Annotated in this window: 214 protein-coding genes, 4 tRNA genes, 2 other RNA genes and 1 pseudogene (1 of these 221 running past the window's edge); 102 read left to right on the plus strand and 119 right to left on the minus strand. The window is 67.7% G+C overall.

The window, feature by feature from the left end; genetic code table 11:
- Positions 1-328, minus strand: partial view of a DUF418 domain-containing protein gene (locus BGP17_RS17115; RefSeq protein WP_286712853.1) — the start only. The gene continues 1,034 nt to the left of window position 1, outside the view; 328 of the gene's 1,362 nt are visible here — the first part of the coding sequence; it begins with the start codon at positions 326-328; the stop codon falls past the left edge of the window.
- Positions 329-470: 142 nt separating this feature from the next.
- On the opposite strand from BGP17_RS17115, the gene BGP17_RS17120 reads away from it, so the two are divergent.
- On the plus strand, positions 471-1,121 hold the full coding sequence (locus BGP17_RS17120) for a hypothetical protein (protein ID WP_167298413.1): 651 nt from the start codon (positions 471-473) through the stop codon (positions 1,119-1,121).
- A gap of 305 nt (positions 1,122-1,426) precedes the next feature.
- On the opposite strand, the gene BGP17_RS17125 is transcribed toward BGP17_RS17120, so the two are convergent.
- Together BGP17_RS17125 and BGP17_RS17130 are read right to left on the minus strand one after the other, a co-directional pair.
- On the minus strand, positions 1,427-1,864 hold the full coding sequence (locus BGP17_RS17125; protein ID WP_286712854.1) for a GFA family protein: 438 nt from the start codon (positions 1,862-1,864) through the stop codon (positions 1,427-1,429).
- Between the two features lies 1 nt (position 1,865).
- Entirely contained in the window at positions 1,866-2,894 is a 1,029-nt protein-coding gene (locus tag BGP17_RS17130; protein WP_286712856.1) for an aspartate-semialdehyde dehydrogenase, read from the minus strand.
- Positions 2,895-3,055: 161 nt separating this feature from the next.
- On the opposite strand from BGP17_RS17130, the gene BGP17_RS17135 reads away from it, so the two are divergent.
- Together BGP17_RS17135 and BGP17_RS17140 are read left to right on the plus strand one after the other, a co-directional pair.
- On the plus strand, positions 3,056-4,498 hold the full coding sequence (locus tag BGP17_RS17135) for a patatin-like phospholipase family protein (RefSeq protein WP_286712857.1): 1,443 nt from the start codon (positions 3,056-3,058) through the stop codon (positions 4,496-4,498).
- A gap of 24 nt (positions 4,499-4,522) precedes the next feature.
- Entirely contained in the window at positions 4,523-4,741 is a 219-nt protein-coding gene (locus BGP17_RS17140) for a hypothetical protein (protein ID WP_286712858.1), read from the plus strand.
- A 70-nt stretch (positions 4,742-4,811) separates the two neighbouring features.
- Here BGP17_RS17140 and BGP17_RS17145 read toward each other — a convergent pair whose 3' ends face one another.
- From BGP17_RS17145 to soxR, 3 genes are all read right to left on the minus strand, one after another.
- Complete coding sequence (locus BGP17_RS17145; protein ID WP_380926198.1) at positions 4,812-7,034, minus strand: S9 family peptidase; 2,223 nt, start codon at positions 7,032-7,034, stop codon at positions 4,812-4,814.
- A gap of 427 nt (positions 7,035-7,461) precedes the next feature.
- Positions 7,462-8,322 carry an OmpA family protein gene (locus tag BGP17_RS17150; RefSeq protein ID WP_286712859.1) on the minus strand — a complete coding sequence of 287 codons (861 nt, stop codon included), beginning with the start codon at positions 8,320-8,322 and terminating at the stop codon, positions 7,462-7,464.
- Between the two features lie 157 nt (positions 8,323-8,479).
- Positions 8,480-8,947, minus strand: a complete 468-nt coding sequence (soxR, locus tag BGP17_RS17155) for a redox-sensitive transcriptional activator SoxR (RefSeq protein WP_286712860.1) — start codon at positions 8,945-8,947, stop codon at positions 8,480-8,482.
- Between the two features lie 78 nt (positions 8,948-9,025).
- On the opposite strand from soxR, the gene BGP17_RS17160 reads away from it, so the two are divergent.
- A complete protein-coding gene (locus BGP17_RS17160; protein ID WP_167298404.1) occupies positions 9,026-9,403 on the plus strand; it encodes a VOC family protein in 378 nt (125 codons plus the stop codon).
- A gap of 85 nt (positions 9,404-9,488) precedes the next feature.
- Positions 9,489-9,941: a ferritin-like domain-containing protein gene (locus tag BGP17_RS17165; protein WP_286712861.1), complete on the plus strand. Its 453-nt coding sequence runs from the start codon at positions 9,489-9,491 to the stop codon at positions 9,939-9,941.
- 21 nt (positions 9,942-9,962) lie between these two features.
- On the opposite strand, the gene BGP17_RS17170 is transcribed toward BGP17_RS17165, so the two are convergent.
- The 10 genes from BGP17_RS17170 to ffh all read right to left on the minus strand — a co-directional run bounded on the left by BGP17_RS17170 (position 9,963) and on the right by ffh (position 19,485).
- Positions 9,963-11,501 (minus strand): hypothetical protein, encoded by a 1,539-nt coding sequence (locus BGP17_RS17170; protein ID WP_286712862.1) that lies wholly within the window; start codon positions 11,499-11,501, stop codon positions 9,963-9,965.
- 181 nt (positions 11,502-11,682) lie between these two features.
- Positions 11,683-12,069, minus strand: a complete 387-nt coding sequence (rplS, locus tag BGP17_RS17175) for a 50S ribosomal protein L19 (protein WP_167298401.1) — start codon at positions 12,067-12,069, stop codon at positions 11,683-11,685.
- Positions 12,066-12,815, minus strand: coding sequence for a tRNA (guanosine(37)-N1)-methyltransferase TrmD (gene trmD, locus BGP17_RS17180; RefSeq protein WP_167298400.1), 750 nt, complete (start codon positions 12,813-12,815; stop codon positions 12,066-12,068). Before trmD ends, rplS begins: the two co-directional genes overlap by 4 nt.
- A gap of 218 nt (positions 12,816-13,033) precedes the next feature.
- Positions 13,034-13,876 carry a TIGR04222 domain-containing membrane protein gene (locus tag BGP17_RS17185; RefSeq protein WP_286712863.1) on the minus strand — a complete coding sequence of 281 codons (843 nt, stop codon included), beginning with the start codon at positions 13,874-13,876 and terminating at the stop codon, positions 13,034-13,036.
- A gap of 5 nt (positions 13,877-13,881) precedes the next feature.
- On the minus strand, positions 13,882-14,460 hold the full coding sequence (locus BGP17_RS17190) for a glycine-rich domain-containing protein (RefSeq protein ID WP_286712864.1): 579 nt from the start codon (positions 14,458-14,460) through the stop codon (positions 13,882-13,884).
- A 59-nt stretch (positions 14,461-14,519) separates the two neighbouring features.
- Positions 14,520-16,037, minus strand: a complete 1,518-nt coding sequence (locus tag BGP17_RS17195; RefSeq protein WP_286712865.1) for a serine hydrolase domain-containing protein — start codon at positions 16,035-16,037, stop codon at positions 14,520-14,522.
- An 88-nt stretch (positions 16,038-16,125) separates the two neighbouring features.
- Entirely contained in the window at positions 16,126-16,851 is a 726-nt protein-coding gene (locus BGP17_RS17200; RefSeq protein ID WP_243857117.1) for a metallophosphoesterase family protein, read from the minus strand.
- Positions 16,848-17,339 carry a ribosome maturation factor RimM gene (rimM, locus tag BGP17_RS17205; RefSeq protein WP_286712866.1) on the minus strand — a complete coding sequence of 164 codons (492 nt, stop codon included), beginning with the start codon at positions 17,337-17,339 and terminating at the stop codon, positions 16,848-16,850. The genes BGP17_RS17200 and rimM overlap by 4 nt, the downstream gene beginning before the upstream one ends.
- Positions 17,340-17,342: 3 nt before the next feature.
- Positions 17,343-17,894, minus strand: a complete 552-nt coding sequence (gene rpsP / locus BGP17_RS17210; RefSeq protein ID WP_380926197.1) for a 30S ribosomal protein S16 — start codon at positions 17,892-17,894, stop codon at positions 17,343-17,345.
- A gap of 88 nt (positions 17,895-17,982) precedes the next feature.
- A complete protein-coding gene (ffh, locus tag BGP17_RS17215) occupies positions 17,983-19,485 on the minus strand; it encodes a signal recognition particle protein (RefSeq protein ID WP_167298393.1) in 1,503 nt (500 codons plus the stop codon).
- A gap of 297 nt (positions 19,486-19,782) precedes the next feature.
- On the opposite strand from ffh, the gene BGP17_RS17220 reads away from it, so the two are divergent.
- Together BGP17_RS17220 and BGP17_RS17225 are read left to right on the plus strand one after the other, a co-directional pair.
- Positions 19,783-21,414 carry a putative bifunctional diguanylate cyclase/phosphodiesterase gene (locus BGP17_RS17220; protein WP_167298392.1) on the plus strand — a complete coding sequence of 544 codons (1,632 nt, stop codon included), beginning with the start codon at positions 19,783-19,785 and terminating at the stop codon, positions 21,412-21,414.
- Between the two features lie 67 nt (positions 21,415-21,481).
- Complete coding sequence (locus BGP17_RS17225; protein ID WP_286712867.1) at positions 21,482-22,156, plus strand: dioxygenase family protein; 675 nt, start codon at positions 21,482-21,484, stop codon at positions 22,154-22,156.
- Between the two features lie 43 nt (positions 22,157-22,199).
- Here the strand turns inward: BGP17_RS17225 and BGP17_RS17230 are convergent, their stop codons facing one another.
- A complete protein-coding gene (locus tag BGP17_RS17230; RefSeq protein WP_286712868.1) occupies positions 22,200-22,775 on the minus strand; it encodes a DUF924 family protein in 576 nt (191 codons plus the stop codon).
- On the opposite strand from BGP17_RS17230, the gene mtaB reads away from it, so the two are divergent.
- From mtaB to BGP17_RS17250, 4 genes are read left to right on the plus strand one after another with little or no spacing between them, the layout of a single operon-like run.
- Positions 22,776-23,993 (plus strand): tRNA (N(6)-L-threonylcarbamoyladenosine(37)-C(2))-methylthiotransferase MtaB, encoded by a 1,218-nt coding sequence (mtaB, locus tag BGP17_RS17235; RefSeq protein WP_167298389.1) that lies wholly within the window; start codon positions 22,776-22,778, stop codon positions 23,991-23,993.
- A complete protein-coding gene (gene ftsY, locus BGP17_RS17240; protein WP_286712869.1) occupies positions 23,990-24,925 on the plus strand; it encodes a signal recognition particle-docking protein FtsY in 936 nt (311 codons plus the stop codon). Before mtaB ends, ftsY begins: the two co-directional genes overlap by 4 nt.
- Positions 24,918-25,532 carry an inner membrane-spanning protein YciB gene (locus BGP17_RS17245; RefSeq protein ID WP_286712870.1) on the plus strand — a complete coding sequence of 205 codons (615 nt, stop codon included), beginning with the start codon at positions 24,918-24,920 and terminating at the stop codon, positions 25,530-25,532. The genes ftsY and BGP17_RS17245 overlap by 8 nt, the downstream gene beginning before the upstream one ends.
- 30 nt (positions 25,533-25,562) lie before the next feature.
- Positions 25,563-27,287, plus strand: coding sequence for a chloride channel protein (locus BGP17_RS17250; protein ID WP_286713023.1), 1,725 nt, complete (start codon positions 25,563-25,565; stop codon positions 27,285-27,287).
- A gap of 1 nt (position 27,288) precedes the next feature.
- Here the strand turns inward: BGP17_RS17250 and BGP17_RS17255 are convergent, their stop codons facing one another.
- The 3 genes from BGP17_RS17255 to pspF form a co-directional block, all read right to left on the minus strand.
- Complete coding sequence (locus BGP17_RS17255; RefSeq protein WP_167298387.1) at positions 27,289-27,636, minus strand: hypothetical protein; 348 nt, start codon at positions 27,634-27,636, stop codon at positions 27,289-27,291.
- A 143-nt stretch (positions 27,637-27,779) separates the two neighbouring features.
- Complete coding sequence (locus BGP17_RS17260) at positions 27,780-28,403, minus strand: superoxide dismutase (RefSeq protein ID WP_167298386.1); 624 nt, start codon at positions 28,401-28,403, stop codon at positions 27,780-27,782.
- Positions 28,404-28,666: 263 nt separating this feature from the next.
- Positions 28,667-29,704: a phage shock protein operon transcriptional activator gene (gene pspF / locus BGP17_RS17265; protein ID WP_286712871.1), complete on the minus strand. Its 1,038-nt coding sequence runs from the start codon at positions 29,702-29,704 to the stop codon at positions 28,667-28,669.
- Positions 29,705-30,102: 398 nt separating this feature from the next.
- Between pspF and pspA the strand changes: the two genes are divergently transcribed.
- The 10 genes from pspA to BGP17_RS17315 are packed head-to-tail and all read left to right on the plus strand — an operon-like array spanning position 30,103 to position 33,580.
- Positions 30,103-30,771, plus strand: coding sequence for a phage shock protein PspA (gene pspA, locus BGP17_RS17270; RefSeq protein ID WP_167298384.1), 669 nt, complete (start codon positions 30,103-30,105; stop codon positions 30,769-30,771).
- A gap of 3 nt (positions 30,772-30,774) precedes the next feature.
- Entirely contained in the window at positions 30,775-31,047 is a 273-nt protein-coding gene (pspB, locus tag BGP17_RS17275) for an envelope stress response membrane protein PspB (protein WP_167298383.1), read from the plus strand.
- 1 nt (position 31,048) lies between these two features.
- Entirely contained in the window at positions 31,049-31,423 is a 375-nt protein-coding gene (gene pspC / locus BGP17_RS17280; RefSeq protein WP_167298382.1) for an envelope stress response membrane protein PspC, read from the plus strand.
- Between the two features lie 33 nt (positions 31,424-31,456).
- Positions 31,457-31,765, plus strand: a complete 309-nt coding sequence (locus BGP17_RS17285) for a hypothetical protein (RefSeq protein ID WP_167298381.1) — start codon at positions 31,457-31,459, stop codon at positions 31,763-31,765.
- A 25-nt stretch (positions 31,766-31,790) separates the two neighbouring features.
- Positions 31,791-32,111, plus strand: a complete 321-nt coding sequence (locus tag BGP17_RS17290) for a hypothetical protein (protein WP_208413397.1) — start codon at positions 31,791-31,793, stop codon at positions 32,109-32,111.
- Positions 32,112-32,121: 10 nt separating this feature from the next.
- On the plus strand, positions 32,122-32,394 hold the full coding sequence (locus BGP17_RS17295; protein WP_179188024.1) for a hypothetical protein: 273 nt from the start codon (positions 32,122-32,124) through the stop codon (positions 32,392-32,394).
- Between the two features lie 49 nt (positions 32,395-32,443).
- Positions 32,444-32,569 carry a hypothetical protein gene (locus BGP17_RS17300; protein ID WP_256924105.1) on the plus strand — a complete coding sequence of 42 codons (126 nt, stop codon included), beginning with the start codon at positions 32,444-32,446 and terminating at the stop codon, positions 32,567-32,569.
- A 31-nt stretch (positions 32,570-32,600) separates the two neighbouring features.
- On the plus strand, positions 32,601-32,876 hold the full coding sequence (locus BGP17_RS17305) for a hypothetical protein (protein WP_286712872.1): 276 nt from the start codon (positions 32,601-32,603) through the stop codon (positions 32,874-32,876).
- Positions 32,877-32,920: 44 nt separating this feature from the next.
- A complete protein-coding gene (locus BGP17_RS17310) occupies positions 32,921-33,148 on the plus strand; it encodes a hypothetical protein (RefSeq protein WP_167298379.1) in 228 nt (75 codons plus the stop codon).
- A 24-nt stretch (positions 33,149-33,172) separates the two neighbouring features.
- Positions 33,173-33,580: a SufE family protein gene (locus BGP17_RS17315; protein WP_286712873.1), complete on the plus strand. Its 408-nt coding sequence runs from the start codon at positions 33,173-33,175 to the stop codon at positions 33,578-33,580.
- Positions 33,581-33,635: 55 nt separating this feature from the next.
- Here the strand turns inward: BGP17_RS17315 and BGP17_RS17320 are convergent, their stop codons facing one another.
- The 11 genes from BGP17_RS17320 to BGP17_RS17370 all read right to left on the minus strand — a co-directional run bounded on the left by BGP17_RS17320 (position 33,636) and on the right by BGP17_RS17370 (position 42,372).
- Positions 33,636-33,959 (minus strand): thioredoxin domain-containing protein, encoded by a 324-nt coding sequence (locus BGP17_RS17320; RefSeq protein WP_286712874.1) that lies wholly within the window; start codon positions 33,957-33,959, stop codon positions 33,636-33,638.
- Entirely contained in the window at positions 33,944-34,480 is a 537-nt protein-coding gene (locus BGP17_RS17325; RefSeq protein WP_086129407.1) for a J domain-containing protein, read from the minus strand. The genes BGP17_RS17320 and BGP17_RS17325 overlap by 16 nt, the downstream gene beginning before the upstream one ends.
- A gap of 58 nt (positions 34,481-34,538) precedes the next feature.
- An RNA gene (rnpB, locus tag BGP17_RS17330) (RNase P RNA component class A) lies at positions 34,539-34,904 on the minus strand.
- 40 nt (positions 34,905-34,944) lie between these two features.
- On the minus strand, positions 34,945-35,241 hold the full coding sequence (locus BGP17_RS17335; RefSeq protein WP_086129099.1) for a hypothetical protein: 297 nt from the start codon (positions 35,239-35,241) through the stop codon (positions 34,945-34,947).
- 78 nt (positions 35,242-35,319) lie between these two features.
- Positions 35,320-36,021 carry an N-acetylmuramoyl-L-alanine amidase gene (locus tag BGP17_RS17340; RefSeq protein WP_286712875.1) on the minus strand — a complete coding sequence of 234 codons (702 nt, stop codon included), beginning with the start codon at positions 36,019-36,021 and terminating at the stop codon, positions 35,320-35,322.
- A 34-nt stretch (positions 36,022-36,055) separates the two neighbouring features.
- Entirely contained in the window at positions 36,056-36,901 is an 846-nt protein-coding gene (locus BGP17_RS17345; protein WP_286712876.1) for a CheR family methyltransferase, read from the minus strand.
- Positions 36,898-37,881, minus strand: coding sequence for a chemotaxis protein CheB (locus tag BGP17_RS17350; RefSeq protein WP_243857209.1), 984 nt, complete (start codon positions 37,879-37,881; stop codon positions 36,898-36,900). The genes BGP17_RS17345 and BGP17_RS17350 overlap by 4 nt, the downstream gene beginning before the upstream one ends.
- 130 nt (positions 37,882-38,011) lie before the next feature.
- Positions 38,012-38,377 carry a response regulator gene (locus BGP17_RS17355; RefSeq protein WP_086129096.1) on the minus strand — a complete coding sequence of 122 codons (366 nt, stop codon included), beginning with the start codon at positions 38,375-38,377 and terminating at the stop codon, positions 38,012-38,014.
- A gap of 80 nt (positions 38,378-38,457) precedes the next feature.
- On the minus strand, positions 38,458-38,883 hold the full coding sequence (locus BGP17_RS17360) for a chemotaxis protein CheW (protein ID WP_086129095.1): 426 nt from the start codon (positions 38,881-38,883) through the stop codon (positions 38,458-38,460).
- On the minus strand, positions 38,883-41,207 hold the full coding sequence (locus BGP17_RS17365) for a chemotaxis protein CheA (RefSeq protein WP_286712878.1): 2,325 nt from the start codon (positions 41,205-41,207) through the stop codon (positions 38,883-38,885). The genes BGP17_RS17360 and BGP17_RS17365 overlap by 1 nt, the downstream gene beginning before the upstream one ends.
- Positions 41,208-41,265: 58 nt before the next feature.
- Positions 41,266-42,372 (minus strand): serine hydrolase domain-containing protein, encoded by a 1,107-nt coding sequence (locus tag BGP17_RS17370; RefSeq protein ID WP_286712879.1) that lies wholly within the window; start codon positions 42,370-42,372, stop codon positions 41,266-41,268.
- A gap of 215 nt (positions 42,373-42,587) precedes the next feature.
- Here BGP17_RS17370 and BGP17_RS17375 point away from each other — a divergent pair, with 215 nt between their 5' ends.
- Positions 42,588-43,955, plus strand: coding sequence for a glycosyl hydrolase family 28-related protein (locus tag BGP17_RS17375; RefSeq protein WP_286712880.1), 1,368 nt, complete (start codon positions 42,588-42,590; stop codon positions 43,953-43,955).
- Positions 43,956-44,006: 51 nt separating this feature from the next.
- On the opposite strand, the gene BGP17_RS17380 is transcribed toward BGP17_RS17375, so the two are convergent.
- The gene (locus tag BGP17_RS17380; protein ID WP_167298369.1) at positions 44,007-44,651 is read right to left on the minus strand and encodes a histidine phosphotransferase family protein; all 645 of its coding nucleotides are present in this window, start codon (positions 44,649-44,651) and stop codon (positions 44,007-44,009) included.
- Between the two features lie 225 nt (positions 44,652-44,876).
- A complete protein-coding gene (locus BGP17_RS17385; RefSeq protein ID WP_144034313.1) occupies positions 44,877-45,023 on the minus strand; it encodes a lmo0937 family membrane protein in 147 nt (48 codons plus the stop codon).
- A 152-nt stretch (positions 45,024-45,175) separates the two neighbouring features.
- Here BGP17_RS17385 and BGP17_RS17390 point away from each other — a divergent pair, with 152 nt between their 5' ends.
- Together BGP17_RS17390 and BGP17_RS17395 are read left to right on the plus strand one after the other, a co-directional pair.
- Positions 45,176-47,161 carry a sensor histidine kinase gene (locus tag BGP17_RS17390; protein ID WP_286712881.1) on the plus strand — a complete coding sequence of 662 codons (1,986 nt, stop codon included), beginning with the start codon at positions 45,176-45,178 and terminating at the stop codon, positions 47,159-47,161.
- Between the two features lie 192 nt (positions 47,162-47,353).
- Positions 47,354-47,791 (plus strand): hypothetical protein, encoded by a 438-nt coding sequence (locus BGP17_RS17395; RefSeq protein WP_286712882.1) that lies wholly within the window; start codon positions 47,354-47,356, stop codon positions 47,789-47,791.
- 3 nt (positions 47,792-47,794) lie between these two features.
- Here the strand turns inward: BGP17_RS17395 and BGP17_RS17400 are convergent, their stop codons facing one another.
- Complete coding sequence (locus BGP17_RS17400; protein WP_286712883.1) at positions 47,795-48,193, minus strand: M67 family metallopeptidase; 399 nt, start codon at positions 48,191-48,193, stop codon at positions 47,795-47,797.
- 166 nt (positions 48,194-48,359) lie between these two features.
- Between BGP17_RS17400 and BGP17_RS17405 the strand changes: the two genes are divergently transcribed.
- From BGP17_RS17405 to BGP17_RS17420, 4 genes are all read left to right on the plus strand, one after another.
- Positions 48,360-49,307, plus strand: coding sequence for an RluA family pseudouridine synthase (locus BGP17_RS17405; RefSeq protein WP_167298365.1), 948 nt, complete (start codon positions 48,360-48,362; stop codon positions 49,305-49,307).
- 58 nt (positions 49,308-49,365) lie between these two features.
- Positions 49,366-50,268, plus strand: coding sequence for an RNA polymerase sigma factor RpoH (gene rpoH, locus BGP17_RS17410; RefSeq protein WP_086129404.1), 903 nt, complete (start codon positions 49,366-49,368; stop codon positions 50,266-50,268).
- A gap of 163 nt (positions 50,269-50,431) precedes the next feature.
- Complete coding sequence (gene mtgA, locus BGP17_RS17415; RefSeq protein WP_286713024.1) at positions 50,432-51,235, plus strand: monofunctional biosynthetic peptidoglycan transglycosylase; 804 nt, start codon at positions 50,432-50,434, stop codon at positions 51,233-51,235.
- A 13-nt stretch (positions 51,236-51,248) separates the two neighbouring features.
- The gene (locus BGP17_RS17420; protein ID WP_167298364.1) at positions 51,249-51,647 is read left to right on the plus strand and encodes an NUDIX hydrolase; all 399 of its coding nucleotides are present in this window, start codon (positions 51,249-51,251) and stop codon (positions 51,645-51,647) included.
- Positions 51,648-51,683: 36 nt separating this feature from the next.
- Here BGP17_RS17420 and BGP17_RS17425 read toward each other — a convergent pair whose 3' ends face one another.
- Genes BGP17_RS17425 through BGP17_RS17435 form a run of 3 tightly spaced genes read right to left on the minus strand, consistent with a single transcriptional unit; the run spans position 51,684 to position 53,939 of the window.
- Entirely contained in the window at positions 51,684-51,914 is a 231-nt protein-coding gene (locus BGP17_RS17425) for a hypothetical protein (protein WP_286712884.1), read from the minus strand.
- Positions 51,915-51,974: 60 nt separating this feature from the next.
- Positions 51,975-52,298 (minus strand): YbaB/EbfC family nucleoid-associated protein, encoded by a 324-nt coding sequence (locus tag BGP17_RS17430; protein ID WP_086129085.1) that lies wholly within the window; start codon positions 52,296-52,298, stop codon positions 51,975-51,977.
- A 9-nt stretch (positions 52,299-52,307) separates the two neighbouring features.
- Entirely contained in the window at positions 52,308-53,939 is a 1,632-nt protein-coding gene (locus BGP17_RS17435) for a DNA polymerase III subunit gamma/tau (RefSeq protein WP_286712885.1), read from the minus strand.
- Between the two features lie 72 nt (positions 53,940-54,011).
- On the opposite strand from BGP17_RS17435, the gene BGP17_RS17440 reads away from it, so the two are divergent.
- The gene (locus BGP17_RS17440; protein WP_286712886.1) at positions 54,012-54,425 is read left to right on the plus strand and encodes an NIPSNAP family protein; all 414 of its coding nucleotides are present in this window, start codon (positions 54,012-54,014) and stop codon (positions 54,423-54,425) included.
- A gap of 37 nt (positions 54,426-54,462) precedes the next feature.
- On the opposite strand, the gene ffs is transcribed toward BGP17_RS17440, so the two are convergent.
- The 5 genes from ffs to BGP17_RS17465 form a co-directional block, all read right to left on the minus strand.
- An RNA gene (ffs, locus tag BGP17_RS17445) (signal recognition particle sRNA small type) lies at positions 54,463-54,560 on the minus strand.
- Positions 54,561-54,627: 67 nt separating this feature from the next.
- Complete coding sequence (locus BGP17_RS17450; protein WP_167298361.1) at positions 54,628-54,852, minus strand: hypothetical protein; 225 nt, start codon at positions 54,850-54,852, stop codon at positions 54,628-54,630.
- Positions 54,853-55,006: 154 nt separating this feature from the next.
- Positions 55,007-55,342 carry a 2Fe-2S iron-sulfur cluster-binding protein gene (locus BGP17_RS17455; RefSeq protein WP_286712887.1) on the minus strand — a complete coding sequence of 112 codons (336 nt, stop codon included), beginning with the start codon at positions 55,340-55,342 and terminating at the stop codon, positions 55,007-55,009.
- Positions 55,339-56,430 carry a cysteine desulfurase family protein gene (locus tag BGP17_RS17460; protein ID WP_286712891.1) on the minus strand — a complete coding sequence of 364 codons (1,092 nt, stop codon included), beginning with the start codon at positions 56,428-56,430 and terminating at the stop codon, positions 55,339-55,341. Before BGP17_RS17460 ends, BGP17_RS17455 begins: the two co-directional genes overlap by 4 nt.
- Entirely contained in the window at positions 56,427-57,503 is a 1,077-nt protein-coding gene (locus BGP17_RS17465; RefSeq protein ID WP_286712892.1) for a cysteine desulfurase family protein, read from the minus strand. Before BGP17_RS17465 ends, BGP17_RS17460 begins: the two co-directional genes overlap by 4 nt.
- A gap of 97 nt (positions 57,504-57,600) precedes the next feature.
- Between BGP17_RS17465 and BGP17_RS17470 the strand changes: the two genes are divergently transcribed.
- Positions 57,601-58,257, plus strand: coding sequence for an alpha/beta hydrolase (locus tag BGP17_RS17470; RefSeq protein WP_086129079.1), 657 nt, complete (start codon positions 57,601-57,603; stop codon positions 58,255-58,257).
- Between the two features lie 91 nt (positions 58,258-58,348).
- Here BGP17_RS17470 and BGP17_RS17475 read toward each other — a convergent pair whose 3' ends face one another.
- The 5 genes from BGP17_RS17475 to BGP17_RS17495 form a co-directional block, all read right to left on the minus strand.
- Entirely contained in the window at positions 58,349-58,558 is a 210-nt protein-coding gene (locus BGP17_RS17475) for a DUF2093 domain-containing protein (protein WP_243857115.1), read from the minus strand.
- Positions 58,559-58,596: 38 nt separating this feature from the next.
- The gene (locus tag BGP17_RS17480; protein WP_286712893.1) at positions 58,597-59,439 is read right to left on the minus strand and encodes an alpha/beta hydrolase; all 843 of its coding nucleotides are present in this window, start codon (positions 59,437-59,439) and stop codon (positions 58,597-58,599) included.
- A 185-nt stretch (positions 59,440-59,624) separates the two neighbouring features.
- Complete coding sequence (locus tag BGP17_RS17485) at positions 59,625-59,792, minus strand: hypothetical protein (RefSeq protein ID WP_286712894.1); 168 nt, start codon at positions 59,790-59,792, stop codon at positions 59,625-59,627.
- Entirely contained in the window at positions 59,792-59,968 is a 177-nt protein-coding gene (locus BGP17_RS17490) for a hypothetical protein (RefSeq protein ID WP_167298354.1), read from the minus strand. Before BGP17_RS17490 ends, BGP17_RS17485 begins: the two co-directional genes overlap by 1 nt.
- Before the next feature lie 4 nt (positions 59,969-59,972).
- Positions 59,973-60,941 carry a threonine ammonia-lyase gene (locus BGP17_RS17495; protein ID WP_286712896.1) on the minus strand — a complete coding sequence of 323 codons (969 nt, stop codon included), beginning with the start codon at positions 60,939-60,941 and terminating at the stop codon, positions 59,973-59,975.
- Positions 60,942-61,092: 151 nt separating this feature from the next.
- Here BGP17_RS17495 and BGP17_RS17500 point away from each other — a divergent pair, with 151 nt between their 5' ends.
- Together BGP17_RS17500 and BGP17_RS17505 are read left to right on the plus strand one after the other, a co-directional pair.
- Positions 61,093-62,334: a type III PLP-dependent enzyme gene (locus BGP17_RS17500; RefSeq protein ID WP_167298352.1), complete on the plus strand. Its 1,242-nt coding sequence runs from the start codon at positions 61,093-61,095 to the stop codon at positions 62,332-62,334.
- 201 nt (positions 62,335-62,535) lie between these two features.
- Complete coding sequence (locus BGP17_RS17505; protein WP_167298351.1) at positions 62,536-63,615, plus strand: 1,9-bis(guanidino)-5-aza-nonane synthase; 1,080 nt, start codon at positions 62,536-62,538, stop codon at positions 63,613-63,615.
- A gap of 68 nt (positions 63,616-63,683) precedes the next feature.
- Here BGP17_RS17505 and BGP17_RS17510 read toward each other — a convergent pair whose 3' ends face one another.
- Both BGP17_RS17510 and BGP17_RS17515 read right to left on the minus strand, forming a co-directional pair.
- A complete protein-coding gene (locus BGP17_RS17510; protein WP_286712897.1) occupies positions 63,684-64,439 on the minus strand; it encodes a hypothetical protein in 756 nt (251 codons plus the stop codon).
- Positions 64,440-64,477: 38 nt separating this feature from the next.
- On the minus strand, positions 64,478-65,929 hold the full coding sequence (locus BGP17_RS17515) for a serine hydrolase domain-containing protein (RefSeq protein ID WP_286712898.1): 1,452 nt from the start codon (positions 65,927-65,929) through the stop codon (positions 64,478-64,480).
- Between the two features lie 140 nt (positions 65,930-66,069).
- Between BGP17_RS17515 and BGP17_RS17520 the strand changes: the two genes are divergently transcribed.
- The 3 genes from BGP17_RS17520 (at position 66,070) to BGP17_RS17530 (ending at position 68,031) form a co-directional block, all read left to right on the plus strand.
- On the plus strand, positions 66,070-66,843 hold the full coding sequence (locus tag BGP17_RS17520) for a winged helix-turn-helix domain-containing protein (protein WP_286712899.1): 774 nt from the start codon (positions 66,070-66,072) through the stop codon (positions 66,841-66,843).
- 93 nt (positions 66,844-66,936) lie between these two features.
- A complete protein-coding gene (locus BGP17_RS17525) occupies positions 66,937-67,518 on the plus strand; it encodes a TetR/AcrR family transcriptional regulator (protein ID WP_167298347.1) in 582 nt (193 codons plus the stop codon).
- A gap of 60 nt (positions 67,519-67,578) precedes the next feature.
- On the plus strand, positions 67,579-68,031 hold the full coding sequence (locus BGP17_RS17530; RefSeq protein ID WP_167298346.1) for an MAPEG family protein: 453 nt from the start codon (positions 67,579-67,581) through the stop codon (positions 68,029-68,031).
- A gap of 41 nt (positions 68,032-68,072) precedes the next feature.
- On the opposite strand, the gene BGP17_RS17535 is transcribed toward BGP17_RS17530, so the two are convergent.
- The 11 genes from BGP17_RS17535 to BGP17_RS17585 form a co-directional block, all read right to left on the minus strand.
- The gene (locus tag BGP17_RS17535) at positions 68,073-69,965 is read right to left on the minus strand and encodes an XrtA/PEP-CTERM system amidotransferase (RefSeq protein ID WP_286712900.1); all 1,893 of its coding nucleotides are present in this window, start codon (positions 69,963-69,965) and stop codon (positions 68,073-68,075) included.
- Positions 69,966-70,053: 88 nt separating this feature from the next.
- Positions 70,054-71,607 carry an exosortase A gene (gene xrtA / locus BGP17_RS17540; RefSeq protein ID WP_353681883.1) on the minus strand — a complete coding sequence of 518 codons (1,554 nt, stop codon included), beginning with the start codon at positions 71,605-71,607 and terminating at the stop codon, positions 70,054-70,056.
- An 80-nt stretch (positions 71,608-71,687) separates the two neighbouring features.
- On the minus strand, positions 71,688-72,938 hold the full coding sequence (locus BGP17_RS17545; RefSeq protein ID WP_167298344.1) for a TIGR03087 family PEP-CTERM/XrtA system glycosyltransferase: 1,251 nt from the start codon (positions 72,936-72,938) through the stop codon (positions 71,688-71,690).
- Positions 72,938-74,011: a FemAB family XrtA/PEP-CTERM system-associated protein gene (locus tag BGP17_RS17550; protein ID WP_286712902.1), complete on the minus strand. Its 1,074-nt coding sequence runs from the start codon at positions 74,009-74,011 to the stop codon at positions 72,938-72,940. The genes BGP17_RS17545 and BGP17_RS17550 overlap by 1 nt, the downstream gene beginning before the upstream one ends.
- Complete coding sequence (locus BGP17_RS17555) at positions 74,008-74,865, minus strand: XrtA system polysaccharide deacetylase (protein ID WP_286712903.1); 858 nt, start codon at positions 74,863-74,865, stop codon at positions 74,008-74,010. Before BGP17_RS17555 ends, BGP17_RS17550 begins: the two co-directional genes overlap by 4 nt.
- A gap of 5 nt (positions 74,866-74,870) precedes the next feature.
- Positions 74,871-76,046 (minus strand): ExeA family protein, encoded by a 1,176-nt coding sequence (locus BGP17_RS17560; RefSeq protein ID WP_286712905.1) that lies wholly within the window; start codon positions 76,044-76,046, stop codon positions 74,871-74,873.
- 17 nt (positions 76,047-76,063) lie between these two features.
- Positions 76,064-77,659, minus strand: coding sequence for a hypothetical protein (locus BGP17_RS17565; protein ID WP_286712907.1), 1,596 nt, complete (start codon positions 77,657-77,659; stop codon positions 76,064-76,066).
- Entirely contained in the window at positions 77,656-78,783 is a 1,128-nt protein-coding gene (locus BGP17_RS17570) for an AAA family ATPase (RefSeq protein WP_286712909.1), read from the minus strand. Before BGP17_RS17570 ends, BGP17_RS17565 begins: the two co-directional genes overlap by 4 nt.
- Position 78,784: 1 nt before the next feature.
- Positions 78,785-80,299 (minus strand): XrtA system polysaccharide chain length determinant, encoded by a 1,515-nt coding sequence (locus tag BGP17_RS17575; protein ID WP_167298341.1) that lies wholly within the window; start codon positions 80,297-80,299, stop codon positions 78,785-78,787.
- A 10-nt stretch (positions 80,300-80,309) separates the two neighbouring features.
- Positions 80,310-80,954, minus strand: coding sequence for an XrtA/PEP-CTERM system exopolysaccharide export protein (locus BGP17_RS17580; protein WP_086129062.1), 645 nt, complete (start codon positions 80,952-80,954; stop codon positions 80,310-80,312).
- A 169-nt stretch (positions 80,955-81,123) separates the two neighbouring features.
- The gene (locus BGP17_RS17585; protein WP_286712910.1) at positions 81,124-82,305 is read right to left on the minus strand and encodes an FRG domain-containing protein; all 1,182 of its coding nucleotides are present in this window, start codon (positions 82,303-82,305) and stop codon (positions 81,124-81,126) included.
- Positions 82,306-82,790: 485 nt separating this feature from the next.
- On the opposite strand from BGP17_RS17585, the gene BGP17_RS17590 reads away from it, so the two are divergent.
- The 4 genes from BGP17_RS17590 to rnk all read left to right on the plus strand — a co-directional run bounded on the left by BGP17_RS17590 (position 82,791) and on the right by rnk (position 87,763).
- The gene (locus BGP17_RS17590) at positions 82,791-85,205 is read left to right on the plus strand and encodes a TonB-dependent receptor plug domain-containing protein (RefSeq protein ID WP_167298340.1); all 2,415 of its coding nucleotides are present in this window, start codon (positions 82,791-82,793) and stop codon (positions 85,203-85,205) included.
- 102 nt (positions 85,206-85,307) lie between these two features.
- Positions 85,308-85,865: a helix-turn-helix domain-containing protein gene (locus tag BGP17_RS17595; protein WP_286712912.1), complete on the plus strand. Its 558-nt coding sequence runs from the start codon at positions 85,308-85,310 to the stop codon at positions 85,863-85,865.
- Between the two features lie 134 nt (positions 85,866-85,999).
- Positions 86,000-87,157, plus strand: a complete 1,158-nt coding sequence (locus tag BGP17_RS17600; protein WP_286712914.1) for an MFS transporter — start codon at positions 86,000-86,002, stop codon at positions 87,155-87,157.
- Positions 87,158-87,364: 207 nt separating this feature from the next.
- The gene (gene rnk / locus BGP17_RS17605) at positions 87,365-87,763 is read left to right on the plus strand and encodes a nucleoside diphosphate kinase regulator (RefSeq protein WP_167298337.1); all 399 of its coding nucleotides are present in this window, start codon (positions 87,365-87,367) and stop codon (positions 87,761-87,763) included.
- A 7-nt stretch (positions 87,764-87,770) separates the two neighbouring features.
- On the opposite strand, the gene BGP17_RS17610 is transcribed toward rnk, so the two are convergent.
- Together BGP17_RS17610 and BGP17_RS17615 are read right to left on the minus strand one after the other, a co-directional pair.
- Positions 87,771-88,958 carry a pyridoxal-dependent decarboxylase, exosortase A system-associated gene (locus BGP17_RS17610; RefSeq protein ID WP_286712915.1) on the minus strand — a complete coding sequence of 396 codons (1,188 nt, stop codon included), beginning with the start codon at positions 88,956-88,958 and terminating at the stop codon, positions 87,771-87,773.
- Positions 88,955-90,448 (minus strand): acyl-CoA ligase (AMP-forming), exosortase A system-associated, encoded by a 1,494-nt coding sequence (locus tag BGP17_RS17615; RefSeq protein WP_286712917.1) that lies wholly within the window; start codon positions 90,446-90,448, stop codon positions 88,955-88,957. Before BGP17_RS17615 ends, BGP17_RS17610 begins: the two co-directional genes overlap by 4 nt.
- Positions 90,449-90,519: 71 nt before the next feature.
- On the opposite strand from BGP17_RS17615, the gene BGP17_RS17620 reads away from it, so the two are divergent.
- From BGP17_RS17620 to BGP17_RS17630, 3 genes are read left to right on the plus strand one after another with little or no spacing between them, the layout of a single operon-like run.
- Complete coding sequence (locus BGP17_RS17620) at positions 90,520-90,792, plus strand: acyl carrier protein (protein ID WP_086129056.1); 273 nt, start codon at positions 90,520-90,522, stop codon at positions 90,790-90,792.
- On the plus strand, positions 90,789-91,517 hold the full coding sequence (locus tag BGP17_RS17625) for a hypothetical protein (protein WP_286712919.1): 729 nt from the start codon (positions 90,789-90,791) through the stop codon (positions 91,515-91,517). The genes BGP17_RS17620 and BGP17_RS17625 overlap by 4 nt, the downstream gene beginning before the upstream one ends.
- Positions 91,505-92,290, plus strand: a complete 786-nt coding sequence (locus tag BGP17_RS17630; protein ID WP_286712920.1) for a hydrolase 1, exosortase A system-associated — start codon at positions 91,505-91,507, stop codon at positions 92,288-92,290. Before BGP17_RS17625 ends, BGP17_RS17630 begins: the two co-directional genes overlap by 13 nt.
- A gap of 32 nt (positions 92,291-92,322) precedes the next feature.
- On the opposite strand, the gene trxB is transcribed toward BGP17_RS17630, so the two are convergent.
- The 3 genes from trxB to BGP17_RS17645 form a co-directional block, all read right to left on the minus strand.
- Positions 92,323-93,297, minus strand: a complete 975-nt coding sequence (gene trxB, locus BGP17_RS17635; protein ID WP_286712922.1) for a thioredoxin-disulfide reductase — start codon at positions 93,295-93,297, stop codon at positions 92,323-92,325.
- A gap of 171 nt (positions 93,298-93,468) precedes the next feature.
- On the minus strand, positions 93,469-94,608 hold the full coding sequence (locus BGP17_RS17640; protein ID WP_286712923.1) for a DUF3089 domain-containing protein: 1,140 nt from the start codon (positions 94,606-94,608) through the stop codon (positions 93,469-93,471).
- An 18-nt stretch (positions 94,609-94,626) separates the two neighbouring features.
- Positions 94,627-96,963: a TonB-dependent receptor gene (locus BGP17_RS17645; protein WP_286712924.1), complete on the minus strand. Its 2,337-nt coding sequence runs from the start codon at positions 96,961-96,963 to the stop codon at positions 94,627-94,629.
- 264 nt (positions 96,964-97,227) lie between these two features.
- On the opposite strand from BGP17_RS17645, the gene BGP17_RS17650 reads away from it, so the two are divergent.
- The 14 genes from BGP17_RS17650 to BGP17_RS17715 all read left to right on the plus strand — a co-directional run bounded on the left by BGP17_RS17650 (position 97,228) and on the right by BGP17_RS17715 (position 112,405).
- Entirely contained in the window at positions 97,228-98,151 is a 924-nt protein-coding gene (locus BGP17_RS17650; protein WP_167298330.1) for an AraC family transcriptional regulator, read from the plus strand.
- A gap of 156 nt (positions 98,152-98,307) precedes the next feature.
- Positions 98,308-99,504: an amidohydrolase gene (locus BGP17_RS17655; RefSeq protein ID WP_286712925.1), complete on the plus strand. Its 1,197-nt coding sequence runs from the start codon at positions 98,308-98,310 to the stop codon at positions 99,502-99,504.
- Positions 99,501-101,096, plus strand: coding sequence for a GMC family oxidoreductase (locus BGP17_RS17660; RefSeq protein WP_286712926.1), 1,596 nt, complete (start codon positions 99,501-99,503; stop codon positions 101,094-101,096). The genes BGP17_RS17655 and BGP17_RS17660 overlap by 4 nt, the downstream gene beginning before the upstream one ends.
- Positions 101,093-102,568, plus strand: a complete 1,476-nt coding sequence (locus BGP17_RS17665; RefSeq protein WP_286712927.1) for an aldehyde dehydrogenase family protein — start codon at positions 101,093-101,095, stop codon at positions 102,566-102,568. The genes BGP17_RS17660 and BGP17_RS17665 overlap by 4 nt, the downstream gene beginning before the upstream one ends.
- A 1-nt stretch (position 102,569) precedes the next feature.
- Complete coding sequence (locus BGP17_RS17670; protein WP_286712928.1) at positions 102,570-103,712, plus strand: MFS transporter; 1,143 nt, start codon at positions 102,570-102,572, stop codon at positions 103,710-103,712.
- Positions 103,713-103,715: 3 nt separating this feature from the next.
- Positions 103,716-104,828 (plus strand): DUF2817 domain-containing protein, encoded by a 1,113-nt coding sequence (locus BGP17_RS17675; RefSeq protein WP_286712929.1) that lies wholly within the window; start codon positions 103,716-103,718, stop codon positions 104,826-104,828.
- Between the two features lie 86 nt (positions 104,829-104,914).
- Positions 104,915-105,100 (plus strand): hypothetical protein, encoded by a 186-nt coding sequence (locus tag BGP17_RS17680; protein WP_286712931.1) that lies wholly within the window; start codon positions 104,915-104,917, stop codon positions 105,098-105,100.
- A 100-nt stretch (positions 105,101-105,200) separates the two neighbouring features.
- A complete protein-coding gene (locus BGP17_RS17685) occupies positions 105,201-105,770 on the plus strand; it encodes a hypothetical protein (RefSeq protein WP_286712932.1) in 570 nt (189 codons plus the stop codon).
- 34 nt (positions 105,771-105,804) lie between these two features.
- Positions 105,805-106,335, plus strand: a complete 531-nt coding sequence (locus BGP17_RS17690; protein ID WP_286712933.1) for a hypothetical protein — start codon at positions 105,805-105,807, stop codon at positions 106,333-106,335.
- A 51-nt stretch (positions 106,336-106,386) separates the two neighbouring features.
- Positions 106,387-107,061 carry a hypothetical protein gene (locus tag BGP17_RS17695; protein ID WP_286712934.1) on the plus strand — a complete coding sequence of 225 codons (675 nt, stop codon included), beginning with the start codon at positions 106,387-106,389 and terminating at the stop codon, positions 107,059-107,061.
- Between the two features lie 496 nt (positions 107,062-107,557).
- Positions 107,558-110,272, plus strand: coding sequence for a magnesium-translocating P-type ATPase (gene mgtA, locus BGP17_RS17700; RefSeq protein ID WP_286712935.1), 2,715 nt, complete (start codon positions 107,558-107,560; stop codon positions 110,270-110,272).
- A complete protein-coding gene (locus BGP17_RS17705; RefSeq protein WP_286712936.1) occupies positions 110,263-110,559 on the plus strand; it encodes a hypothetical protein in 297 nt (98 codons plus the stop codon). Before mgtA ends, BGP17_RS17705 begins: the two co-directional genes overlap by 10 nt.
- Before the next feature lie 146 nt (positions 110,560-110,705).
- Positions 110,706-111,794: a sensor histidine kinase gene (locus BGP17_RS17710; protein WP_286712937.1), complete on the plus strand. Its 1,089-nt coding sequence runs from the start codon at positions 110,706-110,708 to the stop codon at positions 111,792-111,794.
- Entirely contained in the window at positions 111,791-112,405 is a 615-nt protein-coding gene (locus BGP17_RS17715) for a response regulator transcription factor (RefSeq protein WP_286712938.1), read from the plus strand. Before BGP17_RS17710 ends, BGP17_RS17715 begins: the two co-directional genes overlap by 4 nt.
- A gap of 204 nt (positions 112,406-112,609) precedes the next feature.
- Here BGP17_RS17715 and BGP17_RS17720 read toward each other — a convergent pair whose 3' ends face one another.
- Positions 112,610-114,952 (minus strand): TonB-dependent receptor, encoded by a 2,343-nt coding sequence (locus BGP17_RS17720; protein ID WP_286712939.1) that lies wholly within the window; start codon positions 114,950-114,952, stop codon positions 112,610-112,612.
- Between the two features lie 419 nt (positions 114,953-115,371).
- Between BGP17_RS17720 and BGP17_RS17725 the strand changes: the two genes are divergently transcribed.
- Positions 115,372-115,704, plus strand: coding sequence for a LytTR family DNA-binding domain-containing protein (locus BGP17_RS17725; RefSeq protein WP_286712940.1), 333 nt, complete (start codon positions 115,372-115,374; stop codon positions 115,702-115,704).
- 94 nt (positions 115,705-115,798) lie between these two features.
- On the opposite strand, the gene BGP17_RS17730 is transcribed toward BGP17_RS17725, so the two are convergent.
- The 4 genes from BGP17_RS17730 to BGP17_RS17745 all read right to left on the minus strand — a co-directional run bounded on the left by BGP17_RS17730 (position 115,799) and on the right by BGP17_RS17745 (position 119,020).
- Positions 115,799-115,875 (minus strand) — tRNA-Met (locus BGP17_RS17730).
- A 54-nt stretch (positions 115,876-115,929) separates the two neighbouring features.
- The gene (locus BGP17_RS17735) at positions 115,930-116,442 is read right to left on the minus strand and encodes a 2'-5' RNA ligase family protein (protein ID WP_286712941.1); all 513 of its coding nucleotides are present in this window, start codon (positions 116,440-116,442) and stop codon (positions 115,930-115,932) included.
- Positions 116,439-118,328, minus strand: coding sequence for a potassium transporter Kup (locus BGP17_RS17740; protein WP_286713026.1), 1,890 nt, complete (start codon positions 118,326-118,328; stop codon positions 116,439-116,441). Before BGP17_RS17740 ends, BGP17_RS17735 begins: the two co-directional genes overlap by 4 nt.
- A 221-nt stretch (positions 118,329-118,549) precedes the next feature.
- Complete coding sequence (locus BGP17_RS17745) at positions 118,550-119,020, minus strand: Lrp/AsnC family transcriptional regulator (protein WP_167298313.1); 471 nt, start codon at positions 119,018-119,020, stop codon at positions 118,550-118,552.
- Positions 119,021-119,157: 137 nt separating this feature from the next.
- Between BGP17_RS17745 and ald the strand changes: the two genes are divergently transcribed.
- A complete protein-coding gene (gene ald / locus BGP17_RS17750; RefSeq protein WP_286712942.1) occupies positions 119,158-120,264 on the plus strand; it encodes an alanine dehydrogenase in 1,107 nt (368 codons plus the stop codon).
- Positions 120,265-120,321: 57 nt separating this feature from the next.
- Here the strand turns inward: ald and BGP17_RS17755 are convergent, their stop codons facing one another.
- From BGP17_RS17755 to BGP17_RS17815, 13 genes are all read right to left on the minus strand, one after another.
- Positions 120,322-120,828 (minus strand): GNAT family N-acetyltransferase, encoded by a 507-nt coding sequence (locus BGP17_RS17755; RefSeq protein ID WP_286712944.1) that lies wholly within the window; start codon positions 120,826-120,828, stop codon positions 120,322-120,324.
- A 47-nt stretch (positions 120,829-120,875) separates the two neighbouring features.
- A complete protein-coding gene (locus BGP17_RS17760) occupies positions 120,876-121,538 on the minus strand; it encodes a tetratricopeptide repeat protein (RefSeq protein WP_286712946.1) in 663 nt (220 codons plus the stop codon).
- Positions 121,538-121,945, minus strand: a complete 408-nt coding sequence (locus BGP17_RS17765; protein ID WP_286712948.1) for a cytochrome c-type biogenesis protein — start codon at positions 121,943-121,945, stop codon at positions 121,538-121,540. The genes BGP17_RS17760 and BGP17_RS17765 overlap by 1 nt, the downstream gene beginning before the upstream one ends.
- Positions 121,942-122,469: a DsbE family thiol:disulfide interchange protein gene (locus BGP17_RS17770; RefSeq protein ID WP_167298308.1), complete on the minus strand. Its 528-nt coding sequence runs from the start codon at positions 122,467-122,469 to the stop codon at positions 121,942-121,944. The genes BGP17_RS17765 and BGP17_RS17770 overlap by 4 nt, the downstream gene beginning before the upstream one ends.
- Positions 122,466-124,391, minus strand: a complete 1,926-nt coding sequence (locus BGP17_RS17775; protein WP_286712949.1) for a heme lyase CcmF/NrfE family subunit — start codon at positions 124,389-124,391, stop codon at positions 122,466-122,468. The genes BGP17_RS17770 and BGP17_RS17775 overlap by 4 nt, the downstream gene beginning before the upstream one ends.
- A 10-nt stretch (positions 124,392-124,401) precedes the next feature.
- Positions 124,402-124,836, minus strand: a complete 435-nt coding sequence (gene ccmE / locus BGP17_RS17780) for a cytochrome c maturation protein CcmE (RefSeq protein ID WP_286712950.1) — start codon at positions 124,834-124,836, stop codon at positions 124,402-124,404.
- Positions 124,833-124,967, minus strand: coding sequence for a hypothetical protein (locus BGP17_RS17785; RefSeq protein WP_279589386.1), 135 nt, complete (start codon positions 124,965-124,967; stop codon positions 124,833-124,835). Before BGP17_RS17785 ends, ccmE begins: the two co-directional genes overlap by 4 nt.
- Positions 124,964-125,683: a heme ABC transporter permease CcmC gene (ccmC, locus tag BGP17_RS17790; RefSeq protein ID WP_167298305.1), complete on the minus strand. Its 720-nt coding sequence runs from the start codon at positions 125,681-125,683 to the stop codon at positions 124,964-124,966. Before ccmC ends, BGP17_RS17785 begins: the two co-directional genes overlap by 4 nt.
- Before the next feature lie 118 nt (positions 125,684-125,801).
- Entirely contained in the window at positions 125,802-126,662 is an 861-nt protein-coding gene (locus tag BGP17_RS17795) for a sigma-70 family RNA polymerase sigma factor (RefSeq protein WP_286712951.1), read from the minus strand.
- Positions 126,659-127,117 carry a carboxymuconolactone decarboxylase family protein gene (locus BGP17_RS17800; protein WP_286712952.1) on the minus strand — a complete coding sequence of 153 codons (459 nt, stop codon included), beginning with the start codon at positions 127,115-127,117 and terminating at the stop codon, positions 126,659-126,661. The genes BGP17_RS17795 and BGP17_RS17800 overlap by 4 nt, the downstream gene beginning before the upstream one ends.
- Positions 127,118-127,449: 332 nt before the next feature.
- The gene (locus BGP17_RS17805; RefSeq protein ID WP_167298303.1) at positions 127,450-128,499 is read right to left on the minus strand and encodes a Leu/Phe/Val dehydrogenase; all 1,050 of its coding nucleotides are present in this window, start codon (positions 128,497-128,499) and stop codon (positions 127,450-127,452) included.
- Positions 128,500-128,563: 64 nt separating this feature from the next.
- Positions 128,564-128,640, minus strand: a tRNA-His gene (locus BGP17_RS17810).
- Between the two features lie 57 nt (positions 128,641-128,697).
- Positions 128,698-129,819 carry a GspE/PulE family protein gene (locus BGP17_RS17815; RefSeq protein WP_286712953.1) on the minus strand — a complete coding sequence of 374 codons (1,122 nt, stop codon included), beginning with the start codon at positions 129,817-129,819 and terminating at the stop codon, positions 128,698-128,700.
- Between the two features lie 131 nt (positions 129,820-129,950).
- Between BGP17_RS17815 and BGP17_RS17820 the strand changes: the two genes are divergently transcribed.
- Entirely contained in the window at positions 129,951-130,622 is a 672-nt protein-coding gene (locus tag BGP17_RS17820; protein WP_286712954.1) for a prolyl hydroxylase family protein, read from the plus strand.
- A 100-nt stretch (positions 130,623-130,722) separates the two neighbouring features.
- On the opposite strand, the gene BGP17_RS17825 is transcribed toward BGP17_RS17820, so the two are convergent.
- From BGP17_RS17825 to BGP17_RS17840, 4 genes are all read right to left on the minus strand, one after another.
- On the minus strand, positions 130,723-133,473 hold the full coding sequence (locus BGP17_RS17825; protein WP_167298300.1) for a TonB-dependent receptor domain-containing protein: 2,751 nt from the start codon (positions 133,471-133,473) through the stop codon (positions 130,723-130,725).
- An 86-nt stretch (positions 133,474-133,559) separates the two neighbouring features.
- Positions 133,560-135,158 (minus strand): beta-helix domain-containing protein, encoded by a 1,599-nt coding sequence (locus BGP17_RS17830; protein WP_167298299.1) that lies wholly within the window; start codon positions 135,156-135,158, stop codon positions 133,560-133,562.
- Positions 135,159-135,401: 243 nt separating this feature from the next.
- A complete protein-coding gene (locus BGP17_RS17835; protein WP_286712955.1) occupies positions 135,402-136,667 on the minus strand; it encodes a metal-dependent hydrolase family protein in 1,266 nt (421 codons plus the stop codon).
- 71 nt (positions 136,668-136,738) lie between these two features.
- Positions 136,739-137,623: a DMT family transporter gene (locus tag BGP17_RS17840; RefSeq protein ID WP_286712956.1), complete on the minus strand. Its 885-nt coding sequence runs from the start codon at positions 137,621-137,623 to the stop codon at positions 136,739-136,741.
- Positions 137,624-137,846: 223 nt separating this feature from the next.
- Here BGP17_RS17840 and BGP17_RS17845 point away from each other — a divergent pair, with 223 nt between their 5' ends.
- The gene (locus BGP17_RS17845) at positions 137,847-138,065 is read left to right on the plus strand and encodes a hypothetical protein (RefSeq protein WP_167298296.1); all 219 of its coding nucleotides are present in this window, start codon (positions 137,847-137,849) and stop codon (positions 138,063-138,065) included.
- 89 nt (positions 138,066-138,154) lie between these two features.
- Positions 138,155-139,054: a subclass B3 metallo-beta-lactamase gene (gene bla, locus BGP17_RS17850; RefSeq protein ID WP_286712957.1), complete on the plus strand. Its 900-nt coding sequence runs from the start codon at positions 138,155-138,157 to the stop codon at positions 139,052-139,054.
- 84 nt (positions 139,055-139,138) lie between these two features.
- On the opposite strand, the gene BGP17_RS17855 is transcribed toward bla, so the two are convergent.
- The 5 genes from BGP17_RS17855 to lon all read right to left on the minus strand — a co-directional run bounded on the left by BGP17_RS17855 (position 139,139) and on the right by lon (position 144,821).
- Positions 139,139-141,211, minus strand: a complete 2,073-nt coding sequence (locus BGP17_RS17855; RefSeq protein ID WP_286712958.1) for a M13 family metallopeptidase — start codon at positions 141,209-141,211, stop codon at positions 139,139-139,141.
- Between the two features lie 91 nt (positions 141,212-141,302).
- Positions 141,303-141,701, minus strand: coding sequence for a hypothetical protein (locus tag BGP17_RS17860; protein WP_167298293.1), 399 nt, complete (start codon positions 141,699-141,701; stop codon positions 141,303-141,305).
- 122 nt (positions 141,702-141,823) lie between these two features.
- Positions 141,824-141,898: transfer RNA gene (locus BGP17_RS17865), tRNA-Val, on the minus strand.
- A gap of 84 nt (positions 141,899-141,982) precedes the next feature.
- Complete coding sequence (locus tag BGP17_RS17870; protein WP_086129015.1) at positions 141,983-142,255, minus strand: HU family DNA-binding protein; 273 nt, start codon at positions 142,253-142,255, stop codon at positions 141,983-141,985.
- Between the two features lie 169 nt (positions 142,256-142,424).
- A complete protein-coding gene (gene lon, locus BGP17_RS17875) occupies positions 142,425-144,821 on the minus strand; it encodes an endopeptidase La (RefSeq protein WP_167298292.1) in 2,397 nt (798 codons plus the stop codon).
- 219 nt (positions 144,822-145,040) lie between these two features.
- On the opposite strand from lon, the gene BGP17_RS17880 reads away from it, so the two are divergent.
- Genes BGP17_RS17880 through BGP17_RS17890 form a run of 3 tightly spaced genes read left to right on the plus strand, consistent with a single transcriptional unit; the run spans position 145,041 to position 149,105 of the window.
- Positions 145,041-146,774: a M1 family metallopeptidase gene (locus tag BGP17_RS17880; RefSeq protein WP_286712959.1), complete on the plus strand. Its 1,734-nt coding sequence runs from the start codon at positions 145,041-145,043 to the stop codon at positions 146,772-146,774.
- Between the two features lie 10 nt (positions 146,775-146,784).
- On the plus strand, positions 146,785-148,497 hold the full coding sequence (locus BGP17_RS17885; RefSeq protein WP_286712960.1) for a M1 family metallopeptidase: 1,713 nt from the start codon (positions 146,785-146,787) through the stop codon (positions 148,495-148,497).
- 2 nt (positions 148,498-148,499) lie between these two features.
- Positions 148,500-149,105: a methyltransferase family protein gene (locus tag BGP17_RS17890; protein ID WP_286712961.1), complete on the plus strand. Its 606-nt coding sequence runs from the start codon at positions 148,500-148,502 to the stop codon at positions 149,103-149,105.
- A 98-nt stretch (positions 149,106-149,203) separates the two neighbouring features.
- Here BGP17_RS17890 and BGP17_RS17895 read toward each other — a convergent pair whose 3' ends face one another.
- Positions 149,204-149,827, minus strand: coding sequence for a hypothetical protein (locus BGP17_RS17895; RefSeq protein ID WP_286712962.1), 624 nt, complete (start codon positions 149,825-149,827; stop codon positions 149,204-149,206).
- A 135-nt stretch (positions 149,828-149,962) separates the two neighbouring features.
- Between BGP17_RS17895 and BGP17_RS17900 the strand changes: the two genes are divergently transcribed.
- Positions 149,963-151,420, plus strand: a complete 1,458-nt coding sequence (locus BGP17_RS17900; protein ID WP_286712963.1) for an NCS1 family nucleobase:cation symporter-1 — start codon at positions 149,963-149,965, stop codon at positions 151,418-151,420.
- Here the strand turns inward: BGP17_RS17900 and BGP17_RS17905 are convergent.
- The 3 genes from BGP17_RS17905 to BGP17_RS17915 all read right to left on the minus strand — a co-directional run bounded on the left by BGP17_RS17905 (position 151,389) and on the right by BGP17_RS17915 (position 154,282).
- Complete coding sequence (locus BGP17_RS17905; protein ID WP_167298287.1) at positions 151,389-152,066, minus strand: hypothetical protein; 678 nt, start codon at positions 152,064-152,066, stop codon at positions 151,389-151,391. The two genes, BGP17_RS17900 and BGP17_RS17905, sit on opposite strands and share 32 nt — an antisense overlap.
- Before the next feature lie 203 nt (positions 152,067-152,269).
- Positions 152,270-153,526, minus strand: coding sequence for an ATP-dependent Clp protease ATP-binding subunit ClpX (gene clpX, locus BGP17_RS17910; protein ID WP_137864312.1), 1,257 nt, complete (start codon positions 153,524-153,526; stop codon positions 152,270-152,272).
- A 120-nt stretch (positions 153,527-153,646) separates the two neighbouring features.
- Entirely contained in the window at positions 153,647-154,282 is a 636-nt protein-coding gene (locus BGP17_RS17915) for an ATP-dependent Clp protease proteolytic subunit (protein WP_218822123.1), read from the minus strand.
- 203 nt (positions 154,283-154,485) lie between these two features.
- Here BGP17_RS17915 and BGP17_RS17920 point away from each other — a divergent pair, with 203 nt between their 5' ends.
- The 3 genes from BGP17_RS17920 (at position 154,486) to BGP17_RS17930 (ending at position 157,686) form a co-directional block, all read left to right on the plus strand.
- Positions 154,486-155,544 (plus strand): SDR family oxidoreductase, encoded by a 1,059-nt coding sequence (locus tag BGP17_RS17920; protein WP_286712964.1) that lies wholly within the window; start codon positions 154,486-154,488, stop codon positions 155,542-155,544.
- 111 nt (positions 155,545-155,655) lie between these two features.
- A complete protein-coding gene (locus BGP17_RS17925) occupies positions 155,656-156,345 on the plus strand; it encodes a response regulator transcription factor (protein ID WP_286712965.1) in 690 nt (229 codons plus the stop codon).
- A 3-nt stretch (positions 156,346-156,348) separates the two neighbouring features.
- Positions 156,349-157,686 (plus strand): sensor histidine kinase, encoded by a 1,338-nt coding sequence (locus tag BGP17_RS17930; protein ID WP_286712966.1) that lies wholly within the window; start codon positions 156,349-156,351, stop codon positions 157,684-157,686.
- Between the two features lie 77 nt (positions 157,687-157,763).
- Here BGP17_RS17930 and BGP17_RS17935 read toward each other — a convergent pair whose 3' ends face one another.
- Positions 157,764-160,352 carry a TonB-dependent receptor gene (locus tag BGP17_RS17935; protein WP_208413387.1) on the minus strand — a complete coding sequence of 863 codons (2,589 nt, stop codon included), beginning with the start codon at positions 160,350-160,352 and terminating at the stop codon, positions 157,764-157,766.
- A gap of 320 nt (positions 160,353-160,672) precedes the next feature.
- Complete coding sequence (locus tag BGP17_RS17940) at positions 160,673-161,599, minus strand: glycosyltransferase family 2 protein (RefSeq protein ID WP_286712968.1); 927 nt, start codon at positions 161,597-161,599, stop codon at positions 160,673-160,675.
- Between the two features lie 146 nt (positions 161,600-161,745).
- Here BGP17_RS17940 and BGP17_RS17945 point away from each other — a divergent pair, with 146 nt between their 5' ends.
- A complete protein-coding gene (locus BGP17_RS17945) occupies positions 161,746-161,910 on the plus strand; it encodes a hypothetical protein (RefSeq protein WP_286712969.1) in 165 nt (54 codons plus the stop codon).
- Positions 161,911-161,967: 57 nt separating this feature from the next.
- Positions 161,968-162,096, plus strand: a complete 129-nt coding sequence (locus BGP17_RS17950) for a hypothetical protein (RefSeq protein WP_286712970.1) — start codon at positions 161,968-161,970, stop codon at positions 162,094-162,096.
- Positions 162,097-162,158: 62 nt separating this feature from the next.
- On the opposite strand, the gene tig is transcribed toward BGP17_RS17950, so the two are convergent.
- Together tig and BGP17_RS17960 are read right to left on the minus strand one after the other, a co-directional pair.
- Positions 162,159-163,751 carry a trigger factor gene (gene tig, locus BGP17_RS17955; protein WP_286712971.1) on the minus strand — a complete coding sequence of 531 codons (1,593 nt, stop codon included), beginning with the start codon at positions 163,749-163,751 and terminating at the stop codon, positions 162,159-162,161.
- Between the two features lie 74 nt (positions 163,752-163,825).
- Positions 163,826-163,910 (minus strand) — tRNA-Leu (locus BGP17_RS17960).
- 112 nt (positions 163,911-164,022) lie between these two features.
- On the opposite strand from BGP17_RS17960, the gene BGP17_RS17965 reads away from it, so the two are divergent.
- Genes BGP17_RS17965 through BGP17_RS17975 form a run of 3 tightly spaced genes read left to right on the plus strand, consistent with a single transcriptional unit; the run spans position 164,023 to position 165,120 of the window.
- The gene (locus BGP17_RS17965; protein WP_286712972.1) at positions 164,023-164,220 is read left to right on the plus strand and encodes a hypothetical protein; all 198 of its coding nucleotides are present in this window, start codon (positions 164,023-164,025) and stop codon (positions 164,218-164,220) included.
- Complete coding sequence (locus BGP17_RS17970) at positions 164,217-164,387, plus strand: hypothetical protein (RefSeq protein ID WP_286712973.1); 171 nt, start codon at positions 164,217-164,219, stop codon at positions 164,385-164,387. The genes BGP17_RS17965 and BGP17_RS17970 overlap by 4 nt, the downstream gene beginning before the upstream one ends.
- Before the next feature lie 13 nt (positions 164,388-164,400).
- Positions 164,401-165,120, plus strand: a complete 720-nt coding sequence (locus BGP17_RS17975) for a Crp/Fnr family transcriptional regulator (RefSeq protein WP_286712974.1) — start codon at positions 164,401-164,403, stop codon at positions 165,118-165,120.
- Between the two features lie 9 nt (positions 165,121-165,129).
- Here the strand turns inward: BGP17_RS17975 and BGP17_RS17980 are convergent, their stop codons facing one another.
- Positions 165,130-165,744, minus strand: a complete 615-nt coding sequence (locus BGP17_RS17980; protein ID WP_286712975.1) for a peptidylprolyl isomerase — start codon at positions 165,742-165,744, stop codon at positions 165,130-165,132.
- A 1-nt stretch (position 165,745) separates the two neighbouring features.
- On the minus strand, positions 165,746-166,063 hold the full coding sequence (locus tag BGP17_RS17985) for a metalloregulator ArsR/SmtB family transcription factor (protein WP_167298277.1): 318 nt from the start codon (positions 166,061-166,063) through the stop codon (positions 165,746-165,748).
- An 85-nt stretch (positions 166,064-166,148) separates the two neighbouring features.
- On the opposite strand from BGP17_RS17985, the gene BGP17_RS17990 reads away from it, so the two are divergent.
- Together BGP17_RS17990 and BGP17_RS17995 are read left to right on the plus strand one after the other, a co-directional pair.
- Positions 166,149-167,063: an acyl-CoA desaturase gene (locus BGP17_RS17990; protein WP_286712976.1), complete on the plus strand. Its 915-nt coding sequence runs from the start codon at positions 166,149-166,151 to the stop codon at positions 167,061-167,063.
- Positions 167,056-167,604 carry a hypothetical protein gene (locus BGP17_RS17995; RefSeq protein ID WP_286712977.1) on the plus strand — a complete coding sequence of 183 codons (549 nt, stop codon included), beginning with the start codon at positions 167,056-167,058 and terminating at the stop codon, positions 167,602-167,604. Before BGP17_RS17990 ends, BGP17_RS17995 begins: the two co-directional genes overlap by 8 nt.
- Here BGP17_RS17995 and gatB read toward each other — a convergent pair.
- The 4 genes from gatB to BGP17_RS18015 all read right to left on the minus strand — a co-directional run bounded on the left by gatB (position 167,570) and on the right by BGP17_RS18015 (position 172,873).
- On the minus strand, positions 167,570-169,075 hold the full coding sequence (gatB, locus tag BGP17_RS18000; protein ID WP_167298274.1) for an Asp-tRNA(Asn)/Glu-tRNA(Gln) amidotransferase subunit GatB: 1,506 nt from the start codon (positions 169,073-169,075) through the stop codon (positions 167,570-167,572). The two genes, BGP17_RS17995 and gatB, sit on opposite strands and share 35 nt — an antisense overlap.
- 199 nt (positions 169,076-169,274) lie before the next feature.
- On the minus strand, positions 169,275-170,759 hold the full coding sequence (gene gatA, locus BGP17_RS18005; protein WP_167298273.1) for an Asp-tRNA(Asn)/Glu-tRNA(Gln) amidotransferase subunit GatA: 1,485 nt from the start codon (positions 170,757-170,759) through the stop codon (positions 169,275-169,277).
- On the minus strand, positions 170,756-171,043 hold the full coding sequence (gene gatC / locus BGP17_RS18010; RefSeq protein WP_167298272.1) for an Asp-tRNA(Asn)/Glu-tRNA(Gln) amidotransferase subunit GatC: 288 nt from the start codon (positions 171,041-171,043) through the stop codon (positions 170,756-170,758). Before gatC ends, gatA begins: the two co-directional genes overlap by 4 nt.
- Before the next feature lie 42 nt (positions 171,044-171,085).
- Positions 171,086-172,873, minus strand: a complete 1,788-nt coding sequence (locus BGP17_RS18015) for a DUF4153 domain-containing protein (RefSeq protein ID WP_286712978.1) — start codon at positions 172,871-172,873, stop codon at positions 171,086-171,088.
- A gap of 172 nt (positions 172,874-173,045) precedes the next feature.
- Between BGP17_RS18015 and BGP17_RS18020 the strand changes: the two genes are divergently transcribed.
- The gene (locus BGP17_RS18020; protein ID WP_286712979.1) at positions 173,046-174,155 is read left to right on the plus strand and encodes a DUF3089 domain-containing protein; all 1,110 of its coding nucleotides are present in this window, start codon (positions 173,046-173,048) and stop codon (positions 174,153-174,155) included.
- Between the two features lie 60 nt (positions 174,156-174,215).
- Positions 174,216-174,677 (plus strand): Holliday junction resolvase RuvX, encoded by a 462-nt coding sequence (gene ruvX, locus BGP17_RS18025; protein ID WP_286712980.1) that lies wholly within the window; start codon positions 174,216-174,218, stop codon positions 174,675-174,677.
- Between the two features lie 31 nt (positions 174,678-174,708).
- Here the strand turns inward: ruvX and BGP17_RS18030 are convergent, their stop codons facing one another.
- A complete protein-coding gene (locus tag BGP17_RS18030; RefSeq protein WP_286712982.1) occupies positions 174,709-175,497 on the minus strand; it encodes a hypothetical protein in 789 nt (262 codons plus the stop codon).
- A 151-nt stretch (positions 175,498-175,648) separates the two neighbouring features.
- Between BGP17_RS18030 and BGP17_RS18035 the strand changes: the two genes are divergently transcribed.
- Entirely contained in the window at positions 175,649-176,638 is a 990-nt protein-coding gene (locus tag BGP17_RS18035; protein ID WP_167298267.1) for an aspartate carbamoyltransferase catalytic subunit, read from the plus strand.
- A complete protein-coding gene (locus BGP17_RS18040) occupies positions 176,635-177,825 on the plus strand; it encodes a dihydroorotase (protein WP_286712984.1) in 1,191 nt (396 codons plus the stop codon). Before BGP17_RS18035 ends, BGP17_RS18040 begins: the two co-directional genes overlap by 4 nt.
- Before the next feature lie 27 nt (positions 177,826-177,852).
- Here the strand turns inward: BGP17_RS18040 and BGP17_RS18045 are convergent, their stop codons facing one another.
- The 5 genes from BGP17_RS18045 to BGP17_RS18065 form a co-directional block, all read right to left on the minus strand.
- The gene (locus tag BGP17_RS18045) at positions 177,853-178,239 is read right to left on the minus strand and encodes a DUF1801 domain-containing protein (RefSeq protein ID WP_286712985.1); all 387 of its coding nucleotides are present in this window, start codon (positions 178,237-178,239) and stop codon (positions 177,853-177,855) included.
- Positions 178,236-178,421, minus strand: a complete 186-nt coding sequence (locus BGP17_RS18050; RefSeq protein WP_167298264.1) for a hypothetical protein — start codon at positions 178,419-178,421, stop codon at positions 178,236-178,238. Before BGP17_RS18050 ends, BGP17_RS18045 begins: the two co-directional genes overlap by 4 nt.
- A gap of 140 nt (positions 178,422-178,561) precedes the next feature.
- Positions 178,562-179,932: an SPOR domain-containing protein gene (locus BGP17_RS18055; protein WP_286712986.1), complete on the minus strand. Its 1,371-nt coding sequence runs from the start codon at positions 179,930-179,932 to the stop codon at positions 178,562-178,564.
- 11 nt (positions 179,933-179,943) lie between these two features.
- A complete protein-coding gene (locus BGP17_RS18060) occupies positions 179,944-180,519 on the minus strand; it encodes a hypothetical protein (protein WP_286712987.1) in 576 nt (191 codons plus the stop codon).
- Positions 180,519-181,232, minus strand: a complete 714-nt coding sequence (locus BGP17_RS18065) for an AAA family ATPase (RefSeq protein WP_086128985.1) — start codon at positions 181,230-181,232, stop codon at positions 180,519-180,521. The genes BGP17_RS18060 and BGP17_RS18065 overlap by 1 nt, the downstream gene beginning before the upstream one ends.
- A 177-nt stretch (positions 181,233-181,409) precedes the next feature.
- Between BGP17_RS18065 and BGP17_RS18070 the strand changes: the two genes are divergently transcribed.
- From BGP17_RS18070 to BGP17_RS18085, 4 genes are all read left to right on the plus strand, one after another.
- Complete coding sequence (locus BGP17_RS18070) at positions 181,410-182,357, plus strand: SPOR domain-containing protein (RefSeq protein ID WP_286712988.1); 948 nt, start codon at positions 181,410-181,412, stop codon at positions 182,355-182,357.
- A 44-nt stretch (positions 182,358-182,401) separates the two neighbouring features.
- The gene (locus BGP17_RS18075) at positions 182,402-183,196 is read left to right on the plus strand and encodes a MipA/OmpV family protein (protein WP_286712989.1); all 795 of its coding nucleotides are present in this window, start codon (positions 182,402-182,404) and stop codon (positions 183,194-183,196) included.
- Between the two features lie 26 nt (positions 183,197-183,222).
- Positions 183,223-183,924 (plus strand): DUF4336 domain-containing protein, encoded by a 702-nt coding sequence (locus BGP17_RS18080; protein WP_286712991.1) that lies wholly within the window; start codon positions 183,223-183,225, stop codon positions 183,922-183,924.
- Between the two features lie 84 nt (positions 183,925-184,008).
- Positions 184,009-185,439, plus strand: a complete 1,431-nt coding sequence (locus BGP17_RS18085; protein ID WP_286712992.1) for a glycosyl hydrolase family 28-related protein — start codon at positions 184,009-184,011, stop codon at positions 185,437-185,439.
- Between the two features lie 36 nt (positions 185,440-185,475).
- Here the strand turns inward: BGP17_RS18085 and serB are convergent, their stop codons facing one another.
- Positions 185,476-186,354, minus strand: coding sequence for a phosphoserine phosphatase SerB (gene serB / locus BGP17_RS18090; RefSeq protein ID WP_286712993.1), 879 nt, complete (start codon positions 186,352-186,354; stop codon positions 185,476-185,478).
- Here serB and miaA point away from each other — a divergent pair.
- The 6 genes from miaA (at position 186,347) to BGP17_RS18120 (ending at position 192,410) form a co-directional block, all read left to right on the plus strand.
- The gene (gene miaA, locus BGP17_RS18095) at positions 186,347-187,276 is read left to right on the plus strand and encodes a tRNA (adenosine(37)-N6)-dimethylallyltransferase MiaA (protein ID WP_286712994.1); all 930 of its coding nucleotides are present in this window, start codon (positions 186,347-186,349) and stop codon (positions 187,274-187,276) included. The genes serB and miaA overlap by 8 nt on opposite strands.
- Positions 187,277-187,356: 80 nt before the next feature.
- Positions 187,357-189,105 carry an acetolactate synthase 3 large subunit gene (locus BGP17_RS18100; protein ID WP_286712996.1) on the plus strand — a complete coding sequence of 583 codons (1,749 nt, stop codon included), beginning with the start codon at positions 187,357-187,359 and terminating at the stop codon, positions 189,103-189,105.
- 4 nt (positions 189,106-189,109) lie between these two features.
- A complete protein-coding gene (gene ilvN, locus BGP17_RS18105) occupies positions 189,110-189,625 on the plus strand; it encodes an acetolactate synthase small subunit (protein WP_086128979.1) in 516 nt (171 codons plus the stop codon).
- Between the two features lie 114 nt (positions 189,626-189,739).
- A complete protein-coding gene (ilvC, locus tag BGP17_RS18110; RefSeq protein WP_286712998.1) occupies positions 189,740-190,759 on the plus strand; it encodes a ketol-acid reductoisomerase in 1,020 nt (339 codons plus the stop codon).
- A gap of 138 nt (positions 190,760-190,897) precedes the next feature.
- On the plus strand, positions 190,898-191,500 hold the full coding sequence (locus tag BGP17_RS18115) for a TMEM175 family protein (RefSeq protein WP_286713000.1): 603 nt from the start codon (positions 190,898-190,900) through the stop codon (positions 191,498-191,500).
- 115 nt (positions 191,501-191,615) lie between these two features.
- Positions 191,616-192,410, plus strand: a complete 795-nt coding sequence (locus tag BGP17_RS18120; protein ID WP_286713002.1) for a hypothetical protein — start codon at positions 191,616-191,618, stop codon at positions 192,408-192,410.
- A 95-nt stretch (positions 192,411-192,505) separates the two neighbouring features.
- Here BGP17_RS18120 and BGP17_RS18125 read toward each other — a convergent pair whose 3' ends face one another.
- Positions 192,506-195,184 carry a TonB-dependent receptor domain-containing protein gene (locus BGP17_RS18125; protein ID WP_167298251.1) on the minus strand — a complete coding sequence of 893 codons (2,679 nt, stop codon included), beginning with the start codon at positions 195,182-195,184 and terminating at the stop codon, positions 192,506-192,508.
- Between the two features lie 230 nt (positions 195,185-195,414).
- On the opposite strand from BGP17_RS18125, the gene folE reads away from it, so the two are divergent.
- From folE to BGP17_RS18145, 4 genes are all read left to right on the plus strand, one after another.
- Positions 195,415-196,035 (plus strand): GTP cyclohydrolase I FolE, encoded by a 621-nt coding sequence (gene folE, locus BGP17_RS18130; RefSeq protein WP_167298250.1) that lies wholly within the window; start codon positions 195,415-195,417, stop codon positions 196,033-196,035.
- Entirely contained in the window at positions 196,035-196,799 is a 765-nt protein-coding gene (locus BGP17_RS18135; protein WP_286713004.1) for an SDR family oxidoreductase, read from the plus strand. Before folE ends, BGP17_RS18135 begins: the two co-directional genes overlap by 1 nt.
- Entirely contained in the window at positions 196,792-197,142 is a 351-nt protein-coding gene (locus tag BGP17_RS18140; protein ID WP_167298248.1) for a dihydroneopterin aldolase, read from the plus strand. The genes BGP17_RS18135 and BGP17_RS18140 overlap by 8 nt, the downstream gene beginning before the upstream one ends.
- Before the next feature lie 121 nt (positions 197,143-197,263).
- Complete coding sequence (locus BGP17_RS18145) at positions 197,264-198,850, plus strand: hypothetical protein (protein ID WP_286713006.1); 1,587 nt, start codon at positions 197,264-197,266, stop codon at positions 198,848-198,850.
- Here BGP17_RS18145 and BGP17_RS18150 read toward each other — a convergent pair.
- From BGP17_RS18150 to BGP17_RS18165, 4 genes are all read right to left on the minus strand, one after another.
- Entirely contained in the window at positions 198,847-199,404 is a 558-nt protein-coding gene (locus tag BGP17_RS18150) for a hypothetical protein (RefSeq protein ID WP_286713008.1), read from the minus strand. The genes BGP17_RS18145 and BGP17_RS18150 overlap by 4 nt on opposite strands.
- Entirely contained in the window at positions 199,404-199,745 is a 342-nt protein-coding gene (locus BGP17_RS18155; RefSeq protein ID WP_167298245.1) for a hypothetical protein, read from the minus strand. Before BGP17_RS18155 ends, BGP17_RS18150 begins: the two co-directional genes overlap by 1 nt.
- 118 nt (positions 199,746-199,863) lie before the next feature.
- Positions 199,864-201,522, minus strand: coding sequence for a 2-isopropylmalate synthase (leuA, locus tag BGP17_RS18160; RefSeq protein WP_167298244.1), 1,659 nt, complete (start codon positions 201,520-201,522; stop codon positions 199,864-199,866).
- Positions 201,523-201,686: 164 nt separating this feature from the next.
- Entirely contained in the window at positions 201,687-201,932 is a 246-nt protein-coding gene (locus tag BGP17_RS18165; protein ID WP_286713010.1) for a hypothetical protein, read from the minus strand.
- 262 nt (positions 201,933-202,194) lie between these two features.
- On the opposite strand from BGP17_RS18165, the gene BGP17_RS18170 reads away from it, so the two are divergent.
- The 4 genes from BGP17_RS18170 (at position 202,195) to BGP17_RS18185 (ending at position 205,797) form a co-directional block, all read left to right on the plus strand.
- Complete coding sequence (locus BGP17_RS18170; RefSeq protein ID WP_086128965.1) at positions 202,195-202,452, plus strand: SWIB/MDM2 domain-containing protein; 258 nt, start codon at positions 202,195-202,197, stop codon at positions 202,450-202,452.
- Between the two features lie 86 nt (positions 202,453-202,538).
- Positions 202,539-202,718, plus strand: coding sequence for a hypothetical protein (locus BGP17_RS18175; protein ID WP_137862246.1), 180 nt, complete (start codon positions 202,539-202,541; stop codon positions 202,716-202,718).
- Between the two features lie 53 nt (positions 202,719-202,771).
- Positions 202,772-203,935, plus strand: a complete 1,164-nt coding sequence (locus BGP17_RS18180; protein ID WP_286713012.1) for a BaiN/RdsA family NAD(P)/FAD-dependent oxidoreductase — start codon at positions 202,772-202,774, stop codon at positions 203,933-203,935.
- A 248-nt stretch (positions 203,936-204,183) separates the two neighbouring features.
- Positions 204,184-205,797 carry a methyl-accepting chemotaxis protein gene (locus BGP17_RS18185; RefSeq protein ID WP_286713014.1) on the plus strand — a complete coding sequence of 538 codons (1,614 nt, stop codon included), beginning with the start codon at positions 204,184-204,186 and terminating at the stop codon, positions 205,795-205,797.
- On the opposite strand, the pseudogene BGP17_RS18190 reads toward BGP17_RS18185, so the two are convergent.
- Positions 205,749-206,042: pseudogene (locus BGP17_RS18190) on the minus strand (winged helix-turn-helix transcriptional regulator); the annotation flags it as partial. The gene BGP17_RS18185 and the pseudogene BGP17_RS18190 sit on opposite strands and share 49 nt — an antisense overlap.
- A gap of 80 nt (positions 206,043-206,122) precedes the next feature.
- On the opposite strand from BGP17_RS18190, the gene BGP17_RS18195 reads away from it, so the two are divergent.
- The 5 genes from BGP17_RS18195 (at position 206,123) to BGP17_RS18215 (ending at position 212,982) form a co-directional block, all read left to right on the plus strand.
- On the plus strand, positions 206,123-206,968 hold the full coding sequence (locus BGP17_RS18195; RefSeq protein ID WP_286713015.1) for an NAD(P)H-binding protein: 846 nt from the start codon (positions 206,123-206,125) through the stop codon (positions 206,966-206,968).
- A gap of 277 nt (positions 206,969-207,245) precedes the next feature.
- Positions 207,246-208,946: a DEAD/DEAH box helicase gene (locus BGP17_RS18200; protein ID WP_286713016.1), complete on the plus strand. Its 1,701-nt coding sequence runs from the start codon at positions 207,246-207,248 to the stop codon at positions 208,944-208,946.
- The gene (locus BGP17_RS18205; protein WP_286713017.1) at positions 208,943-209,401 is read left to right on the plus strand and encodes a YaiI/YqxD family protein; all 459 of its coding nucleotides are present in this window, start codon (positions 208,943-208,945) and stop codon (positions 209,399-209,401) included. Before BGP17_RS18200 ends, BGP17_RS18205 begins: the two co-directional genes overlap by 4 nt.
- Positions 209,402-209,452: 51 nt before the next feature.
- The gene (locus tag BGP17_RS18210) at positions 209,453-211,915 is read left to right on the plus strand and encodes a DegT/DnrJ/EryC1/StrS family aminotransferase (protein ID WP_286713018.1); all 2,463 of its coding nucleotides are present in this window, start codon (positions 209,453-209,455) and stop codon (positions 211,913-211,915) included.
- The gene (locus BGP17_RS18215; protein WP_167298235.1) at positions 211,912-212,982 is read left to right on the plus strand and encodes a glycosyltransferase family 2 protein; all 1,071 of its coding nucleotides are present in this window, start codon (positions 211,912-211,914) and stop codon (positions 212,980-212,982) included. Before BGP17_RS18210 ends, BGP17_RS18215 begins: the two co-directional genes overlap by 4 nt.
- Positions 212,983-213,171 lie beyond the last annotated feature (189 nt).

The raw sequence follows: 213,171 nt of genomic DNA on the forward strand, positions 1-213,171 counted from the left end.
GGTCGGCGACCGCCACCGGCCCGTCGGGCGCCATCGCCTTGCGGGCCAGCACCATCATGCCGGCGCCGAACAGGAATTCGAGCAGGCAGCGCTGCGTGCCCGCGAAGAACAGGTTCACCGCCACCCATGCGTCGCGATCCGCCGGCGTCCAGCCGATCAGCCGGACGTCGGCCGAGAAGGTCCAGACGCTCGCCGCCATATAGGGCACGTTGATGTAGAAGATGCCGAGGATCGCCAGCCCGCGCAGCATGTCGAGCACGTCGATGCGCGCCTTGCCGCGCACGGGCGCCAATCCGGCATTGCTCGTTTCCACCACCACGCGGCCCACCCGTAAGAGGCCTTCCTTCTAGCGCGGATCAGTCAATTCCCGGTAAAGACGCCGTTCGCGCTACGGTTTGCGCTTCGCCGCAACGTCTCGCCCAAGGCACCGATCCCGGCTATGATCGGGCAATGGGAAGAGGGGAATGCACATGCGGATCAAGCTGCTCGCCATGGTTTCCGCCGCGCTCGCGCTGGGCGCCGCCGCCCCGCCGCGCCCCGCCCCGATCGAGCAGCTCGACGTCGCGCTGCACGAACTGACCGCCAAGGGCGCCGAATTCACGCTCGCCACCATTCCCGCCGAGGAGCGCGGCGCCTTCGCCCGCGCGCGGGCAGACCGGATCGAAGTGGATCCCGACGCGCTGACCCTGGTGGAAGACATCCAGAGCGCCCGCGCAGTCGCCGCGCTGCTGCTCAGCTATTATGCGATGCCCGATCCCGACCGGATCTCCAAGGGCCCCTCCCGGATCGGCAGCATGGCCGCCGCCGCGGGCATGATCCTGCTCGGCACGCAAGTGATCGATCCGGTCGATGACTCCTCCTACAGCCGGGAAGATCGCCAGCGCAAATATGCCGGGCTCGGCTGGTTTCCCCCGGCGCACCAGAACGCGGGCGACGGGCCGGTGCGCGCTTCGCGGATGGTGGCGATGCTGAATTCGGTCGGTGGCTGCTCGGGCCCGCTCACGGAGGTGCTGACCCATGCCGAGAAGCTCGGCAATCGCGAGGCCACCGGCCTGGCCCGGCGCGTCCGCAAGGATCTCGGCCGCTCGATCTACCCGCCCGACTATAGCTGCGACAGCTGAGCTAGGGTTAGGGCCAATCGACATGTACGAGACTGGCGGTCCCAGGCGGCTCCCCGGCGAAGGCCGGGGCCCCGTATCGGGATGCTATCGAGATACGCGAACCCCTCGAACGATGTCGCAACTGGGCCCCGGCCTTCGCCGGGGAGCCAGAAGGGCGGCCCGGCTCTCATCGCGCGCCCAAATGTCGATCCGCCCTAGACCTTGATCAAGACCTCGATTTCTTTCGTCATCCCCGCGCAGGCGGGGATGACGACGGAAGGGGCGGGGATGACGAACGAAATCAAGGCCTTGATCGGGTCCTGACCCTAGCGCGGGAACAGCAGCGCCACGAACTCCGCCATCGGCGCGCTTTCGGGCCATTGCGGCACGTCGGCGGCGATGGCGATCCAGGGCTGCTTGCGCTTTGCCCAGATATGCGCGCGCGGAACCAGCTCGTTGCTGCGATCGAGCGTGCCGGCACGCAGCATCGCGATGCCCGGCCAGGCGCTGTTGGTGTTGTAGATGCGCGTGTGGCAGGTGCCGCAGATGCGCTGGTGCGACACCGATCCGCTGGGATTGGCGAAGCTGTACTCCGCCACCTGCCCCTCGACGGCGAGCGCCTCGGCGCGCACCGGCGCCTGCTGGGTGAAGGCGCTGCCCGCCCAGCTCTGGCATTTCAGGCAATGGCAGCAATAGACGGTCGGCAGATCGTCCATCGCCAGCGTGTAGCGGACGGCGCCGCAGCGGCAGCCGCCCGCGATCACGTCAGGCCGCCTTCTTCAGATGGCGGCGGCCCAGCAGCTCGGCGATCTGCACTGCGTTCAGCGCGGCGCCCTTGCGCAGATTGTCCGACACGCACCAGAGCGACAGGCCGTTCTCGACCGTCGAATCCTCGCGCACCCGGCTGATGAAGGTGGCATATTCGCCGACGCACTCGATCGGCGTGACGTACCCGCCATCCTCATGCTTGTCGACGAGCATCACCCCCGGCGCCTCGCGCAGGATGTTCTTCGCCTGCTGGGCCGAGATCTCGTCCTCGAACTCGATGTTGATCGCTTCCGAATGGCCGACGAACACCGGCACGCGCACGCAGGTGGCGGTGACCTTGATCTTCGGGTCGAGGATTTTCTTGGTCTCGACCACCATCTTCCACTCTTCCTTGGTCGAGCCGTCTTCCAGGAAGCTGTCGATGTGCGGGATCACGTTGAACGCGATCTGCTTGGTGAACTTCTTCGGCTCGGCCTGGTCGCCGACGAAGATGTTGCGGCTCTGCTCGAACAGCTCGTCCATGCCCGCCTTGCCCGCGCCGGAGACCGACTGATAGGTCGCGACGACGACGCGCTTGATCTTCGCGGCATCGTGCAGCGGCTTCAGCGCCACCACCATCTGCGCGGTCGAGCAGTTCGGATTGGCGATGATATTGCGCTTGGTATAGCCGTCGATCGCTTCCGGATTCACTTCGGGCACGATCAGCGGCACCTCCGGATCCATGCGATAGAGCGACGCATTGTCGATCACCGTGCAGCCGGCGGCGGCGAACTTGGGCGCGTAGAGCTTCGAGCCTTCCGAGCCGATCGCGAACAGGGCGATGTCCCAGCCCGCCGGATCGAAATGCTCGATGTTCTGGACTTTGTAGGTTTTGCCGGTCTCGCCGAAGTCGATAATATCGCCGGTCGAGCGCGACGAGGCGAGCACCGCCAGATCGTCGATCGGGAATTCCCGCTCGGCCAGGATGTTCAACATTTCGCGCCCGACATTGCCGGTGGCGCCTGCGACGACGACACGGTAGCCCATCACATACTCCAGGGTGGAAACTGGGGCCGCGCTACGCCTATCGGTGCAGGTGCGCAAGCAAGGGCTGCTTGTTTCACGGCATGGCTCCGCTTTGGGCGATTTCGCCAGAGACAGGTTTCACGCAATTTTGTTACGCGTAGCGGAAGAATGAAGGGGGGATGATGGGCCGCATTCTGACGATCCTGCTGTTGGGGCTGAGCCTGGCCGGCTGCGCGGCCAAGGGCGCGCTCAAGCTCGATTGCGCCGATTTCGCCGCCTTCGTCCATCCGATCGAGCTGACCCCGCTCGAGCGCCAGATCCGCGCGCTCGACCTGGAAACGCTGCCCCCCGCCGAGCGCGACCTCGCCAACCGGCTCGCCGCGGCCGAAATCGCGCGGCTGCGCGGCGATCCCGCCTTCCTCGCCGCCCGTCCCAGCCCCGAGCGGCCGTTGCTGCTGCTCTCGGGCGGCGGCCAATGGGGCGCATTCGGCGTGGGGCTGATGAACCAGCTGGTCGAGAACCGCCAATTCCCCGATTTCGCCGTGGTAACCGGCGTGAGCACCGGCGCGCTCCAGGCGCTGTTCGTGGGCGCCGGGCTCGACCGGCAGGACGGCGAAGGCGCGGCGATCCGCCAGGCGCTGGCCGACGCCTATTCGCCGGCCCGGGAAAGCGACATCATCGATCGCGAGCGCTGGCAGGCCATGGCCGCGATCAATGGCGCGCTGGCCAATCTGAAGCCGCTGCGACGCCGTTTCGAGCAACGCATCTGCCCGGCGATCTACGATCCGGCATCGCCCGCCGGCCGGGCGGGCCTGTGTATCGTCAGGACGCTGCGCGACGCCAAGGGTCGCAAGGTGCTGCTCGGGTTGATCGAAGCGAATTCGGGCGAGTTCGGCTATGTCGACGTGCAGGAGCTGCTGGCTCCCTATGGCGACGGCGCGGCGGACCTCGCCCGCGCCACGCAATGCCTGGCCGGCGCGGCGCTCGCCTCGGCGGCGGTGCCGGCCTTCTACCAGCAGGTGCGGGTCGACGGGAAAACCTATTATGACGGCGGCGTCCGCCAATCGGTGTTCCTCGCCTCGGTGGCGGACGCGCAGCGGCTGGCGAGCGAGCTGGTCCGCAGGGAGCGCGCGCGGCTGCTGGACCGCCAGCCCGAGGCGGCATCGCAGGCGGCGGGCGATATCTATGTGATCCGCAACGGCCCCACCTGGCTACCGCCCGACCAGGCGGTCCTGCCCGGCCATCCCGCCGACATCGACACGCATGCCGACGCGCTACGCGCGGTGCAGCGGAGCGAGGCGATCATGGTCAACCAGCTGGAGATCGGCTCGATCGCGGCGCTGCGGCTCGGCCGGCCGGGAGGCGGGGTCTGGTTCGTCAGCGCCGACGGCTATCGCAACTATACGCCGACCTATGACCGCGGCATCAAATGCGGGCCGCTCAAGGAAGCGGCGCGCGGGGCGATGTTCGTCCCCGGCTTCATGCGCTGCATGATGGACTATGGCCGCAACCGCGCGACGGGCGGCGAACCGTGGATCGACTTGTGCCATTATGACGGCACCGAGACGCGGGCAGTGTGCCGGCGGCCCGACGGGACGATGCCGGGCGCAGTGGGAAGATTCTGACGTTCAGCACAGGAGGAAATGCGCATGACCGATACGAGCGACGATGAGATGGGTGCAGCGAAATGGGGCGCGCACCGGGTGAGCGTCAGGGGCGTGAGATCCCGCGAAATGGCGCAGCTTCTGGAAGATACCGCCAAGTTCGTGCGCGAGAATTGGCCCGTGGACGATCGCGACGACAGTTTCGAGATGATGTACAAGCGCACCGACCTCGGGGACTTCGTCATCGTCGATTATCGCCCCTAGGCGCCGGGCCGGGGCCGGGCGATCTCCTCGCCCGGCCATTCGGGAACTCGGGCGCTCGCCCGATCCCGAGCTAGCGCTTCGCTCCCGTCTTCCGGTCGAGGAAGTCGAGGATCGTGTTCCACAGGTGCACGCTGATGCCGGGGCCGCCGACCTTGTGGGTGTGGCCCGGGTAGAACATCATCTCGAACGGCACTTCCGCCCTTTGCAGCGTCGCCGCCAGCGCGGTGCTGTTCTCGAACACGACATTGTCGTCGGCCATGCCGTGGATCAGCAGCATCGGGTCGGCGATCTTCGCCGCTTCGCCGATATTGTCCGACGCCTTGTATGCCTCGGGCACCTTGTTCGGATCGCCCATGTAGCGTTCGGTATAATGGGTGTCGTACAGTTCCCACTTGGTCACCGGCGCGCCGGCCACGCCCGCGGCGAACACGCCCGGCGCCTTCTCCAGCAGCTTGAGCGTCATGTAGCCGCCATAGGACCAGCCATAGGTGACGACCTTGTTCGGATCGACATAGTCCAGCGACTTCAGATAATTGGCACCCGCCACCTGGTCCTCGACCTCGACCGAGCCCATCGCGTGCCAGATCTGGCTCTCGAAATCGACGCCGCGATTGGCCGAGCCGCGATTGTCGAGCTGGAACCAGATATAGCCGCGCGAGACGAGATATTGCTGGAGCGCGCCGCCCCAGGCCTTGCTCACCTGCTGCGCATGCGGGCCGCCATAATGCTGGAAGAACACCGGATATTTCTTCCCCGGCTCCAGCTTCGGCGTGATCATCTCCCAGTGCAGCACCGAGCCGTCCGCCGCCTTGATCGTGCCGAAGCTGCGCTCGCGATGGCCGGCGAGATAGGCGTTGTAGGGGTGATCCGCGGCGGTGACCGCATTCTCGTTCACCCAGGCGATGCGCTTGCCGGAGGCATCGGCGAGATAGGTCTGGGCGGGCTGGCTCGGGTTCGAGCGCTTGACGATCGCGTGGGTGCCCGAAAGGTCCATCACCGCCTCGTTCCACCAGCCGGCCTCGGTGAGGCGCGTCACCGCCCGGCCCTTGCGATAGTCGGCCGAATAGAGGTGCCGCTCGAGCACCCCGTCCTTGTTGCCGAGGAAGAAGACGCGCCCCCTGGCCTCGTCGACGCCGACAATATCGGGAGTCACTTCCCAATCGCCCTTGGTGATCTGGGCGAACTTGCCCTTGGCGAAGCGGTAGAGATGGCCATGGCCGTCGCGCTCGGACCACCAGAGCAGGCTGCCGTCGCCGAGCGGCGTGAGCGCCTTGGAGAGGTTCACCCAGCTCCTGGCGCGCGCCTTCTCGCTGAACAGCAGGATCGACTTGCCGGTGGCGGGATCGACCTGGAGCAGGTCGAGCACGGTCTGCTCGCGGTTCTGGCGCTGGACGTAGAGCGTCCTGCCGTCCTGCGACCAGTCGACCCGGGCGAGATAGATATCGGCATCGGCACCGAGATCCACGGCCACCTTGTGCCCGCCCTGCGGGTCCATGACATAGAGCGCGACCTTCGCATTGGGCGTGCCGGCCTTGGGATAGCGCTGCTGGAAGAGCTGCGTGCCCTCGGCGCCGATCGCGGCGCGGGTGACGATGCCCACCGGCGCCTCGTCGAAGCGCTCGACCGCGACATATTTGTCGTCCGGCGACCACCAATAGCCGTTGAACCGCGCCATTTCCTCCTGCGCGACGAACTCGGCCTCGCCCCAATGGACGGTGCCCCGGCCGTCGTCGGTGATGGCGCGCGGCTCGCCCCCGGCCGCGCCCAGCACCACCAGATTCTGGTCCTGCACCCAGGAGACATAGCCGCCCGCGGGGCTGACCTCGGCATTGAGCTTGGGCCCGGCCTTGGCGGGCAGCTTCGCGATGGTGCCGTCGATTCCGGCGCGATAGAGCTCGCCTTCCAGCGGCACGAGCACCGACTTGCCGTCGGGCGCCCAGTCATAGGCGACGATGCCCTTGCTGCCGCCGATGCGCGCGCGCTCGCGCTGCATCTTCTCGGCCTCGGAAAGCGCGGCGCCGGTGCCGACCTTCTTCGAATCGACGAGCATCCGCCACTCGCCGGTGCGCGTGTCCATCGCCCACAGGTCGAACCGTTCCTTCTCGTCGGCACGGTTGCGCAGAAGCGTCAGGAACTTGCCGTCGGGCGAAAGCTTGGCGGCGCGGGGCTGCGGTCCGTTCAGATCGGGGCTGGCGAAGACGCGCTCGAGCGTGAGCCCCTTCGTCTGCGCCAAGGCGTCATTCGCCATCAGCGGCGTTCCCAGCATCGCAAGCCCGACCAGCCATTTCCGCATAAACCCCATTCTCCTTGGGGCAGCGTTATTGCGGGGGAACGCGGCGCGGTAAAGCCCCGGCGGGTGCGCCACACTTCACGAATCTTGCGCGCTCCGGCAATAAAATCACGCGACAATGTTTCCATTTCATTCGCATTTCGTGCCGAACGAACAGGGCCTTCCCCTCGTCCAGCCGCGTGGCGAACCTCGCTTCCACGGACAGGTGCGAGCGCTGATCAACAGGCATAGCCATGCGAACGCAACCTCCGTCGCCGCGGAGGACCTGGTCCTGAAGGAGGCGCTTTCCCGCATCCGGCAGCGTGAGGGTCCGTCGCCCGGATATCGGCTTTCCGAGCTTCCGCGACGATCCCCCTTGCCGGACGCCACCGCCGCTTGCGGAGGCATGCATGGAGCCGGGAGCGACATTGCCGCTCCCGGCTCCCGCAGCTTACAGGCCGTCGACGCTCTTGCTGACCAGGACGTTCACTGCAACGCGGCGGTTCTGCGCCTTGCCTTCGGGCGTGTCGTTGCTCGCCGCCGGATCAGCCTTGGCCATGCCGGTCGGAGTCAGCATGCGGTACGGCTTCCATCCGCAGACCTGCTGCAGATAGTTGATGACGCGGCCGGCACGCTTTTCGCTGAGTTCCTGGTTGAAGTCGTCGCTTCCGGTCGAATCCGTATAGCCGACCACCAGCAACAGGGCATTCTCCGTCTGCCCGGCCGAATTCGCGGCGGTGCAGAGCTCGGCCTTGTCCTGAGGAGAAATTTCCGTCTTGCCGACATCGAAGTGCACGTTCGTCGTGCTCTTGACGTTGTACTTGTCGATATCGGCCATGCGGCCGCGCAGGGCCTCGGTAGCCGCCGCCTGCTCCTCGAAGCGCTGCGACGTTCCGCTCTGGATCATCGTCGCGGTCCTGAGGTCGTTCTTCCGAAGGCTGATCTGGCTCGCCACCAGCACGCCGTCCGCCTGCATCGTCTTGACGGTGACCGGCAGTCCGTTGAGCAGCGCGTTCGGGGCGAGCTTGCTGCCACCGAACAGACCGCCTCCCGCCTTGACCCGCGTCATGTCGGTGATGGCGATCGTCGTGCTTGCGCCATCGGCGCTCGTGACCTTCATCCTGTCGCCGGTGCGCGCGGTGATGACGCCCTTGATTTCGGGCCCTTCGGTCATCGCGGACGGGGCAGGACCGTTCACGACGATATTGGGATCGGGCGCGCTCTGCTGCTGCGCATATGCGCCGCCCGACGCAGATACGGCCAGCATGGCAGCCAGGAAGCGAACCCCCTGCTTTTTGGAAATGACACGCATTGAGCAACCTCCTTCAAATTGCCCCCCACCGGCGCGCCTTGCGTGTTCCGGTAAAGCTGTCCGGCAGATGAACAGGCCCGGAACGCCCGCTCGCCGAGCGGACGGTTCGAGCGCGCCGTGCGACGAGCCGATGGCGGAGGCTCGCGAGAACCGTGCCTTAGTCCAGGCCCAGCGCCACCTTGCGCGAGACGAGGATGAAACGCGGACCGGCGCCGTTCAGCGCGGCGCGGTCATCCGGATTGTAGAGCGCGCACTTCCGGAGGCTCAGGCAACCGCAGCCGATGCAACCGTCGAGATCGTCGAGCGTGCGCTGGAGCTGGGCCATCTGCACCTCGATCCGTCGGCGGATGGCGCTGCTGATCCGTGCCCAATCCTCGCTTGTGGGCGTGCGCCCCTCGGGCAGCTTGCGCAGCTCGTCCGCGATCTGCGGCAAGGTGAGGCCCAATTGCTGGGCGATCAGTGCGAAGGAGATGCGGCGGATGTCCGAACGCAGGAACCTGCGCTGATTGCCGCGCGTGCGGATCGGATGCACGATCCCCTTCCCTTCGTAGAAGCGTACGGCCGAGACCGCGATGCCCGTGCGCGCCGCCAGTTCGCCGATCGTCAGAAGCTCGTTCCCGCGCACGTCGATTTCCTGCTTGACCTGAACTTAGGTTGAGGTTGTAGCTGCTCGCGACATGGCATCCAACCGGAAAGGAAATCCATGTCCCAACCCTATATCGAGCATGTGAACGTGACGGTGCGCAGCCCCGAGCGCGCGGCGAAGCTGCTCGGCGACCTGTTCGACTGGCACATCCGCTGGGAAGGCCCGGCGCGCGACGGCGGCCGTACCATCCATGTCGGCGACGATCGCACCTATCTCGCGGTCTACACTCCGCCCGAGACGCCCGATCAGGCAACCTTCGAGAAGGGCCGTCCGCTCAATCATGTCGGCATCCTGGTCGACGATCTCGACGAGATCGAGCGCCGCGTCGTCGCGGCCGGGCTGATCCCGTTCAACCATGCCGATTACGATCCCGGCCGGCGCTTCTATTTCCTCGACCATGACGGGACCGAATTCGAGATCGTCAGCTACGCCTGAATATCTGACTAACCATCAATTTTCGGCAACCTGCCGCGGCCGTGCCGGGTTCTTCCAGCGAATTCCGATCGCAGGGAGAACCCGCATGTCCACCAATCACGACGTGTCCAAGCTGGACGACCTGATCGTCACCACCATCGACAGCGTGCGCGGCTACGAACATTCGGCCAGGCACGCCGATGCCGGCCGCTTCCGCGCCTTTTTCGACGATATGGCCGACGAACGCCGCCGCGTGATCGACGCGCTCTCGGCCAAGAGCCGTGAGCTGGGCGGCACGCCGGCGGAATATGGCTCGACCGCCGCGACCATCCATCGCCGCGTGGAGGATCTGCGCCGAGTGCTGGGTGGCGGCGACGAAGCGATCCTGAGCGAAATCGAGCGCGGCGAGGATTATCTGAAGGAAGAGTTCGATCGCGTGCTGCACGACGAGCGGATGTCGACGGGCGCGCTCGGCGTAGTTCGGGAATGCTATGCATCGGTGCTCAAGGGGCACGATACGGCGAAGAAGCTGCGGGACCTGCTCCAGGCGGCGGGCTGACGCGCCGGGCCGCGGCGACGACTAGCGGCGTCCGTCCTCCGCCGCCAGCCGCTGCCGCACCGCCGCCAGCACCGGCGCGAGTTGGGGCAAGCTGGCACAGGCAAGGCGCGGCTCGTTGAACGCCGCCACCGCCTTGCGCGCCTGCACGATGCTCTGCGCGTTGTTCAACAACAGGTTATAGTCCCCGCCATAGACGCTGTAGGCTGCGTTCGGACCATTGCCCCAGCGCTTCGCCTCCGCATCCACCTGCCCCGCCTCGTACAACGCCTGTATCGCCTTGCGCACGGCCTGGCGCATCTGCAACTCGGCCGGGGATGCGGGCTCCGGCTCCGGGAAGCCCGCGGCGCGGGACCAGTGGCTCTGCTTCCCGGCCGGGGCCCGGAACCAGTCCTTCTCGACGACGCGCCAATTATAGGCGGCATGGACGAGCGCCGAACAGAACATCGGGCGAAACGCCGCGTCATCGGCCAGATAGCCGACGCGGCGATCGGGCCAGGAGCGTATCCCGACCGGACCGCTCGCTATCGTGGCCGAGGCGGCAGGGGCGAGTATCTCCTTCACGCCGGCAAAGCCGGAGCACCCCATCGCCGGATCGCGCAACTTCTCCTCGGCCACGCCCTTCTGCGCCAACCCCGAGACTCGAACCGCCGCAAAGCTGTAGCTCTGCTGCCATGCCTGCCTGTCCGCGGGAGTGACGGCGCCGACGGCGCCCATCCCCGCCTGATGGATTGCCCGGGCGGTGCGAACGTGCAGGCTGCGGAACGCCGCCGCTTGCGACGACAGACGCGCCGTAGCGCCGGTTTCCCAACCCTGCGGGGTGGGCTCGCCGGCGCCCGGCACATGGCCGAAACGCTGATTGGCGATGCTTTCGACGAGCGATGCGCAGACGATGTACCGATATCCTTCGGGCTGATAGAGATAGCCCGGCAGGCGCATCGGCAGCCCCTGCATGAAGCTCACTCCCGCCATCGTGGGAAGGCCGCGGATCGGCTTGGCCAGCAAGGCCTGGACCTGTTGTGCGAGCGGAGCCGCGGCGGGATCGGCCAGGCATTGGGACGAACGGGCGTTCAGCGCCTGCGCGCCTCGTCCCCCGGCCAGATGAAGTCCGGCGTGATATCGGACTCCGTTGTAGAGTTTCAGATAGTTCTTGTAGGAAGATGCCGGCCATTGCTTCGCGGCGTTCCAGGCGCGATCGGCCGGCGCCAGCGCGGCATTGCGAAGCGCGGCGCTCAACCGCTCCTCCTCGGCGGAGATCCGGGGCTTCAGCGCGCCCCATTTGAGCGTGTCCACGCCCTGAATGCGCATGCTCGGCAGGTTCTCGGTGCCGAAATACATCCAGGCGATCTCTTCGAGCAGAGCCTGGCAACGCAGATCGCGCGCTACCTGCGGGTAGCGCTGATATTCTTCGAGCTGAATGAACCAATTTTCGACATTCGCCTCGGGATTCCTGCGCTCCCCGAGCGGCAGGCTCCGCGATCGCTGCGCGGCGGCCGGCAATGCCTGGAGGAGGCCGAGCAACAGCAGGAACACCAGCATGGCGATACGGAACCGGGATTGCATCGATCGTCCCCAAATGCCGGCATGGCTTCGGAAGCATGGTTCCCGGCCCGGGACCGAGTCTCAATCGGTGCTGCGACGAACCCGCCGCCCGGCTCGACGAAGCTCGCGATGGCGCACAAACGAAGCGGGGCGCGGAAGCCGTCTGCCTCCGCGCCCCGCGCTCGTTCGAATGCAGCCGGGCTTATTCGGCGGCAACTGCCTCGGTGCGGACCTCGCGACGCTCGGCGATACGCGCCGACTTGCCGGTGCGGCCACGCAGATAATAGAGCTTCGCGCGACGCACGACACCGCGGCGGACCACTTCGATGCTGTCGATGTTCGGCGAATAGAGCGGGAAGACGCGCTCGACGCCCTCGCCGAAGGAAATCTTGCGGACAGTGAACGAGGAACCCATGCCCTTGTTCGAGCGGGCGATGCACACGCCCTCATAGTTCTGCACGCGGGTGCGCTCGCCTTCGACGACCTTCACGCCGACCTTGAGGGTGTCGCCCGGGCGAAACTCCGGAATCTTCTTCGCCGCGTTGAACTTGGCGATCTGCTCGGCTTCGAGCGTCTGGATCAGGTTCATTTCACATCGTCCTGTTTTCGTCGCCGCGCGCCAGAGGGAGGTTGGACCCGAGCGCCCTCGTGGCGCTCCCAAAGGTCCGGCCTCCGTAGCCGTGTATCGCTCTCGGCACGGGCGCGTCGCCAGGCCTCGATCTTCGCATGATCCCCCGATCGCAGCACTTCGGGGATCGTGCGCCCTTCCCATTCGACAGGTCGGGTATATTGCGGATATTCGAGCAGCCCCGTTTCGAAGCTCTCGTCCATGCCGCTGGAAGGCGCGCCCATTACTCCGGGAATGAGGCGAATGCAAGCGTCGAGAAGCGTGAGCGCCGCCATCTCGCCGCCCGAGAGGATATAGTCGCCGATCGAGACCTGCTCGATGTCGCGCGCCTCGAACAATCGCTCGTCGATCCCCTCGAACCGGCCGCACAGGATCACCGCGCCGGGGCCGTCGGCCAGCGCGCGGACCCGATCCTGCGTCAGCGGCTTGCCGCGGGGCGTCATCGCGAGGATCGGGCGCGCGGGCCCCTGGCCCGGCACGACGCTGTCGAGCGCGGCGGCGATCACGTCGGCGCGCATCACCATCCCCGCTCCGCCGCCGGCCGGCGTGTCGTCGACCGAGCGATGCCTGTCGGTCGCGAAGTCGCGGATCTGGACGGCCTCCATGCTCCACAGCCCCTCGCGCAGCCCCCTGCCCGCGAGCGAGATGCCGAGCGGACCGGGAAACATCTCCGGGTAGAGCGTGAGGATGGTGGCGACGAAGGGCATGGGAGCCTTTCCCCCCCGGGAACGCGATTGGCAAGGGGCGGATTGCGACATCATCGACGCGGCTCCCGCCTGCAGCGATCGATCGGGGGATGCCGATCGACGGCGTGCTCGCCTATCGGGGCGACAAGGTGATCGACGTCAGGTCGGGCGCCTCCCTGCCCTGACATGAAGAGGCCGGACGATCCCGCGGATCGCCCGGCCTCCATCCTGCGCGGTCGCTAGCTCCCGCAACCGCCGCAGCCACCGCCGCCGCAGCCACCGCCGCCGCAGCCCCCTCCGCCGCTACCGCAACCGCTGCCGCCGCTCCCGCCATCGCTGCCCGAGCTTGTAGCGCGCATCTGGTGGAAGCCGCCCCAGTCCGAGCCGACCAGCACCACGGTACCGAACAGGGCCACCGCGAGATCGGTCTCGCCGCCGGCAGGAGCCCGGCGAAGCCTTTCGCTCCGCGCACGCGCCTCGGCGAGCGCCTCCTGTCCTGCGCGGGTCCGCCGGTCGAGCGCGGCGAAGCGGATCAGCGCGAGGATCCCGGTGACCACCAGCAGCGCGGTGAGATAGCCGACCGGCTTCTCCCGCGCCTCGCCGATCAGCAGCTTGGCATAGCCGAAGCCAAGGAGCAGGACATAGGGCAGCGTCTGGAAGAAGCGCATCTGCAGCGCATTCCACCCGTCCATCAGCAGCCCGGCATCTATCAGCCGTTCGCGGATGCGCTCGCCATGCCTGCCCACTGCGCCGGCGACCCGGTCCCAACTTGCCCCGTCGGGCAGCGCGAGCACGCTGCGTTCCACCGGGGTGCCTCCGCCGAGCTGGCTGGGCGTGAACTTGTTCTTGCCCGCCATCGCCAGCTGCCGGGTGGCGAGCAGGCGGGCGGCGACGGTTTCGGCAAGGCGGGTGCCGCCGCCCGCCAGCCAGGCGAGATCTTCGGTATCGATGCGGCGCGGCGTGCGGCCTTCGGGCCTGAGCCAGCGCGGAATGGTGAAGCCGGCGATGATCGTGAGGATCAGCAGCCCGCCATAGAGGATGAGAAACGGCCCGCCGGTAAGATCGAAGGGTCCGAGCGACATAAGTCCTAGCTCCTCAGCAGATACCCCAGGACCAGGACGGAGAGCACCGCGAACAAGATCGGCAGCGCGATCCGGAATGGCCTCCGGGGCACGATGAATGCGTCGCGCGGATGCACGCGGCGCGCCTTGTGGTCCTCCAGAAGCCGCCGCCCCGCGTCGGGCCACAGATCCGCGGGCGGCGCGCCGAAGACGCGCTCGTAGCTGCGCAGCGTCTCGGCATATTGGGTGAAATAGCGATGCCCCTCCGTTCGCCCGCCGGCCGTGGGCCCGTGATGGAGCGCGCGGCCGAGCACCTGGGGGCAGAAGCGCTCCCAATAGTCGCGGGTATAGGTGAGGTGCAGGTGCCAGGCCTGGTCGACCTGGTCCGAGGGCGTGACGGGATGATCGGCCGTCACCGCGAGGAAGCAGAAGCGCCTATACTCCTCGATCACGCGCTCGGCCTCGGCGCCGGTCCAGCCATTCTCGCGCGCCAGCCGCGCCGCGAAGCTCAGCTCCGCATCCTCGGGACCGATGGTGTAATGGGAAAGCGCCATCCAGACCGGGTGGCCGGTGGGGGTTCGAGACAGACCGGGGGCCTTGCTCATCTAAATTCCCACTAACTCAGTAGGTTTAAAATGTCAAGCCCCCGGATCGCCTCGCTCGCTCAAGGCTTGGCGGCGGGTTTCGGCCGGAAGCGCAATGCCTGGATGGTCGCCGGACGAGTCGGGGCCAGCAGCACCGTGCCGTCGAGCAGCCCCTTGTCGCAGTGCCAGCGAAAGGCGACGGAGAGCGCGCCGCTCGGGAAGAGCGGCTCGACCTTGCCCGTGCACGCCCCAAGCTGCGCGCGCAGGGCCGCCAGATCGCCGCGCCACCCCTCGGCCGAGCGATCCATCAGGAAATTCATCGCGAGGGCGGAACCCGCGACGGAGACGTCGCCCGCCGCATAGATGGCCCGCGCGGTCTGCTGGGCCGCAACCAGTTCCGGAGTCGCCGGCGGCTCGGCGAACTGGAGCGCACCGGCCTTGTCGAGCGCGAACATCGCATCCCAGGCCGTGCCCGCGGCACCGGTATAGGTGCGGTTGGTGAAGACGAAGATGCCCACGCCCGCCCCGGGCAGCAGGAGCATGTGCGAGCCATAGCCGGGATAGCCGCCGCCATGATGGAGCATCAGCCCGAGCTGGCAGTCCTGCGACACGCGCAGGCCCTTGCCATAGGCGGCGGCCTGCGTGCAGCCGTCCTTGGCCGTGCCGCCCATGCGCGGAGTGGCCCGCACGAAGTTCAGCCCCTGCGCCAGTTCGCGCACCGTGGCGCGCTTGACCGGCCCCGTGTCCGGCCCGTCGCGAGGCGGCCATGCGGAGAGCAGGAAGGCGATCCACTTGCCATAGTCGTTGGCGCTCACCTGCAGCCCGCCCATCGGGCCGAAGGCGCCGTCGCGCATGGTCGGCTCCTCGCGCCAGACGCCATCCTCGAAGCGATAGCCGATGGCGCGGCGCGCGATCGGCCATTCGGACACTTCGAATCCGCTCGAACCCATGCCCAGCGGCGCGAGGATCGTGCGCTCGACATAGGTGCGATAGGGCATGCCCGACGCCTTGGCGACGATCCGCCCGAGCAGCGCATAGCCGAAGTTCGAATATTCGTGCTCGGTCTCGGGCACGCGGCTGAAGGGAACGCCGGCCCGGAGCAGCTTCGCGAACTCGGCCTCGGGCATCGGCGTCTGGCGATCTCCCCAGGGGTCATCGGTGACGAAGCCGGCCACATGGGAGAGCAGGTCCCGGATCCGGATATGGGGGCTGTCCGTCGTCGGATATTTCCAGCCGCGCATTTCGGGGACGTATTTCTCGGCGAAATCGTCGAGCGAGAGCTTGCCGGCATCGCGAAGCGACAGGATCGACAGCGCAGTGAAGGCCTTGGTCATCGAGGCGATGCGGAACAGCGTGTCGGCCGTGACCGGGCGCTTCTCGGCCAGATCCTGCACGCCGACGCCGCGGACATGGACGAGACGCCCCTCCGCGACGATGCCGTAAACCAGGCCCGGCACAGGCGTATCGCGCTGGAAGGTCTCGAATTGGCGGTCGATCGCCTCGAACTGCGATTGGAGCGCCGCTTCCGTCGTCTGCGCGACGGCCGGCATGGCCGGGCAGCAGAGCGCCACGGCGAGCGCGGTACGGTGCCAGTTCATTGCGCATATCCCCCGATGTTCGCGGGGAGGATAACCGGCCCCTAGCGGGCGCGCCAGCCGAACCATGCCTCGGATATGAACCAGGCCATCAGCGCATCCGCCCCGTGGCCAGCGCGATCGCCCAGTCCGGGCGCCCTTCCGCCTCCGCCTTTCGCGCAGCGGCGCGATGGTCATAGGCGACGGCATGGAGCCCGATCTCCTCCCCGTCGATCACCGCATAGCGGGCAAGCGGATCGCCATTCTCGACCCGATAGGGCCGGGGATGATCGTCGTCATAGGCCTGGAGCCCGACGCTGCCGGGATTGAGCACGCGGCGCCCGCCGGGGAGCGTCAGCAGGCGCGGAACATGGGTGTGGCCGCACAGGATGCGCCCCTCCCCGCGCCCCGCCAGCCGCTCGGCAAGCTCGGCCTCGCTCGCGGCGCGCAGGCTCGCGCCCGCCAGCGTCTCGGTGAGCGGCGCGACGTCGCTGTCTGGCGTACCATGGCACAGGAACATGTCCTCCAGCGCCAGCGTCGCCGGCAGGCCCGCCAGCCAGGCCAGCGCCTCCGGACCCAGCACGGCATTGGCAAAGCCATCGGAGGCGTTCATCCGCGCCGGTGGATCGGTGAGTACCTGCCGCTCGTGATTGCCCGCGATGGTCGGCCAGTCGCGCGCCATCAGCCAGGCGGCGGTCTCGGCCGGCCAGAGCGGGCCCGAGAGGATGTCGCCCAGGTTGACGAAGCGGGTGCAGCCCCGCGCCCGGGCATCGGCGACGACTGCGATCAGGGCCGGAAGATTGCCGTGGATGTCGGAAAGGACCGCGATGCGCGTCATTCGACGAAGGCGGCGCTCACCACCAGCCGTTCGGCATCCCATTCGGGCACGGCGGCGGGGATCATCGGCACCATGAAGCGCTTGGCCTTGCCGCTTTCGTCAGCCGGCCGCTCGATCTCGAGCACGTCGCCCGCACCGAAATTGTCGATCGCCACGACCTTGCCCAGCGCCGCGCCCTCATCGGAGACGGCGGGGAGACCCAACAGGTCGACATGATAATATTCGCCCTCGCCGAGCGAGGGCAGCGCCGAGCGCGGGACGCTGAGTTCGGTCCCGCGCAGGGCCTCGGCCGCATTGCGGTCGGCCACTTCGGCGAAGCGCGCGATCGTGCCGTTCGGCCCGCCGCGCACCGATTTCAGCGTCAGCGCACCGCCATTGAACCGGCGGTGCGTCGACAGGTCCTCGGCGAAGACCTTCAGGCGGACCTCGCCCGTCACGCCGTGCGCGCCGATCACGACGGCGAGCGTAACGGGCTGATCGCTGGACAAGGCTTACGCCTCGGCCGGCGGGGTCTCTTCGGCGGTCGCCTCGGCGACCTGCTCGGCTTCCGCCGTCGGCTCTTCGGTCGCCGCTTCGACTTCGGCGGCCATCACAGCCTCGGTTTCCTCGTTCGAGCCCTCGGCCGGGGCTTCCTCGGCGGCCGGAGCCGGCGCGGCGGCAGCGGCGGCGGCCTCGGCCTTCGCCTCGGCGGCGGCTTCCTCGGCGGCCTTCAGCTTCTCGGCACGCTCCTCGGCACGCTCGACGGCCTTCTCGCCCGGCTTGCCCTTGTTCGGGTTGTTCTTGGCGGTGCGCTCCTTGAGGCCGGCGGCGTCGAGGAAACGGGCGACGCGGTCGGTCGGCTGCGCGCCGACGCCCAGCCAGTAGGTGGCGCGATCATTGTCGAGCACGACGCGCTTGGCATCGTCCTTGGCGAGGAGCGGGTTGTAGGTGCCGATCTTCTCGATGAACTTGCCGTCGCGGGGCGAGCGGGCATCGGCAACGACGATGCGATAGTACGGACGCTTCTTCGAGCCGCCGCGCGACAGACGCAGGGAAATAGCCATTACAATCTTCCTTCTTCGTATTCGTCAGCCCGGCATGCACCGGGTCTGGTCTGGTTGTTGCCCCGCCGCCTGACGGCTGGGCGGGGGATCACTTCTTCTTCAGAAAATTCTCGAAACCGGGCGGGAGCTGCGGGGCGCCGGGGCCGCCGAGACCGGGAAGCCCGCCGGCGCCACCGGGGCCGTCCAGCTTGCCCATCATGTCGCCCAGGCCGGCGCCGCCCAGCGCGTTGCCGACGCCGCCCATGCCGCCGCCCGGACCGCCCTTGCCGAGCATGCCCATCAGGCCCTTGAGCCCGCCCATCTTCTTCAGCCGCTTCATCGCGGTCTGCATCTCGAGGTGCATCTTCAGCAGCTTGTTGACGTCCTGCACGGTCGTTCCCGAGCCCTTGGCGATGCGGATCTTGCGCTTGGCGTTGATCAGGTCGGGCTTGGCGCGCTCCTTCGGCGTCATCGAGGTGATCATCGCGTCCATGCGGATCAGCACCTTGTCGCCGCCGACCTGGTCGACCGCCGCCTGCGCCTTCTTCATGCCCGGCATCATGCCGGCGAGCGCGCCCAGGCCGCCCATGCGGCGCATCTGGGCAAGCTGGCCGCGCAGGTCGTTCATGTCGAACTGGCCCTTGGCCAGCCGCGCCGCCATCTTCTCGGCGTCTTCCTCCTGGATCGCCGCCGCCGCCTTCTCGACCAGGCTGACGACGTCGCCCATGCCCAGGATACGGCCGGCGACACGCTTGGGATGGAAGGGCTCGAGCGCATCGAGCTTCTCGCCCATGCCGGCGAACTTGATCGGCTTGCCGGTGACCGCGCGCATCGACAGCGCCGCGCCGCCGCGCGCATCGCCGTCCATGCGGGTGAGGATCACGCCGGTGAGCGGCACCTGCTCGGAGAAGCTGGTCGCGACATTCACCGCGTCCTGGCCGGTAAGCGAGTCGACGACGAGCAGGATCTCGTTCGGCCGGGCGATGTCCGCCACCGCCTTCATCTCGTCCATCAGCGCCTGGTCGACGTGCAGGCGGCCGGCGGTGTCGAGCATCAGGACGTCATAGCCCTGAAGCCTGGCGGCATTCAGCGCGCGCCTGGCGATCTCCACCGGCTGCTGGCCGGCGACGATCGGCAGCGTCTGCACCTCGGTCTGGGTGCCGAGCACGGCGAGCTGCTCCTGCGCGGCGGGACGATTCACGTCCAGCGACGCCATCATCACCTTCTTGCCCTGGCTCTTGAGCAGGCGCGAGAGCTTGGCAGTGGTGGTCGTCTTGCCCGAGCCCTGGAGGCCGACAAGCATGATCACGGCCGGCGGCGTCACGTCGATCGAAAGCTCGGCCGTGTCCGGACCCAGCATGTCCACGAGCGCGTCGTGGACGATCTTCACCACTTGCTGGCCCGGCGTGACCGAGCGCAGCACCTCGTGGCCAATGGCCTTCTCGGTCACCTTCTCGACGAAGTCGCGCGCCACCGGAAGCGCGACATCGGCCTCCAGCAGGGCGATCCGCACTTCGCGCATGGCGGTGCGGACATCGGCCTCGGTCAGCGCGCCACGACCACGCAGGCGCTCGAATACGCCACCCAGCCGTTCGCTCAGACTTTCGAACATCGACCAAAAAACTCCAAATCCGACCATGGCCCGTCAAAACGCAAAACACGCCGGCGGACGAAACCTCGTCAGCCAGCGTCGCCCCTCGGGGCGGCAAATGTTTCGCGTTCGAAGAGAACGGTCGCGGCGGCCCCTACTCCATCGGAGCGTGGGAGGCAAGTGCATCAAACGCCTCGCCGCGCCTGCCGGGGGAATGAGCGAACTGCATTTATTGCGCGAACATGCCGTCGGCTTAACCCGTTCTATACCGAGTGCGTGAGAAACGAACCCGGTTGCAGTTGGGGGATCGTTCCCGGCATGTCGCTGGACCACGAAGAACAAGCCTTATCGCGAAGCGCCCCGCGCCCGGCCCTGTTGTCGGGTGCGATCAGCGTTGCCGCGATTCTGCTCTTCATCGGCACCGGCAGCGCCGTGCTCTCCAAGACGCTGCAATATTATTTCGAAGGCGGCGCCCCCGCCGACCGCACGCTCGTCATCGCATTGCTGCTCAACGTCGCGCTGATCCTGTTCGGCTGGCGCCGGCATTCGGAGCTGAGCCACGAGGTGCAGGTCCGCGCCGCCGCCGAGGAGCGCGCCCAGCAACTCGCCAATCGCGATCCGCTGACCGGCTTCTACAACCGCCGCAGCCTTGCCGAGGAAGGCGCGGCGATGTTCGTCCGCGCCCAGCGCCGCCGCAAGGCCATGGCGATGATCATGCTCGACCTCGATCATTTCAAGACGATCAACGACATGCACGGCCATGCCGTGGGCGACGCGCTGCTGCGTGCCGTCGCCGCCGAGATCGCGCATGTCATGCCGCCGATCGCGCTCACCGCGCGGCTGGGCGGCGACGAGTTCGCCTGCGGCTTCCTGTTCGATCCCACCGAACCGGCCGTGGTGGAGCGCATCGCCGAGCGGCTGGTCAGCCGCATGGCCCAGCCCTTCGAGGCGGAGGGCTTGCGCCTGCACATCTCCTGCTCGCTCGGCATCGCGCGCTCGGACTTCGACTGCGCGAGCATCGACGCGCTGATGCGCTCGGCCGACATCGCGATGTACGCGGCCAAGAAATCGGGCCGAAACCGCTATGCCTGGTTCGATCATTCGATGGAGCGCGAACTCCAGATCCGCAACGAGCTGGAGAGCGGGCTGCGCACCGCGATCCCGCGCGGCGAGATCGTCCCCTATTTCGAGCAGCAGGTGGACCTGACCACCAACCGGTTGCACGGCTTCGAAGTGCTGGCGCGCTGGGAGCACCCCACGCGCGGGCTGATTTCCCCCGAGCTGTTCATTCCGATCGCGGAAGAGACGGGAATGATCGCCGACCTGTCGCTCTCGATCATGCGCCAGGCCTTCGTCGCCGCGCGCGACTGGGATCCCGCACTCACGCTTTCGATCAACATCTCGCCCTGGCAGCTGCGCGACGCCTGGCTGGCGCAGAAGATCATCAAGGTGCTGGCCGAGACCGGCTTCCCAGCGAGCCGGCTCGAAGTGGAAATCACCGAAAGTTCGCTGTTCGACAATCTGGCGCTGGCGCAGTCGATCGTCGGCAGCCTGAAGAATCAGGGCGCCCGGCTGGCGCTCGACGATTTCGGCACCGGCTATTCGTCGCTGGCGCATCTGCGCGCGCTGCCCTTCGACCGGATCAAGATCGACAAGAGCTTCGTCATGTCGCTCAACACCAGCGCCGACTCGGCCGCGATCGTCAATGCGATCATCAGCCTGGGCGAGAGCCTCAACCTGCCGATCACTGCCGAGGGCGTGGAGGACGGCGCGATCGAGGAGCGACTGCGCGCCGCGGGCTGCGCCAAGGCGCAGGGCTGGCATTATGGCAAGCCGCTGTCGGTGAGCGGCGTGCGCCGCCTGCTTGCCGAGCGACGGCTGATCCTGACCGGATCGAGCGCACAGGCAGCGCCCGCAGCGCCTTCGGACGATCGGCGGCTGGCGGGCTGAACTTCCGCCCGGGCCCGACATCGTCTATCCTTCGCAGCCGGCACATATGGCAGGCGGAGAAATCGGCATGCTCGATCGTCGAACGACTCTGGTCCTATTGGGCGGTGCGGCGGGCGGCCTGGCCAGCGCGAGCGTGTTGCTGCCATCCGGCGGCGGCGCCCATGCCGAAGCCCGGCCCGACCTCTATGACTGCGAAGGATGCCAGGCGGTAGGCGAGCGCGCGCCGGACATGCTTTCCGCAAGGGTATCGCTCGCCCCGCCCGAGGAGCCCGGCGCGCGGATGCGCCTGACCGGCCGCATATTCGCGGCGGACGGGAGGACTCCGGCGCCCGGCGTGATCGTCTATGCGCATCACACCAATGCGCGCGGCCTCTATGCCGATGGCACCGGCGAGACCGAATGGAGCCGCCGCCACGGCCGGCTGCGCGGCTGGGCAAGGACCGGCGCGGACGGGACCTATGCCTTCGACACGATCAAGCCGGCGCCCTATCCGGACATGACGATGCCCGCGCACGTCCATCTCTTCATCGGCGAGCCGGGCCGGCGACCCTATTATGTCGACGACCTGGTGTTCGACGGCGAGTTCGGCGTCACGCCCGCCTATCGCGCCCGACAGGAACTGCGCGGCGGCAGCGGGATCGTGCGGCTTGGCCAGGGCGAAGGCGGCGTCCTGCTCGCACGACGCGACATAAGGCTGGAACGCCATCCGGATGCCGCGGGCGGGCGGCCTGGAGCGGCCTGACGCCTTCTCATGCGCTCGCGGGAGGGCGGGCGCCAGCAACAGGCTACCACCCCGCCCCTTCCTCGTTGAGGAACGCCGCCTCCGCCGCCGTCGATTCCCGACCCAGCGCCGCGTTCCGGCTGGGGAAGCGCCCGAAGCGCGCGATCACCTCGGCATGTTTCCGGGCGAAATCGAGCACATGGGCATCGCCCATCGCGCCAAACTTCTCCACGCTCAGCTTCTGCATCGCCGGGTCCTCGGCATGCTCCAACGGCAGATAGAGGAACTGGCGCCGGTCATTGCCCATTCCGGCATCCCAGCCCTTGCCGATCGCCTCCAGCGCCAGCTGCAGCGCGAGCGGATCGGCGGCGAAGGCCTGGGCCGTGCCGCGATGGATGTTGCGACTGAACTGGTCGAGCAGGATGATCGCCGCGAGCAGGGTCTCGGGATCGTCGCGCCAGCTCCTGGCCCCCGAGCCCAGCACCAGATCGCGCAGTGGCCCGAAGCGCGACCTGATCTCCGCATCGAGCTTCGCCGAGCTGGCGAAATGCTGCTCGGGCGTGAGCGCGAACCAGAAGCCCAGTATTTCGCGGGTCTTCGCGTGGACATCGCGTGTAGCTGCGCCTAGATCACCGGCCAAATGTCATCCCCTCACGTCATCAGTCTGGGTTGCCGGCTCAACCTCGCGGAGAGCGAGACGATCCGCACTTTACTGTCCGATCGCGACACGATCGTGATCAACAGTTGCGCGGTGACCAACGAGGCCGTCAAGCAGACCCGCCAGGCGATCCGCCGCGCTCGGCGCGAACGGCCGGGCGCCGAGCTGGTGGTGACCGGCTGCGCGGCGCAGATCGACCCAAGAGCGTTCGCGGCGATGCCCGAGGTGGACCGGGTGATCGGCAATGCCGAGAAGCTGCGGCCCGACGCCTGGCTCTCGCCCGAGCCGGTGGCGGTGCAGGACATCATGGCCGTGCGCGAAACCGCGCCCCATCTCGCCGCCAGCTTCTCGACGCATGCCCGGGCGTTCGTGGAAGTGCAGAATGGCTGCGACCATCGCTGCACCTTCTGTGCGATCCCCTATGGCCGCGGCAACAGCCGCTCCGTCCCGGCAGGTGCCGTGATCGACCGCGTCGCCCAGCTTGCCGAGAGCCATGCCGAAGTGGTGCTGACCGGCGTCGACCTGACCAGCTATGGCCCCGACCTGCCCGGCGCACCGAGCCTGGGCCAGCTGGTCGAGCGCATATTGGCGCATGTGCCGGAGCTTCGGCGGCTCAGGCTTTCCTCGCTCGACGGGATCGAAGTCGACGACCGGCTGTTCGCCCTGCTCACCGGGGAGCCGCGCCTGATGCCGCACGTCCATCTCTCGCTCCAGGCGGGGGACGACATGGTGCTGAAGCGCATGAAGCGCCGGCACGACCGCGCCCAATCGGTTGCGCTGGTCGAGCGGCTGCGCGCGGCGCGCCCCGAAATCGCGATCGGCGCCGACCTGATCGCCGGCTTCCCCACCGAGAGCGAAGCCATGTTCGAGAACACGCTGGCGCTGATCGGGGAATGCGGCATCGTCCATGCCCATATCTTCCCCTACAGCCCCCGCGCCGGCACGCCTGCCGCGAAGATGCCGCAAGTCGAGCCCGAAGTGGTAAAGGCCCGCGCCGCTCGCCTGCGCGCCGCCGCCGCCCGGATCCGCGCCGCCTGGTTGCAAAGCCTGGTAGGCAGCACGCAGCAAGTGCTGGTAGAGCGCCCGGGCGACCGGGGCCATGCCGGCAATTTCGCCGAGGTCCGCCTCGCCCCAAGCCAAGTCGGAGAGATTGTGAGCCTCAAGATCGTGGACGTCCGGGACGGGAAGCTGATCGCATGAGCGGCCCCAGCTGGCACGCGCGCCTTCTCGGCGGCTTCCGCAAGACGTCCGACCGGCTGATCGGCAACCTTGCCGGCCTGGGCCTGGCGCGGCTGGACGACGCGACGCTCGACGAGATCGAGGAAGCGCTGATCGCCTCGGACCTCGGTCCCGCCACCGCAGCGCGCGTGCGCCAGCGGCTGGCCGACGGCCAGTTCGAGCGCAACATGGAGGAGCTCGGCATCCGCCTCGTCGTCGCCGACGAAGTCGCCAAGGCGCTCGAGCCGGTAGCGAAGAAGCTGGAGATCGAGGCCTTTCCCCGTCCGCAGGTGATCCTGGTCATCGGCGTCAACGGCTCGGGCAAGACCACGACGATCGCCAAGCTCGCCAACCTGCTGATGGAACAGGATTATTCGGTGATGCTCGCCGCCGGCGACACCTTCCGCGCCGCCGCGATCGGGCAGCTTCGCACCTGGGCCGAGCGGATCGGCGTGCCGATCGTCTCCGGCGCCGAGGGCGGCGATGCCGCCGGCATCGTGTTCGAGGCGGTGAAGAAGGCGACCGAGATCGGCACCGACGTGCTGATCGTCGATACCGCCGGGCGCCTGCAGAACAAGCGCGAGCTGATGGACGAGCTGGCCAAGATCCGCCGCGTGCTCGGCCGGCTCAATCCGGCGGCGCCGCACGACGTGGTGCTGGTGCTCGACGCGACCACCGGCCAGAACGCCTTGAACCAGATCGAAGTGTTCAAGGAAGTCGCGGGCGTGACCGGCCTCGTCATGACCAAGCTCGACGGCACCGCGCGCGGCGGCGTGCTCGTCGCGGCGGCGGAGAAATACGGCCTGCCGATCCATGCGATCGGCGTGGGCGAGAAGGTCGACGACCTGCGTCCGTTCGACGCGCAGGAAGTCGCGCGCATCATTGCCGGGGTGGAGGAGCTTACCAATGGCTGAGAAGAAGGCCGCCACGCCCGGCGTGCGGATGCTGATCGACTATGGCCCGCTCGCGGTGTTCTTCCTGGTCAATTCGCTGGCCCAGGGGCCGGTGCTCGCGCGCGTGTTCGCCGCCACCGTGGCGTTCATGGTCGCGATGGCCGCGGCGATCGCGCTGAGCTGGTGGAAGACGCGCCACGTCTCGCCGATGCTGTGGATCACGGCCGCCTTCGTGCTCCTGTTCGGCGGCCTGACGCTCTATTTCCACGATCAGACCTTCATCCAGATCAAGCCGACGATCATCTATGCGATGTTCGCGATCGTGCTCGGCTATGGCGTGATCGCCGACAAGCCGCTGCTCCAGATGCTGCTCGAACAGGCCTATCCGGGCCTCTCGGCCAAGGGCTGGCGGCTGCTGACGATCAACTGGGCGCTGTTCTTCGTCGCCGCCGCGGTGGCGAACGAGATCGTTCGCCACTTCGTCACCTGGGATCAGTGGGTCCTCTTCAAGACCTGGGTGATGATCCCGGTCACGCTGGCGTTCGCGATGCTCAACATCCCGCTGCTGCTCAAGCACGGCCTGCAGCTGGAAAAGCCCGAGGACGCGCCGATCCCGCCCCAGGAGTGAGCGGGCGCGGTGTCGCACGCACGCTATCCGATGGTCCGTGCGGCTAGTTGGCTGCGCCGCCGGATCCGCTCCAGCGCCCCAGGGTTCCTGGCACTGGCGCTGCTGGTCGGGGTGGGTGCGGGCCTTTGCGCGATCGCGCTCGGCCAGATCGCGCGCGGCACCCAGCGGCTGCTGTTCGGCCTGGCGCAAGGCGAGCATCTCAGCGCCGCGGAGGCGATCGCGCCCTGGCGGCTGATCGCCCTGCCCATCGGCGGCGCGCTGCTCGGCCTGGTCCTGTGGTTCCTGCGCCGGCGCCAGGCCGTCGACATCGTCGAAGCCAATGCGCTGCACGGCGGCCGCATCCCTGCGCGGGACACGGCGACGGTGGTGGGCACCACCTTGCTCTCCAACAGCTTCGGCGCATCGGTGGGGCTCGAGGCGGCCTATGCCCAGGCGGGCGGCGGCCTGGCATCGCTGCTCGGGCAGAAGATGAAGCTCCGGCGGAGCGACTTGCGCACGCTGATGGCGGCAGGCGCGGGCGCCGCCGTCAGCGCCGCGTTCGGCGCCCCGCTGACCGGCGCCTTCTATGCCTTCGAAGTGGTGCTCGGCGCCTATAGCACCGCCACCGTCGCCCCGGTGATGCTCGCCGCGCTCGCCGCCGCCGTGCTCGCGCGGGCGATGGGCATGACGCCCTATGTGATCGCGGCCGGCGGCATGCACCCGATCGGCACCGCCGACTATGCGCTCTACGCGATCCTCGGGCTGCTCTGCGCCGGGCTGGGGATCGCCTTGATGCGGATGGTCTCGCTGGTCGAGCGCGCCGTGCATCGCTCGCCGCTGCCCGCGCATTGGGCGCCCCTGGTCGGCGGGCTCCTGCTCGTGCCGCTCGGCCTGCTCTCGCACCAGACGCTCTCCGGCGGGCATGGTGCGCTCAACCTCAACCTGATGGCCGAAGTGACGATCGCCGGCCTGGCGCTGACGATCCTGCTCAAGATGCTCGCCTCGGCGCTGTCGCTCGGCTTCGGCTTCCGCGGCGGCCTGTTCTTCGCCTCGCTGTTCCTCGGCTCGCTGGTCGGGCGGCTCTATCAGGTGGTGCTGGCGGAAATTCCCGGCCTCCATGTCCTCGCCCCCGACGACGCCACCGTGGTCGGCATGGCCGCGCTCGCCGTGGCGGTGGTCGGCGGCCCGCTCACCATGTCGCTGCTGGTGCTGGAAGTGACGCATGATTTCAGCATCACCGGCGTCGCGGTGGCCGCCAGCCTGATCTCTTCCACCGTGGCGCGCGCGACCTTCGGCTACAGCTTCTCCACCTGGCGGCTGCATCTGCGCGGCGAGACGCTGCGCAGCGGCCGCGACGTCGGCTGGATGCGGGCGCTCACCGCCGGGCAGATGATGCGCCGCGACGTGCCCCGGTTCGCCGCCGATGCCAGCGTCTCGGCGTTCCGGGATCGCTTCCCGCTCGGCTCGACCACGCGCGTGGTGCTGCTCGACGGGGAGGGCCATTATGCCGGCATCGTCGATACGGCCGCCGCCTGGTCGCCGGAGGTGGAGCCGGTGGTGGAGATCGGCACGCTGGGGAAGCTGCCCCAGGCCAGGCTCGCTCCCGAGATGGGGATCGGCGCGGTGCTGGAGGCGTTCGACCGCGTCGTGGCGGACGATCTGGTGGTGGCGGGCCCCGATGGCGATGTCCTCGGGCTGATCACCGAGCGGCATGCCCGGCGCCGCTACGCCGAGGAACTGGAGCGCGTCCAGCGCGAGCTCTACGGCGAGGTCTGAGCTATTTGCGCTGGCCGCTGCGCTTGGCGATCACATCGCTGCGCAGCGCCTCGCGCCGGGCGAACAGCTCAGCTTCTTCCGAAGGCGAGAGCCCGCCGGCGGAGTAGCGCTCCTCCAGCGTATCGATCTGATAGGCCTCGCGCTTGAGCTGCCTGGCCTCGCCCCGGGTCAGCTGCCCGCTGTCGCGGCCGGCACGGATATCACTGCGGATCTTTGCAGTCTCGGCGGCGCTCTGGTCGTGGCTCATCGCACTACCCGACGGCCCTTGCATCACCGGCCCGCCCCAAATCTGCGCTGAAGCAGGCGCGGCGACGAGCAGCAGGGGCGCGAGGATCAGGTGGCGGCGCATCGGGGCATTCCCAAGCAGATGAAGGGCAAAGCTCGCCCGCCCCGGTTGAACGCCGGCTGAACACCCCGTCGCCGCAAGACGCGGCCCATGAAAAGGGGCGCCCGATCACTCGGACGCCCCTTCCAGATCCAGGTCGCGAAGGATCAGCTGTCCTGATCCGCGCGGCTCACCCCGGCGCCATCGAGGTTCTGGGAGACGAAGTCCCAGTTGATGATGTTCGCGGTGATCGTCTCGAGATATTTCGGACGCAGATTGCGATAGTCGATGTAATAGGCGTGCTCCCACACGTCGATCGTGAGCAGCGGCTTCATGCCCTCATAGACCACCGGCGTATCGGCGTCGTGGAGCGACGTGACCTTCAGCGCATCGCCGTCGAGCACCAGCCAGCCCCAGCCGTTCGAGAAATGGTTGGTCGATTCCGCGATCAGCTTCTTCACCAGCTCGTCGGTCGAGCCGTACTGCGCGTCGATCAGTTCGGCGAGCTTGCCGCTCGGCGCGGTCTTCTCGCCGGTCAGGCCCTGCCAGAAGAAGCTGTGGTTCCAGATCTGCGCCGAGTTGTTGAACAGGCCCTTGTCGCCGGTGGCCCTGGCATGCGCGATCACTTCGCTGAGCTTGCGGCCCTCCAGGCCCTTCTCGGCGATGAAGCCGTTGGTCTTGTCGACATAGGCCTTGTGGTGCTTGCCGTAATGGTAGTCGAGCGTCTCCGCCGACATGTGCGGCGCCAGCGCGTCCTTGTCGAACGGAAGCGGGGGAAGTTCGAAAGCCATGCGGGTCTCTCCAGGTCACCAGGGGGTTCACCCGGCCAACGAACCGCCGGGCGATGCGGTCCCTCCCCTAGCGCGCAAAATTCGCCGCTGTCGCGGAAAAATCGTTGCGTCGGGCAAATGAAAATTCCGATCGCGGGCGATTGGCGGAATTACTGTTGCAAACGCTAATCATTAGCTTGATTTGCAAGAGCTTATCTTACGCCGTCATCCCCGCGAAGGCGGGGATGACGGGGAGTAGAATGGAGATGGCGACGGGCCGATGATCAGCCCCCCGCCTGGAGCAGTTCATGCCGCTTCAGCGCGTGGCGCAGCTGGTCATAGGTGAGCCCCAGCGCTTCCGCCGTGGCGCGCTGGTTGAAGCGATGATCGGCGAGCGCACGCTGGAGCAGTTCCTTCTCGAAGCGCGCCACCCGGCCCTTGAAGTCCGCCGCCCCCGCGACGATCGCGGGCTGCGCCTCCAGCACGATCGGCACGAGCTCGGCGGCGGGCGCCGGCGCGGACGAAGCGCTGCCCTGCATCGGGCGCATCCGCCAGGGCGACTGGAAGGGATCGATCTCGATCGCGTCGATCGGCCCATCCTGCTCCCAGCGATAGACCGCGCGCTCGACGACGTTGCGCAGCTCGCGGACGTTGCCGGGCCAGTCATAGTGGGTGAGGATGTCGAGCGCGTGGGGGCCCCAGCCCGGCCAGTCCACCCAGCCGATCTCGGACGCCATGCGCCGGCCATAGAATTCCGCCAGCACTTCGACATCGCCGCCGCGGTGCCGGAGCGGCGGCAGCGTCACCACTTCGAAGCTCAGCCGGTCGAGCAGGTCGGCGCGGAAGCTGCCTTTCTCCACGCGCTCGGGGAGATGCTCATTGGTCGCCGCGACGATGCGGACATCGACCTGCACCGGCCGCGACGAGCCGATCCGCGTGATCTCGCCATATTCCACGGCACGCAGCAGCCGTTCCTGCGCGCCCATCGAAAGCGTGCCCAGCTCGTCGAGGAACAACGTGCCGCGATGCGCCTCCTCGAACCGGCCCACCCGCGCCTTGGTCGCGCCGGTAAAGGCTCCCGCCTCATGGCCGAACAGCTCGGCCTCGATCAGCGTCTCGGGCAGGGCCGCGCAGTTCATCGTGACCAGCGGCTGGTCCCAGCGCGGGGACAGGCGGTGAAGGCGCTCGGCGACCAGCTCCTTGCCGGTGCCACGCTCGCCGATCACCAGCACCGGGCGATCGAGCGCCGCGGCCCGGCTGGCCCGTTCCAGCGCGTCGAGAAATGCCGAGGACTGGCCGATGACCTGGGTTATGCGCTCCATGCCAAATCCTTGGTGTATTTTCCCAACACTTGGCAAGTGCAATCCCGCACCTGAACGCCGAATGAATGGTAAAAACGGCAGATTTCTGCGGTTTTCACAAATTGGCACGCCCCCTGCAATGCTTTGAGCAAGCCCGCTGACGGGCCAGGAAAACGCCAAGGTTCAAGGAACAGGAACATGACCGCCAACGCCGCCTACTACCGCAACGCCTTCTTCTCGGTGGCTCTTTCGGTAGCCGCCAGCCTGGTCATCATGGCCGGCACGGTCGGCCCGGTGATGGCCTGAACGAAACGACAAGGGTCTCCCGCTCGCAGCCCCTCGCGAGCGGAAACCTGACGGGAGGGGTCACCCCCTAGGCCCCTCCCGGCAGGAAACAGAAACGAAGGAGTAACGACGAAATGGGTATCTTCTCGCGAACCCGTGACATCATCGCCGCCAACGTCACCGACCTGCTGGACAAGGCGGAGGATCCGGCGAAGATGGTCCGCATGATCATCCTCGAGATGGAGGAAACCCTGGTCGAGGTCCGCGCTTCCGCGGCCCGCACCATCGCGGACCAGAAGGAGATGCGCCGCCATATCGCCAAGCTCGAGAAGCTCCAGGAGAGCTGGACCGAGAAGGCGGAGCTGGCGCTCTCGAAGGGCCGCGAGGATCTGGCCAAGGCCGCGCTGGTCGAGAAGCAGAAGGCCGTCGACATGTGCGAGCAGCTTTCGGAGGAGATTTCGGTGCTCGACGAGGCGCTGCGCGCTTCGGAGGAGGACATCAACAAGCTCCAGACCAAGCTGCGCGAGGCCCGTGCCCGCCAGAACTCGATCGTCACCCGCCTGGAGACGGCGAGCAACCGGGTCCGCCTGCGCGAGATGACCAATGGCAGCCGCATGCAGGACGCCTTCTCGCGCTTCGACGTGCTGGAGCGCCGGGTCGACCTGGCCGAGGGCCGCGCCGATGCCGCCGGCCTGGGCGCCGCGCCGAAGACGCTCGACGAGGAAATCGCCGAACTCCGCTCGTCGGAGAAGGTGGATGCCGAGCTCGAAGCCCTGAAGAAGCGCCTCGGCAAGGGAGAATAAGCGATGGAAGACGTCTTCCTTCCCATCGTCATCGTCGGGATGCTCTTCATCGGCCTCCCCTGGGTGATCATGCACTACATCACCAAGTGGAAGCAGTCGGGCACGATCACCAACGAGGACGAGAAGCTGCTGGACGAGCTGCACTATACCGCCCGCCAGCTCGAGGAACGCCTGCTCACCGTCGAGCGGATCATCGCCGCCGACAACCCCGATTTCCGCCCGGTCCGGGACCCGCTTCCCGAACAGAGCCCCTACGATATTTCCCGGAGGAACTGAGATGTCGAGCCGCACCAAATTCTATCTCGACAAGGCCAACGGCAAGTGGCTGGGCGTGTGTTCGGGCCTGGCGGACTATACGGGCATCGACGTGATCTGGCTCCGCCTCGGCATGGTGCTGGTCACCTTCAGCACCTTTCCGATGGGCCTGGTCGCCTATCTGCTGATCGCCTGGCTGGCCCCGGCCAAGCCCTATGGCCTCTACCAGGGCCCCGAGGAAGCCAAGTTCTGGCAGGGCGTGCGCAGCAACCCGAGCCGCTCGACCGCCGAGGTCCGCTCGAAGTTCCGCGACATCGACCGCCGCCTGGCCGATATCGAGATGTACTATACGAGCCGCAACACCCGGCTCGCCGACGAGATCGACAGCCTGCGCTGAGCCAATCGCCAGGTCGTCAACAGGGAGGATGAAATGAGGGAGTTGAGTTGGCTGGTACCGGTACTGATCGTCGCTGCGGTGATGGCGTCCCGGGCCTTCCAGACCTGGGTCCGCGCCAAGCATGGCTACCCGATCGAGGATGAGGATGGCCGCCGCGGCCGCCGCAGCTTCCGGGGCCAGGGCGGAGACCTGGAGGCAGACCGCAAGATCGCGCTGCTCGCCTCGGAGAATGAGCGGCTGACCGGCCAGATCAGCCGGCTGGAGGAGCGGATCGCGGTCCTGGAACGGATCGCCACCGACCCCGCCGAGCGCGTGGCCCGCGAAATCGACGGCCTGCGCTGAGCGACGGCCCAAGGAGAGAAAAGAGATGGAAAAGGTTCAACTCTTCACCGCCTTCGCCCCGGCGATCACGATCGTCGGCATCGCGGGGATCCTCGGCTGGGTGCTCACCACCTGGATGCGCGTGAAGCATGGCTACCCGCTCGACGGTTCGTGGGGCCAGGCGATCTACCCGCAGAACAGCGACGAGGCGATGGAGCGGATCAAGCTGCTCAGCCAGGAAAATGCCCAGCTCCGCGCCGAACTGGGCGCGGTCAAGGACCGGCTCGCCAATGTCGAGCGGATCGTGACCGACGGCGCCCATATGCTCGACCGCGAGATCGAGCAGCTGCGCGGCCCGCACAACTGAGGAGATACCGATGTCGATCAGCCCCCTGCTCATCCCCATCCTGGGCATCTCCTGCGGGCTGCTGGCGATCCTCGGCGGCGTGTTCATCAAGCCCTGGATCGCCCTGCAGCAGCGCAAGCTGGAGCTCGAGGCGCAGATGGTCGCCGAAAAGGCCGCCCAATATGCGGCGCAGACCGAACGGCTCGAACAGCGGGTCCGGGTGCTGGAGCGGATCGTGACCGACAAGGGCATCGACCTCTCCGACGAGATCGAGAAGCTGCGGGATGCCCCGCCACTGAATTGAGAGTTCCCACGCGGCGCAGCATGCGCCGCCAGTAAGAGGAAAGTCCGACATGATTGCCATCATAGTGTTCGCAGTGCTGACGGCACTGTGCGGGGGAGCTATTGTCCTCGCCGAGAAGCGGGACCGCCCCGTCCGCCGCGCCGAGCGGCTCGCCCGGGCCGCCCAGCAGAACTGATCCCTTGCAGCGCGCTTGAAGGAGTAATGGAATGAACCCGTTCGAGATGGTTTTCGCGATTGTCGTGATCGTCACGATCGGCAGCGTCATCAAGGCGCGCTACGGCATCCGCAAGGACAAGGACGGCGACGAGCTCCATCGCGGCGGCACTGCCACGGATGGCGTCGCCGCCGTCGAGAACGCCCGCCTCAAGGACGAGATCCGCGCTCTCAAGGAGCGCGTCCAGGTCCTCGAACGCGTGATCACCGACACCGAAGGCAGCCTTCGTCTCGACCGCGAGATCGAATCGCTGCGCGACAAGAACTGAATGCGTCAGACCAAGGGAGGCATGACGTGACCCAGGATCCGACTATGTACCTCACCCTCGCCGTCTCCGGCCTCGCCGGGCTCGGCATGATCACCACCGCCGGCCTTTCGGGTTGGCGCGGCTGGCTGGCCCTGAAGCGCCAGGAGCTGGATGCCCATCACGGGCCGGAAGCGGCCCCCGCCATGCCCACTGCGGCCTCGCGGATCGAGATCGCCGATCTCAAGGAGCGCATCCGCAAGCTCGAAGCGATCGCGGCCGGGGTGGACCTCTGAGGTCCACCCGGCTAGCGGCGGGGCATGACCAGCCTCTACGACTTGGCAGAAGAATATGCGTTCCTCGAAGCCGATGACCGCTATCGCCTGCTGATCGACCTGGGCCGCGGGCTGGAGGCAATGCCCGATGCGCTCAAGACCGACGCCACCCTGGTCCGCGGCTGTTCCGCCGCGGTGTGGGTCTATCCCACCAGGCGCGACGACGGCCGGCTCCATTTCCTCGCCGATTCGAATGCGGCGATCACCAAGGGCATCATCGCGCTGGTGCTGCTCACGGTACAGGACAAGGCCCCGGCCGAGATATTGGCGACCGACATCGAAGCCGCGCTCGCGCCGTTCGACCTGAAGAACCAGCTGAGCTCGAACCGGACCCAGGGAATTCCGAACATGATCGCCTTGGTGCGCGAGACGGCGCTACGCTACGCCGGCTGAATTCGCGCACGCACCATCGTCATCCTGGAGCCGGTCCGGAGGGGACGCGTGACGGCTAGGACGGCTTGCGCCCCAGCCCCAATTCCCCGGCCACCACATCCAGGTCCGTCCCCTTCGGCACGAGCAGCCACTCCCGCGGCCCGCCGGCATCGACCACCGTCACCGCGCCGCGCGGGCAGACGCCCATGCACTTCACCTCGACGATCCCCAACTCGGCCTTGCGGCCCTTCTTCAAGCCGAGATGCTTGCGCAGCGCCTTGGCGAGCGGCGTGCGTTCCCTGGCCCCGAAGCCGCCCTTCAGCTTCTTCGAGCATTTCGCGCAGACCAGGATGGTTTGCCCCCAATTGGAGGGGACGCGAGGCTTCAATCGCCCTTCCATGTCCGCCGTTCCTCGGCGGCCTTGAGCACGTCATAGGCCGCCTGGATCGCCTGGAAGCGTTGCGCGGCTTCGGCGTCGCCCGGCTTCACATCGGGATGATTCACCTTGGCGAGCCGCCGCCACGCGCCGCGCACCGCCTCGAAATCGGCATCGACCTCGAGCTCGAGCACTTCAAGCGCCCGCATCTCGTCGCGCGAGCGGCTGCCGTCGCCCGGCCCCGCCCAGCCATTATACTTCGCCTCGGCAAAGCCAGACGCGTCGCGCCGCTCGTCCGCCTCGCGCTTTGCCGCCTCTTCCGCGGTCAGGCCGGCGAAATAATCCCAGTTGCGGTTATATTCGGCGGCATGCGCCTCGCAGAAATACCAGCGCTCGCGGCTGTTGGGCGATTTGGGGGCGGGCCGGTCGCCCGGCTGGTCGCAGCCATGGCGATCGCACATGCGCACCTGCACGGCCTCGCGCTCGGCGCCATAGGCGCGCCAGCGCGGAAACCCCCAGTCGGTCGAGCGTGTCGATCTTGCCATGCCGCCCAGATAGCCCCTCGTTCGGTCGGCGCAAGCGCGATGCCGCTCCATCAGGTGAAATGCCAGAGGGTCTATAAGCCGGGTTCTGTCCTCGCCTGACGGCGATGTGCGACCATTCCTCTAGGCGACGGATCGCTCCGCCGCTCCAGCAACCAACCCGGGCGACGGGCCGGAACCAGGCCCATGCGCCGCCCCTATTCGGTCTTGCTCCCGGTGGGGTTTGCCGTGCCGCTTCCGTTGCCGGTCGCGCGGTGCGCTCTTGCCGCACCCTTTCACCCTTGCCGCTCCCGAAGGAGGTAGGCGGTCTGCTCTCTGTGGCACTTTCCCTGGGGTCGCCCCCGCCGGGCATTACCCGGCACCGTGTTTCCGTAGAGCCCGGACTTTCCTCGCGTGCTTGCGCACCCGCGGCCGCCCAACCCTCTGGCGCGGACCGCTCTAGCGAAGCCGCGCGCGACTGCAAGGGCTCAGGGCGTTTTCCCCGGCTCGGCGGCGCGCAGCACGGCGGTGCCCCAGGCCATCACCTCGACTCGCCAGGTAACGTTGAGGCCCGACGCCAGCGCGATCTTGCGATAGTCGGATCCCAGCCCGGTCACGCCATCGGCACCGCGCACGCGCGCGATCCGCTGCACGGCTTCGGTCGCCTCGCTGACGGTGGGGATGTTGACGGAAGCGGGCACGCCGCCGCGCGCGTCGGCGCGGGCGACGCCGGAGAGATAGGCCTGGACCGGGCCAAGGGATGTAAGGCCGATATTGCTGCTCACGGCGGAACCACCTCCCCCTTCCTATAGATCATCCTATACTTGCAATATCCTGCATGGGAATGGTGCACGCCTGCGTAACTATTCGTCGCCCTGGGGCTTGGGCAGGAGCAGCGCGAGCAGCAGGCAGCGGCATTCCATGTCGATCTCGCCATCGATCATCTCGGGTCGGAAACGGCGCTGGAAGGCGACGACCGCGGCCTGCTCGTCGGTCACGTCATAGCCGAAACGCTCGAGCGCCATGATGAAGCCGGCATCGGGCCAGCCGGGATCCATCAGGTTCTTCGTGGGCCGCGGCAGCGCCAGGCGCAGGCGGGCGAGCGCGTGCCAGTTGAACAGCTCGCCCGGGTCCTGCTTGCGCGCCGGCGCCACGTCCGAATGGCCGACGACGTTGCCGCGGGTGATGCCGTAGCGCGCCTTGATCTCGGCGACGAGCGGGATCAGCGCGCCCATCTGCCCGGCCGGGAACGGGCGATAGCCATGCTCATGGCCCGGATTGACGATCTCGATGCCGACCGAGGCGGAATTCACGTCCTTGATCCCGCGCCAGTGCGAGCGGCCGGCATGCCAGGCGCGCTTCTCCTCGGACACCAGCCGGTGGATCGTTCCGTCCTCGTCGACCAGATAATGGGCAGAGACCTTCGCCGCGGGATCGCGCAGCCGGTCGAGCGCGGCGGCGGCGCTCTCCATGCCGGTATAGTGCAGCACGATCATGGTGACCGGCAGCGCCCGCGCGTCGAAATTGGGCGAAGGCGCGTCGAGAAAGGCCAGGCCGTTGTGCATCGCGCACGACGCTAGCCGCGCAGGGCCGCCGCGATCAACCCGCCGCGCGCAGCGTCCCCGGCGCGTCGACCGGACGATAGAAGCCGCGATAGCGCTCGCAGGGTGCGAAATGATCGGTCTGGCCGATCACCGTCTCGCCCGCGCCCAAAGCGAGCAACCCGCCCGGCCGCATCGCCGAAGCCAGGCTGTCGAACACCTTGCGGCGCACCGCGAGCGAGAAATAGAGCATCACGTTGCGGCACAGGATGATGTCGAACATGCCCGCCGGAGCGGGATCGAGAGTCAGGTTGTGCTGGCGGAACTGGAGCTTGCGCACCAGCTCGGGCTTGGCGGCCCAATCGGCGCCCACCGTGTCGAACCAGGTCATCATCCGGCGCACCGGCAGGCCGCGCTGGATCTCGAACTGCGAGAAGCGGCCGCTCCGTGCGCGCGCCAGCGCCGCGGGGGAGACGTCGGTCGCCACGATCTCGGGATCGGGCAGGCCGCGTTCGGAAAAGAGCATGGCGAGGCTCAGCGGCTCCTGCCCGGTCGAGCAGCCGGCGGACCAGATGCGCAGCCGGCGGGCGCCGATCTCGGCCTGCATCTCCGCCGCCGCGTCCACGATCATGTCGAGCACGGCGGCGTCGCGGAAGAAGCTGGTCTCCTGGTTGAGCAGCGCATCGACCACCAGGTCCGCCAGTTCCCCGGTCCGCGCCGCGATCAGCTGGGCCACCAGCTCGTCCAGGCTGGCCAGCCCGCGCGCGCGCAGGATCGGCTTCAGCGCCGTCTCGATCCGCCAGGTGCGGTTCGCCGCGATCTGCTGGCCGGCGCGCTGCTCGAGCAGTGCCGCGATCATGTTCATCGCGCCTGCCGAGGCGATCGGCGTGGAGCCCGGGATCATGCCCCGCCTCCACCGCGGGCGATCAGCCGCCCGATCTCGTCCGGCGGCAATATCGCGCTCGCCCGGCCCGCATTGGCCACCGCGCCGGGCATGCCCCACACCACCGAGCTGGCCCGATCCTGCGCCAGCACGCGCGCGCCGGCATCGACCAGGTCCCTGGCGCCCTCGCAGCCGTCGCGCCCCATGCCGCTCAGCACCACGCCCAGCGCGCGCGCCCCGAACACCTCCGCGACGCTTTCGAACATGGGATCGACCGAAGGCATGCAGCCGCTCGCCGCCTTCTCATGGGTCAGGCGGATCGCCGCGCCGTCGGACGTGCGGACCACGCGTAGATGCGCGTCGCCCGGGGCGACGATGATCCGGCCGGGCCGGATACGCATCCGGTCGGCCGCGACTTCGCAGGGCCGGCCGCCGAGCACCGCGAGCTGCGTGGCGAAATAGCTCATGAACGAAACCGGCAGGTGCTGAGTCACCAGGATCGGCACCTGGAAGCGCGCCGGGATGGCGCGCAGCAACTGGCTGAGCGCGTGGATGCCGCCCGTCGAGGCGCCGATCGCAACCAGATCGAAGCCCTCGGGCGCCTGGGCGGGAAACTGATATTGCGGATGCTGCACCGCAGGCTCGGGCTGCGCATGGGCATGGGCCTGGGCCTCGATCAGGCGGGAGAGCCGCTCCTCGAGCACTTCGGCGAAGCGGCCGCCGAACGCGCCGATGCCGGGCTTTACCAGCGTGTCCGCCGCGCCCAGCGCCAGCGCCTGCACGGTCACCGCCGCGCCCTGCTCGGCCGCCGACGAGACGATCAGCACCTTGGCCCCGCGCCCCGCCGCGATCACATCGGGCAGCGCGGTGATGCCGTCGATCCCCGGCATCTCGATATCGAGCAGGATGATGTCGACGCTGTGCGTCTTCAGATACTCGAGCGCCGCCCGCACATCGCTATAGGCGGCAGCGACGCGGAAACGGCGCGTGCCTTCCACCATCCGCCCCAGCACCGATCGCGCGACGACCGAATCGTCGACAATCAGCACCTGCGCCGGTCCGGCGGGGGTGCCGCCATATCCGGTGTCCGCAAGAGATGCCTGCGCCACTTGTGGCTCCCTCATGCGCCGCTCAGGCGACGCCGACGATCTGCAGCTTGCTTTCCAGCGTCTCGCGGTCGAACGGCTTCATGACATATTCGTCGGCGCCGGCCTCGATGGCGGCGCGGATATAGGCCATGCCGTTCTCGGTGGTGCAGAACACCACTTTCGGGCGCTGCGGCAGCCCGGAATCCTTCAGCGCGCGCAGGAAGTCCATGCCGCTCATCACGGGCATGTTCCAGTCGAGCAGGATCACGTCCGGCGGCGTCTGCAGGCAGGAGTCGAGCGCCTCGCGGCCGTCACCCGCCTCGCGCACTTCGAAGTCGAGCGTTTCCAGGATGTGCCGGGCGACCTTCCGGATCACCTTGGAATCGTCGACGACCAGACAAGTCTTCATTTTCCCCTGTTCCCCGCTTTCAGCGCTCTAGGTGGAGTGGACAGTGCACGAAAGGCGTAAGCGCCACGTTAATCGCGAGATTAATTCGGCCCGGCATGGCCGGGCACCAGGCTGGCAAGGTCGATCGCCAGGATCGGCTCGCCGTCGCGCTCCACGATTCCCCGCCCCGCCCCGCGCCAGGCGGGGTCGAGCGTGACGCCATGCGCGAGCGGCAGCAGCTCGAACGGCGCGACATCGTCGAGCGCATCGACCAGCATCGCATAATGATGCCCCTCGACATGGGTGATCACCGCGCGCCGCGCCGGGCTGCCGCCCGCCATGCCGAGCGCCGACTGGGTGTCGACCACCGTCACCACGCGGCTGCGCAGTGCGGCAAGGCCGCGGACATGCGCCGAGGCGCGCGGCACCGCCGTCACCTCGCCGATATCGACCACCGATTCCACTTGCTCGGAATCGATCGCCACGGCGCGCCCGGCGATCTGGGCGATGAGATAGAGATGCGACATCAACGGCCTGCCTTGCCGGAAACCCGGGCCTGGAGCGCGGAAAGCAATCCCGCACGATCATATCTATAGACGCTGTCGTCGCCCGAGCCGCCCGCGGCGCGCTTCTTTCGCAGCCGGACGACCGGAGCCGGCAGGCCGGTCGTCTCCCGGCCATCCTCGGTCGAGAGCACCACGGCAGGCGTCTCGCCAGGCGCCAGGCGCAGCGCGACGCGGTAGCCCGACGCCTCCAGCAGCGGCTTGACGAAGGATGCCATCCAGCCATCGTCGTCGCCTGCGATCAGGCAGAGCGGCGGGCTGTCCTCCACTTCGCGCTCGGCATGCTCGTCGAAGATCCACAGCATGTCGACCAGTTCGACCTGCTCGCCATCCACCAGCACCACCCCGGCGATGGGCCCCGGCTCGCGGGCCGGCGCGATCTCCTCGGGCAGCATCACGATGTCGGCGGCTTCCTCGATCGCATAGCTGACTTCGTTGGTGCCGTCCTTGAGGCGCAGCACGTTGATCCGCTCCAGTCCGTCCAGGTCGCCATGCGCGGCGAGCGGCAGGATGCGGTCGTCGATCGTCACCCGGAAGCGGCCGGCGGCGAAGCGGACATTGCCGGCATCGACCTGCTCCACCCGGTCGACCGCCGCCAGCGGCACCGCGCGGCGCACGCCGTCCAGGTCGCGGAACAGCAGGGCGGGCAGGCCCGGCGCGGCCTCGGCCTCCTCTTCCTCCTCGAAGATCTGCTGGCCGTCGCGGCTGAAATCCAGGCTCGCCGCCTTGGCCATGCCGGCGCAATCGAGCAGCAGCATCGGCAGGCCCGAATCCGGCAGCGTCTGGCCGGCATAGAGGCCGGTCGACATCACCGCGGGCGAGGCCGGCTTGATCACCAGCTCCTCATTGTCGAGCACCGTGTCGACCGCGAGCGCATAGCTGCCCTCGCTGACGCTGACGATGGCGAGCATCTGGCTGCCCTCGTCGCGCGCGACGGCGGCGGGCAGGCCGAGCATGTCGGCCAGGTGGATCAGCGGCATGCGGCGCTCGCGCACGGTCGCGACCGGAGAGCCGCCGACCAGATCGACCCGGATCGCCTCGCCGCGCTCGGTCACGATCTCCTCGATCGACTGGCGCGGAATGGCGAAGCGCTGGCCGTCCACCCCCACCACGATCGTCGAGATGATCGAAAGCGTCAGCGGCACATGGATGGCAATGCGCAGGCCCTTGCCCGGCGTGCTGTCGAGCTCGACGCGGCCGCCGATCTGCTCGATCGCGGCACGCACCACGTCCATGCCCACGCCCCGGCCCGAGATCTCGGTCACCACGTCCCTGGACGAAAGCCCCGGCTCGAACACCAGGTCGAGCTTGGCACGCGCCGAAAGGCCGCGCAGCTTGGCCTCGTCGCGGCCATTGGCGGCCAGCTTCTGGATCAGCCGCTCGGTATCGATGCCGCGGCCATCGTCCGCGATCTCGATGATGATCTGATTGCCCGACTGGCGCGCGGAGACCGACAGCCGGCCATTCTCGCGCTTGCCGCCGGCGCGGCGCTCGGCCGGCGTCTCGATACCATGGTCGATCGAGTTGCGGATGATGTGGACCAGCGGATCGCGCATCACTTCGATCATCTCGCGATCGAGCTCGACGTCGGAGCCGTCGACCTGGAGCATAACCGACTTGCCCAGCCCCGCCGCCGTGTCGCGCACCATGCGCGGCAGCGCGGAGAAGAGCGCGTCGATCTTCTGCATGCGGGTGCGCGTCACCGTGTCGCGCATCTCGCCCACGGTGAGCGACAGGCGCTCGAGCGCGGCCTCGATGGCGGGGTCGATCTCGCCGTTCCGCAATCGGCGGGCCAGTTCGTTGCGGGCCAGCACCATGTCCGACATGCCGGACATCATCCGGTCGAGCAGGTCGACGTTGAGGCGCACGCTGCGCGAAGGCGCGCGGCTGACGATCGGGCCGGCATGGGCGATTTCCTCGGCGCCCTCGGCCAGCGCAGCGACCAGCAGGTCGTCGCCGCTGTCGTCCAGGCTGGTGCCCGATTCGATCGCTTCCACCAGCTCGCCGATCCGGTCGACCACCGCGAGCACGGCGTTGACGAGCCCGCGATCCGGCGCGCGCCTCCCCTCGCGCACCTGGGCCAGCACATCCTCGGCGGCATGGCTGAGCCGGCCGAGGCGCGGCAGGTCGAGAAAGCCGCAGCTTCCCTTCACCGTGTGCACGAAGCGGAAGATGGCATCGAGGCGGGCGCGGTCCGCAGGATGCGCCTCCCACGCGACGATCTCGCCCGAAAGCGCTTCGAGCGTCTCACGCGTCTCGGCGATGAATTCCTGCAGCAGGTCGTCCATGGGGCCCCGGAAAGCAAATTTGCGGGGCGGTTGTGCGGGATGGGTGGTTAAAAGGGCGTTAGTGCTCGGGCGATTGCCGCGCGCCGCCCGCGCCACCGGCATAGCTCGCATCGAGCAGCGCCGTGCCAAGGTCCCCCAGCTTCCGATAGTCGAAGCTCGCATTGGTGAACACGATCGCCGTATGCCCATCGGCGACCACGCGGCGGGCAAGCATCCGGAAGCCGCCGTTCGAGCCATCCTCCCACACCGCCTCGCGCTCCCGGCCCCCGATCGGCTCCACGCGCACCCGGCCGCCTAGCGCATAATGCTGGTCCGGCATCAGCGTGGTCGTCAGCGCCCTGCGCGAAGCGGGGCTGAGGAGCTTGCCGTCCAGCACTGCGTTCATCAGCGTCATCAAGTCGAGCGCGCTGGTATAGTAGCCACCCGCCATCGCCATGAAATCGGGCACCGGATTGGGCTTGCGCACCGGTTCCGGATCGAGCCCAGCATAGCCCTGCGCCATGCCCTTCACCGCGCCGGAATCGCCGCGATAAACGCCGCTGTCCTTCAGCCCGAGCGGTTTGACCAGCAGCCGGTCGACCAGTGCCGCATAGGGCTTGCCGGATACGCGTTCGACGATCGCCTTGGCGATCAGCCAGTTGGAATGCGAATAGTCCCAGGCAGTGCCGGGCGCGAAGGCCAGGTCGCCACTGGCGTAGCGCCGCACCGCTTCCATCTGGTCCATCTCGATGCCGCGCGTCGCCGGATCCTTGCGCGCCGCCAGGATCTGGTTGGGCACGCCGCTCGAATGGCTCATCAAACGCCGCAGGGTAAGCCTGGCGCCGGTGTCGGCGCGATAGTCGGGCAGGTAGCGGGTGATCGGCGCATCGAGGTCGAGCTTGCCCTGGTCCACGAGCTTGAGGACCACGATCGAGGCGACCCACTTCGACACCGATCCGGTCTCGAAGCGCGTATTCGGCAGCATCGGTACGCCATTCGCAGCATCGGCCCGGCCGACCCCCTCGACGAAGCGGACATCGCCCCCGATGCCGACCAATGCGACGCCGTTGAAGCCGTCGGAAGCATCGACCAGATCGTGGTAGGCCGGATTGCCCTGGGATTGCGCCGCGCATGGCACCGACAGCCCGAGCGCCAGCATCGCCGCCGCCATCTTCAAGCCACGCATACCGATCTCCCATGTCCCTGGAAGCCGCGAGCATGTCATGCCGGGCCCCAGGCATCAACTACAACTGTAGTCGATTTTTCCCGGCGCGCTCCAGTCCGGCGCTAGGCGATTTTGAGGATGGCAATGTAGGATTTCGCCCCATAGTTCCCCTTTTGTTCCAATCCGATGTCGAGCCCCGGCACGGATTTCAGGATCATTGCAACGAGGATATGAGGATGATCTCAGTCAAGGATTTTGGCGCGGTGGGCGACGGCACGACCGATGACACGGCGGCGCTCAACGCTGCATTTTCGCAAACCGGGCGCAGCATCTACCTTCCGGCAGGGAGCTATCTCCACGGCCAGCTCGATCCGCCCGTCTGCGCGCAGATCATCGGCGAGAGCGAATATGACGCGATCCTGACGCCGATGGCAGGCGTTTCGACTGGCCTCACGATCCCGGGAGGCGAGCACTATCCCTCGAAGCTGGCATCCTTCAAGATCGATGGGAACAATACCTTGGGGGCAACCGGACTGTTCCTGGGTCAGTCGGCCGGCCTTGATCCATTGGCGAGTTCGGTGCAAATGGATGGCGTCCGAGTACTGAATTTCACGGGCACGGGTGCCATCGGCGTTCGCGTGGGCAATCTGCTCAAGTCGACCGTTCGGAAACTGACGGCGGAGAGCAATACCCTGAACCTGCTCCTCGAGAAGGTGACGGATCTGCTCCCGACCACCGTCCATTTCGATTCCTGCGTGTTCAACGAGGCGGAAACCCAGGGCGCCAAGCTGATCGACGGGTGGAACATCCTGTTCACCAATTGCGATTTCGAGAGTTCCCGAGAGGAGGGAACGCTGCTCCTGCCGTCCGCCGGGGGCCATTTGGAACAGATCATCTTCGACAGCTGCTGGTGGGAACACAATCACGCCGCCGGCACAACTGCCCATCAGTTCGTGGCGGGGGACGGCACGGCACGCGGCGGGGCGGTCATCCACACCAGCTTGCGCAACCCGCGCTTCTCCACCGATCAAAACTCCGCCAAGGCCGTGCGCATGAATGGCCCGGCCGTGCAGGGCTTCGTCATCACGAACCCGCGGGTCTACTCGGCCGTGAGCGGCGCGATCTCGATCGAAAACGGCGCCTTTGGCGAAATCAACGAATGGCAGGCGATCGGGGGCATGGTGTTCGACGACGTCGTGCATGACGTCCTGAACAAATGCGCGTCGCGCGGTTTCGCGGGATTCCGCTCCTGGAGCCCGACGCTCGCGGCGCTCGGCTCGGGCGTCGCCTCGTCGAGCATCTCGACTGCCGACTATCGGCTGGAAGGCGCCACGACCGTCCTTCAGCTCGATTTCTCCGTCGTCCTGGCCGCGCCCGGTACGCCGTCGGCGATCACTGCAACCTTGCCGACGGGCCTGACCCCCGCGCAGCCCACGATATGCTACGGATTCGTCACCGAAGACAGCGGAAGCGGGCCGGCATACAGCCCCGGCATCCTCGCTCCGTATACCGATGGCATGCTGTACGCACGCAAGGCCGACAATTCGCCGTTCACCGCCGGCGCCACGGTCAATTTCCGCGGCGTGGCAATCTACGAGAACTGACCGGCATCTTCAGGACGGACGGCTGTTTTCCCGGATCGGGAGAGCAGCCGTTCACCCCACCCGGAACGACGCCCCGAACAGCAGCACCTCGGCATCGGGCGGGCTCACCTGGAGCATGCCGCCGCCCTGGGTGACCAGCGCGTGGATCAGATACGCCGCCGCCGCGCGCGGCGTGATCGGCATGTCGTCCTTGCCGCCGGCCAGCGCGCCGCGCAGCTCGGGATCGAGCACGATGCGCGGGCCGTCGGCGCGCACGACGATCTCGATCTGGCCGTCGACGATCTCGGCACCGATATCGAGCTGGCCGCCGCGGATCAGCGCGTCGCCACCGATCAGCGCCAGGTTCATCAGCACCTTGATCGCCTGCTTGGGCAGCACCGGATCCTCGACCATCCAGCCCACATTCACGCGGTGGTTCTCGCCGAACAGCCCCTCGATCGCCCCCTGCGCCTCGCGCGTGTCGACCGTCTCGCCGAAGCCGCCCGCCGCGCCAAAGGCCAGGCGGAAGAACTTCAGCTTGTTGGCGCTCGCCTTGGCGCTCTCGTTGAGCAGCTCCAGGCAGCGGGCGCGCATCTCGGGGTCATGCTCGTCGGCGAGCAGTTCCAGCCCGTTGTTGAGCGCCCCCACCGGGCTCAGCAGATCGTGGCAGAGCCGCGAACAGAGCAGGCTGGCGAAATCGGTCGGGCTGATGTTCAAGATGCTTGCTCCCCCGCAGGTGCAGCCTCTTTGGCGCAGGGCGCGCCATGCTGCAAGCGCATGCCTGTACGCGCCATCCGGGCAACGCTACCACCCCCGGAAAACACGGGAGAGACCAATCGCCTGCGCGAATCCGCGCATCGGCAAGGCACGCACCGATCGCGCCGCGCCGCGCATGGCAGCGCCTGTACGGTGCCGGCGGGCGATGAAGCGCCCGGGAGGCCCCTAGACCACTTTCCGCCCGGTGAAGAGCTGGATCAGGCCGACCACGATGGCGATCACCAGCAGGAGGTGGATGATCCCGCCGGCGATGTGGAAGGTGAAGCCCAGCAGCCAGAGGATCAGCAGGACGACAACGATGGTCCAAAGCATCTTCATGCTCTCCATTTAGCGTTCGTCCATCAACGGGTTGCGCCGCCGAAACGTTCCCCGGCCTCCCTGCGGTTTTTCCGGATTACGCACCATGCCGCGCTTGCTGCTACAATGCCGCCGGGCAGGCACTGGCCCGGTACCCGGAACGAGCCATGACGAGCAGGGCCGCAGACAGGCAGGACGCCGCGATACCGGGCCGCCATCGGATCGGCTTCGGCGCGGCCGCCCTGCCGCAATGGATGACCGGGATCGGCTGCATCGTCCTCTCGCTGCCGCTGCTCGGCTGGCTGCTCGACTTGCCGGTGCTACGCGGCTTCGGCAATCCCCATTACGCAGTGGCGCCGCTCAGCGCGATCAACGGCTGCAGCGTGACCCTGGCGGCGTTCCTGGCAGTGAGCGGCCACCCCCGGCTGGCCCGGCTGGCCGCCGCCCCGGCAGCGATCCTGCTCAGCCTCATCACCTTCCAGTACCTCACCGGCGCGATCGCCATCGAGCGCCTCTTCTTCTTCGACGCGGTGCAACGCCTCGGCGTGCGCAACGACGGCCTCAGCCCGGGCGGCACGGTGGCGGTGCAGGCGCTGGGCGGGCTCGCCGCGCTCGCCCTGACCGTGGATCGCCGCGCCTATCGCGTCATCGGCATCATCCTGGCCAGCGGAACGGCGGCGCTCACCCTGCTGGCAACGGCCGCGCTCGTCAGCGAGCCGGGCGGCATCTCGCCGGCCTTTCTCGGGCGCTCGGCGATCTCGAGCGCGCTCGCCCTGCTCCCGGCCGCCGGGCTCATCCTCCATGCCATGCGCCACGAACCGAACGAGCGGGGATGGCATCTGCTGATACGGCTGGCGCCCGCGATCATCATTCTGCCCGCCATCCCCTCGCTGCTCGGCTTCGCGGCATATCAGGCGGACCTGCTCGGCTTCGGCGCGGCCCAGTTCGCCGTGCTCGCGGCCAATGTCGTGATCCTGGCGGGCGTGCTGATGCGCGCGATCGGCCATGCAGATACGCAGAGCCGGGCGCTGGCGATCCGCGAGGCGAAGCTCAGCGCGGTGCTGACGATGGTGCCCGACGCCGTGATCCTGGTCGACGAGGAAGGCACGATCCTCGATTTCAGCGCCGCCGCCGAGCGCCTCTGGGGCTATCGCGCCGAGCAGGTCGTCGGCGAGCCGGTCATCCTTCTCGCTCCGCCGTCGCATGCCGAACGCACGCGCCAGGAGCTGGCCGACCTGCGCGAACGCGAGCTGAGCCCATGGAACGCCGAGCCGCTCAGCGCCGTCGGGCAGCGCAGCGACGGCTCGCTCTTCCCGCTCGAGGCGCGCGCCGGCCGGGTCCAGGCGCAAGACATGGCATGCCTGACCATCTTCGTTCGCGACATGTCGGCGCAGTTCGGCGTCGAGGACCAGATCGCCCAGCTCAACGCCGAGCTGGCCCATCTCGCCCGGCAGAGCGCCATGGGCGAAGCCGCGGCCGACCTTGCGCACGAGCTCAACCAGCCGCTCACCGCCGCCGCCAACTATCTCTCGGCCGCCGCCATGCTCGCGCGGAGCACCGGCGCCGAGGGGCCGGGCACCGAGATGGTGGACCATGCCCGCGCGCAGGTGATGCAAGCCGGCGAGATCATCCGCCGCCTGCGCAGCTTCACCGAGCGCAACGATACCGAGCGAAGCGTCGAGCCGCTCCGCCCGATGATCGAGGACGCGGCGCGGCTCGTGCTGGTCGGATCGAGCCGCCTCGCCGCCCAGATCGACTGCGATGTCGCGCCGGTCGATCTGTGTGCCTTTGTCGATCGCGTCCAGGTCCAGCAGGTGCTGGTCAACCTGATGCGCAATGCCGTGGAGGCGCTGCGCGCGAGCGGGCAGCGGGACCCGCGCATCTGGGTCACCGCCCGGCGTGTCGACGGCGCCATGATCGAGCTGCGCTGCCGCGACAACGGCCCCGGCCTTCCGCCGGAAACGCTTGCGCATCTCTTCCAGCGCTTCTCGGCCAGCCGGACCAGCGCCGGCATGGGCATCGGCCTGTCGATATCGAAGCGCATCATCGAGCTGCACGGCGGCGTGTTCTCCGCCGAGAACGCCCCCGAGGGCGGCGCCATCTTCGTCTTCACCCTGCCGACGCTCGACGAGGATGGCGCGAACGCCCGCTAGGTTGAGAACCCAAACAAATATGTGATTTTCTGCCGTCATACCGCGCAGGCCGGGATGACGGGGTTCGCGGAATGCGCCCTGACCCCAGCCGCCGACAAATTGCGACAATTTCGCCCCCCGGCCGAGAAACCCTCGCGACAGGCCCGTCCTATCCCCGGTCTCGTCCAGACGTCACTGGAGCGGAGAAATCGCATGATCAAACTGAAGCTCGCCGCGCTGCTCGCTGCCGGCGCGATCGCTTTCGGCGGAGGCGCCGCGCTGGCCGCCCCGGCGCAGCAGGACCAGACGGCACCCAAGGCCCAGATGGCCCGCCGCCCCCATCACAGCCCCTTCGACAAGGACGGCATGATCACGCGCGACGCATGGATGAAGGCCGCCGCCGCACGCTTCGAGCGGTTCGACGTCAACAAGGACGGCAAGATCTCGCGCCAGGAGCTGCGCTTCGGCCGCTTCGAGGAGCGGATGCACCGCCGCCACCGCCACGGCTGGCAGCATGGCGGACCGCATCGCGGCCCCGGCTTCGGTCCCGGCCGCGAAGGCCCGGGCGGCCCGCATCGCCGCTTCGGCCCGCCCCCGCCGGCCGGACAGCCCGCTCCCGCGGCACCCGCCGCGCCGGCACCCGGCAACTGAGCGTCAGGCGATCGTCACCGGATCGAAGCGCCCGTGGAGTTCCCCCCGCTCCACGGCGCGCCAGGCGGTGACGGTGGCTCCCCCGACGATCAGCCAGAGCTTGCCGTCGGGGGCAGCCATCGCCGCATCCGTGACCGAAGGAGTCGCGTCGCCGCCTGGATGCGAATGCCAATAGCCCTGGAGCTTCGGCCCGCCCCCGCGCTCGGCTCGAAGCGCTGCGAACAGCGCGGCAGGATCGATCTCGAAATGCCTATCCGGCGCTTCGTCCACATTTTCAACAGCTTGATAGCTGCTGATTGCGCTGTCCGAACCGAACAGCAGCCCGCACGCCTCATGCGGGGCGGCAAGGACGGCTTCCCGTCGGATCGCATCGAGAACGGCCAGGGGAATTCGCACGGGCATCGCCGTTCACGATAGGACATGGCCCGGCGCGCGTCATCCGCGGCGGCAAGTCCCCGCCCCAGGGATTCCAACATCTTGACAGGGCGTCGAAACCCGCGGAAATCTGTCGGATACCGATCGGTACAGATCTTGAAATCGTCAACCTCGTCCCCATTTGAGGTCAAACATGAATCCGGGGGTTTCCATCATCGAGGCACGTATCGCGGACACAGCCGATGGCTGGCGTCTGGATCGTGCGCTCGCCGACGCGGTGCCGACCCTGTCGCGTGAACGGCTGAAGGCGCTGATTTCCTCGGGCGCGGTCACCGGTCCGCAGGGGCTGGTGCGCGATCCGGCGAAGAAGGCACCCGCCGGCACGCTGTTCAGCGTCGCGGTGCCCGAACCCGAGCCGGCGCACAACGAAGCGCAGGAGATTCCGCTCAAGGTGGTGTTCGAGGACGAGCATCTGATCGTGATCGACAAGCAGGCCGGGCTGGTCGTCCACCCGGCGGCGGGCAATCTCGACGGGACGCTGGTCAACGCGCTGCTCCACCATTGCCGGGGCTCGCTCTCCGGCATCGGCGGCGTGGCGCGGCCGGGGATCGTCCACCGGATCGACAAGGACACTTCGGGCCTGATGGTGGCGGCCAAGACCGACCGGGCGCACGAGGGATTGGCGAAGCAGTTCAAGTCCCATTCAATTGACAGGCGCTATCGTGCGATCGTGTCAGGACTTTTGAGACTATCCGAAGGTACGGTGGATGCGCCGCTCGCGCGTTCGCCGCACAATCGCAAGAAGGTCGCGATCGTGAAGAACGGGAAGCGCGCCGTCACGCATTGGCGCAGGCTTCGCGAACTCCAGGACGCGACGCTGGTCGAATGCCGGCTGGAAACGGGCCGCACCCATCAGGTGCGGGTCCATATGGCTTCTCTGGGCCATCCGCTGGTCGGCGATCCGGTCTATGGCAGTGTCCGCAAGGGGCACCGTCAACTTCTGGAAACCTTGAATTTCCGGCGCCAGGCCTTGCACGCGGCCCATCTGGGGTTCATTCACCCCATCGATAGCACCGCTTTGGCGTTCGAAAGCGAAATCCCTGCCGATATGCAGGAACTGTTCGATAACCTCATCGTATGATTTCAGGCGGCGCAGGCTTCGGCCGGGCGCGCCCTTTAAGTGAAAGGGAGATATGATCATGGCAAGCGGAAGCAACGTCCCGGCGACGATCCCCGCGCTCGGTGGTGAGGCCAGCCTCAACCGCTACCTGGCCGAGATCAAGAAGTTTCCGATCCTGAGCCCCGAGCAGGAGTTCATGCTCGCCAAGCGCTTCCAGGAGCATGGCGACACGGATGCCGCGGCCCAGCTGGTCACCTCGCACCTGCGCCTCGTGGCGAAGATCGCCATGGGCTATCGCGGCTATGGCCTGCCCGTCTCCGAGCTGATCTCGGAAGGCAATATCGGCCTGATGCAGGGCGTGAAGAAGTTCGAGCCCGATCGGGGCTTCCGCCTGGCGACCTATGCCATGTGGTGGATCCGCGCCTCGATCCAGGAATTCATCCTGCGCTCTTGGTCGCTCGTGAAGATGGGCACCACCGCGGCGCAGAAGAAGCTGTTCTTCAACCTGCGCCGGATGAAGGCCAAGCTCGACGCGTTCGAGGACGGCGACCTTTCCCCCGAGCATGTCGCCAAGATCGCCACCGATCTGGGCGTCACCGAGGAGGAAGTCACCTCGATGAACCGTCGCATGGCGATGGGCGGCGACACGTCGCTCAACGTGCCGATGCGCGAGGATGGCGAGGGTCAGTGGCAGGATTGGCTGGCCGACGAGGACCAGCTGCAGGACGAGCGCGTCGCCGAGGCCCAGGAAGCCACCGTCCGCCACGAGATGCTCGTGTCGGCGATGGAGGACCTCAACGAGCGCGAGCGGCACATCCTCACCGAGCGCCGCCTGACGGACGATCCCAAGACCCTCGAGGAACTCTCGCAGGTCTATGACGTCAGCCGCGAGCGCGTCCGCCAGATCGAGGTGCGCGCGTTCGAGAAGCTGCAAAAGGCGATGATGCGCATCGCCGGCGAGAAGCGCCTGCTGACCGCCTGACGAGGCCATGGGGGATCAGGATCGCGATACCGGCGCGGAGCCTCCGCGCCAGCCCGAGGCGCCGGCGGACATCCCGCCGGCGCCTTCCGCATCCGCGCCGCGTCCGCGCGACTGGACTCCGCGCGCGACCACGGCGCAGCAGCCCGGGCTGGGCGCGCCGCCTATGGCGGACCTCCGCCCGCTGGGCGAGGAGCCCGATCCTTTCGCGTCCCGCAGCGAAGCGCCTCCACAAGCTCCTGCCCGGCGAAGGCCGGGGAAGGAAGAGCGTGCATCCAAGCCCCGCAAGCCCCTGTTCCGCCGCATCGCGTTCTGGATCCTGAAGGCAATCCTTGCCTTCCTGGCCGTCTCGATCGGCATGGTGGCGATCTACAGGTTCGTGCCGCCGCCGATCACCTGGACGCAGATCGGCGACATTGTCGGAGGCCATGGCGCCACCAAGCGCTGGATGTCGATCGACCGGATCGATCCCAACATGACACGCGCCGCGATCGCTGCCGAGGATGCGCGCTTCTGCACCCATCACGGCTTCGATCTCACTGCGATCGAACAGGCCTATGCCCGCAACCAGCAGGGCGGCCGCATCCGCGGCGGCTCGACGATCAGCCAGCAGACCGCGAAAAACGTCTTCCTGTTCCAGGGCGGCGGCTATGTCCGCAAGGCGCTGGAAGCCTATTTCACGGTCCTGATCGAGAATATCTGGGGCAAGCGGCGGATCATGGAAGTCTATCTCAACGTCGCGGAGACGGGGATCGGCACCTATGGCGTCAACGCCGGCGCGATGCGCTATTTCAAGCACGACGCCTCGCGCCTGTCTCCTCGCGAAGCCGCCCAGATCGCCGCGGTGCTGCCGCTGCCCAAGAAGCGCGCCGGCATCGATCCGCGCGGCTTCACGCGTCGTTACGGAAACGCAATAACTGCCCGCATCGGCACCGTGCGTGGTGATGGGCTGGACGATTGTGTCCGTTGATGCGGATGGGGCGATGCCGCCGATCCGCATCGCCGCCGCGCTGATCGACGACGGTGCGGGCCATATGCTGCTGGTCCGGAAAAGGGGGACCGCGGCCTATATGCAGGCGGGCGGCAAGATCGAACCGGGCGAAGCGCCGATCGAGGCGCTGCGCCGCGAACTGGCCGAGGAGATCGGCCTTGCAATCACGGATGCTCCCTGGCTCGGCCGCTTCCACGCCTCCGCCGCCAACGAGCCGGGCCATAGGGTGGAGGCAGAGCTCTTCCACCTCACCGCGCCCCATGATCCCGCGATAGCCGCAGAGATCGAGGAAGCGATCTGGGTGGCTATCGCCTGTGCCGGCAAACTCCCGCTCGCACCGATGACGCGCGAGCACGTATTGCCGATCGCCTTGAAACTGCTTGACCGATAGAATTCCTCCCCGAGCCCGCCTCGGGGAGGAATGCAGTCACTGGATCCTGTTCGCCGCGCTGTTCGCCGCGCTCTTCGCCGCGTCGCCGACATCCCTGGGTGCGTCGCCTATCTTGTCGGCCGCCTTGCCGGTCGCGTCGGTCTTCGCATCCTCGCGGCCATCCTGGTTGAACAGATAGATGGCGCCGATCACCACCGCGACCAACAGCGCCAGCCCGATCAGCAGGCTGCCGCCGCCGCCGCGACGCCCGGTTCCGCGTTCGACCATTGCACTCCTCCTCGATCTTGCCCATCGGCAACCGAGAAGGTGTTGGAATGGTTCCGGAAATCAGAAGGGCAGCTTGAAGCCCGGCGGCAGCGGCAAGCCGCTCGTCATTTTCGACATCGCCTCCTGCGAGGCGGCGTCGGCCTTGGCGCGGGCGTCGTTGAAGGCTGCCGCGAGCAGATCCTCGAGCATGCCCTTCTCCGCCGGGTTCAGCAGTGAATCGTCGATCTGGATGCCGATGATCCGGCCCTTGGCGGAAGCCTGGACCTTGACCAGCCCGCCGCCCGACGCGCCTTCCACCTCGATCTTGTCGAGATCGGCCTGCGCCTTGGTAAGTTCGGCCTGGACGTTCTGCGCCATGGCCATGATGTCTTCGAGACTCTTCATAGATACTTCCTAACTTCCGGTCTTGCTCCAGCCGATCAGCTCGGCATCGGGAAAGGCTTCCATCGCGGCGGCGACCATCGGCGAGGCAAGCACTGCATCGCGCTCGGCCTGCTCGCTCGCCGCCTGTTCCTCGCGCAGCGTCATCGCCGGGGCCGGCACATCGACGCACAGGAGCTTCCAGTTGGTGCCGGTCAACTCCTTGAGCGCCGCCCCCAGTTCCTTGATGAAATCGAACGGCAGCGGCCGCGCCGCCGCGAATTCCACCTCGGTACCCGCGAAACGCACCGGGCGAAGATAGTCGCGCACCTGGGTGGCGAGCTGGAAGCGGCGCTTCTCCTCGAGATAGTCGGCCAGCTGGCCCAGGCTGGTGGGCATCGCCGCGCCGTTCGGCCCCGCCGCCGCGGGAGCGCCGCCGCCCGAGATGGTGACGCTGCCGCTGGCGATCTGGCGCGCGAGCTCACCCGGATCGGGCAGTTGCGAGGCATGGATGACGCGCAGCAGCGCCATCTCCGCCGCTTCGATCGGCAGCACCGCCCGCGCCACTTCATCATGCCCGCGCAGCACCAGCTGCCACAGCCGGTGGAGCGCCGGGAAGCTCAGCCCCGCCGCCCAGCGCTCGAGCGATTTCATCTCCTCGGCCGACTGGCCCGAATTGGCATCGGTGCCGAGCTTGGCGAGCGTCACAGCGTGCACCGTCTCGAGCAGCGTGCGCAGCACCGCCTGCGGATCGACGCCAAGGTCGTACTGCCCCCGGAGCGAGGCCAGCGCGCCGGGCGCGTCCCCCTCCAGCAGCAGCCCGAACAGGGTGCGAATCGCGCCACGGTCGGACAGGCCCAGCATCTGTCGCACCGCCTCGGCCTTCACGCCTTCGCCCTCCAGGCCCGCATGCGCGATCGCCTGGTCGAGGATCGACAGCCCGTCGCGCGCCGATCCCTCGGCGGCGCGGGCGATCAGCGCCAGCGCCTCGGGCTCCGCCTCGAAGCCCTCGGCCTGGGTCACTCTGGCAAAATGCTCGGCGAGCAGCTCGGCCGGGATGCGGCGCAGGTCGAAGCGCTGGCAGCGCGAGAGCACCGTCACCGGCACCTTGTTCACCTCGGTGGTGGCGAACAGGAACTTCACATGCGCCGGCGGCTCCTCCAGCGTCTTGAGCAGCGCGTTGAACGCGCTCTTGGAGAGCATATGGACTTCGTCGATGATGTAGATCTTGTAGCGCGCCGAGACGGCGGAATAGCGCGACGCCTCGATGATCTCGCGTACGTCGTCGACGCCGGTATGGCTGGCGGCGTCCATCTCGATCACGTCGATATGACGGCCCTCGGCGATCGCCCGGCACGGCTCGCAGACGCCGCAGGGATCGATCGTCGGCCCGCCCTGCCCGTCCGGGCCGATGCAGTTGAGCGCCTTGGCGATCAGCCGCGCGGTAGAGGTCTTGCCGACGCCGCGCACGCCGGTGAGCAGGAAGGCGTGCGCCAGCCGGTCGCGCTTGATCGCGTTGCCCAGCGTGGTGACCATCGCGTCCTGGCCGATCAGCTCGGAAAAGGTCTGCGGCCGGTATTTGCGCGCCAGCACGCGATAGGCCCCGGACGCATTCGGGTCGCGCGGCTGCGGGGGTTCGTCGAGGCCAAGCAGGGAATCGGACATCGTCTGCGTTCCTAGCGTGTTCCCGTCGCCGCGTCCAAGCCGATGGACTAAGCCCGGCATGGGAGGAATGCGATGACGATGACCAGAATGGCGCTCGGACTGGCGATGACGGCGATGCTGGCGACGGCCCCGACCCGGGCGCGCGCCGAAGACGGGCCGCTCTACCAGCTTCGCGTCTATGCGCTCCACGAAGCCAGCAGGCCCGTCTTCCATTCCCGCTTCCGCGACCACGCGATGCGAATCATGAAGCGCCACGGCTTCGACATCGTCGCGACCTGGGAAGCCCGGCACGACGGGAAGCCGGAATTCGTCTATCTGCTGCGCTGGCCCGACGAGGCGACGCAAAAGGCCTGCTGGGCGGCGTTCATGGCCGATGCGGAATGGATCGCGATCAAGAAGGCGACGCTGAGCCCCGACGCGCCGATCATGGGCGAGATAGAGGATCGGACCATGCGCCTGACCGACTATTCGCCGCCGTTCAGGTGATGGCGCGGCGGTCGCGGGCAAGAGGGCGATGCGAGGATGCGGTGGGAGCCGGAACGACCCGCAGCGAAATCGTTGTGGCTGCTTCCTTCCGGATCTGACCAGGTTGGCGACGACTGCGTCCGCCCGACTCCCGCGGCGCATATGGGCAAAGTCAGGCGGTTAGGCAAGGGCGGGAACGCAGGCACGCTCCCGCCCGAAACCCTTAGCGGTGGACGCGCACCTTGCGGCACACGCGCTGGCGATGGCCGTGATGCCACTTGGTCTTGCACACCGTGCGCCACTGGGGCCGCTTGCGATGGTGCGGACGGTGGTGCTGGATGTCCGCCTTGCCGGCGATCGCCGGGGCCGCCGGGGCAGCGGCGGCATTGGCGGCCGGGATGGCGAGGGTCGCGGCAGCGGCGGCCGCGAGGATCGGAAGCAATTTCATATCTTCTCTCTCCTGCTTGCGGGGGAAAGAGCCCCCCGATGTCGGAAACCGGAACGATCGTTTCGGTTCCATGCTCGATCCTGAAATTGAACCGATTTCGACAGGCTGAACGGATCGCTCAGCCCAGGGTCATCCGGAATCCCCCGCGTACGCCTCAGCGCCCCTGCATGTCGCGATGACCGGCCGGCATGTGCACCACCAGCCCGTCCAGGTCCGGCGTGAGCAGGATCTGGCAGGCGAGCCGGCTGGTGCGCACCGCGCCCACCGCCAGGTCGAGCATGTCCTCCTCTTCCTCCGCGGCGCGGGGCAGCCGGGCGAAATATTCGGGATCGACGATCACGTGGCAGGTCGAGCAGGCCATCTGCCCCTCGCAAGTGCCCTCCAGCGGCTGGCCGTCATTCTGCGCGACTTCAAGCAGGCGCAGCCCCGTCTCCGCCGCCACTTCGTGCCGGTCGCGCCCGTCGGCGCTGATGAAGGTGACGCGGATCATGCCGCGCGGCTCTGCCGCCGGGCGGCGGCGGCGATCCGGTCGATCGCATGGAGCAACGCGTCCTCGGTGGTATAGCGCCCGAAGCCGATGCGGATGCTCGCGCGCGCCTCGGCAGCGGAGAGGCCGATCGCCTCGAGCACATGGCTCGGCCGCCCCGATCCGCTCGCGCAGGCCGATCCGGCGGAAAAGGCGATGTCGCGCAGGTCCGACATCAGCCGGGCGACGTCGAGCCCGTCATGGCGCAGGTTGAGATTGCCGGGATAGCGGTCTCCCTGTGCGCCGTTCAGCGCCCAATCGCCGGGGATACGGGCAAGCGCCGCGCGAAAGAGCTGCTCGGCATGGGCATGATCGGCGCCGAGGCGCTGCTTGGCGAGCCTTGCCGCCGCACCGAACCCCGCGCACAGTGCGGGCGACAGCGTGCCCGAACGGCCCGCCGGCTCCTGCCCGCCGCCATGCATCAGCGGCTCCAGCGTCACGCCGTCGCGGATCCACAGGGCGCCCACGCCCTTGGGCCCGTGGATCTTGTGCGCCGAGACGGCGATCAGGTCGCAGCCATCGGGGATGCGCACCCGGCCATAGCCCTGCACCGCGTCGCAAAGGAACAGCGCGCCGGCGGCATGGGCGAGATGCGCCAGTTCCGCGATCGGCTGGATCACGCCGATCTCGTTGTTGACCAGCATCGCCGCGACCAGGCCGACGCCCGGACCGATCGCCGCACGCGCGGCGGCGAGGTCGACCAGCCCTTCGGTGCCGACCGGGAGCACGACGTCGTCCCTGCCCTTGCGGCGCTCCGCCGCCGCCGTGTCGAGCACGGCGGCATGTTCGGTAGCGATCGTCACGATCCCGCCGCTCGTGCCCTTGATCGCCCAGTTGAGCGCCTCGGTCGCGCCGCTGGTGAAGCTTACCGTCCCGCCCGGAGGCAACAATCCGGCGACATCGTCGCGCGCCACTTCCACCGCCGCCCTTGCCGCGCGGCCCTGGGCATGGGCGGAATGCGGATTGGCGAAATTGCCTTCCAGCAAGGGCAGCATCGCGGCCAGCGCCTCGGGCGCGAGCGGTGTGGTCGCCTGATAGTCGAGATAGGTCATGCGGCCCTGTTTGTGGCCTCGATCGCGACCCGGCGCCAGAGCGTCGTGAAGGCATCCACCTCCGCTTCGGTGGTATTGCGCCCGAAACTCACCCGCACCACTTCGCGCAATGCCGGCTCCTCCCAGCCCATCGCGGCGAGGACATGGCTCGGCCGCATGCTGCCCGAGGAACAGGCGCTGCCCGCCGAGACCGATATGCCGGCCAGGTCGAAGCGGATCAGCTGGGCGGCGGAGGAGACGCCCGGCATCCGATAGGCTCCGATCAGCGGACTGCGCGGACGGTTCGCGCCCACCGGGTCGCCGCCCGCCGCGACGATCGCCGTCTCCAGCCGGACCCGCAACGCCGCCATTCGCGCCAGATCCTCGGGCATCTGGACGGCAATCGAATAGCCCAGTGCACCGGGAAGATTCTCGGTGCCCGCGCGATAGCCCTTTTCCTGCCCGCCCATCGGCAGCAGCACGCCGAAATCGCGCACCAGCAGCGCACCGATCCCCGGCGGCCCGCCACGCTTGTGTGCGGAGACCGCCACGAGATCGGCATGGCGCAGCACCGCATCGTCGGCGCGCGCGGGCATCTGTGCCGCATCGACCAGCAGGATGGCGCCCGCCGCGTGCACGATAGCCGCGATCTCGGCGATCGGCTGGCGCACGCCGGTCTCGCTGTTCGCCCATTGCACTCCCACCAGCGCGCGCGGCCCCGCCGCCAGCGCGCCGCGCAACGCGTCGAGATCCAGGGCCCCGTCGCCGTCGACGGGCAGCACCTGCGCACCCTCCGAATGGCGCAACACCGAATCATGCTCGACCGCGCTGATCAGCCGGCGCGGCGCCATCGAGCGGCCAAGCGCGATCTGCAGCGATTCGCTGGCACCGCTGGTGAAGACCAGTTCGTGCGCCCAGCCATAGGCGGCGGCGACGTCGCTGCGCGCCTTCTCCAGCGCGGCGCGGGCCGCGCGCCCCTCGGCATGGGGTGAGCTGGGATTCGCCCAGTGGCGCATCCCCGCCTCCACCGCCGCCAGCGCCTGCGGCAGCATGGGAGTGGTCGCGGCATGGTCCAGATAGATGCGGTCGGCCAAGCGAATCTCGTTGTAATTGCGCAAAGGGGCGCGCTGCCTATATAGCGCCCAACGCACCGCGCTCCACAGCGCGCCTCCAATTCAAAGCAGGTCTGCCTTGCCCGAAGTCATCTTTCCCGGCCCCGAGGGGCGCCTCGAAGGCCGTTTCGCTCCCGCTCCCAAGCCGCGCGCACCGGTCGCCATGATCCTCCACCCGCATCCCAATGCGGGCGGCACGATGAACAACCGCATCGTCCAGGAAGTCTACAAGACCTTCCAGCGCCGCGGCTTCGCGACGCTGCGCTTCAATTTCCGCGGCGTCGGCAAGAGCCAGGGGACGTTCGACAACGGCATCGGCGAACTGTCCGACGCGGCGAGCGCGCTCGACTGGGTACAGAGCTTCCACCCGGAAGCGAGCAGCACCTGGGTCGCCGGCTTCGGCTTCGGCGCCTGGATCGGCATGCAGCTGCTGATGCGCCGTCCGGAAATTCGCGGCTTCATCTCGATCGCGCCGCCGGCGAACATGTTCGACTTCACCTTCCTTGCCCCCTGCCCGTCCTCGGGCATCATCATCCAGGGCGAGAATGACGAGGTGGTCACGCCGGGCGCGGTGCAGAAGCTGGTCGACAAGCTGCGCACCCAGAAACACATCACCATCCATCACGACACCATTCCGAGCGCGAACCACTTCTTCGAGCACGAGATGGACGACCTGATGAAGAGCGTGGACCGCTATCTCGACATGCGGCTCGACCCCAACTCGCCGATCCGCTGAGGGGCTGGCAGCCGCCCGCCGGACGCCGTCACCCCCGCAAGGGCGGGGCTGACGGCCGGGGGCGGACTGGCGGACCTGGCTCCGCCGCCCCTCAATCCTTCTTCAGATTCTTCGCTCCGCCCGCCAGGATCGCGGCGGTTGCCTCGGCCGCGCTGCGATAGGCTTCCTGGAACTCGGCGCTCCAATATTTGAGCTGGTCGAGCGGGATCGGCGCGCCGCTGACGGCGCAGACGACATGGGTGCCCGGACGGATCACGTCGAAATCGGACGCGTCGTAATGGAGTTCGGCGAGAAGCGACATGCGGCCCATCTAGGGGCTCGCGCCTCCTACGCCAATGCTCAGCGCGCCAGCACGCCGTCGATCCAGCGATCCACCACCCCCGTCGCCGGATAGCCGGGATCGCCCAGCGCCCGGTTGATTTCCATATGGCCGCGCAGTCCCCGGCCGGCAAAGCCCTGCACCGTCACCCGTGCGCCCGCCGCCGTGAGCGCGCGCCCCAGCGCTTCGGACTGGCGCGTACCGTCCACACGCTCCACGTGCAGGATCAGGAAGTCGCGGGCATTGGGCGCGGCGGCCTGCAAGGTGGGCGAGAGCGCGCGCTGACGGGCGGGATCGCGGCCGAACGCGGCATCATAGGTGCCGCCCATGATCCGCGGGCCATCGGCCATCTGCGCGGGCACGTCATAGGCCGCGCCGTCGAGCAGCACGACGCCGGCAAGCCGGTCCAGGCCCCAGCCCGCCTTGCGGAGATAGACGGGATCGGTCGCGACCAGCGCCGCCAGATGCGCGCCCGCGCTGTGCCCCATCACCACGATCTTGCCCGGATCCACGCCCAGCGCGCGCGCATGCCGCGCCAGATAGGCCAGCGAATCGGCGACGTCCTGCGCCTGTCCCTCCACTGTCGCGCCCGGCACGAGCCGATAGTCGACGCTGGCAAAGGCGAAACCGCGCCCGGTGAAATGGGCGATCTTCGCCGCGCCGGTCGCATTGCCCTTGTCGCCCCGCTGCCAGCCGCCGCCATGGACGAACACCACCAGCGGCGCGGCATCCCCCGCGCCCTTGTAGAAATCGAGCTTCTGCAGCTGCGCCGTGCCATAGGCGATCTCGCGCGCCGGCGCGGATTGCGCGGACGCGGGCATGGCGGCGAGCAGGAACGGCAGCAGGATCAGGGACTTGCGCATCACGCACCTCATCAGCCGGGCAGGCGAAGGATATGCGCGCGGCACACGGGCGCGTCCAACGATCTTGTGTAACCAGATGTGTCAGCCGGGCATGGGCCCGCTCGGCATTCGGAAAGCCTTCCCCGGAGGGAGAGGAATATTGGCGACACCTCGCAATGCTGATGTCGATGCGACCCTGGCGCGTTTCAGATCTGCAGGATCAGCAGATTGCCGAGGATCACGACGGCGCAGACCCACATCAGGATCGCCTTGGTCCGGTCCGCCCGGAACTGTTTCCACCCACCCCAGACGAGCGCGCCCATGGCGATCACCGCGATGCTGAGCCAGAGCGGCTCCAGGCCGGGATCGGGCATCAGCCGGCGATCAGCCAGACGAGCAGCCCGGTCATCCCGATCACGCCGCCGAACAGCGCGATCATCCGGGGATCGCCGCGATAGGCGATGCGCAGCACTCCCCAGAGGAAATAGCCGAGCGCACGCGCGCCGACGCTCATGACGTTGGCAATCACGGCGCCGAGGCGGCTGGCCACCGGGTCAGTCTTTCCCGGCAAGGACTTGGGCATAGGCATCGGGATCGGCATTGCCCCCGGAAAGGATCACGAGCAAGCCCGGCTTCACGTCCAGCTTGCCCGCAAGCAGCGCCGCCAGCGCCACTGCCCCGCCCGGTTCCACCACCACCCGCAGCCTGGCCGCGGCCCAGCGCTGGGCCGCGCGCACTTCCGCCTCGCTCACCGCCAGCCCGGTCGCCCCCCGCCGCGACAGCACGTCGAAAGTCAGCGGCGAGACGCGCGTGGTCTGCAGCGCGTCGCATGCCGTGGGCGGCGGATTGTCTCCCACCGGCTCGATCCACCCGGCATCGAGGCTGCGGCGCATATCGTCCCAGCCCTCGGGCTCGACGGTGACGATCTCGGCATCGGCCAGCGCCAGCGCCAGGCCCGCCGCCAGCCCGCCGCCGCCACAGGGCACCAGCACGTTCGCGAAATCGGGCAACCGGGCCTCGACGATCTGCGTCATCGCCTCGATCCCGGCGCTCCCCTGCCCCTCGATGATCCAGGGATCGTCGAAGCTCGGCACCAGCGTCGCGCCGCGGGCATGGGCAAGGTGCGCGGCGATCTTCTCGCGGCTCTCGGTCATCCGGTCATAGGAGACGATCTCCGCGCCCATCGCCAGCGTCGCGTCGCGCTTCACCCTGGGTGCGTCGGCGGGCATCACGATCACCGCCGGGATGCCAAGCTTCTTCGCCGCCCAGGCGACTCCCTGCGCATGATTGCCCGAGGAAAAGGCGACCACGCCCTTCTCGCGCGCCGGATCGTCCAGCGCAGTGAGCCGATGCCAGGCGCCGCGGATCTTGAACGCGCCGATCGGTTGCAGGCACTCGGCCTTGAAGCACACCGGCACTCCACGGATTTCCTGAACGAACAGAGGAGTTTGCGGAAGGATCTCGGCGACCTTCGAGGCAGCGTCGCGAACGCCCGCGCGTGTAGGTTGTCGCACAATTGTCACAATTCACCCCCGCCGTAATATTCCGGGCCTCGAATCACTTTACACCCCGATCCAACGTCCTTATGTGCCGCCTTCCGCTGCCCCATGGGACTTCCAACCGCAAGGCAGCTTTTGTCAACGATCGCCGTAAGGCACTTGGAGGTCCCTTGAGTTGCACAAGCATCATCGCGCGCTGGGGTTAGCGCCCCTCTCGACCGCCGGCTCCACCGTGACCGGCCTCGACATCGCCAAGCAGGGTCCGGTTCAGCCGGTCACGCTCGTCCGTCCGCACGCCGCGGCACGGGCCGCCCGGTTCTTCGTCGAGAAGTTCCCGGGCAGGGCAATGTATGCCGTGAAGGCGAATCCCTCGCCCGAACTGCTGCGGATCCTGTGGGACAATGGCATCGCCACCTATGACGTGGCGTCGATCGGCGAGGTTCGCCTGGTCGCGCGCACGCTGCCGGAAGCGACGCTCTGCTTCATGCACCCGGTCAAGGCCGAGGAAGCGATCGAAGAGGCGTATTTCACGCACGGCGTCCGCACCTTCTCGCTCGACAGCCTCGAGGAGCTGGAGAAGATCGTCCGCGCCACCAGCCGCGACGGCGTGGCCGCGAGCGACCTGACGCTCTGCGTGCGCCTGCGCGTCTCGTCGGAGCATTCGAAACTCAGCCTCGCGTCGAAGTTCGGCGCCGGCCCGGGCGAAGCCGCCAAGCTGCTGTTCGAGACCCGCCAGGTCGCCGATGCGCTGGGCATCTGCTTCCATGTCGGTTCGCAGGCGATGTCGCCGGATGCCTATTCGAACGCGATGGAGCGCGTGCGCGCGGCGATCGTCGAGTCGGCCGTCACCGTGGACGTGATCGACGTCGGCGGCGGCTTCCCCTCGGTCTATCCGGGCATGACCCCGCCGCCGCTCGAAGCCTATTTCGAGACGATCCACCGCGCGTTCGAGAGCCTGCCGATCTCCTATTCGGCCGAGCTCTGGGCCGAGCCGGGCCGTGCGCTGTGCGCCGAGTACAGTTCGATCGTGGTGCGCGTGGAGCGCCGCCGCGGCGCGGAGCTGTACATCAACGACGGCGCCTATGGCACGCTGTTCGATGCAGCGCACATCGGCTGGAAGTTCCCGGTCGAGCTGCTGCGCGAGCCGGAATCGAACGCCAAGGACGTCGAGTTCAGCTTCTACGGCCCGACCTGCGACGATCTCGACTACATGAAGGGCCCGTTCCTTCTGCCGGCCGACACCCGTTCGGGCGATTATTTCGAGATCGGCATGCTGGGTGCCTATGGCTCGGCGATGCGCACCGCGTTCAACGGCTTCGGCACCGACGCGACCGTCACCGTGACGGACGAGCCGATGGCCTCGATGTATGTCGAGCTTTCGGAACGCCGCCCGGCGTGGAACGTCGTAAAGCTGTAACGTCACAGGTCTTTAAGTTCGTCACCCCCGCGAAGGCGGGGATCCATTCTGGCTGGTAACAGTGAGGCTCACTGCATTCGGCGAAAATGGATCCCCGCCTGCGCGGGGATGACGGATTGTTGTTTCGGGGCTATCGGCCCCGCATCTGGGTTACCGCGTCCCCTTTGAATGACGGCGGCATGGCAAGATATGGGAGACCCCATGACCGACACCCTCACCAAGACCGCGGCGGCCAACGCCCCGATCAACGACACCCGCAAGGCGGAACTGCTGTCGAAGCAGGTCAAGCACATCGACATCAAGTCGTTCGACGCGCGCCCGATCGTCGACGCGATGGCCGATATGAGCTTCACCAGCCGCGACCTCGGCCGCGCCACCAAGATCTACAACGACATGCTGGCCGACAAGGACTGCACCGTCGTCCTGGTGATCGCCGGCTCGACTTCGGCCGGCGGCTGCATGGACCTCTATGCCGAGCTGGTGCGCAACAACATGGTCGACGTGATCGTCGCCACCGGCGCCACCATCGTCGACATGGATTTCTTCGAGGGCCTGGGCCACAAGCACTATCAGGCGCTCGAGATCCCCGACGACGACACGCTGCGCTCGCTCTATATCGACCGCATCTACGACACCTACATCGACGAGGAGCAGCTCCAGGACTGCGACCACACGATCAACAAGATCGCGGAATCGCTCGATCCCAAGCCCTATTCGTCGCGCGCCTTCATCCGCGAGATGGGCAAGTATCTCGTCGAGCACGGCAAGAAGGACAACAGCCTGGTCAAGCTCGCCTATGAGCATGACGTGCCGATCTTCTGCCCGGCGTTCGTCGACTCGTCGGCCGGCTTCGGCCTGGTCAAGCACCAGGTGGACGCCGCCAAGGAAGGCCGTCCGTACATGGTGCTCGATGCCATCGCCGACTTCCGCGAGCTCACCGAGATCAAGATCCAGGCGGGCACCACCGGCCTGCTGATGATCGGCGGCGGCGTGCCGAAGAACTTCATCCAGGACACCGTCGTCTGCGCCGAGATCCTCGGCCATGAGGATGTGGAAGTGCACAAATACGCCGTGCAGATCACCGTCGCCGACGTGCGCGACGGCGCCTGCTCGTCCTCGACCCTCCAGGAGGCGGCGTCGTGGGGCAAGGTCAACACCGGCATCGAGCAGATGGTGTTCGCCGAAGCGGGCTCGGTCATGCCGCTGCTGGCGTCGGACGCCTATCATCGCGGCCATTGGCGCGAGCGCGTCAAGCGCGGCTGGGCGAAGCTGTTCGCCTGATCGCCTGCCTCAGGACGAAGGAAACGGGGCGGCCGGGGACATTCCCGGCCGCCCTTTTCCTTTGCCGGTCAGCGCACGAAGAAGGCGGTGCGCGCGACGCCCGCATTGTTGGTCGGCCCCATCCATGCGCGGACCTCGACTTCGTAGAGGCCGGAAGCCGTGGCCAGGAGGCTCGCGGCGAACGTGCCCGATACCGCGTCGAATTGCAGTCTCACCGGGCGAAAGGCCGTGCCGTTGACCGTCACATGGGCTTCGACCTCGGCATCGCTCGCTTGCCAGGGGCCATTTTGCGAGAGCGCGCAGCCGCACAACATGGTGACCCCCACGCGCAGCCCCACCCTCTCGCCCTTCTTCGTCCACTGATAGGCGACGGGATCGGCGATATCCACGATCAGCCCGGGCAGTTCGATCAGCCAGCCGTCCCCGGCGGTCAGGTGATGCCCGGGCAGGATCCATTGCGTGCTGGTCGCGGTCGTCACCGCCTGGGGCTGGCCGAGGGGGCCTGTCGCCTGCACCGTCACCCGGCGCGGGCGGTCGATGTCCAGCCGGGCCCGGAACACGGCGGAATCCGCGTCGGACTTCCTGGCGCCCCGTTCCCCGCCCATGATCCGCTGGGTGTCGCCCGTCGTGCCCGAAGTCGTGCCCTGTGCGAGCGTCTCGCCGGTATCGGCATCGGTCAGGACGATCCGGACAGGCGCGGCATAGCCGCCGAGGAACTTGGCACCGCGCGCGATCACGCGGACGTCCACATCGGTCGGATCGGCCATTGCCGGCTGGGCCAGGAAAGCGGCCGCGCACATCGCGAGACCCGGGCAGAAACGCATCGTCATGCTCCTCGAAGAAGAAAATGGATGGCATCGCATCAGTTGGCGGCCGGCGGCGAGGCAAGATCCCTGAGGATCGCCGCGATCCGCGCATTGCCCGGATCGAGCGCCAGCGCACGCGCATAGCTTGCGCGCGCGGCTTCGATGCGCCCCAGCGCGCGACAGGCTTCGCCAAGGCTGTCATGCGCGTTCGACGAACCGGGAAACCGCTGCACGTTCCACGCGAACGGGAACAGCGCGGCTTCCACGTCGAGGATCTGCATGGCGTCATAGCCGACGCGGTTCACGATCGCCTGGCGCCAGCGTCCGGAAGCGAGGCCGCGAAACAGCTCCTCCTCCCGCAGTTCGGTCGCGCGTGCAGCCCCCGGCATCACCAGATCGGCGAGCAGGGTCGCCAGCCGGTGCCGGTCGAAGGTCGAGCGCCCGCCATTGTCGAAATAGATCACGGTCGCACAATCGCCCGGATCCGCCGTCCGGAAGAAATGCCGCCAGACCAGGCGGACGTCGCCGCCATGGCCGACGATGGTGACGTCGCCGTGCCGGTAATATTCCCAGCCATGGCTGTGCCAGGCGGCCGCACCGCCAGGCATCGGAAAGGGCGCCCAGGACGCACGCAGCGCCCCGAGCGGCAACAGGTCGCCGCGCAGCAGCGCCTGGCTCCACCGCACCATGTCGGCCATCGTCGTGAAGACCCCCGTCGAACCGAACGCATAGTTCGGGATGGACGGCAGCGCGAATGGAGCCGGCGGCCCGCCGCGCCCGAGGATCGGCCGATAGCTCGATACCAGCCCCGGCAATCGCACCGCGCCGTCCGGATAGCCGGTATGATAGCCGGTGCGGCGCATCCCGGCCGCCCGGAACTGGCGGGCCGCCAGCGCGGTGAGCGCGGCGCCGCTGGCCTGCTCCAGCGCCATGCGGGCGAACAACATGTTGGTCTGGTTATAGTCGTTGCGGGTGCCGGTCGCGAAGCGCAGCGGCTTGTCGCGGACGGCAGCGAGCGCCTGGTCCTCGGTCGGCGCGACGAAATCCGGGATATAGTCCGGCAACCCCGACACATGGGCAAGCGCCTGCGCCAGCGTGATCCCGCGCCACGCTTCCGGCAGCCCGTCCCGGACCCGGGCGAGCGGCGTGGACAGGTCGAGCGCTCCGCGCCCGACGGCCTTCGCCAACTCGACGATCAGGAACAGCTTGGAGACGGAGAAGATGGGATAGACGGATCGGGCCGTGATCCGCGCGCCGGTATCGCGATCCGCCAATCCGGCGTGGCGGACATGGACGAGCCTGCCGCGCCGCAGCACCGCCGCGGAATAGCCGACCGTGCCATAGCCCGATGCCGTGGCGTCGAGCAGATCGTCCAGCCGCTTCGCCATCGACGCGCCGGCGAACGCGCACGCCGCCGGCATGGGGAGTGCCGACGCCGCCATCCCCGCCAGGCCGAGGCCCAGGACATGGCGCCGACCGGGCAGGAGCAGGTCATCCTCTGACGGCATTTGGCGATTCCCTTGCGTGATGCGTGTCGATCGGGAATCGGCTATCGTACCCGGCCGAAAGGGCCGAATGACATCTCGTGACCTGATCTGACATCGGGCGACCGGACCGGCATGGGCGTTTCTTTGTAGTGGACGATGTGATGCTTCGCTTCGACGATTTCCGCCTGGATCCTGCCGCGCTGCAGATCTTCCGGGGAGACGCGCAGCTCGATGCGCCGCCGCAGGTGGTGGAAGTCCTCGGCTATCTGATCGACAATGGCGGGCGGACCGTGGGCCGGCAGGAACTGCTCGATCGGTTCTGGCCCCGCGCCGGAACGGGCGGGGACGCATCGCTCAACACCTGTATCCGCCGCATCAGGGCCCTGCTCGGCGACGAGGCCGACACGCCGCGCTACATCCGGACGCGGCCGAGATCCGGCTATCGCTTCATCGGCGCGATCCAAGCCACAGCCGTGACCGGGCCGTCCCGCCGTCTTGGTCGCCTCGCGGCCGCGGGCGGCCTGTTCGCCGCCCTTGCCGTCGGCGGTGCCGTCTGGGCGCAGGCCACGGTCTTCCCGCCCCAGCACCGTATCGCCATCGAAGGGGTCCAGGGCCTGTGCGAATATGTGCTCTTCCCCAAGTTCAATGCGGGCCTGCGCGAGAGCTTCCTCGCCGAGGTCGGCAACGGCCTGCCCCGCGGCTATAGCGTCGCCACCACCGACAAGGGCGCCGATCTCCTCGCCCGCATCAGCGTGCGGCAGACGCCGCGTCAGACGGTCGTCGTGATCAATCTCGTCGATCGCGGCGGCGGGCGCCTGCTGTGGTCGGGGCAGTTCGTCGGGGCGACCGACACCAACGACTATCTGCCCCTGCAGCGCGCATTGGCGCGGCACATGGCGCGCGGGCTCCGAAAGGCGCTTGCCGAACGCGCCTGAAGCGTATCGCCGGCTATCCTCGACTTGCCTCGCTGCAACATGGCGGCATCAATCCGGATGCAGTGCACCGGCTGACGCATCAGTGAGAGATGAATGCCCCGTCTGACCGAAGCGACTGCCGCCAAGCGGCGCATGCACATATTGGATGCGACCGCGCATTGCCTGTTCGAACGCGGGCTGCTCGCCACTTCGGTCGACAATGTCTGCACCCAGGCCGGGATCAGCAAGGGCGCCTTCTACAGCCATTTCCCGAGCCGCGACGCGCTGATCCACGCCGTCACGGACATGCTCGCCGCCGAACTGGGTCCGATCGAGGATGGCAGCATAGCGACGCTGGCCGATTCGGTGTTCGAACGCCGGATCGCCCCCGCCCTCCCCCCGGCCCATGCCCGGTTTGGCATCGAGGTCACCGCCGCCAGCACGGGCGATAGCGGCCTGCGCGAGCGCAATACCGCCAATCTCGAGCGGCTCCGCCATGCGGTGGAAGCCGCGGCCCACCGCCTGATCGCCGCCGGCAAGGCACGGGCCGATGCCGATGCCGCCACGGTGGGCTGGCTGGTCCAGGCGCATGTGATGGGCGTGCTCTGCCGCAACGCGGTCTGGCCGGCGCAGGACGCGGCGGCGCTGCGCCGCGGCACGCATCTGCTCCTCGAAAGCCTGCTCGCGCCGGTTTAGTTGCATTTGCGAACCGATTGGGCCAGCCTCCCGGCTTCACACGCAGTGGGAGGGGCTGCAATGCATAGTCAAATCCTGGCGCCGGTGGTGGTGCTCGTCGCCTGGACGCTCGTCATGCTGGTCTGGACGATCGTCACCCGCGTTCCCGCGATGAAGGCGGCAGGCATCGACATGGGCAAGCTGATCGGCAGCAAGGGCACCGATGCCGACAAGGTGCTGCCACCGGCGGTCCAGTGGAAGGCACATAACTACAACCATCTGCACGAGCAGCCGACGCTGTTCTACGCGATCGCACTGACGCTCGCGCTGCTCGGCCAGGGCCAGGGCCCCAATCTGTGGCTCGCATGGGCCTATGTGCTCCTGCGCATCGCGCACAGCCTGGTACAGGCGACCTTCAACAAGGTCTCGGTCCGCTTCCTGTTCTTCCTGCTCTCCACCCTGGCGCTGGTGACGCTGACGGCGAGCGCGGGGGTGGCGGTCTTCGCACCGGCCATGACGGTGAGCGCCGGTTGAACAATCCTCCCCCTCCGGGGGGGGGGAAGGATTTTTGAGGACTAGCCGAACATCCGGTTCAGGCTGCGCTCCAGCATCAGCAGCTGCCAGAGCGTCCGGCCATGCTCCGCCCGCCCCGCCTTGTGATCGGCGGCGAGCTTCTCGATCGCGTGCAGGTCGAACCAGCCGGTGCTGGCGAGCAGCTTCGAGCGCCCCAGCGCAGCCGCCTCATCGGCCAGCGCCTTGCGGAACCAGGCGCTGATCGGCGTCACGAAGCCCATCTTCGGCCGGTAGAGCACATCCTTGGGCAGATAGGGCTCCAGCGCCTTCTTCATCAGCCACTTGCCCTGCCCCGCCCTGATCCGCAGCGACGGCGGCAGCGTCGCCATGAACTGGACGAGCCGATAGTCGAGCAGCGGCTCGCGCGCCTCCAGGCTCACCGCCATGCTCGTGCGGTCGACCTTGGTGAGGATATCGCCCGGCAGCCAGTGCCGGATATCGGCATATTGCGCACGGTCGAGCGCATCGCGGGCCGGCGCCTGGCGCATCGTATCGGTATAGCGCTGCTCGGCGCTGTGCCCGGCCAGCGCCTTTTTCATGGCATCCGAATAGAGCGCGTTGCGCAGCGCCGGGCCGGTGACGCCCACGGCCTTGGGATAGGCGAACTCGCCCCCTTCGGCCAGCGCCAGCAATGTCGTCTTCGCGCGGAACGGGCGCGGCGCCCAGTCCGCCTTGGGATAGAGCCGGCCGAGCATGCCGAACACATTCTCGCGCAGCCCCTGCGGCAGCAGCGCGCGCGCGCGTTCCTCGGCGGCGAAGAACCGGTAGCGGCGATAGCCGGCCAGCGCCTCGTCCGCGCCGTCGCCCGACAGCGCCACCGTCACGCTCTCGCGCGCCAGTTCGCACACCCGGTAGGTCGGCAGCGCCGAGGCGTCGGCAAAGGGCTCGTCGAACGCGCCCACCAGCGTGTCGATCAGCGCGAAATCGTCCGCCGCCACCTTGCGCGTCCGATGCGCGGTGGCGAAGCGCTCGGCGACCATCTGGGCATAGCCGGTCTCGTCATGATCCGCCTCGTCGAAGCCGATCGTGCAGGTCTTCACCGCCGCCTTGCTCGCCTCGGCCATCAGCGCCACCACTGCCGAGCTGTCGACGCCGCCCGAGAGGAACGCGCCGAGCGGCACATCGGCGATCATGCGCGCGCGCACCGCGCTCCGCATCAGGTCGATCAGTTCGGCCTCGAGGTCGCGCAGCTTGCCGCTTGCGCGCTGCGAGAAGTCGATATCCCACCAGCGCTGCGGCTGCGGCACCGGCTTGCCGCGCTCCAGCAACAGGAAATGCCCCGCCGGCAGCTTGCGCACCCCCGCCAGGATCGAGGAATCGTCGGGCACATAGCCAAGCCCCAGATAGTCCTCGACCGCCTTGAAGTCCGGCGTACGCCGGAACAGCGGATGCGCGAGCAGCCCCTTCAGCTCCGAGGCGAAGGCGAGCGCTCCGTCCGACAGCTCGGCATAATGGAGCGGCTTCACGCCGAACCGGTCGCGCGCCAGGAACAGGCTCTGGGCACCGGCGTCATAGAGCGCGAAGGCGAACATGCCGTTCAGACGGTCGAGCATCCGCGGGCCCCAGGCCCGCCAGCCGTGCAGCAGCACCTCGGTATCGCTGTCGGTGGCGAAGCGGGCGCCCTTGGCCTCCAGCTCGGCGCGCACTTCCCGGAAATTGTAGATCTCGCCATTGTAGGTGACGACCAGGCCCTGGTCGGGCGTGGCCATCGGCTGGATGCCGCCTTCGAGGTCGATGATCGCGAGGCGCCGATGCCCCAGCCCCACGCCCGCGCTGGTCCATACCCCCGAGCCGTCCGGTCCGCGATGGACCAGCGCATCGGTCATCTGCACGATGCGCGCGGGGTCCACCGGCTTGGCGAGGGCGGGATAATACAGGCCGGCGATGCCGCACATTCAGCGATGATTCCTCATATGTGCCGGCTTAGCCCGCCTCCCTCCTGCCGTCATCCCTGCGATGGCGGGGATGACGGCAGGAGGGAAGTCAGCGCACCCCTGCCATGCGATCGGCGAGGTTCTCCACGGGACCAAGCGCGCCCAGGAAGTCCTGGATCGTCGCATGGGCGCCCTTGTCGCTCCCCTGCTCGGCCGAGAGCAGCACCGCCACGCCGGCCTGGCTGCCGCCGAGCAGCTTGGTCTTCAGCGTCTCCAGCTTCACGCGCTTGTCGCTGCCGGTCAGCACGCCGCCGATCCGGTACCAGGTGACCACTTCGCGCTCGATGCGGCCGGGGCCTGTCATGCGCAGCGCGGCGCCGCGGCGGATGGGCCCTAGATCCTCGATCTTCACCCAGCGATCATTCTCGCGGATCGCACCGATACCGAAGCCGACCAGCTCGCGCCCCTCGTGCTGCGTCGCATAGACCGCTACCGCCAGGTCGACGCTCCGGCCCGTCGCATCGGCATAGCGGCCGATCAGGAAATGGTCCGCGCCCGGGAAGTTGGGCGACCAGGCCGCGCGAATGCTGGAGGGCACGCGGTGCCAGCCGGGCACATCGGGCAGCGCCACGCGTGCCGGCACGGGCGCCGCGCGCGCATCGTTGAAGCTGGACCAGCCGAGGAACAGGCTTGCCACCAGCAGCACCAGCAGCCCCGCGACCGGCGCATCCGCCCGGCGGGCCGGCACCGCCTGCAGCGCCGCGGGATCGAACCAGCGCGCATCGGGGTCGCGATCGAACCATTTCCAGCCGATCGCCAGCACCGCGGCCATCACCAGCGCGAAGAACACCCAGCCATAGACGATATGGTCGAACCCCGTCGCCGCCTCCACCGAAGTCCACCAGGCCGCATAGATCGTCCCGAAGGCGCGCAGGCCGTTGGCGAGGATCGGCACCACGATCGCCGCGACCAGAAAGGCCGCGCGCCGGCGCCACGAGACATAGCAGACATTGGCCACCAGCACGCCGAACGCGATCATCGCGATCACGAACTTGGCGCCCGAACAGGCCTCGGCCACTTCGAAATAGCCGTTGGAAGTGGTGATGAGCACGCCGTCCACGCTGGCGGGCACGCCGAACAGATGCAGCATCGGCATCACCATCGCGATGGTGATGTCCTGTAGCGGCCCTTCGAGGAAATCGCCGAAGGGCACCAGGAACGCCATGTAGCAGAGCGGGAAGAGCAGCGCCCGGGCGACGTTCGGCCCCAGCACGGTCACCACTGCGCCCTGGAGCATCAGCGCCAGCCCGGCGTGGCGGAACAGCGCCACGCCCGCGGCATCGCCCACCATCCAGCCGAACCCGCCCGCCGCGACGACCGCCAGGCCGGGCCACCAGCCCTGCGGCGCCACCCGGGCAAGCTCGGCCCGGCGCTGCCATACCAGCCAGGCGATCACCGGCGCGATGAACAGGCAATGCCCGAACGTGGTGTTGGTCCAGTAGATCGTCGCCAGGTCCGCGGTGTCGCGGTGGAAGATCGCCAGCAGCGCCAGCCACACGCCGGCCAGGATCGCGGCATGCCGCTTCCAGCGCGCGTCGAACACGGCAACTGCGGGCCCCTTGCTGCTGGCACCCACGCCTGAGGGGATCGATATCTCGGCCAAGCAAATTCTCCCGTCATCCCCGCGGGGACGCCGGGAGAATAGCCGGGAATGACGAAGAAATGGGTAACGGAGACAGCGAATTACGCCGCCCGGCGCGGCTTCTTCGGCACGTCGGTGATACGGGAGACGCGCTCTTCCTTGGCGGGGCGCAGCGGCTGGCCGAGCACTTCGTCGAGCGGGCTCAGCCGCGCTTCCCAGCTGTAGCGGTCGATCACGCGCTGCCGCGCCGCCTCGCCCAGCTCGGCCGCCTTGCGGCGGTTGGAGAGCAGCCGGGTGACGTGCTCCGCCATCTCGCCCACCGTCGCGCCCACCAGGATCGTGCCGCCATGGTCGATGCCCGTCGCGGCGGCTTCGCTCGCCACCACCGGCCGCGCCATCGCCATGCCCTCGAGCACCTTGTTCTGGATGCCCCGCGCCAGCTTGAGCGGCGCGACCACCACCGCGGCCTGGGCCAGCCAGCCGCGCACGTCGGGCACTTCGCCGATCACCGCCACGCCCGGATGCCTGGCCAGCGCCTTCACTGCGTCGGTCGGGTTGCGGCCGACGATGATGAAGCGCGCGTCGGGATGGGCCAGGCGGATATGCGGCAGGATCGTCTCGACGAACCAGGTCACTCCCTCGATGTTCGGGCGATAGTCCATCTGGCCGGTGAAGACGATCGTCGACCCCATCACGTCGACGCGCTTGAAATGCGCCGAGGGATCGAAATAGTCGGTGTCGATGCCGTTCTCGATCACGTGCACCCGGTCGGCGCCGGTGCGCTGGCGGAACAGCTCCGCCTCCGCCTCGCTCACGAACAGGTTCGCATCGGCCCGCCCCGCGATCGCCTTTTCGTGCGCAAGCAGCAGCCGCGCCTCGCGGCCCAGCATCCAGCCCATCGGGCCCTTGCTGCTCTTGGCATAGGCGGCGAACTTGGCCGAATCCATGTCGACAAAGTCCATGATCACGCGCTGGCGCGGCCGCGGCGGAAGATATTGCGCCATCTGGCTCGAGAAGACGTAGATCGTGTCGATCCGGTGGCGCTCGAGGATGTTCTCCACCGCCTGGCGCAGCGCATCATTGTCGAACGCGGTGAGCGACACCGGCCGGTGCTGGACCAGCGCCTGGAACCCCGCCACCAGCTGCGACTTGGCCCGCCACACGATCGAGCGGTTGCCGGTATATTTGGTCAGCCCGCCCTTCTGCTTCAGGTCGGCCGGGTCGTCGGCAAAGGCGATCAGGTGGACGCGCTTCTTCGTCGAGAGATATTTCAGGATGTTGAAGCCGCGGATCTTGTCCCCCCGGTCGGGCGGATAGGGAACGCGGTGCGCGAGGAAGAGGATGTCGCCCATCAGCCGAGACCCTTCGCGATCAGGGGACCCGCGCGATTGGCGATCCACAGGGGCAGCTTGCTCCAGACGCGCACCTGGAGCGAATATTTCGGGTTCACCGGGCTCGCGTCGCGCGCCTTGGCGCCCTCCGCCACCCGCTCGTAATAGGTCAGCGGCTGCGGATCGAAGCCCCAGTTCTTCTTGAACGAAGCGGCGCCGGTGCCGGTCTTGGAGCGGCCGAAATCGAAGCGCCGGCAGCCGCGGGTGCGGGCATGGCGCATCAGCTCGAAATACATGCGGTCGTTGGCACGCAGCGCGCGCGCTTCCCGCGTGCCGCCTCCCCAATAGGGATACACGGTGCCGTTCCAGTAAAGGCTCAAGACACTCGACACTGCCACCCCGCCGCGGCGGACTATAAGCACGTCCGCCGAATTGCCAAATTCGCGTAAAACCTCGGAAAACAGAGTCCGGGGAAATACGGGCGTGCCGAGATTGCGGACCGACTCGGCATAGACGGCATAATGGGCCGCGATGTCGCCGGGATTACAGCCGGTCGCGACGTCGAGGTCGTTCTCCAGCGCCTTGCGCACTTCGGCGCGCTGCTTGCGCGGGATGGCCGCGAGCTGCGCGGCGTCGTCTTCGGCCAGCGCATGCACGAAGCCGAGATAGCGCGTGTCGTCCACCCGCCATTCCGGCCCGGGCAGCGGCCCGCCGCGCACTTCCACCACCGGGCATTTCCGCTGGCCGGCGAGGGTCCACGCCGCCTCGGCCAGTTGCGGGACGATGCGCGGATCGTGGGTCAGGATTCCGCCGCCCACGCCGAACCCCGCCGATGCCAGCACGTTGCCGAACAGCGGCGAGCGGATCTCGGTCAGCGGCATCACGCCGGCCAGGTCGCCCCCGGCATTCTCGGCGACCAGATAATGGCTCCGCTGCCCGCAGCCCCGCGCCACCGCGACGCTCCAGGCCGGCAAGTGGAAGGGCGTGCCCTCGGGGTGGTCGTGCACGAACGCCCCGATCCGCGCCCGCTCGATCGCGTCGCCCAGATCGGCGATGCGCAGCGCCACGGGCTTGGCCAGCAGAGGCGCGTTCACTTGCGCCGCTCCGCCTTCAGCCGCTTCGCTTCGCGGCTCGCGATCTCGTCCATCCGTCCCCATGCGTGCCCCGCGATCAGCGTCTCGAGCTTGCCCGCCATCGCGCCCAGCCGGCTATAATGGCGCAGCTTCGACTTGAACGGCGCATCCTGCACCCGCGGCTGGCCCGGGTCGATCTCCCAGGGATGGAAATAGAAGATGGCGGGGCGCGCCGCGTCGTTCGCCGCGCGCACCGCGCGATAGGTCACTTCGCCCGGCAGCAGGCGGAAGAAGCCGCCACCGGTGGTCACTTCGCGGCCCAGGAAACGCGCCAGCGTGATCGGGATCTCGACCAGCTCGGCACCCGGCACCGGCCAGAAGGCTCCACGCGGCGCATCGTGCCAGCCATAATGATCGTGCTTCACCGGCGCGACGCTGGAGGAATAGGCATAGCCCGACTCGGCCAGCACTTCATGCGCCCAGGGCGTACGGCGGTCGATCGAGAAGCTCGGCGCGCGATAGCCGGTCACCCGGGTTCCGCTCGCATCCTCCAGCGCCCTTCTGGCGGTGGCCAGGTCGGCGCGGAACTGCTCGGGGCCCATGGTGAAGACGCGCTGATGGTCCCAGCCATGGCTGGCGACTTCGTGCCCGGCCTCGGCGATGCGGCGGATCAGCGCGGGATAGCGCTCCGCCACCCAGCCGAGCGTGAAGAAAGTTGCCTTCACGCCGCCCGCCTCGAACAGCGCAAGCACCTTGTCGGTGTTCGCCTCGACCCGGTGCTCGAGCGAATCCCACGCGTCGCGCCGGATCGTGTTCTCGAAGGCACCGACCTGGAACCAGTCCTCGACATCGACCGAGAGGGCGTTGACCACCATGCGGATCAGGCCGCGTTCCCGCGGATGGCCGAAAGGTCGGGACGGCGGCCCTGTCCTTCGCCCTGCTCCACCCAGTCGACCAGCAGCCCCAGCACGCGGCGCAGCGCCTCGTCCTGGTCGCGTACCTGGCCCTCCAGTTCGGTGATGCGGCGCTGCAGCGCCGGATCGTTCGCCGGCACGGCCATTTCGGGGCGCAGCGGCACCGGATCGGCGGGGCGCGGCGGCGGCACCGGGGCGCCCATCGGCATCGGCGCGACATCGGTCAGTTCATAGGGTTCCGGCTGCGGCGCGGGCGCGGGCGCGAGCACAGGCGCGGGCGCGGGCGAAGGTGCCGGCACCGCCACCGGCGCGGGCCGATAGCCCGAGACCGGCGTGTCGTCGTTCAGGTCCGCGATCACTGCGGCCAGTTCGTGCGCGCCGAACGTCTCCATCTCCTCGACCGCGCCGAACAGCAGCACGCGGCTGGCAAGCTGGTTGATCCGGCGCGGGCTGCCGCCCGACCAGCGATGGATCGCCGCCACCGCATCGTTGGTGAAGCGCGGCTTGCCCCGCCAGCCGACGCACGAAAGGCGGTGGATCAGATAGGGCTCGACTTCATCCGCCTGCATCGGCTGGAGGTGGTGCATCGCAATCACGCGCTGGCGCAGCTGTTCGAGACGGGGATCGCTCAACGTGAGACGGAACTCGGGCTGGCCGAGCAGGAAGATCTGCAGCAGCGGATAGCCGCCGGCCTGGAAGTTGGAGAGCATGCGCAGCTCCTCCAGGCTCTCGATCGGCAGGGACTGCGCCTCGTCGACCACCACCAGCGTGCGTCGCCCGGTGCGTGCGACGGTGTGCAGCCCGCGCTCGATCGCGCCCAGCATCTCGGCCTTGTTGAGGTTCGACGAGTCGATCCCCAGCCCCTGGCAGACCAGCCGCAGCAGATCCTCGGGGCGCAGCTGGGTCGAGACGATCTTGATCACGTTCAACCGCTCGCGATCGATCTCGCCCAGCAGATGGCCCATCAGCGTGGTCTTGCCCACGCCGGGATCGCCGGTGATCACCACAAAGCCCTCGCCCTGGCTGAGGCCATAGCCGAGATAGGCCATGGCCTTGCGGTGGGTGGCCGTGTCGAACCAGAATTTCGGATCCGGGGTCAGCTGGAAGGGCCGGCCGCTCAATCCGTAATGGTCGTCGTACATGTGCTTCGTCCCGACGCTTAGAAACCGTAACGCAATCCCAGCAGCGCCTGGGCGCTGGCCGAGCTCTGGCCCTCCCGCTCGAACCCGAACACGCCCGCGGAAAGGGTCGCGCCCAGCCGCCCGAAGCGATGGGTATAGGCCGTATTCGCTCCCCAACCGTAAATCCCGTCATTCCCCGGAATGTCGCTATTGTAATAGCTGCCGAGGATGCTGCCCTGAAGGGCGCCGTTCGGGCCCACATCGGTGGAGGCGAAGAGCTGGGCGTAGATGCTGGTGTCGCTGGTGCCGTTGGTGGTGAAGGCAGTGCCGCCCGCCGGCGCGATGAAGTCGCGCCGCGCCCAGCCGCCGCCGATGCCGAAACGGGTGCCGCCGCGGCCGGCGACCGCCACCGCAGTCACGCCGCGCGCGCGATAGGCCGAGGTCGCCGCCGAGGCGAAGACCCCGTTCATGCAGCCGCCCGCCGCCGCGCCCGTGGTGCCGTAGACACAGCCCGAGAACTGGTTGCCGAACGGATCGGTGGTGCTGGCGAGCGCGGTCGGCAGCGTGGCGAGCTGGCCGTTCAGCTGCTGGCCGAAGGTCTGCACCGTGTCATAGACGCCGATCTGGATGCCGCTGCCCGGGCTCGCCTGATAGCTGAGCGAGCCGGTATAGCTCATCGAGCCGTAGCGGCGGCCGACGCGCGCCTCCAGGAAGGTGCGCCGGCTCGGCCGCCAGATCACGCCCGCGTCCCAGAACACGCCGTCCAGGTCATAGGCGATGCGGCGCGGCGAATTGGGATCGGTCTTGAAGCGCCCCGCCCCGTCGACCACCGGGTTTCCGGCGGTATCGCGCAGCGGGTCGCGCTGGGTGATCTTGATCTGCTCATAGCCGACGCCGCCTGCCACGGCGAGGCCCTGCGCCACCGGCAGCACCACGTCGCCGCGGCCATATTTGCCCTCGAAGCGCTGGTCGAGCTGGCCGGCATCCTCGCGCGTGTAGGACCCGCTGGCAGTGATGCCGACGGGCAGCACGGTGCCCGATTTCACGCCGACGCTGGCGGTTGCGACATGCACCTTGGAATCGTCGTAATTGTCGAGCCGCGGCTGACCCGGCGCCACGCCGGTCTGCCCGGGCGCCTCGACCTTGGTGTAGCCGAAGCGATAGGCGCCGTTGACGAACATCGGCCCCAGATGCGTCGCCACGTTCGGCCCGATATAGCCCGAGAAGACCTGGGCCGAATTGCTGAAATTGCCGACATTGCTGGTCTGCACGTCGCCCCGGATGTCCGAGCGGGTGCGCGTCGCGATACCGCCCGCCTCGATCGAGAAGCCCGGCGCCACCTTCGCCTTCACGGTCGCCAGACCGCTGTGCGTGTGATCGTTGTTCAGCTTGTTCTGATAATCGAACCGGTGCTCGTAGCGATAGCTAACCTGCACCTCGACGCGGCGCGACTGGACCGAGGCGTCGATCCCCGCGCCGATCGTTGAATAGGTCAGCACGTCGCCGCCGTTGAGATCGGCCGCGACCACCTGGCTCGCATCGATATACGGCGTGATGCGCGCGCGCTGCGCGCTGGCCGGCGCGGCGGCCATGACGGCGGCGAGCGCCGCGCCCGTGACGATGAGCCGCTTCACCGGCCTTCCTCCCCATATTCGTAATAGCTGCCGAACCGCCGCCCGCCCGGCTGGAACGACACGGAATTGAGCACGAGCTGGATATGCTCGCAGGCATCGAGCGTGTTCACCGCCTGGCGCAGATCGCCCTCGCTGGTCCTGTCGGCGCGCACGACGAGCATCACCTGCCCCACGTGCAGCGCCAGCACCGATGCGGGGGACGCGGCCAGCGCGGGCGGCGAATCGAAGATCACGATGCGGCGCGGATTGGCCTCGGCCAGCCCGTCGAGCAGTGCGCGGGCACGATCGCTCGCCAGCAGCTCGGTGTCGCTGATGGAGCGCGCGCCGGCCGGCAGCACCGAAAGCTGCGGCACGTCGGTGTCGATGATGCAGTCCTCGACGCTCGCCACCGATCCCGCCAGCACGTCGAGCAGGCCCGGGCCGTCCGGCAGGCCCAGGCGCGGCAGCACGTCCGGCTTGGGGAAGTCGGCATCGACCAGCAGCACCTCGACGTCCTTCTCGGTCGCCATCGAGAGCGCGAGGTTGATCGCGCAGAAGGTCTTGCCCTCGCCCGGCTGGGCCGAGCAGACCAGGATCATGCGGGCGCGGTCGGCCGCCTTGGCGGTATCCTTGGCGGCAACGGCGCGGGCGGTGAGCAGCAGCTGGCGCTTCACCATGCGGAACTCCTCGGCCAGCGGCGTGATCGCCGCGCCGGGCATCAGCATCCCGCCCTGTTCGAGCACGTCGCGGTCGAGCGACGCCGTGCGGCGTCCGGCCGGGCGTGCGGTTGCGATCTGCGGCTCGGGCTCGGCCGGGATGCCGCGCGCGAGCGCCGGCTGCACCGGTTCGGGAGCAGGCTCGGGCTCGATGATGGGTTCGGGCACCTGCTGCACCCGGGCCGGCTCGGGCGGCGGCGGCACGGGCGCCGGCTCGACCTGGGCTTCGGGCTGCGGCACCGGGGGCTGCGGCACCGGCGGCGGGGCCACCACCGCGGGTTGCGCCGCCGGAGCCATGGCGCGCTTGCGCACCGGCGGCGGGGCCGGCGTTTCCTCCGGCGCCTCGATCGGCGGGGGCGCATAATGGAACGAAGACGCCGCCCGTTCGAGCAGCGACCCCTTGAGCCGGCGGGGAGTCTGGTCGTTCATCTCAGGCTCCCATGCCGCGTTGGAGGAACTCGACGCCGATCAGCCCGACATAGGCGAAGCACAAGGCGGCCAGCCCGCCGGCGAACAGCACCAGCTTCCTGCGGCGCATCGCGGTCTGCGCCGCGGTCACCACTTCGCCGATCGCGCCGATCACCGGCATGCCGCTCGCTTTTTCGAGCTTGGCGGCGGTCGGGAAGGTCGTCGTCAGCTTCCCCAGCGCGAAGGCCGCGGCCAGGCCGGCGCCCAGGCCGGCGATCAGCACGCCGGTGAGCAGCAGCGGCCGGTTGGGCGAGCTCGGTGCGCGCGGCTGGGTGGGCGGATCGACCACGTTGAACTTGTCGGCATCGGCGACATTCTGCGCCTGGCTCGCGATCTTCATCTGCTCGCGCTGGGCGAGCAGCGTGTCATACTGGCCCTTGAGCACCTGATATTGGCGCTCGATCTCGCCCTGTTCGGCGGCCACGCCCGGCGCTTCGGCCATCTTCGCCTGGAGCAGGTTGAGGTCGCCTTCGATCTGCGCCTTGCGCTGGATCAGCGCGGCGACGGTCGCCTGCTTGTCGGCCCGCATCGATTGCAGGCCGATATAGACCGGATTGGAAGCGCCGGCCGAAGCGCCGCTCACCACCGGTTCGCGCGCCGCCGCACTCTGTGCCGCAGCGAGCTGGTTCTTCAGCGCGATCACGTCGGGATGGCTGTCGGTATAGCCCTTGGCCCGCGCGTCGGCGAGCTGGCCCTGGATCGCCGCGAGCCGCGCCCGCGCCGGGCCGGTCACCGCGCCGCCGCCGGCGCCGGCGACATTGGCCGGGGTGCTCGCCATCTGGGCGTTGACGACGTTGAGGCTCGACTGCGCCGCCGCCAGATCGGACTGGATCTGGGCGAGCTGGGTGCGCGCCGCCGAGACGCGATCGTCGATCGACCCGGTGCCGGGCAGCGAACCGAGATAGCGGTTCTGGAAGTCCGCCTTCTTCGCCTCGGCGTCCGCGAGCTGCTTCTGCCGCGCGTCGAGCTGCTGGTCCATGAAGTCGAGCGACTGGCTCGACTGGTCGCGATTGTCAGAGAGGTTCGCCTCGACGAAGATGTCGATCAGCTTCTGGGTGATCTGGCGGGCGAGCTTGCCGCTCGGCGCGGTTACGCTGATCTCGAACAGATTGTCCTGCTGCGCGGTCAGCTTGATCGCCTTCTGGAGGCCGGCCACCCGGTCCGCCACGTCGCGGTCGGTCGCCACGGTGCGGGCCAGGTCGGTGCCGCGCACCACCTTCTCCAGGTTCACCGCCGCGGTCAGCGTCTGGCGGACCCGGTCGAGATCCTTTTGCTGGTTGAGCGCCGTCGTCCCGTCGGTCGGGATGATCTGGCGCAGCTGCACGAAGATGCGCGCGCGCGATTCATAGTTGTTGGGCATCTGCGACACCACCAGCCAGCCGGCCAGGCAGATGCCCCAGGCCACCGCCAGCGCCACCCAGCGCCGCTGCCAGATCGCGTGCAGTGCGCCGCGCAGCTCGTCGTAGAGGCTCCCCACCCGCGCTACCTCAGAACATGCTCGTGGGGATGATGATCACGTCGCCCGGCTCGAGCTTGACGTTCGCCTTGATGTCGCCGTTCTTCAGCAGGTCGCCCAGGCGTACCTTGTATTCGGTCTGCTTGCCGGTCTGCCGGTCGTAGCGCACCAGCCGCGCGCGATTGCCCGCCGCGAACTCGCTGAGGCCGCCCACCGCGATCATCGCGTCGAGCAGGGTCATGTTGGCGCGATAGGGGATCGAGGCCGGCTTCTCGGTCGCGCCGACGACGCGGACCTGCTGGCTGTATGTCCCGTTGAAATTCTCGACGATCACCGAGACGATCGGATCCTTGATATACTCGCTCAGCGCGAATTTCAGGTCGTCCGCCAGCATCGCCGGAGTCTTGCCCACCGCCGGCATGTCGCTGATCAGCGGCACGGTGATGCGGCCGTCGGGGCGCACCTGCACCTTCGCCGACAGTTCGGGATTGCGCCACACGAAGATCTGGAGCTGGTCCATCGGGCCGATGACATATTCGTCGCTCGGCACTTCGCGCTGCGTCACCGCAGCCGCGGGCGGCAGCTCCGGGCGGCCGCCCCCGCCGCCGCACCCCGCCAGCAGCGCCGCCGCCGCGCCGAGAGCCAGAATTGTCCTGCCGAAACCGATGAAACGCATGCCGAGCTCCTTTCCCGGCGGGCAGACGCGCCGCCGACGTCTCGGCAGCAACCCGCACAGGATCACGCTCAGCTATGGGGGCGAGAGGTAAATATCGGGTTAGGCCTTGCGGACCGTTCGTCGCCTTATCCCGATGGGGCACGCATTCCCGGAGCGGGACCGCGCCCGCTCAGGCGCAACGCCCTCCCCGATATCGCTCCCGAAGATGAACGGTCGTCTGGTCGATGCTCGGATACACGGTAGTCGCATTGACGTTGATGCTGTCGAGCTGGCGCAGGATGTGCGCCTTGTCGGTGATCGTGATCCGGGAAATCGCCATGCCCTCCTGGCCATCCTCGGAAAGCGTCGCGTCATGCCCGTAGAGCAGGAAGGCTCCCGCCTGCGACTTGATCCGCGTGTTGGTTCGCTTCGCCTTCACGCAAACGATCGACCTGAGATCGTCGGGGACCATGCGAGGCTCGAAGAAGCCCTTTTCCGACTTGATGTGATGCAACAGCTTCCCGGCGACCTCGGTTTTGTTGAACGCCTCCATAGCGAGGTTCAAGTTCATGGCGTTCTTCTGCTCGAACGTCAGGTTGGAGATGTTGGCCAGGCAGCTCACCGTATCGGAGTCGTAATATTTCACGTCGTCCGATCGCACGCGAAAGACGATGACTTCACCGTCGACGTCGCTCGGCCCGTCCCTCCCGTGACAGGCGAAGAACAGCGCAACCAGCGGATTGCTCGAAATATCCAGGAGCCGGGTCGGCAGCCCGTAATGCTGCATGCGGACCAGGCGGTCGAAGCAATATTGATCGGCCTGGAACTCGTCATAATGGGCAATGAGCAACTCTTTGCAGAGCCGGTCCTCGTTCGGCATGAACTGCCATGCGCCATCGGCCGATTTCCGCAAGAGAGACGGCGTCAGCTCGAAGCGCGCATCGTCATGCCCGCGAAAGAAGCTTTCGGTGTCCTCGTCGCTGGACGGCTCGCCGTCGGCCTGCCCATCGCCGGACAGCTTGTACAGCAGTTGCAGGAAGGCCTCGACGCTGCCGGCGACGCCGAGCGTCTCCCGGATACGCGGCGGCGGTGCCGCGGCCCCCGGCTCGACTTGCTGCGCGACCAGTTCCGCGAGAACCGGTTTGAGGCCCGGCTTCAGTTTCGCCAACTCGGCCAAGATCGCCTGCGCATCCCCCGCCCTGACGGCCCAATGCGTGCGAAAGAGCTGATAGGCATCGGCGCCGAACAGGTCACGGGCCTGGTCGAGGTCGGCAAAGTCGACCTCGCCGAAATCGATGAGCGTCTCGAACCGGGTGGACACTTCTCTCCGCCCCGCCTCGGTTTCGTCGATCCGGCCATATTTGACGAGCATCGAGACGCCTTCGCCCCTGCCCTTGCGGATGACCTCGCTGCAGAGGAAAGTGGGCAGCTTCTCCAGGAAGGCGACGGCGCTTGCGTCCAGATCGCCAAGCCGCTCCTCGATGTCGGTGGGCGTATATTCGAACATGCGCGCCCGGTTCATCCCGATCGCCTTGATCTTCCCCTCGACATAATCGGGGTTACCGAAAGCTATGTAATTGAAGTTATCCGACATATTTACTCTGCCCAGGCGTTGCCCCGCCTAACCATGGCCGTCGGAGTCGCGGCAATGGCCGCCACGGGGAATTTTTGGACCGGAATGAACGGATGCGCCGGCGACCGCGGAACCATTTCCGCAACGGCGCGTTCCGAGGCGGGATATGTTGCACTGACGCAACAACACGCAACTCCATTTTTGCCCGCGGCAAGCTTTCCTTTGTATCAATTCCCAGTGAGTTGGTAGAGATTTTGCACACCATAAGAAAAGGTGGGCATCCCATGCGTTTCCGTTCCTCGTCGCTCCTCGCCATCGCCACCACCCTGGCGTTCGCCGTGCCGCCTGCCTTCGCGCAGGATACCGCCGAGCCGCAGGCCGATCAGGCACCGCCGCCCGAAGACACGCAGATCGTGGTCACCGGCACCCGCGCCCAGGGCCGCTCGCGGCTCGACACCGCCTCGCCGGTCGACGTGCTGAGCGGCACCGCGCTGCGCAACCAGGGCACGACCGAGCTCGGCGCCGCCCTTGCCGCCATCGCCCCCTCGATCGACTTCCCGCGCCCCTCGGCGGTGGACGGCACCGACGCGATCCGCCCCGCCACCTTGCGCGGCCTTTCGCCCGACCAGACGCTGGTCCTGATCAACGGCGTGCGCGCCAACGCCTCGGCGCTGCTCAACATCAACGGCTCGGTCGGGCGCGGCGCCGCCGCCGTCGACCTCAACACCATCCCCGCCACCGCGCTCGAGCGGATCGAAGTGCTGCGCGACGGCGCCTCGGCGCAATATGGCTCGGACGCGATCGCCGGCGTGATCAACGTCCGCCTGCGCGAGGCGCGCTCGGGCGGCGGCGCCACCGCCACCTATGGCTTCTACGCCACCGACATCGACACTGCGCGCGGCAGCCGCTCGGTCACCGGCGAACCTGCCTTCACTGCCTCGGCCTGGCAGGGCATCGGCTTCGGCGAGGACGGCTATGTCACGCTCTCGGGCGAGTATCTCAACCGCGAGGCGACCAATCGCGCCGATTTCGATCCGCGCGTCACCCCAAGCCGCGTCACCGGCCGCTTCGGCGATCCCGCGGTCGAGCAATATACCGGCTATATCAACGCCGGCACCGGCATCGGCGACAATTTCAAGCTCTATGGCTGGTTCGGCTATCAGGACCGCGACAGCCGCAGCGCCGCCTTCCCGCGCCTGCCCGCCGCCGCCGGCGCCGTCTCGGGCATCTACCCGAACGGCTTCCTGCCGATCATCAACACCAAGTCGACCAACGCAAACGGCGCGCTCGGCATCAAGGGCGACCTCGCCGGCTGGGATGTCGATCTCAACGTCGCATATGGCCGCAACAAGATCGCCTATTACACCCGCAATTCGGCGAACTATGCCTATGGCAACGCCTCGCCGACCAGCTTCTATGACGGCGCGCTGATCTACGACCAGTGGGTGGCCGGGCTCGACGTGTCGCGCAAGTTCGACGTGTTCCAGTCGCTGAACGTCGCCTTCGGCATCGAAGGGCGCCGCGAGGGCTTCAAGATCACGCCGGGCGAGCCGGCTTCCTGGAATTATCCCGCCACCGGCGCCGTGCCGGGCCAGGCGCCGGGTGCGCAGGGCTTTGGCGGCTTCTCCCCGCTCAACGCCATCGAGCGCAGCCGCAAGAACGTCTCGGGCTATCTCGATATCGAGGCCCAGATCACCGACAAGCTGCTGATCGGCCTGGCCGGCCGCGGCGAACATTATACCGATTTCGGCGACACGGCGACCGGCAAGGTCTCGCTGCGCTACGACATCGCGCCCTGGTTCGCGCTGCGCGGCACCGCCTCGACCGGCTTCCGCGCGCCGAGCCTGCAGCAGCAATATTTCACCTCGATCGCCTCGGTAGTCCAGAACGGGTCGCCGGTCCTCACCGGCACCTTCCCCTCGGTAAGCGTCGTCGGCGCCGCGCTGGGCGGCCTGCCGCTCGAGCCCGAACGCTCCACCAACCTCTCGGTCGGCACGGTGATCCGTTCGGGCGGGTTCGACCTGACGATCGATGCCTATCAGATCCGCCTGCGCAACCAGCTCGCGCTTTCGGAGAATATCCAGGCGAGCTTCAGTCCCCAGGTCGCGGCACTGCTCGCCAGCACCAATACCGGCGCCCAGGCCGCGCGCTTCTTCATCAACGGCCTGCGCTCGCGCGTCCGCGGCATCGATGCGGTGGCGCATTACCGCCTGCCCACCGGCGATGCCGGCACGTTCGACTTCACGATCGCGGGCAATCTCAACCAGACCAAGGTCGACCGCAGCAGCATTCCCACCTCGACCGGCACGATCAACCCCGCGCCGGTCCTGTTCGCCCGCAGCCGCATCCTCACGATCGAGCAGGGCACGCCGGGCCAGAAGGTGACGGGTTCGATCGACTGGTCGCTGGACAAGCTCGCGATCACCGCGCGGGCAAGCTATTATGGCGACGTCAACCAGCCGGGCACCACGCCGGCGGCGGACATCCATAGCGGCCGCCACACCATCACTGATCTAGAGCTGCGTTATCAAGCGCTTAAGGGCGCACAGTTCGCACTCGGCGTTAACAATCTGTTCGACGTGTATCCGGACTATACCATCGCTGCGAACAACAGCACCGGCGTGGTCGGCTTCCCCTATTACTCGCCCTTCGGCTTTGGCGGGCGCTACGTCTATGCGCGGCTCGGCCTGAGCTGGTGAACCACCTCCGGGGGAGCGGCCGCCCGGCCGCTCCCGCTGGCGCCGCCGCCCGCAAGCGGGCCTCGCATTGACCCCAGGCCCGGGGGGACTATTTTCCGCCCCATGCTGCACGATCTCCCCGTGGGCAGGGCCCTGCGCCGCTTCCGTATCCTGAACGGGATCAAGCAGGGTCATGTCGCCGAGCACCTGGCGGTGACCCAGGCGAGCGTGTCGCGCTGGGAAAGCGGCATGCACGAGCCGGAGACGGCCATGCGCGAGCGCATCCTGGCGATGATCGCCGCCAGTGCCGGCAACGACGCGGACGCGGCGCTGAAGCGCCTGATCGAAACGTCGAGCGCCCCGGTGCATCTCGTCTGCGATGCCACCCATCGCCTGCTCGCCGCCTCACCCGCCCGGGCGATGGCGTGGGCGGACAGCGCCGACAGCTTCCTGAACCGCTCGCTCTGGGCCTTTGCCAGCCCCGAGATCGTCGCCGCCGAAGAGGGGCTCGCCGGTCGCGGCTGGTATGATCGCCCGTTCCAGCGGCTGGAGTTCCACACCGGGCATAACGGCAGCGCGGTGATCGCCGTGCTGCCGGGCACGATGCGCTGGGAGACCGTGCCGCTCGCCGATGGCCGGGTCGGCCGCATCACCACCACGATCGCGTGCGATCCGGCATAGGGCCACGCCCCGATCGGAAGATCCCGTGATCCCTGCACAGGCGGGGATGACGGAGGATCGAATGGAGGTCAGCACCCCGGGGCCCGTATAATCTATTCGTGGCCATCGGCCGCCACCGCCCCTAGCAGGGCCGCATGCGCACGCCCTGGCCCCGAATCATCACGCTCTGGCTGGTCGGAATCCTCGCCGCGGCGCAGCTGGCCAAGATCTCCGCAATCGCGCCGATCCTGCGCGAGAGCTTCCATTTGTCGCTTCCCCAGATCGCCCTGCTCATCTCGCTCCTCGAAGTGGGCGGTGCCCTGTTCGGCTTCGTGGCCGGCCTGGGCCTTGCCCGCTTCGGCATGCGCGCGTTCCTGCTGCTCGGCGGCGCGACGCTCGCCGGCACCAGCCTGGTCGAGGCGATCGCGCCCAATCCCGCCATCCTGTTCTCCGCCCGCGCGGTGGAGGGTGTGGGCTATCTGCTGATGGTCATCGTCGCGCCCACCGCCATCGCCGCCCTCGCCACCGACCAGAGCCGCGGCCGCGCGCTCGCCCTGTGGAGCACATTCGTGCCCGTCGGCCTGGCATTGGGCAGCGCGGTCACCGCCTCGCTCGTCACGCTGGCGGGGCCGCGCGGCGTGATGCTGGTCTGGGCGGCGGCACTGGCCGCGATCACGGCGCTGCTCACGCGCTTCCCGCTCCCCGGCGCGAGCAGCCGGCGGATCAGGCTTCCCGCCCCTGCCGCCTGGATCTCCACTTTCGCCTTCGGGCTCTACACGCTGTTCGTGTGCGCGCTGCTCATGCTGCTGCCGAGTTTCCTGGTCGAGCGCAGCGGCGCCCCGATCGAGCAGGTCGGGCTGATCACCGCTCTGGCTTCGCTCGCCGCCCTGCCCGGCTCGGCCGCCGCCATGTGGATGATGCGGGGCGGGGCGCTTGGCCGGCGCCGGATGATGCTCGTCTCGACGCTTGCCCTGCTCGCCACGCTGCCGCTGGTCCTCTGGCTCTATCGGGGTGCCGGGGCGAGCCTGGTCGAAAGCGGTGTCCTCGCCGTCGGCGCCACGCTCGTCAGCGGCCTCGTTCCCCCGCTGATGTTCGCCCGCCTGCCGGCCCAGGCCGGCGCCACCACGCCCGACGATCCGCGGATCGCGGCGGCGAACGGCCTGATCACCCAGTTCGGCGCGGGCGGTGCGCTGCTCGGCCCGCCACTGGCCGGCATGGTCGTCGCCACCTGGGGCTGGCCGGCGCTCGGCATCGCGCTGATCGCGCTGGTCCTGGCGATGCTGGCCTGCCTGCTGGTCGCCGAAAGCCTCTGACGCGGTTTGACAACACCCGGCCCAGGCCCCATCCTCCCACCATGACGTTTCGCGTGCCCATGCTGCGATACCGCATTCATGCGGGACAGTCCCTGGCAGGCAACTAGCCCCGGGTTCTCCTCAGGCATGTCCCGGAGATCCGGGGCCAAGCAGCGCGCCGTTCGGCGCCCCGGCGGCATCGCCGCCTTTGCCTGGGAGTTCCAAAGGATGAGCAAGACCCGCAAGGCGGCCAGCCGGCCGCCGATCGACATGATCGATTCCGAAGCCGAACGGCTCGCCGGCCTGGCGCTCAGCGTCGAGCGCCGCTTCCCCGCGGTCAGCGCGCTGCTGCTCCGCGAGACCGAACGCGCAAGGCTGCACAGCGCGGCCGCCATCTCGCCCGACACGGTGACGATGGGCTCCACGGTGGAGTTCGTCGACGACAGCAACGGCACGCGGCGCACCGTCACGCTCGTCTATCCGCCCGACGCGGATATCTCCCGGGGACGAATCTCGATCCTCACGCCCGTCGGCGCGGCGCTGATCGGGTTGCGGACGGGCCAGTCGATCCTGTGGCCCGATCGCCACCTCACCGTGCTGCAGGTGCGCCGGGCCGGACCGGGCTGACCCCGGCTCAAACCAGCAATTCGGCCGCCGGCGGATGCCCCAGGAACGCGCTGGGGCTCGCGCTGGCGCCATAGGCCCCGGAGGCGAATACCGCGATCCTGTCCCCCACCTCGGCGCGGGGCAGCGCCACGCGGTCGGCCAGCCGGTCCAGCGGCGTGCAGAGCGGGCCGACGATCGTCACCACTTCCTCCGCCGGATCCTGCATCCGGTGCGCCACCGCCACGGGATAGTTGCGGCGCACCACCGTGCCGAAATTGCCGGTGGCGGCGAGGTGATGGTTCAGGCCGCCCTCGACCACCAGGAAAGTCTCCCCCTGGCTCTCCTTCCGGTCGATCACGCGGGCGAGGTACACGCCCGCCTCGCCCACCAGCCAGCGGCCGAGCTCCACGGCATATTCGGTATCCAGCCCCTGGATCGCCGCGCCCAGCGCCGTGCCCACCGCCGCCACATCGAGCGGCGCGTCGCCGGGGAAATAGGGGATGCCGAAGCCGCCTCCCAGGTTCACCAGCGGCGGCCGCGCGCCGGCCTCGTCCGCCAGCCGCGCGGCGAGCGCCACCGTGGCCGCCTGGGTCTCGATCACCGAGGCGGCGTCCAGCGCCTGCGATCCGGCGAAGATGTGGAAACCGCGCCACTCCGCGCCGGCTTCGATCACGCGCCGCACCAGCGCCGCCGCCCGGCGCGCATCGACGCCGAAGGGCGAGGCGCGCCCGCCCATCTTCATCCCCGATCCGCGCAGCTCGAAATCCGGGTTCACCCGCACCGCGAGCCGCGGCGTCACGCCCAGCCGGCCCGCGATCGCGAACGCGCGCTCGGCCTCGGCCTCCGATTCGAGATTCAGCGTCACGCCCGCGCCCAGCGCCGCTGCCAGCTCGGCATCGCGCTTGCCGGGGCCCGCGAAGCTGATGTCCGCCGCCGCCATGACGTCACGCGCCCGGGCCAGCTCGCCCGCCGAGGCCACGTCCATCCCGTCCACCAGCGGCGCGATGCGTTCGAGCAGCGGCGGGAACGGATTGGCCTTGATGGCATAATGGACGCCGATATTGGCCGGCAGCGCCGCGCGCAGGCGGGCGATACGCGCCGCCACCACCGTGAAGTCGTAGACATAGGCTGGCGTCTCGACGTCCGGCCATGGAAGTGCGCGCAATGCCGCAAATTCGGGCGGGATCGGGCCATGCGGTTTCGCGGTAACGGTCATTTGTCCCCCAAGCTCGCCCTGAGCGCCGTCCGGTCCAGCTTGCCATTGGCGTTGCGCGGGAGTTCCGGGCGCCAGTCGTAGCGCGCCGGCTGCATGAAGCTCGGCAGTTCGCGCCGCAGCCGCTCGCGCAGCGCGGTCTCGCGGCTGCCGTCGCCGCGCGCAATCACCAAGATCGCCTGGCCCAGCCTTTCGTCCGCCACGCCGAACGCCGCCGCTTCGCCGGTCTCGCCGCCCGAGAGCACGGCTTCCTCGATCTCGGTGGGGCTGATCCGGTTGCCCGCCGATTTGATCATCTCGTCGTCGCGGCCGACGAAGCGGAGCAGCCCGTCATCGCCCAGCCGCACGGTGTCGCCCGACCACACCGCCATGCCGCCGCTCTCGGCAAAGGCCGGCGCGGGACGGAAGCGCTGCGCCGTACGCTCGGGGTCGCGCCAATAGCCCTGGGCGACCAGCGGGCCCGCATGGACCAGTTCGCCCAGCGAGGCGCGCGCACCGTCCGGACCGACCACGACGATCTCGGCAAACGGAATGGCCGTTCCGATCGAATCGGGATGCGCATCGACCAGTGCAGGATGGAGATAGGTCGATCGGAACGCCTCGGTCAGCCCGTACATCGGATAGAGGTCGGCATTGGGGAAACGCGCCCGCAGGTCACGTACCATCCTGGGAGTAAGCGCGCCCCCCGAATTGGTTAGCCGACGAAGCTTCGATGCTATCTCAACTGGCCACTCCGCCTCGAGCAGCTGCACCCATAGCGGCGGGACCCCGGCCAGGCTGGTGATGCCAAAACGTTCGACTGCCTTTATGACGTCGCGCGCGGTCAGATAGTCGAGCGGCACCACCCGGGCGCCCGCGGCCCATGTGGAAAGGAGCTGGTTCTGCCCATAATCGAAGCTGAGCGGCAGCACGCCGAGCACGCGATCTTCAGATTTCATCTCAAGATAATGGGCTACGCTTATGGCTCCCAGCCATAAATTGGCATGACTCAGCATCACGCCCTTCGGCCTGCCGGTCGATCCCGAGGTATAGAGGATCGCCGCGAGCGCATCGGTGTCCGCTTCGGAGGGCGGAAGCGTCCGCTCCGAGGCGAGCGCGCCCTCGTCCACCACCCGGCAGTCGGCACCGACATCGCCAGCTTCGAGGGCAGCAAGACGCGCCTGTTGGGAAACCAGCGCCCGCGCGCCCGAATCGGCCAGGATATGCGCCAGCTGGGCCCGTTTGAGCACCGGGTTCACGGGCACGTGCACCAGCCCCGCCCGCGCTGCCGCCAGCGGCATCAGGCAGGCGGTCCGCGTCTTGGGCAGCCAGCTGGCCACCCGGTCGCCGGGCTCCAGGCCCAGCGCCCGCAGGGCATGGGCCATGCCGCCCACTGCCGCCTCCAGCTGGGCATAGGTGAGCGTGCCCGCCTTGTCCTCCAGCGCCACGGCCTGGGGCTTCCCGCGCGACGGCAGGGCATCGAGGGGCCGGGGAACGGGGTCGAGCGCTATCACCCGCACACCCTTATACTTGGCAGCGCCCGCGCCAACCCTTACGGGAGCGAAAAACCGGCAGGGGAAGTGCATTGCAGCCCGATGGGTCGCTCCAAGTCGAAGATACCGTCCGCGGCGTGCTCCGCGACGTGCTGGGCCTGAGCGCGGAGCGCGTGGCCGATTTCCGTGCGGACACGCCGCTTTTCGGCGCGCTGCCCGAGCTCGATTCGCTCGCCGTGGCGGGCGTCCTCACCGAGCTGGAGGACCGGCTCGGTATCCTGATCGAGGATGACGAGGTGGATGGCGAGATGCTCGAGAGCTTCGGCGCCCTCACGCGCTTCGCGGCGGCCAAGGCGCTCCGGTGATCGATCACTATGACTGGGCCGGCGGGCGGGAGGCGATGCTGCGCTTCGGCCCCGCCACCGGCCCGGTCGTGGTCGCCGCGCTCCCGCTGTTCGAGGAAGCCAACCGCACCCGCGCCTTCGTGGTAACGATCCTGCGCCTGCTCGCCGCGCGCGGCATCGCCGGCGCCCTGCCCGATCTGCCGGGCCAGGGCGAGAGCCTGATGCCCACGCACAAGACCTCCATCCTCAAGATGCAGGACGCGTTCGGCTTCGCATGCGACAAGTTCGATCGCGAGGGGCGCAACTGCTATGCCATCGGGCTGCGCAGCGGCGCCTTGCTCGATGCGCTGGCCCTTGCTGCCGGGCGTTGGCATTTGGCACCACAGGACGGGCCGCAGCTTTTCCGCGAGCTCACGCGGATCAAGCAGGTCGAGCTGGGCGGCAGGCCGCTCGGTGACTCCTGGTATTTCGACAATACCCTGCCCGAGGAGGCGGGGGATCCGCCCGTCGAGATTGCCGGCACGCCGATCTCGACCGACCTGCTGACGGATCTGCAGGTGAAGACGCCCTTCGACGAGCCCGGCATTCCACGCCGCGTGGTGCGCCTCGATACCGACCCCAATCCGGCCGACCGCAAGGTGGATGCCGCCCCGCTCTGGCGCCGCGCCGAGCCCGGCAACGATCCCGCGCTGGCCGCCCTGCTCGCCGACGATATCGCCACCTGGATCCGCACATGCGAAAGCTGATCGCGTTCCCCTGCGCCGGCGAGACTCTGGTCGGCACGCTCGACGATGCCGCCGGGACTACCGGGCTGCTCATCGTTTCCGGCGGCAATGAGATTCGCATCGGCGCGCATCGCGGCATGGCGCTGCTGGCCGAGCGTGTCGCCCGGGCCGACTATCCGGTCCTGCGCTTCGATCGCCGCGGCATCGGCGATTCCACCGGCGAGAATCGCGGGTTCGAGTCGAGCGACGAAGACATCGCCGCCGCCGCCGCCGCCTTTCGCGAGACCGGCGTCGAGCGGATCGTCGCCTATGGCAATTGCGACGCCGCGACTGCCCTCGCCTTCTTCCACGCCCAGGCAGGCATCGATGCCCTGATCCTCGCCAACCCCTGGGCCGTCGAGCCAAGCGACGAGATGCCGCCGGCCGCCGCGATCCGCTCGCACTATGCCGCCAAGCTGCGCGACCCCCGGGAATGGCTTCGCGCCGCCCGGGGCGGGGTAGATATCGCCAAGCTGGCCAGGGGCCTCGCCAAGATCTCGAAGCGCCCGCCGCGGCCCGCGGCCTCGCTCGCCAGTCGCCTCGCCGCCGCGCTGCCCGAGGCGCAGGTGCCGGTGACGATCCTGCTGGCGAAGGGCGACAATACCGCGATCGCCTTTGCCGATGCCTTCAAGGATCCGGCATTCGATGCGGCACGGGGCAAGGTGACGATCGAGCAGCTGGACAGCGCCAGCCACAGCTTCGCGAGCGCGGCCGACAAGCACTGGCTGCTGGAGAAGGTGCTGAAGGCGCTCTGATTCCCCTCCCATCCAGGGAGGGGAACGGGAACTCACTCCGCCGCGTGCTGCACCACCGTCTCGAAGTCCGCCTCGGCCAGGAAGCGCTCCGCGTCGAGCGCCGCCATGCAGCCGGTCCCTGCGGCGGTCACCGCCTGGCGATAATGCTTGTCCATCACGTCGCCACAGGCGAACACGCCGGGCACGCTGGTCTTGGTGGTGCCGGTCTCGACCCGGATATAGCCATCGTCGTCGAGGTCGATATGGCCGCGGAACAGCTCCGTCGCCGGATGATGGCCGATCGCGACGAAGCCGCCATCGACTTCGATCTGCGACAGCTCGCCGGTCTCCATGTCCTTCAGCTCGATCCCCACCAGCCCTTCGGGCTGGCCGCCTGCGATGAAGCGCTCGACCTTCTTGTTCCACAGCACGCTGATCCGCTCGTTGGCGAACAGGCGCTGCTGCAGGATCTTCTCGGCGCGGAACGAATCGCGACGGTGGATCACCGTCACGTCATGGCTGTGATTGGTGAGGTAGAGCGCCTCCTCCACCGCGGTGTTGCCGCCGCCGATCACCGCCACCTTCTTGCCGCGGAAGAAGAAGCCGTCGCAGGTCGCGCAGGCGCTCACGCCCTTGCCCTGGAGCAGCCGCTCCGAATCGAGGCCCAGCCATTTGGCCTGGGCGCCGGTGGCGATCACCAGCACATCGCCCAGATAGACGGTGCCGCTGTCGCCCACCATGCGGAACGGCCGCTGCGAGACATCGACCTCGACGATCGTGTCCCACATCATCTGCGCGCCGACATGCTCGGCCTGGGCCTGCATCTCCTGCATCAGCCAGGGCCCCTGGATCACGTCGCGGAAGCCGGGATAATTCTCGACATCGGTGGTGGTCATCAGCTGGCCGCCCGGCTGGATGCCCTGCACCACGATCGGCGACAGGCCGGCGCGCGCGCCATAGATGGCGGCGGTCAGGCCGGCGGGGCCGGAGCCGAGGATCAGCATGCGAGTCGAATGGGTGGCGGTCATCATGGTTTCCGAAATGGCTGAGCCCCGCATCTAGGGGCTCGGCGAGGGTCGAGGCAACATGGGTAGTGTCGCACCGTCCGCAATGGCTGTGGACAACAGCTTTGGCTCGGCGGCCCAAAGCCCGGCTAGTACCGGGCGACCGCGGGAGACGCGCCTCCCGGCGCGCCTGGCCTAGCTTCCGGCGACGCGATCCGGGTGCGCCGCCCTCCAGGCGTCGACGCGTTCCGCCGCGTTGCGCCGGATCGCCGCGTAGAAGATGCCATAGTCGCCAAGGTGATAGCTGCCGAAGAGTACGCTCAGGACATCCTGGAAGCCGCGCGGCGCGGACCATGGGATATCGACGTCGAGCAGCCCAGCCGCGCACGCCGCGCCGGTGAGATGCGGCGTCAGTGCCGCCAGGGTCCTCCCCGGCGCGCCGGCCCGCTCCGTGGGGAAAGGCAGGCTGCCGGGATTGGCGACAGCCGGGGCCGCGCCTTCGCGGCGCCAGGTCAATGGATTGACGCAGATCGCCGGCGGCTGGCCCTTGTCCTTCTCGCGGCCGCGCCACCAATAGGTCTGGTCGCGCACCAGGCGAAACGCGCCGGTCCGGCCCTTCTGGCTGGTGTTCCAGGACAGGATGCAGCCGGTCTGGCGGGCATCGTCGCAGACCGGCAGGCCGATCGCTCCGAAATCCGACGGCGCATAGGCCCCGATCACATAGGCAGCGACCAGCCGGGCCTGGAGCGGCGTGCCCAGTATTTCCGCCTGAAGGAGCCGCACCGCGTGCATCGCGCCCTGGCTGTGCGCGGCGATCAGGAACGGCCGCCCGTGATTCTCATGTGCGATGAAATGGCGAAAGGCCCGCGCGACATCGGCATAGGCGAGCGCCACCGCCGGGCGGCTCTTCTCCAGCGCACGCAGCGAGGCCTGGCGATAATGCGGGGCGAAGATGCGGCAGCAGCCGTTGAACGCACTGGCCTGGCCGAGGAGGACGGCGGGGTCGAATTCGGACGGCACGGTATAGGCGACGTTCCAGACATCGCTCTGCTGATAGGTCGTCGGGTGGATGAAGAAGACATCGGCCGGCGCCGCGCCCTCCTCCACCGCGGCCATCCCCGGCGGCGTCGAGCGCTCCAGCCCGTTGCGGCCCGGAAACGCCAGCCAGGCATCGGCCTTGGCATAATCGGGTTCGGGCGGCACCTGCGCGGCATCGAAGGGCCGCGACGGCGATCCGAAGGTCGCGATGACGGTGGCGACCGGACCCAGGCGCAGCAGCCCCAGCAGAACGATCGCCCCGCACCCGGCCAGCGCGAGCAGCGCCGCCCGCTTCAAGAGCAGCCTCCGACGCACCTAGAATTGCCGGCGCACGCTCATGCCGATCGTCCTGGGCCGCAGGGTGATGGCCGCCTCGATCCCGCTCACGACATTATGGTCGAGCAGCGGCGCCTTATCGAGCAGGTTGTTGACGAACAGATCGACCTGCCATGCGCCGGTATCGATCAGCAGGCCGAGATTGACGAGGTCATAGGCCCTTTGCCGCCGGGTGAAGTTGTTGGCCGCGACCGGGCCGGCCGGCGTGTTGACCATGAAGCTGTCCTCGAACCCCCGCAGGCTCGAACTGCGATACTGATAGTCGGCCCGCGCCGTCGCACTGACGCCGCCGCCAAGCGCGACGCGATAAGCCATGTTGGCATTGGCGATCCATTTCGGCGTATCGAGGACCGGCTGGCCCACCTTGGCCGAAACCCCGGGCGCGCTCCTGGATATCTTGGCGTCGGTATAGCTCGCGGCGGCGCCGAGCGTCAGGCCGCCCGTCGCGAACTGGGCCGCCAGCTCCGCTCCCTTGATCTCCGCGCCGCCGACATTGCCGCTGAACGAGAATCCGCATCCCGGCAGGAAGACGTTCTGCTGGATATTCTTCCAGTCGGTATAGAAGGCGGCGCCGTTCAGGGTCAGGCGGCGGCCGAGGAACTGGTTCTTGCTGCCGACTTCATAGGTCCATAGCGAGTCCGAACGAAAGCTGACCGGCACCGCGGACAGGCCGAGATTGGCCAGATCGGCCTGGCACTGGCCCGGCGCCACCGCGAACGGGTTGCCGCCGCCGGGGCGGAAGCCCTTGGCCGCGCTCGCATAGATCAGATTGTCGCGGCTGGCGCGATAGGCGAGCCCGAATTTCGGATTGACGCCGCTTTCGCGCGTGCTGGCCGCCCCATGGGTATCCCCGCCGTTCAGCACGCCGTCGCCGCGGGTGTCGATCGTCTGCCTGAGGTTGAAATAGCGCAACGCGGCGGTGGCATCCAGGCCGGGCAGGATCTCGAAGGTGAGATCGGCAAAGGCCGCGAACTGAGTCAGCTTGCTGACGGTATTGCCGTGATAGACCTTGTCGGTGCCGGTCCCGAGCAGCGCGCCCACTCCGATCGAATTGACGGTCTGGTCGAGTTCGTCGCGCTGCCGCGCATAATAGAGGCCGGCGGTCCAGCGCAGTCGCGCCGCGGGATTGGCCGACGCCGCCCGCAGCTCCTGGCTGAACGTCCTGGTGCTGCTGTTCGACGCGTTGGGCGAGTTGACGCCGTACAGCGCGGGAACCAGCGTCGCGATGTAGAAGGAATAGTCCCGGTCGAAGCGGACCGACCGATCGACATAGGCGGTGAGCGAAGTGATATCGACCTCGCCCAGATGCTTGACCATGTTCAGCGAATAGACGCCGAGATCGTCGTCGGTCGGCTGCGCGAGGCGGAACGAGCTCTGCAGATCGGGAAGATTGGTCCAGAAGACGCCGCTATTCTTCTGCCGATAGGCCTGGCGGAACAATGCCGGCGTGATGTCCAGCGACGGATCGGGTTGCCAGAGCAGCGCCGCCTTCACGGCCAGCACATGGTCGGAATTCTGGTTCCTGTCGGCCAGCATGCTCAGCGAGGGACGCACGAGCGGCGTCAGCGCGGCGGGCGGCGCCGTCGTGCTGGTCCGCACATCGACGGCGGCTCCGTTCGCCACATTGTCGATAAAGCCGGCATTGTCGCGATACAGGGCCCCGGTGCGCAGCACGAGCTTGTCGGACAGCGGCAGATTGAGCACCGCCTCGCCCTGATAGGAGATGCCGCCATGCGCGGTGCTCGAAATGCCCGCCGCGGTATCCAGCGTGGTGTTGCCCGGTTCCGGCGCGCGGCTGACATATTTGATCGCGCCCCCCATTGCGCTGCCGCCATAGAGCGTCCCCTGCGGCCCCTTGAGGATCTCCACCCGGCCGAAATCGAAGAACACGGGGTCGGCCGCGCCGCTGAAGGCATTGGTCGCCCCGAGCAGCGATATGTCGTCGAGATAGATGCCGACGGTGGGGCTTGGCGAAGTCGTGCTGACGCCGCGGATGCTGTACCGGCTCTGGCCCAGCTCGGCGCCCGAGAAGGACACGCCGGGCACCTTGCGCAGGACGTCCTTGAAGTCGCGGGCATTGCCCTGGCGCAGTTCCGCCGCCGAAACGGCGTTCACGGAGAGCGGCGCATCCTGCAGGCGCTCGTTGCGCTTCCTGGCGGTGACCACGATCTCGTCGGGCGACGCGGCCCCCTCTTCCTGGGGCCTGGATTGCTCCGGCAGGTGCGCCTGCGCTCGCGCCGATGCCAAGGGAATGGCGCTGCCGATCGTCGCGAGCGCTAGTGCCGTCCAGGCAGTGCCGTGGAGATGATGTCGCATTATGTCCTACCCTCCCTCCCAACCGGGCGTCCCCTGCCCTGCGCGCCGCGCCTTGTTGGGGGTCGCGTCGCCTCTATGGGAAATCAACCCGATCACTCTTCACCCCTTTTGACGAGACGTTGTTATGCGCGGACCCGGATCGCTTATGGCGCGCGCAGAAAATCGACCGGGAGCAACGCGCCCCATGCGCGATCGGTCCGATTTGGCAGGAACCGGCTTCCGTGCGAAGCTGAGCATTGGCATGCCGCCAATCGAGGCAAGACCATGGCGACCGCAGAGCTGCAAGGAGCACAACCGCCGGGAAAGGTTCCGCACTATGTAAATGGGCGCTTCGAACAATTCCTCCGCGACGACGAGATCAGTGGCGTGGTGATCGACGGCCGTTCCCGCGGCCGGATCGACGAGCAGCTGGTCGGCGACGGCCGGCTGACGTTCAAGGTGCAGCTGACCGGCGCGGGACAATATCAGTTCAACGACGCGCCGGCCTCGGAGATCGCCGGGGAGTGCCTGGTGATCGCGCACCAGCCCCTGGGCGTCGTCAAGCGGCAGATCATTCTCGACGATACCGAGGAACGCTCGGTGACTCTGTTCCTTCCCCGCCTGGACAATGGCCGGATCGCGGGCTTCGACGACGAAGCGCGGGAAGTCCGGGCCGCCAGTGCGTTCCTGGCCCAGCGCCTGCTGTTCCGGCGCTATCAGCTGCCGCGCGCCGCCGCGCTCTGTGCCGCCGAGATTCTCGACGCCCGCCGCTCGCCCTGGACGCAGGAACGGTTCAAGCGCGCCAAGATCGACGAATTGACCTGCCTGCTGCTCGATTTCTTCATCAGCCAGTTCAACCATCCCGACAATCACGGCCTCACCGAGCGTGAAGTCCGCCGCGTGCAGCAGGTTCGCGCGATCATCGCCGAGCATCTCGACCGGCCGCTCGGCGTCGCGGAACTGGCCAGGGCGGTCGGCACCAACCGGACCCGGCTGAACACCGCGTTCCGCGCCTATTATGGCGAGACTATCGGCCAGGCGCTGCAGAAGGAACGAATGGAAAGCGCCCGCTTCCTGCTGGGCGAGGATACGCTGTCGATCAGCGAGATCGCGGAGCGATGCGGCTATGGCCATCTCAGCAACTTCTCGCTCGCCTACAAGGCCTATTTCGGAATGAGCCCGTCGGTCGCGCGCGGCAGTACGGCATGAAGACAGTACGGCATGAAGGCAGTGCCGCATAAATAGTGCGCCCGGCATAATCCATCCGCCGCCGCCATAAGCATGCCGCCGCCATTCGGGCCTAGGGTCGCATCGTGCCTTCCCACAGGCGGAGGTTCGACGATTGGAGCCATCATGAACCCGGCCATGCTTCTGGATCGAGAGATCGCCCCGCTCGTGGCCGAGATGACGGCCTGGCGGCGGCACTTTCACCAGCATCCGGAGCTGGGCTTCGAAGAAGTGGAAACCGCAGCCTTCGTCGCCGACCGGCTGCGCGCCTGGGGCATCGAAACCCATGTCGGGCTGGGCGGCACCGGCGTGGTGGGCGTGATCCGGGGCGAGGAGCCCGCTCCGGGCGCCGCCGCGCCGAGCATCGGGCTGCGCGCCGATATGGATGCGCTGCCGATCGAGGAGCGGGGCCAGGCGCCGCATCGCTCGGCCCGGCCCGGGCTGATGCATGCCTGCGGGCATGACGGCCACACCGCCATGCTGCTCGGAGCGGCGCGGATACTGGCCGGGCGGCGCGATTTCGCCGGAACGGTCAATCTGATCTTCCAGCCGGCGGAAGAGGGCCTGGGCGGCGCACGGGCGATGATCGACGCGGGCCTGTTCGAGCGTTTTCCCTGCGACGCGGTGTTCGCGCTGCACAATGCGCCACCGCTGCCGCTCGGCACGGCGGCAGTGCATGCGGGGCCGGCCTGCGCCGGCGCCGCACGCTTCCAGGTGGAGGTGCGCGGACGGGGCGGCCATGCGGCGACGCCGCATCTCACGGCCAGCCCGATATCGGCCGCGGCGGCGCTCGTGCCGCTGATCGAGGCGATACCGGCGCGCCGGATCCAGGCAAGCGGCATGGCGGTGGTCACCATCGGCTCGATCAATGGCGGCGACGCGTTCAACGTCGTCCCCGATGCCGTGACCCTCACCGGAACCGCGCGCGCGTTCGACGGAGCGACGATGCAGGCGCTGGAGGCGGAGATTCGCCGCTGCTGCTCGGGCGTGGACCGGGCGCACGACGTGACCTGCGACATGCGCTTCGAGATATTGTTCCCGCCGACCGTCAACCATGCCGGCGAGGCCGGGATCGCCGCGGCAGCGCTGAGCGAGATGCTGGGCCATGCCGCAGTGATCCGCGATATGCCGCCGGTCACCGGCTCGGAGGATTTCGCCTATATGCTGGAGCGCCTGCCCGGCGCCTATGTGCTGCTCGGCACCGGCGGTACCAAGGACACGCCGATGCTCCACAGCCCGGACTATGACTTCGAGGATCGGCTGCTGCCGATCGGCGCCAGCTTCTTCCTCAAGCTGGTCGACCTCAAGCTCCGCACGCGCCGCGAACCGGCATGACCGAGGCCGCGGGGGAGCATTTCGACTATGTCGTGGTCGGCGCCGGCGCGAGCGGTTGCGCCGTGGCCGGGCGGCTGGCGAGCCTGCCGGGAACCAGGATCGCGGTGCTGGAGGCGGGGCGCGCCGGCCGGCTGCGGATCGAAGCGATCCCCGCCGCGACGATCCATACCAACGGCCACCCCTTCTACGACTGGAAGCTGGTTTCCCAGCCGGATCCAAGCCGCCTCGACCGGGCCGAGGATTGGCCCCGGGGGCTCGGCCCGGGCGGCAGCACGCGGATCAACGGGATGATCTTCGTCCGCGGCGCGCCCGAGGATTTCGATGCCTGGCGCGATCTCGGCGCGCCAGGCTGGGGCTATCGCGACCTGCTGCCCTATTTCCGGCGCATCGAAACCGTTGGCGATGCCGAATCCCAGGTTCGCGGCGCCACGGGGCCGCTGCACGTGTCTCCCCTGCCCTATGTCCATGCGTTGACGCCGCGCTTCATCGAAGCGGCCGGCGAAGCGGGCCTGCCGTTCAATCCCGACACCAATGGCGTGCGGCAGGACGGCATCGGCCATGTGCAGAGCTCGGCCAGGAAGGGCCGCCGCCACGACAGCTACACGGCCTTTCTGAAGCCCGCGATTTCCAGCGGCGCCGCCAGGATGCTGGAAGGGGCGCGGGCGCGGCGGGTGATCTTCGAGAATGGCCGGGCGATCGGCGTGGAGTTCGAACAGGGCGGCATGGTCCGCACTGTCTTCGCGCGCAGGGCGGTCATTCTGTCCGGTGGCGCGATCCATACGCCGCAACTGCTGATGCTGTCGGGAATCGGCCCGGCCGCCCGGCTGCGCGCGCTCGGCATTCCCGTGCTTGTCGACGCGCGCCAGGTCGGCGGCAACCTGATGGAGCATGCCGGCATCTGGATGGGGCTCAGGGTATCGGTCCCCACCCTCAACCAGCAGGCCAATCTGGCTGGAATGGCACGCGCGCTGCTGCTCTGGCTGGCGGGAAAGGGCCCTGCCGCCGCACCGACGGCCCAGGCGGTCGGCTTCGCGCGAACCCTGGCCGGGCTGTCGTCGCCGGACATCCAGATCCACTTCACGCCGTTCGGCCGCGACGCCGAACGCAAGCTGGCGCCGTTTCCGATGGTCAGCGTCGTCGCCAGCGTGAACCATCCGCTAAGCAAGGGCCGGATCGACCTGGCGAGCAGCGACCCTACCGCCGCACCGCTGATCTTTCCCCGGTTGCTCGACGCGCCCGAGGATGTCGCGACCCTGCGTCGCGGCGTGGCGCTGTGCAGCCGGATCGTCGATGCGCCGGCATTCCGCGACTATGTCGAGGAACGGATCGGCTGGCCCGACCTGAATGCCGACGATGCCGAGGCCGAGCGCCAGATCCGCGGCCTCGCGACACCGCTCTATCACCCGGTCGGCACCTGCCGGATGGGATCGGATGCCGGCTCGGTGGTCGATCCGGCGCTCAGGGTCCGCGGCGTCGAGGGGCTCTTCGTCGCCGATGCCTCCATCATGCCCCGCCATATCAGCGGGAACACCCAGGCCGCCGCCATGATGATCGGCGACAAGGCCGCAGACCTGATCGGAACGTCTTTATGAATTCTCCGGCCGCCCGGAATATCCCGGCATGGGATACGCCCCTGCCGAAAGCGCTGGGTCACGCCTGGATCCGGGGCGAGGCCCGGGCATTTGGCGGGAATCCGATCGTCAGCGTCGATCCGACGACCGGCGCGGTGTCCGGAGACTTCAGCGATGGCGGCGCGCCCGCGGTCGAAGCGGCGGTGGTCGCGGCGCGCGCGGCCTTGCGGGGGGATTGGGGCAGGATCGACGGCGCCGAGCGCGCCGCGCTGCTGCTGGCCTGGGCCGCGCGCATTGCCCAGGAAGTCGAGCAGCTCGCCTGGCTGGAAACGCTGGAAGTCGGCCGTCCGGTGGCCGATGCCAGGGCCTTGATCGCACAGGGACCGCTGCTGATCGGCCATTATGCCAGCATGATCCCCGCACTCGAGGAGATCGCCGAGGGCGCGATCCGGCGACCGCGCGGAGTGATCGGGGCGATCACCCCGTGGAATTTCCCCACCGCCAATGTGCTGATCCGCGCGATCCCCATCCTGGCGGCCGGCAATACGCTCGTCCTCAAGCCGTCGGAACTGTCGCCGCGGTCCGCCGTCCTGCTCGCCCAGCTGGCAAGCGCAGCGGGCCTGCCGCCCGGCGTATTCAACGTGGTGCCGGGGGCCGGACACACGACCGGCGCGACGCTCGCGGCGCATCCCGGCGTCGACATGATCGCCTTTACCGGTTCGACATCGACGGGCCAGGCGATCATCCGGGCCTCGGCATCGCGGTCGCTCAAGCCGCTGACGATGGAATGCGGCGGCAAGTCGCCCCAGCTGGTGTTGCCCGACATGATCGACCGGCCCGAGATCTGGCCGGGCGTCTTTGCCGCCGCCTTCTGGAACACCGGCCAATGGTGTTCGGCGCGGACCCGGCTGCTGGTGCCCAGGGGCGGCCTGGACGCCGCGGTGGAAGGGCTGCGCGCCGCGGCTGCCGACTGGCCGGTGGGCGACCCGCGCGATCCGGCGACGCGGCTGGGGCCGCTCGCCAGCCGCAAGCAATATGACACCGTCCAGGGCTTTCGGGAGATTGCGCGCCGCACGGCCCGGGTGGTGCCGCTGTCGACCGTGCCCGAGGGCCTGCCGGCGAACGGCTTCCATGCCGCGCCCGAACTGGTGCTGGGCCCGCCACAGGATGGCGCGCTGGTCCAGCAGGAGATATTCGGCCCGCTGCTTACGCTGCAGGAATATGCCGATCTGGACGAAGCGATCGGGCTTGCGGACGATGGCCCCTATGGCCTTGCGGCGACCATCTGGGGCGCGGATCGGGACGCGGCCGCGCGGATATCCGCCGGTCTGCGGGTCGGATCGGTGGACGTGATCGCGACGGCCGGGGCACGGCCGGGCGTGGCGCTGGGCACTCCGTTCGAGCCGCGCAAGCAATCCGGTTTCGGAGTCGAGGGCGGGCTCGCCGGTCTCGCCGCCTTCACCACGCCCCAGGCGATCGCGCATGCAGTCTGACATGTCCAGGGAATCGCGGACCAGCCTGGCCGCATTGATCGTCATCGGCACCGGCGCGATGACCAGCGCCACGCTGAGCCCGGTGATGCTGGGCCTCTATATCGACGAACTTCGCCTCACTGCCTCGCAGGCGAGCCTGGCGCTGGCCGCGGAGAACGGCGCCTATGCGCTGGGGCTGCTGCTCTTCTACCTCGTCCTGCACCGGGCGCGGCGCCCGATGCTCGCCGCGATCGGGCTCGCGGTCATGATCGTCACCAGCCTGTTGACCGCCAGGGCGGGCGGCTTCGTGCCGTTGCTGGCGATCCGCGCTGCCTTTGGCCTGGCGATGGGCTTCACTGCATCGACGGTGTTCGCCGCCTATGCCGGGCGTGCCGATCCGCAGCGGGTCTGGGCGATAGCCACCTTCGTCAACCTGGCCTATGCCGCCCTGCTCCTCGCCCTGTCGGGATGGATCGCCCAGACCTTCGGCCTGACGGGCATCGTCGCGATCCTGGCGGTCGTCGCGGCGATCGGCCTCGCCTGCACGCGGTTGATCCCGCCACCGCCCCGCCCGGCGCAAGAGGCGCATGCCGGCCCCATCGCGCGCGGCCTGACCATCAACGTTCCGGCCAGTTGCGGCGCGCTGGCGCTGCTCTGCCTCTATGCCGGCCATACCACCTTATGGTCGTTCCAGGAGCGGATGGGGCTGACGATCGGTCTCGATCGCAGCCAGGTGGGCGTGCTGCTTGGCATTTCGGTGCTCGGCGCGATCGCCGGCGCCTTGCTGTCGATGGCGGCCGGGCACCGCTTCGGCCAGCGCGGGCCGAATGCCCTGGCCTTTGCCGGCCTGATCGCCTCGGCGCTGCTGCTCGCGATGCCGCTGATGGCCGCCTATGTGGCAGGCGCGATCATCGTCAAGACCGCCTGGTTCTTCGGCCTGCCCTTCATCCTGGGCGCACTGGCCCGGCTCGACCGCAGCGGCCGCTGGAGCAGCATGGGAGCCGCCCTGCTCGCGCTGGGCTCCGCGATCGGGCCGGCGATCGGCGCTACCCTGGCCGGCTATGGCGCGCACATGATCGGCTTCCTCGCGGCCGGCCTGTATCTGATGAGCTTCCTGTTCACCGTGCCGCTGTTCGCTGCCGATCGATCCGCGGCGCCGCGCTGAGCCATGGCGCTGTTCGCCGAGAGCTATGCGGAGGCACGGCGCGCCTTCCGGGCCGCGATGAAGCGACTGGGCGGGCGGCTGGGGTCCGCATCCCTCCCCGGGGTCGGCGCCCAGGGCGAAGCGCTGAGCGTCGACTGGGCGGTCGTCGGGCCGGCGGGCGCGTCCGGCACCTTGTTGTCGATCTCGGGAGTGCACGGGGCGGAAGGCCATGCCGGGTCCGCCGCGCAGCGCGCCTTTGCCGCGATGTTCGATCCGCGCGAGCTGGGGGAGGATTGCAACCTGGTGATGATCCACGCGCTCAACCCCTGGGGCGTTTCGCATGGCCACCGGACCGATGCCGACAATGTCGATCTCTCCCGCAACTTCTGCGATTTCGATGCGCCGCTGCGATCCAACCCCCATTACGCCCGCGTGCACGACACCATCTGTCCCGATCGCTGGGACGACGGCCTGTCGAGCCGGGTCGGCGCATTGTTCCAGTCGATGACCGAGGAACTGGGCGCGGCGGCGGCGCTGACGGCGTTCACCGGCGGGCAGCACAGCCATCCGAACGGCATCGGCTTTGGCGGCGTCCGGCCGTCGCCGTCGCACGCGGCATTCGCGCGGATCGTCGAGAGCGAACTCTCCGCCTGTCGCCGCATGGCCTATCTCGAATGGCACACCGGCTTCGGCGACTATGGCCGCCCGCTGGTCGTCGCGCTCGATGCGCCCGGCACGGCGCCGCGAAACCGGATGGCGCGCTGGTGGGCCGATCAGGGCCTGCAAGGCGAGGACGAGGCCTTCGATTCGGGCGAGACGCCGGATTGGTCCGGGCTGCTCCTGCCGGGCCTGCGCCGGCTGGCACCGCATATCGAGATCGCAGGCGCGCCGATCGAGATCGGCACCGTCTCGAATTTCGAGGCATTCGAAGCCGTGATGATCGACCGGTGGCTGCGCCTGGGGCTCGAACTGGGGAGTGCGGATCTGCGTTCGGCGCTGCGGGCGAGATTGCGCGCGGCCTATGATCCGGCGGATCCGGCATGGCGCGCGCAGGTAGTGGAGATCGGCCGTTCGATGCACGTCGCCGCGTTGCGCGGCCTGCGCGCATGGCAAAGGGAAGCGCGTGCCGAAGCCTAGGCCGGCCCGTCGCGACGGGCTTCGACAATGGCTCGCATCGGCATTACCGATCCCCGTCCCCTTTCAGAGCCAATGGAAGACCGCCCATGTCGCACGCCCCGGAAACCTACGGCCTGGCTGCCTATGCCTATCTGCGCGCGCTGGTCGCGGAGCTGCGGGAGACCGATCCGGGTCTCCACGAGCGGGTCTTGCAGCGTGCGATCGCCGGCTATGGCGACAGACCGCGCCTCGGCGACCGGCCGATCATCCAGGCATTGGAGGCATTGCTATAGGCGGCCGCTCCCTCCCCGCGGGCCAAATCCGGAAGCGTCGGTTTTTTGGCCATCGCCTGCAACCGATCGCCGCGTCGCGATTTCATATGGGCTGGGACCGATGGCTGCCGCGGCACCGCAGGGGAGATGGGGGGTTCTGGACGTTTTCGATCTGACCAGGCAGCCCGATCTGATCCAGCCGGCCTATGCCTTCGACCTGCTCTTCCTGACGGCCGGCCTGAGCCTGGTCGGGATAGTGCTGTACGTCTGCTGGCGCAGGCCATGGCGGATGCTGTTCTACCTGCCGATCGCACTGGCCTGGGCGGCCGGGGCGGCGTGGATGACCTGGCACGATATCCGGCACACCCAGGCCGTGAGAGCTCTGGTCCGGAGCGGCCAGTTCGCCAGCGTCGAAGGGTGCCTCGATCGGTTCCATCCGGGACTGGCAAACCCGAGCGAAGCGGATTCCGGCCTCGAGCACTGGAGTGTCGCGGGACAGGAATTCCTCTATGCCGCAGACGAGGTTCGGCTCGGCTATCATCGGGTCGAGCCGAGCGGCGGCCTGGTCCATGCCGATTCCTGGGTCCGGGTCGGCTATGTCCGGGACGACATGCGCGGGCACAACGACATCGTCCGGCTCGAGGTGAGACAGCATGCCTGCCCGGCAGTGCCGGATCCCTGGCCGAAATGACGCCCTCAACCCCGTATCAAGCATGGGAGTATCGATGCTTCGCACCCTTTTCGCCGCCCCGATCCTGTGGGGAGCCCTCCTCGCCACGCCTGTGTCGGCATCGGCCGACCCGTTCTACGACGCCGCGCTCTGCAAGCCGCCCTATACGACGGACACGGCCACGGCACTCTATGAGGCCGCCGAGAAGCTTGCCAAGCCCGATGGCTCGATGCTGGGCGCCTATGTCTACAAGCTGCCGCGCGCACTCGGGCAGGACGGCTTCAGGAGCAGCGAGGTCATCTTCGCGGGCACTGCGGTGGGCGTTCTGATCGAAGGGCTCCAGGCCGATGCGCTGGCCGAACGCTATCGGTTGACGAAGGAGCGCTCCACGCTGCTCGGCACCGCGACCAAGGGCTATTCCCGCGCATTGCCCCAGGATCAGCAGCCGCAGCCCGATCTGGGCATTGTTTCGATCGTCGCGCGCGAGAGCCCTTCACTGCCTGGCAAGACGCTGCTCATGTGCGAGTTCGTCCTCAAGGCCGATCAGGAAGCGCTCGATCGCTACGAGAAGTCGCGCACCCCATAGTGCTGCCGCACGACGTACGGCACCGGCTCCCTTCCCCCGACAAGGTCCGCCATGGTCATCCTCTCGGCAATTTCATATTTTCTCACCCATCACCCCTTCTGGTCCTGGCTGGTCCTCGTCCTCATCGGGGTGCTGCTGGCCCATTTGCTGGCAAAATGGCGCGGAAGCGGCGGCTGGTACGGGCTGATCCTGGTCTTCTTCATCTATGGCCCGATCAACCTCTTCACCGCGCATATCTTCAATGCGCTGCTTCTGGAAGCATTCGGAGTCGATGGAACGGCGGTCATCACCCAGTCCGAGGAAACCAGCTCCACCCTGAACGATCAGAGTATCTGGGCCTATGACGCGGTGGTGAAGACGGCGGAGGGCAACGACGTGGTAACGCGCTTCGATACCATGTCCGCCAGCATCTATCCCATCACGAACGCCATCATGATCCCACCCAAGGGCGAGAGGTTCGCGATCCGATATATTCCGGGGCTTCCGCGCAATTTCGTGATCATGCGCGACCTGTCGCCCTATGGGAAAGAGTATCTCCTCGAGGAGGATCGCAGGCCGGTAGAGAAGGCCGCGGCGCAATTCGCGGCCAGCCCGAACAACAAGGCCTTTATCGCGGAATATCGGCGCGCGCTGGCGGCATTCATCGCCAAGCGCCGCAACGACGCCGATCCCGCGCTGATCGCGAACTATCAGGCGCAGCTCGATGCGCTGCCCCAGGCGGACTGAGGCCGGGCCGCTCCACGGCCGGCGCATACCTTCGTATATGCAGAAGATACCAGGATATGCCGACGGAAACGGACGTATCGATGTCGAAACCCTTCCGTTGATCTAGGAAGACTTCAGAAACTTCAGAGCCAACCGCCCTCGGTTGCTTGAGGAGCCAACGAACATGCCATGCGACAGTAGTCGAGAATCCGCGTCGCCATCGCTGTTCAACAGAAGCTGACCTTCCGGCTTCTCGCTGACAGCGCGGCGGCGCTGCAGCGAGGTACACCATGACTATACCGACAGAAGCGCAATATCACGCGCCGCCATCCCGCCGCCCAGAAAAGACGCAATCCCGAACGCCACTGCTCCGTCGCTCCATCCACGGGAACATTCCCTGGGTTGCAGGCCGCGGGATCGCGTCGGCGGCAGAGAGTCCGGCGCCGACCACCGAACGCCAGCAAAGGGCCCCGCGCTGATCGCGGCCCCGTCTCCGATCCTATCCGGAAGAAGCGACATGAACCCGATGACCAAGGCTATACCAGCCGCTCCCAAGCGCTCCCGCGACCTCACGCTGTCGGTGCGCGCAATCCGCGAGGCGCGGAACAGCGTTGGGACGACCCTCACCAACTTCCGCGCCAGCGGCGACGGCCTGACCGAGGCGGAAGCGGCAGCCCGCCTGGCCAAGGATGGGCCGAACGAAGTCGCGCACGATCGCCGCCCGCCAATATCCCTCCAACTGCTGCATGCCTTCGCCAATCCATTCATTGCGGTGCTGATGACCCTGGCGGCGATTTCGTCGATAACCGATATCATCATTCCGCTGCGCGAGAGCGAGACTGCGGACTATACCGGCGTCGTCATCATCGTGACGATGGTGATGCTGAGCGCGTTGCTGCGCTTCTGGCAGGAGTATCGCTCCGGCAAGGCGGCCGATGCATTGAAGGCGATGGTGCGCACCACTGCCACGGTGCGGCGGCGCGGGGACGACGATGCCGCGCCACGCACCGGCGAGATTCCCATGGCGGAGATCGTTGTCGGCGATATCGTCCAGCTTTCGGCCGGCGACATGGTTCCCGCCGATATACGCCTGCTCGAATCGCGCGATCTATTCGTCAGCCAGGCGGCGCTGACCGGGGAAGCGCTGCCGGTCGAGAAATATGACACCCTGGGCGCGGTGGCCGGCAAATCGGCCACCGCGGCGACCAACGATGACGCCAATGCGCTCGACCTGCCGACGATCTGCTTCATGGGCACCAATGTCGTTAGCGGCACCGCCACCGCAATCGTCGTCGCGACCGGCGCCAGGACCTATTTCGGCTCGCTGGCCAAGGCGATCATGGGCTCGCGCGCGGAAACCGCGTTCGATCGCGGCGTGAATTCGGTCAGCTGGCTCCTGATCCGATTCATGCTCGTGATGGTGCCGGTGGTGCTGCTGATCAACGGATTCACCAAGGGCGACTGGACCAACGCCTTCCTGTTCGCGCTCGCGGTCGCGGTTGGCCTCACGCCCGAGATGTTGCCGATGATCGTCTCGTCGAATCTCGCCAAGGGAGCGGTGGCGATGGCGCGCCGCAAGGTAGTGGTGAAGCGGCTCAACGCGATCCAGAATTTCGGCGCGATGGACGTGCTGTGCACCGACAAGACGGGCACGCTGACGCAGGATCGCATCATCCTCGAGCAGCATCTCGATATCCATGGCGAGCGCGACGACGCCGTGCTGCGCTATGCCTGGATCAACAGCCACCATCAGAGCGGCGTGCGCAACCTGATGGATCAGGCGGTGGTCCGCTTCGCCAGCGAATTGCCGGAAGTGATTCGCCCGGTCGAAGGCTATCGCAAGATCGACGAGCTGCCGTTCGATTTCGTCCGCCGCCGCCTCTCGGTGGTAGTCGAGGATGCCGCGGGCCGGCAGTTGATCGTCTGCAAGGGCGCGGTGGAGGAAATGCTCGGCATTGCCCACGCCATCCGCGATGGCGGCACGGTGCATCCGCTCGGCGATACGGAGCGCCATGCGCTGGTCGCCCGCGCCCGCGCCATGAATGCGGAGGGGTTTCGCGTGCTGGTGGTTGCGACGCGGACGGTGACGGGGGATGCGCGCAAGCCTCTCTACGGGATCGCCGACGAGCGGGATCTGATCGTCGAGGGCTTCCTCACCTTCCTCGACCCGCCAAAGGAAAGCGCGGCCCCGGCGCTCGCCGCGCTCGCCGCGCATGGCGTGGCCGTGAAGGTGCTGACCGGCGACAACGAGGTGGTCACGGCGCGCATCTGCCGCGAAGTGGGGCTCGAGCCGGGGCAGCCCCTGCTCGGGCGCGAGATCGAAGCGCTCGACGATGCGCGGCTGCGCGGGCTGGTCGACGAGCGGACGATCTTCGCCAAACTCACCCCGCTTCAGAAATCGCGGGTGCTCAAGGCATTGCAGGCGAATGGCCATACCGTCGGCTTCCTCGGCGACGGGATCAACGACGCCCCGGCGCTGCGGGACGCCGATGTCGGCATCTCGGTCGACAGCGGCACCGATATCGCGAAGGAATCGGCCGATATCATCCTGCTCGAAAAGAGCCTGATGGTGTTGGAGGAAGGCGTGCTGAAAGGGCGGGAGACCTTCGGCAACATCATCAAATATCTCAACATGACGGCCAGCTCGAATTTCGGGAACGTCTTCTCGGTGCTGCTCGCCAGTGCCGTCATCCCCTTCCTTCCGATGCTGGCGATTCAGATCCTGATCCAGAATCTGATGTACGACGTGTCGCAGCTCGCGCTGCCGTGGGACAGGATGGACCGCGAATTCCTCATGCGCCCGCGCAAATGGGATGCGCGCAACATCGGGCGCTTCATGATCTGGATCGGGCCGACCTCCTCGATCTTCGACGTGACCACCTTCGCGCTCCTGTGGTTCGTATTCGGCGCCAATTCCCCCGAGCACCAGTCGCTGTTCCAGTCGGGATGGTTCGTCGAGGGACTGCTGTCCCAGACGCTGGTGGTGCACATGCTACGCACCCAGCGCATCCCCTTCCTCCAGAGCGTCGCGGCGCCGGCGGTGCTGGCGATGACGGCGCTGATCTGCGCGCTCGGCGTGTTTCTACCCTTCTCCCCGCTCGGGCCGATGGTGGGATTCCAGCCGTTGCCCTGGCAGTATTTCCCCTGGCTGGCCGGCATCCTGCTGAGCTATTGCGTCGTCGCCCAGTCGATCAAGACGCTCTACATCCGGCGGTTCGGGCAATGGTTCTGAAGCGCGACGCATTGGCGTTCCTGCCGCCGTCCCCGCCGGAGGGCTGGCACGGCGATGGCAGGGGCAGACCACCCGAGGGGGCCAGCCCTCCGCCCGAGCCCTCGTGGCGGGCGTTTCTGGCGCGGCTGGTCGCCTGGGCGATGGCCACCGGCGCGATGCGCCTGCTCGCGATGGCCGCGATGCTCGCCCGGCACGGAGCGATCTCCCGGCGGCAATGGCTATATGCCTCGCGGTTCTGCCATCACCTCCAGCGGGCGGCGCTCGGCATCCTGCGCAGGAGCGGATGAACATGCGAGCGGGCTTTCCAGGGCGCCACCGCAGCGGGCAGCGCAGAATGATCGACGGCAGGCGATCCGCGCGGCATAGGGAGGGAAGTCGGCACGCACGACACAGGCATACCCGAAGGCTTCGCGATGAACTCAGGCACAATGTCGTGACGCGGCGGCTCGGCAACGGCCTGGAGCGCGGACAGGCGCCCAGGATCGCCCTGCTGGTCGCCGCCATCGCCGCGATCTTCGCCGTCGATACCGTGACCAACTACGCCATTGCGGCGGCGGTATTCTACGTCGCGGTGATCCTGCTCGCCACGCGCTGGATGCGCCCCCGATCGGTCGTCATCCTGGCATCGGCCTGCGGGACGCTGACGGTGATCAGCTTCACGCTCACCCATTCCGGGCTGTACGAGGTCGGCATCATCAATACCGGCATCAGCCTCGTCGCGATCGCGGTGACCACCTATCTCTCGCTCAAGCTGGTCGCGGCGGAGGCCGCGATCCATGACGCGCGCGAGCGGCTCACGCGCATCGCGCGGGTGACCAGCCTCGGGGAGCTCACTGCCTCGATCGCGCACGAAGTGAACCAGCCGCTCGCCGCGGTGATGACGAGCGCAGGGGCCTGCCGGCGCTGGCTGGCCACCGACCCACCTAATATCGAGAAGGCCGAGCGCGCCGCCGAGCGGATCGCCGCGGAAGCCAGCCGCGCCAGCGAGGTGATAGCGCGGGTGCGGGGCCTTGCCAGCGGCAAGTCGCCGATACGGGCAGCATTCGATCTCGGCACTTTGGTGGAAGAGATCGTCGGGCTGGCGCGCGGACAGATCGATCGCAACGACATATTGCTGCGGCTCTACCTGCCGGAAGACCTGCCGCGGGTCTTTGGCGATCGGGTGCAGATCGGCCAGGTCATCGGCAATCTGCTGCTCAACGCCATCGATGCCGTGATGGCGGATCCGGCCCGCGGGCATGAGATTGAGGTAATCGCTTCCCTCACCCAGGACGGGTCGAGCGTTGCGCTCGAGGTTGCCGATTCCGGCATCGGCTTTCGCGAGCAGGAAGCGGAGCGGCTGTTCGATGCCTTCTGGACGACCAAGCAGGACGGCATCGGGCTCGGCCTTACCATCAGCCGTGCGATCGTCGAGGCCAATGGCGGCCGCATCTGGGCCGAGGAAAGCGAGCTGGACGGTGCGGCCCTGTTGTTCACCTTGCCGGTCGCGCCTGTCGACGGTGAAGAGGAAACCGGAGCATGACCGATCCTGAATCCCCGATCGTCTATATCGTCGACGACGACGGCGCCGTGCGTGAGGCGCTGGAGGATCTGCTTTCCTCCGTCGCGCTGGGCTCACGGTCGTTCGCCTCGGTGCAGGAATTCGTGGGCGCGGCACACGCGGATGCCCCGTCCTGCCTCGTGCTCGACGTGCGGATGCCGGGGCATAGCGGGATGGCGTTTCTCGCCCATATGGCGGAGGGCAGCATCGCCCTGCCGACGGTGATGATCACCGGCCATGGCGACATCGCGATGAGCGTCCGTGCGATGAAGGATGGCGCGATCGAGTTTCTCACCAAGCCGTTTCGCGACCAGGATCTGCTCGACGCGGTCAATCGCGGCATCGAGATCGATCGCGCGCGCCGTGCGACGGCGGCGGAAACCCGGCATGTGCGGCAATTGTGGGAAGCGCTCTCCCCGGGCGAGCGCGAAGTGGCGCGGCTGGTGGTGCGCGGATTGCTCAACAAGCAGGTCGCCGCCGAGCTCGGACTGAGCGAGATCACCGTAAAGGTCCGTCGCGGCAACATGATGCGCAAGATGGAGGCGCGGACGCTGCCCGATCTCGTCCGCGCCTTTGATCGCATCCACGCCTAGGACCGGCCACTCTCGTCGCGATGGACCGCGCGATGGATGCGGGCGTGTTCGGCGTCGATCCATGCCTGCACCTTCGCCGCGACCATATGGTTTCGGCGACGGGGGAGCGCCGCCTCCAGCCGCGTGAGCAGCCGCAAATATAGACGAAGCCACAGTCGGATGGAGGCATGGGAATGATTCGGTGACATCATTTTCCTCCAAGGATCAGATTCTGGCGTTGATGCTGAGCAGGAATTGACGGGGAGCTGAGCGCATGAAGGTCTGATAGTCCCCGGAAACCGAATAGCCGCCGATTCCAACCGACCCGATATTGTTGCGGTTCAACGCATTGTTGGCGTCGATACGGAAGGTTAGTTCCGGCATGCGCCCGAATTTCGGCAGGCGATAGGAAGCGTGCGCGTTCACCTGCCAGTAATTGGGTACATAGATGTCGTTGCCATAGGTGAAGGGATTGTCGAGATAGAGCGTGCTCGTCGCGCCCGCGTCGAACCGGCCGTGCTTCACGCCGATCTGGGTGACCAGCGAGACGCCCGGATAGCCCGGCTGGAAATGGCCCTTCAGCGGCGTGACGTCCCCGGCCAGGACGAGATCGCTCTGGTAGCGAAGCTTGCTGACCGAAACCGATTGCGAAATATCCAACCACGCAAGGGGCTTCCAGCCGATGATCGCGTCCGCGCCGATCAACTCCGATCGCGGCACGATCCCGACGGTGCGCACCGGATTGAATTGCGGCCCGCTCGTTCCATTCAGCAGGCGATTGAGGATGATCCCGTAATAGGCGTCGAGATTGATGCTGAACGGGCCGAAACGGCGATAGCCGCCGACGGTGAAGTTCCAGTCCTTCTCCGGCTTCAGCGTACCGAGCGCAGCGTCGAACAATTCCTGGCTATCCGCCGCCCAGGCGGATGACACCGGGCCGATATTGCCGCGCGAGGAAACGCGATAGCCCACCGCCGTCTTGGCAATATCGAGGTAGAGGGCGGTGCGCGCGTTCGGCCGCCAGTCGATCGACAGCCGCGGCAGGAACAGATCGGTGGTCGCCAGCCGCCCGCTCGGCGCGCGATCGGGGCCGATGCCGCCGCCGTCGGTCGAAAAGTCCACCGCCTTGAACCCGGCGTCGATCGTCAGCGTCTCGCTCGGCTTGAAGACGTCGCGAACATAGGCCTGGAGCGAATGGGTCCTCCAGCGCGAATCATTGGCGATCTGGAAGGCCGCTCCGTAGACATCATACGGTCCGATCGCCCTGAGCGGCGCGCCTTGCCCCGGCATCGGCTCGTTATACGACGCAAAGCGCGAGGTCGACGAGATGCGCTCGATCCACGCGCCGGCGGAAAGGGTGTGGCGGTCCCCCTTCCAGGTCAGTTCGATCGTCCCCCCGAAACGCCGTGGCCGTGTTTGCCATACCTGCGCGGAAAAGGGGGCGCCGGTTTGCGAGGGCGTCGAGACATCGGCAATCTCGATGTTCGATTTGCTGATCGCGGCATAGCCCATCACGCTGCCCGAGAGCCGGTCGGTCAGATTGAAGTGGTGCGTGACATTGCCGACGAAATCGTCGGTCGCCTGGCCCGTGTCATAGGGGATGAGCGATGCCAGCTCGCCGCAGCTATAGGCGCCGCAGGAACGACCGGCATTTTCGGGCGATGCGACGAACACCGCGCGCGCATAATCGGGATAGGAGATGTCGGTGCCGTTCCAGCCGAGCTTGGACAGCATGTCGAACGAGGTGTTGTTGTAGCCCCAGATCTCCGCACGGGCGAAGGAGAGGAATGCGGTGAAATCGCCCCATGGGACGTCCTGAACCAGCTTTGCGTTCGCGCGCAGCATGTATTGCGTGCCCGCGCCGGTATATTTGTCCTTCGAAATCCGCTCGATGCCGAACAGCATGCGCGGCCCCGCCTCGCCAATCCGGCCGGTGTTGACGGTGGCGCTGGTCACGAAACTGTTGTTGGCGCCGAAACCCTGGGTGACATCCAGCGCGAATTGCGGCTTGGGATCGGCGATCGCATAGCGCATCTCGCCGCCGTTCACCGTGTTCGAAAAGGTGCTCAGGCTCGCCGAGCCGGGCGAGATGTTGACCGAAGCGATGTCGGTCGCGACGCCGATGTTGAGCGGGGCGGTGCCAGTCACGCTGCCATAGCTGCCGTCGTTGAGCGGAATGCCCTCGAAGGTGATCGCAAGTTCGTTCTGACGGAAACCGCGTACCAGCAGGAACCCGTCCGAGAGATCGAGGCCATAGGCATCGGTGGAAGTGAAGGTGACGCCGGGGAGGTTCTTCACCAGCGCCAGCGCGCTGGTTCCCGAAAGCACGTCGGACCAGTCGCTTCTGGTCAGCGCATAGCCGCCGGTGTCGAGCGGACGCAGGGCGCCGGCAGGCTCCCGGCGGGCCGCCGTGACGACGATTTCCGCGGCCGGCGGCGTTTCCGTGTCTGGCGTGGCGGCGGTATCGGAAGTTTGCGCGCGGGCAGGCGGCACGGCCATGCCGGCAAACAGGGCCATGGCGAGCGCGGATGTGGTGCAGCCGACATGGAATTTCGGGAACTGGATCACGGGAATCGCTTTCTGAAGACGGGCGCGCTGCACCGTCCCCGCCGGCGAAGCAGCGGGAGGTGGCGCGCGGTCGAGAATGTTTCTTGCTCGGCAACGGCCCGGCTGCGCGGTCCGTGCGGATATCGTCGGCGCGCCGTCCCGGGCGGCCGATCGAATGGTCAGGGATTCATCCTTGCCTCCTCGGGAGCAGCCCGGGAGGCGACAGCGATCAGCTCGCCGCCGGCACCGCCGCGTCGAGGTTTCTCGATCTGCCGCCATCCCGAACATGGTCGGGGCCGGGCGACGCGGGGCAAGGCATAGGCTTGCCCTCGCAATCGTCCGACGGGTTGCCGGTTCGCGGGTTCATCAGATCCCCTTGGTTGCACAGGCAGGAGGCGAGCCGTTCGACCGTCCCTGTCCTGCACCGCGGACTATTCCGGATGATCGGTATGGTTCAACGCTACGATGGTATAGCTGCGCTATCGGGCGACCCGCGCAACTTCGTCATCCTGCGCGACGGACGCAGGTTGATGATGCGCTCGCCGCGCTCGGTCCTCGAGGAAGAGCTCGGCTCACGCGGCTTCGTGCGCACCCATCGATCCTGGGTCGTCAACGCAGCGCAGGTTACAGGGCTGAGGCCGGAAGGCCCCGGCGACCATGCAGTCGAGATCGACGCCCTGACCGTGCCGCTGTCGCGCCGCTTTCCCCAGGCGCTGGAGCGCCTGAGGGCACTCGGCAAACCGGGCACCGAACGACCGCTTCCCACCCAATAGCCGCCGCATTTCAGGTACTTAAGCATATCGCCGGATACGCCGCAGCAGCCGCTGCGGCGAATGAAGTCATTTATTTTCAATGACTTACCAAGAATGGTAGCGGAGGAGGGACTTGAACCCCCGACACGCGGATTATGATTCCGCTGCTCTAACCAGCTGAGCTACTCCGCCCCAAGAGGCTGTCGCCGAAGCGAGGGGGCCCAATAGGTCCGCCCTCATCGCAGGTCAAGCGAACATGTGACGCGAATGCATTTCCCACGGTCCGCCGCGATAATGCCAGCTCGCCAGTCCCGCGATTTCCACCTCGCGGGCCGTGAAATCGCGCGCCAACGCGGCCAGCACCGCCTTGGCCAGCACTGGCCGCACCTTGTTCTGGATGGTGACGTGCGGTCGCCAGCGGCCGGCATCCTGGGGCGTCAGCAGCCCGGTGAACGCATCGACCAGCCCCTCTCGGATCGCGACCAGCTCGGGGGCATCGATTCGATAGGCGACGCCGCCGCCCAGCGACATCAGCCCCATCACCTTGGCCCGCGGCGCGCGCACGCCGCGGGTCTCCACCGAAAGCCGGTGCTTGAGCTCCTCCGCCACCGAAGGCGGCAGCTGGTGGAACAACGTCAGATGCGCATCGAGCACGTTGCGCTCGGGCGGGTAATGCGCCCGGCGCAACGCGTTGAACCAGGCCTGATCCTGGCGCCCGAACAGCGCGGTGACGACCAGCGGCGCCGGCCTCTCGCTCAAATCTCCACCTGGCTGCCCAGCTCGACCACGCGGTTGGTGGGCAAACGGAAGAACTCCATCGCGCTTTCGGCGTTGCGCAGCATCCAGGCGAACAGCTTCTCGCGCCAGATCATCATCCCCGGCCGGGCGGAGGGCAGCAGCGTCTGGCGCGCGAGGAAGAAGCTGGTCTCCATCATCTTGAACTCGGCGCCGCAGGCGTTGACCGACTTGAGCGCCGCGGGAACGTCCGCCTCCTGCATGAAGCCATAGGCCAGGATCATGCGGTGGAAACCCTTGCCCAGATCCTCGATCATCATCCGGTTCTCGTCGGAGACATAGGGCACGTCCTTGATCTTCACGGTGAGCAGGATCACCCGGTCGTGCAGCACCTTGTTGTGCTTGAGGTTGTGGAGCAGCGCATGCGGCACGCCTTCGGGCGTGGAGGTCATGAACACCGCGGTGCCGGGCACCCGGGTGGCCGTGGTGGCGGCGGAGGTGATGAAGATCTTGATCGGCATCGCGCTCTCGCGGAGGCGATTGATCATCAGCTGGCGGCCCTTCGACCAGGTCGTCAGCAGCGTGAACACGACGAAGCCGACGAAAAGCGGGAACCAGCCGCCATCGGGCACCTTGGTCAGGTTCGCGGCGAAATAGGTCAGGTCGACGGTGAAGAACACCGCGAGCAGCGGAATCGCATAGCGCTTCTTCCACTTCCACAGCCCGAACAGCACGACCGCGAGCAGGCAATTGTCGATGAACATCGCACCGGTGACGGCGATGCCATAGGCCGCGGTGAGGTTCGACGAGGTCTGGAACACCAGCACCAGCAGGATCACCATGATCATCAGCGCCCAGTTGATGAGCGGGATGTAGATCTGGCCGGCGGTGGACGCGCTGGTATGCTCGATGCGCAGGCGCGGCACGAAGCCGAGCTGGATCGCCTGCTGGGTGACGGAGAAGGCGCCCGAGATCACCGCCTGCGACGCGATGACCGCGGCCATCGTCGCCAGGATGACGAGCGGGAACTGCAGCACCTCGGGCGCGAGCATGTAGAACGGGCTGCGCAGCGCCGCATGGCCCTCGCGCATCAGCAGCGCGCCCTGCCCCATATAGTTGAGGATGAGCGCCGGCAGCACGAACCACAGCCAGGAGATGCGGATCGGCTTGCGTCCGAAATGGCCCATATCCGCGTAGAGCGCCTCGGCACCGGTCACCGCCAGCACGACCGAGCCGAGCGCCAGGAAGGCCCGCACCGGATCCTCGGCGAAGAACAGGAAGGCATGGTGCGGGAGGAGCGCGTTGAGGATCGTCGGCGTCTGGACCAGGCTGAGCGTGCCGAGCGTCGCGATCGTCAGGAAATAGAGGAGCATGATCGGCCCGAACAACGTGCCGACCCGCGAGGTGCCGGTCCGCTGGATCGAGAAGAGCAGCACCAGGATCACCACCGCGATCGGCAGCACCAGCCTGCCGAATCCCGGCGCGGCGACGGCGAGTCCCTCCACCGCCGAAAGTACCGACACCGCCGGGGTGATCATCGAATCGCCATAGAAGAGCGCGGTGGCGAACACGCCGAGCAGCACGATGCCCTGCGTCCAGCGCTTGGGATTGCCGCTGCTGCGCGAGATCAGCGCCAGCAGCGCCAGGCTGCCGCCCTCGCCCTTGTTGTCCGCCCGCATGATGATCGTGACGTACTTCAGCGTCACCACCACCATCATCGACCAGAACATCAGGCTGATCACGCCCATGATGTGGAGCGTGTCGAGCGCCAGCTTGTGATGGCCGTCGAACGTCTCGCGAAAGGCGTAGAGCGGGCTCGTGCCGATATCGCCGAAGACGATGCCGATCGCGCCGATCGCGAGCTTCCACGTCGCGTCATGGCTGTGGGCATGCGCGGCGGGCGCGTCGATCTGTGCCGGAGCCGACTCGGCGGCTCCCTCGGAAGGGGTGTTCACGGGCGCGGGTGTCGCGTCAGAGAGGAAACGGACCTGGTCATGCGACCTGCGTTCTCGATCTTCAAAGTGCGCGGGCGGTTAGCACGCGCAGCATCGGCAATCAACGAATGTCGTTACGCGCAGGCGGGTGCGCAAGGGGTTGAAGGGTTCCCGGGCGGAGGACTCTCGCAAGACGGTTACCGCCCGCCCCCGAACAGCGCCTCCGCCTCGCTGCGCGTCGGCACCGCGCGCAGCACGAAGCTCGAATTGATCGTCACCACGCCGGGCAGTCTCCCCAGATGCTCGCGGTGCAGCCGCTCATAATCGTCCAGGTCGCGCGCCAGGATCTTCAGCCGATAGTCCTGCCCGCCCGAAACCAGTGCGCATTCCACCACCCCGTCGATCTGCGCCACCGCCGCCTCGAACCGCGCCAGATCCTCCTCCACCTGCGTGCCCAGCGTGATGTCGACCAGCGCGGTGATCCGGAAGCCGAGCCGGCGATGCCCCAGGCGGGCCCCATAGCCCTGGACATGGCCCGACGCCTCCAGTGCCTGGATCCGGCGCGTGCAGGCCGATTGCGACAGCCCCACCTGTGCGGCGACGGCGCTCACCGGCGCTCGCGCATCGGCGGCCAGCGACTTGAGGATAGCTGCGTCGATCCTGTCCATGTTGCATGGATAGCCGATTTCCATGCCCGTTGCAGCAATTCCATGCACGCAACGCACATCCCTGTCATATCTTTGCAGGGATTCCCCGCTCGCCATGCTATATTCTGCGCGCCAATAGCATTCATGGAGAGGTTCCCATGCGCATCGGCGTTCCCAAGGAAATCAAGAATCACGAATATCGCGTCGGCCTGACCCCGGCTTCCGTGGCCGAACTGGTTCATGCCGGCCACGAAGTGCTGGTCGAGACCAAGGCCGGCACCGGCATCGATTTCGACGACGAAGCCTATATCAAGGTCGGTGCGAAGATCGCGCCGGACGCCGCCGCGGTGTTCGCGGGCTCGGACATGATCGTGAAGGTCAAGGAGCCGCAGGCCCAGGAAATCGCGCTGCTCGAGCCGCGCCACATCCTCTTCACCTATCTCCATCTGGCTGCCGACAAGCCCCAGGCCGAGGGCCTCATGGCCTCGGGCGCGACCTGCATCGCCTATGAGACGGTGACGTCGAATTCGGGCGCGCTGCCGCTGCTCAAGCCGATGAGCGAAGTTGCCGGCCGCATGTCGATCCAGGTCGCCTCGCACTATCTCGAGAAGGAACAGGGCGGCCGCGGCGAACTGCTCGGCGGCGTGCCGGGCGTGGCGCCGTGCAAGGTCGCGATCCTGGGCGGCGGCGTATCGGGCATCAACGCGGCGCAGATGGCCACCGGCCAGCGCGCCGACGTGACGATCTACGACATCAACAACGAGCGGCTGGCCGAGCTCGACATGCATTTCGGCAGCCAGATCAAGACCGCCTATGCCAGCAAGGCCGCGATCGCCGAGGCGGTGAAGACCGCGCAGGTCGTGATCGGCGCGGTGCTGGTGCCGGGCGCCGCGGCGCCGAAGCTGGTGACGAAGGACATGCTCAAGACGATGATGCGCGGCTCGGTTCTGGTCGACATCGCGATCGACCAGGGCGGCTGCTTCGAGACCAGCCATGCGACCACGCACGACAACCCGGTCTATGAAGTCGACGGCGTGATCCATTATTGCGTCGCCAACATGCCGGGCGCGGTCGCCCGCACCTCGGCCTTCGCGCTCAACAACGCGACGTTGCCGTTCGTGCTCAAGCTGGCGAACCTCGGCGCCGAGGGCGCGATGAAGGCCGACAAGCATCTCGCCAACGGCCTCAACGTCTACAAGGGCAAGATCGCGTTCAAGGCGGTCGCCGACGATCTCGACCTGCCCTACCAGGCCTGGGCGGGCTGATCGCGCCTTCGGACAGGATCACGGAGCCGGGGAACGATCGTCGTTTCCCGGCTCGTTTCATTCGGCCCCGGGGTCCCGACCGCGATCGAACCGCTTGACGTAGAGGATGGTCGTGAAGCCGCTGTCCCATTCCTCGTCGGGATAGCGCGCCTGCTCGGCATAGCCGCGGCCGAGATAGAATGCCTGGCTGGCGACATTGAAGCTGTCGGTCTCGAGGCGCACCGCCGCGAAACCCTCCAGGGCCATCGCCCGCTCGGCGCAATCCATCAGAAGCCTGCCGACTCCTTGTCGCCGATGATCCCCATGAACATGGAGGCCTTCGACGAAATCGCCCTGCCAATGCACGAAGCCGGCGACGACACCTTCGATTTCCGCAACCCGGAACGCCTCGAGGCTCTCCTCGACATAGCGAGCCCCGCGATCCTCGATGCGATAGCTCGCCGCGGCGGCCGGCGTCAGAACCGGTAGCCAGGTGCTCTCGAAACTGTCCTGCAAGATGGCCTTCAGGCGCGGCGCATCCCCCGCATGCGCGCGGCGAATCCGGATGGGCTGGATGATATTCATGGCGGCCAGCTAGCCCGGTCCGGAACCGGGATCGAGCCCTTGATGTCCTAGCGGGCCGGACCGGCCGCCGGCCGCCCTTCTCGCCGGGCCTGTTCCTGCAGGAACATCTCGAGCGTGAGCAGCCGCGCCACCAGCGCCGGACGGTAGCTTGCCCTTTCCGGCGTCAGCGCCACGGCCTTCTCCCACCAGGGCTCGGCTTCGGCGAAGCGATTCGCACGGATCAGCGCGAGCCCGTAGAAGAAGGGCGGCCCCGGATGCTCGGGGCTCAGTGCCAGCGCCTTGTCAAAGGCGAATTGCGCGGCCGGCGATATCTGGTTGCCGTCATATTCGGCGAGCGCCGAACCGAAGCCGGTCCATAGCGCGACATCCCCGGGCACCTGCCGCACGGCGCCCTGCCACACCTTCACTGCCCGCTCCCGATCGCCCTGGCGGAGCATGCCGTCGGCCAGATTGCCATAGCTCCAGGCATAGGTGCCGTATTTGCCGAACATCGCGTCCCGCAAGTCGATCAGCCCCTGGTCGACCGCGACCCGCTGCCCGCCCGGCGCGACGGGATGGCCGGGAAGGCCCGGGCTGCCCTGCCAGGCATAGCCCGCGGCGCCGAGCATGAGCGCCGTGGCGGGGACGGTCCACAGCTTGCGCGGATAGCGCAGCAGCACGAGCGCCAGCACCGCGACGACGGCCATCGAGGCGAGCATCGCCCAGCCCATCACGCCCTCCTTCTGCGGAACAGGCGCCGCGCCAGCAACAGGCCGATGACCAGCAGCAGCACCGGCGCCATCCAGAGGGGTGCGGTCACCCAGCTGAATGGCGGATCATAGGTGACATAGTCGCCGTAGCGCTGGATCAGATATCCGCGGATTGCCGCAGGTTGCTCGCCCCTGGCGATACGCTCGCGAACCAGCGCGCGCATGTCTCCGGCCATCTCGGCATCGCTATCGGCGATCGACTGGCCCTGGCAGACGAGGCAGCGCAGCGTCTCCATCAGCGCCCTGGCCCTGGCCTCCTGCGCCGCGTCGGGCAGCTGGGTATAGGCCAGCGCCGCCGGCGGCCGGTTCGAATCCGCCGCCGCGGGAGCTGCCAGGAGCAGCGCGAGAAGGAAGGCCGCAAGCCTCATTTCGCCGCCTCGAGCTTGCGCAGTATCGCGGGAATATCGTCCGCCCGGATATCGCCGATATGCTGGTCGACGATCTCGCCCCGGCCGTTGATCAGGAAAGTCTCGGGCACCCCCGACGAGCCGAGCGCGATCTGGGCCTTGCCGGTGGGGTCATCGCCGATCCGGGCATAGGGATCGCCGTTCCGCGCGAGAAAGGCCCGCACCGCGTCCGGCGTGTCGCGGATCGCGATCGCATCGATCTCCAACCCGGCCTGTTTGAGCTTCAGCAGCTGCGGCGCCTCGGCGATGCAGGGGATGCACCAGCTGGCGAACACATTGAGCAGGCGCGGCTTGCCGGTAGCGAAGTCGGCAGTGGCGATGCCGGGCCGCCCGGGAAGCAGCGGCTTCATCGCGAGCTCGGGCAGCGGCTTGCCGATCATCCCCGAGCGGATCGTCCGGTCCGCCGGCTTGATCAGCCCGGCCGCGACCAGCCCGAAGATCAGGGCGAACAGCGCCAGCGGTGCCCAGATCAGCAATCGCCTCATGCCGCCTCCTCCGCATCGCGCCGTTCCCGCCGCACTCGCCCGATCAGCGAGAGCAGCCCGCCCAGCGCGATCATCGCCCCGCCCGCCCAGATCAGCGTGACGAAGGGCTTCCACCAGGCCCGGATCTGCCAGCGCCCCTCGCCGTCACCCTGGCCGATCACGGTGTAGAGCTGGCCGTCCAGCTCGGTCGCGATCGCGGCCTCGTTGGTGTTGGTCGGCGGGTTGGCGAAGAAGCGCTGCTGCGGGAAGAGGTCGAAGGGCGCGCTCCCGATGCGCGTCACCTTGAGATGCGCCTCGAGCGCCGACCAGTTGGGCCCCACCGCGGGCCGCACCTCGAGCAGCTCGACGCGATATGGGCCGACGGAGACGTTCTGCCCAACCGCGATCGCCGCCAGCCGCTCGACCTTGAACGCACCGTCCGCGGCCATGCCGGCGATGCTCACCGCGATGCCGAGATGCGCGACGACCATCCCGTAGAGGTGCAGCGGCGTGCGGCGCAGGTTGCGACGGATGAGCGGAATGACGCTGGCAACGGCCAGGCCGGCGGCCAGTCCGAGCACCAGCGCCGGCAGCCACTGCGCCCCGCCCAGCGCGAAGACCAGGGCGAAGGCGACCCCCGCCACGCCGACGGGCACGAGCAGCTTGCCGAACAGCGCGTTCCACTGGTCGCGGCGCCATTTGAGCAGCGGCCCCGCCGCGGTGGCGGCGACGAGCGCGAGACCGACCGGCACCGCCGCCTTCTCGAAGAAGGGCGCGCCGATCGAGAGCTGGACGCCGGCAGCCTGGGCGACGAGCGGGTAGAGCGTACCGATGAAGACGACGCCGAGGATCACCGAGAGCAGCAGGTTGTTGAGCACCAGCGCACCTTCGCGGCTGACCAGCTCGAAGGTGGCGCCCTGCTTCACCGTGCCGATCCGCGCGCCGAACAGCGCCAGCGCCCCGCCGATATAGAGGCCGAGCAGGGCGAGGATGAAGCCGCCCCGGGTGGGGTCGACCGCAAAGGCATGGACGCTGATCAGGATGCCCGAACGGACCAGGAAGGTGCCGATCATCGACATCGAGAAGGCGACCACCGCCAGCATTACCGTCCAGGCGCGCAGGCCGTCGCGGGTGGCGAGCACGCTCACCGAATGGAGCAGCGCCGTCGCCGCCAGCCACGGCATCAGCGAGGCATTCTCCACCGGGTCCCAGAACCACCAGCCGCCCCAGCCGAGCTCGTAATAGGCCCAATAGCTGCCGGCGGTGATGCCGATGGTGAGGAATATCCAGGCCGCCAGCACCCAGGGCCGCATCGCCCGGGCAAAGGCGGGGCCAACGTCGCGCATCAGCAGGGCGCCCACCGCGAAGCTGAACGCCACCGACAGGCCGACATAGCCGAGATAGAGCGTCGGCGGGTGGAAGGCGAGCCCAGGATCCTGCAGCAGCGGGTTGAGCCCCTGCCCGTCGAGCGGCGGCGGGCTCACCCGGACGAACGGGTTGGAGGCAAAGGCGAGAAAGGCATAGAAGCCGATCGCGATTGCCGCCTGGGCACCCAGCGTCGCGGCGAGCGTGCCACGGGGCAGCCGCTTCTCGAACAGCGCCACGCCCGCCCCCGATATCGCCAGCACGGTGACCCACAGGAGCATCGAGCCCTCGTGATTCCCCCAGGCACCGGCGATCTTGTAGATCAGCGGCTTCATCGAATGGCTGTTCTCGACGACGAGCAGCACCGACATGTCCGACTGCACGAACAGCGTGACCAGCAGCAAGAAGGCGGCGAGCGCCAGCAGGCCCTGGACGATCGCGACGCGGCGAAGCGCCGCCATCACCATCGGCCCGCCGGCCTGGTCGGCGCCCTTGGCCGCGCCCCAGGCCAGCAGCACCTGCACGAGCGCGAAGCCCGTCGCGAGCCACAGCGCGGCAAGGCCGGCTTCGGCGATCATTGCCACATCCTCATTGGGCTAGCGTCTTCGTCTCGTGCATGTTGCCGGCGGCCTGGGGCGGCATGTAGCGCTCGTCATGCTTGGCAAGAATATTGTCGGCGACGAAGCTGCCGTCCGGCTGGAATCGCCCTTCCGCCACCACGCCCGATTCCTCCTTGAACAGGTCCGGCGTCACTCCGCGGAACGCGACCGGGACCACCGCCTGGCCGTCGGTCACCGCGAACCGGATCGAAACGCCGTCGGCCGCACGCCGGATCGAACCCTTCTCGACCATGCCGCCCAGGCGGACATGCCGGTCGAGCGGCAGCGGCTTTCCCTTCACGTCGCCCGGCGCATAGAAGAACGCCGCCTGGTCGCGGAGCGCAGACATGGCGAGCGCCGACGCGCCGAGGATCGCGCCCAGCGCGAGCAGCACGAGCACCAGCCGCTGATGCTTGGGCTTCATTCGCGGCCGCCCCGCAGCGCCGCGGCCGCCGCCTCGGCGCGGCGCATCGCGGCATAGCTGAACGCCGCCAGCCCGCCGGTGCCGAGCAGCACCAGCAGATAGGCGGCAGTGATGAAGGGCCAATGGTTCATGCCGCCGCCATCCGCCGCAGCCGCGCCTCGACCTTCTGCGCCGCCAGGATAGCCCGCATCCGCATCAGCACCACCCCGGCGAAGACCAGGGTGAAGCCGCCCAGCGTGAAGAAGAGCGGCCAGAGGAGCGAGGGGTGGATCTTGCCCGCCAGCACGCTTTCGCCCTGGTGGAGCGTGTTCCACCAGATCACCGAATAATGGACGATGGGGAGCAGCGCGCTGCCCGCCACGCCGAACAGCGCCGGCACCCGCCCGTCGCCCGATCGCTCGGCGTCGGCGCGATCCAGCGCGATCCAGGCAATGTAGACGAAGAAGAGCAGCAGCATGCTCGTCAGCCGCCCGTCCCACTCCCACCAGGTGCCCCAGGTCGGACGCCCCCAGATCGAGCCGGTGAGCAGGCAGAGCGCCGCGAAAGTGGCCCCCGCCGGGGCGATCGCCCGCGCTGCGACGCTCGCCAGCGGATGCCGCCAGACGAGATAGCTCAGGCACGCGATCGCCAGCCCGCTCCACCCGCCCATGCCCAGCCAGGCGCTGGGCACATGGATGTAGAGGATGCGCGCGCTTTCCTTCTGCACCGCGTCGGGTGGCGTAAGCGTGAGCCCGGCCCAGCAGCCGAACGCCACCAGCGCCACGCCGAGCCAGAACAGGATCGGCGTCAGCGGCCGCGCAATCTTGAGGAAGCGCGCGGGATTGGCAAAGGCATGCAAGACGGGCACGCGCGATGACTAGCGAGGTTCCGGGCGGGAATCCATGGCCTCGCGATATCCAGCGACAGGATCCCGCCGGCCGCGCGAGGGGTCGCAAATACCGCACCTGGAGCGGGATGGGATCGACCTAGTGCACCGCGCCCAGATGCCCCAGCTTGTCCGGGTTGCGCATCACATAGATGCCCGTGATCCGGCCGTCCTCGATCGCCAGCGCCGTCGTCTGGAGCACGCCGCCCGGCTCGATCGTGACGAAACCCGGCAGGCCGTTGATCCTGCCGTAGCGCACCACGCGCGACATCTCCTTGGCGAAGAAGCGTGCGAGCGAGCTGTGGAGCTTGATCATGTCCTCGATGCCATGGATCGGCTTCAGGCCCGCCGGCACCTTGCCGCCGCCATCCGACCAGAGCGACACATCGGCCGCCAGCAGGCCGCGCAGCGCCCCCATGTCGCCGCTGCGCGACGCGGCGAAGAAGGCGGCGGCGATCTCCAGCCCCTTCTCCTTCGGCAGATCGTAGCGCGGCCGGGCGGCGCGGACATGGGTGCGCGCCCGGCTGGCGAGCTGGCGCGCGGCGGCGGGATCCCGGCCGATCGTCTCGCCCACCTCGTCGAAATTCACGCCGAACACGTCGTGGAGCAGGAAGGCCGCGCGCTCCAGCGGCGAGAGGCGCTCCAGCGCCATCAGCAGCGGCAGCGTCACATCCTCCACTTCCTCCTCCGCCTCGACGACGGGTTCGGGCAGCCAGGGGCCGACATAGGTTTCACGCCGGGCACGGGCGGACTTGAGCTGATCGAGGCACAGGCGCGTCACCACGCGGCGCAGGAACGCCTCGGGCTCGCGGATCTCGTCGCGATCGGTGGCGAGCCAGCGCAGGAACGCATCCTGCACCACGTCTTCCGCGTCCGCGACCGAGCCGAGCATGCGATAGGCGATGCGCGCCAGCCGCGGACGCAGCGGATCGAAGCTCGCCGCTGCGTCCGCGCCGCTCACGCCGCCACCACCGCGGGCTTGCCCTCGTAGAAGAGGTTGAAGGCCACCGCGAGCCGGTTCCAGCCGTTGATCGCGTTGATCATCAAGGTCAACTGCACCTGCTCCTCCTCGTTGAATTCGAAGGCGAGCTCCCGATAGAGATCCTCGGGCGCCCGCGCCGTGGATACCAGCGTGAGCGCATCGGTCCATGCCAGCGCGGCGCGCTCGCGCGGCGTATAGCATGGCGCCTCATGCCAGGCGCTGAGCAGATAGATGCGCTGCTCGGTCTCGCCGGCCTTGCGCGCATCGGCAACGTGCATGTTGAGGCAATTGGCGCAGCCATTGATCTGAGAGGCCCGGATCTTCACCAGTTCGAGCAGGCCATGCTCGAGCTTGGGCGCGATCTTGAGCGACATCTCGTACCACGCCTTCATCTCGGCGGGGGCGGCGGCGAACAGGTCGAGTCGGGCAGTCATCATGCATCTCCTTGGTTGGACGCATGCATGACGAGACGGGCACTCCGGATGTGACATGCCCATGCTATTTTTCTGGCCCCGGGGGAAAATCATCCCGGCCGGACCGCGATCCGGGGGTTCGCCGAGGCGGCGGCTGGACCCGGATCAAAACCCGGCCCGGACCTCGATTTCCTTCGTCGTCCCCGCGCAGGCGAACATCCAGGGCCATGCGCGGAGCGGGCGTGGCACGTCACACCCGCTCCGGAAGGCGTTCGCGCGATGGCATCGCCTTCCCATATCGCCCCGGATCCCCGCCTGCGGGAACGCCGATATTCGCCGTCCGGGTTGTGCCCTTAGCGCCCGATCAGCCGCTGGGCGATGCGATCGGCCACTTCGCTCTGCGGGTCGCCGGTGCGGGCGCTCTCGTCCCACACTTCGACCAGGCGCTCGGGGATCTTCTCCACGCGCGCCATCACTTCGGCCATGTTGCCCTGCCCCAGATATTCGAGGCCGACATTGATGATGCCGCCCGCGTTGATCACATAATCGGGGGCATAGAGGATGCCGCGATCATGCAGCCGCTGGCCGTCCGCCCGCGTGGCGAGCTGGTTGTTCGCGCCGCCGGCCACCACGGTGGTCTTCAACGCCGCGATCGACTGTTCGGTGAAGATCGCGCCGAGCGCGTTGGGGCTGAGGATGTCGGTCTCGATACCGAGAATGTCCGCCGCGTCGATCGCCGTGCCGCCGAGTTCCGCCGCAAGCGCCTTGGCACGCTCGGCATTGACGTCGGCGAGGGTCAGCTTCGCTCCTTCCTTGGCGAGCAGCCGGGCGACGCCGCCGCCCACCGAGCCGACGCCCTGGATCGCCACGCGCACCCCGGCCATCGAATCGGCGCCGAGGCCGCGCTTCGCCGCCGCCTTCACGCCCAGATAGACGCCGCGCGCAGTGATCGGACCGGGATCGCCGCCTGCCCCGCCTTCCGCAACGGGCAGGCCGGAGACGTGGCGGGTCTGAGTCGCGACGACCTTCATCCGCGCCTCGGACATGCCGACATCCTCGGCAGTGACATAGCGGCCGCCCAGCGATTCGACCGCGCGACCGAACGCCTCGAGCTGCGCCGTGGTTACGGTCGCGCCCGGCTGGCTCGCCAGGATCACGCCCTTGCCGCCGCCGAGCGGCAGATTCGCCATCGCATTTTTGTAGCTCATGCCGCGCGACAGGCGCAGCGCGTCGGTGATCGCGGCGCGGGTGTCGGCATAATGCCAGAAACGCACCCCGCCGGCCGCGGGGCCAAGCTTGGTCGAGTGGACCGCAATGATTGCGCTCAGCCCCGACTCGCGGTCGCTGAACAGGTGGACGCCCTCATGGTCGTCGAAATCGGGGAAGCCCCAGTCGGTGATCACGCGCTACATTCCTGCGGAGAGTGCCGCACGTCTATGTGCCGCGCGCGGTCACGAGGGGAAGAAATGGGGCGGATGACGGGACTTGAACCCGCGACCCTCGGTACCACAAACCGATGCTCTAACCAACTGAGCTACAACCGCCGTGAAGAAGGCGCGCTTAGCGGGGGCCGATGCGAAGCGCAAGATAATTGCGGGCAATTATCCGCGTGAAATTCGCACGGCCTCTTCCGGCGTGGTCAGCCCCTCGCGCACCAGCGCCCGCGCCGCCGATCCGAGGTTGGGCGCGCGCAGGAAGGCATGCCGCGCGAGAATGGCTTCGTCTCCGCCGTCGTTGATCAGCCGACGGATCGCGCCATCCGCGACGATGGCCTCGAACACGCCGGTCTCGCCCGCGAAGCCCGTACCCTCGCAGCTCTCGCAACCCACCGGCGCATAGACGATCGCGCCCGAATCGAAACCGAGCAGCGCCGAAACCGATCCCTGGGCCTGCACCGGGCGGCGGCAATCCGGGCAAAGCCGCTGCACCAGGCGCTGGGCGAGCACCGCGGCGACGGTGGAAGCGAGCCGGAACGGCTCGACGCGCCAGTCGCGCATCCGCCGGATCGCCGAAACGGCATCGGGCGCATCGATCGCAGCGAGGACGAGATGCCCGGCCTCCGCCGCTTCGGCCGCCGCGGCGGCGGCTTCGCGCCCGTCGAGGCCGTCGAGCGCGATCACATCCGGATCCTGCTCCAGCGCGGCGCGGATCGCGGCGGCGCCGGCGCACCCCTCGATGCGCGTCGCGCCTTCGACGGGCAAGGTGCCGATCGTCGCGATGTGGCGAGTCGAGCCCGAGAAATGCTTGAGCAACGTCGCGATCGTGGTGCTGCGGCCCGACCCCGCCGGCCCCGCGACGAGCACCAGGCCGCCCCGGCGCAGTGCCGGCAGCAGCGTGTCGACGAGTGCGCGGCTCATCCCGATCGCCTCGAACGCCCGCTCGCGCCGCTCGCCGCCGTCCAGCCGCAGCACGAAGCGTTCCGCTTCGCCCTGCGCCAGCACCGACACCTCCGCAAGGCTGCGGAGCGCGGCGGCGAGCGTGCGATCGGCGTGATGGCGGCGCGGCTCGGTGAGTTGGCCGGCAACGCGCATGCGCACCGTGGCGCCGGCGGGACCGATCTCGAGATGGATGTGCGAGGCGCGGCGGCGGCGCCCCTCGGCGATCAGCGCTTCCGCCGGAGATTCGGCATGGGGGGCCGGAAAGACCGGCGGCTGGGGCGTATCCGCCACCGGCACCGGCGCTTCGGTTTCCATGTCCATAGGGTCCCCACTGCGAAGCGTCATGCGCTAGGCATATCATGTGACATGACGCTTGCGCTTTTATGACGATTTCGCGTCATACCGGCGCCAGGGCATGATACTGGCGCCGCGGCTTGATACTGGCGCCGCGGCATGGCTTTTGGCAGAAAGCCGCGATGCAAGATGCCGCCTCCCCGCTCCTCAATCTCGGCGCCGGCCACCCGTCCGAGCCGGTCGTCGAACATATCATGCGCTGGCCCGGCGTGCAGCGCGTGCCGCATCCCAAGATCGCGATGTTCATCGCCAAGAACTTCCTCGAACCCGAGCTCTGCCAGCTTCTCATGATCAAGATCGATGCGGAGCGGCGCCCTTCGACCATTGCCGACGCGAACGACGACTATGCCTTCCGCACCAGCGAGACCTGCGACTTCAATTCGAACGATCCGGTGGTGATGGAGCTGAAACGGCGCATGACGGCGTTCACCGGGCTCGATCCCACCCATGGCGAGCCGATGCAGGGCCAGCGCTACGACATCGGTCAGGAGTTCAAGGCGCACACCGACTATTTCGAGCCGCAGGGCCGCGATTTCGAGAAATATTGCGCGGTCGCCGGGCAGCGGACCTGGACGGTGATGCTCTATCTCAACGAAGTCGAAGCCGGCGGCGCAACGCGGTTCAAGGCAATCGACAAGATCATCCAGCCCGAGATCGGCAAGGTGATCGCCTGGAACAATCTGCGTCCGGACGGCACGCCCAACCCTTCCACTCTCCACCATGCGATGAAGGTGCGCGCGGGCCTGAAATATGTCGTCACCCAATGGTATCGCGAGCGCCCCTGGGGCTGGTGAGCCGCACGGCGCCGCGCTTCGAAGGGAGTCGAGAGACGCGGAGTGAAGAACGGCCGGCGGGGCTCGCACCCCGCCGGCCGCTTCGTTTCCGGATTTCGGATCAGAAGGTCGTGCTGACGCCGAGCGTGAAGACCCGGCCCAGATTGTAGCGATTCACCAGCACGACATTGCCGTTCGGGAACGTCTGCCGCTCGTCGAAGCGGGTGCGGGTAAGGTTGCGCCCCTCCAGCTTGAGCTCGAACTTGCCGCCGGCCAGTTCGAAGCCCTGACGCGCGACGATGTCTAGCCGGATGCCCGGACGCTCGATGATGTCGGGCTGGAACCCGTTGCCCGACAGGTTCGACGGGCCGCGATTGGTCACGCGGTCGCTCGCATAGTTGAACAGGAACGTAAGCTGCGACAGGCTCTGCGTGTCCTCGATGCCGAGCTGCAGGTTGACCAGATGGTCCGACTGGCCGGTGAGCGGCGCCCCGTCGCGGAACTGCAGGCTGGCCGGGCCAAAGCCGGTGGGGCAACCCGCCAGCGTCTGGTTCAGCACGTTGGGCGCGCAGCTGCTGTCGGCGGTGATCGACGAATGGGTATAGGTGTAGTTCGCGATCACCAGCGCGCGGCGGGTGCTGAAGAAGCCCCCCAGCGTATCGAGCGGGAAATATTTCTGCACCTCGACTTCGCCGCCATAGAGCTTCGCCTTGGGCAGGTTGGTGAAGCCGGTCTGCAAGCGATCGTCGGCGCCGGTGTAGAAACCCACCTGCTCGATCGGATTCGAGATCCGCTTGTAGAAGCCCGCCAGCGTGAAGCGCTGGTCGCGCGCGAAGAACCACTCGAAGCGCGTCTCGAAATTATAGAGTTCCGAGTCGCGCAGCAGCGGGTTGCCGAAGAAGAGGCGATCCGAGTCCGGATCGCGGAACTGCTGCGGCGCCAGTTCGCGGAACTGCGGGCGCGAGATGGTCTTCGAGAAGCTGTTGCGCAGCTGCATGTTCTCCGCGAAGTTCCAGGTGACCGTGATCGCCGGCAGGAAATAGTCGTTGTTCAGGCGCTTGCCGATCGTGCCGACCGGCGTGACGCTCTGCTCGGCCTTCTCGTAGCGGACGCCCGCCACTGCGCGCAGCCCGTCCAGCGCCTCGGTCTCGGCCTGGAAATAGCCCGCGTTGATGCGCAGCTTCGCATCATAGGCATAGGCGCCGAGCGGCGTGTTGAACTGCATCTCGATGGTGCAGGCGCCGCGGCCTACCTGCGGGCAGGCGTTGTTCACCACATCGGGGCTGAGCAGATAGTCCGGACGCAGCAGATTGTACGGATAGCCCGGCGCGGTGCCGCCACCGGCGCTGGTCTGGTAGTTGAACTGCAGGCGCCGCGAGAAGCGACTGGTATCCGAATAGAAATAACCCGCCGACAGGGTGAGCGGGATCGGATCGAGCTTGTAGACCAGGTCCGCCTGGCCGGTCCAAAGATCCTCGTTCAGATCCGAGAAGATGATCGAAGCGAAGGGCGAGAAGCGCTGCGTGACCTGGTACACGCCATCGCACTGGAAGCCGCCGATGCCATTGCCGCCGTCATATTTGGCCGGAGCCCCGGTCGTGGTCGTCGGCGAGCAGAGATAGTCGAACTGGCGCTCATAGGGCGCGTTCCGCTTCGAATTGGCATAGGCGCCGCGCAGATCGAGCCTGAGCGCGGGCGAGAAGCGAAGCTCGCCCACCAGCTGGCTCTCGAACAGCTGGCGTTCGAACCAGTTGGTGTTCTGCTGGAATCGCAGCCCGCTGGCATTGTTGTAGATCGTCGCCGCCGAGCCGCGGCCCTGCTTCAGCACGTCGCGGATATAGACGTTGGTCCAGCGGATCGTGCTGTCGCCGAACGAATAGCCGAGCCCGAGCAGCGCGTTGCCGATGATGCGATTGTCGGTGATCAACGTGTGGAAGTCGTTCCGGATCGCGCCATTCTCGGTCACGCTGTCCTGCTGGCGGATCGAACGGGTCCGGAAGGTATTGCTGTAGCCGACCGAGGTGATCACGCCGAGCCGGTCCGACCCCAGATCGAACGCCATGCCCGTGCTGATCTCCCCCGACCAATTGGCCGGAAGATGATCGTTGCGCTGGAGCAGCGTGGTCGAGGCATTGGAAAGCTGGAGCACCTGCCCGGCGGGGATCAGGCCCGAGCCGGCCGGGGCGTTGCGGATGAAATCGGGCACGCTGCGCGTGCCCTTGTCGAAGCCCAGCCAGTCGGTCTTGCTGCCGAAATAGGTATAGCCGAGTTCGCTCGTCGTCGCCGTGTCGGCCGAGATCGACCCGCCGATCGTCACGAAGTCCTTGTCGGGAATCGCCTTGGTGGTGAGGTTGATGACGCCGCCGCCGAATTCGCCCGGATAGTTGACCGAATAGGTCTTCTGGACGAGCGCGGACCCGACGATCGAGGTCGGGAAGATGTCGAGCGGCACCGAGCGGCGCAGCGGCTCGGGGCTCGGCAGGGCCGAACCGTTGAGCAGCGACGAGGAATAGCGATCGCCGAGGCCGCGGACATAGACGAAGCCGCCGCCCACGACGCTGAGGCCGGTGACGCGAGTCAGCGCGCCGGCGATATCGCCCTCGCCCGTGCGCGCGATGTCCTCGCTCGACAGCACCGACACCACTTGCGGGGTGGCGCGCACGACGTTCGGGATATGGCGCCCGACCACGACGATGTCGGTCACGTCCATGTCCACGCCCGGCGCGGAGACCTCGGGGGTCTTCTGCTCCGCCTGCGCATCGGTGGTGGACGGCGCGGGCGCCGTTTGCCCCGTCGTCTGGGCGAGCGCGGCCGGAGAGACGAGTTGAGACGTCAGGAGAAGAAGCGTGGCGTAAGCAAGGCGTCGCTGCATGGCCGTGTCACCCAGTAGAATTTATGAGCAATGTCGGGGCAGCGGATTTCGCCGCCCCGACAGTTTCCGCACGAGCTGCAGGGGCCTCAGCGGCCGTTGCAGCTGAAATAGACCGAGTTGAACACCGGCGGGCCCTGATCCTGGAGCGCCGGGTTGGCCGGGCGGATCGTCGAGCGATCGCTGGCGCTGGTCTCGCCCGCGACCATGTTGACGCAGGCCACGTTGGCCGGAGTCTTCACGATGCCGTTGACGAAGTTGAAGTCGGCGCCGCCGCGGATGCGGATGGCAGCCGGCGCCAGCGCGGTCTGGATGAAGGTGAAGTTGGCGTAGCGGCCCCAGGTGCGGGGCAGCAGGTCCTCGGCGCCGTTCGAGTCGATCTCGGTCGAGAAGGAGTCGGCGGTCGCGCCCGACACCTTCTGCGCGGCGATGATGAACTGCATGAAGCCGCGCCAGCCATTGTCGACGTCGAAGCCGTCGTCGTCGGCGCCGGTCACCGCGAAATATTTCAGGTTGGTGGTGCCGCCGAAGATCTCGACGCCGTCATCCGCCGAATTGTGGCTCTGGACATGGTCGATGATCGTGCCCGAGCCGGTGCCGCCCAGGGTCAGGCCCTGGAGCTCGTTGCCGTCGGAAATGGCGATGCCGGTATAGCGGATCTGGACAAAGGACATCTGGCCGCTGCTGTCGGCTTCGTTGGTGCCGCCATAGAAGCGGCCCGTCACGCCCTCGATCGCCTGCTGGCAGGGCGTGCCGCTGCTGCCGCCGGTGCCCGAGGCGCACACCGCGGTGGTCGAGCGGCCGAGCAGGATGATGCCGCCCCACTGGCCCTGGGTCACGTCGCTGACGCCGTTGTTGGCGAGGTTCTGCTGCGAGGTGAAGATGATCGGCTGGGTGACCGTGCCGACGGCCTGGATCTTCGAGCCGCGATTGACGAGCAGCAGGTCGTTGGTCGGCTCGGTCGAGTCGGCCGCGATGACGACGCCGGCCGCGATGGTGAGCGTCACGCCCGCGCCGCCGGTCGCGCCCTGATCGGTGCCGACTTCGGTCTGGCCGCGCAGGCGATAGACCACGCCGGCGATCTTCGGCAGCGTCAGATCGGTGGTGATCGCCTGGGGCAGGCGGCACAGGCGGAAGGTCTGGGTCAGGCCGTCATCGGTGGTGCCGGCCGGGCACACGGCGCTCGAGCCGCCGCTGCCGATCGCGGGAACGGCGGTGCAATTGGCGCTGGTCGCACCGAAATTGGCCGTGGTGGAGTTGCAGGTCCAGCCGTCGAACGCCGTGTCGGTCGGGCCGTTGAGCGCCCCGACATAATTGGTGCTGACGAAGAAGGGGTTGAGCGTAGCCGGGTTGAAGGCCGGCGTCAGCGACGTCGCGCTGACCGGGAAGATGCCGTTCAGCTGGTTGGTGCCGTTGACGTTGTTGTTCGAGCCCGCATTGACGATGTCGAGCTGCTCCTGCGCCGTGACGCTGAGGCCGTTCTGCGTCGTGACCGCCGCGAACTGGGCCGCGGTGATCGGCGCCGTCGGCGTCGGCGTGGGCGTCGCCGGCGGAGTCGGCGTCGGCGTCACGATGACGACGCTGCCGGCGCCCGGGGATGCCACATTGCCCGCGCCGTTACACGCGGAGAGTGCCGCAGAGGCGGCTGTCGTCATGAGAATGAGGCCGAAGCGCTTGAAGCTCGCCATCGCGCAAAAACTCCCGGTCGTATCGTTGCTGATCCGGGCGCGCGGCTATCGAAACGATTGCCCCCTTTGCGCCCGGGCCGGGGTTAGGCCGGGATAATGACACGTACATGAGTCATGAGCGTCTGTTTGATTACAGAAAAACGACAATAATATTACGACGTACCCGGCAATGCCGGCCAGGCGATGCGTCGAGGACCGAACGCTCGCACTTCCGTTTCATGAAGTGCCGATGAAAGCATCATGTCACTCGCCGGGCGCCCGGACAAGATGGCCGCGCTGCATCACCATGGCCACCCGTTCGAGCGCGCCGATGTCCCGGGCGGGATCGCCGGTGACGGCAACCAGATCGGCGATTCGCCCGGGGGCGATGGCGCCGATCTCGTCGCCCAGCCCGAGCAGCGCCGCGTTCCCGGCCGTCGCCGTCCAGAGCGCGTCGAGCGGCTTCATCCCCCATGCAGCCATCAGCGCGATCTCGCGCGCGTTTGCGCCGTGCGCGAACACGCCCGTGTCGCCTCCGACGCACATCCTCACGCCCGATTCGAGCGCGGCGGCATAGCTGGCGCGCTTGGCGCGGACCGGCTCGGGCTCGGGCGCGCCCCCGCTCCAGCCGCCATAACGGGCAATCGCGTCGGTGGCGGCAAGCGTGGGGCAAAAGGCCACATTGCGCGCCTTCATCAGGGCGAACACCGCCGGCGTGGCGTCATTGCCGTGCTCGATCGTGTCGGCCCCGGCCAGGATCGCGCGGCGCATTCCCTCGGGCGTGCTGGCATGCACCGCGACCTTGCGCCCGGCGTCGTGCGCGGCGGCGATGCCGGCCGCGAGTTCGTCGATGCTGAAGGTCGCGCGGCTGGGCTCGCCCGGGCCCCAGCGATAATCGGCGTAGAATTTCACCCAGTCCGCGCCATGCGCAATCTGCCGGCGGACCGCCGCGACTATCCCCTCTCCGCTCGCTTCCTCGGCGCCCTGCGGAACGTCATAGGCATAGCCCTTGGGGCCATAGGCGCCCGTGGCGACCAGCGCCCGACCGGCGATGAACAGGCGCGGGCCGGGCACGATCCCCTGCTGGATCGCCTGTTTGAGGCCGGCATCCGCCTCCCCCGCGCCTTCGGTGCCGAGATCCCGGACCGTGGTGAAGCCTGCCATCAGCGTCGCGCGGGCATGCGCGACGGCCCGGGCGGTGCGGAGCGCCAGCGGCTCCTTCATCACTTGGTCGTTCCAGCTCGTCTCGTCATACGGATGGAGGAAGAGATGGACGTGGAGATCGATCAGGCCGGGCAGCAGCGTCGTGCCGGGCAGCGCCCGCGTCTCGGCCCCGGCAGGCGCGGCGACATCGGGGCCGACCGCCACGATCCTGCCGTCGGCGACAAGGACCTTCCAGCCCTCATGCATCGCGCGATCGGTTGCCGTGAAGACGCGGTCGGGGACGAGCAGCACCGCCGCCTTCTGCGCGAAGGCAGTCCCGGGAACGAGCAGCAGAAGCGCGGCGAGCAGGCGGCAGGGCTTGGTCATGCCACGAGACTGGCAAAGGCGGCAGGCCCACGCCAGCCCTTCCTTCGGCCCTTCCCCGGAGAGGAGGGCCTTCAGTACATTGCCGTCATCGCCACGCCCGCGGTGATCAGGATCACGCCGAGCCCCTGACGCAGGCTCAGCGCCTCGCGAAACAGCCGGTGGCCGGCGGCCGCGGCGATGGGCATCTCGATCACGCCGAGCGCGCGCACCGCGGCGGCCGGCGCCAGATTGAGCGCGAGGAACCAACCCGAGGAGGCAAGCGCGCCGAACAGGCCGGCGCCCAGCGACCCGCGCCAGCCGGCGACCACCGCGACGAGCGCGGCCCGATCGCGCAGCGCGAGATAGGCCCCCAGCCCCGCCGCCTGCACCGCCTGGACGATCGCGACACAGGCCATCGCCGAGAAGAAGGGGTGATGCGGCTCCAGCCGCAGCCCGGCGTGGCGGAACGCGTTGAGCGCGAAACCGAACAACAGGCCCGAGGCGACGCCGAACGCAATGCCGAGCACCGGATGATGCGCGCCCTCGACTCGCTTCGGCCAGACCAGCACCGCGAGCCCCAGCGTCGTCACCGCCACGCCCGACCAGCCGAGCGCGGAAAGATTGTCGCCGAAGACGAGCAGGCCGACGGTGGCGGCAAGCGGGACCGAGCTTTGCTGTAGCGCGGTGCCCACCGCGAAGCCGGCATGGTGCATCGCGAGCAGCAGCGCGGCAGTGGCGATCACCTGCGCCAATGCCCCGGCGAGCGCCGGCCACCAGAACGCCCAGCCGAACTGGGGCGCGACATGCGGCGTGACCGCCACCGCGATCGCGGTGAAAGCGAGCGAGAAGGGCAGGCCGAACAGGAAACGCACGAGCGTCGCGCCCCAGGGGCCGGTGTTCGACATCATGCCGCGCTGAAGCGCGTTGCGGCCCACCTGAAATGCCGCCGCCGCCACCGTCGCCACCGCCCAGAGCACGCGCCTACTCCACCCGATCCCCTCGATTCGCGCCGCCTTACCCGCTTCCCGCACCCTCGCGAACCGCATTCTCGCCACGGCCGGGATGGCGATGGCGATGGCCTGCAAGCGGGGTCAGGTCTTCAGCCATCAATCCAGCCAATCGTTCTTCAAAAGAAATGATGGCTTGCGGGCACGCTGCCCGACGGATCATTTCGCCGGGCATCGAACCAAGGAGCCCAGGATGAAGCCGATCCATCTCGCCGCGCTCGCCCTGCTCGCCGCCGCGCCCGCGCCGCCGCAGCAGCAGAATCCCGCCGCCGCCGCCACGGTCGCCACTGCCCAAGGCAAGCGCCTGCCCCGCCCGGCCCGCTCGCTTCGTGCCGCCTCGCCCTCTCCCGTCGTCCTCGCAAGGGCCGGGATGGCAATGATCGGGAAATGGCTCCGAGCCTTCATCCATTAATCCAGCTAATGGCTCTTCCGAGAAATGGTGGTTTGCGCGCGCGGTGCCCGGCGGATCATTTCGCCGGGCATCAAACCAAGGAGCCCAGGATGAAGCCGATCCACCTCGCCGCGCTCGCCCTGCTCGCCGCCGCGCCCGCGCCGCAGCAGCAGGACGATCCCCTCACGCGCCCGATCGAACCCCAGGCCGCCGCCAAGTGGATCGGTCCGCAAGCGCCGATCCGGGTTCATGGCAACAGCTATCTGGTCGGCTTCCAGGGGATGAATGTCGGCCTGATCGACACCGGCAAGGGGCTGATCCTGATCGACGGCGCGGTGCCGCAATCGGTCCGTGCGATCGAGGCGAACCTGAAGACGCTCGGCTATCGTATCGAGGACGTGAAGCTGATCCTCAGCACCGAGCCGCATTTCGATCATGCCGGCGGGCTGGCCGCCCTGGCGCGCGACAGCGGCGCCACGATATTGGCGAGCGCCTGGGCCGCGGCATCGCTCAAGCGCGGCATGAGCAGCGCGGACGATCCGCAAGCGGCGTGGCTGGTGCCCTTCCCCGCCGTCTCCCGGATACGGGTGGTGAAGGATGGCGAGGCGATCCGGCTGGGCAACGTCACCGTCACCGCGCGCGCCACGCCGGGCCACACGCCGGGAAGCATGAGCTGGACCTGGCGAAGCTGCGAGGGCCGCGCGTGCAGGACGATGGTCTTCGCCGCAAGCCTCAACCCAGTCGCCGCCGACGGCTATCGCTTCACCCGCCATCCCGAAGTGGTCGCGAGCTTCCGCGCCTCTCAGGCCAGGTTCCGCGCCATGCCCTGCGACATCATGTTCAGCGCGCATCCCGACAATTCGGGCGGCGTCGAGAAATATGCGCGCTTCGCCAAGGGCGCGCGGCCGAACCCCTATATCGATCCCGGCGCCTGTCGCGCCTATGCCGCCCGATCGGAGACGGCGCTCGCCAAGCGGCTGGCCGACGAGAAGGCAGGGAAGGCACGCTAGCCGCCCGGTGCGCATGAAGGGGCCCGCCGGTCAGGTGACCAGCGGGCCCTCATGCAATATTCTCTGCGATCCTCGCGGATCACCTCACCAGATGCGCACCCGGTCCGCCGGTGCGACATATTGCTTCTGGTCCGGCCCGATCTTCCACGCCGCATACCAGGCATCGACGTTGCGCAACGGATTCACCGCGCGGATCTGGCCCGGGGAGTGCGGATCGCTGACCAGCTGCTGACGCAACGCCTCGGTGCGGAACAGCGTGCGCCAGACCTGGCCCCAGCCAAGGAAGAAGCGCTGGTCGCCGGTATAGCCGTCGATCAGCTTCGCCTTCTTCCCGCCCAGCGACTGGTGATAGGCATCGAGCGCGATCAGCACGCCGCCCAGATCGCCGATATTCTCGCCCATCGAGGCGCGGCCGTTGATATGGACGCCGGGGAGCCCGTCGAAGCTGTACGCTTCATATTGCGCGCCGAGCCGCGAGGCCTGCGCCTCGAACTTGGCGGCATCCTCCGCCGTCCACCAGTCGCGCAGCACGCCGTTGCCGTCGGACTTGCGGCCCTGATCGTCGAAACCGTGGCTGATCTCGTGGCCGATCACGCCGCCGATGCCGCCATAGTTCACCGCATCGTCGGCCTGGGGATCGAAGAAGGGCGCCTGCAGGATCGCGGCCGGGAAGACGATCTCGTTCTTCACCGAGTTGTAATAGGCATTCACCGTCTGCGGGGTCATGCCCCATTCGGCCTTGTCGACCGGTCCGCCCAGGCGGTTGCGGCGATAGTCCCATTCGAAGCGGCCGGAACGCTCGGCATTGCCCACCAGATCGCCCGGCTTCACTTCCAGCGCGGAATAATCGCGCCATTTGTCCGGATAGCCGATCTTGACGGTGAAGCCCTTGAGCTTGGCCTGGGCCTGGGCCTTGGTGGCGGGGCTCATCCAGGCGAGCTTGTCGATCCGCCCGGCGAGCGCGACGCGCAGGTTCGCCACCAGCGTATCCATCTTCGCCTTGGAAGCCGGCGGGAAATAGAGCGCGACATAGTCGCGGCCCACGCCCTCGCCCACGCCGCGCTCGACGAACGCCACGCCGCGCTTCCAGCGCTCGCGCTGTTGGGGCTGGCCGTTGAGGAACTTCGCGCGGAACTCGAACTGCGCATCGACGAAGCGCTTCGAGAGCAGCGGCGCGATATCGTCGGTGGTGCGGAAGGCCTGCCAGGCCTTGAGCGTATCGAGATCGGTGTCGGCGAAGATCTTGGCGATCACCGGGATCGCGGTGTTCTGCGCGACGATCACCCGATCGGCCTTGCCGAGGCCCGCGGCCGCCCAGAACGCGTCCCAGCCGAAGCCCGGCGCCTGTGCCTTGAGCTCGGCGATGCCGGTGGGGTTATAGGTCTTGTCGCGGTCGCGGCTCTGCGCGCGCGTCCAGTGCGCCTTGGCGATCTGGGTCTCCATCGCGACCACCCTGGCCGCCGCCGCATCGGCATCCGTCCAGCCGGCCATGCCGAGCAGCTGCGCGACATATTGCTGATAGCGCGCCACCTGCGGCGCGAACTTGGCGTCGAGATACAGGTCGCGATCGCCCAGGCCCAGGCCCGACTGGCGCAGATAAAGCGCATAGACGTCCGGGTTCTTGGCGTCATCGTTCACGCCCACACCGAAGAAACTGCTGCCGAAGCCGCCGACCGAGGCGCCCATCAGCCTGGCCAGGTCGTCCTTGCTCGCCGCCGCCTTCACCGGCGCCAGGCGCTCGACCAGCGGCTGGGCATCGAGCTTCTCGGCCAGCGCCTCGTCCATGAAACCGGAATAGAGGATCGCCGCCTTCATCCGGTCCGGGTGCGCGGCATCGGCGGCGCTATAGCCCGAGATCAGGCTGCGCATCCGCACTTCGGAAAGATCGCGCAATACGGCAAAGGCGCCATAGGAGGAGCGGTCGGCGGGGATCGCCGTGCGATCCGTCCAGGCGCCGTTGACGAAGCGATACCAGTCGTCGCCCGGCTTCACGCTCTTGTCCATGCCGGTGAGGTCGAAGCCCCAGGCGCCGTAGCGGGTCGCGCCTGCGTCGGCGGTGGCGCCGGCAGCGACGGGTGCCGCGGATTGCTGGCTGAAACCGATCGCAGGTACGGCGAGCACGGCCACGGCCGATGCGAGCAGCAGATATTTCTTCAATGGAGGTCCCCCGATATCGAGACGTTAGGCGCGTCGGGGGATGGTGTGTCACGACACCGGCAGCCGCGCAACATCCTTGCGCGAGCGCATATCATTCGTTCGCCGGCCGATAGCTGACCCGCACGCCGGACACCGTTTCGCGCTTCAGGAAGATGCGCGATCCGGGTGCGTATCGGACCTCGAGATGATCCGCGCGCAGCCATCGGATCTCGGCCCATGGGCCGCCCCAGGCACCCCGCCTCGCTGCGCCGTGATCGGCATCCGCGATGAAGGCATTGCCCCTTCCCGCCGGCGCCTGGCCCCCGGACAGGATCGAGACCTGGGTGGAGAAGCCGGTGGTCGCGCCGCAGTCGCGCTGGAACAGCACCGCGCTCCGGGCGCCGCCGGGCGCATCGATCCTGGAGACGATCCGGTTCCCGCAGTCATCGGAGCAGGCCATCAGCGGCACGAGCGGCACAGCCATCATGACGAAACGGTGAAACACGGACATCCCCCTCCCCGGCCGGAAAGGAAATGGCACGCGCAAATTCAGCCATGATGCAGGCTTCGCCCCCGTTCGGCCGAAGCGAACCAAAAGGCCCGCCGGTCACCGGGACCGACGGGCCTTTGCAATGGTGGGCGCGGTAGGGATTGAACCTACGACCCCACCCGTGTGAAGGGTGTGCTCTACCACTGAGCTACGCGCCCATTGGCCGTTCGGCCAAAATGGGAAGCGGGCCTTTAGGCGGCGCAGCCCCTGCTGTCCAGCCCCAAAGACCCATTAGATACGGCTTAGTTCACCGCATCCTTCAGGCCTTTGCCTGCCTTGAACTTCGGCTGGTTCGACGCCTTGATGGTCATCGGTTCGCGGGTGCGCGGGTTGCGGCCCGTCGACGCCTTGCGCTTGCTGACCGAGAAGGTGCCGAAGCCGACCAGGCGAACTTCGTCGCCCTTCTTGAGCGCGGCCTGGATGGCATCGAACACGGCCTCCACGGCCTTGCTCGCATCGCCCTTGCCCAGCCCGGAGGTGTCGGCGACCTGACCGATCAGCTCTTGCTTGTTCATTTCGTGATTTTCCCCCTCATGAATACGCAGAAATGCGCGAGTCGCGGCGGCGGGCCGAGCGATCACGTCAGCACGCCCCCGCCCGCGCTGTCAAAACGATTCAGCCCGCTTTTCCCTCGAAATGACGAAAAGGTTACGATGACTGGCGCGTTAAGGATGGTGCCGCCCATCAATGATGGACGGCATCTCCCCTGCCCGTGCTGCCGGCGGGAGGCTGGGTTGCCAGCTCGTCGGCCTCGCTCCAGTCGATCGGCGTAAGCGCCTCGGTCAGCGCCAGGCGCAGCACTTCGTCGACATGCTTGACCGGCACGATCTCGAGCCCGTCGCGAATGTTCTGGGGAATCTCGGCGAGGTCCTTCTGGTTCTCTTCCGGGATCAGCACCGTCTTGATGCCGCCGCGCAGCGCCGCGAGCAGCTTCTCCTTGAGCCCGCCGATCGGCAGCACGCGTCCGCGAAGGGTCACTTCGCCGGTCATCGCGATGTCGCGCCGCACCGGCACGCCGGTCATCGTCGAGACGATCGCCGTCACCAGGCCGATGCCCGCCGACGGGCCGTCCTTGGGCACCGCGCCCTCGGGCAAGTGGACATGGATGTCCTTGCGCCCGAACAGGCTGGGCTTGATCCCATAGGCGGGGCTGCGCGCCCTGACGAAGCTGAACGCGGCCTCGACCGATTCCTTCATCACGTCGCCCAGCTTGCCGGTCGTCTTGATCATGCCCTTGCCGGGCACGGTGACGCTCTCGATGGTCAGCAGCTCGCCGCCCACCTCGGTCCAGGCCAGGCCGGTGACCGCACCGATCTGGTTCTCCTCCTCGCCAAGCTCGTGACGATATTTGGGCACGCCGGCGAACTCGGAGAGATTGTCCGGCGTGATCGTCACGCTCTCGGCCTTGCCCTCCAGGATCTTGCGCAGCGCCTTGCGGGCAAGCTTGGCGATCTCGCGCTCGAGCGTGCGCACGCCCGCCTCGCGCGTGTATTTCTGGATCAGCGCGCGCAGGCCCTCGGGCGCGAGGGTGAATTCGCCTTCCTTCAGGCCATGCGCCTCGATCTGCTTCTCGATCAGGTGGCGCTCGGCGATCTCGACCTTCTCGTCCTCGGTATAGCCTTCGAGCCGGATGATCTCCATGCGGTCGAGCAGCGGCTGCGGCAGGTTCAGCGAGTTCGCGGTGCACACGAACATCACGTCCGAAAGATCGATGTCGATCTCCAGATAATGGTCGTTGAACTTGTTGTTCTGCTCCGGATCCAGCACCTCGAGCAGCGCCGAGGCGGGGTCGCCGCGGAAATCCTGGCCGAGCTTGTCGATCTCGTCGAGCAGGAACAGCGGGTTCGAGGTGCCGGCCTTTTTCAGGTTCGACACGATCTTGCCCGGCAGCGAGCCGATATAGGTGCGGCGATGGCCGCGGATCTCGGCCTCGTCGCGCACGCCGCCCAGCGACTGGCGGATGAACTCGCGCCCCGTCGCCTTGGCGATGCTCTTGCCCAGCGAGGTCTTGCCCACGCCCGGCGGGCCGACCAGGCACAGGATCGGCCCCTTCAGCTTGTTGGTGCGCGCCTGGACCGCAAGATATTCGACGATCCGGTCCTTGACCTTCTCGAGCGCGTAATGGTCCTCGTCGAGCACGTTCTGCGCCTCGGCGATGTCCTTCTTCAGCTTCGACTTCTTGCCCCAGGGCAGACCCAGCAGCACGTCGAGATAGTTGCGCACCACTGTCGCCTCGGCGCTCATCGGCGCCATGGTCTTGAGCTTCTTGAGCTCGCCCTGGGCCTTGGCGCGCGCTTCCTTGCTGAGCTTCAGCGTGGCGATCTTCTGGGTCAGCTCGGCGACTTCGTCGCCATCGCCTTCCTCGCCCTCATTGCCCAGCTCGCGCTGGATCGCCTTGAGCTGCTCGTTCAGATAATATTCGCGCTGCGTCTTCTCCATCTGGCGCTTCACGCGGCTGCGGATCTTCTTCTCGACCTGCAGCACGCCCAGTTCGCCCTCCATGAAGGCGAACACCATCTCGAGGCGCTTCATCGGATTGGTCTCGACGAGCAGCGACTGCTTCTCGGCGACCTTGACCGCAATGTTGGCGGCAACCGCGTCGGCAAGGCGCGAGGCGTCCTCCAGCTCGGCGAGCTGCACCGCGGTCTCCGCCGGCAGCTTGCGGTTGAGCTTGGCGTAATTCTCGAACTGGTCGACCACCGAGCGCATCAGCGCCTGGATCTCGGCGCCTTCGGCGGCATCGTCCTCGACCGGCGCGACGTTCGCCGTCAGATAGGCGCCGCCCTCCTCCATCGAGACGAGCACGCCCCGCTCCTTGCCGGCGACGAGCACGCGCACGGTGCCGTCGGGCAGCTTGAGCAGCTGGAGGACCTCGGCGGAGACGCCGGTATCGTACAGATCCTCGCGGCCCGGATCGTCCTCGGCCGGATCGAGCTGGGCGACGAGGAAGATCTCCTTGTCGTCGGCCATTGCAGCCTCGAGCGCAGCGACCGACTTGTCGCGGCCCACGAACAGCGGCACGATCATGTGCGGGAAGACGACGATGTCCCGGAGGGGAAGAACGGGGTAGGAATGCTTCATGGATACTCCTGAGCCCGCACAGGGCTCCTCAGCACCATTATATGGGGACCGGGCTGCCTGCATCAATCGCCGAACGCGGTTAGGTTGTGGAGTGTTGCTTCCCAATGCGGCACGGACAAGGGTCTTTGCGACCGCATCGGTCCGCCGCGCCACGGATTTCCCTTGCCGCCGCGCTCCAGGGCCAGTTCAATTCCGCATCGCGCCCGGCGCGCTCACCGCATGAAGGAGGCCCGCATCCGCACGTCCCCGTTCCTCGCCGCTTCGGCCCTGGCCCTCGCCACGGCTCCCGCCGCCGCGCAGACGATCAAGCCGGGCGAACCGCCGCTGACCGCGCAGACGAGCAGCTCGGGCGGCCCGCTCGATCCGGTGCAGAAGCTGGTGCGCTTCCAGAGCGCCGACCTCAGGATCGAAGTGCTGCCCGACAGCCAGTCGATCAAGGGCGTGGGCACGCTGCGCTTCGCGGCCACCGCGCCGATCCGGACGCTGGTGATCGACCTCGATCGCAATCTGCCGGTCAGCGCGATCGCGATCGACGGCAGGCCGCTGAAGCCGGGAGCGTGGAGCAATCCCGAGGGCCGGATGACCATCCAGCTCGGCAAGACGGTGCGCGCCGGCGGCACGGTGACCGCGGCGATCACCTATGGCGGCACGCCGCACGTCGCGGTGCGGGCGCCCTGGGACGGCGGATTCGTCTGGGCGAAGACGCCGCAGGGCCAGCCCTGGGTGGCAACCGCGGTGCAGATGGAAGGCTGCGACCTGTTCTGGCCGTGCATCGACTATCCCACCTACGAACCCGATTTCATCGACCTGCACATCACCGTGCCCAAGGGGTTGAAGGCGATCTCCAACGGCGTGCTCAAGGGCACCGACACGCTCGCCGACGGCCGCTCGACCTGGAACTGGCACGTCACCAACCCGACGCTCTACGGCATCGCGCTCAATGTCGGACCCTATGAGGTGATCTCGGGCGACTATAAGAGCCGCTTCGGCAACACGATCCCGATGTTCTATTGGTACCTGCCCGGCGAGGAACGGCAGGCGAAGGGCCTGTTCGCGGAATTCGCCCCGACGCTCGACTTCTTCGAGACCATGATCGGCCCCTATCCCTTTGGCGACCAGAAGCTCGGCGTGGTCGAGACGCCGCACAAGGGCATGGAGCACATGACGGTCAACGCCTATGGCAACAAATACGCCAAGACCCCCTGGGGCTATGACGACCTGTTCCAGCACGAATTCGCCCATGAATGGTTCGCCAACCAGCTGACCGCGGGCAACTGGGACGATTTCTGGCTGCACGAGGGCACCGGCACCTATATGCAGCCGCTCTATGCCGAATGGCGAGGCGGCAAGGGCGATTATACCGCGATGCTGCTCCAGGAGCGCATCGGCATCCGCGCCAGGTCGGCCATCGTCACCGGCAAGCCGCAATCGGCCGAGGACGTCTATGAGGACAGGAACGGGCGCGGCGGCGACATCTACACCAAGGGCAGCTGGACGCTGCACACGCTGCGCAACCTGATCGGCGACAAGGCCTTTTTCGACGGGCTGCGCCTGGCGATATATGGCCGCACCGATCCCAGGCCCGGCAATTTCAAACCGCTCTACCGGAGCACGCCCGAGTTCATCGCCTTCATGGAGCAGACTTCGGGCCGCAAGCTGCAATGGTTCTTCGATGTCTATCTGTACGAGGCGGCGCTGCCCGAACTGCTGACCGAGCAGACGGGCGATCGGCTGACGCTCAGGTGGAAGGCGCCCGGAGACAGGCCCTTTCCGATGCCGGTGGAAGTGCAGCTGGGCGACAGGCTGATCACGCTGGCGATGCGCGACGGCAGCGACACGATCGACCTGCCGGCGGGTGCGCATTACGTCGTCGATCCCTGGTCGAAGATCCTGAAGCGCTCCGCCGATATCGACGCGTTCCAGGCGTGGCGCGCGGCCCAGACATCGCGCTAGGGAGGTTCCGATGCACCAATATCTCCTCGCAGCCTCCGCCCTCGCTCTTTCGGCCACCACCGCCCAGGCCCAGGTCAAGCCCGGCGAGCCGCCGCTCACGCCCACGACGCAGGAATCGGGCGGTCCGATCAGCCCCGAGCGCGCCGCGCTGCACCTCGACCATGCCGACCTCGCCATCGAAGTGTTCCCGGCGACGCAGCGCATCGCCGGCATCGCGACGCTGACCATCACCAGCGCTATCGCGCAGAAGGCGCTCCAGATCGATCTCGACCGCAACCTGCCGGTCACTGCGATCAGCGTCGACGGCAAGGCGCTGGCACCGGCCGACTGGTCGAACCCCGAGGGCCGGCTGACGGTCGCCCTGCCCCGCCCGCTCGCGGCCGGCGGCAAGGCGGTGGTGAAGATCAGCTATGGCGGCACGCCGCACGTCGCGGTCCGCCCGCCCTGGGACGACGGCATGGTCTGGGCCAGGACGCCGGGGCCCGATCGCCAGCCCTGGATCGCCAGCACTGCCGAAGGCTATGGCTGCGACCTGTTCTGGCCCTGTCTCGACTTCCCCAGGGGCGAGCCCGACATGGTCGACCTGCACGTCACGGTGCCCAAGGACCTGAAGGTCGCGGGCAACGGCAAGCTGGTCGGCACCGACACGCTGCCCGACGGCCGCTCGACCTGGCATTGGCGTGCACGCAGCCCCAATCCCTATTCGGTGACGCTGCAGATCGCCCCCTACAAGCTGATCCAGGCCGACTATAGAAGCCGCTTCGGCAACGTGATCCCGATGGAATATTGGTACATTCCGGGCCGCGACGAGAAGGCGCGGACGCTGTTCGCCGAATTCGCCCCCGCGCTCGATTTCTACGAGCGGGTGATCGGACCCTATCCCTGGGGCGACGAGAAGATGGGCGTGGCCGAGACCCCGCATCTCGGCATGGAGCACCAGACGATCAACGCCTATGGCAACAACTACAAGCAATATCCCTCGGGCTTCGACGAGATCTTCCAGCATGAGCTGGGCCATGAATGGTTCGGCAACCAGATGTCCGCCAGCAATTGGGACGATTACTGGCTGCACGAGGGCTTCGCGCAGTACATGCAGCCGCTCTACGGCCGCTGGCGCGAGGGCGACGCGCGCTATGCGGTGATGATGGACGAGTTCCGCCTCCAGATCACCAACCATGCGCCGATCGTCTCCGGCAAGATCCGCACCGAGGAGCAGGTGTATGAGGAGGAGAAGGGCGGCCCGGGCCAGGACATCTACGTCAAGGGCGCCTGGATCCTCCATACGCTGCGCAACCTGATCGGCGACGACAGGTTCTTCGATGCGACGCGCCGGCTGGTCTATGGTCGCCCCGATCCCAGGCCGGGCAATTTCACCCCGCGCTTCGCCACCACGCCGGATTTCATCAAGATCGTGAACGACGTAACCGGCCGCGACATGCAATGGTTCTTCGACGTCTATCTCTACCAGGCACCGCTGCCGGAACTGGTCGAGGCGCGCCAGGGCGACACGCTGACGCTGCGCTGGAAGGTGGCGAACGACAAGCCGTTCCCGCTGCCGGTGGAAGTCTCGGTCGACGGCAAGGTGCGCTTGGTCGAGATGCCGGGCGGCACCGCAACGCTGAACGTGCCGGCCGACGCGCATGTCGTCGTCGATCCGAACGCGCGGGTCCTCAAATATTCGGCTGCCGTCGAGGCCTATCAGGCCAATGCCTATCGGAGGTGATCATGATCGCACTCGTCCATCCCGAACCTACCAGCGTCTATGCGGTCGCCGCGCTTTGCGGCAGCATGATCGTCTGGGTCGCGGTGCTGCTCGCCGCCAAGGCCAGGCGCGGCACGGCAGGCACCGAAGTGACCAGCAAGCGCGATTCGGGCTCGATGATCGGCGTCGCCGTGCAGGCGCTCGGGTTCCTTGCGGTGGGATTCGGCCCACTCGAGATGGTCGTGGGAGCACCGGACCCAGCCGCGATCGGCCAGTTTGCCGCCGTCCTGGTGCTGATGGCCGGGGTGATCGGGCTGTTCGTCGCCTCTTCGCGCGCCATGGGGCGAAACTGGGCGATCGTCGCGCGCACGCGCGAAGACCATCAGCTCGTCACCTGGGGCCCCTTCGCGGTGGTCCGCAATCCCATCTATGTCGCGCTGTTCGTCTGGATACTCGTGATGGCGCTGGCGCTCGGCCATTGGCGCGGACTGATCCTGGGGGTGCCGCTCTACTGGGTCGGCACCTGGATGCGCGTGCGCCGTGAAGAGAGGCTCCTCCGCGCACAGTTCGGCACCGCCTATGACGCCTATGCCGCGCGCGTGAAGCGCTTCGTGCCGGGGCTGATCTAGGGTCGAGCCGCAATCGGCAAGCCCCATCCTCCCCACGCAGGCAGGGAAGACGAACGCCCCTGGAGCAGGTGCCGGGGGACTGCCCCCGGCACGCAGCCCTATTCCTCCTCGATCACCGCGCCGTCCGGCCGCAGCACCTTGGCGAGCACGAAGGCGAAACCGATCTGCCAGGGCGTGTAGATCTTGAGCAGCTGGACCCAGTTGCCCGGGAAGGTCTCGCTGGTCGAACCGGTCGTCATGTAGAGATAGACGACCAGCGCGCCGAGGCCCGCCAGCATCGCCGTGCCGAACACGGCGAAGATCACCGGCGCGATCCCGCGACGGCCAAGCCCACTGCCCAGAACGAACAGCAGGGCGAGGCCCGCTCCCACGCCGCCGCCGATCAGGCCGAACCGCATCGGATCCGTGGAGGCATTGACCTGGTTCGCCAGCTGGGCGCCCGCCCAGTGCGCAAAGGTGAGGCCGACGATCAGCACGGCGACCTTCATCGCCAGCTTGTGGCCCCGCCCGGCCCAGACCAGAGGCAAGGTAAGCAGAGGCGTAAGCCACACGGCCGCGTTGGCGACATTCGCCAGGGTCAGCACGCACAACCCGGCGATGAAGAACAGGTGGCCGAGGATAAGCCACTTGAATGCCGTGCCCGCGGCGGAATCGAGGGCAAGATTGAACGACGAATGATACTCGCGGGGATCTTCATCCGCGAGGATAGCAGCATCAGACATAGGAACACTCCTCTATCCGGCCAATACACCTAGGGTGCGCCTCATCTTGAGTCGCGTCAACACAAAGTCGGCCTTGCGGCGCCGCCGGCTTCGCGCGACATTCCAATCCGTTGGGCCGGCATCTTGGGGGGAAGCATGGCGGACGAAGCGCTCTGGAACACCGACCTCGCGCCGACCGGGCCCGGGCAGCGCAGCTGGGCATGGTATCATTATACCGCGCTGTGGATCGGCATGATCGTCGCGGTGCCGGCCTGGATGCTCGCCGCGGGGCTGGTCGAACAGGGCATGTCCGCCGGCCAGGCGGCGTTCACCGTGCTGCTGGGCAATGGCATCGTCCTCGTGCCGATGCTGCTGATCGGCCATGCCGGCGCCCGGCACGGCATTCCCTATGCGGTGCTGGTGCGCGCTTCGTTCGGCACCGCGGGCGCGCGGCTGCCCGCCCTGGCCCGGGCGCTGGTGGCCTGCGGCTGGTACGGCATCCAGACCTGGATCGGCGGCGAGGCGCTGCTCACCCTGTTCGGCGTGCTGGTCCGCGCCGACCTGCGCGGCGCCCCGCTCCCGATGCTCGGCATCGGGAGCGGGCAGCTGGTCGCCTTCCTCCTCTTCTGGTCGCTCCAGCTCTTCTTCGTGCGCAAGGGGCTGCTTACCATTCGCCGGCTGGAGACCTGGACCGCGCCGGCGAAGATCCTGGTCTGCATCGCGCTGGTCTGGTGGGCGGTGGAGGCGGCGGGCGGGCTCGGCCCCATCTTCCACGCGCCCTCCGCCTTCGTGCCGGGCGGCCCGAAGGCCGGGCAGTTCTGGGCCGTGTTCTGGCCCGCGCTCACCGCGATGATCGGCTATTGGGCGACGCTCGCGCTCAACATTCCCGACTTCACGCGCTTCGCCCGTTCGCAGCGCGACCAGCTGATCGGCCAGTCCCTCGGCCTGCCGCCGATGATGGGGCTGATCGCGCTCGCCAGCGTGATCACCACCAGCGCCACGGTCGTGATCTATGGCGAGGCGATCTGGGACCCGGTCGCGCTTTCCGGCCGGTTCGAGGGGCCGCTGGTGCTGCTCGGGCTGATCGTGATCAGCGTCGACACCATCTCGTGCAACATCGCCGCGAACCTCGTTTCCGCTTCCTATGACTTCTCCTCGCTCTGGCCGGCGCGGATCAGCTACCGGACCGGCGGCATAATCACCGCGGCGATCGCGATCCTGATGATGCCGTGGAAGCTGCTCGCCTCCACCGGCGGCTATATCTTCGTCTGGCTTGCCGGCTATTCGGCGCTGCTCGGGCCGATCGCCGGCATCCTGATCGCCGATTACTGGCTGATCCGCCGCACGCGGCTGCAGGTCGACGACCTCTATCGCGCGGACGGCGCCTATGCCTATCGCCGCGGCTGGAACCCGGCGGCGCTGATCGCCTTCGCGGCCGGCGTGCTGCCCAACCTGCCCGGCTTCCTCGCCACCGCCGCGCCCGGTGCCTTCGCCGCCGGGCCGGCATGGATGGCGATCTATACCTGGGCCTGGTTCGTCGGCCTGGCCGTTGCGCTGCTGGTCTATCTCGCGCTGATGCGGCTCAGCCCGCGGGTCGCCGCCCGAGCCGCATGAGCCAGGCCAGGAAGAACGCCAGGCACGCCTGCCAGGGCAAGTGCACGCACTCCAGCCAGAAGACGAAGCCCGCCGATTTCAACTGGTAGCCATGGGCGCCGGTGAGCAGCAGCCCCTGCGCCATGCCGAGCGCGCCGAGCAGGGTGAGCGCGGCGATGCCGAGCAGGATGATCGCGCGACTGCCCGCGTGGAAAGGCGCCAGGCGCAGCGGCACCAGCAGCATCAGCGCCAGCGCCCCGCCCGCGAAACCGCCCACCGCGCCGGTGCCCAGATCCTGGACATAGGCCTGGGGATCGGGCTCGAGCGCGAAGCTGATCGAGGCGTGCCGCCAGGCGAGATAATTGGCCGCGACATGGACGAAGGTGAGCACCGCGGTGAAATAGAATAGCCGGCGCGCCCATCCGCGCTGCCGCGCGCTGGCGAAGAGATAGGGCATGCCGAACAGCGGCGTGAGGTACAGGCTGGGGCCGATCACCGGCGCCAGCACGACCTTCGGATCGGGATGAAGCAGGATCGCAAGCGCCAGCGCCACCGCATAGACGACCGCGCCGACCAGCAGCCAGATAAGGGCGTGCCGGAAACGGACATGCCGGCGGCGCGCCTGCGCGGCGGCGAGTCTGTCCGTTCTGCTCCTTGCCCCCCGCATCGGGGAATGATGGCAGAGCATCCCTTGCGCGTCATCCCCGCCAAGGCGGGGTCCGAAGCGGCAGGGGGTTCGCCTTCATGCCGCTGGATCCCCGGCTTCGCGGGGATGACGATTGCTGGCTCGAGGGTGCCGAAAAGCAGAAGGCCCTCCCCGCGCTCGCGGAAAGGGCCTCCTGAAATCCAGCCAGAGCCGGCGCGCTGCGCTCAGCCCGCCTTTTCCTTCTTGGCATAGACGCGCACCGGCTCCTTGGTGCCGCCGACCACGTCCTTGTCGACCACGACTTCGTCCACCCCGTCCATCGAAGGCAGGTCGAACATCGTGTCGAGCAGGATGCCCTCCAGGATCGAGCGGAGGCCGCGCGCGCCGGTCTTGCGCTCGATGGCCTTCTTCGAGACGGCAGTGAGCGCGTCGTCGTTGAAGCCCAGCTTCACGCCCTCCATGTCGAACAGCTTCTGATACTGCTTGACCAGCGCGTTCTTCGGCTCGGTGAGGATCTTGATCAGCGCCTCGACGTCGAGATCCTCGAGCGTCGCGATCACCGGCAGGCGGCCGACGAACTCGGGGATCAGGCCGAACTTGAGGAGATCCTCCGGCTCGACCTGCTTGAGCATCTCGCCGGTGCGGCGCTCGTCCGGTGCGGCGACATGCGCGCCGAAGCCGATCGACTTGCCCTGCAGGCGATCGCCGATGATCTTCTCCAGCCCCGAAAAGGCGCCGCCGCAGATGAACAGGATGTTGGTCGTGTCCACCTGCAGGAATTCCTGCTGCGGATGCTTGCGCCCGCCCTGCGGCGGAACGCTCGCCGTGGTGCCTTCCATCAGCTTGAGCAGCGCCTGCTGCACGCCCTCGCCCGACACGTCGCGCGTGATCGACGGGTTCTCGGCCTTGCGGCTGATCTTGTCGATCTCGTCGATATAGACGATGCCGCGCTGCGCCCGCTCGACATTATAGTCGGAGGCCTGGAGCAGCTTGAGGATGATGTTCTCCACGTCCTCGCCGACATAGCCGGCTTCGGTGAGGGTGGTGGCGTCCGCCATGGTGAACGGCACGTCGAGGATGCGCGCCAGCGTCTGCGCCAGCAGCGTCTTGCCGCAGCCGGTGGGGCCGACGAGCAGGATGTTCGACTTCGAAAGCTCGACGTCCGCGCCCTTGGCGCCGTGGTTCAGCCGCTTGTAGTGGTTGTGCACCGCCACCGAGAGCACGCGCTTGGCGCGCTTCTGGCCGATCACATAATCGTCGAGGACGTCGCAGATCTCCTGCGGCGTCGGGACCCCGCCGTCCTTCTTGCTGACGAGCGCGGACTTGGTCTCTTCGCGAATGATGTCGTTGCAGAGCTCCACGCACTCGTCGCAGATGAACACGGTCGGGCCCGCGATGAGCTTGCGCACTTCGTGCTGCGACTTGCCGCAGAACGAACAATAGAGCGTGCTCTTCGAGTCACCGCCGCTGAGCTTGGTCATTCAATCCATCCTTGGTGCGCCGCGCGCACGTTACGCCACCCGCCATCCTACACGCGGGAGATTATCCGGCAAACCCGGAATCTGGCTATTACGCCAGACTCCTTAAACAGCTCCTGACGATCAGGCGGCCGCAGCCTCGCCGTCGGTCGGCATCGGCCGCTTCTCGTACACTTCGTCGACCAGGCCGAATTCCTTGGCCTCGTTCGCCTCCAGGAAGGTGTCGCGGTCCATCGCGCGCTCGATCTTGTCGAGCGGCTGGCCGGTGTACTTCACGTAGAGATCGTTCATCCGCGCACGAATCCGCAGGATCTCCTTGGCCTGGATCTCGATGTCCGAGGCCATGCCCTGGGCGCCGCCCGAAGGCTGGTGGATCATGATCCGGGCATTGGTGAGCGCCACGCGCAGGCCCGGCTCGCCCGAAGCGAGCAGGAAGCTGCCCATCGACGCCGCCTGGCCGATGCAGACCGTGCCGACGCGCGGGCGGATATACTGCATGGTATCGTGGATCGCCATGCCGGCGGTCACCACGCCACCCGGCGAGTTGATGTACATCCAGATGTCCTTCTTCGGGTTCTCGGACTCGAGGAAGAGCAGCTGGGCGGTGATCAGCGAGGCCATATGGTCCTCGACAGGGCCGGTCACGAAAACGATGCGCTCGCGCAGCAGGCGCGAATAGATGTCGAAGCTGCGCTCGCCGCGGCTCGACTGCTCGATGACGATGGGGACGAGGCCGCCGGTGACGGGGTCAATGGTCATCTGACCGGAAAGCGGATGCATGGGTGAAAATCTCGTTATGTCTGTTTGCCCGACCCAACATCGGCGCTTGGCGAGCGGAGTTCAAGCCTTGGTTATGGTTAGTCGCGACAAGGGCTTTCACGGAGGGCCGCCGCCCGGGAACGCGCGGATGGCCGGCCAGGGCTGCACGCCCTCCACGCCCGCGCTGCCTTGAAGGCGCAACGGTGCTGCCCCATGATGGCATCATGACGACGCACAAGGTCCTGGTCACCGGCGGCTCCGGCTTCGTGGGCAGCCATGTCATCCTCCAGTTGCTGGCGGCGGGGCATGATGTCCGCACCACGGTCCGCAGCCTCGCGCGCGAGCCACAGGTCCGCGCGACGCTCGAGCGGGCCGGCGCCGATACGCGCCGCCTGAGCTTCGTCGCCGCGGATCTGGAAAGGGACGAAGGCTGGGCCGAGGCCGTGGCCGGCTGCGACTATGTCCAGCACGTCGCCTCCCCCTTCCCGCAGAGCCAGCCCGCCGACGAACAGGAACTGATCCGCCCGGCCGTGGACGGCACGCTCCGGGTGCTGCGAGCGGCGCGCGACGCGGGCGTGAAGCGCGTGGTGCTCACTTCCAGCTTCGCCGCGATCGGCTATGGCCATGGCCATAGCCATAGCGACTATACCGAGGCCGACTGGACCGATGTGAACGGCCCCGCCGTCCAGCCCTATATGAAGTCCAAGACCCTCGCCGAGCGCGCGGCATGGGACTTCATCGCAGCCGAGGGCAACGGCCTCGAGCTGGCGGTGGTCAATCCCGTCGGCATCTTCGGCCCGGCGCTCAACGACGATCTTTCCACTTCGATCTGGCTGGTGAAGTCGATGATCGAGGGCAGGATGCCCGGCCTGCCCGACCTGTGGTTCGGCGTGGTCGACGTGCGCGACGTGGCCAGCCTGCAGATCGAGACGATGACGCATGCCGGCGCGGCGGGCGAGCGATTCCTCGCCGTGGCGGGCAAGGCAGTCTCGATTCCCGAAATGGCCGATATCCTGCGCGCCGACCTGGGCGACGCGGCCGGCAACATCACGCGCCGCCGCATCCCGAGCTGGCTGGTGCGGATCCTCGCCCTCTTCAATCCGATGGCGCGCGAGGCGGCGCCGCGGCTCGGCATCCGGGCCAATGCCAGCAACGTCAAGGCACGCAAGCTGCTCGACTGGCAGCCCCGCGGCAATGCGGAGGCGATCCTCGCCACTGCGCACAGCCTGATCGCGCTGGGATTGGTGGAGACCCGGGCCTGAGCGCTCCGGGCCCGAACGCTCGCGGCCCCATTGTTTCGGATCGACCTTTGCCTGCCTTCCCCTTACAGGGGCACGAACCTTGCCTGGATGCGAACCTTGGCCAGCCAATCGATGTCCGACGACCCCGTGCGCCTCCTCCTCGTCGAGGATGACGAACCGCTGCGCCGCCTGCTGGGCGACCAGCTGAGCGAACGGGGCTATGCCGTCCAGGCGGTTGCCGATGGGCGCGCGGCGATCGCGGCGATCGGCGACGATCCGTTCGACATCGTGATCCTCGATCGGATGCTTCCCTTCGTCGACGGAGTCGACGTGCTGCGCTGGCTGCGCGAGCAGGAAGTGCTGACGCCGGTGATCCTGCTGACCGCGCTGGGCCGCCTCCCCGAGCGGGTGGAAGGGCTGGAGGCCGGCGCCGACGACTATGTCGTCAAGCCGTTCGAGACCGACGAGCTCCACGCCCGCATCCGCGCCCTGCTCCGCCGCCGCCAGGCCAATGGCGCCGACAGCGCGACGGTGACGGCAGGTGACGTCACGGTGAGCGTCGCGCGGCACCGGGTCACGCGTGCGGGCCAGCCGATCGAGCTGCACAAGACAGAGATCAAGCTGCTCGCCGAGCTCGTCCGCGAGGCGGGCACGGTGCTCACCCGGCCGCTGCTGCTCGAGCGCGTCTGGGGCTATGATTTCGTTCCCACCACCAACATCGTCGACGCCTATATCCGGCGCCTGCGCCAGCGGCTCGAGCTGCCCGGCCTCCCCGATCCGATCGTGACCGTGCGCGGAGTCGGCTACATGTTCCGCGCCTGAGCCATGACGCCGCCTCGCTCGCTACGGGCGATCGCGCTCGCCTTCCTCACCGCCATAGCGCTTGCCACGGTGCTGACTTGCGCCGGAGTCTATCTGGCGCTCGTCGGCGCGATCGACCGGCAAGTGGACAAGCGGCTGCAGGGACAAGCCGCCGAACTGCTCGCCGACAATCCGGACCAGCCGCTGCTGATGCACCGGATCGCGCAGGAAACGCGGCGACGCGACAGCGGCGACATCGGCTTCCTGCTGATCGATGCACGAGGCCGGCACCTGGCCGGCAACATCGCGCCCGCGCACGGCTTTCCCCAGGGCCTCTCGACGATCGATCGGAGTGCCGGCATCCACGGCCTCACGCGCGGGCGGGCGCTGGTGCACGCGTTGCCGAACGGCCTGACGCTGGCATTGGCGGCAGAGAGCGAGCCGATCGATCATCACGATTCGCATCGCTTGCTGATCCTCGCATCGGGCTTCGGCACGATCCTGCTGCTCGTGGCGCTGGGCACGCTGGCCCTCGGCCTTGCCATCCGGCGCAACATCGGCGCGGTACGCCATGCGGCGGAGGCGATCGTCGACGGCGACCTGCGCGCGCGCGTGCCGGTCGAGCGGGCGGGCTCCGCCTTTGGCCGGCAGGCGGAGGCCTTCAATCACATGCTCGACCGGATCGAGGCGCTGATGACCAGCCTCTCCCAGATATCCAACGACATCGCGCATGACCTGCGCACGCCGCTGGCCCGGCTCCACGGCCAGCTGGCTCGGCTCGCTGCCGAGCCCGGCGCCGATGCGCTCCGCCCCCAGGTCGAGGAAGCGATGGCGCAGAGCGAGGAGATATTGGCGATGTTCGCCGCGATCCTGCGCATCACCGAAGTGGAGGGTGGCGATCGCCGGGCGATGTTCCGCCGGCTGGACCTGGCCGAGATCGCCGCCGGCGCTGCCGAGGCGATCGAGGCCCTGGCGGACGAGAAGGGACAGAAGCTGCGCCTCGGCCCCTGGGACTCCGCACCGATCGAGGGGGACGCGCGGCTGCTCACCCAACTCGTCGTCAACCTGATCGAGAATGCGGTCAACCACACTCCGCCGGGCTCGACCCTCGCTGTGTCGGTGACGCGAGAGAGCGACGGTGCCGTCCTCACCGTCGCCGATGACGGCCCCGGCATCGCCCCGGCCGAGCATGCGCTCGCGCTCCGCCGCTTCGGCCGGCTCGAACATAGCCGGAACCGCCCGGGGCACGGCCTCGGCCTGCCCCTGGTCCAGGCGATCGCCGCGCTCCATCGCGGCGCGCTCGAGCTGGTGGACAACCGGCCGGGCCTGCGCGTCCGCGTCCGCCTGCCGCTCGCCCCATGAGAAACGGCCCGGACGGATGACCGTCCGGGCCGCCATTCCCGCGATCCGCTCCCCGGCTCGCCGCCGGGAACCGGGGATCAGAACTTGACGCTGGCTTCCGCGCCGAAGGTGCGCGGCGGGTTGAAATTGGCATAGTCGCCCAGGATGCCGCCATAGTTGGTCGAGACTAGGGTGGCGCCATTATAGTTGTACACCGGCGACGAGTTCGCATTCGACCGGCGATAGATATAGGTGTTGTCGAACAGGTTGCGCGCCCACAGCGACAGAGTCACCTGCGCGCTGTCGTTCATCTTGATATCCGCCAGCGCGATGCGGCCGTTCACGACGAAGCTCGGATCCGTCTTGGTCGGCTCGAGCTGGAAGCTGTACTGGCTGCTGGCATAGTTGGCATCGAGGTGCAGGCGCAGATTGGCGCCGTTCGCGATGGTGAGCGGCAGCACATAGTCGATCGCGCCCGACGCTGCGTTCTTCGGCGTGTAGACGATGTAGAGCTGCTGCGGCAGGCCGCCGGTGAACGGGTTCACTGCCGAAGGCGCCTTCCAATAGGTATAGGCATAGGAAGCCGACAACGTCAGGCCGGCCGTCGGCTTCACCGTCAGATCGGCCTCGATGCCGCGGATCTTGGTGTTGCCGGCATTCTGGGTCTGTTCGATGTGCGCGCCGTTGGTCGGGTTCGGAACCGCGGTGCCGTTGGGCAGCGTGATGGTCGCGGCAGTGTCGAACAGGTCGAAGTCGAACTGCGTGTTGCTGCGATCCATGATGTAGCCGGCAATGTTGAAGCGGGCATGATGGTCGAAGAAGTCCATCTTCGCCCCGATCTCGTACGACTTTACCGATTCCGGACCAAAGGCGTTGAAGCTCTGCGAACGGTCGTTGGCGCCGCCGGCGCGGAAGCCGGTCGAATATTTGGCGTAGAGATGGACGTCCTGCGTCGCGTCATATGCGATGTTGAACATCGGATCGAAGCGGCTGATGCTGTTCTCGAAGGTGAAGCCCTGCACCGCGTTGTTCACCACGTAGAGCGCGCCGTGGCGCTTGTCCTTGGTGAAGCGGCCGCCGGCGGTGAAGTGCAGCCCGGTGCCTTCCGGCGAGAAGGTCAGGTTGCCGAACGCCGAGTAGTTGTGGTCCCAGGCCTTGCTGGCGCGCGTGATGAACTGGCAGCTGTTCGTGAACTGCGGGACGGTGGCCGCCAGGGTGTTCACGCAGGAGGCGGCATAGGGCTGGTAGCCCGAATTCGCGCTGGTGACGGTGCCGGTGACGATGGGGCTGCGGATGGTGTAGGCCGTGCCGTCCGCGTTCCACAGGTTGCTGAGCGGCGTCGCGGCATATTCGGTCGCATGCTCGGTGAAATAATAGGCGCCGAGGACGAAATCGAACTGATCGAAGCTGCCCACCGCCTGGAATTCCTGGCTGAACTGGTGCTGCTTCAGGAACGAGAGGCTGTAGCGGCTGAAATTGGCGTTCGGCGCATAGGTGCTGCGCTCCGGACCGCCCGAATTGTCCCACTGATCGGTGCTGACGCCGCGCCAGGCGGTGATCGAACGCAGTTCGAGGCCCGGGGCGACCTTGTACTTCAGGTTCGACGTGAAGCCGTGCGTGATGTCGACGCTCGGCTGCTGCGGCACGCCGACATCGGCGACCTTCTGACGCTCCGGGTGCACGCCGACCGCGGGCGCAAGCGGCGCAACGCAGGGAAGACGGCCAGCCGCGGCCTGGGCCGCGGTGATGGTGCCGCCGCAAGCGGTAGCGGTGCCCGGCAGATACAGGGTGGTGCCGATCGTACCGCCCGCCGGCGTATAGGTGCCGACGGTGTAGTTGTTCGGATTGTAGTTGATCAGCTGGCTGAACTGCGGGGTGTTCTCGTCCTTCGCATAATCATAGGAGAAGTCCGCGGTCAGACCCTCGAACGGAGTCCAGCGCGCCGCCGCGCGGCCGCCCTTGCGATCGTAATAGTTCCAGCCGACCGAGCCCGCGAGCGGATCCTTCACCGTCGGATCCTGATGCTGGTACACCCCGTCGAACTTCAGCGCGATGTTGAAGAACGCCGGCAGGTCGAGATGGATGTCCGCGTTGCGGCTGCCATAATTGCCGATGCCGGCGGTCATGCGCGCGCCGAACTCGCCGGTGGGCGCCTTGGTGACCATCGAGAGCGCGCCGCCTTCGGTGTTGCGGCCGAACAGCGTGCCCTGGGGGCCCTTCAGCACTTCGATGCGCTCGATGTCGAACAGCGCGGCGTTGAGGCCCTGAGTCTTGCCGAGGGCGACGCCGTCGATATAGACGCTGACGCCGCCGTCGCGGGCCGTCTGGTTCTGGTCATAGGGGACGATACCGCGGATGCCGATGGTCAGCGCCGACTGGCGCGCCTCGAACGTGGCGACGCGCAGCGACGGCACCGTACCGTCGGCCAGGTTGAACAGGCTCTGGACGTGGCGATCCTGCAGCGCCTCGGTGCTCAGCACCGAAATCGAGATCGGCGTTTGCTGCAGATTGGTCTCGCGACGCTGCGCCGTGACGATGATCTCGCCGAGGCCACCCTGATCATTGCCGTCGGCCTGGGCGGACGTCGTCGTCGCCGTCTGGTCCTGCGCCAGCGCGGGCATCGCGGACAACGCGAACAAGGTCGCGCCCGCGAGCAGCGACAGACGGAAGCGGGAAACATTCTGCATATGGGTAACCCCCTTCAGGTTTATTCCTGATCGAGGCGCCCCTACGCATTGCAGTTGGCATTATTGTTACAACGATAGCAGCATATAAGTAATGCTCATTTCATTTTCGTTTCATTTAACGAGAATCGAACAATGAATTCAGTAAAGTCTATGAAATCTTCAATAATCATACCCGGTCATCGGACAGTGATGATCGAAGTTTCTTTTTCGATCGGGCGAATCTTTGAAGACATACGCCCATGGATGGCCGATCCGACAAGGTAGACCTTATCAGATCGAATATTCGAGCAATGCTGCAAGCCTCGATTCGCGGCGACCGCCTATTTGAGCGGCCCCGGTTGCGCCAGATAGGCGAGCCGCCGCACCTCGCGCCGCCCGCGCACCACCGTGTCGAGGATCAGCCCGGTGAACAGGTTCAGGAAGGAGAGGATCATCAATCCCGTCGCCAGGATCGCCGTGGGGAAACGCGGCACGAGGCCGGTCTCGAACCAGGTGACGGCGAGCGGGATGCTGAGCCCCACCGCCAGCGCGGCGAACACGGTGGCGATCCAGCCGAAGAACAGCATCGGCCGCTCGATCCGGTAAAGTACCGCGATCGTCTTCAGGATGCGCCAGCCGTCGCGATAGGTGCTTAGCTTGGACTCCGATCCCTCGGGCCTGGCGAAATAGCGCGTCTCCACCTCGCCCACCGGCATCTTCAGCTCCAGCGCATGAACGCTGATCTCGGTCTCGATCTCGAAGCCGGCGGAAAGCACCGGGAAGCTCTTCACGAAGCGGCGCGAGAAGACGCGGTAGCCCGAGAAGATGTCCGTGAAGCTGCGGCCGAACAGCTTGGCGAGGATGCCGGTCATCATCCGGTTGCCGAGCACATGCCCGCGGCGATAGGCCTCGGCCGCTTCGTGCACGCGGGTGCCGACGATCATGTCGAGCCCCTCCTCCGCCACGCGCGTCACCATGGCGGGGGCCGAGGCCGGATCATAGGTCGCATCGCCGTCCGCCATCACATAGATGTCGGCCTCGACATCGGCGAACATCCGGCGGACGACATTGCCCTTGCCCTGCATCCGTTCGCTGCGGACCACGGCACCGGCCGCTCGCGCGACTTCGATCGTCCGGTCGCGGCTGTTGTTGTCATAGACGTAGATGGCCGCATCCGGCAGCACCTTGCGGAACCCCTCGATCGTCTGCGCGATCGCGGCTTCTTCATTGTAGCAGGGCAGGATCACGGCGACGGTCGGCTTGCTCATGCGCCAGCCATAGGGCCGAAACGGTTACGGTTCGATATCAATTTCACTTGGCGGGGATTGGTGCCCCGAGCATGCTTCCCGGCGGGAGAGCGAGAATGAAAACGCGCGGGCTCTGACCGCTGACATCGGCAACCATCGCGAGGGTGATGATCGATGCCGCCACCAACCCAGTGCTGCTGATCGCCTATCACCTGTGGCCCGGCCTCTATGCGCTGCACGTCCTTGCCGAGCTGGCCTCCGTCGAGGTCAAGATGGACATGCTGATCCGGACGCTCCTCACGATGTGCGTCTTCGCCTCGTGGGGCCTGTGACTCTTCAGCTTCTTCGACTTGATCATCCTAAGCGTGTTCGCAGGCCCGTTCGCGCTGATGACGATCATCTGGATCCAGTCGGTGACGGGCATCGCCCTCGCCGCCATCGTCATCCCGATGCTGTGGAGAATCGCCCGCGCCCAGGCCGCGCAGCGCGGCCCGGCGCTCACCGACATCTTCAGCTGACAAAGCAAAGGCCCCCGCTCCACAAGGAGCGAGGGCCTGAACTTGTCCCGAAGGAGAAAGCCTCAGTCGGCCTTCTTCTTCGCGGGCGCCTTCTTGGCGGGCTTGGCTTCGGCCTCGTCGCCCTCCGCCTTCTTGGCCGGAGCCTTTTTGGCGGCCGGCTTCTTGGCGGGCTCGGCCTCGGCTTCCGCCGGCTCGGCGTCTGCCTTCTTCGCCTTGGCGGCGGGCTTCTTCTCGGCCTTGGCCTCGCCCTCGCCGGCTTCCGCCTTCTTCGACTTGCGCGGCTTGTGGTTGTCGTGGTCGTGGGTGTGCGTGCCGGTGTCGAAGCCGTCATCGCTCTCGATCGCGGCTTCCAGCGCCTCGCGAGTCACTTCGCGGTCCGAGATGTCGGCCTTGTCGAACAGGAAATCGACCACCTTGTCCTCGAACAGCGGCGCGCGCAGCTGGGCGGCGGCCATCGGCTCGTTGCGGACATACTGGTAGAAGCGCTCGCGATCGTTCGGCGAATATTGCGCCGCCGCCTGGGTGATCAGCTGGTTCATCTCGTTGGGCGTGACCTCGACGCCGTTGGCGGTGCCGATCTCCGAGAGCAGCAGGCCCAGGCGCACGCGGCGCTCGGCGATCTTCACATAATCGGCGCGCTCGGCCTCGAGCTCGGCCTTGGCCGCCTCGGGGTCCGCCTCATGCTCGGCTTCGTGCTGGAGCTGGTGCCAGATCTGCTCGAACTCGGCATCGACCATCGAGGGCGGAACCTCGAAGTCATGCCCCGCGGCGAGCTGATCAAGCAGCTTGCGCTTCATATAGGTGCGGGTCAGGCCGTTCAGCTGCTGCTCGAGCTGGCCCTTGAGCAGGCCGGTGAGCTGCTCGAGGCTCTGCAGGCCCAGCGTCTTGGCGAAATCATCGTCGATCACGGTCTCGCCGGCAGTCTTCACGGCGGTGATCTTGAGGGCGAACTGGGCGGGCTTGCCGGCCAGGTCGGGCACGCCATAATCGGCCGGGAAGGTGACGTCGATCGTCTTCTCGTCGCCGGACTTCACGCCGACGAGCTGGTCCTCGAAGCCGGGGATCAGGCGGCCGGTGCCGATCTCGACCGACATGTCGGTGCCGGTGCCGCCGTCGAATGCGACGCCGTCGACGCTGCCGGCGAAGTCCATGGTCACCTGGTCGCCCTCGGCGGCCTTGTGCTTGGCCGGCGCATCGGTCCAGGCCTTTTGCTGGCCGGCGAGCTGCTTGAGCTGGACGTTCACTTCGTCATCGCTCACCGGCACGGTCAGGCGCTCGAGCTTCAGACCGTCGATCGCGGGAGTCGGGACGTCCGGCAGGACCTCCAGCTCGACCTTGATCTCAGCATCGCCGCCGGGCGCATATTCGCCTTCCAGGCTCACCGACGGCGACACGGCCGGGCGCAGCTTGTTGTCGGCGATCAGCTTCTGCACGCCTTCCTGGATCGAGCTGTTGAGCGCGTCCTGCGCGATCGCCTCGCCATGCATCTTGCGGATCAGGTTGGTCGGCACCTTGCCCGGACGGAAGCCCGGCATGCGGACCTGCGGGGCAACCCGCTTGACCTCGGCATCGACCTTCTTGTCGATGTCCTTGGCAGTGATCTTGAGCGTGTAGGCGCGCTTCAGGCCCTCGTTCAACGTCTCGACAGTCTGCATTTTTCTCAGGCTTCCAAACTTCAAGAAAAGGAATTGGCAGGCGTCCGGTGACGCGGGCAAACGAGCGGCGATGCTGGTGCGGGCGAAGGGACTCGAACCCCCACACCTTTCGATACCAGAACCTAAATCTGGCGCGTCTACCAGTTCCGCCACGCCCGCACAGGGCACCGCCGGTCGGCGGGCTCTATAACAGTCGGGGCCTTCATCGCAAGGGCGCAGGCAACTTCATCGCGACACGAAGCGTTGGTCTACCGAAACAAGGAGACCGTTCGTGCCCGTTGAGCCGCCCGTCCAGCCCACCGTGCCGCCCGCCGAGCAGCCTCCCGCGCCGCTTCCGGGCCAGCCGGCGAGCCCGCCTCCCGAACTTGATCCGCCGGTGCCGGACATCGACGTGCCCGTACCGCAGCCGGCCACGCCGACAGTGCCCGCGCCCGGCCAGCCGATTGCCCGACAGGGAGAGAGAGGATGAACGACAATGATCGTGAAGACCCGCGCTCCGATCGCACGCGGATCGGCGAAACCCGCGCCGACGCCGTCAAACCGGGCGAAACCGGCAACGGTCATGCGCCGCCGGAGCCCCTAGCGCTATCGGGCCGTACCGGCGACGTGCGGCACCAGGACTTGGATCAGCAGTAAACTCCGGCCATCCATGATCGACAAACATTTGAAAAGGCTCCGGCTGCGCTGCGAAATCAGCGCTCCGGAGGAGGAAGCGCTGCGTGCCGCGGTGCAGGGTCCGTTCGTCCATGCGGCGGAGCAGGTGATCGTGCGCCGCGGCGAGCGGCTGAACAGCTCGATCCTGCTGCTCGACGGCCTGCTCGCGCGGTACAAGGACCTCAGCAACGGCCAGCGCCAGATCACGCACCTGCACGTGCCCGGCGATTTCGCCGACCTGCACGGCTATACGCTGGGCTATCTCGATCACAATGTGATCACCCTCACCCCCTGCCGGATCGCCCGCGCGCCGCACGCCAAGGTGACGGAGATCACCGGCCGCTTCCCGAACCTTGCCCGTGCCTTCTGGTTCTCGACCAATCTCGACGCAAGCATCCACCGCGAATGGGAAGTCTCGCTCGGCCGGCGCAACGCCATCGAGCGTGCCGCGCACCTGCTCTGCGAGCTGCAGTCGCGGCTGCTCGCCGTCGGCGCGGCGGAAGGCAACGGCTTCGGCCTGCCGATCACGCAGAACCAGTTCGCCGAGTGCCTCGGCCTCACCGGGGTGCATGTGAACCGCGTGCTGCGCGAGTTGCGCGAGGCGGGCCTGGCCGATTTTCGCAGCGGGCGGGTGACGATCCACGACCGGCCCAGGCTGGAATCGCTTGCCGAGTTCGACCCGCTCTATTTGTATCTCGACCGGCCGGCGAACTAGCGCCCGCCTCTAGTTCGCAACCCGGCGCGCCGTCAGGATCTTCACCGGTGCTGCCGGAATCTCGCCCTTGAAATAGCCGCCCAGCGTGGCGGTGGGCGAATTGGGGGCGTCGAAGACCTTGAGCACCACGTCCTTGCCGTCGACGACATGGGCAAAGGCCGCATAGCCGAGATTGTCGCCGGGCTTGGTCGGATCGGCGTCGAACGAAGGCTGGTCGCCCAGCAGGATGGTGAAATCGCCGGCGGCGGTGTCGGGCGCGCGGCGGGGCGTCGAAAGCGTGAAATCCGTGTGCTTGATGCCGGTGAGCGTGGTCGGTTCATGCTTGATCGGTGGCAACACCTTGCCCCGCGCATTGTTCACTCCGAACTGCACGAAGCCGAAATGGTCCTGCACCTTCACCACCCGGTAGAAGGGGGCGCCGTCGAGCCGCTTCTGATCGACATAGCGCAGGAAGTTGTTGCCGCTGATCGGCGCGTGGACGGTGTCGACCTCGACGACGATCGTGCCCGCGGCAGTGGTCAGCGCCACGCGCGGCAGCGTCGCCGCGGGACTCGGCGCGGGCGCGGTCTGCGCAAGAACGGGCAGGGCGACCAGGCTCAGCAGGCAAGCGGCGATCCAGCGCATCCTATTCCTTCTCCTCCGAACCCTCCCCCAGCGCCACGCTCTCCCGCTTGAGCGGGCGCGATACCGGGCAGACTTCCTGCACATAGTCGTTCAGCACATTGGCCAGATGCTCGCGCACCAGCCGGTAATGGACATATTGTCCGCGCTTCTCGCTGGTGACCAGCCCCGCATTCTCCAGCACCGCGAGATGCTGCGACACCGCCGGCTTGGATATCTCGAACCGCGCCGCGATCTCTCCGGCAGTCAGTTCGGCATGGGCCAGATAGGCCAGGATCTTGCGGCGCACGGTGGACGACAGGGCTTCGAAGACGCGTTGCATGGGAAGGTATTTAAGCAATTTCTTCATTGCCCGCCAGCGCAAAGGCGATAATAAAGTAGTTGCTTAAATACCTTTGAGTCGCGCCATGACGGATCCGCATGCAGTGAACCATCTCGTCGAGACGCCGGGAGCCGATCCCGTGGAGGGGCGCGTGCGCTGGGCGCCGGTCCAGTCGCTGTGGAACGGCGGAATGGCGGCAACGACGCTCGTCCTAGCCCCCCTCACCTGCTCGCCCGCCGCGCTGGCGGTGTTCATCGGCACGACCGGCGCCACGCTGCTGCTCGGCCATTCGGTCGGCTATCACCGGCGGCTGATCCACAAGAGCTTCGGCTGCGCGCCCTGGCTCGAGCGCCTGCTCGTCTGGTTCGGCGCGCTGGTCGGCATGAGCGGCCCGTTCGCGATCATCCGCACGCACGATTTGCGGGACTGGGCGCAGCGCCGCGCCGATTGCCACCCCTATCTCAGCCACGCCAGCCGCCCGGCAAGAGATGCCTGGTGGCAGCTCCATTGCCGCCTGGAGCTCGATTCGCCGCCACGCTTCGATCTTGGCCGCATCGGCCGCGATCCCTTCTACCGCTTCCTCGAAGCCAGCTGGATGGCGCAGCAGCTGCCCGTCGCGGCCTTGCTCTATTGGGCGGGCGGCTGGAGCTTCGTCGTGTGGGGCGTCTGTGCCCGCGTCTTCGTGTGCGTGCACGGCCACTGGCTGGTCGGCCATCTGGCCCATAATCGCGGGCCGCAGCGCTGGATCGTTGCGGATGCCGGCGTCCAGGCGCACGACGTGCCCTGGGCCGGGCTGATCACGATGGGCGAGGCCTGGCACAACAACCACCACGCCTTCCCCGGCTCGGCGAAGATCGGGCTCTATCCGGGCCAGAGCGACCTCGGCTACGCCTTCATCCGCCTGCTGGAGCGCGCCGGCCTGGCCTGGGACGTGCGGACGCCCGAGTGCGCGCCCGAACGCAGCAACAAGCTGCTGCGCCGGGAGAAGCTGCATGCGTAACATCCTGATGCTCTTCTTGGCGTGCGCCGCCTGCGATACCGCGCCTCAGCGCGAAAGCAGACGCACCGTCGCGGCGTTCGAGGTCCCGCTGCCCGATGCCGCCGAACGAGATGCGTTTCTGGCCCTGCTGCGCCACGAGGCCGAAGCAAGCGGGTTTCACCTCGACGCCGCCACGCCGGAAGAGCTTCAGCGCTTGTCCGAAGTATCGCCGATCACCCTGAACGCGACGATCTGGCGGGGAAAGGAGGACCGGGAGATCGTTGCCTCGGCCATGGACTATCGCGATAATCTCGGCCGAATCTGGATCAGCTTCGCCAAAGGCGAAGATCCGAAAGGTTTCGCCCGGTTCCGGCAGCACCTGATGCAAAGCGTGGCTCGGCGCTGGCCGGGAACGCTATCGCTCCCGATCATGCCAACGGGAGCGATCCCGCTTCCCGCCGACCTGATCCGCACACCGTCAGGCTATGCGGTCAATCCCGCCGAGAAGGCGAGATACGACCTCCCGCCTACCCCGCCAGCGCCTTCTTCAGCAGTTCGTTGACCACTGCCGGATTGGCCTTGCCGCCCATCGCCTTCATCGTCTGGCCGACGAAGAAGCCGAACAGGGCCTCCTTGCCGCCGCGATACTGCTCGAGCTGGCCGGGATTCTTCGCCAGCACCTCGGCGATCACCGCCTCGATCGCGCCGGTGTCGCTGGTCTGCTTCAGCCCGCGCTCCTCGACGATCCTGCCTGCCGGCTCGCCCGTCTCGAGCATGATCTCGAACACCTGCTTGGCGAGCGGCCCGGAAAGCGTGCCGTCCGCGGCAAGCGCGAGCAGCTCGGCGCCCTGTTCGGGGCTGACCGGGCTCGCGTCCAGATCCTTGCCGAGCCGGTTGAGCGCGCCATAGAGATCCGAGAGCAGCCAGTTGGCCGCGGCGCGCGCGACTTCGTTCTCGCCCTTCTTCTGCACCCGTGCGCTTTCGGCGAGCAGCGCCTCGAACCAGCGCGCGGTGTCCGCATCGGCAGTCAGCGTCGCGGCATTATAGGCGCTCAGCCCCAGCGCCTGCTCGTAGCGACGGCGCTTGGCGTCGGGCAGCTCGGGCAGGCTGGCGCGGCATTCCGCCAGGAACGCATCGTCCAGCTCCAGCGGCAGCAGGTCGGGATCGGGGAAATAGCGATAGTCGTGCGCATCTTCCTTCGAGCGCATCGAGCGGGTCTCGCCGCGATCGGGATCGAACAGCCGGGTCTCCTGGACGATCCGGCCGCCGCTCTCCAGCACCTCGACCTGGCGGCGCGCCTCGACTTCCACCGTCTGCATGACGAAGCGGACCGAGTTGACGTTCTTGGTCTCGGTGCGCGTGCCGAACTCGGCGCCCGGCTTGCGGACGCTGACGTTCACATCCGCGCGCATCGAGCCCTGGTCCATGTTGCCGTCGCAGCTGCCCACATAGCGCAGGATCGCGCGCAGCTTGCTCAGATACGCCCCGGCTTCCTGCGGCGAGCGCATGTCGGGCTTGGACACGATCTCCATCAGCGCCACGCCGGCGCGGTTGAGGTCGACATAGGAACGCGACGGATGCTGGTCGTGCATCAGCTTGCCGGCATCCTGCTCGACATGGATGCGCTCGATGCCGATCGTCTTGACCGCGGCCTCGGGATCCTTGTCGTCCAGGCTGATCTCGATCTGCCCCTCGCCCACCAGCGGGTGGAAGAGCTGGCTGATCTGATAGCCCTGCGGCAGATCGGCGTAGAAATAGTTCTTGCGGTCGAAGCGCGACCATTTGTTGATCACCGCGCCGATCGCCATGCCGGTGCGCACCGCCTGGCGGATGCACTCCTTGTTCGGCGTGGGCAGCATGCCCGGCATCGCCGCATCGATCAGGCTCACCTGGCTGTTCGGCTCCGCGCCGAACGTGGTCGCCGCGCCCGAGAAGAGCTTGGCGTTGGAAGTGACCTGCGCATGGACTTCGAGGCCGATCACGACCTCCCATTCGCCGGTTTCGCCCTGGATGCGGTAGGTGGAATCAGTCATGTTGCTTCTTCTCAGGCTCAGCGCGGCGTCAGCATGGCTGCGACGGCTTTCCAAAATTGATGGTCGTCCAAATCCCCGTCGGCCAGGGCCTATTCCGAAATCTTTCGAGCGTAGCGAAGGGCTCCGCCCATACCGTGCCGCGTCTCCAGCTCATGCGCCTTTCGGCCGACCTCGAGATAATCGACGCCGGCCGCCACGCTCACCACCATGCCTCGGGCCGCGCTGCGAATCCCGCGCGCTGCTCGATCGCCAGACCGGCATTCAGCACGCCCTGCTCGTCGAGCGGACGCCCGATGATCTGCAATCCGAGCGGAAGGCCACCCGCGTCGAGCCCCCCCGGCACGCTCATCGCCGGCAAGCCGGCGAGGCTCGAAGGCACGGTGAACACGTCGTTGAGGTACATGGCGATCGGATCGGCCGATTTCTCGCCCAGCGCGAACGCGGCGCTCGGCGCGGTCGGCGTCAGCAGCAGGTCGCACATGCTGAAGACGTTCTCGAAGTCGCGCGCGATCAGTGCGCGGACCTTCTGCGCCTGTGTGTAATAGGCATCGTAGAAGCCCGCCGAGAGCACATAGGTGCCGATCAGGATACGCCGCTTCACTTCGTCGCCAAAGCCCGCCGCACGCGTCGCCGCGTACATTTCCTGCAGGTTCTGCCCCTCGGCCAGTTCGCGCAGGCCGTAGCGCACGCCGTCATAGCGGGCGAGGTTCGACGAAGCTTCGGCCGGCGCGATGATGTAATAGGCCGGCAGCGCATATTTGGTGTGGGGCAGCGACACTTCCACCACCTCGGCGCCGGCGTCCTTCACCCAGGCGATGCCCGCTTCCCAGAGCTTGGCGATCTCGGTCGGCGTGCCGTCGATCAGATACTCGGCCGGGATGCCGATCTTCTTGCCGCTCAGATCCCCGGAGAGATGCTCCTCCCATTTCGGCACCGGCAGCTGGAGCGAGGTCGAATCGCGCGGATCGAAGCCCGCCATGTTCTCGAGCAGGATCGCGCAGTCGCGCACGTCGCGCGCCATCGGTCCCGCCTGGTCGAGCGACGAGGCGAAGGCGACCACGCCATAGCGCGAGCAGCGGCCATAGGTGGGCTTGATGCCGCTGATGCCGGTGAAGGCGGCGGGCTGGCGGATCGAGCCGCCGGTGTCGGTGCCGGTCGCGCCGGGCACGAGCCGCGCGGCGATCGCCGCCGAGCTGCCGCCCGAGGAACCGCCGGGAGCCAGCGGGGCATTGTCGCCGCCGCCGCGCCGCCAGGGCGAGATCACGTTGCCGAAATAGCTCGTCTCGTTCGACGAACCCATCGCGAACTGGTCCATGTTGAGCTTGCCCAGCATGCCGGCGCCCGCGTCCCACAATTTCTGCGAGACCGTCGATTCATAGACGGGTTCGAAGCCCTCCAGGATGTGGCTGGCGGCCGTGGTCTGCACGCCCTTGGTCGCGAACAGGTCCTTCATGCCCAGCGGCACGCCGGAAAGCGGCTTGAGCGGCTCGCCCCTGGCGATCGCTTCGTCGGCAGCCTTGGCGGCGGCCAGCGCGTGCTCGGGAGTCTCGACGATGAAGGCGTTGAGCGCCTTGCCCTTGCTCACCTTGACGATGAACGCGTCGGCGACTTCGCGTGCCGAGAACTTGCCGGTGCGGATGCCGTCGCGAAGGCTCGCGACGCCCAGATCGGTGATGTCGCTCATTCGACCACCTTCGGCACGGTGAAGAAGCCGTGTTCGCCCTGCGGCGCATTCCGGAGAACGGCGTCGCGCTGGTTGCCCTCGGTCACCACATCCTCGCGCAGGCGCAGCACATTGGGGATAACGGCGGTCATCGGCTCGACCGACGAGGTGTCGACCTCGCCGAGCTGCTCGATCCAGCCCAGAATGTTGTTGAGCTCGGGCGCGAGACGCTCGGCATCGGCATCGCTGATCGCGATGCGTGCGAGGCTCGCCACCTTCTTCACGGTTGCGGTATCGACGGACATGGGAGGCGCCTAACAGCCGCGCCTCCCGCCTTCAAGCGCCGCTTATTCGAAGGGCTCGCCCACGGGCACGCCGCCGACAAAGACCTGGCGCCGCTCGACGGGGCGAATCTCGACTCTCCCCGCCGGATAGCCGGCCGCGATCTGCGCGCGCTGCTCCGCGCTCGGCACGAAGCGATCGGCGGCATCCTTCCACGCGCCGTCCGCGAGCACGAAACGATCGCCGCCGCCGCAATAGGTGACGATTCTCCGGGCCTTGCCGTCCTTGTCCAGCATTCCCGCATAGCAACTGTCGGCGAACACCACGGCCTCGGCCGGGTTCGCGACGAGTATCGTGCACAGATTGCCTTGGCGGCATTGATATTTGTCGGCGAGCAGATCGATCAGCCCCTGGGGCACGCTCGCCCCCTCCGGCAGGACGCGGGCATTGTCGAGCACTGCGGATTTCGGGCCCGAACGCGGCGAGCTCTTCACATCGCCCATTTCGAGATCCCAGCGGCTCTCCGCCTTGGCGGCTTCCGCCGCCTTGCCCCGGATCCCGGCATTCTTCGACCTGCGCAGCCGTTCCAGCGCATCGCGCCCGGGCTTGCCGAAGTCGAACGCCAGCGCCCGCCAGTCGAACTTCGCCGCCGAGATCCTGCCCGATTCGAGCCGCCCGACCTGGTCGTCGGTCGATATCCGGTTGAAGTTGATCAGCGGCGTGGCAAGCAGCAACCCCAGGCCGCAGAGCAGGAAGGCAAGCGCCAGGTTCGCCGGCCGGACGCGCACGGTCCAGGCCAGCCGCCCCAGCACCAGCGACCCCAGATAGGCCGCGCCATAGAGGATCGCGATCCCCACGAACACGATCGCCCAGAGCCGCTCGGGCGTATAGCCATATTGGCCGACGCGAAGTCCCGTCGCCACCGCGGCCAACACCGCGAGCGGCAGGATCACCATCGCCAGCAGCATCGCGCCATAGCGGAGCAGCGGATTGCGCCGTTCCTCCTCCGGCCGGTTGCCGATCACCGCATTGGCGAGGATCAGCGCCCCCACCGCGCAGCTCAGCAGCAGCGGCGTGGTCGCCGAAGTCGCGTCCCACAGCGCCTGGAGGCAGGTAAAGGGTAACGCGAGCAGGAACAGCCCCAGCCCGATCGCGAGCACCGGCGCCAGCACCGCGAGCACCGTGGCGACGACGCGCTGGAGCAGCCGCACCACGGCGTCATGCTCGCGCAGCAGCCCCAGCGCCGCTCCGAACGCCAGGCCGATCAGCGCGCGGACGAACCAGTTCTTCATCAGCAGTTCGTGGAGCAGCTCGATCTTGATGAGCTGGAACAGGCTGGCGAGGAGCCAGGCCATGATCCACACGATCGCCACGAACAGCCAGCAGGCGAACCACAGCACCACATTCTGCCAGGCATAGTCATGGACCGCGGCATAGGGGGTGCGTGGCGCACCTTCATCGCGCGCGGCCTGGAACAGCGGCGCGGCGACGGCCACGGCGAGCAACAGGCTCATCGTGCGCCAGCCCTCGCTCGCGCTCCACCCGCCCGGCGCGCCGTTCCACCAGGTGACGCAACCCGCCGCCACGCCGATCACCGCCCCGAACGCGATCGAGGCCCACCACAGCCGCCGCTCGATCGTGAAGCCGATCATCGCCGCGAACAGCGTCACGCCCATCAGCGCCGCCGCCTGCAGCGCGCTCCATTCCATGCGGTAGTTCAGGCTGCCGCCCAGGATCAGGTGCGCGGCGACGCCGGTCGCCAGCCCCAGCCCGGCCAGCAGCAAGGGCCGCGCCGCCCAGCCTTCCGGCGGCGCCGCCTCCCCGAACTCCGCCCGCGTCTCGATCTCGTCCATGCCCCTCTCCCCTCGCCGACGATGCTCCCGCATCCGGCCGAGGCGGTAAAGTGGATTTCCGGTGCAGAATGGCTGCATCGCGCATGCAAGGTTGCATCCCCGGCAATCGTGCCCCACGGGAATGCGATTGCAACAAATCGGCTCTATGCTGCATTGCACAATGGAGATGGGCTTGGCCCGGAAGTTTCTCTATCTCGTAGTAGGACTCATCGTGCTCGCACTGGCCGCCAACTTCGCCTATCGATTCTGGGGCATCGAGCTGCTCCGCCAGGCATTGGTGCCCAGCGCGGAAGTGGCGCGGCTCTCCGCGCCCGGCGACTATGGCAGGGCCGATCTCTGGCTCGCCCGGCCGGACAAGCCCGGCAATCCGGCGCTATGGACTCCGGACGGCTTCCAGCCGGCGGAGAACCCGCCCGCCGCGATATTCTTCGTCCACCCGACTTCGTTCCTCGATCGCACGCAGTGGAACGCCCCGCTGAACGACGTCGCCGCCAATGCCCGGGCCGAACTGTTCCTGCGCGGCCAGGCGAGCGCCTTCAATTCCTCGGGCCTGGTCTGGGCGCCGCGATACCGCCAGGCGACCTTCGGCGCCTTCCTCACCAGCAAGGCCCAGGCGCAGCAGGCGCTCGACTTCGCCTATCGCGACGTGCTCGCGGCGTTCGACCAGTTCCTCAAGGAAGCCGGCAACCGCCCGATCATCCTCGCCGGCCACAGCCAGGGCGCGCTCCACCTCAGCCGCCTGCTCGTCGACCGCGTCGCGGGCAAGCCGCTGGCGAAACGAATCGTCGCCGCCTATGTGGTCGGCTGGCCGGTCTCGATCACCGCCGACCTGCCGAAGATGGGCCTGCCCGCATGTTCCGGCCCGGACGAGACCGGCTGCATCCTCTCCTGGCAGAGCTTCGCCGAACCCGCCGATCCCTCGCTGATCCTGGATACCTTCGACCAGACGAACGGCTTCACCGGCCAGCCGCGCAAGGGCACGCCGATGGTCTGCACCAATCCGCTCACCGGCAAGCCCAACGACGGCGCGCCAATGGAGGCCAATCTGGGCGGCCTGCTGCCGAGCAGGGACCTGAGCAGCGCCGTGCTCCAGAAGAACCTCGTTCCCGCGCGCTGCGACGGGCGCGGCTTCCTGATGATCGGCAACAGCCCACCCGAACTGGGTCCCTATGTGCTGCCGGGCAACAATTATCACGTGTTCGACTACAGCCTGTTCTGGGCGAACGTCCGCGCCGATGCCGAGCGGCGATTGAAGGCCCGGCGCAAGCTCTGGCCGTTCTAAAGTCCCCTGTCCCGTCATCCCTGCCTTCGCGGGAATGACGATTCTGGTTAGAACGGCCCGATGATCACCACCGCCCCCGCCGACTTTCGCGCCACCCTCCCCGCCGGCGGCCGCCTGATCGGCCTCGACGTCGGCACCAAGACGATCGGCACCGCCCTCTGCGATGCCGGCTGGAGCTTCGCGAGCCCGGCGGAACTGGTCCGCCGCACGAAATTCTCCAAGGACAAGGCCGCGCTCCAGGCGCTGATCGCCGTGCAGCAGGTGAAGGGCATCGTCATCGGCCTGCCCCTCAACCTCGACGGCACCGACAGCCCCCGCACCCAGTCCACCCGCGCCTTTGCCCGCAACATGGCCGATCTGGGCTTCCCCATCCTGCTCTGGGACGAGCGCTGGTCCACCGTCGCAGTGGAGCGTACGCTGATCGAGCAGGATTTCAGCCGCGCCCGCCGCGCGGAAATGATCGACAACATGGCCGCCGCCCATATCCTCCAGGCGGCGATCGACGCGTTGGTGAACGCCTGACCGGCTTCCCCTCTCCGGAGGGGAGGGAGACTCAGCCCCGGTCGAACCGCGCGATCAGCCCGTCCAGCGTGCGCGCGCCGCGCTCGCCGCGTTCCCGCGTCTTGTAAGTCGAATCCCCGGCGTCCGCCGCCTGCAGCCTGCCACAGAACCGGCGCACGTCCGCGCCCAGCATCGCCACGTCCGCGCCGATCCGGTCGAGATCCGCGCGGGCCGCCTTGCGCGCCTTGCGCCCGAGGGCGCCTTCCATCCGCGCGCGATGCTCCGCCGCCGCATCGGCAAAGCCGTCCGCCAGCGCCTCCATCTCGGCAATATAGGACAGCGAGACGAGCTGCGCGGACGCATAGCCGAGCTGATCGTCGCCATGCACGGCATTGGCGCCCACCCGCACCGTCGCCTGGCCGAGATAGAGTCGGGTCAGCCCCGCGAGCGTATGCTCGGCCAGTTCGGCCAGCGCCGCGGTATCGGCGAGCAGCGCGGCGTGGCGCGCGTCCACTGCCGGCGCATAGACCGACACCATCCGGGCGAAACGCGCGCCGTCCGATTGCTGCCGTTCGATCGCCCGCCGCGCGCGGATCAGCCGATCGAGCGGCGCCCCGGCATTCTCGCGGAAGAACTGACGGGACAGCGCCACGACATTCTCCCCGCAATCGCGATGCGCCTGCAACGCGGCCAGCACCAGCATCCGCCGGAGCGGCCGCCAGCGCGCCCGCTCGACCCGCGCCAGCCACCAGGGCAGCAGCACGAGAACGAGCACCAGCCCCAGCACGAAGAAGAACGCCCCGGCCTGGAACGCCGCCAGCCACGCGGGATCGCGCGTCATCCAACCAACAAAGACAGCCCACCAGCCCTGCACGAACGCTCCCCCCGAAACGCAACGCGGCGGACTTCCTATCCGGCATTTGCGGCAGATGCGAGACTCCGCCGCCTCGCGGCTTGCCTCGCCGGCCCGGCGGGTCTAGGCGACGGCTTTAATGCAAGCCTCCGATCATCGCCCCGCAGCCCAGATAAAGGGCCGCGCCGTCTTCCCGCACCGGCACCTCACCGGGATTGCGGGCCTCCAGCCCCATGAGATCATGTTCCTGCTCGACGAGGCCGAGCAGTGGATCGAAGCGAACCGCACCCGCGCGCGCAGCGACCGGCGGCTCGAGGGCATCACCCAGATCAACGCCTTCTTCGAGAATTCCACTCGCACGCTCCTCTCCTTCGAGATCGCCGGCAAGCGCCTGGGGGCAGACGTGGTCAACATGCACGCAGCGCAAAGCTCGGTGAAGAAGGGCGAGACCCTGATCGACACCGCCGTCACGCTCAACGCGATGCGCGCCGATGTGATCGTGATCCGCCACATGGCCTCGGGCGCGGTGCAGCTGATCGCCGACAAGGTCGATTGCCCGGTGCTCAACGCCGGCGACGGCTGGCACGAGCACCCGACCCAGGCGCTGCTCGACGCGCTCACCATCCGCCGCCGCCGCGGCGCGGTCGCCGGCCAGCGCGTTGTGATCTGCGGCGACCTGCTCCACAGCCGTGTCGCCCGCTCGAACATGTTGGCGCTGACCGCATTGGGCGCGGAGGTCCGCGTGGTCGCACCCTCCACGCTGATGCCCCCGGCGATCGAAGGACTCTACGTCACGCCCTTCGTGGATTTCGACGCCGCGCTGGAAGGCGCCGATGTCGTGATGATGCTCCGCGTCCAGAACGAGCGGATGGCCGGCGGCTTCATCCCCTCCACCCGCGAGTTCCATGCCCGCTATGGCCTCACGCCCGAGCGGCTCGCCCTGGCCAGGCCCGATGCGCTGGTAATGCATCCGGGCCCGATGAACCGCGGCGTAGAGATCGACAGCGCGATCGCCGACCATCCGGAGCGCAGCGCGATCACCGAGCAAGTGGAGATGGGCGTGGCCGTCCGCATGGCCTGTCTGGACGTCCTCACCAGAGCCGAGCGCGGCGTGGAGGGCTGGGCATGAGCCGGGTGTTCGAGAACGTCAAAGTCCTTGGCGGCGGCGCCAGCTTCGCCTTTGACGGCGAAACCGTCGCCACCGAAACTGCCGGCGCCGAGACCATCGACGGCAAGGGCCTCACCCTCGCCCCCGGCATCGTCGACCTGGGCGTGTTCGCCGTGGACCGCGCCGCCTGCCGGGCCGGCGGCATCACTCGAGTCGGGCTGATGCCCGATCAGTCGCCGATCCTCGACGATCCCGGCATCATCCGCCGCGCCGCGCTGATGGGGAAGCCCGACCTGTGGGTCCATCCGCTCGCCGCCGCCACGCGCGGCCTCCAGGGTGCCGACCTGGCCGAGATGGCGATCAACGCATCTGCGGGCGCCAGGGCCGTCGCCACCGGCCGCCGCTGGATCGCGGACGCGAGCGTGATGCGCAAGGTGCTTGCCTATGCCCGCGATTGCGGCCTTGCCGTCATCGCCCATGCCGAGGATGGCGGGCTCGCGGGCGACGCGGTCGCGACCGAAGGCCTCACCGCCACGCTCCTGGGCCTTGCCGCCGCCCCCGCCATTGCCGAGGCACTGGCGATCGCGCGCGACACGATGCTCGCCGAAGACACCGGCGCCCGCATCCATTTCCGCCAGGTCACCACCGCCGCCGGGCTCGACCTGGTCCGCCAGGCCAAGCGCCGCGGCGTGAAGGTCACCTGCGGCGTCACTCCGGCGCACTGGCTGCTCTCGGACATCGACGTCAGCGACTATCGCACCTATGCCCGCCTCTCGCCGCCGCTGCGCGGCGATGGCGACCGTCAGGCGGTTCGCGCCGCGCTCGCCGACGGTACGATCGACGTGATCGCCTCGGGCCATGATCCGCGCGGGCCCGAGGGCAAGCGCCTTCCCTTCGCCGACGCCGAAGAAGGCATGTCGGGTGCCGAGACGCTGCTCGCCCTGTCGCTCGGCCTGGTCCGCGACGAAGTGCTTACGCTGGAACGCCTCTTCGAGCTGCTTGCCGCCAACCCGGCACGCATCCTCGGCCTGGACGCCGGCACGCTGGACGCCGGCAAGCCGGCCGACTTCATCCTGTTCGATCCCGAAGCACCCTGGGCGATCGACGCCACGCAGATGAAGGCGCGCGCCGGCAACACGCCGTTCGACGGACTGCCGGTGCAGGGCAAGGTCCGCCGCGTCTTCAAGGGCGGGCGGGAGATCGAATAGAGTCGCCGGAGCCCCGCTCCTGGACCGTCACCCCCTCGCCGGCCTGGCCAGGTTCGCCGCCACCGCCTCGCGGATCAGCGCCTTGAGCGCCTCCGCATCGATCGTCTCGCCCTCATGGATGTCGATCGCGCGGCGGACATTCCCGTCCAGGCTCGCATTGAACAGGCCCCCGGGATCCGCCAGGGCCGCGCCCTTGGCGAAGGTCAGCTTCACCGCTGCCTTGTAGGTCTCGCCGGTGCAGAGAATGCCGGCATGTTCCCACACCGGCACGCCGCGCCACTTCCACGCCTCTTCCACCTCGGGATCGGCTTCGCGGATGATTGCCCGCACCCGTGCCAATGTCTCGCCGCGCCAGTCGTCCAGGGCGGCGATGCGGGCGTCGATCTGCTCGGCGGCGGTCTTGTCTTCGCTCATGCGTTCCTCGCGAGATAGGGCCGGGCGAACATGTAGAGCCCCGTCGGCAGCAGCACCAGCAGCGGGATCACCGCGACCAGCCCGAGCCACATCGCATTGCTCCCCATGATCACCGCGACGATGTTCACGATCGCAGCGATGCTGAAGACGATTCCGGTCCAACGATGAATCTGGCGGATCATGGCTGCCTCTCCGTAAAATACATAACCATTCGGCTATGCATTTCTCATAACCATCAGGTTATCCGTTCGTCAAGCGCGAGAAAAAGGCCGAGGCGTTGCCGCCCCGGCCTCTCTTTTCCCGATGGGAGAGGGAAACTCGTTCAGCGCGAAGCCAGGCGCGTGCCCGACTTGGCCCAGGCCGCCAGCGCGTCGCCCGCGCCGGCGCGCACGAAGCAGGTCTGGCCACTCGCCTTCACCTGACGGCACAGCGCCTCGGCGTCGCCGCGGCCATAGCCGCCCACCGACAGGCGATAGAAGCTGCCGGCCCGGGTCGAGACCTTGGCGCCATAGGGCGTCTGCCCCGAAAGCGCCGGCACCCGGGCCCCGAAGCGGCTCCACGCGTCGCGGGCTACCGCCGGGTTCGCATAGGCGCCGAGCTGGACGAAGAAATTGCCGCGCGACGGCCTGGCCGACGCGACCTTCTCGATCGCCGGTGCGCGCGCACTCGGCGATGCGATGGCGACGGGCGCGCGGACCGCGGCGGCGGGAACCGCCTGCACCACTTCCTCGCGCGGGCCGAATACGACGCCGCCATTGGTGCCGGCGACCGGCGCGACCTCGACCGCGGCCGTCGCGGTTACGGAAGCGGCCGCGGCGGCGCCGCCGGTCTCGACTGCGACTGCCTGGGCATTGGCCGGAACGCCCGGCATGTAGCTGTCGACCGCGTCCTGCGCCGGCACGGTCTGCACCGGCTGAGTCGCGGCGGCGGCGAGCATCACGTTCTGCTGGGCGAGCGCGAGGCGGACCGGCTGGCCGGCGTCCTGCACCGGCGTCACGCCGAGCAACGACGCAACCTGGTCATAGGCGTTGGTCGGGCGGGCGAAGCTCACCCATTGCATCATGCGCGCACCGATCTGGTCGGGCGCCACGTCGACCACGGCGACTTGCTTGGCTTCGGCCCAGCGGCCTGAGAGCGCCAGCGCGAGCGCGAGATTCTGGCGGGTCTTGGCAGTGGCGTCCTCGGCCCGGGCGGCGGGCTCCAATATCTCGACCGCCTTCACCGGATCGCCGGCCAGCGCGAAGGCAAGGCCGCGATCGGCGGCGGGGATCGTACCTTCATGCGCCTGCAGCATCGCACGCGCGCCCGGCCAGTCGCCGCCGGCGATCTTGGCGAGAACGAGGTTGAGCGCCACCCGGCCGTCGCCGGGGTTGAGCGTCAGGGCGTCGCCCAGCGCCTGGTTCGCAGAGGCGAAGCGGCCGGAGAGCAGATAGGCCTGGCCCAGCAGCGCGCGATACTCGGCATTCTGCGGATCATTGGCCACCGCCGCCTCGGCGTGCGCAACCGCGTCGCCGGCCTTGCGCCGGGCGATCGCCTTGCGCGCCTGGCCGGCTTCCTGCGCCGCCTTCTTCGCATTGGGCGCGTCGGTCGCGAAGGCCGAGAGCACGAAGCCCTGGGTCGCGATGCCGGCTGCCAGCGTGCCGCCGGCCGCGAGCGCCGAGAGGCCGATCACGAGCTTGCTACGGGTCTTCATCATCCGTTCCTTCAACGGTTCCCGGCCGGGCCGACCTGACGCGCGAGCGTCTCGACCTCGGTCAGCGATTCGAGAAAGGCGTCGAGCGCCTCGGTCACGAGCTGTTGCGCCGAACGATTGGTGACCGCCGATGCGAGGCGCAGGCGCAGATGCCGGTCATTGTCGAGACGGAGCGTGAACGCCGCCTTGGATTTCCGCGCCACTTCGCGGGCGAGCCGTTCGGCGGCAGCCGGAGCCAGCGCGGCGCGCGGCGCGACCGGAGCGGACGACGGCGCGGTCGCGGCCACGGGCGCCGGTACCGGCGGAGCGGCCACCGGCTCGGGCGCACTGAACCGCTCGTCGAGCTGCTCGATCTGGCGCAGCACCTGCGGCTTGGGTGCCGGCATCGGCGCCGGCTCGGGCGCGAATTGCTGAGCATGGTGCGCATGGGCGTGATCGTCACCCATGTCGTTCCAGCCGAGATCCTCCTGGGCGGTCGCCGGATTGAGGCCGACGAAACCCTGCGGGCGCATCGCCGGGCGTGCCTGGCCCTTGCGGGCGAGCAGGCTCGAGGAGAGCGAGGCAGTGGGCTTGGGGGTGCCGAACATCAGCTCACCACCCTGCGGCCGAAGCCGCCAGCCGGGCGCGGCGCGCCGAATTGATTGACCGCGGTCGGCGCAGCGAAGACGGTACGGCGGAAATTCTTCTCCAGCCGGTCGTTGATATAGGTCCACAGCGCGGCGACCTCGCCGGCCGAGCGGCCGTTCGGATCGACTTCCATCACGGTGCGCCCGTCGATCATCGAGGCGGCGAAATCGGTGCGGTGATGCAGCGTGATCGGCGCGACGGTGCCATGCTGCGACAGCGCCACCGCGGCCTCGCTGGTGATCCGGGCCTTGGGCGTGGCGGCGTTGACGACGAAGATCAGCGGCTTGCCCGCGCGGTCGCACAGATCGACCGTGGCGCCCACGGCGCGCAGGTCGTGCGGCGACGGGCGCGTCGGGATCACGATCAGCTCGGCCACCGCGATCACGCTCTGGATCGCCATGGTGATGGCCGGCGGCGTGTCGATCACCGCGAGCTTGAAGCCCTGTTGGCGCAGGATCTCGAGATCCGAGGCCAACCGCGCAACCGTGGTCTGCGCAAAGGCCGGAAGATCCGTCTCGCGCTCGTTCCACCAATCGGCGAGCGAGCCCTGCGGATCGATGTCGATCAGCACGACCGGGCCGCACCCGGCCCGTTCCGCCTGCACGGCGAGATGGCCCGACAAGGTCGTCTTGCCGGATCCGCCCTTCTGCGATGCCATCGCGAGAACGCGCATGAACCCCCTCGAAATACCAGTTACCCGAGGGTGGGGATGCCATGCCGGCGTCTAAGAATGCGTTAACGGCGTTCCGCCCCGGGATTCTCCGTACGTGCGGCCGGGTAAGGATTTCTTTCACAAACGATGGTTAACTGGCATTTATCCAATCTTGCCGGGGCGGGAGTCGAAGGTCGCATGAAGCTTCTCGGGTTGATCGCTGTTGCCGGGATGGCGCTCGCCGCCCCGCTTGCGCTCGCGCAGGAGAATCCGGTCAAGGCCGGGGTCGAGGCATGGGAGCGCGGCGACTATAAGGGCGCGGTCGATCGCTGGCGCAGCCCGGCGATGAAGGGCGATGCCGATGCGCAGTTCAACCTCGGCCAGGCCTATAAGCTCGGCCGCGGCGTCACCGCCGATCTGAACCAGGCCGAGCTCTGGTACGGCAAGGCAGCCGCGCAGGGCCATGAGCAGGCCGAGGCGAGCTACGGCCTTGCCCTCTTCGCCAACGGCAAGCGTGACAAGGCCGCCCCCTGGCTCCAGCGCGCCGCCGGCCGCGGCGATCCGCGTGCGCAGTACGTCCTGGGCACGATGTATTTCAACGGCGACGCGGTCCAGAAGGACTGGGTACGCGCGTATGCGCTGGTCACCCGCGCCTCGCAGTCCGGCCTGGCCGAAGCCTCGAGCGCGCTTGCGCAGATGGACAAGTACATGACGGTGCAGGACCGCCAGGCGGGCCTGACCCTGGCGCGCAAATATGAGGAGGAGGCGAACCGCGCGCCCCTGCCCGGCAAGGCATCGCCCCCGGCAGAAGTCGCGGGCACGGCGCCGCCGCGCACCACGCCCGTCCGCACTCCGCCGCGCACCGGCAGCGCCACCCCGCCGCCCGCCCCGGCCAAGGTCGCCACGGCAGCACCGCCTCCCGCGGCGATGCGCGACGGCGGCTGGCGCCTCCAGCTCGGCGCGTTCGGCGACCCCGGCAATGCCCGCAAGCTCTGGGGCCAGGTCGGCGCGCGTTTCCCGGGCCGGCAGGTTTACTATGTGAAGGCGGGCACCCTCACCAAGGTGCTGGTCGGCCCCTTTGCCAACCGCGGCGAGGCGGCGGGCGCCTGCCGCGGCGTGAGCCCTTGCGTGCCGGTGAGCCAATAGTCATATCGCGCCTGCAACAGAGATGCGTGTAGGGACGTTCGAGCATGATGATCCGTTTCCTCGCGCTCGCGCCCTTGCTCGCCATCGCCCTGCCCGCGCATGCGCAGGATGACGAGCCCAAGCCGCCGCGCCGCTACCGTGTCTCGCTCGGCCCCCAGCTCACCCCCAATTATCCCGGGGCGGACAAGCTGCAGCTCACCCCGATGGTCGACGTTGCCATCGCGCGCGGCGACGCGCCCTTTCCCTTCGTCGCGGCGGACGACAGCTTCGGCTTCGCTGCATTCGAGGGCGGCGGGTTCGAGATCGGCCCGGCCGCCAATTTCCAGGGCTCGCGGCGCCGCAGCGAGGCCGGCGCCCCGGTCGACGAGGTCGGCACCACGATCGAGCTGGGCGGCTATGCGCAATATTGGCTCGCCAAGTCGCTGCGCCTCCACACCGAGCTGCGCAAGGGGATCAACGGCCATAAGGGCCTGATCGGCGGCGTCGGGCTCGACTATGTCGCGCGCGACGGCGACAAATGGCTGGTCTCGGTCGGGCCGCGCATCACGCTGTCCGATGCGAAATATCGCCGCGCCTATTTCGAAGTCACACCCGCCGTCGCCGCCCGCACCGGCCTGCCGGTCTATCGGGCCGATGGCAGCGCGGTGCAGGCGCTCGGCATCAGCTCGACCGCGACCTGGCAATTCTCGCGCCGCTGGGGCCTGTACAGCTATGCCCGCTATGATCGCCTGGTGGGCGACGGCGCCGATTCGCCCCTTTCGCGCGGGCCGATCGGCAGCCGCGACCAGCTTTCCGGCGGCCTGGGCCTCAGCTTCACCTTCGGCAAGGGCGTGCGCTGAGCCATTCAAACCGGAAGGGACCCGTGGTGACGGAAGGCACGCTGCATCCCTTTGGCGAGGATATCTGGCTGGCGGACGGCCCGGTCGTGGCGGTCGCCGGCTTTCGCTACCCGACGCGGATGGCGGTGATGCGGCTGCCGAGCGGCGCACTCTTCCTCTGGTCGCCGATCGGACTTTCCGATGGCCTGCGCGGCGCAGTCGCGGCGCTGGGCGAGGTCCGCCATCTCGTCGCGCCCAACACGCTGCACGATCGCTTCCTGGGCGAATGGCAGCATGCCTTTCCGCAAGCGACGCTGCACGCCCCGCCCGGCCTGGCCGCCCGACACCCCGATCTGCGCTTCGGCCGCGACCTGGCGGACAGTCCCGGCTTCGCCTGGGACGGCCAGATCGACCAGGTCGGGATCCCGGGCAACCGGATCGCGACCGAGCTGGCCTTCTTCCACCGCCCAAGCCGCACGCTGCTGTTCACCGACCTGATCCAGCACCTCCCCCCGGGCTGGTTCACCGGCTGGCGCGCGATCGTCGCCCGGCTCGACGGGATGACTGCGCCCGAGCCGCGGGTCCCGCGCAAGTTTCGCTACGCCTTTTCCGATCGCCCCGCCGCCCGGGCCGCGATGCGGCGCGTATTGGCGTGGCCGGCGGAACGGCTGGTGATCGCGCACGGACCCCCGATCGCGCATGACGCGCATGCAGTGGTCGCGCGCGCCTTTCGCTGGCTGGGGGTCTAGCCGACCAGCGCTTGCAATGTAGGAAATCCACATGTTCTTGTTTTGTTCGACGACATGACCCGTCGAGCAACGAGGACCAGATTCATGACAGTCAATGTAAAGGATGCCCCCTATTCCGCCATGGGCAATGGTCAGGCCGACGACACCGCCGCGATCCAGGCGGCGCTGAACGATCACCACCGGATCTTCATTCCCGCCGGCATCTATCGGATCGATCCATCGATCGGCCTGGTGCTGCGGACGGGCAGTCAGATCGTCGGCGAGGGCCGCGGCGCCACCATCCTGCAGGCCTTGCCCGGCGGCGGCTCCATCGCCCAGCTCGCCGGCTATGGCGGCGGCTCGATCATCCGCCGGGCCTTCAACCCGAACAGCACGAACGACTATGTCACCGATGTGGTGCTGCGCGACTTCGGCGTCGTCCTGACCCATCCGGACAACGGCATCACCACCACGCAGATCCAGATCGGCATCGATCTGCGCAACATCACCCGCTCGATCGTCGAGCGCGTGCATGTCGGCAATCTCGCGCCCGAGAACGGCGTTCTGACCAAGCCCAAGACGCCCAATTACGCATATGACGTCCAGGGTTACGGCATGGTGATCGGCAATATCAGCAGCGGCGTCACGCTGCCCGGGCCGGACAAGCAGAAGCCCTATGCCGGCGGGGAAGTGAACACGATCCGCAACTGCGCGGTCTGGGGGGCGTACAAGCTCATCACGCAGGATGACGGCGATCTCTGCCCGCTCTCCGCGGCGCATGCGACGACCATCGACACTTGCGACCTTCAGGCGGGCCACCACATCCTCGTCCAGGAGAGCCCCTATGCCACCGGCAATGCATGGCGCGGCAACACCCTGCAGGCCGTAGTCAAGCAGGCCGGCAACGCCAATTCCAGCTTCCTGCTCCGCGTCGAGGGCTATAACAATCAACTGGCCGATGGCTATATCGAGGGCCAGGACTGGACGGGCAACGTGCCCCAGCTCGACTATCTCCTCTATCTCGGCACCAGCTCGCACAACAACCGGATCGCGCTTCCCTATTTCGCCTATGCGTCGCTCGCCGCGCAGATGGTGGACAATGGGCGGAGGAACATCGTGACCGGATACGAAGCCGAACCGCAGTTCACCGACCATGACGATGATCCGGCCACGCCGCCGGTGGAAACGTCCAAGGCTTCGTTCGGCCCGGCCTTCACGCTCTATGACGGCGCGCATGCCGAACCCTGGGTGAAGTTCCATTGGGACGGCACCCAGGTGGTGATCGACGGCGGCCAGGGCGCCTCGGTGATCCGCGTCGGCGTGGGCGACTATCTGGTCAACTGGGACAAGCCGTTCCGCAGCGACGACTATGCGCTTTCGGCATCGCTCAACACCAATAGCTCCGGCCATCCGGGCTCGATTACGCTCGGCAGCCAGACCGAAGCGAATGCGCGCTTCTATACCTATATCGATGCCGGCGGCCCGCTCGCCCAGGCCGATCCGCAGTTCCTGTACGTATCGGCCAAGAACGGCTGATCCTGCCCGGCTCCCGTGCCTTTTGGCGCGGGAGCCTCAGCCTCGAACCCAATCCTTCGCCGCGATCCCCTGCGCATGGAGCAGCGCGGTCAGGTCGCCATGGTCGATCCGCACCCCCGCGGCCGCCGCGACGATCGGCTTGGCGTGATAGGCCACGCCCAGCCCGGCCTCGCGGATCATCGCCAGGTCGTTGGCGCCGTCGCCCACCGCCAGCGTCTCCGCCGCGGCCAGCCCCAACTCGCCGCGCACCGCCACCAGCGTCTCCAGCTTGGTGTTGCTGTCGACGATCGGCCGCTCGACCGTGCCGTCCAGCGCGCCGTCCGCGATCCCCAGCCGATTGGCGATCACCCGGTGAAAGCCGATCTCCGCCCCCACCGGCTCGGCGAAACGCGTGAACCCGCCCGAGACCAGCACGCAAGTCGCGCCGCGTGCGCGCATCGTCCGCACCAGCGCCTTCGCGCCCGGCATCAGCTTCACCCGCTCCGCCAGGCATTGCTCGATCGCCCCTTCGGACAGCCCCATCAGCAGCGCCACCCGCGCATCGAGCGCCGCGCCGAAATCCAGCTCGCCGCGCATCGCCCGCTCGGTCACTTCGGCGATCTGCGGCTTGATCCCGGCATAGTCGGCCAGCTCGTCGATGCACTCCACGGTGATCATCGTCGAATCCATGTCGGCGACCAGCAGCTTCTTCTCCCGCCCGGCAATCGGCTGCACCGCCGCGTCGCAAGCGGGGAACGCGCCTTCCAGCGCGGCGCGCGCGGCATCGGGATGCATGGCGAATTCGAGGTCCGCCGCGCGCCCCTCGTCGATCCAGCGCGACGCCCCCGGGGCGCAGCCCACCGCCGCCAGCCGGTCACCCGCCTCGGAAAGCTGCCCCGCGGTCAAACCCTCTGCTATAAGCGTCGCAATGAACATCGGATCCCCTGACCTGCCTTTGGTGGCGCTCATCGCAGGGCCGACCGCGAGCGGCAAGTCCGCGCTCGCGCTGGCGCTGGCCGAGAAGCATCGCGGCATCGTGATCAACGCGGATTCGATGCAGGTCTATGCGGATCTGCGCGTGCTCACCGCCCGCCCCACCGCCGAGGAGGAGAAGCGCGCGCCGCACCGCCTGTTCGGCCATGTCGATGGCGCCGATGCCTATTCCGCCGCGCGCTGGGCGGCCGAGGCGCGCGGCGCGATCGCGGAGGCGCATGCGGCGGGCCGCCTCCCCATCCTGGTCGGCGGCACCGGCATGTATCTGCGCACCCTGATCGAAGGGATCGCGCCGGTGCCCGAGATCGATCCGGAAGTCCGCGCCGCGGTCCGCGCCATGGCCGTCGCCGATGCGCATGCCGAGCTGTCGCGGCTCGACCCCGAGACCGCCGCACGGCTCAAGCCCGCCGATACCGCCCGCGTGTCGCGCGCGCTCGAAGTCGTCCGCTCCACCGGCAAGTCGCTCGGCGCATGGCAGGCGCAGCGTCACGGCGGCATCGGCGGCGAGGTGCGCATCGCCGCGCTGATCCTGCTGCCCGACAAGACCTGGCTTGCCGACCGGATCGACCGCCGCTTCCGCCACATGGTCCAGGTGGCGCAGCGAGAGGTCGAGGCGCTGCTCGCCCGCACCGACGTGCCGGACGACGCACCGGTGCTGCGCGCGATCGGGGTGCGCGAGATCGGCCTGGCGCTCCAGGGCGAGAGCAACATGGACGAGGCGCATTTCGCCGGCTCGCTCGCCACCCGCCAGTACGCCAAGCGCCAGTACACCTGGTTCCGCCGCCAGCCCCCACCCGAATGGGAACGCACGGGAGAGACACAAACGAACAGGCTCGTTGAGAAATTCGAAACAAAATTGCTATAATGCGGCTTGACGCGTAGTTTTCGTGCAGGTAGCAGCGCCCTTCGGCGGTGCGTTTTGCACTGCAACCAACGGAGGCCGATGTGACCGAGAAGAGTGGAGCAGACATCCTGATCGAGACGCTGTGCGATCTCGGTGTGGAAGTCGTGTTCGGCTATCCCGGCGGCGCGGTGCTTCCGATCTACGATGCCATCTTCAAGCAGGATCGCATCAAACATATTCTTGTCCGCCACGAACAGGCGGCGACCCATGCGGCCGAGGGCTATGCCCGCGCCACCGGCAAGCCGGGGGTCGTCCTCGTCACTTCGGGCCCGGGCGCGACCAACGCCGTCACCGGCATCACCGATGCGCTGATGGATTCGATCCCGATGGTCGTCATCACCGGCCAGGTCCCGACGGGCCTGATCGGCACCGATGCCTTCCAGGAAGCGGACACGGTCGGCATCACGCGCCACTGCTCGAAGCATAATTATCTGGTGAAGGACCCCGCCCGGCTCGAACCGACGATCCGCGAGGCCTTCTACATCGCCACTTCGGGCCGCCCGGGCCCGGTGGTGATCGACATCCCCAAGGACGTCCAGGTCGCGACTGCGCGGCGCGGCGAGAACGCCCCGATCTCGCACAAGACCTATCGCCCGCAGGTCGAGCCCGATGCGGCGGCGATCGAGAGGGCGGTCGACATGCTGGCCGCGGCCGAGCGCCCGATCTTCTACACCGGCGGCGGGATCATCAATTCGGGGCCCGAAGCCGCGCGCCTGCTGCGCCAGCTCGCGGAGATCACCGGCGCGCCGGTCACCTCGACGCTGATGGGCCTCGGCGCCTTCCCCGCCTCGGATGAGAAGTGGCTGGGAATGCTGGGAATGCACGGCACCTACGAAGCCAATATGGCGATGAACAAGGCCGATCTGATCATCGCCCTGGGTGCCCGTTTCGACGACCGCGTCACCGGCCGCCTCGATGCCTTTTCGCCGAACAGCGCGAAGATCCATGTCGATATCGACCGGTCGAGCATCAACAAGAACGTCCGCGTCGACCTGCCCATCGTGGCGGACGTCGGCCGGGCGATCCAGGCGATGATCGATGCGTATCAACGCCGGAAGCACCCCCGTCCGGACCTGTCCGAATGGTGGAACCGCATCCAGGGCTGGCGCCAGACCCGCTGCCTGGACTTCCAGGAGGCCGATCCCAAGGTCATCATGCCGCAACGTGCCATCCGGGCGTTGTGGGAAGCCACGAAGGACAGGGCGCCGATCGTCACCACCGAAGTCGGCCAGCACCAGATGTGGGCCGCCCAGCATTTCGACTTCGAGGACCCCAACAAATGGCTGACTTCGGGCGGCCTGGGGACGATGGGCTATGGCCTGCCGGCCGCGATCGGCGCCCAGTTGGGCCATCCGGACGCGCTGGTGATCGACATCGCCGGCGAAGCCTCGATCCAGATGAACATCCAGGAGCTGGCGACGGCGACCCAGTATCGCCTGCCGGTCAAGATCTTCATCCTGAACAACGAATATATGGGCATGGTCCGCCAGTGGCAGCAGCTGACCTATCAGTCGCGCTATTCGGAGAGCTACAGCGACGCGCTGCCCGATTTCGTGAAGCTCGCGGAGGCTTATGGCTGGAAGGGCGTCCGCATCGAGACGCGCGACCAGCTCGATGCCGGCATCGCCGAGATGCTCGCGCATGACGGGCCGGTGCTGGTGGATTGCAGGGTGGCCAAGCTCGCCAACTGCTTCCCGATGATCCCGTCGGGCGCCGCCCATACCGAAATGCTGCTCCAATCGGCCGAAGTCTCGGGCGAAATGGACGACGAAGCCAAGGCGCTGGTCTGATCCCATGCACATCAAGGAAGAAGCAGTCGAGCGGCACACGCTCGCCGTCATCGTCGACAACGAGCCAGGGATCCTCGCCCGGATCGCCGGCCTGTTCACGGCACGGGGCTACAACATCTCCTCGCTCACCGTGTCGGAGATCAGCGACGACGACCTGATCAGCCGGATCACCATCGTCACCGAGGCCTCGGCCCCGGTGATGGAGCAGATCATCGCCCAGCTCGAGCGGCTGGTGCCGGTGCACAAGGTGACCGACCTCACCGCTTTCGGCCCGCATGTCGAGCGCGAGCTGGCGCTGGTGAAGGTGGCAGGCACCGGCGAGCACCGGATCGAGGCGCTGCGCCTGGCCGAGGTGTACCGCGCCCGGGTGGTCGACGCGACCACGTCGAGCTTCGTCTTCGAAGTGACGGGCGGCTCCGAGAAGCTGGACAAGTTCGTCGAGCTGATGCGCGACCTCGGCCTGGTCGAGGTGGCGCGCACCGGCATCGTCGCGATCGCGAGAGGGGCCGAGGCGGCCTGAGGTTTTCATTCCGTCACCCCGCGCAGGCGGGGGCCAGAGTCACGAGCGGTTCTGCCTGTTGCCCTGGATCCCGGCCTTCGCGGGGATGACGATCACAAAGGGAAGAGAAGAGAAATGCGTGTCTATTACGATCGCGACGCCGATCTGAACCTGATCTCCGGCAAGAAGATCGCCATCCTCGGCTATGGCTCGCAGGGCCATGCCCATGCGCAGAACCTGCGTGACAGCGGCGTGAAGGAAGTCGCCATCGCGCTCCGCCCCGGCTCGGCTTCGGCCGCCAAGGCGGAGGGCGCCGGCTTCAAGGTGCTGCCGAACAAGGAAGCGGCCGAATGGGCCGACATCCTGATGATCCTCGCGCCCGACGAGCATCAGGCCGCGATCTGGGAGAACGACATCAAGGGCAATCTGCGCCCCGGCGCCGCCCTCGCCTTCGCGCACGGCCTCAACATCCATTTCGGCCTGATCGAGGCGCCGGCGGACATCGACGTGATCATGATCGCGCCCAAGGGGCCGGGCCACACCGTGCGATCGGAATATGCCCGCGGCGGCGGCGTGCCCTGCCTGATCGCGATCCACCAGGACGCCTCGGGCAACGCGCACGACCTGGCGCTCGCCTATGCCTCGGGCGTGGGCGGCGGCCGCTCGGGCATCATCGAGACCAATTTCCGCGAGGAATGCGAGACCGACCTGTTCGGCGAGCAGGCGGTGCTCTGCGGCGGTGCCACCGCGCTGGTCCAGGCCGGCTTCGAGACGCTGGTCGAGGCCGGCTATGCGCCGGAAATGGCCTATTTCGAGTGCCTCCACGAACTCAAGCTGATCGTCGACCTGATGTATGAGGGCGGCATCGCCAACATGCGCTACTCGATCTCGAACACCGCCGAATATGGCGACATCAAGACCGGCCCGCGCATCATCACCGAAGAGACCAAGAAGGAGATGAAGCGGGTGCTGGCCGACATCCAGTCGGGCCGCTTCGTCAAGGACTTCGTGCTCGACAACCGCGCCGGCCAGCCCGAGCTCAAGGCCAGCCGCATCGCCGCCAAGCGCCACCCGATCGAGCAGGTCGGCAGCGAGCTGCGGGCGATGATGCCGTGGATCGGCGCCAACAAGCTGGTCGACAAGGAAAAGAACTAAGGCAATCTTGGTCCCTTCCCGTCCGCGGGGAGGGCAAGGATCCGGAGGGCATGACGGGCCGCATGGTGCGCGGGCCGGGATTGCCTTCCCCCAACCCTCTCCCGCATGCGGGAGAGGGTTTTTTCATGAGGGCACAGCATGAGCGATACCGACGAGGGCCGTGGCGGCGTGAACCGGGTGGAGGCGTTCTCCGACGGCGTGATCGCGATCATCATCACGATCATGGTGCTCGAGATGAAGGCGCCGGAGGAACATGGCCTGGAACGTCTCTGGACATTGTGGCCGGTCTTCACCGCCTATGTGCTCAGCTATGCCTATGTCGCGATCTACTGGGTGAACCACCACCGCATGTTCGCCCATGCCACCCGAATCACCAACGATCTGCTCTGGGCCAATATCGCCCTGCTCTTCACGCTCTCGCTGGTGCCCTTCGCCACCGCCTATCTGGGCGAGCAGCATTTCACGCACGACGCGGCGCTCGTCTATATGTGCGTGATGATGCTGCCGAGCTTTGCCTATGTCTGGCTCCAGGCGGTGATCCGCCGCACGGGCCGGCAGGACGAGGCGGCGCAGGCCTATCACCACCGCACCTTGCGCAAGGGCGCGGTGGCCTCCGCCATCTATGCGAGCGGCATTGCCCTCACTTTCGCCTCTCCCTGGGCGGGGCTCGCCTGCGCGGCGCTGGTGGCGGTGCTGTGGTTCCTGCCGAAGAGCCCGATCGACGCGCTGTTCGGGGAGTGAGGGGCCCAAGGAACGCCGGGTAGCGCGTCTTCGAGGCGGGTAAGCGCATCCCGATGCAAGGCTTCACCCGCACGCGCGCTTCCGGCTAGGGGTCTCGACTTATTTCGGGGGATTCATGAGGGAACAAGCACGCCGACGCCGCGCCGCGCCTCCAGCGAAGCGGCTGGACGATATCGAAACGGGGTCCGCCCTCGACGCCGCGCCCGCAAGGCCCGAAGGCATTCGGCTGGGCAAGCGGCTGACCGAGTATTTCTCCGTCGTGACAGCCGCTTCCTTCGCGCTGTCGATCCTCGCGAACCAGGCGGTCTTCGATCGCTGGGGCTTGAACTTCCTCCAGCTCGCGACATTCGCCGATGTCGCGATGTCGGGCCTGTCGCTTCTGTTCTTCACCATTCCCCTCGCCATCGCATTCCTTGCGGCATGGTTCGTGGGCGGCTTCCAGGGGCGGCTGCGCTGGCTGTGGCGCATCGCGCTGGGCCTGGCCGGCTTCGTGTTCGTCCTCGGCATCTGGGGTCTGTCGCGGACCCAGGCGGACCAGGGCGCGGCAGCGGCGGCTTCGACGGGCGGCGTCGTGATCATGGGCTTGCTCAGCCAGGCCGCGCTGCGCGTTCGACGGAACCGGACTGCGCGCGCGGGAATCACCGCTGCGGCAACGCTCGCGCTCGCAGCGTTCACGCTCTTCCAGACCATCGCCTATACCGTGCAGAAATACCAGGTCAGCGGCTATTCCGGGACGGTTCCGCTCTATCGCACCCCCGCCATGCCGGATTGCGTCGGACGCGCCCTCTGGACCGGCGAACGGGCCGTGGTGCTCGATTGCGATCGCAAGGGCGATCCGCAGGACATTCGGGTGATCTTCGGACAGGAGAGCGGCGCGTACAGCCCGGTCAGGCCGCACGCTACCCATTGAGGGACGTGCGGCCCCGAGGCGCCCACCCGGGGCCGCATATGAAAAGGGCGCCCCGGTCTCCCGGAGCGCCCCCATCCCTGGCCGAAGCCTGACTTCTAGAAGCCGAAGCGCAGCCGCGCGCCATAGAAGCGCGGATAGCCCGGATAGCCGTTGTAGTTGCCGGTCTGCTCCGGCACCGCAAAGCCCGAAATGAAGTAGAAGGTGTTGGTCAGATTCTCGACGAACACCTCGCCGCGGATCTTCCCGTCGTTCGACTGCAGGCCGATCGAACCGTTGATCAACCCATAGCCTTCGTTGCGGATCGCCGTGTGGCCGGTCACCGGATCGGGGTTGCTCGAGGGGATGTCGACTTCGCTGTTGTAGCGCGCATCCATATGGATCAGGCCCTTGAGCCCGCTCGTGATCTGCGGCTCCCAGGTCACCGAGCCGGTCACCGTGTGCTTCGGCTGGTTCTGGAACTGGCGGCCCTCCTGGCCCTGGAGCGGCGTGCCGGTGAAGTTGTTCGACTTGGAATATTGGGCGTCGATATAGCTGTAGCCCAGCTGGAAGGTCAGGTTCTTGGACGGCCGGATCGTCGATTCGATCTCCACACCCTTCGAAACGCTCTTGGGCACGTTCTGGACGACGAAATTGTTGCCCGAAAACACCAGCGACTGCAGGTTGTAGAAGTTCATGTAGAAGGCGGCGATGTTCAGCGAGAAAGCACGGTTCGGGCTGAACTTGGTGCCGATCTCGAATGCGTCGTTGGTCTCCGCGCCGAAGCGCAGGTCACGGCCCTGCGGGCCGTTGCCCCCGAGCAGCACCGAGTCGAAGGTCGCCTGGTCGAGGTTATAGCCGCCCGACTTGTAGCCGTGATCATAGCTTCCATAGATCAGCAGCTTGTTCGAAAGCTTGTAGGCGAGCTTCACGGTGCCGGTGATCTTGTCGTCGGTGAAGCTGTCGGCGTAGTTGCCGTTGAACTCGGTGTTGATCGCGGGGTTGCAGCTCAGCAGGTACAGGTTGTTGAAGATACCGAGCTGCTTGAGCAGGTTGGCATAGGCGGTCGCCGCGGGATTGCCCGCGCGCACCTGGTTGAAGAAGGTGCAGCTGCCGGTGTTGTTGTTGATCGACGCGTTCATCGCCTTGCGCTCATGGTTCCAGCGCGCGCCGAGGGTCAGCGAGAAATTGTCGCTGATATTGATGATGTTGTGCGTGAACAGCGCGAAGGCATCGGTCTTCACGCCGAACTGGTCGTTGTTGTTGCCCTGACCGGCAACGGCGCCCGGCAGCGGCGACGCGGCCAGCGCGGCAAGGCCCGGGATCGGCGTGGAGGGGAAGCCCGGAATCACGCAGAGGCTCCCCGGCGCCGTGCCGGCCTGGGCGCGGAAGCAGCCGACCAGCGGCGCGAGCGTGGCGCCATAGACCGCCTGGAGCGCCGGCAGCGAATTGGGCACCGCCGGATTGAGGAACACGGCGCCCGGCGTCGGTACCGCCGGACCGAGCGAGCCGTAGAACTGCACCTTGCCGCCGAAGGAGGGGCCGGCAAGCGCATTGAACACCGAATCGACGTACAGATTGGCGTCGTTGCCGACGCGCACCGTGTCGGTCAGGTCGTTCTGCTCGTGCAGGTAGAAGCCGCCGACGAGCCAGTCGAGCACGCCGCCGAACGCCGAGCCCTGGAGGCGGACTTCCTGGGTGAAGTCCTTCAGCCGGGTCTTGTAGCCATCGCGATAGGCGCGATCGATGCCCGAGAAGTCGATGTCCTGGCTGCGGAGTGCGCGCCAGTCGCGATAGGCGGTGATCGAAGTCAGCTTGGCGCCGCCCAGATCCCAGTTGAGCTCGCCCGAAAGGCCCCAGTCCTTCACCTTCTCGCCATAGTTGCGATTGGGCGAAGCGGCCTGGATGCGGTCGCTGGGTTGGCCGGTATAGATGCCGACCCGGCCCTGCGACGCCGCGATCCCGTTGATCACCTGGGCAAGGCCGCCACGCACCACCGAGACGGTGGCGCAGCAGACTTCGTCGGTCTGGTAATAATCGGCGATCAGACGGAAGGTCACGTCGCCCTTGTCGAGCAGCGCCTGGCCGCGCAGCGCCCAGCGATCGATGTCGTTGAAACGGCGGTCGCTATTGGCGTCCTTGATATAGCCGTCGCGCTTCCGGTAGCTGCCGTCGAGGCGCAGGGCGAGGCCCTCGCTCACCGGGCCCGTGATCGCGCCCTTGACGCCATAGGCATTGTAGTTGCCGTAGGTGCCCTCGACATAGCCATGGGTCTCGAACTGCGGCAGCGCGGTGTAGATGCTGAGCGCGCCGGCCGAGGTGTTGCGGCCGAACAGCGTGCCCTGCGGGCCGCGCAGCACTTCGACGCGCTCCAGCTCGGGCAGCTCGGAGATGGCCACGCCGGCACGGGCGCGGAACACGCCGTCGATGAACACGCCGACCGCCGGCTCGAAGCCCGGATTGTCGCCGCCCGTGGTGATGCCGCGCAGATAGATGGTGGTGCCGGTGGCCGAGGACTGGCCGGTCGAGCTCTGGATCGACGGCGCCAGCTGCTCGAGGTCGCGGATATTGTCGACGCCGGCATTCTGCAGCTCCGCGGCGCCGATGGCGGTGATCGCGATCGGCACGTCCTGCACGGTCTCGTTGCGGCGGGTGGCCGTGACGACGATCTCGTTGGCGGAGGTATATTCCTGGCTGTCGTCCGCGGCCGGTGCGGTCGTCGTCTTCTGCTGGGCAAAGGCGGGCGTCGCGAGGAACAGCGTGAGCGCAGTCGCCGCGAGCAGGTCGAGCTTCTTCATCGGGTGCATCCCCCTCCTTGGGCGCCGGCCGGCTCCTACCGGTCACGGCGTTGCTTTTATCGCCAGCGAAACTAACGCTGCATTTTTCAGCCCGTCAACGGGGATAAGGGCCGGAACTCCGCAGTTTCCCGCCGTTTTTCTCGATGAGATACAGTTGAGCCACACTCGGTTTCTGCAAGAACCGCAGATGCCGTAGCGTAAAGACCGAAAGTCGCGAGGAAGAGAAGAAAATGGTGCATGATCACGAGGGGCCCGAAGATGGCGACATCGTTGCGCCGTCGGCCAAAATTCCGGTCCCCGCCGAAGTCTCGGACGCGATCCGCACGCTGATCCGCTGGGCCGGCGACGATCCCGGGCGCGAGGGGCTGCTCGACACGCCGCAGCGCGTCGCCCGCGCCTGGAAGGAATATTGCCAGGGCTATGACGAGGACCCCGCGCATCACCTGGGCCGCGTGTTCGAGGAAGTGGGCGGCTATGACGATATCGTCCTGCTGAACGGCATTCCGTTCCAGTCGCATTGCGAACATCACATGGCGCCGATCACCGGCAAGGCGTCGATCGCCTATCTGCCCAAGGACCGGGTCGTCGGCATTTCCAAGCTGGCGCGCGTGCTCCACGGCTTCGCCAGCCGGCTCCAGGTGCAGGAACGGCTCACCGCGCAGGTGGCGGACTGCATCTGGGACAAGCTGCGGCCCCAGGGCGTCGCCGTCGTGATCGAGGCGACGCATGGCTGCATGACCGCGCGCGGCGTGCGCACGCCTGGCGTCGGCATGGTGACCAGCCGGATGATGGGCGTGTTCCGCGACGACGAACGCAGCCGCCAGGAAGTGCTCAAGCTGATGGGCTATTGATGCGGATATTGGTCACCGGCGGGGCAAGACGGATCGGCGCGGCGATCGCCCGCCGGCTGGCGCTGCGCGGCCATGCCGTGGCGATCCACCATCACCATGCCCCCGGCGAGGCCGCGGCGCTGCGCGCGCAGATCGAAGCCGAGGGCGGCACCGCCTGCGTAGTGAGCGGCGAACTGGCCGAGGCGGAGACCGCCCCCGCATTGATCGCGGCGGCGCGGAACGGGCTGGGCGGTGCGGTGGAGGGGCTGGTCAACAACGCGTCCCAATTCGCCTGGGACGCCCTGCCCCTCACCGATTTCGCGCTGCTCGACCGGCACATGCGCGTCAATTGCGGCGCTCCCGTCGCGCTCGCCTCGGCGCTGGCGGCGCAGGACGATCTCGATGAGGGCGCCGTGGTCAACCTGCTCGACCAGAAGCTCGCCAACCTCAATCCCGATTTCCTGACCTACACGCTCAGCAAGGCAGCGCTCGCCACTGCGACCGAACTGCTCGCCCGCGGCCTCGCGCCGCGCATCCGGGTGAACGCGGTCTCGCCGGGCCTCACGCTCCCCAGCCTCGACCAGACCGCCGAGGAATTCGCCGGGCATGCCCGCCAGAACCTGCTCCAGCGCCCCGTCGCGCTGGCCGACATCGCCGCCACGGTCGAGCATCTGCTCACCGCCCGGAGCATCACCGGCCAGAATGTCTTCGTCGATTGCGGCCAGCGCTTCCTGCAGCGCGACGGCGACGTGATGTTCGAGGGGCGGAAGCGCCCGCATGGCTGAGTATGCCATCCTGCTCGACGGGCTCGAAGTGGCGATGGGCCTGGGCATCCATCCCGAGGAACGGGCCGCCCCCCAGCGCGTGACGCTGCACGTCGCGATGACCTGCCGCTATCCCGCGCCGCCGGAGGACCGGATCGACGCGGTGGTGGATTACGACTTCCTGCGAACCGGCATCCGCAAGCTTGTGGAATCACGGCATTTCGAGCTGCAGGAGACGCTTTGCGAGCAGGTCGCGGCCCTGGCGCTGAAGGATCCGCGGGTGATCCGCGTCACTGTCCGCTCGATGAAGCTCGACATCTATCCCGATGCGCGCATCGGCTGCGAGATCGTCCGGACACGCTAGCCCCCCGCGGATAGCCTCGTTCTGGACCCAATTTCCGGAACCTCTCCGTTTCGCGATCCCGTGCGCTTTGATAGTCTCCATTGCGCTGGCCGTCACCGGCGGTCCGCAAGGGGGAATCGCAATGCTATCCTGGTGCAAGCTGGCTTTGCCGCCGATCGCGGCCGCCCTGTCGCTCCTGTCGGCAAGCCCCGCGCATGCAGCAGGCAATCCGCAGCTCGAACTCTGCAACCAGTTGCCCCAGCATCTGGGCGAGCAGGAAAAATGGCGACTGAAACAGGCGCTGACCGAGAGCTTCCCCGTCCGCTATTTCGATACGCTTTCCAGGGTCCGGATCGAAGAGACGGTCAATGAATATCTGCTGGGACCGCAGGCAGGCGCCCCGATGGGCGGACAGGGAGCGCCCAAGATCATCGTCCCGGCGGCCTTCCTTCCCCGGCAGTGCCGAATGCTGCTCCTTCAGGCCTATCACCTGTCCGGCAACACGCGTGGCGAAGAGAAGGTAAAACCCGCCGCCCAGGCCTGTATCCGCCGTGGCGGAGGATGGGCCAGCTGCCTCGATGCAGCGGTGACCGCCCATCTCGCACAGGCCAGCCCCGTGCCCTGGGAACCGAGCGATGCCGATGGATTGACGATCGAACAGTTCCTCGCCAACGCGCCCTGGCTGAGCGTACAGTTCCTCATGGCGCACGAAGCAGCCCATCTCGTGCTGCCGAAGCAGGGCGAGAGCGCCGAGCTGGAAGCCGATCTGCTCGGGCTCCAATCGATGATCAGCAACGGCACCTTGCCGATCGGCCTGTTGTCGGGCTTCGCCACCACTTCCCTGATCGACGAGGTGGTATCGGCCGATCTTCATGGATCGAGCGCCTGCCGCGCCTTGCGCTCGCAGCAACTCACCAAGCGCCTGCTGCCCAAGGTGCTGCTATTGTCCGTGGCGCTGATCAAGCCGGAGAAGTTCCGGGCCGCGCAGGCCAATTCCGATCTCAGCGACTCCACCAGCCTGCTGATGGCTCCCGCCGGGCAGTGCACGACCTATTCGCCCGGGCGCTTCGATGCGATGGAGCGGGACCTGGATGACCTGCTGGTGATATCCAAGCGATCCGTCGAGGCAGTCAATGCCGGCACCCCCTACGACCTCGCCGCGGCGCTGGATGCATTCTCCCCGCGCACGCCCGACGGGATGAAATGGAAGACCGTCATGCTGTTCATGAGCGCGATGCGCGGATCGATGACCGGCACCTTCGATTTGGCAGGCGGGCGCCAGTATCTTGCGAAGATAGAACCCCTGTTCGGCAAGGTCGACCTGACCAGCCTCGCGCCCAACAATTATGCGGCTCTCGCTTTCTTGCGCGCGATGTCCTGGTACATGAGCCAGCCCGCCGGAACGAGCGCGGTTGCCAATGCCCGCGAACTGGTGGCCCGGTTCAACGTCGCGCAGCGATATCTGCCCCTGGACGGGCCTGTCCTGGAAATGGCCAGGGTTGGCGTCGCCAACAAGGATCTGGCCGCCATGGGAGTGGTGATGGCGGCGCTCAGCTTCTCGCTGGCCCGGATCATCGCGGAGGGATGCGGCGACCCCGAGAGGATGATGAAGCCCTTCGTGGCCATCAATCCCGCCATGGTCGGTGCCGATCGCGCCGCTGCCTGTGTCGAGCTCCGCAATTCCTCGATCGCGTCGCAAGTGAAGGAGTTCGGCTGGACCGCGAATTAATTCGGGCCGCATTTCCCGGCATAGGCCACCAGCGCCGCGCCATAGCTGTCGCCCAGGCTCTGTCGCAGCTCGGGCAGGCCGACCAGATAAACATGGCAGGCAAAGGCGTGGATATCGTTCTTGAACCAGAGTTCGACCATCTGCGCATCGCAGAGATTGTTGGCCGCGCAACTCGCGATGTCGGCATAATAGTCGGTCAGCTTCTGCAGATCCGCGCGAATCTCCGGTGGGATATCCTGGGCCGGATAGGGCTTGCCGGCGATGCGTGCGATATACGCCTTGTCGTAAATGCCCCGCGCGTCGGTGAAGTATTTGTTCACGCGCTGCTGCGGACCCCGCAGGGCTTCGTCATATTTCATCGCCAGTAGCGACGCGGTCATTTCCTGGCGCCGCATATGCTCGGCATCGCTTCGCCCCGCGAAATAGATCCAGACCATCACGGCGACCGTCACCACCACGGCGACGTCGGCACCGATCCGAATCCAGTCGATCACCGGCGCCCAGCCTCGCCGTGTAGGCGGGGCATGCATCGCGCCGGTCGCCGGAGTCGTCATCAGCGGCGCCCCCCACAGGGCGAGAGATAGAGCGCAACCTTGCCTGGCCGCGAGAAGTCAGCGATCCCCATATTCGGCCTGCTCGCCTGCCGGAGGCACTTCAGCTCGGGAACGGTCAAGGGCAGGATGCGCTCGCCCGGCGGCACGGGATAGGAACCCTGCACCAGCGAGGGCGGGCAGGTGGTGAGGTCGATCACCACCTTTCCGGAGGCCAGGCGCACCTCATCCAGATGCCGCATCAGGCACCGATAGGCGCGGCGCTCGAGCAGCACCGGCTGGGCACGGCGCTGAACAACCGGCTCGCCGTCGCCCATCAGGGCAACAATCAACGTCAGGATCATGCATCCCCCCTGCGATCGCTGCCCGCATCCTAGTTCCGCCGCGCGATTCGGGACAATCGCAAACCGTTGCCGATTCGGAACGAATCCCGGCGCCGCAAGGTGCCGCTGCCGGGCGCGCTCAGGCCCGGTTCGCCGCGCTTAGCACCGCGCGCACCGAAGCCGTCGCGATGTCGGCATCGATGCCTACGCCGAACACCGTGCGCCCCTCGGCGGTACGGCATTCGACATAGGCGGCCGCCTGCGCATCGGCACCATGGCCGATCGCATGCTCGCTATAGTCGACGACGTCGAGCGCCGGCCCGGTCGTGCCCGCCAGCGCGTCGATCACGCCCGAGATCAGGCCGTTGCCGCGGCCGGAGATCGAGCGCGCCTCCCCGTCCACCGCGATGCGGCCGACGAACACGCGCTGCCCGGCGGCGCCGGTCTCCTCGTAATCGACCAGCGCGAAGCGATCGCCGGCGCCCGGCAGATAGGTCTGCTCGAAGCGGCCCCAGATGTCGGCGGCATTGAGCTCGCGGCTGGTCTCGTCGGCCAGCGCCTGGACGTGACGCGAGAAATCGGCCTGCATCCGCTTGGGGAGCTTCAGCCCCTTGTCCTGCTCGAGCACCCAGGCGACGCCACCCTTGCCCGATTGCGAGTTGACCCGGATCACCGCCTCGTAATCGCGCCCCAGATCCTTGGGATCGATCGGCAGATAGGGCACGTCCCAGATCTCGTCGTTGCGCGCTTCCTGCGCGGCGAAACCCTTTTTGATCGCGTCCTGATGGCTACCGGAGAATGCCGTGAACACCAGGTCGCCCGCATAGGGATGCCGCGGATGGACGGGGATCTGATTGCAATATTCGACTGTCTGGATCACCTCGTCGATGTTCGAGAAATCCAGCCCCGGATCAACGCCTTGCGTGTACATGTTGAGCGCCAGCGTGACGATGTCGACATTGCCGGTGCGCTCGCCGTTTCCGAACAGGCAGCCCTCGACACGGTCCGCGCCCGCCAGCAGCCCCAGTTCGGACGCGGCGACGCCGGTGCCGCGATCATTGTGGGTGTGCAGGCTGATCACCACCGTCTCGCGGCTTCGGATGTTTCGGCAGAACCACTCGATCTGGTCGGCATATATGTTGGGCGTCGCCGCCTCGACCGTGGCCGGCAGGTTGAGGATCAGCGGGCGCTCGGTGGTCGGGCGCAGGATGTCCATCACTGCCTCGCAGACCTCGACCGAGAAATCGAGCTCGGCGGTCGAGAAGGTCTCCGGGCTATACTCGAAATGCCAGTCGGTATCGGGCTGCTTGGCGGCCTCGTCGCGCAGCACCTTGGCGCCGGCGATCGCGATGCCCTTGATCTCCTCGCGGCTCATGCCGAACACGATGCGGCGCCATGCCGGCGAGACGGCATTGTAGAGATGAACGATCGCCTGTTTCGCGCCCTTCAGGCTCTGGAAGCTGGTCTCGATCAGGTCCTGGCGCGACTGGGTGAGCACCTGGACGATCACGTCGTCGGGGATCCTGTCCTGCCGGACCAGGCTCGAGATGAAATCGAACTCGGTGGCACCCGCGCTCGGAAAGCCGACTTCGATCTCCTTCACGCCCACCTTGCAGAGCAGCTCGAAGAAGCGGGTCTTCTTCTCGGCATCCATCGGGTCGATCAGCGCCTGGTTGCCGTCGCGCATGTCGGTCGACAGCCAGCGGGGCGCCTTGGTGATGGTGCGGCTCGGCCATTGGCGGCCGGGCAGGTTTACCTGGGGGAACGGACGATATTTGATACTCGGATCGCGCAGCATGACAGCTCTCTCTCGGCTGGAGACTTGGGTTCAGATCTGTGAATTGCCCTTAGGGGCGTGCGCGTGCGCGTCCGGCCCCTAAGGGCGGATAAGTCGCAGTCCGAGAAGCGCGCGAGCCGTCATGATGGGCTCCCCTTAGACAAGCCCGCGCGGCCTTGTCCACCTTACATTGCGTTTGTCGCTGCCGTATTTTCGTTTTCCGTCGCCGCGGGAGCCTCATCCGTAACATTGTTGCTCGCCACCACCGGTTCGGGCGTCTCGCTCGGCCTCGGGCTCGGCGTGGCGACGATCTCGGCCATGGGCGGCGGATCGGAATAGTTGGTGCCGGTGGTTCCGCCGCCGCCGCAGCCCGCCAGAATCAGCAACCCGCCGAGCACCAGACCGCGCATCCCGCTCTCCCCTTTCGCCATGAAATCGCACGATAGCACGGCAAATTCCCCTCTCCTACCGGCCGTTTAACCCCAGTTATCCCCGAAATATCGCTCTCGGAGCCCGTCTCGGCGCATCTGCTCTCTAGACAGACGCGTTTTGTCACGATCAAAGGGTTGCAGGTGAGGACGAATGCTCTCACCGCGGTACATCGTAGGCACGAAAAGCGGCGAAAGGGTTCGCACACGCCGCTGGCGCCCACGAAGGCATAGCCCGTCCAGGGCAGGAACAGGAGAAGACTTTATGGCCGAGACCAAAGCACGCGGCGGTATCGCCAAGCCGGTGACCCCTTCGCCCGAGCTGGCCAAGATCACCGGCTCCGCGGACCTTCCGCGCAGCGAAGTCGTCAGCAAGCTGTGGGACTATATCAAGAAGAACAACCTGCAGAACCCGGCGAACAAGCGCGAGATCCTCGCCGATGACACGCTGCGTCCGATCTTCGGCACCGACAAGGTGACGATGTTCGAGATGAACAAGCACATCGCGAAGCACGTCAAGTAAGCCGGCCGGGGCCATGGGGCCCTGCCGCTGAACATGCGAAGGGCGGGTTCCCGAGGGAGCCCGCCCTTTTGCTTCAGGAGATACCAATGGCCGAACGTTTCGAACGCCATCGCCAGCCCTGGCGCCCCGACGAAGTCCAGAAGCTCCACACGCTGGCAAAGAAGGGCATGGCGCTGAAGGCCATTGCCAAGGCGCTCACCCGCAGCGAGGAATCGGTGAAGGAGCGCGCGAAGCTGGACGGGCTCAGCATCGCCAAGCTGCACTAGCCCGGGGAGCGCTGCCGCTTGCCGCAGGCCGAACACCTGCTAGGCCCGCCGCAATGTACGACGCGATCATCCTGGGAGCCGGCGCCGCGGGGCTCATGTGTGCGCTCACCGCCGGCCAGCGGGGCAAGCGCGTGCTCCTCGTCGATCATGCCGATGCGCCGGGCAAGAAGATCCTGATCTCGGGCGGTGGCCGCTGCAACTTCACCAATCTCGGCACCGCGCCCGATCGCTACCTCTCGCAGAACCCGCATTTCATGAAGTCCGCGCTCGGCCGCTACACCGCGCAGGATTTCCTCGACCTGGTCGAGCGTCACCGCATCGCCTGGCACGAGAAGACGCTGGGCCAGCTCTTCTGCGACGGCTCCGCGCGCCAGATCGTCGAGTTGCTGCTCGACGAATGCGCCCGCGGCCAGGTGGAGATCTGGCTGGGCGACGCGCCGCGGGTCGAGCACGCCGATGCCCGCTGGCAAATCGCCTGCGGCAGGCGCATCGCCACGGCGCCCGCGCTGGTGCTCGCCACCGGCGGCCCCTCGATCCCCAAGCTGGGGGCGACCGGCTTCGCCTATGACTTCGCCCGCCGCTTCGGCCTCAAGGTCGTCGAGCCTCGCCCCGCCCTCGTCCCGCTCACGCTGAGCGGCGAGGAAGCGCTGTTCCGCGAGCTTTCGGGCGTCTCGACCGAAGTCACCGCCAGCGCCGGCAAGGCACGCTTCCGCGAGGCCGCGCTGTTCACCCATCGCGGCCTGTCCGGGCCCGCGATCCTCCAGATCTCGAGCTATTGGCGCCACGGCGAGAGCATCGGCATCGATTTCCTGCCGGATGCCGGGCCCGGCTGGCTGCCCGCCGCCAAGCGCGCCCGCCCCCGCGCCACCCTGCGCAAGCTGCTCGGCGAGGCGCTGCCCACGCGCCTGGCCGAGGCGCTGGCCGAGAAGCTCGCCCTGCCCGCCGAACTCGCCAACACGCCCGATCGCAAGCTCGAGGACGCGGCCCGCCGCCTCGCCGACTGGCGCTTCGCGCCCGGCGGCACCGAAGGCTTTGCGAAAGCCGAAGTCACCATCGGCGGCATCAGCACCGCGGAACTCAGCTCGCAGACGATGGAAGCCCGCAAGGTGCCCGGCCTCTACGCGATCGGCGAAGCAGTGGACGTAACCGGCTGGCTCGGCGGCTACAATTTCCAATGGGCCTGGGCGAGCGGCCGCGCCGCGGGGCTCGCGCTCTAGGGTCCGGTTCAGGCGCTGCCGGAAACCCGCCCGGACATGATTTCCTGGCACACCCGTCGCGCGACGCATGATCCTATCGACCAGATCGGAAATATTACAACACTCCCCATGCCGAATTTCACAGGCAAAATAATGTTTCCATCATGTGTCTCCTACAAAGGGCTTGTCCGATCCCGCTTCCCGCGCGGCCGGCCGAGCAACTGGCTTCCCGGGCCGTATCGCCCGGAGGCCGTGTAGGAGGATTCTCGATGCACTGGTTCCAGGCCATCGCGCCTATCCGTCTCAAGCTGTACGTCGCCTTCGGCTCGCTGATCGGCGTCATGGCGCTGATCGCGCTCGTCGCCTTCCTCGCGCCGCCTCTGGCGGCGGTGCCGATCTCGGTGCTGCTGATCGGCGGCGCCGCGATCCAGTGCGCCCGCTATCGCGCCGCGATCGCCGACCCCTATGTCTCCACCGTGGTCCGCATGGAAGCGCTCGCCGCCGGTGACCTCGCCAGCCCGATCCTGTTCGGCGACTATCAGGACTGCGTCGGCCGCATGACCAAGGCGATGGGGGTTTTTCGCGACAACGCATTCGAACAGGCCCGCCAGGCCGAGGAACAGTCGATCGCGGTCACCCATCTCGGCGCCAGCCTTGCGCGTCTTACCCGCGGCGACCTCACCGCCGAGATCGGTGAGGGCTTCCCCACGGGCTATGCCGAGCTGAAGACCAACTTCAACGACGCGCTCGCCGCATTGCGCGGCCTGATCGGCGCGGTGATGGAAAGCGCCGCGACGATCCAGACCGGCTCGAGCGAGATCGCCCAGGCCGCGGAGGATCTCGCCCGTCGCACCGAAGCCAATGCCGCCAGCCTGGAGGAGACCTCGGCCGCGGTCGGCCAGATGGACGTGCGGCTCAAGACCACAGCCGAAGCCGCCGGCCGCACCGTCGCGCGCGCCGACGACGCGATCTCGACCGTATCGGGCGGCCGCGCGATCGCCGACGAGGCGGTGCAGGCGATGACTCGCGTCAGCGACAGCGCCAAGGGCATCGACAGCGTGATCGAGGGCCTGGACAAGATCGCCTTCCAGACGCGGGTGCTGGCGATGAACGCCGCGGTGGAAGCAGGCCGCGCCGGCGAGGCGGGACGCGGCTTCGCGGTGGTCGCCGACCTGGTCTCGGCGCTGGCGATGCGGGCGGAGGAAGAGGCCGGTCGCGCCCGCGACCAGCTGACCGCCACCCAGGCCGATATCGGCACCGCCGTCGGGATGGTCCGCAAGGTCGACGGCGCGCTCGCCGACATTTCGGGCGATGTGGGCGAGGTCCATGCGCTGCTCGGCCAGATGGCCGGCGACAATCAGGCCCAGGCGGCCGCGATCACCCAGATCAGCACCGCGATCGGCGACATGGATCGCGGCACCCAGCAGAATGCCGCGATGGTCGAGCAGACCTCGGCGGCGGCGCGCAAGCTCACCGGCGAAGTCGGCGCGCTCGGCGAACAAGCGGCGAAGTTCGACGTCGGCGCCTCGCCGCGCGCCGGCCTGCGCGTCCCCGGGCGCAGCCGAAGCCGCGTACCGGCGGCGTGCCCGCCAGGCTGGCGCCGGCAGCGCCCGCCAAGGATTGGGCGAGCTTCTGATCCAGCCGCGAGGGCGCCCGCACCCGGCGCCCTCGCAGCTGCCGGCCCCACATCGTCCGGCGACGAGACCCGCCCGCCGCCCTCGCTCGGTCGCAGGGACTATTCCGCCGCCAGCCGCGCCCCGCGCCGCTGCGCGATACGGGGCATGCTCGCCTCGATCCAATCGGCCAGGCCGCGCACATGCGCCGCAGCCTCGCGCCCCATCGGCGTCAGGCTGTATTCGACGTGCGGCGGCACCACCGGATAGGCGACGCGATCGACCAGTCCGTCACCCTCCAGCCATTGCAGCGTCTGCGCCAGCATCCGCTCGCTCACCCCGCCCACCTTGCGGCGCAGTTCGCTGAAGCGATGCGTGCCGCCTTCCAGCGCGATCAGGATCAGCACGCCCCATTGGCTGGTCAGGTGCCGCAGCACCTCGCGCGAAGGGCAATCGGGCGACATCAGGTCGCCGCGCCGCACGCGGACCGAGAAGGGTTCGACAGGATTTTCCATACTTACGTCTATGTATGTACTTACGATTAGTAAGCAAGGTCAATATCTGGATGTCCGTCCCCAAGGAAGGAACGGATCCAATGACCATCGCCATCACCGGAGCCACCGGCCAGCTCGGCCGCATCGTCGTCGAAAAGCTCAAGGAGAAGCTGCCCGCCAGCGAGATCGTCGCGCTCGCCCGCAATCCGGAAAGGGCCGGCGATCTCGGCGTCGAGGCGCGCCGCTTCGACTATGACCGGCCGGAGGCGCTCGCTCCCGCGCTCGCCGGCGTCGACGCGTTGCTGCTCATCTCGTCGAGCGAAGTCGGCAAGCGCGCGCCGCAGCATGCGGCAATCGTCGCGGCGGCCCGGCAAGCCGGCGTCGGCCGCATCGTCTATACCAGCCTGTTGCGGGCCGACACCACGCCGCTGAGCCTGGGCATAGAGCACGCCGAGACCGAGCGGGCGATCGCCGCCTCCGGCATCCCGCACACCTTCCTGCGCAACGGCTGGTATCTCGAAAACTATGCCGCCTCGGTACAGGGTGCCCTGGCGCACGGCACGCTGATCGGTGCCGCCGGGGAAGGCCGCATCGCCGCCGCGTCCCGCGCGGACTATGCCGACGCCGCAGTCGCGGTGCTGCTCGGCACCGGACATGACGGCAAGACCTATGAGCTGGCCGGCGACACCATTTTCACCCTTGCCGGGCTCGCCGCCGAAGTCTCGCGCCAGGCCGGCCGCGCCATTCCCTATCATGACCTTGCCCAGGCCGATTATGCCGCCGCGCTCGCCGGCGCGGGCGTCCCCGCGCCCTTCGCCGAAATGCTCGCCGCCTGGGACATCGATATCGCGAACGGCGCGCTGTTCGACGACGGCCGCCAGCTCTCGCAGCTGATCGGCCGGCCTACCACCGGCCTGGCGGACGGCGTGCGGGCACTGATCGGCTGACCGCGTTTGCTCCCCTCTTCGGGAGGGGAGCAAAGACCGGCAATGTCGGCGAGACAATCCCGACTCCGGTGCCTTCGCCGATGCTCCACGCACGTGCGGACGATTCAGCGAAGGCAATGTTTTCGCCGCAACGAATTTACGAGCCGCAACCGAGATCCGGCGAAATCCGCCATTTAGTTGCTCAACCACGCGGTTGAACGACACAATAGGACGCCGCCGGAGATCAACCCTCTTTTCCCTTGCGATGCGGGCCCGGCGAGCCCATGTGCGGGGCCTCATGTCATTTGCCGATCTTCCTGCGCTTCTCGCCGAAGCGCTCGCAGCGCGTGGTTATGCCGCGCCCACGGCCGTCCAGGCCGCCGTCATCGCTCCCGAGGCCGCGGGCCGCGACCTCATCGTTTCCGCCCAGACGGGATCGGGCAAGACCGTCGCCTTCGGCCTCGCCATGCATCCCGAACTGCTCGGCGAGGATGGCCGCATCGAGCCGACCCGCGAGCCGCATGCACTGATCATCGCCCCTACCCGCGAGCTGGCGCTCCAGGTGAGCCGCGAGCTCATCTGGCTCTACGGCCCCACCGGCGCGCGCATCGCCACCTGCGTGGGCGGGATGGACGCCTCGAAGGAACGCCGCCAGCTGAGCTATGGCGCCCATGTCGTCGTCGGCACCCCGGGCCGCCTGCGCGACCATCTCGAACGCGGTGCGCTCGATCTCTCGGCGCTGCGCGCGGTGGTGCTCGACGAAGCCGACGAGATGCTCGACATGGGCTTTCGCGACGATCTGGAGGCGATCCTCGACGGCACGCCCGAGACGCGCCGCACCCTGCTCTTCTCGGCGACCATGCCCAAGCCGATCGTGGCGCTCGCCAGGCGCTACCAGAAGGACGCGCTGCGCATCTCGACCGTGGGCGAGGATCGCGGCCATGGCGACATCAGCTATCAGGCGATGACCGTCAGCCCCTCGGACATCGAGCATGCGGTGATCAACCTGCTGCGCTTCCACGAGGCGGAGACGGCGATCCTGTTCTGCGCGACGCGCGACAATGTCCGCCATCTCCATGCCAGCCTGGTCGAGCGCGGTTTCGCCGCCGTGGCGCTGTCGGGCGAGCATAGCCAGAACGAGCGCAACCACGCGCTCCAGGCGCTGCGCGACCAGCGCGCGCGCGTCTGCGTCGCCACCGACGTGGCGGCGCGCGGCATCGACCTGCCCACGCTCACTCTGGTGGTGCATGTCGAGCTGCCGCGCGATGCCGAGACGCTCCAGCACCGCTCGGGTCGCACCGGCCGCGCCGGCAAGAAGGGCACCGCGGTGCTCATCGTCCCCTATCCGCGCCGGCGCCGCGTGGAGATGATGCTCAAGGGCGCGCGCATCCCGGTCGAATGGGTCGAGGTGCCGAGCGCCGAGGCGATCCGCGCGCAGGATCGCGAGCGGCTGATCGCCGCGCTGCTCGCACCCGTGGAGATCGAGGAAGAGGATGCCGCCATCGCCGAGCGCCTGCTCGCCGAGCGCAGCCCCGAGGAACTCGCCGCCGCGCTGGTGCGCGCCCATCGCGCCGCGCTGCCCGCGCCCGAGGAACTCAGCGACCGCAGCCATTCGGACAGGCGCGAGGAGCGCCAGGCCGGCCAGCACCGCCCCGGCTTCGACGACGTCGCCTGGTTCCGCATGGATATCGGCCGCCGCCAGAACGCCGATCCGCGCTGGATATTGCCGCTGATCTGCCGCCGCGGCCACATCACCAAGGCCGAAGTGGGCGCGATCCGGATCGGGCCGAACGAAACCGCCTTCCAGATACCGCGGGCGCTCGCGGCCAAGTTCCTCAGCGCCGTCGCCCGTTCCGCCGAGGGTGACGACGATGTCCGCATCGAGCCGTCGGAAGGCCCGGTGCAGGGCGCCCGGCCGCAGCGCAACGGCCCGAACCGTCCCAACTATCAGGCCAAGCCGCACCGCAAGGGCCCGCCCCGGGGTCACGCGCCCAGGTGAGGGTCCTCGTCGACGCCGATGCCTGCCCGGTGAAGGACGAGGTCTACAAGGTCGCCTGGCGGCACGCGGTGCCGGTGGTGATCGTGAGCAATGCCTGGCTACGCGTGCCCCAGCACCCGCTCGTCAGCCGCCAGGTAGTGAGCGACGGCTTCGATGCCGCCGACGACTGGATCGCCGAACGGGCTGGCGCGGACACGGTGGTGATCACTGCCGATATCCTGCTGGCCGACCGCGCACTCAAGGCGGGATCGAAGGTGCTGGCCCCGAACGGCAAGCCGTTCACCACCAGCTCCATCGGCGCGGCGATCGCGACCCGGGCGATCATGGCCGATCTGCGCGCCGGCGGCGACCAGATCGGTGGCCCCCGACCCTTCTCCCCCGCCGACCGCTCGGCCTTTCTCCAGGCGCTCGATCGCGAGCTGGTGGCGCTGAAGCGGGCCCTTACGCAATATTAGGAGACCATCGCGCATAGTTTCGGCATCGGGATGAGGGACCTTGCCGGGGACATGCACGAATTTCCGCTGATCGCACCGCGGCCACCGCGGCTGAGCAAGCTGACCGAGGCGCTGCGATCCATCGAGGCACGCGGCGTCTACAGCAATGGCGGCCCCGTCGTCCGTGAATTCGAGAGCCGCGCAGTCGCGGAACTGTTCGGCGGCCAGGGCGCCGCGCTGGCGGTCAACAACGCCACGATCGGCCTGATCCTGGCGATCCGCCAGGCGGCGGAAGGCCGCAGGGGCAAATACGCCCTGATCCCGAGCTTCACGTTCGCCGCCACCGCGCATGCCGCCATCTGGGCCGGGCTGACGCCGATCCTCATCGACAGCGCCCCCACCGACTGGGCGGCAGGCGCGGAGGCCGAGGAGGCTATGCTCGCCCGCCATGCCGGCGAGATCGCGGTGCTCGTCCCCTACGACACCTTCGGCACCTGCATCGATCTGGCCCGCTACGCCCGGCTTTCGGAACAGCATGACGTCGGCGTCGTGGTCGATGGCGCCGCCTCGCTCGGCAGCATCGACGCCGCCGGCCGCGGCTTCGGCACCGGCGCCCCTTTCGCCGCCGTCTTCTCGATGCACGCGACCAAGACCTTCGCGACGGCCGAGGGCGGGCTCATCTATAGCGCCGATGCCGAGCGGATCGATGCGCTTCGCCGCATGCACAATTTCGGCTTCGGCCTCCCCCGCTCGGCGACCGAGCCGGGCACCAACGCCAAGCTGCCTGAAGTGCTTGGCCTGCTCGCGCTCGCCAAGCTCGACGAAATCGACGCGGTTGCCGAGCATCGCGCCGCGCTCGACCGCGCCTATCGCGCCTGTCTCGGCGACGCCGTCACGCTGCAGGCGACCAGCGCCGTCCGCCAGGTCGCACAGTTCATGCCGATGCTCCTGCCCCGGGGCATCGACCGTGCCGCGGTGATCGCGGAGCTCGCCGGCAAGGGCATCGGCAGCGGCCATTATTTCGCACCGCACCTCGCCCAGCAGCCCTATTTCCAGCGCGAGAGCCTGCTGTATCCCACGCCTGTTGCAGACGATCTCGCCGCCCGGATGCTCTCGCTTCCGGTCACCGACGCCATGACCGAAGCCGATGTCGCCACTGTCTGTGGCGCCCTCCATGCCGCGCTCCGCAAGCCGCACATCGTCGTCCCCGCCCCGCAGCCCCGGATTCTTTCCACGGTCCTGGTCGGCGGCGGCCCGGCCGGCATCGCCTTCCTCATCTCGGCGAGCAAGCGAGGCAAGCTGCGCGAACTCGGCGCCGGCCTCGCCGTGATCGAGCGCGGGCCGAGCCTCGGCGGCGGCCAGCTGCCCAACTACGCCATCACCTCGGACAGCACGGCCGAGACCTTCCTCAGTGCAGTGAAGGACAATCCCGAACCGGGCATCGCCGCGCTGATCGATCACCCCGCCGCCCGCGAGATCGCCCGCTATGCCGGCAAGCTCGGCGTCCCCCTCCATCGCACCGGCCCCTTCCTCGAAGCGATGGGCCAGCGCGTCGGCGCGATCCTGGCCGAGAGCGGCGGCCGCGTGCACACCGGCCATGAAGTGCTCGACAGCCGCCGCACCGCCGCCGGACTGTGGCAGACCCGCATCCGCGACCTCGCCAGCGGGGCGCAACACGAACTGCTCTCCGAGAACATCGTCCTTGCCACCGGCGGCTATCAGTCGGCCAGCGACATTGCCGCCGCCACCGTCGCCGGCGCGCAACTGGGCGAGCAGGCCGGCGAACGGCTGATGCTGTGCGACGACATGCTGCGCACGGGCGGCATGGAGCGGCTGCGCGCCCGCATCGCCCATAGCCGGGCGCCACGCATCGCGATCATCGGCGCATCCACCTCGGCGATCGCCTCCGCGGTCCTCCTCCTCAAATCCGACATCCCGTTCGGCGCCGAGAGCCTGAGCCTGCTCCATCGCGAGGCGCTGCGCCCCTGGTATCCCAATGCCGAGGCTGCCCATGCCGACGGCTTCACCGATTTCGGCCCCGACGACATCTGCCCGCTTTCGGGTTTCGTCTATCGCCTGGCCGGCTTCCGGCTCGAAGCGCGCGAGCTGGTGCTGCGCATGCTCCGCATCGGCGGCCGCACCCCCGATCCGCGCGTCCGGCTCCACCGGCTCGCCGGCCCGGATTCCGACGCCGCCCGCATCCTTGCCGAAGCCGATGTCATCGTCGCCGCGCTCGGCTATCGCCCGCACGCCCTGCCGCTGCTCGACGCGGCAGGCCAGCGCATCGCCCTTGCCGCCCATGCGCCGGGCCGCCCGCGCCTGGCCGACCAGCTCTGCCGCGTCAGCGACGCGGAGGGGCAGCCGCTGCCCGGCGCCTATGGCATCGGCCTCGCCGCCGGCTTCGTCCCCGAAGGCCGGCTGGGCGGCGAGAAGAGCTTCAAGGGCAAGGCCAACGGCCTGTGGCAATGGCAGAACGATGTCGGCCAGCTGATCGTCGACCAGCTGCTCGGCCAGGCCGTGAGTCTCGCCGCATGAACGGCCTGCCCGCCCCCGCAATCTCGGTCATCATGCCGGCCTATAACGGTGCGCCATGGATCGGCGCGACGATCGACTCCGTGCTGGCGCAGGACTTTGCCGACTGGGAGCTGGTGATCGTCGACGACTGCTCGACCGACGACACCCGCGCCCTGCTCGCCAGCTTCGCCGATCCGCGCATCACCATCCTCCATGCCGAGGCCAATGGCGGCCCCGTCCTCGCCCGCAACCAGGCCTTCGCCGCGGCGCGTGGGCGCTACATCGCCGGGCTCGACCAGGACGATCTGTGCAAGCCCGGCCGCTTCGCCGCGCAGGTCGCCCATCTCGACGCCAATCCCGGCACCGTGCTCGTCGCCACCGCGGCCGAACTGCTCGAGGACGGCCGTCTCACGCCCTGGCCGGGCGATCGACCGCTCACCCCGGCGACCATCGACTGGCTGCTCCTCACCCAGAACCCGCTGGTCTGGTCCACCGTCATGTTCCGCGCGGAGGCCGCGCGGCTGCTCGAGCCGTTCGAGCGCCCGCAGGTGCGCTACGCCGAGGATTTCGACCTCTATCACCGGCTCGGCCGCTTCGGGCAGATCGCCCGGCTCGACGCGGCCCAGCTTCTCTATCGCTGCCATCCCGGCGGCGCCTCGAAACGCTATGCCGAGATGATGGCCGCCAGCGCCGCGCGCGTGCTCGCCGGGCGCTATGCCGGCGTGTTCGAACCCGATGCGGTGCAGGCCAATGCCGAGCTGGTGGTGCGCTATTTCATGGCGCGCGAGCCGGTGCCCGACCTCGGCACGCTGAGCCGCCTCTCGCGCATCCTTGCCACGCTCCATGCCGACCATGTCGCTCGCACGCCGCTCACCCGGCAGGAGCGGATCGAAGTGGATGGCGAACATGCCCGCCTCTGGTGGCTGGTCGCCCGCCCCGCGCTCCGCCAGGGCGCGGTGACGCTGCGCGAAGCGATGGGCGTGCTGCCCGAGAGCGTGAGCCTGCCAGCCAAGGACCCGGATCGGCTGATCTCGCCGCTGATCGGCCGGGTGCGGGCGATCGGACGCGGGCTCGGCGTGGCGCTGTAGGGCAGCTCCGGAGCGCGGAAGTCGGCGACGCTCAGGGTATGGGGCACTCCTTGCCCTCCCCGCACAGTCACCATGCTGGAGAATATTCCCGCCCCGGCGACGGGCGAGAAGGGCGGCCGGATCCGACATCGCAAGCGCAATGTGCCGGTCCCGCCGCTGGCGGACCGCCGAGTCGGATCGGTGAGAGGA

This window comes from Sphingomonas sp. 67-41 (genome assembly GCF_001899725.1).
GTDB lineage: Bacteria > Pseudomonadota > Alphaproteobacteria > Sphingomonadales > Sphingomonadaceae > Sphingomonas > Sphingomonas leidyi.

Coding starts and splice junctions, on each gene's coding strand:
- BGP17_RS17340 (WP_286712875.1), bottom strand. CDS start 36,021: ATGCACAACGGCCTGGCCTTTCTCGACGCGCCTTCGCCCAATTTCGAC.
- BGP17_RS18175 (WP_137862246.1), top strand. CDS start 202,539: ATGGCCGAACGTTTCGAACGCCATCGCCAGCCCTGGCGCCCCGACGAA.
- BGP17_RS17135 (WP_286712857.1), top strand. CDS start 3,056: ATGGGCCGCATTCTGACGATCCTGCTGTTGGGGCTGAGCCTGGCCGGC.
- BGP17_RS17990 (WP_286712976.1), top strand. CDS start 166,149: ATGACGGATCCGCATGCAGTGAACCATCTCGTCGAGACGCCGGGAGCC.
- BGP17_RS17255 (WP_167298387.1), bottom strand. CDS start 27,636: ATGCGCCGCCACCTGATCCTCGCGCCCCTGCTGCTCGTCGCCGCGCCT.
- BGP17_RS17395 (WP_286712882.1), top strand. CDS start 47,354: ATGATCAAACTGAAGCTCGCCGCGCTGCTCGCTGCCGGCGCGATCGCT.
- BGP17_RS17435 (WP_286712885.1), bottom strand. CDS start 53,939: ATGTCCGATTCCCTGCTTGGCCTCGACGAACCCCCGCAGCCGCGCGAC.
- BGP17_RS17185 (WP_286712863.1), bottom strand. CDS start 13,876: ATGTCGCTCGGACCCTTCGATCTTACCGGCGGGCCGTTTCTCATCCTC.
- BGP17_RS17300 (WP_256924105.1), top strand. CDS start 32,444: ATGATTGCCATCATAGTGTTCGCAGTGCTGACGGCACTGTGCGGGGGA.
- BGP17_RS18140 (WP_167298248.1), top strand. CDS start 196,792: ATGGCTGAGTATGCCATCCTGCTCGACGGGCTCGAAGTGGCGATGGGC.
- BGP17_RS17460 (WP_286712891.1), bottom strand. CDS start 56,430: ATGACCTATCTCGACTATCAGGCGACCACACCGCTCGCGCCCGAGGCG.
- BGP17_RS18120 (WP_286713002.1), top strand. CDS start 191,616: ATGAGGGAACAAGCACGCCGACGCCGCGCCGCGCCTCCAGCGAAGCGG.
- BGP17_RS17725 (WP_286712940.1), top strand. CDS start 115,372: ATGATCGGTATGGTTCAACGCTACGATGGTATAGCTGCGCTATCGGGC.
- BGP17_RS17985 (WP_167298277.1), bottom strand. CDS start 166,063: ATGCAACGCGTCTTCGAAGCCCTGTCGTCCACCGTGCGCCGCAAGATC.
- BGP17_RS17150 (WP_286712859.1), bottom strand. CDS start 8,322: ATGCGTGTCATTTCCAAAAAGCAGGGGGTTCGCTTCCTGGCTGCCATG.
- BGP17_RS17365 (WP_286712878.1), bottom strand. CDS start 41,207: ATGGACGACCTGCTGCAGGAATTCATCGCCGAGACGCGTGAGACGCTC.
- rnk (WP_167298337.1), top strand. CDS start 87,365: ATGAGCAAGACCCGCAAGGCGGCCAGCCGGCCGCCGATCGACATGATC.
- BGP17_RS17785 (WP_279589386.1), bottom strand. CDS start 124,967: ATGAACCATTGGCCCTTCATCACTGCCGCCTATCTGCTGGTGCTGCTC.
- BGP17_RS17430 (WP_086129085.1), bottom strand. CDS start 52,298: ATGAAGAGTCTCGAAGACATCATGGCCATGGCGCAGAACGTCCAGGCC.
- pspF (WP_286712871.1), bottom strand. CDS start 29,704: ATGGAGCGCATAACCCAGGTCATCGGCCAGTCCTCGGCATTTCTCGAC.
- BGP17_RS17425 (WP_286712884.1), bottom strand. CDS start 51,914: ATGGTCGAACGCGGAACCGGGCGTCGCGGCGGCGGCGGCAGCCTGCTG.
- BGP17_RS17705 (WP_286712936.1), top strand. CDS start 110,263: ATGGTTCTGAAGCGCGACGCATTGGCGTTCCTGCCGCCGTCCCCGCCG.
- BGP17_RS17170 (WP_286712862.1), bottom strand. CDS start 11,501: ATGCAATCCCGGTTCCGTATCGCCATGCTGGTGTTCCTGCTGTTGCTC.
- BGP17_RS17485 (WP_286712894.1), bottom strand. CDS start 59,792: ATGCCCGATCCCGGCCTGGAGCCGCTCTGGCTCAGCATCGCGGTGATC.
- BGP17_RS17890 (WP_286712961.1), top strand. CDS start 148,500: ATGATCGCACTCGTCCATCCCGAACCTACCAGCGTCTATGCGGTCGCC.
- BGP17_RS17930 (WP_286712966.1), top strand. CDS start 156,349: ATGACGCCGCCTCGCTCGCTACGGGCGATCGCGCTCGCCTTCCTCACC.
- BGP17_RS17950 (WP_286712970.1), top strand. CDS start 161,968: ATGACGATCATCTGGATCCAGTCGGTGACGGGCATCGCCCTCGCCGCC.
- BGP17_RS17165 (WP_286712861.1), top strand. CDS start 9,489: ATGTCCACCAATCACGACGTGTCCAAGCTGGACGACCTGATCGTCACC.
- BGP17_RS17195 (WP_286712865.1), bottom strand. CDS start 16,037: ATGAACTGGCACCGTACCGCGCTCGCCGTGGCGCTCTGCTGCCCGGCC.
- ccmE (WP_286712950.1), bottom strand. CDS start 124,836: ATGAAGCCCAAGCATCAGCGGCTGGTGCTCGTGCTGCTCGCGCTGGGC.
- BGP17_RS17160 (WP_167298404.1), top strand. CDS start 9,026: ATGTCCCAACCCTATATCGAGCATGTGAACGTGACGGTGCGCAGCCCC.
- bla (WP_286712957.1), top strand. CDS start 138,155: ATGAAGCCGATCCACCTCGCCGCGCTCGCCCTGCTCGCCGCCGCGCCC.
- BGP17_RS18050 (WP_167298264.1), bottom strand. CDS start 178,421: ATGATCCGCCAGATTCATCGTTGGACCGGAATCGTCTTCAGCATCGCT.
- BGP17_RS17775 (WP_286712949.1), bottom strand. CDS start 124,391: ATGATCGCCGAAGCCGGCCTTGCCGCGCTGTGGCTCGCGACGGGCTTC.
- pspC (WP_167298382.1), top strand. CDS start 31,049: ATGTCGAGCCGCACCAAATTCTATCTCGACAAGGCCAACGGCAAGTGG.
- BGP17_RS17905 (WP_167298287.1), bottom strand. CDS start 152,066: ATGCGGGGGGCAAGGAGCAGAACGGACAGACTCGCCGCCGCGCAGGCG.
- BGP17_RS18085 (WP_286712992.1), top strand. CDS start 184,009: ATGACAGTCAATGTAAAGGATGCCCCCTATTCCGCCATGGGCAATGGT.
- BGP17_RS17925 (WP_286712965.1), top strand. CDS start 155,656: ATGTCCGACGACCCCGTGCGCCTCCTCCTCGTCGAGGATGACGAACCG.
- BGP17_RS17320 (WP_286712874.1), bottom strand. CDS start 33,959: ATGGAAGGGCGATTGAAGCCTCGCGTCCCCTCCAATTGGGGGCAAACC.
- BGP17_RS18045 (WP_286712985.1), bottom strand. CDS start 178,239: ATGAGCGAAGACAAGACCGCCGCCGAGCAGATCGACGCCCGCATCGCC.
- BGP17_RS17360 (WP_086129095.1), bottom strand. CDS start 38,883: ATGTCGCATCTCTATCTCATCGCCCAGATCGCCGGGCGCGCCGTGGCG.
- BGP17_RS17530 (WP_167298346.1), top strand. CDS start 67,579: ATGCATAGTCAAATCCTGGCGCCGGTGGTGGTGCTCGTCGCCTGGACG.
- BGP17_RS17375 (WP_286712880.1), top strand. CDS start 42,588: ATGATCTCAGTCAAGGATTTTGGCGCGGTGGGCGACGGCACGACCGAT.
- gatA (WP_167298273.1), bottom strand. CDS start 170,759: ATGAGCGACATCACCGATCTGGGCGTCGCGAGCCTTCGCGACGGCATC.
- folE (WP_167298250.1), top strand. CDS start 195,415: ATGGTGCATGATCACGAGGGGCCCGAAGATGGCGACATCGTTGCGCCG.
- BGP17_RS17260 (WP_167298386.1), bottom strand. CDS start 28,403: ATGGCTTTCGAACTTCCCCCGCTTCCGTTCGACAAGGACGCGCTGGCG.
- BGP17_RS17690 (WP_286712933.1), top strand. CDS start 105,805: ATGCTTCGCACCCTTTTCGCCGCCCCGATCCTGTGGGGAGCCCTCCTC.
- ilvN (WP_086128979.1), top strand. CDS start 189,110: ATGCACATCAAGGAAGAAGCAGTCGAGCGGCACACGCTCGCCGTCATC.
- BGP17_RS17830 (WP_167298299.1), bottom strand. CDS start 135,158: ATGGCGAGCTTCAAGCGCTTCGGCCTCATTCTCATGACGACAGCCGCC.
- BGP17_RS17310 (WP_167298379.1), top strand. CDS start 32,921: ATGTACCTCACCCTCGCCGTCTCCGGCCTCGCCGGGCTCGGCATGATC.
- rplS (WP_167298401.1), bottom strand. CDS start 12,069: ATGAACCTGATCCAGACGCTCGAAGCCGAGCAGATCGCCAAGTTCAAC.
- BGP17_RS17755 (WP_286712944.1), bottom strand. CDS start 120,828: ATGAATATCATCCAGCCCATCCGGATTCGCCGCGCGCATGCGGGGGAT.
- ilvC (WP_286712998.1), top strand. CDS start 189,740: ATGCGTGTCTATTACGATCGCGACGCCGATCTGAACCTGATCTCCGGC.
- BGP17_RS17505 (WP_167298351.1), top strand. CDS start 62,536: ATGACCGACACCCTCACCAAGACCGCGGCGGCCAACGCCCCGATCAAC.
- rpoH (WP_086129404.1), top strand. CDS start 49,366: ATGGCAAGCGGAAGCAACGTCCCGGCGACGATCCCCGCGCTCGGTGGT.
- BGP17_RS17305 (WP_286712872.1), top strand. CDS start 32,601: ATGAACCCGTTCGAGATGGTTTTCGCGATTGTCGTGATCGTCACGATC.
- BGP17_RS17585 (WP_286712910.1), bottom strand. CDS start 82,305: ATGCTCGTCAAATATGGCCGGATCGACGAAACCGAGGCGGGGCGGAGA.
- pspB (WP_167298383.1), top strand. CDS start 30,775: ATGGAAGACGTCTTCCTTCCCATCGTCATCGTCGGGATGCTCTTCATC.
- gatB (WP_167298274.1), bottom strand. CDS start 169,075: ATGACTGATTCCACCTACCGCATCCAGGGCGAAACCGGCGAATGGGAG.
- BGP17_RS18165 (WP_286713010.1), bottom strand. CDS start 201,932: ATGGCGAAAGGGGAGAGCGGGATGCGCGGTCTGGTGCTCGGCGGGTTG.
- BGP17_RS17885 (WP_286712960.1), top strand. CDS start 146,785: ATGCACCAATATCTCCTCGCAGCCTCCGCCCTCGCTCTTTCGGCCACC.
- trxB (WP_286712922.1), bottom strand. CDS start 93,297: ATGACCGCCACCCATTCGACTCGCATGCTGATCCTCGGCTCCGGCCCC.
- mgtA (WP_286712935.1), top strand. CDS start 107,558: ATGAACCCGATGACCAAGGCTATACCAGCCGCTCCCAAGCGCTCCCGC.
- BGP17_RS17325 (WP_086129407.1), bottom strand. CDS start 34,480: ATGGCAAGATCGACACGCTCGACCGACTGGGGGTTTCCGCGCTGGCGC.
- BGP17_RS17940 (WP_286712968.1), bottom strand. CDS start 161,599: ATGAGCAAGCCGACCGTCGCCGTGATCCTGCCCTGCTACAATGAAGAA.
- BGP17_RS17715 (WP_286712938.1), top strand. CDS start 111,791: ATGACCGATCCTGAATCCCCGATCGTCTATATCGTCGACGACGACGGC.
- BGP17_RS17570 (WP_286712909.1), bottom strand. CDS start 78,783: ATGAACGACCAGACTCCCCGCCGGCTCAAGGGGTCGCTGCTCGAACGG.
- BGP17_RS18215 (WP_167298235.1), top strand. CDS start 211,912: ATGAACGGCCTGCCCGCCCCCGCAATCTCGGTCATCATGCCGGCCTAT.
- BGP17_RS17510 (WP_286712897.1), bottom strand. CDS start 64,439: ATGCGTTTCTGCCCGGGTCTCGCGATGTGCGCGGCCGCTTTCCTGGCC.
- BGP17_RS17980 (WP_286712975.1), bottom strand. CDS start 165,744: ATGCGCTGGATCGCCGCTTGCCTGCTGAGCCTGGTCGCCCTGCCCGTT.
- BGP17_RS17765 (WP_286712948.1), bottom strand. CDS start 121,945: ATGAGGCTTGCGGCCTTCCTTCTCGCGCTGCTCCTGGCAGCTCCCGCG.
- BGP17_RS17915 (WP_218822123.1), bottom strand. CDS start 154,282: ATGACCATTGACCCCGTCACCGGCGGCCTCGTCCCCATCGTCATCGAG.
- mtgA (WP_286713024.1), top strand. CDS start 50,432: ATGGCGGACCTCCGCCCGCTGGGCGAGGAGCCCGATCCTTTCGCGTCC.
- BGP17_RS18195 (WP_286713015.1), top strand. CDS start 206,123: ATGACCATCGCCATCACCGGAGCCACCGGCCAGCTCGGCCGCATCGTC.
- BGP17_RS18060 (WP_286712987.1), bottom strand. CDS start 180,519: ATGTTCGGCACCCCCAAGCCCACTGCCTCGCTCTCCTCGAGCCTGCTC.
- BGP17_RS17285 (WP_167298381.1), top strand. CDS start 31,457: ATGAGGGAGTTGAGTTGGCTGGTACCGGTACTGATCGTCGCTGCGGTG.
- BGP17_RS17225 (WP_286712867.1), top strand. CDS start 21,482: ATGCTCGATCGTCGAACGACTCTGGTCCTATTGGGCGGTGCGGCGGGC.
- BGP17_RS17535 (WP_286712900.1), bottom strand. CDS start 69,965: ATGTGCGGCATCGCCGGCCTGTATTATCCCGCCCTCGCCAAGCCGGTG.
- BGP17_RS17420 (WP_167298364.1), top strand. CDS start 51,249: ATGCCGCCGATCCGCATCGCCGCCGCGCTGATCGACGACGGTGCGGGC.
- BGP17_RS17130 (WP_286712856.1), bottom strand. CDS start 2,894: ATGGGCTACCGTGTCGTCGTCGCAGGCGCCACCGGCAATGTCGGGCGC.
- BGP17_RS18200 (WP_286713016.1), top strand. CDS start 207,246: ATGTCATTTGCCGATCTTCCTGCGCTTCTCGCCGAAGCGCTCGCAGCG.
- mtaB (WP_167298389.1), top strand. CDS start 22,776: ATGTCATCCCCTCACGTCATCAGTCTGGGTTGCCGGCTCAACCTCGCG.
- BGP17_RS17200 (WP_243857117.1), bottom strand. CDS start 16,851: ATGACGCGCATCGCGGTCCTTTCCGACATCCACGGCAATCTTCCGGCC.
- BGP17_RS17370 (WP_286712879.1), bottom strand. CDS start 42,372: ATGCGTGGCTTGAAGATGGCGGCGGCGATGCTGGCGCTCGGGCTGTCG.
- BGP17_RS17405 (WP_167298365.1), top strand. CDS start 48,360: ATGAATCCGGGGGTTTCCATCATCGAGGCACGTATCGCGGACACAGCC.
- BGP17_RS17145 (WP_380926198.1), bottom strand. CDS start 7,034: ATGCGGAAATGGCTGGTCGGGCTTGCGATGCTGGGAACGCCGCTGATG.
- BGP17_RS17975 (WP_286712974.1), top strand. CDS start 164,401: ATGATCGACAAACATTTGAAAAGGCTCCGGCTGCGCTGCGAAATCAGC.
- BGP17_RS17895 (WP_286712962.1), bottom strand. CDS start 149,827: ATGTCTGATGCTGCTATCCTCGCGGATGAAGATCCCCGCGAGTATCAT.
- rpsP (WP_380926197.1), bottom strand. CDS start 17,894: ATGGCTATTTCCCTGCGTCTGTCGCGCGGCGGCTCGAAGAAGCGTCCG.
- BGP17_RS17595 (WP_286712912.1), top strand. CDS start 85,308: ATGCTGCACGATCTCCCCGTGGGCAGGGCCCTGCGCCGCTTCCGTATC.
- BGP17_RS17245 (WP_286712870.1), top strand. CDS start 24,918: ATGGCTGAGAAGAAGGCCGCCACGCCCGGCGTGCGGATGCTGATCGAC.
- BGP17_RS17835 (WP_286712955.1), bottom strand. CDS start 136,667: ATGACCAAGCCCTGCCGCCTGCTCGCCGCGCTTCTGCTGCTCGTTCCC.
- trmD (WP_167298400.1), bottom strand. CDS start 12,815: ATGCCCTTCGTCGCCACCATCCTCACGCTCTACCCGGAGATGTTTCCC.
- BGP17_RS17580 (WP_086129062.1), bottom strand. CDS start 80,954: ATGCGTTTCATCGGTTTCGGCAGGACAATTCTGGCTCTCGGCGCGGCG.
- BGP17_RS17880 (WP_286712959.1), top strand. CDS start 145,041: ATGAAGGAGGCCCGCATCCGCACGTCCCCGTTCCTCGCCGCTTCGGCC.
- BGP17_RS17685 (WP_286712932.1), top strand. CDS start 105,201: ATGGCTGCCGCGGCACCGCAGGGGAGATGGGGGGTTCTGGACGTTTTC.
- ftsY (WP_286712869.1), top strand. CDS start 23,990: ATGAGCGGCCCCAGCTGGCACGCGCGCCTTCTCGGCGGCTTCCGCAAG.
- BGP17_RS18150 (WP_286713008.1), bottom strand. CDS start 199,404: ATGACGACTCCGGCGACCGGCGCGATGCATGCCCCGCCTACACGGCGA.
- BGP17_RS17670 (WP_286712928.1), top strand. CDS start 102,570: ATGTCCAGGGAATCGCGGACCAGCCTGGCCGCATTGATCGTCATCGGC.
- BGP17_RS17475 (WP_243857115.1), bottom strand. CDS start 58,558: ATGTCGCTTCTCGCCGAACTCCATTACGACGCGTCCGATTTCGACGTG.
- clpX (WP_137864312.1), bottom strand. CDS start 153,526: ATGACCAAGCTCAGCGGCGGTGACTCGAAGAGCACGCTCTATTGTTCG.
- BGP17_RS17645 (WP_286712924.1), bottom strand. CDS start 96,963: ATGCGACATCATCTCCACGGCACTGCCTGGACGGCACTAGCGCTCGCG.
- BGP17_RS17140 (WP_286712858.1), top strand. CDS start 4,523: ATGACCGATACGAGCGACGATGAGATGGGTGCAGCGAAATGGGGCGCG.
- BGP17_RS17945 (WP_286712969.1), top strand. CDS start 161,746: ATGATCGATGCCGCCACCAACCCAGTGCTGCTGATCGCCTATCACCTG.
- BGP17_RS17290 (WP_208413397.1), top strand. CDS start 31,791: ATGGAAAAGGTTCAACTCTTCACCGCCTTCGCCCCGGCGATCACGATC.
- BGP17_RS17695 (WP_286712934.1), top strand. CDS start 106,387: ATGGTCATCCTCTCGGCAATTTCATATTTTCTCACCCATCACCCCTTC.
- gatC (WP_167298272.1), bottom strand. CDS start 171,043: ATGTCCGTCGATACCGCAACCGTGAAGAAGGTGGCGAGCCTCGCACGC.
- BGP17_RS17900 (WP_286712963.1), top strand. CDS start 149,963: ATGGCGGACGAAGCGCTCTGGAACACCGACCTCGCGCCGACCGGGCCC.
- BGP17_RS17545 (WP_167298344.1), bottom strand. CDS start 72,938: ATGGGCGACATCCTCTTCCTCGCGCACCGCGTTCCCTATCCGCCCGAC.
- BGP17_RS17450 (WP_167298361.1), bottom strand. CDS start 54,852: ATGAAATTGCTTCCGATCCTCGCGGCCGCCGCTGCCGCGACCCTCGCC.
- BGP17_RS17680 (WP_286712931.1), top strand. CDS start 104,915: ATGTCGCACGCCCCGGAAACCTACGGCCTGGCTGCCTATGCCTATCTG.
- BGP17_RS18030 (WP_286712982.1), bottom strand. CDS start 175,497: ATGACGCGCGATCCCGCGTGGCTGGCGGCGTTCCAGGCCGGGGCGTTC.
- BGP17_RS17295 (WP_179188024.1), top strand. CDS start 32,122: ATGTCGATCAGCCCCCTGCTCATCCCCATCCTGGGCATCTCCTGCGGG.
- BGP17_RS17820 (WP_286712954.1), top strand. CDS start 129,951: ATGCAAGATGCCGCCTCCCCGCTCCTCAATCTCGGCGCCGGCCACCCG.
- BGP17_RS17815 (WP_286712953.1), bottom strand. CDS start 129,819: ATGACGCTTCGCAGTGGGGACCCTATGGACATGGAAACCGAAGCGCCG.
- BGP17_RS18170 (WP_086128965.1), top strand. CDS start 202,195: ATGGCCGAGACCAAAGCACGCGGCGGTATCGCCAAGCCGGTGACCCCT.
- BGP17_RS18055 (WP_286712986.1), bottom strand. CDS start 179,932: ATGAAGACCCGTAGCAAGCTCGTGATCGGCCTCTCGGCGCTCGCGGCC.
- BGP17_RS17440 (WP_286712886.1), top strand. CDS start 54,012: ATGACGATGACCAGAATGGCGCTCGGACTGGCGATGACGGCGATGCTG.
- BGP17_RS17590 (WP_167298340.1), top strand. CDS start 82,791: ATGCGTTTCCGTTCCTCGTCGCTCCTCGCCATCGCCACCACCCTGGCG.
- BGP17_RS18070 (WP_286712988.1), top strand. CDS start 181,410: ATGAAGCTTCTCGGGTTGATCGCTGTTGCCGGGATGGCGCTCGCCGCC.
- BGP17_RS17630 (WP_286712920.1), top strand. CDS start 91,505: ATGCGAAAGCTGATCGCGTTCCCCTGCGCCGGCGAGACTCTGGTCGGC.
- serB (WP_286712993.1), bottom strand. CDS start 186,354: ATGTTCATTGCGACGCTTATAGCAGAGGGTTTGACCGCGGGGCAGCTT.
- leuA (WP_167298244.1), bottom strand. CDS start 201,522: ATGCTGCGCGATCCGAGTATCAAATATCGTCCGTTCCCCCAGGTAAAC.
- BGP17_RS18185 (WP_286713014.1), top strand. CDS start 204,184: ATGCACTGGTTCCAGGCCATCGCGCCTATCCGTCTCAAGCTGTACGTC.
- BGP17_RS17560 (WP_286712905.1), bottom strand. CDS start 76,046: ATGTACGACGACCATTACGGATTGAGCGGCCGGCCCTTCCAGCTGACC.
- BGP17_RS17220 (WP_167298392.1), top strand. CDS start 19,783: ATGTCGCTGGACCACGAAGAACAAGCCTTATCGCGAAGCGCCCCGCGC.
- BGP17_RS18040 (WP_286712984.1), top strand. CDS start 176,635: ATGAGCCGGGTGTTCGAGAACGTCAAAGTCCTTGGCGGCGGCGCCAGC.
- BGP17_RS17665 (WP_286712927.1), top strand. CDS start 101,093: ATGAATTCTCCGGCCGCCCGGAATATCCCGGCATGGGATACGCCCCTG.
- BGP17_RS17190 (WP_286712864.1), bottom strand. CDS start 14,460: ATGAGCAAGGCCCCCGGTCTGTCTCGAACCCCCACCGGCCACCCGGTC.
- BGP17_RS17250 (WP_286713023.1), top strand. CDS start 25,563: ATGGTCCGTGCGGCTAGTTGGCTGCGCCGCCGGATCCGCTCCAGCGCC.
- BGP17_RS17650 (WP_167298330.1), top strand. CDS start 97,228: ATGGCGACCGCAGAGCTGCAAGGAGCACAACCGCCGGGAAAGGTTCCG.
- lon (WP_167298292.1), bottom strand. CDS start 144,821: ATGAAGCATTCCTACCCCGTTCTTCCCCTCCGGGACATCGTCGTCTTC.
- ruvX (WP_286712980.1), top strand. CDS start 174,216: ATGATCACCACCGCCCCCGCCGACTTTCGCGCCACCCTCCCCGCCGGC.
- BGP17_RS17600 (WP_286712914.1), top strand. CDS start 86,000: ATGCGCACGCCCTGGCCCCGAATCATCACGCTCTGGCTGGTCGGAATC.
- BGP17_RS17355 (WP_086129096.1), bottom strand. CDS start 38,377: ATGAAGACTTGTCTGGTCGTCGACGATTCCAAGGTGATCCGGAAGGTC.
- pspA (WP_167298384.1), top strand. CDS start 30,103: ATGGGTATCTTCTCGCGAACCCGTGACATCATCGCCGCCAACGTCACC.
- BGP17_RS18135 (WP_286713004.1), top strand. CDS start 196,035: ATGCGGATATTGGTCACCGGCGGGGCAAGACGGATCGGCGCGGCGATC.
- BGP17_RS17610 (WP_286712915.1), bottom strand. CDS start 88,958: ATGACCGTTACCGCGAAACCGCATGGCCCGATCCCGCCCGAATTTGCG.
- BGP17_RS17760 (WP_286712946.1), bottom strand. CDS start 121,538: ATGGGCTGGGCGATGCTCGCCTCGATGGCCGTCGTCGCGGTGCTGGCG.
- ffh (WP_167298393.1), bottom strand. CDS start 19,485: ATGTTCGAAAGTCTGAGCGAACGGCTGGGTGGCGTATTCGAGCGCCTG.
- miaA (WP_286712994.1), top strand. CDS start 186,347: ATGAACATCGGATCCCCTGACCTGCCTTTGGTGGCGCTCATCGCAGGG.
- BGP17_RS17995 (WP_286712977.1), top strand. CDS start 167,056: ATGCGTAACATCCTGATGCTCTTCTTGGCGTGCGCCGCCTGCGATACC.
- BGP17_RS18075 (WP_286712989.1), top strand. CDS start 182,402: ATGATGATCCGTTTCCTCGCGCTCGCGCCCTTGCTCGCCATCGCCCTG.
- BGP17_RS18125 (WP_167298251.1), bottom strand. CDS start 195,184: ATGAAGAAGCTCGACCTGCTCGCGGCGACTGCGCTCACGCTGTTCCTC.
- BGP17_RS18035 (WP_167298267.1), top strand. CDS start 175,649: ATGCAAGCCTCCGATCATCGCCCCGCAGCCCAGATAAAGGGCCGCGCC.
- BGP17_RS17845 (WP_167298296.1), top strand. CDS start 137,847: ATGAAGCCGATCCATCTCGCCGCGCTCGCCCTGCTCGCCGCCGCGCCC.
- BGP17_RS17825 (WP_167298300.1), bottom strand. CDS start 133,473: ATGCAGCGACGCCTTGCTTACGCCACGCTTCTTCTCCTGACGTCTCAA.
- BGP17_RS17675 (WP_286712929.1), top strand. CDS start 103,716: ATGGCGCTGTTCGCCGAGAGCTATGCGGAGGCACGGCGCGCCTTCCGG.
- BGP17_RS17770 (WP_167298308.1), bottom strand. CDS start 122,469: ATGAGGCGATTGCTGATCTGGGCACCGCTGGCGCTGTTCGCCCTGATC.
- BGP17_RS17870 (WP_086129015.1), bottom strand. CDS start 142,255: ATGAACAAGCAAGAGCTGATCGGTCAGGTCGCCGACACCTCCGGGCTG.
- BGP17_RS17480 (WP_286712893.1), bottom strand. CDS start 59,439: ATGCGCAAGTCCCTGATCCTGCTGCCGTTCCTGCTCGCCGCCATGCCC.
- BGP17_RS18155 (WP_167298245.1), bottom strand. CDS start 199,745: ATGATCCTGACGTTGATTGTTGCCCTGATGGGCGACGGCGAGCCGGTT.
- BGP17_RS17455 (WP_286712887.1), bottom strand. CDS start 55,342: ATGATCCGCGTCACCTTCATCAGCGCCGACGGGCGCGACCGGCACGAA.
- BGP17_RS18065 (WP_086128985.1), bottom strand. CDS start 181,232: ATGCGCGTTCTCGCGATGGCATCGCAGAAGGGCGGATCCGGCAAGACG.
- BGP17_RS17970 (WP_286712973.1), top strand. CDS start 164,217: ATGAACGACAATGATCGTGAAGACCCGCGCTCCGATCGCACGCGGATC.
- BGP17_RS18115 (WP_286713000.1), top strand. CDS start 190,898: ATGAGCGATACCGACGAGGGCCGTGGCGGCGTGAACCGGGTGGAGGCG.
- BGP17_RS17520 (WP_286712899.1), top strand. CDS start 66,070: ATGCTTCGCTTCGACGATTTCCGCCTGGATCCTGCCGCGCTGCAGATC.
- BGP17_RS17345 (WP_286712876.1), bottom strand. CDS start 36,901: ATGATCCCGGGCTCCACGCCGATCGCCTCGGCAGGCGCGATGAACATG.
- BGP17_RS17860 (WP_167298293.1), bottom strand. CDS start 141,701: ATGTCCGTGTTTCACCGTTTCGTCATGATGGCTGTGCCGCTCGTGCCG.
- BGP17_RS17120 (WP_167298413.1), top strand. CDS start 471: ATGCGGATCAAGCTGCTCGCCATGGTTTCCGCCGCGCTCGCGCTGGGC.
- BGP17_RS17390 (WP_286712881.1), top strand. CDS start 45,176: ATGACGAGCAGGGCCGCAGACAGGCAGGACGCCGCGATACCGGGCCGC.
- BGP17_RS17655 (WP_286712925.1), top strand. CDS start 98,308: ATGCTTCTGGATCGAGAGATCGCCCCGCTCGTGGCCGAGATGACGGCC.
- BGP17_RS18210 (WP_286713018.1), top strand. CDS start 209,453: ATGCACGAATTTCCGCTGATCGCACCGCGGCCACCGCGGCTGAGCAAG.
- BGP17_RS17935 (WP_208413387.1), bottom strand. CDS start 160,352: ATGCAGAATGTTTCCCGCTTCCGTCTGTCGCTGCTCGCGGGCGCGACC.
- BGP17_RS17555 (WP_286712903.1), bottom strand. CDS start 74,865: ATGGTGGTCAACGCCCTCTCGGTCGATGTCGAGGACTGGTTCCAGGTC.
- BGP17_RS17385 (WP_144034313.1), bottom strand. CDS start 45,023: ATGCTTTGGACCATCGTTGTCGTCCTGCTGATCCTCTGGCTGCTGGGC.
- BGP17_RS17660 (WP_286712926.1), top strand. CDS start 99,501: ATGACCGAGGCCGCGGGGGAGCATTTCGACTATGTCGTGGTCGGCGCC.
- BGP17_RS18180 (WP_286713012.1), top strand. CDS start 202,772: ATGTACGACGCGATCATCCTGGGAGCCGGCGCCGCGGGGCTCATGTGT.
- BGP17_RS17800 (WP_286712952.1), bottom strand. CDS start 127,117: ATGACTGCCCGACTCGACCTGTTCGCCGCCGCCCCCGCCGAGATGAAG.
- tig (WP_286712971.1), bottom strand. CDS start 163,751: ATGCAGACTGTCGAGACGTTGAACGAGGGCCTGAAGCGCGCCTACACG.
- BGP17_RS17400 (WP_286712883.1), bottom strand. CDS start 48,193: ATGCCCGTGCGAATTCCCCTGGCCGTTCTCGATGCGATCCGACGGGAA.
- BGP17_RS18015 (WP_286712978.1), bottom strand. CDS start 172,873: ATGGACGAGATCGAGACGCGGGCGGAGTTCGGGGAGGCGGCGCCGCCG.
- BGP17_RS17525 (WP_167298347.1), top strand. CDS start 66,937: ATGCCCCGTCTGACCGAAGCGACTGCCGCCAAGCGGCGCATGCACATA.
- ald (WP_286712942.1), top strand. CDS start 119,158: ATGCGCATCGGCGTTCCCAAGGAAATCAAGAATCACGAATATCGCGTC.
- BGP17_RS17315 (WP_286712873.1), top strand. CDS start 33,173: ATGACCAGCCTCTACGACTTGGCAGAAGAATATGCGTTCCTCGAAGCC.
- BGP17_RS17745 (WP_167298313.1), bottom strand. CDS start 119,020: ATGGACAGGATCGACGCAGCTATCCTCAAGTCGCTGGCCGCCGATGCG.
- BGP17_RS17350 (WP_243857209.1), bottom strand. CDS start 37,881: ATGGTGGAAGGCACGCGCCGTTTCCGCGTCGCTGCCGCCTATAGCGAT.
- BGP17_RS18145 (WP_286713006.1), top strand. CDS start 197,264: ATGCTATCCTGGTGCAAGCTGGCTTTGCCGCCGATCGCGGCCGCCCTG.
- BGP17_RS17515 (WP_286712898.1), bottom strand. CDS start 65,929: ATGCCGTCAGAGGATGACCTGCTCCTGCCCGGTCGGCGCCATGTCCTG.